Below are 226,085 nucleotides of genomic sequence, written 5' to 3' on the forward strand. Positions count from 1 at the left end.
CGTCGAGCAGGACGATGCCGTCGCCCATGGCGGTCAGGCCCGACCCGCGGTGCCCAGGGCCCGCCACTGCTCGCGCTCGACCAGCAGGGTCTGCGCCAGCTCGGCGTCGGGCACCTCGAACTGCTCGCCGCGGCGCAGGTCCTTGACCGCCACCATGCCGCGCGCGGCCTCGTCCTCGCCGCGGATCACCACGAAGCGGATCCCGGCGCGGTCGGCGTACTGCATCTGCTTGCCGAGCTTGCGCGGCTCGAGCTGGGTCTCGACGTTGAGCCCGGCGGCGCGCAGCTGCTGCGACAGGCCCAGCGCATGGTCCAGGCCCCCGTCGTCGAACAGGGTCACCAACACGTCCACCGAGCTGTCCGCGGTCTGCACCAGCCCCGCCTCGCGCAGCTGCCAGAACAGGCGCGTGAGGCCGATCGAGATGCCCACGCCGGGCAGCTTCGACCGGGTGTAGTGGCTGGCGAGGTTGTCGTAGCGGCCGCCCGAGCAGATCGAGCCCAGGCCCGGATTGGCGTCGAGCGTGGTCTCGTAGACGATGCCGGTGTAGTAGTCCAGGCCGCGCGCGATCGAGAGGTTGATCGCATAGCGCGACTCCGGCACGCCCAGGGCCTTGAGCCGGCGCAGCACCTCGCGCAGTTCCTCGCGTCCTTCCTCGAACAGCGGCGTGCCGGCGCCGAGCGCCTCGAGCCTGGCCAGCGCGTCGTCATGGCCGCTGGAGCGCACGCGCGAGAACGCCATCAGGCGGTCGATCACCTCGTGCGACAGGCCGAAGCCCTCGCCCGCCAGGGTCGCGCGCACCGCGTCCTCGCCGCGCTTGTCGAGCTTGTCGATCTCGCGCAGCACCGGCACCTGGGCCTCGTCCGCGATGCCCTGGCCCTCGAAGTAGCCGCGCAGCATCTTGCGGTGGTTGAGGTGGATGGTGAAGTCGCCGATGTCAAGCGCCTCGAACACCGCGCTGATCACCGCCGGGATCTCGGCGTCGTGGCGGGTGGACAGCGCGTCCTTGCCGATCACGTCGATGTCGCACTGGTAGAACTCGCGGAAGCGCCCGCGCTGGGCGCGCTCGCCGCGGTACACGCGCTGCATCTGGTAGCGGCGGAACGGGAACGCCAGCTCGTGCTCGTGCTCGGCCACGTAGCGGGCCAGCGGCACGGTCAGGTCGAAGCGCAGGGCGAGCTCCGGCAGGCCCTCGCCGCCTTTTTCCAGCGCGCCGGTGGACTGCACGAAGTACACCTGGCGTTCGGTCTCGCCGCCGGACTTGGTCAGCAGCACCTCGGACAGCTCGAACACCGGGGTCTCGATCGGCAGGAAACCGAAGCCCTCGAAGATCCGCCGGATCGTGTCCAGCATGCGCTGGAACGCGATCTGGTCGCGGGGCAGCAGTTCCATGACGCCGGGGGGGGTTCTGGGCTTGATCATGCCTGGACGGGCCGAAACGGCGGGGAAAGACGGCCATTCTACCCGTCCGGCCCGCCGCTGCCGGCCCCCGGCCGGTCCCACCGGAGGCGCCGGGGCCCGCCCGTGCGCGCGGTTGGACAATTTATCCCCCTGCCCGCGCCGCACGGACGCTATGATGGCCGGGCGAACCTCCCATGAGCAGCCAGCCCCTCCCCCGCTGTCGCCAGCACGCCCGAACCGTGGTGCCGCTGGATTGCGCGCGTTGCGCGGTCCGCGACCTGGCGGTGTGCTCGTCGCTGCCGTCGCCCGAGGCCGATGCGCTCGAACGGCTGGTGTCCTCGATCGAACTCCAGCCCAACGGTGAACTCGCCCGCGCCGGCCAGCCCTGCCGCCATGCCTATAGCGTGACCGCCGGCATGCTGCGCGTGGTGCGCACGCTGGCCGACGCGCGCCGCCAGGTCGTGGCCTTCGTGACCCCGGGCCACTTCGTCGGCCTGTCGGGGCACCAGGTCCACCGCTACGCGATTGAGGCGGTGACCGCCAGCCGCGTGTGCGTGTTCGGGATCGAGGGCATCGACGAGCTGCGCCGGCGCTTTCCCTCGTTCGAACACACCCTGCTCGAGCGCGCCTGCCGCGACCTGGACGATGCCCACGACTCGATGCTGCTGCTGGCGCGGCTTTCGCCGCTGGAACGGCTGGCGAGCTTCCTGGTGCGCCTGCGCCAGCAACTGAGGATCCGCGCGGACGACCCCTGCGTGGCGCTGCCGATGGGCCGCGGCGACATCGCCGACCACCTGGGTCTGACCGTGGAGACGGTCAGCCGCAGCTTCACCCGCCTGCGCGAGCAGGGCGTGATCGCCCTGCCCGACCCGCACCGGGTGGAAATCCTCGACCACGCCGCGCTCGAAGGACTGGCCTCGGCCCTGCACTGACCCGGGACCCCTTGCCTCGCGGCGCCCCGGTTCACTAAAATACGCGGCTCGCCGTCGGGGTGTAGCTCAGCCTGGTAGAGCGCTACGTTCGGGACGTAGAAGTCGCAGGTTCAAATCCTGTCTCCCCGACCAACCGATCCACGCGGAAAGCCGGCCCAGCGCCGGCTTTCCGCGTTCCTGGACCCGCGGCGGCGACCGGCGACCGTCCGCGCGGCCCGCGGGTCAGGAAACTCCTACACCCGACCGGGCCACGCGCCGACTGTGCCGCCGTCGCCGCCCGGCCGACACTGGCCGCGTCCTGCCGCTCCGGTCGCACCACGGACGAGGGGTGTACCCGGCCACGGACAGGCCGCAGCCGTTGGCAGGGCGCTGTTCGACTGATGGAGGCGGCGATGTCCGGATCGATCCTGCGCCTGCTGCGCAGCGGCGGCGGTTGGCAACTGCTCGACGGCGAAACGCCGATCTTCTGGTTCCCCGAACGCGCCAAGGGCCTGGAGATCGCGCAGCTCATGGCCGAGGCGCGCGCGCTCAACCATGGCGAACCGGTCACGGTGCAGGCCCAGACCGACGACGGCGAGCTGGAAACGCTGGCCACGCCGGGCGTGGCCTGAGGCGGCCGGCGCCGCGCCCGCGCGGCGCTCAGCGGTGGAGGTTGCGGGTCTGGCCCTCGCCGCGGACCACGAAGCGCTCGACGGTCAGCGCTTCCAGCCCCATCGGGCCATAGGCGTGCAGGCGCGTGGTCGAAATCCCGATCTCGGCGCCCAGCCCCAGTTCGCCGCCGTCGGAGAAGCGCGACGAGGCGTTGACCATCACCACCGCCGAGCGCAGCGCGTCCACGAACGCCGTCGCCGCGGCCGGGTCGCGCGCGGCGATCACCTCGGTGTGGTCCGAACCGTGGCGGCGGATGTGGGCGATCGCCTCGTCCAGCGAACCGACCACGCGCACCGCGATCACCAGGTCGAGGTACTCGGCGTCGTAATCCGCTTCGGTCGCCGGAACCACGTCGGCGACGAGGCCACGGGTGGCCTCGTCGCCGCGCAGCTCGACCCCGTGCGCGCGCAGCGCCTGCGCCGCGCGGGGCAGGAACTGCGCGGCGACATCGCTGTGCACCAGCAGCGTTTCCAGCGCATTGCAGGCGCTCGGCCGCGACACCTTCCCGTCCACCAGCAGGCCCAGCGCCAGGTCCAGGTCCGCGCTGGCGTCGACGTAGAGGTGGCAGACGCCCTTGTAATGCTTGATCACCGGCACCCGCGCGTGCTCGGCGACGAACCGGATCAGGCCCTCGCCGCCGCGCGGGATCGCCAGGTCGACGATGTCGGTGAGCTGCAGCAGCGCGACCATGGTCTCGCGCCGCAGGTCCTCGACGATGGTGACCGCGGCCGCCGGGACCCCGGCGCGCTCGAGCGCCTTGCCCAGCGATGCGGCGATCGCCATGTTGGAGCGCAGCGCCTCGCTGCCGCCGCGCAGGATCACCCCGTTGCCGGCCTTCAGGCACAGTGCCGCGGCGTCGGCGGTCACGTTCGGCCGCGCCTCGTAGATCATCGCCACCACCCCCAGCGGGGTGCGCACGCGCTCCACCGCGATCCCGTTCGGGCGGGTGTCGCGGCGGGTCACCATGCCGACCGGATCGGGCAGCGCGGCGACTTCGCGCAGAGCGTCGGCCACCCCCGCCAGGCGGGCGTCGTCCAGGCGCAGGCGGTCGAGCATCGCCTCGCCGATGCCCTTTTCCCGCGCCGCGTCCATGTCCGCGGCGTTCGCCTCCAGGATCGCCGGCGCGTCGGCCAGCAGCTGGTCCGCCATGTCGCGCAGCATCGCGTTCTTGGCGTCGGTCGGCAGCCGGGCAACGGCCCGTGCGGCGTCGCGGCAGGTCAGGGCGAGCTGGCGGATGTCGTTCATGGCTTCGAGTCGGTCGATCGGTGTCGGGTTATGCGCCGGCTAGACCAGCATCAGGTCGTCGCGGTGGATCACGGTGCCGCCGTAGCTGTAGCCGAGGATGCCCTCGATCTCGCGCGAGTGGCGGCGGGCGATGCGCCGGATGTCAGCGGCCGAGTACTGGCTGACACCGCGCGCCACGCGCCGGATGCCGGCGTCCTCGCGCAGCATCACCTCGACCATGTCGCCGCGGCGGAAGTCGCCCTCGGCGGCCACGACCCCACCGGGCAGCAGCGAGGCCCCCTTCTCGACCAGGGCGTTGGCCGCGCCGGCATCGATGAAGATGCCGCCCGGCTCGGCCGGTGCGTTCTGCAACCAGTGCTTGCGCACCGCGACCCGGGTGCGCAGGGCGTGCACGCGGGTGCCGCGCAGGCGATCGCGGGCCAGGGCCTGGAGCACGTCGGCACGGGTACCGTTGAACAGCACCGTGGCCACCCCGGCCGCGGCGGCGCGCTGCGCGGCCTCGAGCTTGGTGCGCATGCCGCCCGTGCCCACCGCGCTGCCGGAACCGCCGGCGGCCGCGAGCAGCGCCGGCGTGAGTTGGGACACCATCTCCACCGGCCGCGCCTCGGGGTTGCGGCGCGGGTCGGAATCGTAGAGGCCGTCGATGTCGGTGGCGATGAACAGCACGTCGGCATCGACCAGCGCGGCCACGATCGCGGCCAGGTTGTCGTTGTCGCCGAGCTTGAGCTCGTCCACCGAAACGGTGTCGTTCTCGTTCACCACCGGTACCGCGCGGTGCCGCAGCAGGGCCGACAGGGTGGCCCGGGCGTTGAGGTAGCGGCGGCGGTTGCGCAGGTCGTCGTGGGTGAGCAGGACCTGGGCCACCTGGCGGTCGAGCAGCGCCTGCCAGAAGCCGATCAGGCGCGCCTGGCCGAGCGCGGCCAGGGCCTGGCGCTCGGCCATCTCGGCGCCGTCGTGCGGCTGTTCGCGCATGATCGCCCGCCCGGCCGCGACCGCGCCGGAGGACACCACGACCACTTCCCGGCCCATCCGGTGCGCGGCGACCACGAAACCGGCGATCGCGCCGGCGTACTCGGTCGACAGGCCGCCGCCATTGGCCGCCAGCAGGCTGCTGCCGACCTTGAGCACGGCGCGCCGCCAGGGCGGCAGCATCTGTTCGGTGAAGTCGTGGGGTGCCATGGCGTCAGCGGGAGTTCCACTCGTGCACGGTGAGGTCGGAAGCGCCCTGGGCGACCAGCGGGTCGCGCATCGCGATCGCGCGTGCCTCCTCCAGCCCCGACAGGCCGTGCAGCAGGTAGGCGCCGCCGCTGCGGTCGCCGAAGCCGCCGCTCAGTTCGAGCACGCCCTGCGCGCGCAGGTCGTCGAGGAATGCGAGGTGCGGCGCGACCAGCGCCTCGTCGAAGCCGGGGCGCCGCATCAGCACCACCAGGTAACGCGGCGCACTCACAGCGCCTCCCAGCGCGCCCGCAGCGCGTCCAGGCGCAGGTCCGCGGCGGCCCCCGGCGAGGTGCGCGCGGCCAGGCTGCCCTCGGGCGTGCGCCCCTGCCCCGCCGTGGCCGCCCCCTCGGCTGCGGCGCGGTACGCCTCGCGGAACGGCACCCCGGTGATCGCCGCGTCCACCGCCACGTCGGTGGCGTACATCCCCGAGTCGATCGCCGCCCGCAGGCGGTCCTCGCGCCACTCCAGGTTGGCCAGCAGCGCGGGCAGCAGCTCGAGCGCGGCCATGCCGCGGCTGAAGCCGTGGAAGATCGCGCCCTTCGAGGCCTGCAGGTCGCGCTGGTAGCCGGACGGCAGCGACAGCAGCTGCTCGATCTCGGTGCGCGCGGCGGCGACGCTGGCGTGGGTGGCGCGCATCAGTTCGATCACGTCCGGGTTGCGCTTGTTGGGCATGATCGAACTGCCGGTGGTGTACTGCGGCGGCAGCGACACGAAGCCGAACTCGGAGGTCGTGTACAGCGACAGGTCCCAGGCCAGGCGGCGCAGGTCGAGCGTGGCGCTGCCCAGCGCCTCGAGCGCGGCCAGCTCGAACTTGCCGCGCGAGAGCTGGGCGTACACCGGGCTGACCTGCATCCGCGCGAAGCCGAGCGCGGCGGTGGTGTGGTCGCGGTCCAGCGCCAGGTTCACGCCATAGCCGGCGGCGGTGCCCAGCGGATTGCAGTCGACCAGCGCCAGGGTGTCGCCGGCGCGCACGGCGTCGTCGATGAAGGCCTCGGCCCAGCCGGCCCACCACATGCCGGCCGAGGACACCACGGCGCGCTGGATGTGGGTGTAGCCCGGGATCGGCAGGTTCTTCTCCGCGGCGGCGCGGTCGAGCGCCACCTTCGCCACCTCCCGCGAGAGCCCGGCCACGCGGGCGAGCTTCTCCTTCAGCCACAGCCGGGTGGCGACCAGGATCTGGTCGTTGCGGCTGCGGCCGGTGTGGATCTTGCGCCCGGGGTCGCCGAGGCGCTCGGTCAGGCGCGCCTCGATCGCCGAATGGCCATCCTCATAGCGCTCGTCGAGGACGAAGGCGCCGCTGCGGAAGTCATCGGCCAGGACCGCCAGTTCGCGCTTGAGATCGGCCAGTTCCGCTTTGGTGAGGATGCCGATGCGCTGCAGCCCTTCGGCGTGCGCGGCGCTGGCGGCGATATCGTGGAGGAAGAACTCGCGGTCCAGGACCACGTCGTCGCCGGCGAGGAAGCGCTGGATCTGCGCGTCCACCGCCACGCCCGGCTTCTGCCACAGCAACTCAGCCACGGGCCACCTCCTTGAACGGCGGGATCGCGGCCAGTTCGGGCAACCCCAGCGCGATGTTGATGTTCTGCATGGCCTGGGTGGCCGCGCCCTTGAGCAGGTTGTCCTCGGTGGACACGACCACCAGGCGCTTGCCGTCGGCCGAGACGGTGAAGCCGCCGATCTCCACCCCGTGCCGGCCGGCGATGCGGCTCACCCACGGCGCCTCCTCGACGACCCGCACCAGCGGCTCGCCGGCATAGCGCTGCTCGTAGCGGGCGCGGATCCAGTCGGCCTTGAGCGGTTCGCGCAACCACATGTTCACGGTCATGGTGATGCCGCGGAAATGCGGCGCCACGTGCGGCATGAACTCCACCGGCACGCCCAGCCGCGCGGAGACCTCGCGCTCGTGGACGTGCCCGACCAGGCTGTAGGGCATCAGGTTGTCGCGCAGCAGCTCGGGGTTGTTGCGGTCCGAGGGCGTGGTGCCCGCGCCCGAGTATCCCGACACGCCGAAGCACTGCGGCGGCCCGGCGAGGAACTCCAGCATGGGCCAGATCGCCAGCTGCATCGCGGTGGCGTAGCAGCCCGGGTTGCTGATCCGCTTCTGCCCCGCGTAGTCGCCGCGGGTGATCTCGGGCAGGCCGTAGTACCAGGACGGATCGAAGCGGTGGTCGGCGGACAGGTCCACCACCAGGGTGCCCGGCGCCGTGGCGTCGATGCCGGCGACGATCTCGCCGGACTTGCCGTTCGGCAGCGCCAGCACCACCACGTCGGCGCCACGGGCCGCGACCTGGTCGTGGGCGATGTTCTCGAACCGCAGGTCGCCCCGGTAGGCGTCGTTGTGGTCGGCCACGCGCTGGCCGGCGAGCTCGCGCGAGGACACGAACGCCAGTTCCAGCCCGGGGTGTGCCGCGACCAGGCGGATCAGCTCGGCGCCTGTGTGGCCGCGTGCGCCGATGATGCCGATGGAAAACGTCTTGCTGCTCATGGGTGGGCATCCAGTCTGGCCTGCAGGTGGTTGCGCACCGCCGGCCATTCGCTGTCGAGGATGGAGAACACGACGGTATCGCGCAGGGTACCGTCGGCGTGCCGCTTGTGGTGGCGCAGCACGCCGTCCTGCTTCGCACCGAGCTGGGCAATGGCCGCGCGCGAAGCGTGGTTGAACCACGAAGTCTCGAAGCCGACGCAGGCGCAGCCCATCGCCTCGAAGGCGTGGTGCAGCAGCATCAGCTTGCACTCGGTGTTGACCCCGGTGCGCTGCACCCGCGGCGTGTACCAGGTGTAGCCCACCAGGAGCCTGGGCACTTCCGGGTCGAGGCCGTAGTAGCGGGTGCAGCCGACCACGGCGCCGGCGGGGTCGCGCACCGCGAACGGCAGCACCCGGCCAGCCGCCTGGGCCTCGAGCGCCGCCTCGACATAACCTGCGACCCCCTCGGGCGCCGGCACGCTGGTGTACCAGAGCCGGTCCAGCCCGCTCCCCTCCACCGCCGCGCGCAGTCCGTCCACGTGAGACCGGTCCAGCGGCTCGAGCACGGCGTGCCGGCCCGCCAGCCGCGGCACCGTGCTCCAGGAGGAAGCGGTCGCGCGCACGTCCATGCTCAGTCCACCAGGGTGGGCGGCCGGGTGGCGCAGTGGGCCACGCAGCGCTCGATCTCGGCGAAGCCGCCCAGGCCGTACCAGAACACCTTCCACTTCTCCTGCTTGAGGCAGCCGTCCGATTCGGCGTAGTAGAAGATGTTGACCTGGTTGTTGTGGCGCGAGCGCCAGAACAGCTGCGGCGTTTCCTCGCGCATCACGTTCCAGACCGCGCGCCCCAGGCCCTCGCCCTGGGCGTCGTCGAGGACCGCGAACTTGTCCAGGTAGACCAGGCCGTCGGCGTCGGACAGGATCACCGCGGCGCGGTAGTTCTCGCTCACGTAGGCGCGCAGCAGGCGGGTGCGCTCGAAGTAGTCCGGCACCAGCCGGCGGCCGAAGCTGCGTTCGATCAGCCCGCGCAACCGCTCCAGGTCGAAGGCGTCCCAGGCGGTGCCGCGCAGCACCTTCTCGCCGCGCCGGACCAGGGTGCCCGAGCCCTTGTGGGTGAACAGCTCCTTGGCCAGGTCCGCCGGGCGCGTGATCGAGACCGAGGACTCGAGCGGCAGGTGGTCGAGCAGGTCCTTGATCTGCTCGATCTTCACCCGCATGCCGCCGTTGATCCACGGCTGCTGCATCAGGTGCTCGTATTCGCTGGTCAGGTTGATCGAGTCGATCACCTTGCCGTCGGCGTCGAGCAGGCCGCCGGTGCCGGTCAGGAAGATGATCTTGTACGGCTGCAGCACGCGCACCAGCTCGTTGGCGGCGAAGTCGGCGTTGATGTTGAGGATCTGCCCCCCCGGGGTCTCGCCGAGGCTGGCGATCACCGGGATCGAGCTGGCCTGCAGGCTGGCTTCGATCGGCGCCAGGTTGACCGACCGCACCTGGCCGACGAGCCCGTAGGTGTCCTGGTCAAGGTACTCGGACTCGAACACGCCGCCGGTGATCGAGGTCGCGCGCGCGCCGGCCGCCTGCAGCGCCTCGACCAGGGCCAGGTTGGAGGACTGGAACACGCGGCGCACGATCGCCAGCGCCTCGGGCGTGGTCACGCGCAGGCCGTTGACCGTCTGCTTCCCGATCCCGGCCGCCGACAGTTCCGCATCGAGCTGCGGGCCGGCGCCGTGCAGCACGATCGGGGTCAGGCCGACCTCCTGCAGGAAGGCCAGCGAGGAGGTCAGCGCCTCGAGGTCGTCGCGCAGCACCGCGCCGCCGACCTTGACCACGGCGAAGCGCTTGGCGTCGAGCTGCGAGAAGCGCTTGAGGTACTGGCTGATCTCCTTCGCGCTGGCCATGCTCGAGAGCAGGCGCACGATGGTCTGCCGGGTCTGGCGGTTGGCTTCGATGTTCATTGGCGCAGGATGTCGCGGACGATGCCGCCGTAGCGTTGCAGTTGTGCGAGCGAGACCCACTCGTCGGCGGTATGGGCCTGGGCGATGTCGCCGGGGCCGAACACCAGCGCGGTGAGCCCGGCCTCGGAGAACAGCGAGGCCTCGGTCCAGAAGTCGACCGCGTTGCCGACCGGCAGGCCCAGCTCCTCGGCCAGGTCGCGCGCGGCCAGGCGCCGGTCCTCGGCCGAGGCGATGTCGCCGGCCGGCAGCGGCGGGCCGCGGAAGGTTTCCTCGTACGCCTCCAGCGCGTCGGGCGCGGCGAAGGAGCGGAACGCCGCGTGGAGCTGGTCGAGGTCGTGCGAGGGCAGCGGCCGGAAGCCGAAACGCAGCTCGGCCTCGGGCGCGATCACGTTCGCCTTGATCCCGCCCTCGAGCCGGCCGATGTTGAAGCGCAGGCCGGTCAGCCCGCCGAAGCGGCGGTGCGATTCCATGCCCACGAAGTCGAGCGCCCGGTTGCTCCAGCGCACCGCGTGGTGCAGCGCGCTGGCGTCCAGCGCCGCGGCGCCCGAGGCGTGGCCGGCGCGGCCGCGGAAGGCCATGCGCACGGCGCTGATGCCGCGGTGGGCCAGGACCGCCTCGCAGCCGGTCGGCTCGGCCACCACCACCTGGCCGAAGCCGTGGTCGCGGGCGAGGAAGGCCTTGATGCAGCGCGCGTCGTTGGCCTCCTCGTCGCTGCTGAACAGGAACGCGGCGTCGCCGTCCGTCGCCTGGGCGGCCGCGACCAGGCCCGCGGCGGCGCCCTTGATGTCGCAGGCGCCCAGGCCGATCGCCCTGTCGCCCTCGACCCGCAGCACGTGCGGGTCGGCGCTCCAGTGCGGCGAGGACGGCACCGTGTCCAGGTGCACGTTGAACAGGCGCGAGGGCGTTCCGCGCACAGCGAGCATCGACACCGCGCCGGCGCCGTGGTCGACCACTTCGATCCGGAACCCGGCCAGCTGCTCGCGCAGGTAGTCGAAGATGCCGCCGGTGGTGATCGCGCGCGGCGGGTTGCGGGTGTCGAAGGACACCAGCTTTCCCAGGTGCGCGAGGGTGGAAGGAAGCAGGTCGCTCATCGCTCAGCGGTTGACCTCGGCCCAGAGCGTGCTGCTCATGCCGAACAGGCGGATGAAACCCTCGGCCTCCTCGACGCCCCAGTCGGCCGACTGGGCGTAGGTGGCGCCCTTGGAGTGCAGCAGGTGCGGCGACTTCACCGCCACCGCGTCCACGCGGCCGCCGCGGGTCTCGAGCACCACTTCGCCGTTGACCGTGGCCTGCGACGAGGCCAGGAAGGCCTCGAGGTCGGTCTTGAGCGGGTCGTGGAAGAAGCCCTCGTACACCAGTTCCACCCACTTGCGCGCGACTTCGGGCTTGAAGCGGTTCTGGTGCTTGGACAGCACCGCCTCCTCCAGCGCGCGATGCGCGGTGAGCAGCGACACCAGGCCCGGCGCCTCGTACACGATCCGGCCCTTGAGCCCGATCACGGTGTCGCCGGTGTACATGCCGCGGCCCACGCCGTAGGGCGCGAACAGCCGGTTGAGCTTGGCCAGGATCTGCTCGCCCGGAAGCGCCTTGCCGTCGAGCTCGACCGCCTCGCCGCGCTCGAACCCCAGGCGTACCGTGAGCGGCTCGGCCGGCCACGCGCTGCGCGGCGCACACCAGCCGCGCGCGCCCTCGCCCGGCGCCTCCCACTGGTCGATCTCGCCGCCGGACATGGTCACGCCCAGCAGGTTCTCGTTGATCGTGTAGGCCTTCTGCTTGGCGCGCACGCCGAAGCCGCGCTCCTCCAGGTACTTCTGCTCGTAGGCGCGGGTCTGGGTGTGTTCCTTCTGGATCTCGCGGATGGGCGCCACGATGCGGTAGTCGCCCTGGGCCTTCACCGCCAGGTCGAAGCGCACCTGGTCGTTGCCCATGCCGGTGCAGCCGTGGGCGATGGCGTTGGTGCCCAGTTCGGCGGCGCGCGCAAGCGCCGCGTCCACGATCAGGTAGCGGTCGGACACCAGCAGCGGGTACTGGCCCTGGTAGCCCTCGCCGGCCCAGACGAACGGCTTGACGAATCCGTTCCAGATCGCCGGGCCGCCGTCGACGGTGACGTGGCTGGCCACGCCGAGCTCGGCCGCGCGCTTCTCGATGAACTCGCGCTCGTCGGCGTCCACGCCGCCGGTGTCGGCGAACACGGTGTGCACCCGCCAGCCGCGCTCCTGCAGCCAGGGCACGCAGAAGCTGGTATCCAGGCCGCCGGAGAAGGCGAGGACGATGTCTTTGGAATCGGAGACGCTCATTGTCTTGTTTCTCGGTGGGGGCCCCTCCCCTGCATTCGGGAGTCGGGGCGGATGCGGGGGACGGGTCGGGCGCCGGTGGCCGCCGTTCCCGTCCCGGCCTCCCCCGCTGGCGGGGGGCGGGTCCTGGCTACTGGCGCGCGAGCGCGGCCATCACCGCCTTCTGCACGTGCAGGCGGTTCTCGGCTTCCTCGATGGCGAGGCAGTTGGGCGAGTCCATCACCGCGTCGGTCGCCTTGACGTTGCGGCGCAGCGGCAGGCAGTGGCTGAAGACGCCGTTGTTGGTCAGCGCCATCTTCCGCTCGTCGACGATGAAGTGCCTGTACTGGTCGCGGATCGGCTTCTCCGGCGCCCAGTTGCCGAAGTACGGCAGCGCGCCCCAGCTCTTGGCGTAGACCACGTCGGCGCCGCGGTAGGCGCTCTCGATGTCGTGGCTGACCTGGAACGAACCGCCGCTCTCGGCCACGTTGCGGTGGGCCCAGTCGATGTAGCGCTCGTCGAGGACATATTCGGGCGTCGGGCACAGCAGGGTCACGTCCATGCCCAGGCGGGTGGCGATGGTCAGGGCGGAGTTCGCGACCGCGGTGTTCAGCGGCTTGGGGTGGTAGGTCCAGGTCAGCACGTACTTCCTGCCGCGCAGATCGGTGGTGCCGAAGTGCTCCCGCAGGGCCAGCGCGTGGGCCAGCTCCTGGCAGGGGTGGGTGATCGTCTCCATGTTGATGACGGGCACCGTGGAGTACTTCGCGAACGCGTTGAGCACCACGTCCTGGCGGTCGTACTGCCAGTCGACGAACCTGGGGAACGCGCGCACGCCGATCAGGTCCACGTAGCGGGCCAGCACCCGGGCCACCTCGGCGATGTGCTCCTCGGTGTCGCCGTCCATCACCGTGCCCAGGTCGAACTCGATCGGCCAGGCGTCCTTGCCCGGCTGCAGCACGATGGCGTGGCCGCCGAGCTGGAACGCGCCAAGCTCGAAGCTGGTGCGGGTGCGCATCGAGGGGTTGAAGAACACCAGCGCGATCGAGCGTCCCTTGAGCGCATCGCCCAGGCGCTCGCGCTTGAACCGGGCCGCGTCGGCGAGCAGCGCGTCCAGGTCGGCGCGGCTCCAGTCCTGCGTGTTGAGGAAGTGCTTCATCTCGTCGGTGTCCGTGTGGATGGCGGTGGTGCGTGGCCTTCAGAAACGAAAAAACCCAGCCTCTGGCTGGGTTCCGGCATGACGGCATGGCACGTCGGGTCGGCCCAGCTCAGTGGCAGGGGTCCGGTCGACGCGCGCGCGAGGTCATCCCCGACGCCATGCGGGCGGAGGTCAGGACGTCGGCGCTGTAAAGGAAGTTCGGCACGCCGCGGATCGTCTCACGCCGCGCACTGCACTGCAACAGGAATCACGCCCGTCATGGGGTTTCGTCTGAAACGACCGGCGTCACCGACACCCGCACCCGCAGGCGATTGCCCGGGTCGGTCGGGAGCCGGGAGCGGTACTTGACGCCACGGTGGACGTAGTCGACGTCGTAGCCGATCGGACGCCGGAACTCCCGCTCCACCGGCACCATCCGGCACTGCCCGCCAGCCGAAGGGGCCACCTCCTCGACCTTGGGGTCGGGGGTGAGCGCGCCCTTGACCGCGCCGATCACCCGCGCCAGCCCGGTCTTGGCCTCGTCGGGGTCCTCGACCGGGGTCGAGGCCTCGCAGCGCTCGACCATGCTGGTCGCACGCAGCGTCTGGTACACCGGTTCGGCGCGCAGCACCTGGGCGAACTCGACCCGCACGTTCTCGGGCTGCCGCGCCGGCGGGGGCGCCGGCAACGCGTCTTCCTGCGCCTCCTGTGCGCCCGCCGCCACGCACAGGGCACACGCCGCCGCCAGCAGCAGGCGCGCCGTCCGGACCGCGGTGGGGAGGGTGCTACGGGACATTGCGGCCAGTGTAGGCCGGACAGTCCGGCCACGGGCTGAATCCGGCCGCCGCCGGGCCGGCCGGCGCGGCCGCCACCGGCGCGGCAGGGGGGGCCGGGGTGCCGCGGCGGGCATCTCGCCCTAGAATCGACGGTTTCCCGCCGCCGCGTGCCGATGTCCCTGCGCCTGTTCAACAGCCTCACCCGCCGGATCGAGCCCTTCGAACCCCTGGATCCGGCCTGCCCCACGATGTACCTGTGCGGGCCGACGGTCTACAACTACGTGCACATCGGCAATGCGCGCGGGCCGGTGGTGTTCGGGGTCCTGGCCGCCCTGCTCCGCCGCCGCCACGGCGCGCTGCGCTACGCGCGCAACATCACCGACGTGGACGACAAGATCAACGCCGCCGCGCGCGAGGCCGGGGTCCCGATCTCGGTGATCACGGACCGCTATGCCGCCGCCTACCGCGAGGACATGGCCGCACTGGGCGTGTCCGGCCCGTTCGCGCCCGACATCGAGCCGGCCGCGACCGCGCATATCCCGCAGATGGTGGAGATGATCGAGCGCCTGGTCGCATCGGGGCACGCCTACGTCGCCGAGGGCCACGTGCTGTTCGCGGTCGACACCTTCCCCGGCTACGGCCGGCTGTCGCGCCGCGATCCGGAGGAAATGCAGGCCGGCGCGCGGGTCGAGGTCGCGCCGTACAAGCGCAACCCGGGCGACTTCGTGCTGTGGAAGCCCTCGTCCGACGACCTGCCCGGCTGGGACTCGCCCTGGGGCCGCGGCCGCCCGGGCTGGCACATCGAGTGCTCGGCCATGGCCGAGACCCACCTGGGCGAGACCATCGACATCCACGCCGGCGGCGTCGACCTGCAGTTCCCGCACCACGAGAACGAGGTCGCGCAGAGCGAGTGCGCCCACGGCGGGCGCGTGTTCGCCAGGTTCTGGCTGCACAACGGCATGCTCACGCTCTCGGGCGCGAAGATGTCCAAGTCGCTGGGCAACATCGAGAAGGTCCACGACCTCGTGCAGCGGCACCCGCCCGAGGCGCTGCGCTACGCGCTGATGTCGGCCCACTACCGGCAGCCGCTGGACTGGTCGGACGAGCTTGTCGAAAAGTCCGTGAAGACGCTTGACCGCCTGTACGGCACGTTAAGGGACGCGGATGCCTTAAGGGTACTCAGCATCTTGCGCGGCCAAGGCGACCCCGAACCGCAGAGCCCTCGGATTCCGGAAACTATAGAACGCGCTTTGGAGGAGGACCTCAATACTCCGAAGGCGCTAGCCGAACTCGCAGAGATCGCTTCCAAAGTGAGGCAGCTCCGAAATCAGCTCGTGCATGTGCAACAGCCTCCCCAAGAAGGGATAAGAAGGCTGACAGTACTAACGGCCCGGCTACGTGGGGCAGGCTCGGCGCTCGGCCTCCTTCAACAGGATCCCGGCGCCTGGTTCGCGCGCGGCGCCGACGCCGACGAGGCCCGCATCCAGGCCCTGATCGACGAACGCACCGCGGCCAAGAAGGCGCGCGACTTCGCCCGCGCCGACGCGATCCGCGACCAGCTCGCCGCCGAAGGCATCCTGCTCGAGGACACGCCGCAGGGCGTGCGCTGGAAGCGGGCCTGAAGGCCGCCGCCGGACAGGAACACCGGCCGCGCGGCCGCCCCGGCATGCCGGGACACGACTCCAACCGCAGGATCCCCGTGAACGCTTCCCCCTTCCCGCTCGAACCCACCGCCGCCGAAGCCCAGGCCGCGATCCGCGACGAGTTCGCGTTCTTCGACGACTGGTCCGAACGGTACCAGTACCTGATCGACCTGGGCCGCAAGCTCCCGCCGTTCCCCGACGAACTGCGCACCGAAGAGCACCGCCTGCACGGCTGCCAGTCGATGGTCTGGATCGTGCCCTCGGGCGATGCCTCGCGTCTGGACTTCGCCGCCGCGAGCGACTCGGCGATCGTCTCGGGCCTGATTTTCCTGGCGCTGCGCGTGTACTCGGGCCGTAGCGCACGCGAGATCCTCGACACCGATCCGGACTACATCGCCGACATCGGCCTGGCCAAGCACCTTTCGCCCACGCGCAGCAACGGCCTGGCGTCGCTGCTGGCCTTCATCCGCGACGCCGCCCAACGCACCCTGGGGTGAGCAGCGCGGCGCCCCGCCACCCGGAGGACAGCCGCCTGGCGCCGCTGCGGACCCCCGGCTTCCGGCTGCTGATGGGGTTCCGGATCCTCACCATCCTGTCCTACCAGGGCGTGGCGGTGACGGTGGGCTGGCACGTCTACGAACTCACCCGCGATCCATGGATGCTGGGGCTGGTGGGCCTGGCCGAGGTGCTGCCCTACTTCTGCGTGGCCCCGTTCGCCGGCCACCTGGTCGACGTGCTGCCGCGCCGGCGCCTGGGCGCCTTCGCCGCGGCGTGCCTGGCGATCACGCCGTTGCTGCTGATGGCCATCGCCGCCGGCTGGTGGACCGCCGGCGGCACGTTCGCGATCTACGCGGCGATCGCCCTCACCGGCTGCGTGCGCGCGTTCCTCGGGCCGGTGTACAACGCACTGTTCGGGCGCGTGCTGCCGCGCGCGCAGTTCGTGCGCGGCGCCAGCCTCGGCAGCATCGTCTTCCAGGCCGGGCTGGTGACCGGGCCGACGATCGGCGGCTTCCTGGTCGGCTGGGCGGGCAAGCCGGTCGCCTATGCGGTGGCCGCGGTGTTCGCGGCCTGCGCGGCGCTGGCGATGTTGCGCATGCAGGTCGAGGAGCCGGCGCCGGCGGCGACGCGCACGCCGGTGCTGTCGAGCATCGCCGAAGGCGCGCGCTTCGTGTTCGGCCACCAGGTGCTGCTCGCCGCGCTGGCGCTGGACATGTTCGCGGTGATGTTCGGCGGCGCGATCTCGCTGGCACCGGCGTTCATCCAGGAGATCCTGCACTACGGGCCGGAGGGCCTGGGCATCCTGCGCGCGGCCCCGGCGCTGGGCGCGGTGGCGATGGGCGTGTGGCTGGCGCGGCGTCCGCTCGACCGCAACGCGGGCCGGATCCTGCTGCTGGCGGTGGTCGGCTTCGGCCTGTGCATGATCGGCTTCGGCCTGTCCACGGCGTTCTGGCTGTCGGCGTGCTTCCTGCTGCTGTCGGGCGTGTGCGACGGCGTCTCGGTGGTCGCCCGCTCGACGATCATGCAGTTGGCCACGCCCGACCACATGCGCGGCCGGGTGTCGTCGATCAACGGCCTGTTCGTCGGCTCGTCCAACGAGATCGGCGCGTTCTACGCCGGCAGCATGGCGCGCCTGCTGGGCCTGGTGCCGGCGGTGGTGCTGGGCGGCTGCGTGACCGTGGGCGTGGCCGCGGTCACCGCCTGGCGCGCGCCGAAGCTGCGGCGGCTGCACTTCCACGAGCTGGTCGCCGGACGGTAGCCGCCGGCGCGATGGCAGCGGGCCCACACGTGGAAAACCCCGCCGGAGCGGGGTCTTCCACGGCCGGATCCGGGGGACCCGTGATCAATCACCCATCTGCTTCTGCAGGTGCTCCCAGCGCTCCTGGGCGTCGATGGTGCGTTCGGCCTGCGGGCGCGCCTCCAGGCGGTCGAGGCCGATCTCCTCGCCGGTGTCCACGCAATAGCCGTAGTCGCCTTCGTCGACACGGCGGATGATGCTCTCGATCTTGTTGATCAGCTTGCGGTAGCGGTCACGCGTGCGCAGTTCGAGCGCGTTCTCCGTCTCGCGGCTGGCGCGTTCGGCTTCGTCGCCCACGTCGCGGACCTCGTCGCGCAGGTTCTCGATCGTCTGGCGCGACTCCTCGACCAGCTCCTCCCGGCGCGCCAGCAGCTTCTGGCGGAAGTACTCCAGCTGCAGCGGGTTCATGTACTCCTCGTCCGGGCTGGGCTTGTACCCGGGCGGCAGGATCGGGCGGCCGGTCTCCGGGTCGACCTCGTAGGGCACGACTTTGAACTTGGGCTTCTGCGCCGGGGCCGGGGCCTTGGTGGTGACCGCGACCGCCACCTTGCCCTGGACACGGGGCCTGGACGGCGCAGGCGCCGCGGCCGGGGCCTTCGCCGTGGCCACCCTGCCCGCGGGGGCGGACACCGGTGCGGTGCGCGCAGCCGGGGCGGCAGCCTTCTTGGCCACCGGCTTGGGGGCCTTCGCGGACGCGGGCTTGGCAACCGCGGGCGACTTCGCCGCGGCCTTGGCGACCGTTGCCTTGGTCGCGGCCTTCGTCGCCGGGGCCGCCTTACTGGCGACCGGCTTCTTCACGGCCACGGCCTTCCTGGCCGGCGCCGCCTTCTTGGCGGGCGCGGCCTTCTTCGCCGGGACCGCCTTCTTCACGGCCGCGGCCTTCTTCGCCGGCGCCTTCTTCGCCGGCGCCACCTTCTTGGCGGGCGCCTTCTTCACGGCTGCCGCCTTCTTCGCAGGCGCGGCCTTCTTCGCCGCGGCCTTGGCGGCGGGCTTGGCGGCCTTGGTCGCGGCCTTCTTCGCCGGAACCTTCTTCACCGCCTTGGCGGAACCCGACGCCTTGCCGGCGGCGGACCTGGCCGCTTTCGCGGGCTTGACGGGCTTCTTTGCGGACTTCTTGGCGACCACTTGCTGCGATTCCTCTTGGAGGTTTCCCTTGGACGGGAAAAGCGGGGTGTTATACCCTGCCCCGGCGGCAGCGGCAACCGCGCCGGACTTTTCCGCCCTTGACGTGATCGACCGCTTCCTGATAGCGCTGCTGCGCGGCTACAAGCGCCTGGTGAGCCCGCTGCTCGGCCCGCGCTGCCGTTTCGTCCCGAGCTGCTCGGAGTACGCGATGGAGGCGATCGCCCGTTTCGGCGCGCTGCGCGGCGGCTGGCTGGCGCTGCGCCGGATCGGCCGCTGCCATCCCCTCCACCCCGGCGGCTTCGACCCGGTGCCGCCCCGCAACGACGGAAACGGCTGAATGTCCCACACCCTGATCGTGAACGCCCGGCTGGTCAACGAAGGGCGCGAGTTCGAGGCCGACCTGCGCATCGAAGGCGAGCGCATCGCCGCCATCGGCAGCAGCCTGTCCGCGCGCCCGGGGGACACCGTGGTCGACGCCGCGGGCCGCCGCCTGCTGCCGGGCATGATCGACGACCAGGTGCACTTCCGCGAGCCCGGCCTGGAGCACAAGGCCGACATCGCCAGCGAATCGGCCGCGGCCGTGGCCGGCGGGCTCACCAGCTTCATGGACATGCCCAATACCAGCCCGCCGACGCTCGACGCCACGGCGCTGGAGGACAAGTACGCCCGCGCCGCCGGGCGGGCGCGCGCCAACTACGGCTTCTACTTCGGCGCCAGCAACGACAACCTCGAAGCGGTGCGCGGCATCGATCCGCGCGCCACGCCCGGGCTGAAGGTGTTCATGGGCGCCTCCACCGGCAACATGCTGGTCGACGCCCCGGACACCCTGGACGCGATCTTCCGCGACGCGCCGGTGCCCATCATCACCCACTGCGAGGACACGCCGACCATCGACGCGGCCCTCGCCGAGTACCGTGCGAAGTACGGCGACGACATCCCGGCCCGGTTCCACCCGGACATCCGCTCGCGCGAGGCCTGTCTCAAGTCGACCCGGCTGGCGCTGGAGCTCGCGCGCCGCCACGGCACCCGCCTGCACGTGCTGCATATCTCGACCGCCGACGAGCTGGCGCTGTTCGAGCGCGGCCCGCTGGTCCGTGCCGACGGCAGCCGCAAGCGCATCACCGCCGAGACCTGCATCCATTTCCTGCGCTTCGAGCGCGCCGACTATGAACGGCTGGGACACCAGATCAAGTGCAACCCGGCGATCAAGGACGCCTCCGACCGCGCCGCGCTGCTCCAGGCACTGGCCGAGGACGTGGTCGACGTGCTCGCCACCGACCACGCGCCGCACACCTGGGAAGAGAAGCAGGCGCCCTACGTGCGTGCGCCCAGCGGCCTGCCGCTGGTCCAGTTCGCCCTGGTGGCGGCGCTCGAATGCGTGCACGAGGGCCACTTCGACGCCGCGCGCGTGGTGCAGAAGTTCGCCCATGCCCCCGCGCAGCTGTTCGACGTCAAGGAACGCGGATTCCTGCGCGAGGGGTACTACGCCGACCTGGTGCTGGTCGAGGACACGCCGTTCACCGTGCGGCGCGAGGACGTGCTGTCCAGGTGCGGTTGGTCTCCATTCGAGGGCAGCACCTTCCGTTCGCGTATCGCCTCGACCTGGGTCAACGGCACCCTGGCATGGGACGGATCGGCGCTGGTGGGCGCGCCGCGGGGGCGGCGCCTGGAGTTCGACCGATGAGGACCGGGTCCGGCGGGCCGCGGCGCGAGGCGCCGCCGGCCCGCGCGGAAGGGCGCTCCCTGCCCACCTGGCTGCGTGCCGCCGCGCTCGCGCTGGCCCTGGTGCTGGCCGGCGCGCCGCCGGCGTCCACCGGCGCCGGCACGGACGTCGCCGCCGACGAGCGCATCGTGTTCCCGGCCAGCGTGCAGCAGGGCGCGATGGTGCTGGGCAAGGTGCCGCCGGGGAGCATCGTGGCCTACGACGGGCGCACCCTGCGCACCACCGGCTACGGCACGGTGGTGTTCGGCGTGGGACGCGACGCGACCGGGCCGCTGCTGGTGACGGTCGACACGCCCGCCGGCCGCCGCAAGGTCGTACGCATCGCGGTCGCCGCGCGCGACTGGCCGCTGCAGCGCGTGGACGGGGTCCCGCCGCGCACCGTCGATCCGCCGCCGGCGATCGCCGAACGCATCCGCCGCGAACAGGCGCGCGTGGCCCAGGCGCGGCTGCGCGACGACCCGCGCACCGACTTCACCCGCCCGTTCATCCGTCCGGTCGAAGGGCGCGTCAGCGGCCGCTTCGGCCGTGCCCGCGTCTACAACGGCAAACCCGGCGCGCCGCACTCGGGCATGGACATCGCCGCGCCCGCGGGCACGCCAGTGCGCGCGCCGGCGCCGGGGATCGTCACCTTCGCCGATCCCGACCTCTACCTCACCGGCGGCACCGTGCTGCTGGACCACGGGCACGGCATCAGCAGCAACTTCCTGCACCTGTCGCGGATCGACGTGCAGGCGGGGGACCGCGTGGAGCAGGGCCAGGTGATCGCCGCGGTCGGCTCCACGGGACGCTCGACGGGGCCGCACCTGCACTGGGGGATGAGCTGGTTCGACGTCCGCATCGATCCCCAGCTGGTACTGGAACAGCGCGGCGACTGACGGGCCGTGCGCCGTCCAGCACGCGGCGCACGGCGACGCGGGCCCGCAGCGCGCCCGGGCCGGCCCGGCCGGGGCGGTCGCGGCGCCGGACTCCATCCACCGCGACCCCGAAGCCGCCCGGTCGCCGCGCCTGGACTGTCCCTGCTCGCCTCCTCCATCCCCGCCGGCGGCGGCCTGGCGCCGCCCCGGCCGCGCCCCTCAGGCGTGGGACGCGTCGCGCTGCATCACCCGGCCCAGCGGCACGAAGCTGGGCGACGCGGCGAGATCCTGGGGCGAGACCAGGCGTGGGTTGGGGTCGGGGACGACCGTTCCCGGATCGTCCAGGCGCGCCGGCCTGCCGCCCTCCCCGGCCAGCAGGCCGGCCCGGCCGAGCGCCGCGCGGCGCGCCGCCTCCAGCTCGTCGTCGCCGACCACCGGCAGTCCCGGCAGCCCGGCGCCGTCCTCCGTCCCCGCCAGAAGGGCGGTGCGCGCAGGCTCCAGCGCCTGCCGGTCGCGCGGCCCGAGCAGCGGCCAGAGTTGCTCCAGCAGCCTCTTCCAGTCGATGTCGGGAAACGGGGCGGTGCCGCGCTCGCCCACCACGATCACCGGCGCCAGGCGGCCCGCCGGCTCGGCCGTGCATTCGGCGTAGGCCCGGTACACCACTTCGCTGCAGACCACGCGCCCGGTGTCGTCGGGCAGCGCGTGGTCCAGCGCCACCCGCACCAGCAGCCGTCCCAGCGCGTGCCGGGGCCACTTGCCGCGCACGGCCATGATCACGCCGAACAGGGCCAGCTCGTCCACCGGGTACGGCATTCCCAGCAGGCTGGCCGCCCGGGCCAGCACCGCGGCCGCGTCGGCCGGCTCCAGGCCCGGTCCGTGTCCGCCGTCCATCCGCACCGCATCGATGAACCGGTAGTGGTCGCGGTCGGCCAGCCTGGCCCGCAGCGGAGTACGGACCACGCCGCCGGTGGTGGCTTCGATCAGGTCACCCGCGTCGGCCACGATCGCCGCGTGGCTGTAGGCGCCATCGCTGGCCCAGGCGATCAGTTCCGACAGCGGCCCCTCGCCCATCATCAGCAGCACGTCCCCGGTGCGCAGGTCGGCGGCGTGGAATGCGGGGACGTCGGTCGGCGCGACGGTCGGGTGCATGCGGGGGTCCTCAGGTGGTCCACAGGCCTTCGGGCGGGGACGCGGCCGTGGCCCGGTTGCGGCCCGCGGCCTTGCTGGCGTAGAGCGCGGTGTCGGCACGCTCGAACAGGCTCGACATCGACTCGCCGGGCGCGAGTTCGGCCACCCCGATGCTCAACGAGGCCGCGACGCTGGCATCGGGCATCGACAGCGGCCGGCATTCGACCGACACCCGCATGCGCTCGGCGATCCGCAGCGCGGACTGGGCATCGTGCCCGGGCAGCACCACGAGGAACTCGTCGCCGCCGTAGCGTCCGAGCGCGTCGCCGCGCCGCAGCTGGTTGCGCAGCCGCCAGGACACGATGCGCAGGCACTGGTCGCCGACGCTGTGCCCGTGCCGGTCGTTGATGTCCTTGAAGTTGTCCAGGTCGACGAAGGCGATCGACAGCGTGTCCCCGCGCCCGCGCGCGTCCTCGACCTCCTTGAACAGGCGCTCCTCGATCCCGTGCCGGTTGAGGATCTTCGTCACCGGGTCCATGGTGGCCTGGCGGCTGGCCAGGTCGCGGTCGCGACGCAGCTGCAGCAGCTTGTCCGACAGGCCCAGGGCCAGCAGCAGGCTGGCCAGCACGAAGGCGCCCGCAAGGCCCTCCTCGAGCCAGGTCGGTCCGACCCACAGCCCCATCATCTCGGCCGCGGCCAGCCCGCAGAACACCATCAGCGGACTCCACGAGGCCAGCACCACGCGCGCCGCGCGCGCGCCGCGCAGCGACAGCACCGTGGCCGCGACCAGCAGCACCGCCGCCGAGTACAGCAGGGCGAGATTGCCGCTCAGGCGCAGCAAGGGCGAACCGGAGAAGACCGCGCCGACCGCGGTGAACGCGGCGATGGCCGTGGACACGTGCAGGATCCGGTTGAGCACCGGCGCGCTGCGGTGCAGGGCCAGGTAGGAGGCGATGAACAGGTTGCTGCACACCACGCCCAGGCCGCCGAAGATCCGGTTGACCTGCGGGCCGGCGCCGAACACAACGTCCAGCCCCGGTACCCAGCGCAGGTCGCCGGTGATCGCCGCCTGGTAGCCGATCGCGCACACCAGCATGGCGCTGAAGTACGCGTAGCTGCGTTCCCCGGTGCCGCCCCAGAACGCGAGGCCGAGGATCGCCAGCACCGCCAGCGTGGTGAACACCATGCTGCGCCAGCCCACGTACACCAGATCGTCGCTCAGGACCTGGTCGAGCGGCTCGATCGACAGCGGCGCCACCACGTTCGAACGGCCCTGCACCCGCAGCCAGACCGCTTCGCCGGCCGGGATTCCCGCCGGCAGGTCGATCACCAGCGCCCGGTGCGAATGGCGCGGGTCGGCGTCGGGGCCGTAGAGCGCGTGGCGCGTCGGGGTCGCGGCGCCGGGCGCCCAGGCCTCGACCCCGTACAGGAATGGCGCCCGCATCACCAGCCTCGGCGTGCCGGCGGCGTCCACCGGCTCGGCGGCGGTGACCCGCCACCACTGCACGTGGCGCGTGGCCTGTTTGATGTAGGGCCGCTGTTGCGCCGGCCCCAGGCGGTGGTCATGGAGGCCGGCCAGCACCTCGGCCACCGGGGGATCATCGCGCAGCTCGCGCACCTCCAGCTCCACGGCCGGCGCCAGCGCGGGGCTGAGCGCAAGCAGCAGCCACAGCAAAAGCCGGCCGCGCCAGGTGTGTCGATGCCCCGGATCCCCCATGCGGGTGATCGTAGCCGATTCCCCCGGCGCCGTTGCCGCGGGCGGCCGCGGTCAGGCGGGCGAGCGGACCCTGGCCACCGCGTCGTGCGCGTGCAGGCTTTCGAAATGCGACACGGTCGCGTCGAAGCGCTCGATCCGCGGGTCGGAGGACAGCGCCGCGGCCACGCGCCGCGCGGCGTCCTCGCAGAACATCAGGTTGGCGGCGTTGAGCGCGGCGAAGGCCTGCTCGTCCTCGCGCTTGACCGCGGTCTGCACCGGCGTGCCCAGCGCCTCCTCCAGCGCGTCGACCAGATCGGCCACCGGCAAGCCGTCGAACGCCGGCCGCAGCCGAACCGTGACGTCGGCGCGGCTGCGCTGCGCATGCGGCGTGGCGGCCAGACCGCGCGGCGAGGCCAGCCACTCGCGCACCGCCTCGACCGACGGCGTGGCGGCAGCGAAATCGGCGGCGAAGCGCTCGGCGTTGAGCTGGCGCGACAGCGCCGCCGAGGCCGGGCAGGTGCTCGAGTACTCGACCGACAGGGTCAGGTCCAGTTCCAGCTTGCCCTCCCCCAGTTCGGCCACGATCTCCACCGGGTAGGTCTTCCAGCCGCCATGGCCGCTGGACAGGGCCTTGCGCCAGAGCATGTGGCCGTAGCGCAGCGCGATCCGGGCGCGGCCCGACAGCCCGCGCTGGGAATCGATGCAGTCCTGCAGCACGCGCCGCAGGGCGGCGTGGCCGGGGGGCTCGCTGGCGAGCGCCTCCTGCAGCCGCAGGTACAGCCGCGACATGTGGATGCCGCGCGCGGAGGCATCGCGCAGGTCCACCGACACGTCGACCGAGGCCGGCGCCAGCAGCGGCGCGCCCCCGCCCGCGGTGTCGATCCGGACCGGCAGGGCGATGCCGGCCATGCCGACCCAGTCGAGCGGCCGGGCGGAGCGGGCGGCTTCGCCGGCGACGTCGGGAAGCGGGGATGGGGAGGAGGTGGTCACGGGGGAGTCGGGTGGCGGAACAGTGGACAGTTTAACGGCCCTCCGCCCCGCCCTCGTGCAACGATGCGTTGCCGCCACGCGCGGCCCGCCAGGACGCCCACAGCATCCGCAGCGGCGGCACCGGCCGCCTGGGCGCGTCCGGCCTCTGGGCTGCCAGCACCCGCAGGCGCTCGCGCAGCATGGCCTGGCGCAGCCGGCGGGGCCGCCCCATCGCGGCCCCTGGGGCCGCCTCCAGGGTGGCCCGCAGGGCCAGGGCGGCGTCGAGGTTCCCGCGCGCCAGGGCCCGCTCGATGCGCAGGGCATCGCTGAACAGGCCCGATCCGGGTCCTTCCGGTCCCGGGGAACGGCCGCCGAACAGCGCCGCCTCGCAGTGCAGTACGCCCGCCGCCCAGGCCTGCAGGGCCCGGGCGCCATCGTCCGGCGTCAGCGGCTCGCGCGTGGCCGGGAGCCTGGCCAGCGCCTGTCCGAGTGCGCCCCAGTCGGCGTCGAGCCGCTGCAGCGCCTCCCCCAGCGGATGGCGCCGCGCGCCGCGCGACCAGCCGTGCAGCTCCTCCTGCCACCAGGCCAGCTTGGCCAGTCCGGGGGCGGGTTCGGCTCCGGCCCAGGCGGCGTCGTGCAGTTCCTGGAGCAGGCTGAACCAGGCCGCGACCGGCGTGCGCAGCGGCCTGGCCAAGAACGCCTCGGCAATCCCCCACTCCGGCCAGCGCGCGCGCCACTTGTCGATGAAGCTGTCGAGCGATTCCCGGCTCATGGCCGCCGCTCCGCGCCCCCCACGGGCCAGGCCTCGGGATCGAGCAGCCGCTCCGGCGCTTCCACCATCGTGTCGCCCTGCCAGGCCACCGGGTCGTCGTCGTCGGGCCGGTAGCCCCACAGCGCGACCACCGAAGCCATGCCCGCGGCGCGCGCGGCGTCGATGTCGCGGCGGTCGTCGCCGACGTAGGCGCACTCGCCAGGCGCCAGGCCCAGCGCCGCGGCCGCGTGCAGCAGCGGCATCGGGTGCGGCTTGCGCTCGGCCAGGCTGTCGCCGCCGACCAGCACCGCGCAGCGCTGCGCCCAGCCGAGCCCGGGCAGCAGGTCGCGGGCCAGGTCGAACGGCTTGTTGGTGACGATGCCCCAGCGCACGCCGCCGGCCTCCAGGGCCGACAGCAGCGCCTCGACCCCGGGGAACGGCGCCCCGTGGCGGCCCAGCTCTTCGCGGTAGGTGGCCAGGAACTCGGGCACCAGGTCCGGCACCCGTTCCGGCGGCACCTCCGGGAACGCGACGGCGGACATCGCCCGCGCCCCGCGCGAGACGTGCGGACGCAGCGCGGCCAGCACCATCGGCGGCTTGCCGCGCGCCGCGCGCATGCGGTTCACCGTCGCCAGCATGTCCGGGGCACTGTCGAGCAGGGTGCCGTCCAGATCGAACAGCACCCCGCGCGGGAAGCGGCAGGACGCAGCGGCCATCAGCGGTGCGTGCTCACGGCTTGACCGCGCACGCCAGGTAGTTCACGTCGGTGCGCGACACGATCCGGGCGGCATTGCGCCAGGGCTCGTAGCGCAGCCCGCTCACGTCCTCCAGTTCCAGCCCCGCCTCCCGCAGCCAGGCGGCGAGTTCGGACGGACGGATGAAGGAGTCGTAGCGGTGGGTGCCCTTGGGCAGCAGGCGCGCGACGTACTCGGCGCCGACGATCGCCAGCGCGAACGCCGCCGGAGTGCGGTTGAGGGTGGAGACGAACAGGCGTCCGCCCGGCCGCAGCGCGCGGGCGCAGGCGTCGAGGATGGCGGCCGGATCGGGCACGTGCTCGAGCATCTCCATGCAGGTCACGGCGTCGAAGCTCCCAAGCTGCTGCGCGGCGAGCGACTCGACCGGCTGCACCCGGTAATCGACCCGCACCCCCGACTCGAGCGCGTGCAGCCGGGCCACGCTGACCAGTTCCGGCGCCAGGTCGATCCCGACCACCTCCGCACCCGCCTCCGCCATCGCCTCGCTCAACAGCCCGCCGCCGCAGCCCACGTCCAGCACCCGCGCACCCGCCAGCCGCACGCGATCGGTTACGTAGCGCAGGCGCGCGGGATTGAGCGCGTGCAGCGGCTTCTGCGGGCCGTCGGGATCCCACCAGCGGTTGGCCAGCGCGGCGAACCGGTCGAGTTCCTCCTGGCGGAAGTTGGCGCCGGCGTGGCCGGGGGAAGCGTTCATCGGCTCATGGTCCTGAGGAAAAGGCGCGCACATTGTAGGAGCGGCGGCGCCGTGCCGCGGTCGAAGCGCAGTCAGCTCCGCTCCACCGCGGCGATGCGCTCGCGCCACTGGTGCGCGTTGGCGACGATCCGGTCCGGGTCCATGTCCACCAGCTCGCGGTCGCGCAGGCGGGCGCGGCCGGCGATCCACACGTCGGTCACCTGGTGGCGCCCGGTCGCGTAGACCAGCTGCGAGACCACGTGGTGCAGCGGCTGGGTTTCCAGCGCCGACAGGTCCACCAGCGCCAGGTCGGCCTGCTTGCCCGGCTCGATCGAACCGACCAGGTGGTCGAAGCCCATCGCCTTGGCGCCGCCCAGGGTCGCGGCGCGAAGCGCCTCGAAGGCGTCCAGCGCGGCGGCGTCCTGCGCCACCGCCTTGGCCAGGATCGCCGCGGTGCGGGTCTCGCCGAACATGTCCAGGTCGTTGTTGCTGGCCACGCCGTCGGTGCCGATCGCCAGGGTCACGCCGGCGCGCGCCAGGGCGCACGCCGGGCAGAAGCCGGAGGCGAGCTTGAGGTTGGATTCGGGGCAGTGGACCACGCTCACCCCGCGTTCGGCGCACAGGTGGATCTCCGCCTCGGTGAGCTGGGTCATGTGCACCGCGATCAGCCGGTCGTTGATCAGCCCCAGGCGGTCCAGGCGCGCGATCGGCCGCTGCCCATGCTCGGCCAGCGACTGCTCGACCTCCTGCGCGGTTTCGTGCAGGTGCAGGTGCACCGGCACGTCGAGCTGGTCGGCCAGCACCCGGATCCGCTCGAAATTGGCGTCGTTGACCGTGTACGGCGCATGCGGCGCGAACGCGGTGGCCACCAGTGGATCGTCGCGCCACTGGTCGTGGACCGCGCCGGCCTTGTCGAAGTATTCGTCGTCGCTGGCCGCCCAGGCGGTGGGGAAGTCGATCACCGGCAGGCCGACGCGCGCGCGGAATCCGTGGCGACGGTAGGTGGCCGCCTGCACGTCGGGGAAGAAGTAGTTCTCGTTGACGCAGGTGACCCCGCCGCGCAGCAGTTCGGCGATCGCCAGCGTCACCCCGTCTTCCACGAACGCCGGGCTGATCACCGCGGCCTCGATCGGCCAGATGTGCTGCTGCAGCCAGACCTTGAGCGGCAGATCGTCGGCGACCCCGCGCAGCAGGGTCATCGGGTTGTGGACGTGGGCGTTGACCAGGCCGGGGAGCAGCACCCCGTCGGGGCGCGACACGGTCTCGGCGGGAGTGAAGCGCCGGCGCGCCTCGGCGGCGGGCAGCAGGGCCACGATGGCGCCGTCGCGGATCGCGACCGCGTGGTCTTCGAGGACCACGCCATGCGGCTCCACCGGTACCACGTGGCCGGCCTCGACCAGCAGGTCGCAGGGCTCGGGAATAGCGGGAATGTCGGTCATGCGGCCCATTGTGTCAGGTCGCCGCGTAAAACAGGTTGCAGCCGCCGGTGCCGGCGGGGGCCATGCCGCCCGGCGCGCGCCGTCGTGGGGACCCGGCCGATGGACCGGCGATCCGGAAGGCCGGCCGCCGGGCGACGGCCGGGCGGATCCGCCCGCCGTCCGGCGCCGGCGGCGCGACGCAGCCGCCGGCAGGCCGCAGGTTCCGCGGGCCTACTTGACCCGGCTGACGTACTCGCCCGAGCGGGTGTCGACCTTGATCACCTCGTCCTGTCCGACGAACAGCGGCACCCGGACCACGGCGCCGGTCTCGAGCGTGGCCGGCTTGCCGCCGCCTCCGGAGGTATCGCCGCGCACGCCCGGATCGGTCTGGGTGATCCTGAGTTCGACGAAGTTCGGCGGGGTGACCGCGATCGGGGTGCCGTTCCACAGCGTGACCACGCAGGTCTCCTCGCCCTTAAGCCACTTCTCGGCGCCGCCCATGCCCGCGGCGTCGGCCTGCACCTGCTCGAAGGTCTCCGGGTTCATGAAGTGCCAGTACTCGCCGTCGCTGTACAGGTACTGCATGTCGGTGTCGATCACGTCCGCTGCCTCGAGCGAGTCGGTCGACTTGAGCGTGATCTCCTGCACCCGCCCGGACTTGATCAGGCGGTAGCGCACCCGGGTGAACGCCTGGCCCTTGCCCGGCTTGACGTAGTCGGTGTCGGTAATGATCGCCGGCTCGTTGTTGACCAGGATCTTCTGGCCGTTCTTCACGTCGTTCATGCCCAGGGTGGCCATGGGGTCTCCTGCTGGAAGGGAGCCGCCCGCGGGCGGCTAGAATGGGGACGGGTGCCGGCGCCGCCGGCCCGGGAATTCGCAGACCGCCAATGATACCCGCTGCTTCCGCCCTGCTGCAGCCTCCCGGCTGGCAGCACGCCTGGCGCGACGCCATCCGCGAACCGCAGGAACTGCTGTCGGTGCTCGGCCTGGAGGGCCTGGTCGATGCCTCGGCCGCGGCCGCGGCCTCGTTCCCGCTGCGGGTGCCGCGCGGCTTCGCCGCGCGCATGCGGCGCGGCGATCCGCACGATCCACTGCTGCGCCAGGTGCTGCCGCTGGACGAGGAGCTGCGCCCGGTCCCCGGGTTCTCGCTCGACGCGGTGGGCGACACCGGCGCCCTCGCCGGCCACGGCGTGCTGCACAAGTACCAGGGGCGCGCCCTGCTGGTGGCCACCGGCAGTTGCGCGGTGCATTGCCGTTACTGCTTCCGCCGCCATTTCCCCTACGCCGAGCAGACCGCGGCGGCCGGGCACTGGGCCGCCGCGCTCGATGCGATCCGCGCCGACCCCTCGATCCACGAGGTGATCCTGTCCGGCGGCGATCCGCTGTCGCTGGCCACGCCGCGGCTCCAGGCCCTGACCGTCGCGCTGGCGCGGATCGGCCACGTGCGCCGGCTGCGGATCCACACCCGCCTGCCCGTGGTCCTGCCCGAGCGGATCGACGACGCGCTGCTCGACTGGCTCGGCGCGCTGCCCTGGCCGGTGGCGGTCGTGGTCCACGCCAACCATGCCCGCGAGTTCGACGCCTCGGTGGACGCCGCGATGGCGCGGCTGCGCGCGGCCGGCGCCACCCTGCTCAACCAGGCCGTGCTGCTGCGCGGCGTGAACGACTCGCTCCAAGCGCAGGCCGACCTGCACGAGCGCAGCTTCGCCGCCGGCGTGCTTCCCTACTACCTGCACCAGCTCGACCGCGTCGCCGGCGCGGCCCACTTCGAGGTGCCGGACGAGCAGGCACGGCTCCTGCATGAACGGCTCAGGGCGCGACTGCCGGGCTACCTGTTGCCGCGGCTGGTGCGGGAAGTCGCCGGCGACGCGTCGAAGCGGCCGCTGTGATCCCCGCCATGGACGCGACCCGCGCCGGCATGGCATAACCGGGACTGGACGGGGAGACTCGAATGTCGAAGAAGACGGACAACGCCCTGCGCCTGGTGATCGTCGACGGGCGCGTGGAAGACGCCGAAGCGCTGGTCAGCGGCCTGCGCAATTCCGGCATCGCGGTGCGCCCGGTGCGCGCGGCCACGCGCGAGGAGCTGTCCGCCGCCCTCGCCGGCCCCGCCGACCTGGTGCTGGCCGCGCTCAACGTCCCGTCGCTGGCATTCGAGGAGACCATGCAGCTGGTCACCGGCACCGGCAAGGACCTGCCGGTGATCGCGATCGCCGATCGCCTGGACGAGAACGAGTACGACGCGGTGCTCACCGCCGGCGCACGCGCGCTGGCGCTGCGCCACCGCCCCCAGCAGGTGCTCTCGCGGGTGCGCAACGAATGGGACGACCTCGAGGCCAGGCGCGCCCAGCGCCGCCTCGAGGCGCGGGTGCGCGAGACCGAGCGCCGCTGCGACGCGCTGATCGAGTCCTCGCGCGACCCCATCGCCTACGTCCACGAAGGCATGCACATCCGCGCCAACAGCGCCTATCTGGAGATGTTCGGCTACGACAGTTTCGAGGACATCGAGGGCATGTCGCTGCTGGACATGGTCGGGCCGCAGTACGTGGAGGACTTCAAGCAGCTGCTCAAGTCCCTCGCCCGCGGCGAACCGCCGCCGCCGCGCTACGAGCTGGAGGCGCGCGACCTGGAGGGCAACGCCTTCGCCGCCTCGATGGAGTTCACCCAGGCCCAGTACGAGGGCGAGTCCTGCCTGCAGGTGGTGTTCCGTCGCCAGGAATTCGATCCCGAGCTGGCCCAGGAGCTGGAGGAACTGCGCCAGCGCGACCAGGTCACCGGCCTGCTCAACCGCCCCACGTTCCTGCTGTCGCTCGAGGACGCGGTGGGCGACGCCGGCCAGAACAACGGCCAGCACGGCCTGCTGATGATCGAGCCCGACCACTACCACCGCCTGCTCGGCGACATCGGCCTGGACTCGGCCGACGCCCTGCTCTCGGCGATCGCCGAACGCCTGCGGCAGACGCTGGCGGCCGAACTGGCCGACGGCCGCGCGGTCGCCGCGCGCTTCTCCGAACACACCCTGGCCGTGCTCCTGCGCAACAGCGACTATGCCGCGACCGCGGCGGTGGCCGAACGCATCCGCGAGGCATTCTCGGCCGACGTGGTCTCGATCGGCACCCGCTCGAGCGTGATCACCGCCAGCATCGGCGGGGTGCAGATCGGCGAGAAGATCGCCAGCGTCTCGCAGGTGCTGGCCAAGGCCGCGCAGGGGGTGGAGTCCTCCAGCGGCGTGGGCGGGAACCGGGTGGAGATCTTCGACCCGGCGGCGATGGACCGGGCCGAACAGGAACACGTCCGCGCCTGGGTGGCGCGCCTGCGCGACGCGCTCGACAACAACCGCCTGGTGCTGCACTACCAGCCGATCATCAACCTCCAGGGCGACACCGGCGCCACCTACGAGGCGCTGATGCGCCTGGACCCGGGCGACGGCCAGCTGATCTCGCCCAACGCCTTCCTGCAGATCGCCGAGGAGCACGGCCTGCTCGGCGAGATCGACCGCGCCGTGGTCGGCCAGGCAATCGCGGTGCTCGGCCAGCGCATCGCCGCCAACCGGCCCACCACCCTGCTGGTCAAGGTCAGCCAGGCGGCGCTGGACGATCCGTCGCTGGCCGACTTCATCGGCCAGCAGCTGCAGGCCCACGGCGTACCGGGCGAATACCTGGTGCTGGAACTGCCCGAGGCCAAGGTCTTCACCCATCTCAAGGCGACCCAGGCCTTCGCCGAGGCAATCGGCCGCTTCGACTCGCGCCTGGCGCTGGAGCAGTTCGGCGTCGGCCTGGACTCGTTCCAGCTGCTGACGCACCTGAAGCCGAACATGCTCAAGATCGACCGCAGCTTCATCGAGGACCTGCCGCGTAACGAGGACAACCAGGCCAAGGTGCGCGAGATCGCCAAGCGCGCGCGGGAAATGGGCATCCGCACCATTGCCGAGTACGTGCAGGACGCGGCCAGCATGTCGATCCTGTTCTCCTCGGGCGTGGACTACGTCGAGGGCCACTTCCTCGCCATGGCCAGCCCGGTGATGAACTACGACTTCGAGTAGCCCCCCGACACCTGTAGGAGCGGCTTCAGCCGCGACTTCCGCCCGGTGCGACGTCACCCGTCGGCGTGTTCCGCCACGGCACCCCTCGCTGGCTCCGCGCCGAAAAGCCGCAGGTGGCCGCGCCCGGCATGCGGCCACCCGGATGCGGGGGCCCCAGCCATCCGGTCGCGGCTGAAGCCGCTCCTACGGGCCGGAACGCACGACCACGCGACGTCGCGGCGGTCCGCCGCCCGCTCCCGGCCGAAGGCGGCGCGCCGCGGACGCCTGCGAAGGTTGGCCCGCCGCCGGCCGGGACGGCCGGGCGGCGATGCCTCAGGCCAGCACGCCCTCGCGCAGCTGCTCCGGCGGCGCGTTGCGCAGGGCGGCGATGCGCTCCTCGAGCGGCGGATGGCTCATCAACAGGCGGCGCAGGCCATGGCCAAGACCGCCGCTGATGCCGAATGCCGCGATCTGCCGCGGCAGCGTGTTGGCGCCCTGGTTCTGCGCCAGGCGCTCGAGCGCGGCGATCATCTTGTGGCGCCCGGCCAGCGCGGCGCCGCCGGCGTCGGCGCGGAACTCGCGCTGGCGCGAGAACCACATCGCGATCATGCTCGCGAACAGGCCGAACACCAGGTCGAGCACCACCACCACCGCGAAATAGGCCATGCTGCCCATGTCGCGGTCCATGAAGTTGCTGACCGCGCGCGCGACCACCCGCGCCAGCACGATCACGAACGTGTTGAGCACGCCCTGCAGCAGCGCCATGGTGACCATGTCGCCGTTGGCCACGTGCGCGACCTCGTGTCCCAGCACCGCTTCGGCCTCGTCGCGGTCCATCGAGCGCAGCAGTCCGGTGGACACCGCCACCAGTGCGTTGTTCCGGTTGGCCCCGGTGGCGAAGGCATTGATCTCCGGCGCGTCGTAGATGGCCACCTCGGGCATGCCGATGCCGGCGGCCTGGGCCTGGCGGCGCACGGTCTCGACCAGCCAGCGCTCGACCTCGCTGCGCGGCTGGGTGATCACCTGCGCACCGGTGAAGCGCTTGGCGGTCCACTTGGACATCAGCAGCGACACCAGCGCGCCGCCGAAGCCGAACAGCGCCGCGAACACCAGCAAGCCCGCGTTGGTCGCCGGATCGATGCCGAAGACGGCCATGACGATGCTGAGCAGGACCAGCACCGCGAGGTTGGTGGCCAGGAACAGGGTGATGCGCTTGAACATGCGGGGACTGCAACCTTTCTCGTGGGGGGCGTAGGCGCCCGTCGGGGTGTCGATTATGGTTGTCGCGGGTGAAAATCAAGGCTCCGGCGCCGCAGGCCTCGCCCGTGGGGCGCCCTCCGACCGGTACCGTTCAGTCCCCATGTCGACCACCCCAGGCTACCGCGGCCGTTTCGCGCCCTCGCCCACCGGACCGCTGCATGCCGGCTCGCTGCTGGCGGCGCTCGGGAGCTGGCTGATGGCCCGGCGCGCCGGCGGTCGCTGGCTGGTGCGGATCGAAGACCTCGACCCGCCGCGGGAGGTTCCGGGCGCGGCCGCGGCCCAGCTGCGCACCCTGGCCGCGTGCGGGCTGCATCCCGACGGGCCGGTCGAGTACCAGTCCCGGCGCGGCGGACTCTACGCCGCGGCCCTGGAGCGCCTGCTCGCCGCCGGCGACGCGTTCGAATGCCACTGCAGCCGCTCCGACCTGGGCGCCCGCGGCGGCATCCACCGCCATTGCGTGGCCGGCCGCCGGCGCCCGGATCCGGCCGTGCGCCTGCGCGTGCCCGACGGGTGCCGGATCGGCTTCGAGGATGCGATCCGCGGCCACTACGCCCAGGACCTGGCGCGCGAGGTGGGCGACTTCGTCCTGCGCCGGGCCGACGGCCCGTGGGCCTACCAGCTGGCGGTGGTGGTGGACGACGCCGACCAGGGCATCACCGAGGTGGTGCGCGGCGCCGACCTGCTCGACTCCACTGCGCGCCAGATCCTGCTGCAGCAGCGGCTGGGGCTGCCGACCCCGCGCTACGCCCACCTGCCGGTGGTCCCGGGCCCGGACGGGCGCAAGCTCTCCAAGTCGCTGGCGGCCATGCCGGTCGACGACGCCGATCCGCTGCCCGCGCTCGCCCGCGCCTGGGCGATGCTCGGCCAGGATCCGGCGGCGGTCGCCGGGGCGGCATCGCCGGCCGCACTGCTCGAGGCCGCGCTGGCCGCGTTCGACCCGGCCCGGATCCCGCGCGGACCCGACCCGCTGCCCGCCGCGTTGCACAACACCCACGGCGCGATCGAAGACTAGACTGTAGCCGGTGCCGCCCGGGCGGCGGGAACGACTGACGCAGGAGACAAGGACATGACCTCACGTGTGGCTCTGGTGACCGGTGGGACCGGCGGCATCGGCACTGCGATCTGCAGGAAGCTCGCGGACCAGGGCCACAGGGTGGCCACCAACTACCGCAACGAGGAAAAGGCCCGCGCCTGGGAGGCGCAGATGAAGTCGGAGGGCTACGAGTTCACCCTGGTCAAGGGCGACGTGACCTCGCCGGAGGAAGCGGCGGCGATGGTGCGTGAGGTCGAGGAGACGCTCGGCCCGGTCGAGATCCTGGTCAACAACGCCGGCATCACCCGCGACGGCACCTTCCACAAGATGACCGCGCAGCAGTGGTACGACGTGATCAACACCAACCTCAACTCGGTGTTCAACGTGACCCGCCCGGTGATCGAGGGCATGCGCGAGCGCAAATGGGGCCGGATCATCCAGATCAGCTCGATCAACGGCCTCAAGGGCCAGTACGGCCAGGCCAACTACGCTGCCGCCAAGGCCGGCATGCACGGCTTCACCATCTCCCTGGCGCGCGAGAACGCCAAGCTCGGGATCACCGTCAACACGGTCTCGCCCGGCTACGTGGCCACCGACATGGTGATGGCGGTGCCGGAGGAGGTCCGGGCCAAGATCGCCGCCGACATCCCCACCGGGCGCCTGGGCAAGCCGGAGGAGATCGCCTACGCGGTCGCCTTCCTGGTCGACGAGCAGGCGTCCTGGATCACCGGTTCCAACCTCGACATCAACGGCGGACACCACATGGGCTGGTGAGCCGGCCGCCGCCACGCCCATCCCACGCAAGGCCGGCCACCGCCGGCCTTCCGGCCGTCCGGGCCGCGCGCGGCGCGGGAGATCGCCGGAGGGCCGCGGCTTGCAAGCCCTGCTGCACTGCGCCATGCTGCGCGGCACCATCCTTCGGGCCAACATCTCCATGTCCGCGACCCGGATCATCAAGAAGTACCCCAACCGCCGCCTGTACGACACCGAGATTTCGAGCTACATCACGATCGAGGACGTCCGCCAGCTGATCGTGGACGGTGAGGAGTTCGAGGTCCGCGACGCCAAGAGCGGCGAAGACCTGACCCGCTCGGTCCTGCTGCAGATCATCGCCGAGCACGAATCGGCCGGGGAGCCGGTGCTCTCGACCCAGCTGCTGGCGCAGATCATCCGCTTCTACGGCGACTCGATGCAGGGGTTCATCGGCAATTACCTCGAGCGCTCGATGCAGCTGTTCCTGGACCAGCAGCAGCAGTTCCGCCAGCAGATGGGCGGCATGCTCGGGCAGACGCCCTGGGCGATGATGAACCAGCTTACCGAGCGCAACCTCGAGATGTGGAAGGAGTTGCAGAAGAACCTCACCGGCAGCGTCGGCCAGAAGCCCGACCCGGACCGGCGCGCGCAGGACAAGCGCGGCCGCTGATCCCGATCCGGGGGGCCCAGCCCCCCGCCCCGCGGCCGCGCGCCGCGGCGCCCCTTCGTTCGACCCCCACGGATTCCCCATGGACAAGCGAACCGCCGTCGTGACCGGCGGCATTGGCGGGCTCGGCACCGCCATCTGCATCGCGCTCGCCAGCGCCGGCCGCCGCGTGGTGGCCGCCGACCTGGGCGGCGACCGGCAGCGCATCGACGGCTTCCTGCGCCGGGTCGAGGGGCTGGACGTGCGCTTCAGCGAACTCGACGCCACCGATTTCGACGCCTGTGGCGCCTTCGTCGAGGCGCTCGAGGCGGCGGGCGAAGGTCCCGACATCCTGGTCAACGCCGCCGGCATCACCCGCGACACCACGCTGCGCAAGATGGACCGGGCGCAATGGGACGCGGTGCTGTCGGTGAACCTCGACAGCGTGTTCAACCTGTGCCGCCACGCCGTTGACGGAATGGTCGCGCGCGGCTTCGGTCGCATCGTCAACATCAGCTCGGTCAATGGCCAGACCGGTCAGTTCGGCCAGACCAACTACTCGGCGGCCAAGGCCGGGATGCACGGCTTCACCATGGCGCTGGCGCGCGAGGTGGCGCGCAAGGGCGTCACGGTCAACTCGGTGTCGCCGGGCTATTGCGAAACCGCGATGGTGATGGCGATTCCCGAGGAGATCCGCCAGGGCATCGTCGACCGGGTGCCGGTCGGCCGGCTTGGCCGCCCCGACGAGGTCGCGCGCGTCGTCGCCTTCCTCAGCGACGACGACGCCGGCTACATCACCGGCGCCAACATCCCGGTCAACGGCGGCCTTTACATGGGCTTCTGAGGGGGCCGGCCCGGCAGCACCCGGCTTCAGGGCCCGTCCGCCGCGCCCTGCCCGCAGAACCGTTCGCGATAGGCCAGCGCCTTGGGCATCAGCGCCTGCAGGTTGGCGATGCGCGTGCCCGGGTTCGGGTGGGTGGAGGCGAACTCGGGCGGCGTCTGGCCGCCGCCGGCCTCGCCCATGCGCTCCCACAGTGGCACCGCCTCCTGCGGGTCGAAGCAGGCGGCGGCGGCCAGCATCAACCCGACCTCGTCGGCCTGGGTCTCGTGCTTGCGCGCGTACGGCAGCAGGTAGCCGTACCCCATCGCGGCCATGACCATCTGCTGCTGCTGCGGATCCATGCCGCTCATCGCGCCGGCCATCTGCCCGACCTGGCTGAGCTTCTGCTGCGCCATGCGCTGGGCGCCGTGACGCAGCAGCGCGTGCGCGATCTCGTGGCCCATCACCACCGCCATCGCGTGCTCGTTGCGCGCCACCGGCACCAGGCCGGTGTAGACGGCCATCTTGCCGCCGGGCAGGCAGAAGGCGTTGGCCTGGTCGGATTCGATCACGTTCACTTCCCAGTCGAAGCCGCGCGAGAACCCGGCCGGCGCCTGCCCGTGCTCGGCCGCCAGGGCGGCCTCGACCTCGGGCACCCGGGCCACCAGGCGCTCGGCGATGGCGCGCACCTGGCGCGCGATCTGCGCGTCGGGGGGCACCGGCCGCTCCTGGCGCAGGATCTCCTGGTAGGCCTGCAGGCCCAGCGCCTTCTCGTCCTCGATCGAGAGGTTGCGGTCGATCAGCACCGACTCGCCGGTAATCGGGTCGAGCGACTGGTTGGAGTACCAGTAATAGAGGCCGTAGCCGGCAAACAGCAGCAGGATCAGGAAGCGGGGGTTGATCCCGCGCCGGCGCGGGGCCGGCTGCCCGGCCCGGGGGCCTCCGAACGGATCGCGTCGCATCGCCAGCTCCCTCCGCCTACAGGTCGCGCGCGACCCGGAACCCGAGCCGCGCATTGGTGGTGTCCACGTTGGCCGGCGCGCGCCAGGCCGCCCGCGTCTGCGCCGGCGAGCTGGCCCACGAGCCACCCCGGATCACGTGGTCGCGGCACCCGGGGTTGACCCAGGCCGAGCCGTCGGTCGGCGCGCGGCGGTAGCCATCATGCCAGCAGTCGGCCACCCACTCGCTGACGTTGCCCGCCAGGTCGTGAAGGCCCCATGCATTGGGCTCCATGCTGCCCACGGGGGCCGGCCCCCAGAAGCCGTCGCCGTAGCCCTCGAAGGCGTTCGCCCAGGCGCGCCCCGCCGGCGAGCGGTCGAGCCCGCCGGTGGTGTTGGCCACCCGCGGCGGCGGCGGCCCGTCGCCCCAGGGCCAGCGCCCCTGGGTCCCGGCGCGCAGCGCGTACTCGAACTCGGCCTCGCTCGGCAGGCGGTAACGCTTGCCGGTCTGGGCCGAGAGCCATTCCGCGTAGGCCTGGGCATCGCGCGCGCTCACGTGGATCACCGGCAGGCCGTCGTCGGCCGGGCGGCCGAGGTAGTCCGAATGCCAGGCCACGCCACTGCGGCGCACGAAGTTGTTGCTGCGCTCGTCGTACACCATCGAGAAGCCGCGCCGTTCGGCGCGCGTGCGATGGCCCGTGGCGGCGATGAAGCGGCGGAACTCGCCGACCGTGATCTCGCGGATGGACAGCCCGAAGCCACGCTCGAAGCGGACCACGTGGGCCGGCTTCTCGTGGTCGCTGGAATCGGGCTCGTCGGCCGCCGCGCCCATGGTGAACGCGCCGTGCGGGACCACCGCCATCTGCGGGCCGCGCCCGCCGCCGGACATGGCGTCGGTGAACACCTGGCCCGGCGCGTACATGCCGTAGTGCACGGCCAGGGTGATGCGTTCGCGCAGTTCGGCCGCGGCCGGGTCGCCCGGCCGGGCGATGCGCAGCAGCTGGGCGAGATGGCGCCGGGCCACGTCGATGCCGCCGAACCTGGGCAATGCGGCGATGCCCAGGTCGCGCAGCCGTGCGATGCGCGTGGCCCGCATCCGCTCCACCCGCTCGCGGGCGTCGTCCACCGTCTCCAGGCCGGTCTCGGGGCGCACCGTCCCGGCGTGCGACAGCCAGGCCTCGGCGATGTCGAAGTCGCCGGCCTCGGCCGCCAGCTCGGCGCGCCGGATCAGCGCGCTCTCCACCGCCGCCAGTCCCTGCAGCGCGCGCGCATTCTCCGGCTGCAGCTCCAGCGCCTGGCGGAACGCGGCCAGCGCACCGCCCCCGGCCTCGCCGAGGTGGCCTTCGGCCAGGGCGCGGTCGCCGGCATCGGCCAGGGCGTGTACGCGCTCGGCCAGGTCCAGGCGCTCCAGGAACCGGACCACCGCGGCGTCGGTGGCGTCGACGGTGCGGGCCACGGCGGCCAGCTGGCGCGCCCGCGCCAGTTCCGCGGGCGCGTCGCCGTCGGCCGCCTCGATCGCCGCCCGGCCGTCGGCCAACAGCTGGCGCAGCGCGCGCTGCAGTCCACTCGCGGCCGGGCGCGCGTGCTCGGGCAGGGTCGAGAGCGCGAGGTAGATCGGGATCGCGGCGTCGGCGTCCTCGTACAGGTGGCCGGCCGCGAGCGCCGCCTCGGCGCGCCTGCGCAGTTCGCGCGGATCGGCGCCCTCCAGCTCCACGGCGGGCGCCCGCCAGGTCAGCTCGCCCGCGGCGCTGTCGTCGCCGCTGATGGTCACGCTGCCCGCGGGGCCGGCCTCCACGCCGGCCACCGGCGCCTCGGGCACGCCCTCCTGCGGCGCGGCGTCGCGCGCGCATCCGGCGACCGCGGCGACGCCGGCCAGCAGCACGATCCAGGCTCCACGCAGTGCGGGCGACATCGACGGCATCGGCACCAGATTAAGCCATCGACGACCCGCGACGCGATGCGCCAGGTACCGGTGCCGGCGCGGGCGCGCATTGCCACCCCGCCCCGGCCGCCGGTACGCTGCGCGCCATGTCGTCTTCGCCAGTGTCCTGGATCGGCAGCCCCGCCGACCTGAAATCCTGCCTGTCCACCGCACTGGCGCGGGTCGGGCTCGATACCGAATTCATCCGCGAGCGCACCTACTGGCCGAAGCTGTCGCTGGTGCAGCTGGCGCTGGAGGGCGCGGCCGGCGAGCCACCGCGGATCCTGCTGCTGGACATGCTCGAGCCGGGCATGGCCGAGGCGCTGGTGCCGCTGCTCGCCGACCGTTCGGTGACCAAGGTGATGCACAGCGCGAGCGAGGACCTGGTCGCGCTGCGCCACGCCTGCGGCACCCTGCCCGAACCCCTGTTCGATACCCAGGTGGCCGCCGGCCTGGCGGGGATCGCCGCCGGCGCGGGCTACCAGCGCCTGGTGCAGGACCTGCTGGGCATCGCCGTGGACAAGGGCGAGACCCGGTCGGACTGGATGCGGCGGCCGCTCTCGCCCGCGCAGCTGGCCTACGCGGCCGAGGACGTGCGCCACCTGTTCGCGCTGCACGATGCGCTCGACGCGCGGCTCCAGGCGCTGGGCCGCCGCGCGTGGTTCGAGGAGGACTGTGCGCGCATGCTCGAGACCGCCCGCAGCGACAAGGGCGAGCGCTGGCCGCACCTGTCGATGCGCAGCGCCCAGCTCCTCGACGAGGCGGGGCAGCGCCGCCTGCTGCGGCTGCTGCGCTGGCGCGAGCGCCAGGCGCGCCGCAGCGACCGCCCCCGCGCCTGGGTGCTCGACAACGAGCTGGCCGTCATGCTCGCCCGCCAGGCGCCCGCCGACCGCGACGCGCTCGACCGGGTGCTGCAGGCCCATCCCAAGGCGCCGCGCAAGCTCGCGGCGCAGCTGTGGGAGGCGCTCACCACGCCGCTGCCGGACGAGAACGAAGCACCGCCGCCGCGCACCGGCGAACGCGACCGCAAGGCCTTGCGCCGCCTGCAGGACGCGGTGGCCGCGCGCAGCGGGGAACTGGGCCTGCCCGACGGGGTCCTGGCCTCGCGCCGCTGGCTGGAATCGCTGCTCGACGGCGAGGACTGGCCGGGCGTGCTCTCGGGCTGGCGCCGCGCCCAGCTCGAGCCGGCATTGGCGCCCTTGCTCGAACCCGCTGGCGAGGCCGGCGCGACATCCGTATAATCGCCACCCGCAGTGGGGCCATAGCTCAGCTGGGAGAGCGCGTCGTTCGCAATGACGAGGTCGGGAGTTCGATCCTCCCTGGCTCCACCATTTCACTGTCCGCGGCAGTCCGCAGACGTTCGCCAAGGGCCTGATTTTCAAGGGAAATCCCGAGAAATCAGGCCCTTTTTGTTTGCGGGCGTCCGTGGGCGTCCGTTGCAATCTGGGGGCATTTGGGGGCATAACTGGGGGCATCGGCCACCCCGGCCAGACTGGATGCCCCCAGATGCCCCTCTCCGATGTCGTCATCCGCAAGGCCAAGCCCACGGGCAAGACGCAACGCCTGTTCGACGGCGGCGGCCTGTACCTGGAGATCACCCCAGCCGGTTCCAAGCTGTGGCGCCAGAAGTATCGCTACGGCGGAAAGGAGAAGCGGCTCGCGCACGGCACCTATCCCGAGGTCAGTCTGGCCGAGGCCCGCGCCCGACGCGAGGCCGCGCGCCGCCTGCTGGCGAACGGGATCGACCCCAGCGAGCACAAGAAGGCAGAGAAGGCGGCGGGCGAGGAACGGGCCGCCAACAACTTCGAGGCCGTCGCCCGCGAGTGGCACGGCAAATTCTCCAAGGGCTGGGCCAAGTCGCACGCCGACAAGATCATGGGCCGACTGGAGAACGACCTGTTCCCGTGGATCGGCACCCGCCCCGTCGCCGAGATCAAGGCGCCCGAGCTGCTGCGCTGCCTGCGCAGGATCGAGAGCCGCGGCGCACTGGAGACCGCGCACCGCGTCCTGCAGAACGCTGGGCAGGTGTTCCGCTACGCCATCGCCACCGGGCGCGCCGACCGCGACCCGTCCGCCGACCTGCGCGGTGCCCTCGCCCCGTGGAGGCCCCAGCACTACCCTGCCCCGACCGATCCGAAAGCCGTGGGCGAGCTGCTGCGCGCGATTGACGGCTATTCCGGCGGCAACGTGGTCAAGGCCATGCTGCGGCTGGCCCCGTTGGTGTTCGTGCGCCCCGGCGAGCTGCGCCAGATGGAATGGGCCGAGATCGACTTCGACGCCGCGGAATGGAACATCCCGGCGCACAAGATGAAGATGCGCGAGCCGCATCTGGTGCCCCTGTCCCGGCAGGCCCTCGCCATCCTGAAAGACCTGCACCCCCTGACCGGCAACCGCGCCTACGTATTCCCCGGCGGCCACGACCCGCGCAAGCCGATGAGCGAGAACGCGCTGAATGCCGCCCTGCGGCGCATGGGCTACGACAAGGCCACGATGACCGCCCACGGCTTCCGGGCCATCGCGCGCACGCTGCTGGACGAGGAATTGAAGTTCCGGCCCGACTACATCGAGCACCAACTGGCGCACGCCGTGAAGGATCCGAACGGACGCGCCTACAACCGCACCAGCCACCTGGCCGAACGCCGCAAGATGATGCAAGTGTGGGCCGACTACCTGGACAGCCTGCGCGAGGGGGGCAAGCGATGAACGCGAAGGACAAGGGAGCGAGCGGACTGCCACTGGATTTGGCAGGGGTTGATTTTTTCACTAAGGCGCGCGGCGTGCTCAATGATCGATGGCGGGAGTTGTCGGAAAAGTATCAGGTAGATGGGGGGTTCAGCTATTCGCAAGTGGCTGCTGCGAATGACACGCTAGAGCAGCTCTTTCGCGGTCAAATCGATAGGGACAAATTTCGCGAAGCCATCGAAGATGCAGTAGATATTATTCTGCTGTCGCACGTACAGTCGTTAGACAAGAACGAAAAAAACGCGGCAAGCGACCTTCACGGTCACATAGTCGGCACACTTCGGATCAACGCACTAACACCTGCAATGACTGAGCTATTGGTGGCGATGCATGCTGCGTTGCGGTTGGGCCTGCCAGCCGATGCTGCCACCCTTACTAAGCCGCCAAGCGGGCGGCCTTCCAACGCAGAAAGGGACCGCGCGGTCATTCGGTACATGCAGGGCGAGGATCGGATGCGCGAGCTTATGGCCGCCGCAGGAACGCCCGGCGCATGGCGCAGCAAAGCCGAGAGCTACAAAGAAGCGGCGCGCATCTTTGGGCTAAGCGTCAAGACGATTCGGAACATTTGCGCCAGGAGCTAAACGGAAACTGAATTTCCCGGAAAGGGGTGAATTTTTCCGGGATATTGGCAAGACCCAGTCTGTCGCCCGGCCCGCACGCGTTCGCGGGCATGGAGACGGACGGTGAAAAACACAAGCGAACACAGGGAATTCGGGCCCTTCATCCCGGAATGCACCAAGCGCGGCATCGGCAGGACGAAAGCATACGAGCTGGCGAACGCCGGACTGCTTGAAACCTTCAGCATCGGCACGAAGCGATACGTCTTTCTGGACAGCCTGCTGAGCCTGCCTGAGCGCCTCGCGCAGCGAGGTGCGGCATGACGACCATGCAACGAAAAGCCCCGGCGTGCGGGCCGGGGCTAGAGGAAGCAAACGCAGGCAGGCGCTGGCTCCATGCGGATTATGCCACCGCAGAACCCTTGTTGCAACGTCTCGAGGGCGTCCAGAAATCCGGCAACGGCTGGCGGGCGCGCTGTCCGTCCTGCGGCGGCAAGTCCCGCAAGGTCGCCATTGCCGAGCGCGACGGCAAAGTCCTGCTGCACTGTTTCGGCGGCTGCAAGGCCATCGAGGTGCTGGAGGCGGTCGGCCTGACCTGGGCGGACATCATGCCGCCTAGGACGTGGCCGGAGTCGCCGGAGGAACGCAGGCAGGCGCGCAGGGCGCTCCGGGAGGCTAGCTGGGCCGCCGCGCTGTCCGTGCTGGCCGTCGAGGCGACGATTGTCCGCCTGGCGTCGGCGCAGCTGGCCCGCTGGCAGCAGCTGACCGAGGAAGACGACGCGCGGCTTGCGTTGGCGTGCGAACGTATCGACAAGGCAGCCGCCGTGCTGGTGGAGGCTGGCCGATGAGCGCGACAATCGAAGAGCAGGCGCGCGCGGCACTCGATGGCGTGCGGCTGACGCCGGCCAGTGCGATCCGGTGCCAGCCGATCCGGTGGCTTTGGCCGGGCTGGCTGGCGCGGGGGAAGCTGCACATCTTCGCGGGCGCACCCGGCACCGGCAAGACAACGGCCGCCCTTGCGCTGGCGGCGACGATCACGCGCGGCGGAAGGTGGCCTGACGGCACCGTGGCGCCACCTGGGCGCGTCCTGGTCTGGTCGGGCGAGGATGACGCCGCCGATACGCTGGTGCCGCGCCTGCGTGCCGCTGGTGCCGACCTGGACCGCGTGCTGATCGTCGGCGACGCGCTGACGGATGACGAACCCCGCCCGTTCGATCCGGCGCAGGATCTGGCCGCGCTGGAATGGCAGCTCGAGCGCTGCGACGACGTGGCGTTGATGATCGCCGACCCCGTGGTGAGCGCCGTTGCCGGCGACAGTCACAAAAACGTCGAAGTCAGACGGGCGCTTCAGCCTCTGGTGAATCTGGGGCAGCGGCTGGACTGTGCGGTGCTGGGTATCAGTCACTTCACCAAAGGATCGGCTGGCCGCGATCCAACCGAGCGCGTGACCGGATCGATTGCCTTCGGGGCGCTGGCCCGCGTGGTGCTGGTCGCCGCCAAGGGTGAGGACGGCAGCCGGCTGCTTGCGCGTGCCAAGTCGAACATCGGCCCGGACGGCGGCGGCTATCGCTACACCCTGGAGCAAGTCGACATCGGCGACATGGAGGCGTCGAGGGTGTCGTGGGGCGAGGCGCTGGAGGGCACCGCACGCGAACTGCTTGGGGCTGCCGAGCAGCAGGACGACGAACATGTTGAACAGCGCGATGCCGCCGACTGGTTGAAAGAGGTGCTGTCTGCGGGGCCTATGCCGGTCAAGGACGTGAAGAAGCAGGCGGACGAAGCAGGTTTCGCGTGGCGAACTGTTCAAAGGGCAATGCGCCGAGCAGGGGTCGATTCTCGGCGGGGTGGATTCGGTCAACCGGCCACATGGCGACTGTGCAGTCGCGCCAGTGAATCCACAGTCGCGCCATTCGCGCCACACTCTGAGAGTGGCGCAACTGGCGCGACTGACGCCACCGTGACCGACATAGCAGCCATGCGGGAACGCATCTTGGCCCGTTTCGGGGGTGCCGACGATGAGCGCTGATCGTGATGTCGCCGCCATGCTGTTCGATGCCTGCCTGACCGCCGGCGTCGATCCCGAGGTCGCATTCGGGCACCTGGACGACATGGACGTCGCCGAATACGGGCGCGCGATTCGCGAGAGTTGGTTTCCCGCCGATCACTTGCCACGGTTCATGCGTTCACTGTCCGAGTCCATCGCCGCCGGGCGCTGCCTCTGCCCGCGATGCCGGGCGGAAAGGGGGCAGCCATGAGCGCACTCCCCGTTCCCGCCGCTGCCGCCGCGCTGGGCGTTTCTGTGCCGACACTGAAGCGGTGGATTGGGCGCGGCGCACCCGTGGCTCGTCGAGGTCGCCGCGGGCGTGGCTGTCGGACGCTGATTGACCCCGAGGCCATCCTCGCGTGGCGGGCGGCGCAAGACGCCGACCGCGCGCAGGTCGAGGCGGCGCTGCGCGCCCTGGCGGGGCGCATCCCCGAGCTGTTGGCGGATGCGGCTGCTGAGGCGTTCCGGCTGGCACCGGACAAACGCGGCGCTGCGTGGACCGCCTGCGCGGCTTGGCAGCTCTCGCTGGCCGCTGTGCTCGATGACCTGCGGGCGTGCGGCGCTGAGATCAACGATCCCGACACGATCCCCGAACCCATCGAGCGCTTACGGAAAATCGCAAGCCTGCGATCTATTTAGCCCGAGATGCGTAACATTGTCTTACGACTGCCGTGATGGCAGCCATTCCCAGAAGGAGGAAAAACATGATGCACGATCCAATCCACGCCGCGCGGCTTAGCCTTGCGCGGAATTCCATCGACGCCCTGATCGGTAATCAAACCGAGAAGGCCGCCGCGTTCACCGATCTGGCTTGGGCGCTGCTGCACGCGAAGCAGCCCGGTTCGAGCCTGAAGGCGCTGCAAAACTGCGGCAACGCGCTTGTTCGGAAGGCTGCCGCGCACGCTTTGGCCGATGAGGTATGGGAAAACGGCGGCGCCGACCTCGCCGCCAGTTATCTTGCGAGCATTGCGGAGCTTTCGATTATCGACTCCGCGAAGAAATACGCGCGCGTCCTGCCTACGAACTCGCGCAGCGTCATGATTGCGGCTGATGCTGTGGGCGACGTGGTGGCCGAGGGGCACCCGAAGCCGGTGAAGCGCTTGTCACTGTCCCTCTCCGACCTGGAGCCGACGAAGGCTGTCGGCATGGTCGTCTTGACCGAGGAGCTGGCCACCGCCGCTGGCCCTGAAGGGCGGCGACTTTTCGAGGCCGAGCTGGCTGCTGCCGTCACGCGCGCGTCGAACGCGTCGATCCTGTCGGCACTTGCGGACTCGGACGCGGTCACCGTACCGGGCACGGGCGATCCGCTGGCGGACCTGCGCGCAGGGCTGCAAGCTGCCGGGCCGTCGGACGGTTACGTTGTCGCCATGCCGTCCGGCGCCGTCGCCGACCTCGCCACCCGCGTCGAGAATCGAGGCGGCATGGGCGTGCGCGGCGGCACCTTCGTGCCGGGAGTCGAGGTTGTCGCTGTCGATGACGCCACGGCAATCACCGTCATTCCCGCGTCGCGCATCGCGCTTTGGGATGGCGGCCTGCGGGTGAGCAGCGCCGAGCATGCAACTGTTGATATGCGCGACACCCCGGAGTCGGAGGCCGAGCTGGTGAGCCTGTGGCAGACCAATTGTCTGGGCCTGATGCTGGAGCGCCAGTGGCACCTCGCGCAGGCGGACAGCGTGGCGGTTGTCGAGCTGGAGAGCTGACATGTCGCGCACGCATGAAACCTTTCTGCGGGTGAAGTCTGCGGAATCCAGCGACGGCGAGCGCTGGATTACCGCATGGGCGACCACGCCAGACGAAGATCTGGAAGGGGACGTGGTAGTCCCCACCGGGGCAAAGTACACGCTGCCTTTGCCACTGTTGGCCTACCACCGACACGATGCCCCCGTGGGCGTCGTGACGGAGGCGCACGTAAGCGAGCAAGGCATCCGCATCCGCGCCAAGCTGTCCAAGGGCGTGCAGCTTGCGGAGGAACTTTGGACCCTGATCCGCGATGGTGCCGTGGCTGCTGTGAGCATCGGCTTTCACTCGCTGAAGGCCAAGCCGCGAGCAAGTGGCGGGCTTCTGTTTGAAGCCTGGCGCTGGCTGGAACTGAGTTTGACCCCGGTTCCTGCCAACCCCAATGCCCGCATCATCCACGTGGGCAAGGCGATTGCCTACGCTGCGGAAGATTGCGCGGCCGACATTGCGCCGGAGCCTGTCAAGGTGAAGCGGGCCATCCTTAGCGACGCGGCCGAGTTCGCACAGCGGAGCGCTAAAGACCGTAACTGGGCCGAGTACGAAGGTATGACCGCCGCGTATAACGCAGCGGTCGAGCTGTTGCCGCCCGAGGACCGGGACAGGTGCGACCTGACGCGGGCGACGTGGGACGCCAAGGCTTACCGGATGACCCTGCGGGACTGCATTGGTCGACTAGTTGCCGTTGTCGAGGACGACGGGACTGTGCGCCGTGACGAGCCGGAGCCGAAGCGAAAGGAGGTGCCAGATTCCGACAGGCTCACGCCCGCGCAGCTCGCGCAGGTCAAGCGGATGCTGGGGGAACTGGCCCACGCCGTGGGCGTAGCAATCGGGAAGGTAGTCAACGAGACCGACCAGCGACTGGCGCAAGCCATCGTGCAGGTGGCCGACAAGGTGGACCGCTTGGAAGAGACGGCGCTGTTCGATGCTGGGTACTTTGCCGAGGGCAAGGAGTATCGAAAAGGCGCGCTGGTGGTGCACGACGGCCGGACGTGGTTGGCCACCGAGGCCACGGACACGACCCCATCGCGCGAGAACAGGGCCTGGCGAATGCTGGCAAAGCGAACGGAGACTAGGGCATGAGTGATTGGCACGAACTGTCCGCGGCTGACGTGGAGCTGGTGAAGTCCTGCGGGCCCGGCGAGGTTTGCTGGCTGTGGGGTGACGAGCTGGTGAAGACCACAACACAGCAGCTGGAGGCGGCCCTGGAGGTCGCCTTCAAGGAAGCTTATGCGGCGGCGCTGAAGCTGGGCGCGGACTTCATCGGCGAGGAGCACACCTTCGAGGTTGACGACCTGGAGCCGGGCGCGGTGTACCTGCGCGTCATCATCCGCAACGAACAGGGAGACGAGGCCAGCGGCATTGGCATGATCCCGCGCCCGTCAATGGAGGTGCATTGATGCGGTTTGGTCCCGTTGCCCGGCTGAGTCCGGCCGAGTATGCGCGGTTTCAGCGGCTGGTCAGGATGGCCGCCCGCAAGCGGGCAAGGGTGGAGCGCCCCGAGGTCGAGGGCGAAACATTCCGCCTGCTGCGGAACGGGGAAGTCCTGGCCGAGTCCGAGCACATGGACCTGATCCAGCGCGTCCTGATGGACCTTTAACGGTTTGGCTGCGTCAGTGCACGGGCGCAGCCTGACCCCACCGGGGGGGGGTGTCGGCGAATTGAGGCGCGGACCGCTGGACACCGCCGCCCGGACCTTTCTTTAGCCGAAATGCCCGCTCCCTTTGAAATATTCGGAGGACAATATGGCCAAGAGACAACCCCGCGACACCCTGCCAACGCATATCGCACAGTGGCGGGACCAGGTACGGCGGGACTACGGAATCGAGGATGCCCCCGGCCTGATCCTGTTGGAACAGGCGGCACTCGCGCTGCACCGGGCGGAACAGGCCCGCGAACTGCTAGCCAAAGATGGGCTAGTGACGCGCGATCGATTCGACCAACCCAAGCCGCACCCCGCCGCCGTCATTGCACGCGATGCGGAGGCCAGCTTTCGGGCCGCACTGCGCGATCTTCAACTTGACGTTGAGCCGGCGCGCCCCGTGGGCCGCCCGCCTGGAGTATGAGCATGAAGAGGAAGCCCCGTATTCCGAGCCGGACCCGAATCACGCCAGCCGCCGTGGAGGCATACCGCGCCGGCAATCGGCTGGAACTGCACCGGGCATTGAACCTGCCGCCCTGGCAGGCGTCGCCGCTGGACGCCGTGGGCGCCTGCCCGTGGCCGCCGTCAACCGCTGGCGGCCGGACCTGGGCCAAGGCCCAGGAGCTTCGAGGGGCGCTGACATGCGCAGGGTGAAGCGTTCCCGGCAGCCCAGGCCGGACACCCTGACCGCCGCGTGGATCGACGGCGACCCGCCGCCTGCGGAGGCGGCCGAGGACAAGGACCGCCTGGTCGGCCTGATCTTCTTCGGCGAGCACCCGCCCAAGCGGTGGAAGGGGCCGCATCACCCGCACCAAAGGGCCTGGCTGGACGCGTTGGCGGACCTATCATGCTGCCGCCCACTATCCGCAGCAGTCCGCCCGCAACCGGACTATCTGGGGGCATCCGTGGGGGCATCCGAGCTTTGAGACTTGCGCAAATCCGCGCAAATCAGGCCCTTGCAGGCATCGTTTGAGCGTCCCTGGCTCCACCACCTCCGAATCCGATGGAACAGGGCCGGTCCAGCACCGGCCCTTTTTCATGGTCGCGCCGGGGCAGGCGCGGCTTCAGCGGGCGACAGGCCGTCGCCGGCTATCCTCGCCGCATGTCACGCACGTCCCCGCCCCCGTCCCGATCCCGTCGCGCACTGTTGGCCGGCCTGGTCCTGGGCGCCCTCGCCGCCTGCAGCGCGCGCGGCCCGGCGCCCGCCGATCCGCCGCCCGCGTCGCCGCCGGCAGCGCCCGAGCCCGTCGCGCCGCCGCGCATCTGCCTGGCCCTGGGCGGCGGCGCGGCCAAGGGCTTCGCCCACATCGGCGTGATCAAGATGCTCGAGGCCCACGGCATCCGGGCCGACGTGGTCGCCGGCACCAGCGCCGGGAGCGTGGTCGGGGCGCTGTACGCCGCCGGCATCGATCCGTTCACGCTGCAGGAGCGCGCGGCGGCGCTGGACGAATCGACGTTGCGCGACATCCGCCTGTTTTCCGGCGGGCTGGTGCAGGGACAGGCGCTGCAGGACTACGTCAACGGCCAGGTGGGCGGCCGCACGATCGAGCGCCTGGGCAAGCCCTTCGCCGCCGTGGCCACGCGCCTGGACACCGGCGACCGGGTGGTGTTCGTGCGCGGCAATACCGGCCAGGCGGTGCGCGCCTCCAGCAGCGTGCCAGGCGTGTTCGAGCCGGCGCGCATCGGCGGCCGCAGCTACGTCGACGGCGGCGTAGTCAGCCCGGTACCGGTGGACGCGGCCCGCCAGCTGGGCGCCGACATCGTCATCGCGGTGGACATCTCGACCAAGGCCAGCGGCACCACGCCAACCGCGCTGGCCGGCATCGTCAACCAGTCGATCGCGATCATGGGCCAGGCCCTGGGGCGGCAGGAGCTGGAACGGGCCGACGTGGTGATCCGGCCACGGGTGGACGACATCGGCCCGGTCAGCTTCGAGCAGCGGCACGCGGCGATCCTCGAGGGCGAGCGCGCGGCGCTGGCGGCGCTGCCACGGATCCGCGCCAGCATCGCCGCCCACCAGCGGACCCGGCTGGAGGCCGCGCGGCGCAAGGCCGAGGAGGAAGCGGCCGCGCAGCCGGCCGACGTCGATTGCGGCGACAGCTGGGTACGCCGCCTCAACCCCTTCGCCCGGGACCGGCCCTGCGGCTGAAAACGCGCGCTTGATCCAGGTCAAGCGCGGCGCGGATCGGCGCCGGAAACAGCCGTACGCGGGCGTGTGGTTGACTTCGATCAAGGGCCGCGGCGGGGTCCGCCACGACGATATCCACGAACCCACAGACGTGGATATCGAGGAAGGACCTCATGACACTCCTGCATGCCAGTCTTCTCGCTTCCGCCCTTGCCCTGGCCATCGGCGCCAGTGCCCCGGCACCGGCCCAGGCCGCCGATGCCCTGGAGCTGGTGAACGCCACCCTCGACCAGGCTTCGGACCTGGCCGCCCTGCCCCGCCAGCAGGTCACCCTCAAGCGCCCGCCCTTCGTCCACGACCATGACCAGGTCGCCAAGGGGGGGCCGAAGGTGGTGCAGTTCACCCTGCCGATCGTCGAGAAGGAGATCGTGATCGACGACCAGGGCACGACCATGCACGCGATGACCTTCGGCGGCTCGATCCCCGGCCCGCTGATGGTGGTGCACGAGGGCGACTACGTCGAGCTGACCCTGGTCAACCCGGCCAGCAACTCGATGCCGCACAACATCGACTTCCACGCCGCCACCGGCGCCATGGGCGGCGGCGACCTGACCGTGGTCCAGCCGGGCGAGGAAGTGACGCTGCGCTGGAAGGCCACGCGCGCCGGCACCTTCGTCTACCACTGCGCCCCGGGCGGCCCGATGACGCCCTGGCACGTGGTGGCCGGCATGCACGGCACGGTGATGGTGCTGCCGCGCGACGGCCTGAAGGACGGCGACGGCAAGCCGCTGCGCTACGACCGTGCCTACTACATCGGCGAGACGGAGTTCTACATCCCGCGCGACGCGGACGGCAATTTCAAGTCCTACGCCTCGCACGCCGAGTCGCTGCCCGACACCCTGGAGGCGATGCGTTCGCTCACGCCCTCGCACGTGGTGTTCAACGGCGCGGTCGGCGCGCTCACGGGCGAGAACGCGCTCGCGAGCAAGGTGGGCGAGACGGTGCTGTTCGTGCACTCGCAGGCCAACCGCGACTCGCGTCCGCACCTGATCGGCGGCCACGGCGATTACGTCTGGGAGGAAGGCAAGTTCGCCAACGCCCCGCTCAAGGACCTGGAGACCTGGTTCGTCCGTGGCGGCTCGGCGGCCGCCGCCCTGTACACCTTCCGCCAGCCGGGCGTGTACGCCTACGTCAACCACAACCTGATCGAGGCGATCCTGCTCGGCGCGGCCGCCCACGTGAAGGTCGAGGGCGACCGCTGGAACCACGACCTGATGACCACGCCCTCGGCGGTCGGCCCCATCAAGCCCGGCACGGACCTGTCGCTCCCCGTCGGCCGCTGATCCACGGCGGTGTGTTGCAGGTCACTGGCCACCCCCTTCGCGGGGGTGGCCTTTTTTGTGGTTCTTCTCCCAACGGCGGGATCGGTGCCCTCCCGGGTCGATCCTGGCTTCGGATGGACGCGACGCCCTGCCGGCTGGGCGCGGCTCCCCGGTCCATTGGTTCGGTGCTTGCGTGCCAGGTTTTTGCGGCTTTGTGGTTATCGAAGCAGCGACAGGAACTGGCCCATGGCCGTCACGGGCCGGGGTTGCCGATGGCAGCGCATGGATGCGCTGCGGCCGCGAGTCAGCGATGGGTGACCGCGCATGGCTTGCGCGGCATGGCGCGCAAGCGTGTGAACGCCCGGCGCGCTGTGCCGGGCCGGACCGCACCGGGGCGTGGCCGACCGGCCGGACGGATGGTCGCGGCTGAAGCCGCTCCAACAGGCGGCGGTGTGGCGGGGGATGCCGCGGATGGGCCGCTGTGTGGCGTGCGTGGCGGGGCAATGCCGGTCGGGAAGCTGCCATCATGTCGGAACCGGCACCCGCCGCGACACCCGGAGGCAGGCCATGATCGAACTCGTCATCCGCCAACGCACCCGCGACCTGGGCAGTTTCGAGGTCGGCCGGGTGCTGCCCTTCGCCCGGCGGCGCATGGTCGGCCCGTTCATCTTCTTCGACCGCATGGGCCCCAAGGACATCCCGCCGGGCCTGCCGCGGGAGGCCGACGTGCGCCCGCACCCGCACATCGGCCTGTCGACCATCACCTACCTGTTCGACGGCGAGATCACCCACCGCGACAGCGTCGGCTCCGAGCAGCCGGTGCGCCCGGGCGAGGTGAACTGGATGACCGCCGGCCGCGGCATCACCCACTCCGAGCGCTTCGAGCGCCTGCGCGACGAAGGCGGCCCGATGGACGGAATCCAGGCCTGGGTCGCCCTGCCCGCCGAGCGCGAGGAGTGCGACCCGGGTTTCTGGCACTACCCCGCCGACGCCCTGCCCGAATTCGGCGAAGCCGGCGCCACCGGGCGCCTGATCTCCGGCCGCCTGCTCGGCCTGGCCTCGCCGGTGCCGGTCGATTCCCCCCAGTTCTACGTCCACTGGCGCCTGGCCGCCGGCGCCCGGCTGTCGCTGCCGGCCGAATATCCCGAGCGCGCGGTGTACGTGGCCCGCGGCGAGGTCGAGATCGGTGGCCAGCGGGTGGACGCGGGCAGCATGGCGATCCTCGCCCCCGGCGATACCGTCACCATCCAGGCGCTGCACGACGCGGTGCTGATGGCGCTCGGCGGCGAGCCGGTCGGCCCGCGCTACATCGACTGGAACTTCGTGTCGTCCTCGAAGGAGCGGATCGAGCAGGCGCGCGCGGACTGGGCCGCGGGACGGATGAAGCTGCCCGACCTGGACGATGCCGAGTTCATCCCGCTGCCGCCCAAGATCGCCGGCGTGCGCGAACCCGAACCGATGTCGTGAGGTCCCCTGCCCGCCGCGCGCCATGACCGCCACCTTCGTCGCCCTGATCGACTTTCTCGGCACCTTCGCCTTCGCCATCAGCGGCGGGCTGGTGGCGGTGCGCCACCGGCTCGACCTGTTCGGCGTGCTGGTGCTGTCGTTCGCCGCGGCCACCGCGGGCGGCATCGCCCGCGACGTGCTGCTGGACATGGTGCCCGCCTCGGTCGTGGACTGGCGCTACCTGGCGGTGTCGCTGGTCGCCGGCCTGATCACGTTCCGCTGGCACGACCAGGTCGAACGCCTGCGCAACCCGGTGCAGGTGTCCGACGCGATCGGGCTGTCGCTGTTCGCGGTCCTGGGCGCGGGCAAGGCGCTGGCCAACGGGCTGGGCCCGACCGGCGCGGTCATGCTGGGCATCCTCTCGGGCGTGGGCGGCGGCATCGTGCGCGACGTGCTGGTGGCCACGGTGCCCAGCGTGCTGCATCGCGAGCTCTATGCCGTGGCGGCCTTCGTCGGCGCGCTGGTTGTCGTGGTCGCACACGCGCTGTCGCTGCCCGCCGCGCCGGCGGCGGTCGCGGGCGCGGTCGCCTGTTTCGTGCTGCGCTGGCTGGCGATCCGCCGCGGCTGGCGGCTGCCGCAGCCGCGCGCCGGCGATCCGTCCTGAGCCGCGCGGATCAGCCGAGCAGGACGAAGGCGCCCAGCGGATGGTGGGCGCGCGCGATGCAGTACACCTGCGCGAACACCAGCAGGGCCAGCAGGTAGCACAGCGCGCGCACGCCCCGGCTGCGGCCGCGCCGCAGCGCGAACACGCCCAGCACCACGTAGGCCACGATCAGCGCCACCTTCACCGCCAGCCATCCGTTCGCATACAGCGCGCCGGGCAGGATGGTGAGCAGCATCATCGCCGCGGTCAGCAGCGCGGTATCGATGGCATAGCTCAGGTAGCGTACCGGCGCCGCATTGGGCCAGCGCAGCCCGCCCAGCAACAGCGCGCCACGCAGCGCGAACAGCGCGCCGCTGAGCAGGGCCAGGCCGATGTGGGCGTGCTTGATCTGCGGGTAGAACTCGATCATGGATTCGCTCTTGGGGAAGGTAGCCGCCCGTGGCCGAGCAGCCGGGGCGCATGCCGCGGCATTATCCCGGCTTGCCGTCCACCCGCGGCGACAGGTAGATGCGTCCGATGCGCGCCACCCACGGCGCCAGCGCCGCCAGCCAGGCCAGCGCGGCCAGCGCCTGCCACAACAGCACGTCGGGCGCGACCTCGGCCACGATCCGCAGCACCGTGGCCACCTGGATGCCGACGAAGGCCCACCAGGCCAGGCCGTACATGCGCAGCGGGCGCCCCGAATGTCCCTGGGTGACGCGGCTGACCATCGCCACCAGCAGGCTGCCGAACACGCCGATGAACAGCGCATGTGCCGGGGCGCGGCCCAGGATGAAGGCGTCCGTGAGCAGGTAGGTCAGGCTCTGCGCGGAGAACAGCGCGAAGGTCACCGGCCACCACAGCAGGCCGACGAACAGCACCCACAACAGCCCCGGCGCCCGCCCCCGCGGCCACCAGCGCCAGAGCACCGCGATCGACAGCGCCAGCATCGGCAGGTCCACCAGCCACAGCCAGGCATGGGCGTGCAGCACCTCGAGCACCAGGTGCACCATCGCCAGCGCCCAAGCCGCGGCCAGCACCCGCATCGGCCGCCATGCGACGTAGCCGGGCACCGCATTGGCAGCGAAGAACGGAAACATCCGGTGGGCCACGGTCAGGTACACCGGCAGCAGCAGGCCGAAGGTGCCGAGCTTGACCGCGAACAGCACCCACCACGGCGACCCGCCCAGCAGGAAGCCGCCGAAGCACAGCACCCCGGCCAGGCCCAGCAGCATGGCCGCCAGGCACGAGCGCGCGTGCCAGGTGGTGCCGCGTTCGGCCAGCACCAGCCGGGCCAGGATCCACGTGCCCGCCGACCAGCCGGCGATGGTCATGAACAGGCCCACCACCAGCCCCACCTCCAGCCCGAGCGCGCCCAGCAGCATCGCCGCCTGGCCGCCGAACATGCCCACGCCCACCGGCAGGTAGCGCCAGCGCGGGATGTCCGGCAGGCCCATCCAGCGCGGGAACACGGTGAGCAGGAAGCCGAAGAAGAAGCTCGGCAGGACCTGGTACTGCATCACGAAGGCATGCAGCCAGCCCGGGTAGGTGCCCGCCTGCGGCACCTGCAGCAGGCCCGGCCAGCGCTGCGCCGCCAGCCACGCGGCCCACCAGGCCATGGCCAGCAGCAGGTTGCCGGCGCCGATGAAGAACATCAGCCGGTGCGGCGCCGCGGCCAGCAGGCCCGGCGAGGGACGGAGGGCGGTCGTGGTCATGGCGCCCATCTTCGTGCACGCGGGTGCAGGCCACGTTGACGCAGGTCAAGCCTGCCCCATGCGGTGAGCTTCAAGGACGTGGTCCAGCTGTCCCGCGCTCCCGCTGTTGCGATCCGATTGTCGCGTCCCCTGCCCGCGATCGGCTGCCCGCACCCTGCAGGAGCGACTTCAGCCGCGACGCGCGCCACGGGTGCGACGCGATCCCGGCCGGGTCGCGGCTCAAGCCGATCCTACAGGTGGCCGACCGGCGTGCCGCTGGCGTCGACCACCATCCGCAGCCGCCGCTGGCCGTGGTAGAACGTGGCCCGGTACAGGCCGGCGTCCTCGCCGGTGCCGCGCTCGCACAGCACCGAGATCCTCCGCTGCTCCATCAGCCGGCGGAACTCGTCCACCGCCAGCCCCAGCCCGTCGGCCACCAGTGCCGCGTCGATCTCCACTTCCGGGTTGACCGCGATATCGATCCGCTTTCCGGTCTCCACTCCGTTGACCTCCTGCCTGCAGGTGCATGGCCCCGCCGTATGAAGACATGCCCCGGCGGCCTCCTGCGAAGCCGACGGGGCGCGTGCGCGTGGATGCGCGCCTAGGACCGGGCCTCGGCGAGGCCGGCGTCGACCGCCAGCGCCTCGCGCCGGGGCACCAGCCACAGCCGCAGCATGAACCAGGCCAGGGACAGCGCACCGACGCTGAAGATGGTGTCGCCCGGCACCCGCAACCACACCAGCAGGTCGATCAGCGGCTGCTGCATGAACTCGGCCGAGCGCGCGTACCAGTACCCGTGTTCGAGCGCGGCCACCAGCTGCAGCACCCCGATCGGCAGCAGGGTCAGCAGGGCCATCAGCGCCAGGCCGATGTTGAAAGCCCAGAACGAGAGCTTGAGCGCGCGGTCGTTCCAGGCCACGTCCGGCTTCAGGCCGCGCAGGCAGAACAGCATCAGGCCGACGCCGAGCATGCCGTACACGCCGAACAGCGCAGTGTGCCCGTGCAGCGGGGTCAGGTTGAGGCCCTGCATGTAGTACAGCGGCAGCGGCGGATTGATCAGGAAACCGAACAGGCCGGCGCCGACGAGGTTCCAGAACGCCACCGCGATGAAGAACATGATCGGCCAGCGGTACCGGGCCATCCACGGCGTGGCCTTGCCCAGCTTGTAGCTCTGGTAGGCCTCGAAGCCCACGTAGGCCAGCGGCACCACTTCCAGCGCGGAGAAGCTGGCGCCGATCGCGATCACCGCGGTCGGGGTACCGGTGAAGTACAGGTGGTGCAGCGTGCCCAGCACGCCGCCGGCCATGAACACGATGGTCGCGAACAGCACCGCCACCGTCGCCGTGCGCACCTGCAGCAGGCCCAGGCGGGTGAACAGGAAGGCGATCACCGCCACCGCGAACACCTCGAAGAAGCCCTCCACCCACAGGTGCACCACCCACCAGCGCCAGTACTCGACCATCGACAGGTGGGTGTGCTCGCCCCACATCAGGCCGGCCGCGTAGAAGATGCCGATCGCCACCACCGACAGGAACAGCAGCAGCACGATCGAGCGCGACTCGCTGCCGCCGCGCATCGCCGGCCACAGCGCCCGGCCCACCAGCACCAGCCACAGGCCGAGGCCGACGAACAGGAACCACTGCCAGAAGCGGCCGATGTCGACGTATTCCCAGCCCTGGTGGCCGAACCAGAAGTTCCTGGCCAGGCCCAGCTTCTGCATCACCGCAAGCCACTGGCCTGCGAAGGCGCCGACCACGATGACGATCAGGCACGCCCACAGCAGGTTGACCCCCAGCCGCTGGAACCTGGGTTCGTGCCCCGAGATCGCCGGGCCGATGTAGAGGCCCATGCCCAGCCACGCGGTCGCGATCCACAGCACCGCCAGCTGGGTGTGCCAGGTGCGGGTGAGCGAGTACGGCAGGATCTCGGACAGGGCGAAGCCATAGGCCTCCTGCCCCTCGACCTGGTAGTGCGCGGTGGTCGCGCCGAGCAGGATCTGGACCAGGAACAGCGCCATCACCACCCAGAAGTATTTCGCGGTGGCGCGCATCGACGGCGTGACCCGGATGTCCGCCAGCGGGTCGGTCCTGGGCAGCACCGGCGCCATCTCGTCGCCGTGGTTGACCGCGTAGTGCCAGCCCAGCAGGGCCACGCCGGCGATCAGGAACAACACGCTGAACACCGTCCACAGGAAGGCGCTGGGCGGCGGCGTGTTGCCGACCAGGGCATCGGCCGGCCAGTTGGCGGTGTAGCTGATCTCCTGCCCCGGGCGCTGCGTGGCCTGCGACCAGGACACCCACCAGAAGAACGCGGTCAGCGCCTCGCGATGCGCCGCGTCGGGGACGGTGTCGTTGCGCATCGCGTAGGCTTCGCGCAGCACCGCTGTGCCGGGCTCGTTGCCGAACAGGCTGCGGTAGTGCGCGGCGACCTCGCGCATCGCGGCGACGCGGTCGGGATCGAGGGTGATCGTCCCGGCGGCCCCGTCCCAGGTGTTGGTCCGCATCAGCGACTGCAGGCGCGAGCGGTAGGCCGCCTGGGTCGGCGCGTCCAGCGAGCGGTAGCCGTCCTGGCCGTGTTCGCGCCTGGCCCAGAGATCGAGGATCGCCTCGGCCTCGCGGTGCATCCAGTCCGCGCCCCAGTCAGGGGCCACGTAGGCGCCGTGGCCCCAGATCGAGCCGAGCTGCTGGCCGCCGATCGACTGCCAGACCTGTCGGCCCTGTTCGATCTCGGTACGGGTCAGGACCAGGCTGCCGTCCGTGGACAGCACCCGGTCGGGCATTGGCGGCGCCTGGCGGTGCACTTCGCTGCCGACCCACAGCAGCACGGCGAACGAGGCGATCAGCAGGACGGCCAGTCCTGCCCAGAGCTTGCGTGTCGAATCCATGGTCCCCAACCTTCTCTGCGGTCGGGCGCATCGTCTTTCGGTGGCGTGGGCGGCACCTTGACCTGGGTCAAGCCGGGCCGGATGCCCGCGGGTACCCGCCCGTCTGCCCCGTCCCGCGGTCGGGGACCGGAGCGACGCGTCAGTCGCGCAGGACGTGGTGGGCGAGTTCACCCAGAACCGCCGGCTGCAGGATCTCCAGGTCGCGACGGTCGACCTTGAGCACGCCTTCGTCCTGCAGCCGCCGCAGCACCCGGCTCACGGTTTCGGGCGCCAGGCGCAGGTAGTTGGCGATGTCGGTGCGGGCCATGGTCAGGCGCATGCGCGTGGCGGAGAAGCCGCGCTCGGCAAAGCGCCGAGACAACAGCACCAGGAACGCGGCCAGGCGCTCGTCGGCGGTGTAGTTGCCGGCCAGCAGCGAGGCCTTGCCGATGTCCTGGCTGAGCAGGTTGAACAGGTGCCGCTGCAGGCCGGGCATGCGGCTGGCGAGCGTGGCCATCATCGGGAACGAGAACCGGCACAGCACCACCGTGTCCAGCGCCACCGCGTTGCACGGATAGCGGGCGCTGGCGATCGCGTTGAGCCCGATCACCTCGCCCGGCAGGAAGAAGCCCAGCACCTGCTCGCGGCCGCTGGCGTCGTTCACGTAGGTCTTGACCGTACCGCCGCGCACCGCGGCGATCGCGTTGAACGGGTCGCCCTCGCGGAAGATGTGGTCGCCCTCGCGGAACGGCCCCACGTGCTCGACCAGCACGTGCAGGTCGCGCAGCTGGCTCTTGTCGTAGCCCTCCGAGAGGCAGGCCGCCGAGAAGGCGCAGGTGCTGCAGAAGGTGAACTCGTCGCCATCGTCGGCGATCGGGGTGCCGTGGGGCGCCTTCAGGAGATCGTGATCAGCCACGCAGGCCGCTCCGCCGCCATCGCCGATGGCAGGTCAGATGGTCCGGGAATACCGCACCCCCTCGCCCCGTTGGTCCAGGTACCGGTCGAAGCACATGGCAATGATACGCAACAGCGCGCGCCCGCGCGGGGTCACCCGGATCCTGCCGGGGGGGCACTGCACCAGCCCGTCCTCCTGCAGCGGCCGCAGGGCGGCCAGGGCATCGGCGAAGTACCGGCCGAAATCGATCCCCCAGGCGCGCTCGACCTGGCGGGTGTCGATCTCGCCCTGGCACATCAGCCGCTGGATCAGCTCGGCCCGCAACACGTCGTCGGTGCCCATCACCAGGCCGCGCCAGAGCGGCAGCCGGCCCTGGTCGACCGCGGCTTCCCAGGCCGGCAGGTCGCGGTGGTTCTGGACGTAGCTGTCGCCCACGTGGCTGATCGCGCTCACCCCCAGGCCCACCAGGTCGGTCTGGGCGTGGGTGGTGTAGCCCATGAAGTTGCGGTGCAGGCCGCCCTCGCGGCGGGCCCGGGCCAGTTCGTCGCCCGGCAGGGCGAAGTGGTCCATGCCGATGTACTCGTAGCCGGCGTCCCCCAGCCGCTCCACGGCCAGTTCGAGCAGGGCCAGCCTGGTTTCGGGATCGGGCAGGTCCTCGTCGCGGATCTGGCGCTGGGCCTTGAACAGCCGCGGCATGTGCGCATAGCCGTAGATCGCCAGCCGGTCCGGGCGGGCGTCGATGACGGTGTCGAGCGTGCGCCCGAAGCCCTCGAGGGTCTGCAGCGGCAGCCCGTAGATCAGGTCGATGTTGACCGAGCGCATGCCGAACCGGCGGCAGGCGTCGATGATCGCCAGCGTCTCATCGACCCCCTGGACGCGGTTGATCGCCTGCTGCACCCGCGGGTCGAAGTCCTGCACCCCCAGGCTGGTGCGGTTGAAGCCGATCGCCGACAGGACCTCGATGTCGTCCGGGGCGACGAAGCGCGGATCGAGCTCGACCGAGAAGTCCCGGTCCAGGGCGTGGCTGAAGCTGAACTGGCGACCCAGCGCGGCCACCAGTTCGCCCAGCAACCGCGGCGCCAGGAAATTCGGGGTGCCCCCGCCCAGGTGCAGCTGGACCACTTCGCGGTCGCAGTCGAACAGCGGTGCCACCATCCCGATCTCGCGCAGCAGCCGGTCCAGGTAGGTGCGGCCGCGCGACTCGTCGCGGGTGATGACCCGGTTGCAGCCGCAGTAGAAGCAGGGGCTGCGGCAGAACGGGACATGCACGTACAGCGAGAGCTGGCGCGGGATCGGGTCGTCGTTGCTGCGCCGGGCGATGTCGCGGAAATCCTCCTCGCCGAAGCCTTCCGCGAAGTGCGGGGCGGTCGGGTACGAGGTGTAGCGCGGCCCCGGCCGGTCGTAGCGCCGCAGCAGCTCCGCATCGAAGCGCCAGGTGGGTTCGGGCTGGACGGTAGGGGGGGTGGTGTGCATGCGCCGCAGTGTCGGCCGCGCCGCGCCGGCCCGCCTTGACCCTGATCAAGCCCGGGCGCGGGCAGTGGGGCAATTTGTCCAGCGCCCGCCGGGAGCCGCGGCGGCGATAATAGGCGTGGGCCCGACCACGCCGAGACCCGCCGCCGCCCCGGCGCGGGCCGCTGGCGCGCCCGGACGCGGCCGGCCCCGGTGGCCCGCCCCGGACCGCATTGATCGCGATCAAGGCCCGGCCGCCGCGTCCAGCCTACCCTTCGACCGTTCATTCCCAGGACGCGCCATGCAACAGGCCGCTGCACAAACTTACAACGACAAGGTGGTCCGCCAGTTCGCGGTCATGACCGTGGTCTGGGGGATCGTCGGGATGGCAGTGGGCGTGCTGATCGCCGCCCAGCTGTACTGGCCCGACCTCACCCAGGGCATCCCGTGGCTCAGCTACGGCAGGCTGCGGCCGCTGCACACCAACGCGGTGATCTTCGCGTTCGGCGGCTGCGCCCTGTTCGCCACCAGCCTGCACGTGGTCCAGCGCACCTGCCACGTGCGCCTGCTCAGCGACAAGCTCGCTGCGTTCGTGTTCTGGGGCTGGCAGGCGGTGATCGTCGCCGCGGTGTTCACCCTGCCGCTGGGCATCACCCAGAGCAAGGAGTACGCCGAGCTCGAGTGGCCGATCGACCTGTTGATCGCCGTGGTGTGGGTGGCGTACGCGGTGCTGTTCTTCGGCACGATCGCCAAGCGCAGGGTCAAGCACATCTACGTGGCCAACTGGTTCTACGGCGCGTACATCATCGCCATCGCCCTGCTGCACATCGTCAACAACATCTCGATGCCGGCCAGCCTGGGCAAGTCCTACTCGGCCTACAGCGGCGCGGTCGATGCCATGGTGCAGTGGTGGTACGGCCACAACGCGGTCGGCTTCCTGCTCACCGCCGGCTTCCTGGGGATGATGTACTACTACGTGCCCAAGCAGGCCGGGCGCCCGGTGTACTCCTACCGGCTGTCGATCGTGCACTTCTGGGCGCTGATCGCGGTCTACATGTGGGCCGGCCCGCATCACCTGCAGTACACCGCCCTGCCCGACTGGGTGCAGTCGCTGGGCATGGTGTTCTCGCTGATCCTGCTGGCGCCCAGCTGGGGCGGCGCGATCAACGGCATCATGACCCTCTCGGGCGTGTGGCACAAACTCCGCACCGACCCGATCCTGAAGTTCCTCATCGTGGCGATCAGCTTCTACATGATCGCGACCTTCGAGGGGCCGATGATGTCGATCAAGACGGTCAATTCGCTCTCCCACTACACCGACTGGACCATCGGCCACGTGCACGCCGGCGCCCTGGGCTGGGTGGCGATGATCTCGATCGGCGCGATCTACTCGCTGATGCCGCGGATGCTCGGCATCCGCGAGATGTACTCGACCAAGTGGGTGGACCTGCACTTCTGGATGCACACCATCGGCGTGGTGCTGTACATCGCCTCGATGTGGATCGCCGGCGTGATGCAGGGCCTGATGTGGCGCGCCACCAATGACGACGGCACCCTGACCTACAGCTTCGTCGAAGCGCTCAACGCCACCTATCCGTACTACCTGGTGCGGCTGCTGGGCGGCGTGGTGGTGCTCGCGGGCATGTTCCTGATGGCGCTCAACGTGTGGAAGACCTACCGCAGCGCCAACGCGGTGGCGGCCGACCAGCCGGTGCTGCCGCCGGATCCTTCCCACAGCACGGCGCCGGCGGCGGCGCGCGCAGGAGCCCAGGCATGAGCGGCAACTCCAACGCCCACGAGAAGGTCGAGAAGAACATCGGCCTGATGGCGGTGCTGATCGCGGTGGTGGTGTCCTTCGGCGGCCTGGCCGAGATCGTGCCGCTGATGTACCAGGCCGAGGCGATCGAGCCGCTGCCCGGGGTCGAACCCTACCCGCCGCTGGAGCTGGCCGGGCGCGACGTGTACGTGCGCGAGGGCTGCTACAACTGCCATTCGCAGATGGTGCGCACCCTGCGCTTCGAGACCGAGCGCTACGGCCACTACTCGCTGGCCGGGGAGTCCGTGTACGACCGCCCGTTCCAGTGGGGCTCCAAGCGCACCGGGCCCGACCTGGCGCGCGTCGGCGGCCGCTACTCCGACGACTGGCACCGGGTCCACCTGATCAACCCGCGCGACGTGGTGCCCGAGTCGAACATGCCGGCCTACCCGTGGCTGGCCAGGAACCGGGTCGACGCGGCCGACGTCCAGCGCCGCATGCGCGCGCTGCAGCGCCTGGGCGACCCCTACTCCGACGAGGACATCGCCGGCGCCGCCGAGGCGGTGGCGGGCAAGAGCGAACTCGACGCCATCGTCGCCTACCTGCAGGGCCTGGGGCGGAACGCGCCGCGGGCGGGGGAAACGCAATGATTTCCGGAATCGTCACCGCGGTCCTGCTGCTGGCCTTCGTCGGCGGCTGGATCTGGGCCTGGAGCCCGAAACACAAGCACGACTTCGACCAGGCGGCCCGGCTGCCGCTGGAAGATGACCAGGAGTCCTCCCGATGAGCAATGCGTGGTCGCTGTACGTCATCGTCCTCGTGGTGCTCAACATCGGTGGCTGCGCCTGGCTGCTGTGGTGGACCGCGCGCCGGCGCCCGGGCGACCCGGCGCCGGAAGAGACCAGCCACGTCTGGGACGGCGACATCACCGAGTACAACAAGCCGCTGCCGCGCTGGTGGATCAACATGTTCTACCTGACCATCGCGTTCAGCATCGGCTACCTGGCCTGGTACCCGGGATTCGGCAACTTCCCCGGCCTAAGCGGCTGGACCTCGGCCGCCGAGCACGACGCCGAGAAGGCCCGGCGCGACCGCCAGCTGGAGGAGACCTTCGCCGTCTACGCCGGCCGGCCGCTGGAGCAGCTGGCGCAGGACCCGCAGGCGATGGAGCTGGGCCGTTCGATCTTCGCCAACACCTGCGCCGCCTGCCACGGCTCGGCCGCGACCGGCGCGCCGGGCTACCCGAACCTGACCGACGACGTCTGGAACTGGGGTGGCGCGCCCGAGCGCATCCTGGAGACCGTGCTCGACGGGCGCGAGGGCATCATGCCGCCGCTGGGCAACGTGCTCGACGGCATGGGCGGCGACGTCGCCATCACCCAGACCGCGGCCTACGTGCGCGCCCTGCGCTCGGACGACATCGAGGCCACCCTGCGCAACGACTACATGGCCGCCCGCGGCAAGAAGTACTTCGACGGGCTGTGCGTGGCCTGCCACGGCGTCGACGGCAAGGGCAACCAGGAGCTCGGCGCGCCGGACCTGACGGTCCGCGAAACCCTCTACCCTAACACCCTCGACAGCATCCGCACCACGATCATCGAGGGACGGCATGGCGTGATGCCCGCCCACCGGGAGCTTCTGGGCGAAACCCGCTCGCGACTGGTGGCGGCCTACGTGTGGTCTTTGTCAAACTCCGGCCAGGCGGACTCTCCACCAGGACGGCAATGACCGACTACACCCAGCCGCGCTTCGACCACCCGCCGCGCCCCATGGCGCAGCGGGTCGGTGCGATCGCGTGGCCGAGTTTCTTCTCCGCGGGCGTGTGCACCATGGTCTTCTTCGCCTTCATCGACCCGATCGAGCTGCGCGACATGACCTTCCCGTCGCTGCCGCTGACCCGGGAGCTGGGCTACACGTTCGGTTTCTTCATGTTCTGGGCGGCCACCGCCGCCTCCAGCCTGTTCACCTGGATCCTCCTGCGCCCGGCGAGCCGCTTCAACCGGCCCCTGCCCCCCGGCTGAAACCCGCCGCGGCGCGGCGCCAGCGACGGTCCCGGGCCGCCCCTGGGACATTCTGTCGCTTTGGCTGCGCGCCTCCGGCCGCGATACTTGTGGTGGGCGGCCGGGTCCGCGCCGCCACAGCCACGCCGTGACTGCCAACCGGTGGAGCCACCTGCCGATGATCCCGTTTTCCCCCTGGCCGCGCCCGCCCGCGCGCCGCGGCCGCCGTCCCGGAACCGCGCGATGAGCCGCAACATCCCCATCGACGTCGTCGACGACGGCGGCGGTTCGATGTACGTCAAGGAGCGCAAGGTCTACCCGCGCGACGTCTCCGGCCCGCTCAGCCGCCTGCGCGTGGCGGCGGTGGTGTGGCTGCTGGGCATGTTCTACCTGTTCCCCTGGCTGCGCTGGGACGGCCGCCAGGCGGTGCTGTTCGACCTGCCGGCGCGCAAGTTCCACGTGTTCGGCCTGACCTTCTGGCCGCAGGATTTCCTGTTCCTGGCCCTGCTGCTGATCATCGCCGCGCTGGCGCTGTTCTTCTTCACCGCGCTGGCCGGGCGCCTGTTCTGCGGCTACGCCTGCCCGCAGACCGTCTGGACCGAGGTGTTCCTGTGGATGGAGCGCCTGACCGAGGGCGACCGCCCGCACCGGATGAAGCTCGACGCCGGCCCGTGGACCGGTGAAAAGATCCTGCGCAAGGGCGCCAAGCACCTGCTCTGGGCCGCGTTCGCGCTGTGGACCGGGTTCACGTTCGTGGGCTTCTTCACCCCGATCACCGACCTGGGCGCGCGCCTGTCCACCCTGTCCTGGGGCGGCTGGGAGACATTCTGGGTGCTGTTCTACGCCTTCGCCACCTGGGGCAACGCCGGCTTCCTGCGCGAGCAGGTGTGCAAGTACATGTGCCCGTACGCGCGCTTCCAGAGCGCGATGTTCGACCGCAACACCCTGATCATCGCCTACGACCCGATGCGCGGCGAGCCGCGCGGCCCGCGCAAGCGCGGCCTGGCCAGCGTGCTCGAGCGCGCCCGCGGCCTGCTCGACCCGCGCACCGCCTACGACTACGTGTTCCGGGCGAGCAAGCACCCTTCCGCGGCCACCCAGGCCGCGCACGCCAAGGGCACGATCACCTGGGACGGCGACCTGGGCGACGAGGTCCAGCCGCTGCCCAAGTTCGGCTACGAGGAGCTGGGCGACTGCATCGACTGCACCATCTGCGTGCAGGTCTGCCCGACCGGCATCGACATCCGCAACGGCCTGCAGTACGAGTGCATCGCCTGCGGCGCGTGCATCGACGCCTGCAACGAGGTCATGGACAAGATGGGCTACCCGAAGGGGCTCATCCGTTACTCGACCCAGAACGCGATCGACGGCAAGCCCACCCGCGTGCTGCGGCCGCGGATCCTGGTGTACGGGCTGCTGCTGGCCGGCTTCATGGTGGCCTGGGCAGTGGGCGTGGGTACCCGCTCGGACCTGATCGTGGAGGCGCTGCGCGACCGCAACGCGCTGTACCGCGAGACCGCCGACGGCCTGGTCGAGAACGCCTACACCCTGAAGCTGGTGAACAAGGCCGACGACCCGCGCCGGTTCAGGCTCGCCATCGAGGGCGCGCCGGGGCTGGAACTGCGCGACAATGACGACCTGGTGACCGTCGCCGCCGGCGCGGTGGTGTCGGTCCCGGTGGTGGTGGTGGCGAGGGACGGCGCCAGCGGCCGCAACGACATCCGCTTCGTGGTCGAGAGCGAGGACGGCGCCAGCCGCGAGGTGGTCGAGAGCAGCTTCTTCGGACCCATGTGATGGACGATCGCGAACGCAAGCCCTGGTGGAAGATGCCGGTCATGTGGCTGGTGATCGGCCTGCCGCTGGCCTCGGTGGTGGCGGGCGTCGGCCTGGTGGTGGTCGCCACCCGCAGCGGCGGCGCCGACGTGGTGCGCGACGACGTGCGCCGGGTCTCGCAGATCCAGACCGCCGACCTCGGCCCCGACGCCCAGGCCCGCAAGCTCGGCCTGAGCGCAGTGCTGCGCGCCGACGAAGGCGTGCTGCAGGTGATCGCCGCCACCGGCGACTTCGACCGCAACGCCTCCGTGCGCCTGGTGCTGCAGCATCCCAGCCGCCAGGCCGAGGACGTGGACGTCGAGCTGGCGCCCGACGCCACCGGCTGGAGCGCCGGCCGCGAAGTCGACCACGACCACGACTGGGTGGTGCAGCTGGCCGCCAGCGACGGCGCGTGGCGGCTGCAGGGCCGCCTGCCCCGCGGACAGCGCGCGGTACGCCTGGCGCCGTCGCTGGCGCCGTGAACGCGCGGGCCGGGCCGCGGCGATGAACACCCGCACCGCGGACATGGGATTCGACGCCACGGCGCCCGGACCGGCCGCCGCGGCGCCCGCCTGCACCCACTGCGGCGAACCCACCGCCCGCGCCGAGGCCCAACGGGTGCTCGACGCCGACGGTGCCCCCTACTGCTGCGACGGTTGCCTGGCCGCGGCCCAGTGGATCCGCGAGGCCGACCTGGGCGACTACTACCGCCTGCGCACGGCGACCGCGGGCCGGGTGGGCGAGGATCTGCCCGACCTGTCGGTGTGGGACCGCGAGGACCTGCTGCGCGAGCACGCGCACGCGATCGCCGGCGGCCGCCGCATCACCCTGCTCACCGACGGCATGCGCTGCGCCGCCTGCGCCTGGCTGATCCAGAAGGCGCTGGCGCGCGAGCCGGGGGTGCGCGAGGTCACCGCCAACGCCGTCACCGGGCGCCTGCGCATCGACTGGGACCCGGCACGCACCCCGCTCTCGGCGGTGCTGCACCGCCTGGCCGCGCTGGGCTACCGCCCCTACCTGGCCACCGGCGACGCCCGCGAGCGCGCCCGCACCGCCGAGCGCAACCGCTGGCTGCTGCGGCTTGGCATCGCCGGCATCGGCATGTTCCAGGCCATGATGATGGCCGAGGCGCTGTACCTGGACTTCAACAACACCATGCCGGCGGCCACGCGCGACTTCTTCCGCTGGCTGACCTTCCTGCTGTCCACGCCGGTGGTGTTCTATTCGGGCTGGCCGTTCCTGTCGGGCATGTGGCGCGAACTGCGCGCGCGCCACGTGGGTATGGACACGCTGATCGCCACCTCCACCCTGCTGGCCTATTTCGCCAGCGTGTTCGAGACCATCCGCGGCGGCCAGCACGTCTGGTACGACGCCGCGGTGATGTTCGTGTTCCTGCTGCTGGCCGCGCGCATGCTCGAGCAGCGCGCGCGCAACGTAGCCAGCGCGCAGGTGGACGCGCTGGCCCGCGCCCGGCCGGCGTTCGCCACCCGCGAGACGGCCGACGGCGGGCGCGAGTCGGTGCCGCTGGCGGAACTGCGCGTGGGCGACGTGGCCTGCGTGGCGGCAGGCGAACCGGTGCCGGCGGACGGGATGCTGCTCGACGGGCCGGCCTGGCTCGAGGAATCGCTGCTCACCGGCGAGCCGGGCGCGGTGCGCCGCGACCCCGGCGACACGGTCTATGCCGGCACCGTGAACCGCGAGGCGCCGGCGCGGGTGCGGGTCACCTGCACCGGCCCGCAGACCCGCCTGTCGCAGCTCACGCGGCTGGTGGAAGAGGCGCAGGCACACCGCCCGCGGCTGGCGCGGCTGGCCGACCGCATCGGCAGCCGCTTCGTCGTCGGGCTGCTGTGCGTGGCCGCGCTGGTCTACCTGGGCTGGCGCGTCCACGACCCCTCGCGCGCGTTCGAGGTGACCCTGGCGCTGCTGGTGATCAGCTGCCCCTGCGCCCTGTCGCTGGCGGTGCCGACCGCGCTGGCCGCGGCGCACGGCGCGCTCGCCCGCCTCGGCGTGCTGGCCACGCGCGCGGACGCGCTCGACACCCTGGCCAAGGCCACCGACCTGGTCTTCGACAAGACCGGCACCCTGAGCGACGAGTGCCCGGTGCTGGCGACGGTCGAGGCCGTCGAAGGTTTCGACCCGGACGCCGCGCTGGCAATCGCCGCCGCGCTCGAGCGCGATGCCGGCCACCCCTTCGCCGCCGCTTTCGCCCACGCCGACACCGGGCTCGCCGTCGCCGACATGCGCACCGTGCCGGGCAATGGCGTGGAGGGCACAGTGCAGGGCCGGCATTGGCGCCTGGGCCAGGCCGCGTTCGCCGGCGGCGACGTGGACGACGGCGCGATCTGGCTCGGCGACGGGCGCAGGCCGGTGGCGCGCTTCGTGCTGCGCGAGACCCTGCGCCCGGATGCCGCGGACGCGGTGCGCGACCTGCGTGCGCTCGGCCTGCGGCTGCACCTGTGCAGCGGCGACGCGGCCGGCCCCGTGCAGGCGGCGGCGGACGCGCTGGACATCGCCGACGTCCACGCGCGCCAGCGGCCCGAGGACAAGCTCGCGGTGGTGCGCGGCCTGCAGGCGCAGGGACGGATCGTGGCCATGGTCGGCGACGGCCTCAACGACGCGCCCGTGCTGGCCGGCGCAGACGTTTCGCTGGCGATGGACCGCGGCGCCGCCCTGGCCCAGCGCGCGGCCGACCTGGTGATGACCGGCCCGACCCTGCTGCGGATCCCGGCCGCGGTGCGCCTGGCGCGCCGCTCGCGCCGGATCATCCGCCAGAACTTCGCCTGGGCGCTGGGCTACAACATCCTCGCGGTGCCGCTGGCGGCCGCGGGCGTGGTCACGCCGCTGATCGCCGCCATCGGCATGGCCGGCTCGTCGCTGGCGGTCACCCTCAATGCGCTGCGGCTGGCACGGAGGACGTCGTGAGGATCCTGCTGCTGCTGGTGCCGATCAGCCTGGTGCTGCTCGCGCTCGCGATCTGGGCCTTCGTGTGGGCGGTGCGCCGCGGCCAGTTCGACGACCTGGACACGCCGGCGCTCGACATCCTCACCGACGACGACCGGCCGGCGCCGCCACGCGACGCCGCGCCGGCTGCCCCCGAAGAGGACCGATCGCGCGATGCCGATTGACTGGCTGGTGCTGCTCGGCGCGCTGACCGCCGGACTGCTCGGCGGCCTGCATTGCGTGGCGATGTGCGGCGGCATTGCCACCGGGCTGTCGGCGACCGCGCCGGGCGGCGGCTGGAGCGGCGCGCTGCAGCTCAACCTGGGCCGGATCGGCGGCTACGTGCTGGCCGGGCTGGTGGTCGGCGCGTTCGGCCACGGTCTGGTCGGCCTGCTGCGCGACCCCTGGATCGGTCTGTCGCTGCGCGCGCTGGCCGGCCTGGCGCTGGTGGTGGTGGCGCTGCGGCTGCTGGGAGTGCGCGCCCTGCCGCGGCTCCTGTCGCAGCCGGGCCAACGGGCCTGGCTGCGGCTGCGACCGTTGCAGCAGCGCCTGCTGCCGGCCGACACCCTGCCTCGGCGCCTGGGCATCGGTGCGCTCTGGGGCTGGCTGCCGTGCGGCCTGAGCTACAGCCTGCTGACGGTGGCCTGGCTGCAGGCGCACCCGCGCAACAGCGCGCTGACCATGCTCGCCTTCGGCCTGGGCACGCTGCCGGTGATGCTGCCACTGACCTGGTCCGGGCAGCGCATGGGCCTGTGGCTGCAGCGCCCCGGCCTGCGCACGGCGGCCGCGGCGCTGGTGCTCGCGGCCGGCCTGCTCACGATCGCGGCGCCGTGGCTGATGCGGGTGCCGGCGCTGCACGACGCGCTCGCGGCGCTGGGCTGCCGGCCGCTGCCGTGAACGCCGGCGCCCTACGCGGCACGGAGGGGCTGATCCAGGTCAAGGCGCGCCCGCGCGCGATGCGCGATCATGGCCACAACGACACCAACCAAGCCCCACGGAGACCACCATGAACATCCGCAAGACGTTCCTCGCCCTGGCCCTGGTCGGCGCTGCCGGCGCGGCGCAGGCCGCTCCCAACTGCGCGATCAAGCTCAAGGCGGGCGACAACATGCAGTTCGACCAGAAGGAAGTCACCGTCTCGGCGGCCTGCAAGACCATCACCCTGGAACTGGAGCACACCGGCAAGTTGCCGGTGGCGGCGATGGGCCACAACATCGTGGTCGCCGCGACCGCCGAGGCCGACGCGCTCGCGCGCGATGCGGTCAAGGCCGGTGCGGCCGCGGGCTACGTGCCCGCCGGTGACGCGCGCGTGCTCGGCGCGACCAAGATGATCGGCGGTGGCGAAACGGCCTCGGCGAGCATGCCCGGCAACCGGCTCAAGGCCGGCGGCGACTACACCTTCTTCTGCTCGTTCCCCGGCCACTCGGCGCTGATGCGCGGCAAGGTCGTCGTCACCCCGTGATACGGAGCGCGGCGCCGGTCGGGAACCCTCAGCCCCCGGCCGGCGTCGCGATCGCCGCGCGCGCCGCGGCGGCGCTCGACGCGGTAGTCGATGGGCTTGTAGCTGAAGTTGTTGGACTGCCCGGCCGAACAGGCGGTCATCGCGACCACCAGTGGCATTTCCGCGCGCAGGCGCACGAAATCGCCGGCCCGGCTGAGCGGCGGCAGCACCGAGACCCGGCCGCTGGCCGGGTCGAACTCCACCCGCATGAAGATGTTGAAGGCCACCGGGATCCGGTCGCGGCCGATGCCCCACGGCGCCAGCGCACTGGCCAGGTTGCCCTCGCAGCCCGGGCGCCCCGGCTGCTCGCCGTAGAGCTTCTCGAACATCTCCTTCGAGCACGGCGTCAGGGTGAAGTCATGGCGGCCGCAGGTGTCCTCGACGATGGCCAGCATCGGTCGGCTGCGGTTGGAATACAGCACGTCTCCGGTGCTGAGCCAGAGCTTCGAGGCATAGTCGATCGAGCGCCCCGAAGACAGGTACTCGGCGGTGTCGTCGCGCGCGAACGCGGTGAGGTCGCTGACCTGCTCGCCCAGCGGGTCGATCACCACCAATTCATCGCCGGCCTCCAGTTCCAGCGCATGCCCCGAGCACGGGGCGATGCGCCCCTCCTCCACCGCGGGCGCGGCATCGGCCGGCGGCGCACTCACTTCGGGCTCCTCGGGTGGAACGGGCAGCGCCAGTCCGGCCCGACCGCGCGCCCGCTGTACTGGCGGGTCTCCGCCGCGGTGCCGAAATCGGCGAGGTTGGGGTTGAGCGAGCCCTGGAGCGCCATGTCGCGCGCCCGCGTGGCCGCCTGCATCTTCGCGTAGCGCCCGTCCGCGCGCAGCCTGTCGAACTGCCGGTGCGAGTTGAACACCAGGGCCGGCGCCTCGAAGCGCCGGGCGATCCGCGAGGCCCCCGGGTGCAGGCCGATCACGAAATACGGGTGCCCGGCCAGGCTCAGGCTGAAGCGCGGGTCGTCCGGATCGCGGCTCACGCCGTCCGCCCATGGCTGGCCGCGCTGCACGTCCAGCTCGTGCAGCCGCTGCAGCTGCGACCACAGCATCGCTTCGAAACGCCGCTCGTCGGTGTCGCACGGTCCCTCGAACAGCGCCACGCACGAGCGCACCGTGCTGCCCGCCCCCCCTTCGGCGTCGATCGCCGCGCCAAAACGGCCGAGGATGTCCAGCAGCCTGGCATCGTTGCCGCGATCGCCCAGGCGAGAGAACCCGTGCGCCTCGATGGCGCCGCGGGCCAGGGCGGCCTTGGAACCGACGCAGGGAAAGGCGGGATCGTCGATGAAGGCAAGGAACCGGGCGGTGATGGTGTCGTCGGCCCGGGGGGCCGGGATGCTGCGTTGTGGTCTGGTCATGCGTGCACGCTAGCGGTCGGGGCGAGACGGCGATGTGCAGGCGCACCGCCGCCGCGCGTCGCGGCCCGCGTATCGGCCGTCCCGGGTCAGGGAGGGTTCACGGGGGGCCCGGCGCGGCTGCGCCCCGCACCTGGCGGATCGAGTTGGGGTTTCCGTGCCCGCGTGCGAAAATCCCGGCCACTGCTGCCCCCGTAGCTCAGCTGGATAGAGCGTCCCCCTCCTAAGGGGAAGGTCGTGCGTTCGAATCGCGCCGGGGGCGCCACCTTTTTTCACGCGCCCCCGCCGCCCCGCGGCCGCGGCGCACAGGAGCCTTTCGAATGACCCACCCCGTCCTCTCAGCGCTCGGCCTGGGGGCCGAGGAATCCGGCACCTACCTGGGCAACGGCGAATGGGGCCGCGGCGGCGCCGGCGTGCTCGAGCCGGTGAACCCGGCCACCGAGGAAGTGCTCGGCCGCGTGGCCGCCAGTTCCGAGGCCGAATACGAGACGATCGTCGAGCGGGCCCAGGCCGCGTTCAAGGTCTGGCGCACCACCCCGGCGCCGCGCCGGGGCGAGGCCGTGCGCCTGTGCGCCGAGGCGCTGCGGCGGCACAAGGACGCGCTGGGTTCGCTGGTCGCGCTGGAGATGGGCAAGTCCAAGCCCGAGGGCGACGGCGAGGTGCAGGAGATGATCGACATCGGCGAGTTCGCCGTCGGCCTCTCGCGCCAGCTCTACGGCCTGACCATGCATTCCGAGCGCCCGGGCCACCGCATGTACGAGCAGTGGCACCCGCTGGGCATCGTCGGGATCATCTCGGCGTTCAACTTCCCGGTCGCGGTGTGGGCGTGGAATTCGTTCGTGGCCGCGGTGTGCGGCGACATCTCGATCTGGAAGCCGTCGGGCAAGACCCCGCTGTCGGCGATCGCCTCGATGAAGATCTGCAACCAGGCGCTGCGCGCGGGCGGCTTCCCGGACATCTTCTTCATGTTCAACGACACCGACAACGCACTGGCGCAGCGGATGGTCGACGACAGGCGGGTGGCGATGATCAGCTTCACCGGCTCGACGAAGGTCGGCCGGGTGGTCGGCGAACGCGTGGCCCGGCGCATGGGCCGCTCGCTGCTGGAACTGGGCGGCAACAACGCGATCATCGTCGACCCGAGCGCGGACCTGAAGCTGGCGATCCCGGCGATCGTGTTCGGCGCGGTGGGCACCGCCGGCCAGCGCTGCACCACCACCCGGCGGCTGATCGTGCACGAGTCGATCTACGAGGACGTGCTGGCGCGGCTCAAGGCGGCCTACGCACAGGTGGAGAAGAAGATCGGCGACCCGACCGACCCGGCCAACCTGATGGGCCCGCTCAACAGCCGGTCGGCGGTGGAGGCCTACCTGGCGGCGATCGAGAAGGCGAAGGCGCTGGGTGGCACGGTCGAGAGCGGCGGCCGCGCGCTGACCGACCGCAAGGGCTTCTTCGTGCTGCCGACCATCATCACCGGCCTGTCCAACGACGCCGAGGTGGTGCAGACCGAGACCTTCGCCCCGATCCTGTATGTGATGAAGTACGAGCGGCTCGAGGACGCGATCGCGATGCAGAACGACGTGCCGCAGGGGCTGTCGTCGGCGATCTTCACCACCAACCTCAAGGCCGCGGAGGCGTTCCTGTCGGCGGCCGGTTCGGACTGCGGCATCGCCAACGTCAACATCGGCACCTCGGGGGCCGAGATCGGCGGTGCGTTCGGGGGCGAGAAGGAGACCGGCGGCGGCCGCGAATCGGGCTCGGACGCGTGGAAGGCGTACATGCGGCGCCAGACCAACACCATCAACTACTCCGACGCCCTGCCGCTCGCACAGGGCATCGTGTTCGAACTCTGAGGCCGCGGGCGGGCCGTGCGCATCGCCGCGATCTCGGACGTCCACGGCAACCTCCCGGCGCTGGAGGCGGTGCTGGCGGACATCCGTGCCCGCGGCTGCGACGCCCTGCTCAACCTGGGCGACGTGGCCTCCGGCCCGCTGTGGCCGGCCGAGACCGTCGAACTGCTGATGACGGTCCCGGCGCTGACCATCCGCGGCAACCACGAGCGGCAGCTGCTGGACGACCCCGGCCGGATGCGCGAGTCCGACCGGGTGGCCCGGGATGCGCTGTCGCCCGGGCAGCTGGACTGGATCGCGGCGCTGCCCGCGCAGGCCCGTTTCGAGGGCGAGGTGCTGCTGGTGCACGGCTCGCCGCGGAGCGACATCGACTACCTGCTCGAGCGGGTGGAGCCCGATGGCCCGCGCCCGTCCCTGACCGCCGAAGTCGCGCCGGTGCTCGCCGGAATCGACGCCAGGCTGGTGCTGTGCGGGCATACCCACGTGCCGCGCGCCCTGCGCCTGGACGATGGCCGGCTGTGCGTGAATCCGGGGAGCGTCGGCCTGCCGGCCTTCCGCGGCAGCCATCCCTACCCGCACGTCATGCAGAGCGGGACTCCCGCGGCGCGATATGCGATGCTGCACCGCGACAGCGGCACCTGGGGGGCGGAACTGATCGCGGTCGAATACAACCACGCCGCGGCCGTCGAACGGGCGCGCGGCCGCGGTTTCGACGCCTGGGCCGACGCCCTGCGCGACGGCCGCCTGCCCCTCGCGCCGGCATGACCCGGTCGCCGTCCCCGCGCTTCCAACGTACGGAGTTGCATCGATGAGCACGCCCCCCCGCCAGACCAGTCCCCTGGCCATCGTGAGCCTGGTCTCCGGCATCCTCGGCTGGAGCGTGTTGCCCTGGCTGGGAAGCATCGTGGCCATCGTCACCGGCCATCTCGCGCGGGGCGAAATCGGGCGCAGCCCGGAGCGCCTCGAGGGGGGCGGCCTGGCCCTGGCCGGACTGATCCTGGGCTATTCGATGCTGATCCTGACCGTGCTCGGCCTGGCCTTCGTGTTCTTCGTGCTCGGCGGGCTGGTCTGGCTGGGGATCAACGGCTGAGATGTACGGCCTGCTGCGCCCGCTGCTGTTCGGCCTGGAAGCCGAGCGCGCCCACCGGACCGGCCTGCGCGCGCTCGATTGCGTGCATGGCCTGGGCCTGGGCCGGCTGCTCGGCGCCCCGCCGCGGCCCTTCCCCACCCGCGCGCTCGGTCTCGACTTCCCCAACCCGGTGGGCCTGGCCGCGGGCCTGGACAAGAACGGCGCCCACGTCGACGCGCTGTTCGGGCTGGGCTTCGGCTTCGTCGAGATCGGCACGGTCACGCCGCGGCCGCAGCCAGGCAACCCGGCCCCGCGCCTGTTCCGCCTGCCGCGCTACCGCGCGCTGATCAACCGCCTGGGGTTCAATAACGAGGGCATCGACGCGCTGGTGGGCAACGTCGAACGGGCCCGCCACCGCACCGGTCCGCTCGGCATCAACATCGGCCGCAACAAGGACACCCCCAACGAATCGGCGATCGACGATTACCTGCTCTGCCTGGAGCGGGTGTATCCACTGGCCGACTACGTCACGGTCAACATCTCCTCGCCCAACACCGCCGGGCTGCGCGAACTGCAGGAGGAGCAGGCGCTGCGCCGCCTTGTCGGCGCCCTGCGCGACGCCCAGGAGCGGCTCGCCGCCAGGCACGGCAAGCGGGTGCCGATGCTGGTCAAGATCGCGCCCGACCTGTCGGACGACGACGTGCACGCCGCCGCGCGGGTGTTGTCGGACCTGCAGGTGGACGGGGTCATCGCCACCAATACCACGGTCTCGCGCATCGCGGTCCAGGACGACCCGCTCTCGCGCGAGACCGGCGGCCTGTCCGGCGAGCCGCTGATGAACAAGTCCACCGCGGTGCTGCGCATGCTGCGCACGCGGATGCCCGAGTCGATCCCGCTGGTGGGCGTGGGCGGGATCCTGTCGGGCGCCGACGCGGTCAAGAAGGTGGCCGCGGGCGCGTCGCTGGTGCAGGTCTACACCGGCCTGGTCTACCGCGGGCCGGCCCTGATCGGGGAGTGCGTGGAAGCCATCCGCCGGCGCAAGGAAGCACCGAGCCGCGGCAACGTGCCGGTGCTGTGAGCGCGGCATGAGTGCAGGCCTGCGCCTGGTCCGCGACGCCGACCTCGGTGCCCGCAACACCTTCCGGGTGCCGGCGCGGGCGCCGCTGCTGATCGAGGTCATGCGCCTGGACGCGCTGGACGCTGCGCTCGGGCACGCCGGCGGCGCAGCACCGCTGGTGCTGGGCGGCGGCAGCAACCTGCTGTTCGCGGGCGACGCGCCCGGCCCGGTGCTGTCGCTGCAGGCGCGCGGCATCGCCATCGTGGGCGACGCGGGCGACCGCGCGGTGGTGCGCGCCGAGGGCGGCGCGCAGTGGCATGCACTGGTGCGCTGGACCCTCGAACACGGGCTGTGCGGCCTGGAGAACCTGGCCCTGATCCCCGGGACCGTGGGCGCGGCGCCGATCCAGAACATCGGCGCCTACGGGGTGGAGGTCGGCGAGTTCGTGCATGCGGTCGAGGCGTTCGTGCCCGGCGCGGGCATGCGCCGGCTCGGCCCGGCCGAATGCGGCTTCGGCTATCGCGACAGCGTGTTCAAGCGCGACGGCCAAGGCTGGATCGTCACCGCGGTCGAGTTCTCGCTGCCGCGCGACGCCGCGCCGCGCACCGGCTATGCCGGCGTGCGCGAGGCGCTGGCGGCCGCCGGCATCTCCGATCCGAGCCCCATGCAGGTGTTCGACGCGGTCTGCGCGCTGCGGCGGAGCAAGCTGCCCGACCCGGCGACGATCGGCAACGCCGGCAGCTTCTTCAAGAACCCGGTGCTGCCGCTGGCCCAGGCCCAGGCACTGGCCGGGCGCCACCCCGGGCTGCCGCTGTTCCCCGGTGCCGATGCCGGCAGCCGCAAACTGTCGGCGGCGTGGCTGATCGACGCCTGCGGCTGGAAGGGCCACCGCGACGGCGATGCCGGGGTCTCGGAGCGGCATGCGCTGGTGCTGGTCAACCACGGCAGCGCCAGCGGCGCGCAGCTGCTGGCGCTGGCGCGGCGGATCGCCGGCTCGGTGGAGGAGCGCTTCGGGGTGGCGCTCGAGCCCGAGCCACGCATCGTCGGTGCGCGCTGGTGAACCTGTCCCTGCCCCGCCGACCGGCCACCAGCTACGGCCGCGCCGCGCTGCTGATGCTCGGCAGCACCCTGTCATTCGCGATGATGGCGCTGGCCATCCGCTACGCGACCGCCACGGTGCCCACCACCGAGATCGCGTTCTTCCGCAACCTGTTCGGGCTCATCGTCCTGATGCCCTTCATCCTGCGCCGGGGCACCGGCCTGCCGCGCACCCGCCACGTCGGCCTGTACCTGGCGCGCACCGCGATCGGCCTGGCGGCGATGCTGTGCGGGTTCTGGGCGGTGGGCCACCTGCCGCTGGCGCAGGCGATCTCACTGTCCTACGCCACGCCGCTGTTCGTCACCATCGGGGCGGCGCTGTGGCTGGGCGAACGGGTGCGCATCCGCCGCTGGGCCGCGGTCGCGGCCGGCTTCGTGGGCGTGCTGGTGATCCTGCGCCCGGGCACCGGGTTCACCCCGGGCATGGTCGTGGCGCTGCTGGGCGCGCTGTTCGCGGCACTGGTAGCGATCCAGATCAAGCAGCTCTCGCGCTTCGACCCGGCCGACACCGTGGTGTTCTACACCTACGTGTTCTGGGTGCCGATGTCGCTGGTCCCGGCACTGCTGCAGTGGGTCTGGCCGTCGCCGACGGCCTGGCTGTGGCTGGCCGCGACCGGGGTGATGGGCACCTTCGGCCAGCTGCTATGGACGCGTGCACTGGCGCTGGGCGAAGTCTCGGCCCTGCAGCCGATCAGCTTCGTGCAGTTGCCGGTGCTGGTCGGCTTTGGCTGGTGGCTGTTCGGCGAGACCGTCGACATCTGGACCCTGGCTGGCGCGGCGATCGTGCTCGGCGCCAACGGCTACATCGCCCACCGCGAAACCATGCTCCAGCGGCGCGCGGCCACGGGCTCGCCGGTGGAGGCGGCCAAGCCCGGCGAGTGAGCGCGCGTCAGTGCCGGCCGGCGACGGCCGCCGCCCGCGGCCCCTCGCCCTCGGCGATCGCCTCCTCGATATGCTCGCGCAGGACGCGTTGGCGCGGATCCAGCGTCGCCGGATCGGCCGCCAGCAGCGGCGCCACCAGCCGCGCGTGCAACGCGTCCGCCTCGGCCGCCCGGCCGGCGGCGCGCAGCACCCGCGCCAGCGACCAGGCGGTATCGACCACCTGGTGCGCATCCGGCGGCAGGGCCTGCTCGCGCAGCGCCAGCGCCTCGCCCAGCCGCGCGGCGGCCCCGGCCAGGTCGCCGGCGTCCTCCAGGGTGACGCCCCAGACGGTCATCGCCAGCTGGTACTGCGGATGCTTGCCCCCCAGCACCTCGAGCGCGCGCGGCATGGTGTCGGCGAACAGCGCCTGCGCCTGCCGCAGACGGCCGGCCCGGCTCAGGCTCATGGCGTGGTTGAGGGCGACGAACAGGGTGTCCGGGTGCTCCGGCCCGAGCAGCCGCATGCGCGCTTCCAGCACCTGTTCCTCCAGCGGCAGCGCACCCTCGAGATCGTCCAACCGCGCGCGCAGGCTGGCGAGGTTGAGCATCCCGCGCAGGGTCATCGGATGCTCCTCGCCCAGCACCCGGCGCCGCGCCTCCACCACTGCCTCGGCCTCGCCGATCGCGCTTTCGGTGTCGCCACTGTCGCTGAGCATGCCGGCCAGGTTGCCGCGCGCGGCGAGCGTGTCGGGATGCTCGCTGCCCAGGCGCCGCTCCTGGACCGCGACCACCTGCCGCTGCAGTTCCACCGCATCGTGGGACTGGCCGTGCATCGCCAGGGCGATGGCCAGCGCGCTCATGCTGGCGACAGTGTCGGCATGGTCGTCGCCCAGCCGCCGCCGCCGGATCGCGAGCACCTCCTCGAGCATCGCCCGCGCCTCGGGCAGGTCGCCCATGCGCGCCATGTTCATCGCCAGGTCGGACTTCACCCGCAGCACCAGCCGGTCCTCGGCGCCGCGCATCGGCTCCAGTCGCGCCAGCAGCGCCTGCCTGGCCGCGCGCGCCCCCGCCAGGTCGCCCTGCAGGCCCTGCACCTCGCCCAGTTCCAGTTCGATCATCGCCCGCGTCTCGTCGTCCGGCGGCAGGCCCGACGCATCGGCCAGGGCCGCTTCCAGCAGCGTCCGCGCCTCGTCGTAGTGCGAGAGCTGGCGCAAGGCCGCGGCATGCGCGCGGCGCGCGCGCAGCGTCGCCGGGTCGTCCGGACCGAGCGCGGCCTGTCGCCATTCCACCACCCGGGCGAGGGTCCGCTCGGCGCTGGCGTACAGGCCGAGCGCCTCGTGCACCCGGCCGGAGGCTTCGCGCAGGTCGGCGGCGAGTTCAGGCTGGTCGGCGAAGTCGCGTGCGATCGCCTCCTCGGCGCGGGCGAGCACGCTCGCCTCCATCAGCGAGCGTGCCGCCTCGGCGGTGCTCACCTTGCCGAGCACCTGCTCGAGTTGGCCGGCCATCCCCGGCGCGCTGCGCGCGACCTGCTGGCGCAGGTCCTCGCCCAGGCGCAGGCCCATCGCTTCGATGTCGATCTCCTCCAGCATCGACTGCTGGAACGCAGCCACGCGCTCGAGCTGTTCGCTGCGCTGCTCGGCGATCGCCCGCTGCGCGCGCGCCTGCATCAGGCCGTGCAGCGACAGCGCCAGGCCGCCGAGCAGCGCGAACAGGGCCACCGACGCGGCCGCGAGCCCCGCGCGGTGGCGGCGCGCGAACTTGCGCAGCACGTAGCCGCGCGCCGGCGGCACCGCGAGCAGCGGGCGGCCGTCGAGGAAGCGCCGCAGGTCGTCGGCGAGCGCGGCCGCGGTCGGATAGCGGCGGCCGCGGTCGTGCTCCATGGCCTTGGCCACCACCCAGTCCAGCTCGCCGCGCAACACGCGCCGCAGCCTCGGCAGCGGCTGGCCGCGTGCCCGGGCGATGCGTTCGGCTTCGTCGGGAGCCAGGCTCCGCAGCTGCTCCGACGGCAGTCGCAGGGTAGGGTATGGCTGTCGGCGGTGTGGGTCTCGCCCTGCGCCAGCGGCCGTCGACCCGTGAGCAGTTCGCTCAGGACCACGCCCAGCGAATACACGTCGCTGCGGGTGTCGAGCAGCGACTGGTCGCCGGCGGCCTGCTCCGGGCTCATGTACTCGGGCGTACCCGCGATCTCGCGGCCGGCCCCGGCTCCGGTCGCGGTCGCGATGCCGAAGTCGATGATCTTCGGGTGTGGACGGCCGTCGACCTCGTCCACCAGCAGGTTGCCCGGCTTGAGGTCGCGATGGATCACGCCCTTCTGGTGGGCGTGCTGCACGCCCTCGCAGACCTCGATGAACAGCGCCAGGCGCTGCGCCAGCGACAGCGCGTGCTCCTCGCAGTAGTGCGTGATCGGCGCGCCGTCGATGTACTCCATCGCGAAGAACGGGTGGCCGTCGGGCGTGGTGTCGGCGTCGTGGATCCGGGCGATCGCCGGGTGCCGCATCTGCGCCAGCACCTGGCGCTCGACCTCGAAGTGCGCCTTGCGCCGCACGTCCATGGCGCGTGCGCGCAACAGCTTCAGGGCCACGGTGCGCCGCACCGGCTCGAGCTGCTGGGCGCGGTAGACCTCGCCCATCCCGCCCCTGCCCAGCAGGGCCTCGATGCGATAGCGTCCGACCCGCATGCCCGGCGGCAGCGTCGCCTCGCCCCCGGCGGATACCGCCGGCGAACGCGTGGCCAGCAGTTCGGTCCTGTCGGGATCGCGTTCGTCGCCCGGATTGGTCATGGCGCCCCCCCCAAGCCACGTTCCTTGCATGTTAACCGAAGGCGTGGCGACGGCCGTCGACCGGGTACACTCGCCCCTCAAGGAAGCCTCCTGCGACATGGCCGGATCCGACCAGCTCCCCACCACCCAGCGCACCGTCTACAGCGATGGACCCCGCCACGGCGGCCGGCGTGGTGCCTGCCTGGTCGTCATCCACGGCGAGGGTCTGGGACGGCGCGTCGACCTTGGCGGGCAGCCGGTGCTGATCGGCCGCTCGGACGAGGCCGACCTGGTCATCTCCCACCGCAGCGTCTCGCGCTCGCATTGCCAGGTATGGCTGCAGGGCGACGAGTACCGGATCCGCGACCTCGGCGCCACCAACCCGACCCGGGTCAACGACCAGCCGGTGGCCGAGGCGGTGCTGGCCGACGGCGACCACATCGTGGTCGGCGAGAGCATCCTCAAGTTCATCGGCCACGGCAACGTCGAGGCCGGGTACCACGAGGAGATCTACCAGCTCGCCACCCACGACGCACTCACCGAGCTGTACAACCGGCGCCATTTCAGCGAAATCCTCGAGCGCGAGATCGCGCGTGCCCACCGCCACCGCCATACGCTGTCGCTGTGCATCGTGGACGTGGACCTGTTCAAGCCGGTCAACGACACCTTCGGCCACATCGCCGGCGACGAGGTGCTGCGCACCATCGCCGGGATCATCCGCAACCACGTGCGCAGCGACGACGTGGCCGCGCGCATCGGCGGCGAGGAGTTCGCGGTGCTGCTGCTCGAGACCGGCGCCGAGGCGGCGACCGCGTTCGCCGACCGGCTGCGGGCGGCGGTCGCCGCCGCGCACTTCGCGCCTGGCGGCGTCCCGCGCCGGATCACGGTCAGCGTCGGCGTGGCCGAACTGGTGCCGCCGGCGGTGGACCGCTCCACCCTGATGGCCGCGGCCGACGCCGCGCTGTATCGCGCCAAGGAAGCCGGCCGCGACCGCGTCTGCGCCGCGGGCTGATTCGCCCTCGAACACCTTCCCGGATGAAACTGTCGCCGGGGCGTGCGATGCGGCGCGTTCAGCCGCGCCCGTCGCGTCCGTTGCGCATCACCAGCAGCCAGGTGCCGGCGACCCAGATCGAGGCCGCGGCCCAGCCTGCGAGGATGTCCGAGGGATAGTGCACCCCCAGGTACACGCGCGAGAGCCCGACCATCGGCACGAACACCGCCATCGCCGCGACGATCCACCAGCGCGCCCGCGTGGGCCAGGCCAGCAGCACCAGCACCATGGCGAGGGTCATCGATCCCATCGCATGCCCGCTCGGGAAGCTGTAGCTGGACTCGGGCGCGATCGACTCCCACAGCGACGGCCGCTCGCGCGAGAACAGCTGCTTGGTCGCGATGTTCAGCAGCGCCGAGCCGCCGGTCGCCACCGCCGCGAACAGGCCCTCGCGCCAGCGCCGCAACACCAGCAGCACCAGGACCAGGCCGATGTCGAACGGCACCACGCCCCAGGCGTAGCCGGCCTGCGAGAAGAACAGGAACACTCCGTCCAGCCCCGCGCCCGCCATCGACTGCGCGAACAGCAGCAGCGGTTCGTCGAACGGGATCGCCTCGGCCTCGTGGACCTCGTCGGCCAGTTCCAGGAATCCCCACAGCGGCAGCAGCATGCCGCCGAACAGCAGCGCGAGCTTCCAGCCGTGGCGGCGCGCGAACGCGCCGCAGGCCGCGGACGCCTCCCGCGGCCAGGAGGCCTCAGGCATCCGCGCGGCGGCCCCAGGTGCGGTCGACGTACTCGTCGACCAGTGCGACGAATTCGCTGGCGATGCGCTCGCCGCGCAGGGTCACCGTCTTCCGGCCGTCGACGAATACCGGCGCCGAGGGCGCCTCGCCGGTGCCCGGAAGCGAGATTCCGATGTTGGCGTGGCGCGACTCGCCGGGTCCGTTGACCACGCAACCCATCACCGCGACGGTCATGGTCTCCGCGCCCGGATGGGTGATCCGCCACTCGGGCATCTTCGCCCGCACGTGCTCCTGGACCACGCCCGCGAGTTCCTGGAAGAACTCCGAGGTGGTGCGGCCGCACCCCGGGCAGGCGGTGACCATCGGCGTGAATGCGCGCAGGCCCATGGTCTGCAGCAGCTCCTGGGCCACCACCACTTCCTTGGTCCGCGATGCGCCCGGCTCGGGGGTGAGCGAGATGCGAATGGTGTCGCCGATGCCTTCCTGCAGCAGGACCGCCAGCGCCGCGCTGGAGGCTACGATGCCCTTGCTGCCGATGCCGGCCTCGGTCAGGCCCAGGTGCAGGGCGAAATCGCTGCGCCGGGCGAGGTCGCGGTACACGGCGACCAGCTCCTGCACGCCGCTGACCTTGGCGCTGAGCACGATCCGGTCGCGCCCCAGGCCCAGCTCCACCGCGCGCTCGGCCGAATCGAGCGCCGAGCGGATCAGCGCCTCGCGCAGCACCCGCCCCGCGTCCCACGGCTCGGCGCGGCGCGCGTTCTCGTCCATCAGTCCGGCCGCCAGCGCCTGGTCGAGCGAACCCCAGTTCGCGCCGATCCGCACGGGCTTGCCGTAGCGGATCGCGAACTCGATCAGCTGCGCGAACTGCACGTCCTTCTTGCGCCCGAAACCGACATTGCCCGGGTTGATCCGGTACTTGGCCAACGCCTCGGCGCAGGCCGGCTCGCGTTCGAGCAGCTGGTGGCCGTTGTAGTGGAAGTCGCCGATGATCGGCACCTCTACGCCCTGCATCGCCAGCCGTTCGACGATGCGCGGCACGGCCGCGGCCGACTCGGGGTTGTTGACCGTGACCCGCACCAGTTCGGAGCCGGCGCGCCAGAGTTCGGCGACCTGTCTCGCGGTGGCGGCCACGTCGGCGGTGTCGGTGTTGGTCATCGACTGCACCACCACCGGTGCCCGGCCGCCGACCGCGACCCCGCCGATCCTCACCTGGCGCGTGGCCCTGCGCGGCAGCGGCCCGAACCCGACGGGGTCGGTTTCGGCGGCGCAGGGAGGCTGGGGCTGGGCGGACATGCGCATATTCTACCGGGCAAGCGCTGGACGCCGCCTGTCGCGCCACTGTCCGCAGGCCGGCCTCCCCCGCGCCCGCGCCGGTCGCGACGCCCCGGCAACGCTGTTTCCCGCCGCCCCGCGCGGCGGCGTGGTGGGCCGTGCACGCCCGCGCCGCTATGCTGCCCGCATGAACGACCCATCCAGCGGCGAAGTCCTCACTCCAAGCCAGCTCAACACCCTGGCCCGGAGCCTGCTCGAGGATGCCTTCCCGCTGGTGCTGGTCGAGGGCGAGCTGGGCAACGTCGCGCGCCCCTCCTCGGGCCATCTGTACTTCACCCTCAAGGACCCCCGCGCCCAGGTGCGCTGCGCCATGTTCCGGCCCAGGAGCCAGTGGCTGCGCTTCCAGCCGCGCGAGGGACTCAAGGTCCTTGCCCGCGGCCGGCTGACCCTGTACGAGGCGCGCGGCGACTACCAGCTGGTGGTCGATTCCCTCGAGGAAGCCGGCGAAGGCGCGCTGCGGCGCGCGTTCGAGGAACTCAAGGCGCGGCTGCAGGCCGAGGGGCTGTTCGACGAGGCGCGCAAGCGCCCCCTGCCCGCCTGGGTGCGCCGCCTGGCCGTGCTGACCTCGCCCACCGGCGCGGCGGTGCGCGACGTGCTGAGCGTGCTGGGGCGGCGCTTCCCGCTGGTCGAGGTCGAGATCGTGCCGGTCCCCGTCCAGGGCGAGACCGCGGCGGCGCAGATCACCGCCATGCTCCGGCGCACGATCGCGGCGGGCCGCCACGACGCGATCCTGCTCGCGCGCGGCGGCGGTTCGCTGGAGGACCTGTGGGCCTTCAACGACGAGGCGCTGGCGCGCGCGATCGCCGGTTCGCCGGTGCCCGTGGTGTCGGCGATCGGCCACGAGACCGACTTCAGCCTGTCCGACTTCGCCGCCGACCTGCGCGCGCCGACGCCTTCCGCGGCCGCGGAACTGCTGGTGCCGAGCCGGATCGACCTCGGCCAGCGCCTGGCCGGGCTGCAGCGGCGGATGGCCACGCTGCAGGCCAACCACCTGCGCCAGCTGGCCCAGCGCGCCGACCGCGCCGCGCTCCGGCTCAACGCGCAGCGCCCGCAGGCGCGGCTGCAGGCGCACCGACTGCGCCGCGACCAGGCCATGCAGCGGCTGCAGGCCGCGATGCGCCAGGGCCTGGAGGCCCGCGCGGCGCGCCTGCGCCATGCCCGCGCCGTGCTGCAGGCCACGCGCCCGCAGCGCCGGCTCCAGGCCCTGCGCCAGCAGCTCGCCGACGCCCGGCCGCGGCTGCAGGCGGCGATCGCGCGCCACCTGCAGCGCGACGCGCTGCAGCTGCGCGGGCTGGCGCGCTCCCTGGAGGCGGTGAGCCCGCTGGCCACGATCGCGCGCGGCTACAGCATCCTGCAGCGCGACGACGGCCGCGTCGTGCGCGCCACCGGCGATGTCTCCGCCGGCGACGCGGTGGCGGCGCGCGTCGCCGATGGTCGCCTGCGGCTTCGCGTCGAAGCGGTGGAACCCCGGGGCTCCGGCTCCTCCGGCCGGTAGGATCGGCCGCCGCGCCACGTCGCGCGGCATGAATTCCGTCGTGCGGAACGCGATGCCCGCTGCAGGCGCACCGATGGCCCGCGCGCGGTACGCTTCGCTAACGCCCGCCATGTGAGACTGGCCGCATGACCAAGGCCTCCGACCTCTTCGTCCAGGCGCTGCAGGCCGAGGGCGTGGACCATGTCTTCGGGATTCCCGGCGAGGAAACGCTTGCCCTGCTGGAGTCGTTGCGCAGCTCGGGCATCCGCCTGGTGCTCACGCGCCACGAGCAGGCCGCCGGGTTCATGGCCGCGACCTGGGGGCGCCTCACCGGCCAGGCCGGCGTCTGCCTGTCCACGCTCGGCCCCGGCGCCACCAACCTGGTCACCGCCGCGGCCTATGCCCAGCTCGGCGCGATGCCGATGCTCATGATCACCGGCCAGAAGCCAGTGCGCAGCAGCCGGCAGGGCCATTTCCAGATCGTGGACGTGGTCGACATGATGCGCCCGCTGACCAAGTACACCCGCCAGCTCATCAGCGCCGACGCGATCCCGGCGAAGGTGCGCGAGGCCGTGCGCCGCGCGCAGGAGGAGCGGCCCGGCGCCACCCACCTGGAGCTGCCGCAGGACGTCGCCGGCGACGAGACCGATGCGATCGTGCTGCCGCCGGTGTACAGCCGCCGCCCGCTGGCCGAGGACAAGGCGCTGGCCGCGGCCGCCGAAGCGATCGCGCGTGCGCGCCATCCGCTGCTGATGATCGGCGCCGGCGCCAACCGCAAGACCACCTCGAAGATGCTGCATGCCTTGGTCGGGAAACTGGGCCTCCCGTTCTTCTCCACCCAGATGGGCAAGGGCGTGCTCGACGAATCCGGCCCGCTGTGGCTGGGCACCGCGGCGCTGTCGGACGGGGACTTCGTGCACCGCGCGATCGACGCCGCCGACTGCATCGTCAACATCGGCCACGACGTGATCGAGAAGCCGCCGTTCTCGATGCACCGCGGCCGTCGCACCGTGATCCACGTGAACTACTCGCCGGCGGTGGTCGACCAGGTGTACTTCCCGCAGGTCGAGGTGGTCGGCGACATCGCCCATTCGGTCTGGGCGCTGGCCGAACGGCTGGACCCGCAGCCACACTGGGACTTCGCCTTCTTCGACCGGGTACGCGAAGCGCTGTGCGCGCACGTGGCCACGCTCGCGGCCGACCCACGCTTCCCGATGGCCGTGCCGCGGCTGGTGGCCACGCTGGCCGACGCGCTGGCCCCGGAGGACATCACCTGCCTGGACAATGGCCTGTACAAGCTGTGGTTCGCCCGCCATGCCCGCTGCCGGCTGCCCAACACCCTGCTGCTCGACAACGCACTGGCGACCATGGGCGCGGGCCTGCCTTCGGCGATCGCCGCGGCGCTCGCCCGGCCCGGGCGCCGCGTGGTGGCGGTGTGCGGGGACGGCGGCTTCATGATGAACTCGCAGGAACTCGAGACCGCGGTGCGGCTGGGCATCGACCTGGTGGTGCTGGTACTGCGCGACGATGCCTACGGCATGATCAAGTGGAAGCAGGCGCACGACGGCTACCCGGCCTACGGCATGGACTACGGCAATCCCGATTTCGTCCGCTACGCCGAAAGCTACGGCGCACGCGGCCATCGCGCGACCTCCATCGAAGGCTTCGAGGCGCAGTTGCGCGAGGCGCTGGCGCGCCCGGGCGTGGACCTGGTCGAGGTGCCGGTCGACTACGGCCGCGACGATGCCCTGCTCAATCACGAAATCGCCGAACTGGCGGCGGCCGTGAGCTGACCGCCCCACCCTTTCCAAGATCGCCGCGGAGTCTCCCGATGCCCAAGAAGCGCAGCAACGGCAAGTCCGGCGCCCTCGCCAGGCGCTATCCCTGCTACCTGGCCAACCGCCCGATCCAGCCGAACACGGATCTCGAGGTGCTGGACAAGTACAGCGGCGAGGTCGCCACCCGCACCGCCTTCGTCGATGCGGCGACCGTCGACCGGGCCATCGCCGCCGCCTTCGCGGCGCGCGAGGCGATGGCCGCGTTCACCCCCGACCGCCGCCGCGACGTGCTCGAGCATTGCGTGCGCCGTTTCGGCGAGCGCGCCGAGGAGCTGGCGCTGGCGCTGTGCATCGAGGCCGGGAAGCCGATCCGCGACGCGCGCGGCGAGGTCACCCGCCTGATCGACACCTTCCGCATCGCCGCCGCCGAGGCCACGCGCATCGGGGGGGAGACGATCGAACTGCAGATATCGCAGCGCACCCGCGGCTACCGCGGCATGGTCAAGCGCGTGCCGGTCGGCGCGTGCAGCTTCATCACCCCGTTCAACTTCCCGCTCAACCTGGTCGCGCACAAGGTGGCGCCGGCCATCGCCGCCGGCTGCCCGTTCGTGCTCAAGCCCGCCGCCAAGACCCCGGTGGGCGCGCTGATCATCGGCGAGGTGCTGGCCGAAACCGACCTGCCCGAGGGGGCATTCTCCATCCTGGCCTGCAGCAACGAGGACGCCGCCGCGCTCACCGAGGACGAGCGCATCGCCCTGCTCAGCTTCACCGGCGGCCTGGTGGGCTGGGAACTCAAGGCCCGCGCCGGACGCAAGAAGGTCACCCTGGAGCTGGGCGGGAACGCGGCCTGTATCGTCGATGCCGATCCGGGCCTGCCGCTGGACGACGTGGTCGAACGCCTGGTGTTCGGCGCCTATTACCAGTCCGGCCAGAGCTGCATCAGCGTGCAGCACATCCTCGCCCACCGCGACGTCTACGACGCCCTTCGCCGCAAGCTCAAGGCGCGGGTGGGCAAGCTGGTCATGGGCGACCCGCGCGACGAGAACACCTTCATTGGTCCGGTGATCGACGAGGCGGCCGCCCGGCGCATCGAAGGCTGGGTCGAGGCCGCGCGCAAGGCCGGCGCCAGGCGCCTGGCCGGCGGCCCGCGGCAGGGCAACATGCTCCCGGCCACCCTGATGGAGAACGTGCCGCCGGACTGCGACCTCTACCGCCAGGAGGTGTTCGGCCCGGTGGCCTGCCTGCAGCCGTTCGACGACTTCGACGCGGCGCTGGACACCGTCAATGCGAGCGACTTCGGCCTGCAGGCGGGCGTGTTCACCGCCCGCCTCGACCATGCCATGCGCGCCTGGGACCGGCTCGAGGTCGGCGGCGTGGTGGTCGGCGACGTGCCGAGCTTCCGCGTCGACAACATGCCCTACGGCGGCGTGAAGCAGTCCGGCCTCGGGCGCGAAGGCGTGAAGTACGCGATCGAGGACATGACCGAACCGCGCCTGCTCGTCATCCGCGACCGGCCGGGAACCTGAGCATGTGCCTGGTCGCCGTGGCCTGGCGCACGCATCCGCGCTGGCCGCTGGCCCTGATCGCCAACCGCGACGAACTGCACGACCGTCCGGCGGCGCCGGCCGGGTTCGATCCGGACGCGCCGGACGTGTACGGCGGCCGCGACCTGGTCCAGGGCGGCGGCTGGCTGCAGGTCTCGCGCCACGGCCGCCTCGCCGCCGTGACCAACGTGCGCGACGGCAAGGCGCCGGCGCAGGCCGCGCCGCGCTCGCGCGGCTGGCTGGTGCGCGACTTCGTGCGCGGCGACGCGACCGCGCTCGACGCCGTGCAGGCGCTGTCGGCCTCGGCACCGGAGTACGGGCGCTTCAATCTCCTGGCCTGGGACGGCGACCGGCTCGCCTTCGCCACCAACCACCCGGCGTTCGCGGCCAGCGAAGTGCAGCCGGGCGTGCACGCGATGTCCAACGGCGCGTTCGACGCGCCCTGGCCCAAGGGCATGTTCGCCACCCGCGCGCTGTCAGCGTGGCTGGAGTCGTCCAGCGCCGGGGTCGACGTGGAGGACCTCGCCACGGCGATCGAGCCGCTGTTCGCCGCCCTGCGCGACACCACGCCCGCGGCCGACGACGCCCTGCCCGATACCGGCGTCGGCCTGGCGTTGGAACGCCTCCTGTCGCCACCGTTCGTCCTCGATCCGCGTTACGGCACCCGCTGCAGCAGCGTGGTGCTCGCCGGCGAGGACCGCATCGTGTTCGCCGAACGCGGCTACGACGCGGCCGGCCGAGTCTCCACGCGTTCGTTCCAGGTGCTGCGCGTCCTGCGCTGACGCCGTGGCGAGCATGGCCGCGGCCGCTGCTAGACTCGCGCACGGGTCCCCCGGGAAGTCGCGATGAAGCCAGCCGGCCTGGTCCTCCTGCTCCTGTCCGTCCTGCTGGCCAGCGGCTGCAGCCGGGACGATCCCACCCCGCCCGGGGGAGACTTCGCCTGCCATGCCGGCGCGTGGCAGCTCGCCGATGGCGCCGTGATGGCGCTGGTGCCGGTCGACGGCGGCCTGCGCTACCGCCTGCTCGACGGGCGCACCGGCCGGCTGGAGACCGCGGGGAAGGCGCCGGGCGACGAGCTGCAGGCCCGCGAGGGCTGGCGCGAGAACGGTCCGATCGTGGCCCGCGCGCGCTTCGAACCCTGCCCCGCCGGACGCATGCACTTCGCGCTCGCCAGCGGGTCCGAGGGCGACGCCGTCCGGCTGCCGCTGCCCGTGCAGGACGCCACGTTCGCCAGCGACGGCCTCCAGCTGCGCGGACGCCTGGTGCTGCCCGCGGGAGGCACGCAGGACCCGGTCCCGTTGGCGGTGCTGGTCCACGGGTCCGAGCGCTACTCGGCGCTCGAATCCAATCCCATGCAGTACCTGCTCCCCGCGCAAGGCGTGGCCGCCTTCGTCTACGACAAGCGCGGCACCGGCGGCTCCGCCGGCGAATACACCCAGGACTTCCACGCCCTGGCCGGCGATGCGGTCGCGGCGCTGGCCGAAGCGCGGCGCCTGCATCCGGCGGGGTTCTCGGCCGCAGGCTTCGTCGGCGCCAGCCAGGGCGGCTGGGTGGCGCCGCTGGCGGCCTCGCGCAGCGACGCCGATTACGTGGTCGCGCTGTACGGCCTGGCCGAGAACGCGCTGGCCGAGGACCGCGAGCAGGTCATGAACGACCTGCGCGCGAAGGGCCACGGCGACGACGTGCTCGAACAGGCGCGCGAGGTCACCGATGCCACCGCGCGGCTGATCGCCTCGGGGTTCACCAGCGGCTTCGACGAACTGCAGGCGGTGCGCAGGGAGTACGGCGATGCTCCCTGGTTCAACGACATCGAGGGCGAGTTCAGCGGCCAGGTGCTGCGCGTGCCTGGCTGGATGCCGCAGGCGCTGGTGCGGAGGATCGCCTCGCGCCAGGACGTCGGCACCAGCTGGGACTACGAGCCGCTGCCGGTGCTGGAACAGCTGGCACCGCGCCAGCTCTGGGTGGTGGCGGCGGAAGACCTCGAAGCGCCCAACGCCGAGACGCTGCGGCGGATCCGCGCGCTGCAGGCACAGGGCCGCCCGGTGGACCTGGCGGTGTTCCCGGACACCGACCACGGCATGCTCGAGTTCGACGCCACCGGCGGCGAGCGGATCATGCTGCGCCATGCCGACGGCTACTTCGCGCTGGTCGCGGACTGGATCCGCGATCCCCGCGTGCAGGGTCCCTACGGCCGGGCGCAGCTGGAACGACATGACGCCGGCGCATCCGGTCCGGATGCGTCCGGCGAGGCCACCGCGCCGCCTGCCCCTTGAGCCAGCCGGGGCTGGCGCACGCACTGCGCGCATCGCGAATGCAAGAAGGCCCAGTCGTCCGGTATGACCCGTCCGGCTGAGCCTTCTCTTCGCCGGAGCGATTGCTTCTGGCGTTGCCGCCTTCCGCTTTTTCTCCGACGGATGCAGGCTAGCGCAGCGCCCGTTACGCGGACGTCAAGGGGTGCGACCGTCCGTCGGCACGGGCTCGCACGGCCATGGCCACCAGCCCTGCCCGCTGCGCGCGTAGCGGTCGGCGGCGCGCTCGAACCGGTTGCGCACGCTGATCCCGCCGCACAGCAGGTACAGGGGCAGGAACAGTGGCCCGAGCACCATGTACTGCAGCACGTGTGCGCGCTCGTGGTCGCGCAGCAGCACCTCCGGGTCGCGGCACAGGCCGGCGCGGTGGACGTAGGTGGTGCAGCGCACGTCGAGGCGTTCGCCGGTGTGCAGGATCACGTTACCCAGGGTCATCGCCCCGCCCGGGCCCCACGGCCAGCGATGGAACACCAGGGCCAACGCGTCGCGGTCCAGGCGCGGGCGCGCGCCCGCCGCCATTCCGGCCAGTCCCGCGCACAGGCCGGCCAGGGTATTGGGAAGGGTCCAGAGGAGGCCGGCGGCCAGCAGCAGCGCGCGACCCGGCCGGTCGTCGTCGCCCGTGCTCAGTCGTTGCCTTCCGGGATCAGCAGCCACAGCACCAGGTAGACCAGGATGCCGGGGAACGCGGCCGACAGGGTCGATCCCACCACGTACAGGATGCGGACCAGGGTCGGGTTCCAGCCGAAGCGATGGGCGATGCCGCCCAGCACGCCGGCGAGCACGCGGTCGTGGATCGATCGGGTCAGTCCGGGTGTCTTGGCGGTGGCCTGGCTCATGGTGCGCGTCCTCCTGGCTGGGGCCAGTCTAGCCACCCGGTTGTGAAGAATCCGCTGCGCGCAGGCGCTGCAACTCGGATTCGAACCACTGTGCGGACGGGACCTCGCCACCGTCGCCGCAGCGCACCCGGTACGCACGTCCGGTCAGGCTGCTGCGGCTGGCGACGAGCTCGATGAATTCCTCCGCGGTGCCCTCGCGGCCCTGGCGCCGGGCATGGGCGAGCTTGCGCTGCAGGTGCTTCTGGGCCGCGGCGGGCGCGTGCCAGCGGCCGTTGCGCTGGAACTCGCAGTCCGAGGCGCCGACCGCGGCCACCAGCGCGTCGATCTCGCGGTCCGCGTCCCCCGCCCTGGCGCCCTGGGGGATGGCCGCCATCAGCGCCAGCGCGGACACCGCCACCGCCAGCCACGGCCGCCGGATCGCCACGGGCCGACCTCAGCGGGTCCGTTTCGCCAGCCAGTCGTGGATCGTGGCCGGCACTTCGCGGGCGCGGCTGGAGACATAGATGCCGATGTGGCCGCCGCGGAACGAGAGCTCGGTGTAGTCGTCGGTGCCGACCACCTCGCGCAGCGCGCGCGAGGCGTCCGGCGGCACCAGGTGGTCCTGCTCGGCGTAGATGTTGAGCACCGGCATGTCGACGAAGCCCAGGTCCACCTCGCGTCCGCCGATCTCGATACCGCCCTCCAGGAAGCCGTTGCCCTGGTAGTACTGCTTGATGAACTGGCGGAAGGCCTCGCCGGCCTGGTCGGGCGAATCGAAGATCCACTTCTCCATGCGCAGGAAGTCCTCCAGCGCGCCGGGATCGTCGAGGATGTCGACCAGGCCCACGTACTTCTGCACGAACAGGCGCCACGGCTTGAGCGTGAGGTAGCAGAAGTTCATCAGGTCCGCGGGCACGTTGCCGAGCGTGTCCACGAACAGGTCCACGTCCATGTCCCGGGTCCAGTGCGAGAGCATGTTGTCCGGGGTGTGGAAGTCGACCGGCGTGACCATGGTGATCAGGTTGCGGATCTTCTCCGGGTGCAGCGCCGCGTAGGTCAGGGCGAACGCGCCGCCCTGGCAGATGCCCAGCAGGTTGATCGCGTCGAGCCGGTGGCGGCGGCGGAGCTCGTCGACCGCGCCGCCGAGGAAGCGCTCGATGTAGTCCTCGAGGGTGAGGAAGCGGTCGGAGCGGTCGGGGTAGCCCCAGTCGATGATGTACACGTCCTCGCCGCGCTCCAGCAGGCCGCGCACCAGCGAACGGTTCTCCTGCAGGTCGACCATGTACGGGCGGTTGACCAGGGCGTAGCTGATGAGCACCGGCACCTTCGCGGTGGGCGCCTTCGCGCCGGCGTAGCGGTACAGCACGACCTTGCCGTCGCGCCACACCTCCTCCTTGCCGGTCGCGCCGTAGTCGTAGTCGCCGACCTTGCGCAGGGTCTGCAGGCCGGCGGCCAGCTTCTGCTGGAAGCGCACCGCCTCGGCGGCCAGGCGGTCGGGCGTGATGTTGAGCGGACCGTGCATGTCAGCGTCCTCCGCGGCGCCTGGCCGGCGCCGGCCCGGGTGGCAGCGGCGCGTCCGGGATCGGGATGAAGCTGGAGAATCCGTTGGTCGGCGCCCGCCGCGCGGTCACGCTGGGCCTGGGCGCCACCTTGCGCGCAGCGCGCCCGGCCTGGGCCTTGGCCACGGGTGTCTTCCGCGCCTTGCCCGCAGCAGCGGCCTTCCGTGCCTTGCCCTGCCGCGGCGCCGGCTTCGCGGCGGCAGGCCTGGCCGGGGCCGCTTTCTTCGCCGCCGGTCCGCCCCGGCCGGCGGAGCGGCCCGCGGCCCGTCCGCCGGCATCCGGCGCAGCGGCGGCCGGCGACGCCCCGCCCTCGACCGCGTCGCGCAGCCGGCGCAGTGCGCGCTCGAGCTCGACGATCCGGCGGTGCGCCGAGTCCACCTCGGTCCGCGTGGGCATGCCCAGGCTGGCGCACAGCTGCTCGACCTGCTGCTGCACACCGGCGCGCACCCGCATCTGCGCATCCACCAGCCGGCCGTAGGCGCGACGGAACTCCGGCGACAGGGCCACCTCGGCATAGGCTTCCTCGGCGGCATCGATCCACAGGTCGAAGAGCGCGCGCGCCGACTCCACCTGGCGCCCGGGCTCGGCACGTTCGGTCAGCCTGTCCTCGAACAGGACGAAGGCCTGTTGCGTCGCCTTCGACAGCAGCGCGTTGTAGGCGCTGTTGGCTTCCTCGTACTCCACCAGCGCGCGCGCCAGCGCCTGCGCCCGCTCCTGGTGCTCGCGCCCGGCGCCGAAGGCCGGGATCCGCAGCCAGGACATGCCTTCGGCGCGCACCGCCTCGAGCCACGGCGCGGCATCCTCCACCCACTGGTCGAGCCCGGCCAAGCCGTGGCCGCGCATCGAGCGCAGCAGCTCCGGGAACGGATTGGCGCCCGAGGCGCCGAGCGCTTCCTTCCACGCCCGGGCGATGTCGCCGGCCGAATGCTCCCGTCCGGCGAACCGGGCCGCGACCTGCTGCATGTACGCATACCAGTCGCGCGCCTGCGCGCCGAAGCGCTCGAGCGCGTCGTTGACCTCGTGGCGGCCGCCATGGGCGTAGCGCGTCCACCAGTCGATCGCGTCCTGCCAGGCATGCGCCCCGAGCGGGGCGGCGTCCGGCGACGCGGTGCGCAGGGCGTCGCCCCACGCGGCCCAGTACTGCCGCGCCAGCCGTTCGAAATCCTGCGCCTGGCCGCCCGCGCCGGGGCCCCGGTCCTGGTTCGACATGCCGTCCTCCTGCTGTCGTTCGATCATAGCAACGGCCGGTGGCGCGCAGGTGGACGCCCGGGGGTCAGAACTTGGGGATCCGGATGGTCTTGCTGACCATGAGCGAGCCCGACAGCGCGTACACGAGCACCAGCGGGTGCAGCTGCCAGGGCCCGAGCTGCCACCGGCCGAACCAGATCGCCTCGCCGATCGCGCCCTGCCAGGCGGCGACCGCCAGCAGGACCACGATCAGCAGGCTGGTCGGGATCGGCGTGCCCTCGAAGTACTTCACCTTGTCGCCGCCGTCGGCCAGGGTCTCGGCGGTGACGTTGTAGCGGGCCAGCCGGCTCACCCCGCAGCCGACGAAGAAGCTCAGCACCACCCAGTCCCAGCCGCCCTGCAGCCCGCAGGCGTAGCCCAGGGCGGCCGGCGCGAGTCCGAACGAGATCACGTCGGCCAGCGAATCGAGCTCCCGGCCCAGGGTCGAGGCCACCTTGCGCCAGCGCGCGATCCGGCCGTCCAGCGCATCGAGCACGAAGGCCAGGGGGATCAGGGCCATGCCGGCCAGCAGGTCGCGCACCACGCCGTCCTGCAGGAAGCGCATCGCCGCGAACACCGCGCCGGTGCCGCAGACCGCGTTGCCCAGGGTGAACCAGTCCGCCAGCTGGAAATCGCGGAACATCGAGAAATGGCGGGGGCGGGACATGGCCGGGCGCCTCGGGCGGAAAGTCCTAGGGTGCCAAAACCGGCGTGAGGACGATACGCAGGCCTGCGCGCCCGTCCGCTAGGGGATCGCGAGGTTCCACGCCTCCAGCCGCTGGCCCGGCAGGCGTGGCGTGGCCTCGATGAGCGCGTCCCCCGGCAGCGCCGCCGCGCCCTCCAGGAACGCGGCCACCCGGTCGAGCGCCGCATGCAGGTAGGGCAGCAACGGCACATAGCGCGCGGCCAGCTCGGGCAGGCCGAGGAAGCTGTCGAAGTGCTGTGCGTTGCGCACCTGCCAGAAGCGCACGTCGCGGCCGGCGGCGCGCGCCATCTCCACGTAGGGGGCGCTGCTGAAGGCGATCGGGATGAGCCCGTCGTCGATGCCGTGCACCACGACCACCGGCAATCGCTCGCGCGGGAGCCGCGCACGGGTGGCGGCGATGCCCGCCTGCACCCGGCGCGCGTCGGCGTCGGCGCCCTCCCACAGCGCGCGCAGCCGCCGCAGCCCGTCGACACCCAGCCCCGGCGGCGCCGGGCTGGGATCGACGATCCCGACCCCCGGTCCTGGCGGCAGGCCGCTGGCCTCGCTCCACCAGGCTGCGCGCTCGACCGCACTCGCCGGACGCGGCGACAGGTCGAGGTTCTGCGCCGCGAAGCGGTAGCCGCAGGGATGTTCATCGACGCCGTAGCGGCCGTATGCCGAGGCATAGGTCACCGCCAGCGCGCGCCACATGTCGAAGCCGGTCGACAGCGCGCCCGCCCGCAGCGCCGGTGCCGTCCAGCCCCCGGCCACCAGGCGCTCGTGGGCCGAACGGGCCTGGCGCGCCGGGTGGCTGCCGTCCACCAGCCCGGCCGCCGCCAGCTGCGCGCACAGCCCCGCCAGGTGCGGCGCGGCCAGCGCCGCCATCAGCGAGCCCGGCAGGTCCTGCGGATGCAGCTGCGCGCACGGCATCAGCAGCGCCGCCTCGGTGGCGTAGTCGTACAGGCAGCGCGCGCCCGGCGCGTCGACGTACACGTTCGGCTCGCCGGCCACCACCGCGTCCAGCCAGGGCCCGTCGCCCGCCTCCGCCGCACGCAGCACCGCGCCCCCTGCATTGGAGATCCCCACGGCCACGATCCGGGTGGCGTCGAAGGTGAACGGCCCGTGCTCCGGGAACGCCTCTTCCAGAGCCCGCAGCGCGAACTCGGCCGCCTGGCGCACGTGCCGGCCCCAGTCCGCCTCGGGGTTGTCGCGCGAATGCGCATGCTTGACCGCCACGCCCCTGACGGCGTGGCCGGCGGTGCCGGCAAGGTCCGGCACGAACGCCAGTTCCCCGTCCCCGGCCTGCGCCCGGGTGCCATCGGACAGGCAGCCGGTGCCGGTGTCGAGGTCGAAGTAGTCCGACCCGGCGCCCTTGTCGGTATGCGCGACCGCCCAGCCGCGCGGCAGCCCCCAGGCGCTGGCCACCGCGATCGAACCGTAGATCCCGCGCGAGCCGGACGATGCCGTCACCAGCAGCCGCGGGCGGCGCGGATCGAAGTCGTCGGGCAGCTGCAGCATCACCCGGTGCGGGTGGCGCGCACCGGGCAACGTGGCCAGGGCATGGAACTCGCGGCCGGGCACGGCGGCGGTGGCGCCATGGAGCCGGCCGAACCCGCCACCGGGTGCGAGGTCGGCGATGCCGCGCCAGCTGCTCCAGATCGCGCGCCGGCGCAGTTCCTCCGGTCGCGGCCGGGCCGGATCGAGGTACGGCGGCGGCATCGCCGTGCGCAGGCCGTCCAGGCCCAACCCGGCGGTCAGCAGGTCGTCGTGGCCGCGGTGGGTGCTGGTACGCGTTGCAGTGAACATGTCCGCCGTCCGGGTGGATGCAGCGCCCGTCGCGCCTTGCCCCATCCTAGCCGCCGGCGGCGACCGCCGGCATCAGGGTCGCGCGTAGTCCCAGGACACCATCCGCCCGTCGCGATAGGGCATCACCCCATGGAAGGCGCGCGGGTCGTCGTCGAACACCATCGGCAGGAAATGGCGGTCGCCCTCCCACAGCGGCAGGTCGAGGATGCGCCCGACCTCCACCCATTCCAGGCTGCCTTCGGGGTTGGACGCGAACGGCTCGCCGGAGAAGCCGGTCACCAGGAACACGAACCCGAACCAGTCCTCGCCGCCGCGACCGAAGCCGGGCCAGCTGATGGTGCCGCGCAGCTGCATCGCCTCGCATTCGATGCCGGCCTCCTCGCGGATCTCGCGACGCATGCCGGCCACCACGTCCTCGCCCGGCTCCAGCTTTCCGCCCAGGCCGTTGTACTTGCCCAGGTGATGGTCGCCGGGACGCGCGTTGCGGTGGACCATCAGCACCCGGCGCCGGTCCGGCGACAGGACGTAGCCGAGGGTGGCGAGGATGGGCGTGTACGGCATGGACGGCTCCGCCTGCAAAGCCGCGCATGGTAGCGGCGGTCGCGGCCGGCCGCGACCAGGCACGACGCTTCGCCGGCGCGTGGTGCCCAGTCCCGGCATCGGCCGGTCCGGTCGCGCCGGACGTGACCGTCGCCCAGCGCGTGCTCCGGGATGCGCTTGCGTTTTCCCATCCCGTGCGTTTTCCCATCCCGGCCACTCGATCGAAGCGACATGCGCAGGCGTATCGACCGATGGGGCGCGCCTCCCGGCAGGCCGTCGGCTCGATTGCGGAGTGTGGGCACAGTCACAACTCGGTCTCGCGGGCGCCGATACGCTGTGGCGCAGGGGGACATCCGAGGGACACACGCCATGACTCCAGCCCTTTCCGGGGCGGAGCGTGCCATGCTGGAAGGCGCGCACCGCCAACGCTACAAGCTGACGCGCGCCCCCCGCTTCCAGCCGCCTCCGGACCCGCTCCAGGCCACGGCCGGCCGCCTCGCCGAGAAGACCTCCCAGCGCCGCCTGGTCACCCTGCCCAAGCCGCCCTTCGCGGTGCGCGTGCTCAACAACATGACCTTCGGCGCGACCCGGCAGTCGATCGCCGAGTTCAACGCGCTGGGCAGCAGCGACGTCGCCCGGCTCACCGCCTGGGTGGACCGCCAGCTCAAGCCCGACGCGATCGACGACTCCGACGTCGAGGCGCGTCTGGAGGCCGCCGGCTACTACACGCTGAAGAAGACCCTCGCCCAGCAGTGGGAGGATCACGTGCGCTCGGGCGCCGAATGGAACATCCGCATGCGCCCGGGCTGGGAAGTCCAGCGCGAGGCGCTGGTGCGGGCGGTGTTCTCGAATCGGCAGCTGTTCGAAGTCACCACGATGTTCTGGCACGACCATTTCAACGTGATGGTCAGCGACTACAGCATCTGCCCGGTGTTCGGGCACTACAACCGCGACGTGATCCGGGCCAATGCCTTCGGCAACTTCCGCGCCATGCTCGAAGCGGTCGCGAAGAGCCCGGCGATGCTGTACTACCTGGACAACAAGTCCAACCGCCGCGGCGGGCCGAACGAGAACTTCGCCCGCGAACTGCTCGAGCTGCACACGCTCGGCGCAGAGAACTACCTCGGCTTCGTCGATCCGTTCAAGGTCCCGCCCTGCCCCGAGGACCCGGGCTACCCGATCGGCTACACCGACATCGACGTGTACGAGACGGCGGCCGCGTTCACCGGCTGGACGATGAACGACAACCACTGGGAGTTCACCCACGCCGACAAGGACAACGGCCAGTTCCACTACCACGCGCCCTGGCACGATTCGGGGCCGAAGTTCGTGCTCGGCACCTTCCTCTACCCCGAGCGCCCCGCGCTGCAGGATGGCCGCGACATCCTCGACCGCCTCGCCAGCCACCCGCGGGTGGCCGGGTTCATCTGCAAGAAGCTGGTGCGCCGCTTCCTCAGCGACGAGCCGCCGCAGTCGCTGGTCGACAGCGCGGCCAGGGTGTTCCGCGACAGCTGGCGCGCGCCGGACCAGATCGCCAGGACGCTGCGCCACATCCTGCTGTCGGAAGAGGCGCAGAACGCGTGGGGCCGCAAGATGCGGCGGCCGTTCGAGGCGGTCGCGGCGGCGCTGCGGGTGACCGGTTGCGACTGGACCTACAACTTCGACGACAACCGCAGCGGCGACCTCAACTGGCGCATGGGATTCACCGGCCACCAGCCGTACGACTGGGCCGCGCCCAACGGCTACCCCGACGTCACCACCGCCTGGTCGGGCGCGAGCAACTTCGGCATGACCTGGAAGACGCTGCTCTGGCTCACCGAGACCAGCCGCCCCGACGACAGCAACGTCAAGCTGCTGCCGATCCTCGAGACCACCCGCCAGCACATCCCCGCCCACCAGTGGACCGCGAACCGCATCGTCGATTTCTGGTGCCGGCAGATCCTGGGCTACCTGCCCAGGTCCCAGCGCCTGGCGGCGCTGCGCGCGTTCATGGCCCAGAACGGGGACCCGGCCACGACCGTGCTCGAGGACAGCGACCGCAGCTCGACGCGCGACCTCAAGAACCACTACAACCACCAGCGGCTGCGCAGCCTGGTGGCGCTGATCCTCATGACCCCCGAATTCCTGAGCCGTTGAGGACGCGACCATGACCAGGATCGAACTCGATCGCCGCGAATTCCTGAAAGGCTGCTGCGCCGCGGCCACCGTGGGCGCGGCAGGACCCGCCCTGTTCTTCTCCGGCGACGCGAAGGCCGCGGCCAACGGCTACGACACCATCGTGCACGTGTTCCTGCGCGGTGGCATCGACGGCCTCAACCTCGTGTTCCCCGTCTCGGGCGAGGACCGCAACCACTACGAGGAGGCACGCCCGCGCCTGCGCGTGCCGGTCAGCGGCGAGAACGCGGCGCTGCCGCTCTCGACCGGCGGCAGCGCCACCGGCTTCGGCCTGCACGGCGCGGCCAGCGGCCTGCGCGACATCTGGGCCGACGGCAAGCTCGCCATCGTGCATTGTTGCGGCATGCAGACGACGGTCACGCGCAGCCATTTCGACGCCCAGCAGTACCTGGATTTCGGCACGCCCGGCAGCAAGGGCAACGGCACCGGCTGGCTCGCCCGGGCGCTGCAGGCCCAGCCGGGCGTCCCCTCCTCGGTGGTGATGCCGGCGCTGGCCGTCAACAGCCGGATGCCGGCCAACATGCTCGGCGCCACCGGCGCGCTGACCATGGGCAGCCCCACCGACTTCCAGCTCAACGGCGGCGCATGGGCCTGGCAGGCCGTCCGTCAGGACTCGCCGGCCGGCTTCAAGGGCGTACGCGAGACCCTCGCCAGCCTGTGGCAGGGCAACGTCGGCATCGAGCACGCCGGCCGCGCCGCCGATGCCGCGCTGCGGACGGTCGCCCGGCAGGCCTACACCGCCACCCTGCCCGACGGCTGGCCGAGCACCAACTTCGCCCGCCAGCTGTGGACCGTGGCGCAGTCGATCCGCTTCGACCTGGGCCTGCGCTACGCGGCGCTGGACGTGGGCGGCTGGGACACCCACGAAAGCCAGGGCAACGACGGCGGCGGCTACTACCGCGACCGCGTGGCCGAACTGTCGGCGGCGCTGGCCGCGTTCTACGGCGAACTCACCCGGACCGGCGAGATGGCACGGGTCACGGTGGTGGTGCAGTCGGAGTTCGGCCGGCGCGTGCGCGAGAACGGCAGCGGCGGCACCGACCACGGCTACGGCAACCCGCTGCTCGTCCTCGGCGGCCCGGTGAACGGCGGCCGCTTCTACGGCACCTGGGCCGGGCTGCATCCCGAGACCCTGTCGCCCTACTTCGGCGACATCCCGGTCACCACCGACTACCGCCGGGTGTTCGCCGAACTGCTGCACAAGCGCATGGGCCACGCCACGGTCGACCAGGTGTTCCCGGGCTTCGGCAACCACACGCCGCTAGGACTGTTCGCCCCGGCCTCGGCATCGGCCTCGGCAACGCCACGTGCGGTCGCGCCGGGGCCCGTCCGCCAGCCCCCGCGCCAGGTGCCGCAGCCGGCCCTGGCGGACATCCGCACCACGTCGGCCCCGGCCGAGGTGGCGGGCGAGGCGGCCAGCGCCCCGATCCGGCACCGCCGCGGCACCGTGCACCTCCCGAAGCGGATTTCCCAGCCGCTGCTGCGGCTGCGCCTGCGCCTGTACCGGCTGATGCAGGAGCACCGGCTCTAGGCCGGCGAGGCGGCCAGCCTCGCTGCCGCCGGCACGAAAAAGGACAGGCGCCCCGGGGCGCCTGTCCTGTCAAACATCCAGCGGTCGGCCGCGATCAGGCCGGTTCGGCCTCGACGATGACCTTGACGGTCGCCTCGACGTCGGCGTGCAGGTGCACGGTGACCTCGTACTCGCCGGTGTTGCGCAGCGGGCCCTCGCCCATCACCACCTCGGACTTCTCGACCGGGGTGCCGGCCTTGGTCAGCGCCTCGGCGATGTCGCGCGGGCCGACCGAGCCATACAGCTTGCCCTCGGTGGAGGCGTTGGCGTAGATGGTCACGCTGCTGCCGTCGATCTTGGCCAGGCGCGCCTGGGCCTCGTCGGCGATGGCCTGGGCCTTGGCCTCGTACTCGGCGCGCCGCGCCTCGAACTCGGCGATGTTCGCCGGCGTGGCCGGCACGGCCTTGCCCTGCGGCACCAGGTAGTTGCGGCCGTAGCCCGGCTTGACCTTGACCTTTTCGCCGAGGTCGCCGAGGTTGGTGACGCGCTGGAGCAGGATCAGTTCCATGGGGTGTCTCCGTATTCGTTAGCGACGCAGGCGCGCCGCAACGGTTGCTGTCCGAATCGGACGGATGGTGGACCGGCCCGGCGCAAGGGTCGGCGTGCCGCCGGCCGGCCTGCGCGGCCACGCCGTCCCCGCGGGGACGGGCGGCGCCCGGTCAGACGTTGTGGTTGTCGGTGTACGGGATCAGCGCGAGGTAGCGGGCGCGCTTGACCGCGGTCGCCAGCTGGCGCTGGTAGCGCGACTTGGTGCCGGTGATGCGGCTCGGCACGATCTTGCCGTTCTCGGTGAGGTTCTGGCGCAGCGTGTTGAGATCCTTGTAGTCGATCTCCTTCACGCCCTCGGCGGTGAACTTGCAGTACTTGCGGCGGCGGAAGAACTTGGACATGTGCGTGTTCCTCAGGCGGCGGGGGACGGCTCGGCCTGCTGGGCCTTGGCGCCTTCGCCATCGGTGGACGTGGAGGTGGACGTGGACTGGGCCTCTTCGTCGTCGCGGCGGCGACGCTCGGAGCGCTCGGGCTTGTCGCCCTTCTCGTCCTTGTTCTTCATGATCAGCGACTGCTCGGTCTCGGCCTTGTCGCGGCGGATGACCAGGTGGCGCAGGATCGCGTCGTTGAAGCGGAAGGTCTCGACCAGCTCGTTGAGCACGGCCTGGCCGGCCTCGATGTTGAGCAGCACGTAGTGGGCCTTGACCAGGTTCTCGATCGGATAGGCCAGCTGGCGGCGGCCCCAGTCCTCGAGCCGGTGGACCTTGCCTTCGCCGTTCTCGATCAGCGTCTTGTAACGCTCGATCATCGCCGGCACCTGCTCGCTCTGGTCCGGATGGACCAGGAACACGATTTCGTAATGACGCATGGAGGTTCCTTTCGGGTATTCGGGCGCCCTCGCGGGCGGCTCCGGAACAGCCCCCCGACGCCCGGGATGGACGCGGTGGGGCAAGGGCTCCCGGGCGGCAGGGCCACAGGGAGCCGCGCATTATCGCGGATCAATGACTTGCAGGCAAGACGCGCGGGCCCGCCCGGGCGGACCCGGCAGTCCCCGACGCTCCCGGCCGCGAGCCGGCGTCCGCGCCGCGGCGCCGGATCATGCCGCCTTGCCGGCGTCGGTGGTGAAGCTCTCGCCGCAGCCGCAGGCGGCCGCGGCGTTGGGGTTGTCGAACACGAATTCGTGGTTCAGGCCCCGGCGCACGAAGTCGATCGTGGTGCCGTCCACCATCGGCAGGCTGTCCGGGTCGACATGGATGCGGACCCCGTCCTGCACGGTGACCGAATCCCCTTCGCGGGCCTCGCGGGCGATGTCCACCACGTAGCCCCAGCCGGAACAACCGGTGCGTTCGACGCCGAAGCGCAGGCCCAGGGCGTCGGGCTCGGCGGCGAGGAACCTGCGGACCCGCTCCAGGGCGGCGGGAGTGAGCTTGATGGCCATGCACGCGATTCTAGCCCCTCGCGCCTGAAACCGGCATGAGGCGCACGCCGCGCGCGGTAGACTGTGCGCTCCACCCATCGCCCCCCTCGCAGGACCCCAAGGCATGACGGTTTCCAGCGTCGAACACGCGCTCGCGGGCAGGATCCCCGCCGGCGGCGAAGTCACCGTGCGCGGCTGGGTGCGCACCCGGCGCGACTCCAAGGCCGGCCTGAGCTTCGTCAACGTGAGCGACGGGTCGTGCTTCGCGCCGATCCAGGTGGTGGCGCCGGCCACGCTGCCCAACTACGAGTCGGAGGTCAGGCGCCTGACCGCGGGCTGCGCGGTGGTGGCCACCGGCACCCTGGTGCCGTCGCAGGGCAAGGGCCAGAGCTTCGAGATCCAGGCCTCGCGGATCGAGGTGGTGGGCTGGGTGGACGACCCGGAAACCTACCCGATCCAGCCCAAGGCCCACTCGCTGGAGTTCCTGCGCGAGGTCGCCCACCTGCGCCCGCGCACCAACCTGTTCGGCGCAGTGACCCGCATCCGCCACTGCCTGGCCCAGGCCGCCCACCGCTACTTCCACGAGAACGGGTTCTACTGGGTCAACACCCCGATCATCACCACTTCCGACGCCGAGGGCGCCGGCCAGATGTTCCGGGTCTCGACCCTGGACCTGGCCAACCTCCCGCGCGACGGGCACGGCAACGTGGACTTCTCGCGCGACTTCTTCGGCAAGGAGGTGTTCCTGTCGGTCTCGGGCCAGCTCAACGTCGAGGCGTTCGCCCTGTCGCTGAGCAAGGTCTATACCTTCGGGCCCACGTTCCGCGCCGAGAACTCGCACACCACCCGCCACCTGGCCGAGTTCTGGATGATCGAGCCGGAGATCGCCTTCGCCGACCTCGACGAGGACGCGCGCGTGGCCGAGGAGTTCCTCAAGTACATGTTCCGCGCGGTGCTCGAGGAGCGCGGCGACGACATGGCCTTCATCGCCGATCGCATGCAGAAGGACGCGATCACCCGCCTGGAGGCGTTCATCAATGCGCCGTTCGAGCGGATCGAGTACACCGAGGCGGTGTCGCTGCTGCAGAAGTCGGGCGAGAAGTTCGACTTCCCGGTGGAATGGGGCCTGGACCTGCAGACCGAGCACGAGCGCTGGCTGACCGAGAAGCATGTCGGCCGCCCGGTGGTGGTGACCAACTACCCCGAGCACATCAAGGCCTTCTACATGCGCCTGAACGACGACGGCAAGACCGTCGCCGCGATGGACGTGCTGGCGCCGGGCATCGGCGAGATCATCGGCGGCAGCCAGCGCGAGGAGCGGCTTGACGTGCTCGACGCACGCATGGACCAGTTCGGCCTGGAACGCGAGCACTACGACTGGTACCGCGACTTCCGCCGCTACGGCACGGTCCCGCACGCCGGCTTCGGGCTGGGCTTCGAGCGCCTGATCGTGTACGTGTGCGGGCTGTCGAACATCCGCGACGCCATCCCCTACCCGCGGGCGCCGGGCAATGCCGAGTACTGAGGCCGCCATGACCCGCTGCCGCCCCTCGCCCCGCGTCCGTCGCGAGCGCCCGACCGCGCCATGATCCTGTTCCTCGCCCTGTGCTTCGTCGGCGTCGCGATCGGCGGGTTCACCGCCTTCGTGATCTTCTGGCCGTTGTCGCTGGTGCACCTGCGCGACCGCCACCCGCAGGTGCGCGCCAGCCTCGGCGAGGGCGCGTTCATCTCGCCCAGGGCGTTGGCGTGGCTGCTGAGTGGCCGCTACCGCTCGGTGCCCGACCCGCGGTTCACCGGCCTGGCCACGCCGGCGCGGGTGTCGGTGCTCGTGATCCTGTGGGCGGTGGGCATGTCGGGCCTGCTGTGGCTGTGGTCGGAGGTGGTCGGATGAGCGGCCACCCCCGCCACGTGTCGGAACAGTGGTGGCTGGCCACGCTCGGCCGCACCCTGGTGTGGGCGCGGCTGCGCGTGCGCGAGGCCGGCACCGCCGAAGTCTTCGACAGCGACGGCAACACCCTGGTCTACGACAGCGAGGACACCGCGCGGGCGATGCTGATGGACGCCGAGTTCGTGGCCTTCGACGGGCTGGACGAGGACGACGCGCTTGCGCGCGGCTTCGTGCTCTCGGAACTGGCGCCGCCGGCCGGCGAGGACGAGGCCGCGCTGCGCGCGCGCATGGTGCAGTCGCTGGGCGGGCGCGCCTGATCCACTCCCGCTCCCGCGGCGCTGCCGTAGGATGCCCCCATGTACACGCCCGCCGCCTTCGCCGCCACCGACCTGGCGCTGCTCGACGCCCTGGTCGGGGCCGACCCCTTCGTCACCCTGGTGACCGTCGGCGCCGACGGCGCGCCCTTCGCCAGCCACCTCCCGGTGCTCTACCGCCGTGACGGCGACCGCGTCCGCCTCGAAGGCCACTGGGCGCGGCCCAACCCGCAGGCGCGCCATGCCGGCCCCGCGCTCGCGATCGTGCATGGACCGCACGCCTACGTGTCGCCCGGCTGGTACCCGGACAAGGAGCCGGCCGCCCGCGTGCCGACCTGGAACTACGCCGTGGCGCACCTGGCCGGCCCGCTGCAGGTGTTCGAGGACGAGGCCTCGCTCGCCGACCTCGTCGCCCGCACCAGCGACCGCTTCGAGGCCGCCGCCGGCCAGTCGTGGCGCTTCGAACCAGGGCGCGAGGCGCACCGCCGCCAGCTGCGCGGCATCGTCGGGTTCCGACTGGAGCCCACCCGGATCCAGCTCAAGGCCAAGCTCGGCCAGAACCACCCCGTGGCCAACCAGCGCGCGGTCGCCGACGCCCTGGCGCGGCAGGATGCGCCCGGCAGCCAGGCGGTCGCGGCCCTGATACGGCAGCAGCCCGAGCGCGGGCCGGCGGGCTGAGACCCGCGCCCACCGAAGCCCGATGCCCGAAGGTCCCGAGATCCGACGCACCGCAGACCGCCTGGCCGAGGCCGTGGCCGGGCGTCCGCTGGTCTCGGCCTGGTTCGGCCTGCCCGCGCTGCGGCGCCACGCCAAGACGCTGCCGGGCCGACGCGTCGTCGCCGTGGAAGCGCGCGGCAAGGCCCTGCTCACCCGCTTCGACCACGGCTGGACGCTCTACACCCACAACCAGCTCTACGGGGTCTGGAAGGTATGCGCGGCCGGCGAACGCCCGCAGACCACGCGCGTGCTGCGGGTGGCGCTGGAGACCGCGGACCGCGCGATCCTGCTGTACTCGGCCTCGGACGTCTCGATGTGGCGCGACGACGCGCTCGAACGCCATCCGTTCCTGGCCCGGCTCGGCCCAGACGTACTCGACCCGGCGCTGGACGCGGCGGCAGTGGAGGCGCGCCTGGGCGACCGCCGCTTCGCCCGCCGCACGCTCGATGCGCTGCTGCTCGACCAGGCCTTCCTGGCCGGGATGGGCAACTACCTGCGCGCCGAGGCGCTGTTCGAAGCCGGCATCGCCCCGGGCCGGCGGCCGGCCGACCTCGGCCCGGACGAGCGGGCCAGGCTGGCGCAGGCGCTGCTCGACGTGCCGCGCCGCAGCTACCGCACCCGCGGCATCACGCCGGCGCGCGGAATGCGCCGCGACTACATCGCTGCGGACGACGGCGGCTTCCGTTTCCATGTCTTCGACCGCGAGGGCGAGCCCTGCATCCGCTGCGGTGCGTCCATCACACGCACCACCAGTGCCGGCCGGCGCATGTACGCCTGCCCGCGCTGCCAGCGCTGAACCGCGCAGGTGCAACTGAAACCATCCCCGGCCTGCACCGCCGGCCCCGGCGGCCCGGCGTCGGCTCCGTCGGCTTTGCGATAATGCGCGCCCGCCTCCGCCGGACCCGCGATGAGCCGCCTCGACGAACTGCTCGACAAGAACGAAGCCTGGGCCTCGCGCATCGAGGCCGAGGACCCGACCTTCTTCCAGCGCCTGTCGAAGATCCAGAAGCCCAAGTTCCTGTGGATCGGGTGCTCGGATTCGCGCGTCCCGGCCAACCAGATCGTCGACATGGCGCCGGGCGAGGTGTTCGTCCACCGCAACATCGCCAACGTGGTGGTGCACACCGACCTCAACTGCCTGTCGGTGATCCAGTTCGCGGTGGACGTGCTCAGGGTCGAGCACATCCTGGTGGTCGGCCACTACGGCTGCGGCGGCGTGCTCGCCGCGCTCGACGGCCAGCGGGTGGGCCTGGCCGACAACTGGATCCGGCACGTCAAGGACGTGGCCAACCGACACGAAGCGCTGCTGGCCGGGATCGAGGAACACGGCCTGCGGCACGACCGCCTGTGCGAACTGAACGTGCTCGAGCAGGTGGCCAACGTGTGCGAGACCACGATCGTGCGCGACGCCTGGGCGCGCGGGCAGAAAGTGCACGTGTACGGCTGGGTATACACCTTGCGCGACGGCCGCGTGCACGACCTCGGCCTGGACGTGGACAGCGCGCAGGCGCTGGCCGACCAGTACGGTCCGGCGCTGGCGCGGATCCGGGTCGACCGCGAGGACCGCTGATGCGCCGCCCGTCCCGCCACCCGCCGCGCCGCCCCCGCGGCCCGATGCCAGGCCAGGAGCAGCCATGATCGCCGCCCCGCTCGACTTCAGGAAGTGGATCGAGGACCACCGCCACCTGCTCAAGCCGCCGGTCGGCAACAAGTGCATCCACGACGGCGACTTCATCGTGATGGTGGTGGGCGGCCCCAACGCGCGCACCGACTACCACTGGGAGGAAGGCCCGGAGTGGTTCTACCAGCTCGAGGGCGAGATGGTGCTGCGGATCCAGGAGGATGGGCGCGCGCGCGACATCCCGATTCGCGCCGGCGAGGTGTTCCTGCTGCCGCCGCGGGTGCCGCACTCGCCGCAGCGGGCCGAGGGCTCGATCGGCCTGGTGGTCGAGCGCAAGCGGCTGCCGCACGAGGACGACGGCCTGATGTGGTTCTGCGAGCGCTGCAACCACAAGCTGTACGAGGAGTTCTTCCACCTCGCGGACATCGAGCGCGACTTCTTCCGGGTGTTCGAGACCTTCTACCGTTCCGACGACCTGCGCACCTGCCAGTCCTGCGGCCACCTGAACCCGCGCCCGGGCCGCTACGAGATGCAGGCCGACTCCCGGGCCGACATCACCTGAAGGCGGCCGGACGGCGCCGCGCCGCCGCGTGGACGGGCCCGGCAGCGGACCTACAATGGCGCGATGGACGACCTGTTCTCGGAAGCCTGCGCCCGCGCCCTCGATGCGGCCGATCCTCTGCCCGGCCTGCGCGGGGAATTCCTGGTGCCGCGCCACGGCGACGGCGAGCAGGCGTACTTCTGCGGCAATTCGCTCGGGCTGCAGCCGCGGCGCGCCCGGGTCTTCGTCGAGGAAGCGCTGGAGAAGTGGGCGAACGAAGCGGTCGAGGGCCACTTCACCGCGCCGGCGCAGTGGATGACCTACCACGAGCTGGTGCGCGATCCGCTGGCGGAGCTGGTCGGCGCGCGGCCGATCGAGGTGGTGGCGATGAACACGCTCACCGCCAACCTGCACCTGATGATGGCCAGCTTCTACCGGCCGGGCGACGGGCGCGACGCGATCCTGGTCGAGGCCGGCAGCTTCCCCTCCGACCGCTACGCGGTGGAGTCGCAGCTGAGGTTCCACGGCGTGGACCCGGCGCGGGCGCTGGTCGAGGTGCAACCGGACGGCCCGGGCGGCACCGTGTCGATGGCTGCGATCGAGCGCGCGATCGGCGAACACCGCGACCGGCTGGCGCTGGTGCTGTGGCCGGGCGTCCAGTACCGCACCGGCCAGGCCTTCGACCTGGCCGCGATCGCCCGGATGGCACATGAAGCCGGCGCCATGGCGGGTTTTGACCTCGCCCATTCGGTCGGCAACCTGCCGCTGGCCCTGCACGACAGCGGGGCGGACTTCGCGGTCTGGTGCCACTACAAGTACCTGAACGCCGGGCCGGGCGCGGTGGCCGGCTGCTTCGTGCACGAACGCCATGCCCGCACCAACCGGCCGCGGCTGGCGGGCTGGTGGGGCCACGAAGCGGCCACCCGCTTCCGCATGGGTCCCGATTTCATCCCCACGCCCGGCGCGGAGGGCTGGCAGCTGAGCAATCCGCCGGTGCTGGCGCTGGCGCCACTGCGCGCCTCGCTGGAGCTGTTCTCGCGCGCCGGCATGCCGGCGCTGAGAGCGCGGTCGCAGCGCCTGACCGGGTACCTGCAGGCGCTGATCGACGCCCGCCTGGGCGACACGCTCGAGGTACTCACCCCGCGCGAGTCCAGCCAGCGCGGCTGCCAGCTTTCGCTGCGCGTGGCCGGCGGCCGCGAGCGCGGCCGCTCGCTGTTCGAGCACCTGTGCCGCCACGGCGTGCTCGGCGACTGGCGCGAGCCCGACGTGATCCGGATCTCGCCGGTCCCGCTCTACAACACCCACGCCGACGTGCTGCGGTTCGCCCGCGAAGTCGAACGCTGGCGGACCACGCGTTCGGCGCCCTGAGGCATCCGAGCGTCCCCTGCGATCCGCGGCCGGCACCGTCCGCCGCGTTCCGGCCCCCTTCCCTTCCACCGACGCCCGACATGCCCGACTCCCCCCGGCGAGGTTCCATCACCATCATCGGCGCAGGCCTGGCCGGCGCGCTGCTCGCCACCCTGCTCTCGCGGCGCGGCTGGCGGGTGGAGGTGTTCGAGCGACGCGGCGACCCGCGCCTGTCCGGCTACGCCGGCGGGCGCTCGATCAACCTGGCGCTCGCCGAACGCGGGCTGCACGCCCTGCAGCAGGCCGCCGCGGACGAGGCGGTGATGCGCCACGCGGTGATGATGCGCGGGCGCATGGTGCATCCGCTCGCCGGCGGGGCCGAGCTGCAGCGCTACGGCCGCGACGACAGCGAGGTGATCTGGTCGATCAGCCGCGCCGACCTCAACCTGGAACTGATCGACGCCGCCGAGGCCGAAGGCGCCGTGCTGCATTTCGACCGGCGCCTGGAGGAAGTCGACTTCGACGCGTGCACCATGCGCATCGTCGGCGACGGACACGACGAGTGGCGGCCGTTCACGACGCTCATCGGCGCCGACGGCGCGGGCTCGGCGCTGCGTGCGCAGATGGCGCGAGTGGTGGACATCGGCGAGCGCACCGACTGGCTCGACCACGGCTACAAGGAACTGGAGATCCCGCCCGGCCCGCACGGCAGCTTCCGCATCGAGCCCAACGCACTCCACATCTGGCCGCGCGACCACTACATGTGCATCGCGCTGCCCAACGAGGAGCGCACTTTCACCGTCACCCTGTTCCTGCCCCACGAGGGACCATGGCCCAGCTTCGCGACGGTGCCGGACGGCGCCGCCGCGGTCGGGCTGTTCGAGCGCCGGTTCCCCGATGCGCTGCCGCTGATCCCCATGCTCGAGGACGACTTCGACCGTAACCCGACCGGGATGCTGGGCACCCTGACCCTGCGGCGCTGGCACCTGGATGGCCGCGCGGTGCTGCTGGGCGATGCCGCGCACGCGATGGTGCCGTTCCACGGCCAGGGCATGAACTGCGCCTTCGAGGACTGCGTGGCGCTCGCCAGCCACCTCGACGCGGCGCCCGACTTCGCCACCGCCTACGCCGCGTTCGCCGCGCAGCGCATGCCCGACGCGGCCGCGATCCAGCACATGGCGCTGGAGAACTACATCGAGATGCGCGACCGCGTGGACGACGCCGACTACCGCCTGCAGCGCGCGCTCGAACTGCGGCTGCAGGAACGCCATCCAGGGCGTTTCATCCCGCACTACACCATGGTCAGCTTCACCCGCATCCCGTACTCGGTGGCGCTGACGCGCAGCCAGGTGCAGCGCGGCATCCTGCAGCGCGCCACGGCCGGGCTCGACCGCCTGGACGGCGTGGACTGGGCCGCCGTCGACGCCGAAGTCCTGCGCCTGCTCGAACCGCTCGCCGCGGCCTCCACCGCGCGCACCACCTCCCTCGCGCTCCCCGAACCCCTGTAGGAGCGGCTTCAGCCGCGACCCGGGATTCTGCGCACACGGGTGGCCCGATGGCCCGCGGCGTCATCCAGTGAGCGGTACCGGGGCCATCGGCGCGTGCGGTCGCGGCTGAAGCCGCTCCTACGGCCTCCGGCCGCCGGCAGCGCCTACAATGCGCAGATGCCGGCCTCCTTCCTGTTCTACGACCTGGAAACTTTCGGCGCCGACCCGCGCCGCTCGCGGATCGCGCAGTTCGCCGCCATCCGCACCGACGAGGCGCTGGAGCAGGTCGAGGAACCGGTCGAGTTCCTGGTCCGACCCGCCGACGACCTGCTGCCCTCGCCCGACGCCACCCTGGTCACCGGCCTGCCGCCGCAACGCGCCCTCGCCGAAGGCGTGCCCGAGGCCGAGGCCTTCGCCCGCATCGCCGAGGAGATGTCGCGGCCGCAGACCTGCTCGCTGGGCTACAACTCGCTGCGCTTCGACGACGAGTTCATCCGCTTCGGCCTGTACCGCAATTTCCACGATCCCTACGAGCGCGAGTGGCGCGGCGGCAACAGCCGCTGGGACCTGCTCGACGCGCTGCGCCTGATGCACGCGCTGCGGCCGGACGGCATCGCCTGGCCGGCGCGCGAGGACGGCAAGGGCACCTCGTTCAAGCTCGAACATCTGGCCGCCGCCAACGGCGTGCGCACGGGCGACGCCCACGAGGCGCTGTCGGACGTGCGGGCGCTGATCGGCCTGGCGCGGCTGTTCCGCCAGGCCCAGCCGCGGCTGTGGGAGTACGCGCTGCGGCTGCGCGACAAGCGCCGCGTCGCCGGCCTGCTCGACACCGTGGCGATGACGCCGGTGCTGCACGTCTCGCAGCGCTACCCGGCCTCGCGCCTGTGCGCGGCCGCGGTGGCGCCGGTCGCGCGCCATCCCCGCATCGACAGCCGGGTGGTCGTGTTCGACCTCGACCAGGACCCGGGCGAACTGCTCGACCTGGACCCCGACGCCATCGCCGCGCGCCTGTACGTGCGTTCGGACCTGCTGCCCGAGGGCCAGTCGCGGATCGCGCTCAAGGAAGTGCACCTCAACCGCTGTCCCGCCATCGTGCGCTGGGACCACCTGCGCGCGGACGATTTCGCGCGGCTGTCGATCGATCCCGGCGTCACCCTGTCGCGCGCCGCGCGCCTGCGCGCCGCCGGTCCGGCGCTGGCGGAGAAGCTGCGCCAGGTGTATGCCCGCGAGCCGGAGCTGCCCGCTGCCGACCCGGACGGCGCGCTCTACGACCGCTTCCTCGAGGACGCCGACCGTCGCCGCTTCGCCGAGGTCCGCTCCACGCCGCCGCAACTGCTGGGCGCGCGCGACTTCGGCTTCCGCGACCCGCGCCTGCCCGAACTGCTGTTCCGCTACCGCGCCCGCAACTGGCCCGGGACGCTCGACGCGGCCGAACGCCAGCGCTGGGACGGCTACCGCCGCGACCGGCTCGCGGACGGCAGCGGGCTGTCCGAATTCGGGTTCACGTCCTATTTCGAGCGCATTGCGACACTGCGCGGCCAACACGCCTCCGACCCCGAGCGCCTGGCGCTGCTCGACCAGCTCGACCGCTGGGGCCGGCAGCTGCAATCCTCGCTGGCATGAGTACCTACTTCACCGACAAGAGCCTGAAGTTCCTCCGCGCCCTGGCCCGCCACAACGAGCGCGCCTGGTTCCAGGCCCACAAGGCCGACTACGAGGCCCACGTGCGCGAACCGTTCCAGCGCCTGCTCGGCGACCTGCAGGTCCCGCTGGCGCGGGTGAGCACGCATTTCCGCTCCGACCCGGCGAAGGTGGGCGGCTCGCTGTTCCGCATCCACCGCGACACGCGCTTCTCCAACGACAAGACCCCGTACAAGACCTGGCAGGGCGCGCGCCTGTTCCACGAGCGCCACCGGCAGGTGCCGGCGCCCTCGTTCTACCTGCACCTGCAGCCTGGCAACGGCTTTTTCGGCGGCGGCATCTGGCATCCGGAGCTGCCGGTGCAGCGCCGGATCCGCCAGTTCATCTTCGACAATCCCGGCGGCTGGAAGGCCGCTGCGCACGCGCCCGCGTTCCGGCGCCGCTTCGACCTCGACCGCGACGAGATGCTGGTGCGCCCGCCGCGCGGCTTCCCGCCGGAATTCGAGTTCATCGACGACCTGCGCCACCGCAACTTCGTCGCCTGGCGGCCGCTCGACGACGCCACGATGACCGGCCCACGGCTGCTGTCGATCCTGGCGAAGGACCTGCAGGCCATGGCCCCGTTCATGGACTACCTGTGCGCCGCCCTGGACCTGGAGTTCTGATGCGCCGCCTGGCCGCGACCGTCGCGCTGCTCTTCGCCGCCCTGCTCGCCTGGGTCGCCGCGGGGCCGTGGATGACGATGCGCGCGATCGGCAACGCGGTCCGCGCCGAGGACCATGCCGCGCTCTCGCGGCACATCGACTTCCCGCCGCTGCGCGCCAGCCTCAAGGCGCAGCTCGGCGAGCGCCTCGTGCGCAGCGCCGGCATCGACCGCCAGGCCGGCCTGCTCGGCAGCCTCGGCGCCACGGTCGCCAACGGACTGGCGGGCGGCGCGGTGGACCTGATGGTGACCCCCCAGGGCCTGGGCGCGCTCATGGAAGGGCGCAAGGTCTGGAACCGCGCCCGCGGCCTGCCGCCGCCGCGCACCGAGGCCGGGGCGGCCGTGCGCCCCGACCCCTGGCACGGCGCACGGCGACGCTACGAGTCGCCGTCGCGCTTCACCATTGCCGTGCCCATGGAGGGTGGCGCACCGGTCGTGTTCGTGCTCAGCCGCACCGGCCTGCGCTGGAAGCTCTCGGACATCCGGCTGCCACCTCCGTCCGCGGATGCCGGCAGCGCGGGCAACGACCGCGCCGGGCTCAGCCCGCCGCGACCGGCATCCGCAGCACCGGCTTGACCGTACGGCCGCTGGCCGAATCCTCGAACGCCTGCTCGATCTGGTCGAACTCGTAATAGCGCACCAGGCGGTCGAACGGGAACCTGCCGACCTTGTGGAACTCCACCAGCTGCGGGATGAACACACGCGGCACCGAGTCGCCCTCGATCACGCCGACCATGGTCTTGCCCTCGGCCATCAGGTCGTTGTGGACGTCGATCTCCATCTTCGGGGTCACGCCCACGATCGCCGCGGTGCCCAGCGGGCGCAGCGCGTTGAGCGACTGGCGCACCACCGGCGGGACGCCCGTCGTTTCCACCGCGTAATGGACGCCGCCTTCCGAGGCGGCCTTGATCTCCGCTACCACGTCCACCTTGCCGCCGTTGAAGGCGTGGGTGGCGCCGAGCTCGAGCGCCAGCTCCAGCCGGCTGTCGTGGACGTCGATCGCGAAGATCCGCGGGCAGCCGGCGATCCGGGCCGCCATCACCGCGCTCAGGCCCACCGCGCCGCAGCCGAACACCGCGATGGAGCTGCCGAACCCCGGCTTCAGCCGGTTGAGCACGGTCCCCGCGCCGGTCTGGATGCCGCAGCCCAGCGGTCCGAGCAGGGCGATGTCCACCTCCGGGTCCACCTTGACCACGTTGCGCGCCTGGGCGACCGCGAAGGTGCCGAACGAGGACTGTCCGAAGAAGGTGGACAGGTCGCCGTCGTCGTGGTGCAGGCGCGCGCCACCGTCCTCCATCCGCCCCCCGAAGTTGAGTTCGTTGAAGGCCTCGCACACCGTCGGATGTCCGGTCAGGCAATTGCCGCAGCGCCCGCAGTGGGCGAACGACATCACCACGTGGTCGCCGGGCGCCAGGTCGTCGACGCCCTCGCCGACCCGCTCGACGATCCCCGATCCTTCGTGCCCGAGCACGATCGGGTACGGCGACACCGCCAGGTCGCGGCCGACCGCATCGGTATGGCAGACCCCGGTCGCCACCACCCTGACCAGCACCTCGCCCGGGCCGGGCCCGGACAGCCGGACCTCCTCGATCGAGAAGGGCGCGCCCTGGGCGCGGGTCACGGCAGCCTGGATCTTCATCGTCGAGCTCCTGTCTGGACTGCCGCCCAGCATGCGCCAGCACGGCGTCGACGGGCGTTAACCGGCGCCCGGACCGGCGCAACGGTTCGTTGCGTTTCCGGCGCCGCCCACAGGCCAGGGTGCAGCCCCGCGCGCCCCGCGCGCCCCGCTTCGCCGCGCGGCGCGACGCTGCGGCCGCCGTGCCCATCGGGCCTTCGCGCCCACGGGCGTGGCCGGCAGGGCCGCTCAGCTGTTGGACACCCCGTGCGGCACGTGCCCGGCGAGCACGTGCTGGCGGGCGCTGTCGATGTTGTGCAGGGAGTCGTCGAAGAAGATGTCGGCGCCGAATGCCTCCAGGAACGGGCCCTTGGGGCGACCGCCCAGGAACAGGGCCTCGTCCAGGCGCACGCCCCATTCGCGCAGGGTCCGGATCACCCGCTCGTGCGCCGGCGCCGAGCGCGCGGTGACCAGGGCGGTGCGGATCGGCGCGGCCTTGCCGGCCGGATAGGCCGCCTGCAGGTCGTGCAGAGCCGAGAGGAAGGCACGGAACGGCCCGCCGGACAGCGGTTCGCGCGCACGCTCGATCTCGTGGCGGTGGAAGGCGGCGATGCCGCCCTCGCGCGAGACCCGCTCGCCTTCGTCGCCGAAAATCACCGCGTCACCGTCGAAGGCGATGCGGATCTGCTCCTTGGACACCATACCCGGCCGTTCCCGCTCGGGCAGGATCGTGGCCGCAGCCATCCCGTTGGCCAGCGCCTGGCGCACCGACTCGGGGTTGGCGGACAGGAACAGCTGGGCCCCGAACGGCCGGATGTAGGGCCAGGTCGGCTCGCCGGAGGTGAAGGTGGCGCGGCTGATGTCCAGCCCGTAGTGCTGGATCGAGTTGAAGATGCGCAGGCCGGTGTCGGCCGAGTTGCGCGAGAGCAGGATCACCTCCACCCGCGGCGATTCCGGCGGCGCGTCGACGTTGAGCGCCAGCAACTTGCGCACCAGCGGGAAGGCCATGCCGGGCTCGAGGATCTCGTCCTCGCGGCTGCGCTGGTACTCAGCATAGCGCTCGATCCCCTCGCGCTCGAACAGCTCGTGGCTGTCCTCGAGGTCGAACAGCGCCCGCGAGGAGATGGCGATGGTGAGGACGGGGACGTGTTCGGCTCCGGACATGCCCCGATTATGGCGCGACGGCGTCGCGGGAGCTGAGACCCGGACACCGCCCGCCCACGCGGTGCATCGCTCCGACATGTCCATGGCCACGCGCGTCGCCCGGGGCCCGCCGGCCAGCGGGACGGCGCGGCCGCGCGCCGGCTCCCCGCCAGGCCGCCGGGTTTCAGGGCGGCGCGGGTTCAGGCCTGGAACTGCTCGCTCAGGATCCGCTCCTCGAGGTTGTGCTCGGGGTCGAACAGCATCGTGACCGTGCGTTCGCGCGATTCGCGGATCATCACCTCGACCACGTCGCGCACCTCGTGCGAGTCGGCGGTGGCGCTGACCGGCCGCTTGTAGGGATCGAGCACCTGGAAGCGCACCTCGGTGTCGGACCTGAGCAGCGCCCCGCGCCAACGGCGCGGCCGGAACGCCGCGATCGGGGTCAGCGCGATCACGTTCGCGCCCAGCGGCAGGATCGGCCCATGCGCGGAATAGTTGTAGGCGGTGCTGCCGGCCGCGGTGGCCACCATGACCCCGTCGGCGATCAGCTCGTCCAGCCGCTGCTTGCCATTGAGCTCGATCGACACGTGGGCGGCCTGGCGGGTCTGGCGCAGCAGCGAGACCTCGTTGTAGGCCAGCGAACCCACGGTGGCGCCGGATTCGGTCTGCGCGACCATCTCCAGCGGACGCAGGACCGCCGGCTCGGCGGCGTCGATCCGCTCGAGCAGGTCGTCCTCGCGGTACTGGTTCATCAGGAACCCGACCGTGCCCAGCTTCATGCCGAACACCGGCTTGCCCAGGCTGCCGTACCGGTGCAGCGTCTGCAGCATGAAGCCGTCGCCGCCGAGCGGGCACAGCACGTCCGCCTCGTCCGGCTCGCACTGGCCGTGGCGCGCGACCAGCGCGGCCATGGCCTGCTGCGCGTCACCGGTCTGGCTGGCCAGGAAGGCGATGCGGGGCGTCGTGGTCATCGGCGTCACCGTGCGCGTGGCGGCGGCTCAGGATAACCCGGGGCAGGCGCCAGCGCGGCGCCGCTCACGGCGGGCACGGTGGTTGCAACTGCAATCCTTCGCAGGCGCCCGGCGTCGCGGGCGCTCCCGGAGAGCGGGCGGGCGGCGCGGCGCCGCCCGCCCGTCGCCTCAACCGCGCTGGGCCAGCTGTGAGAGCCGCTGCACCGCCACCGAGGCGGTCGGGTAGTCCAGCGTCTTCTGCGCCGCGATCTCGGTCAGCATCGAAAGCGTGAAGCGCAGGGTCGGATCGTCGCGCTCGATCCAGTGGTGGACCTTGGCCTCCGCGGTCTCGCCCGGCATCGACAGCACCTGGCCGACGATGGTCCGCTGCCGCGCTGCCAGCTCGTCGCGCAGCGCGCCGCGGGCGACCGCATGCCAGCGCCCCTCGACCTGCAGCGCATCGATCTGGCGCGCAAGCCACGGGATGTTGAGCGCCTCGCCGACGCGGTAGTGCAGCCTGGCCACGTCCACCGGGCGCTGCTTGCGCTCGTTGGCCAGCTCGATGATGTCCGGGCACGGCTCCAGGTACGGCAACGCGGCGAGCTGGCCGCCCAGGGCGTCGGGCACGCCCTTGGCGCGCCAGTCGGCCAGGCTGGCCTCGTATTCCGGCCGCATCGAGTCGGGCAGGATGCCGGCGCCGGCGCGGATGTCGCGGAAGCCGTGGTGGTAGCGATCGACCGCGGTGGTGATGTCGGGGATCGCGCCCGGGCGCGACAGCAGCCAGCGGGTGAACGAACGCTGCAGGTTCCAGATCACCAGCAGCGCATCGATCTGCACCGACTCGGCGACCTTGCCGTCGAGCGCGTCGATCTGGTTCCACAGCGCCCGCGCCTCCAGGGTCTCGCGGGTGATGGTGAATGCCTTGGCCACCTCGCCGATGCTGCGGCCGCTGTCTTCCTGCATGCGCAGCAGGAAGGTCGAGCCCATGCGGTTGATCATCGTGTTGGTGACCGCGGTGGCGATGATCTCGCGCTTGAGCGGATGGTGCTCCATCGCGGCCGCGTACTTCTTCTGCAGCGGCTTGGGGAAGTAGCGCTGCAGCTCGCGCGACAGGTAGCTGTCCTCGGGCACGTCGGACTGCAGCAGTTCGTCGAACGCGACCAGCTTGGAGTACGACAGCAGCACCGCCAGCTCGGGCCGGGTCAGCCCCTGTCCGCGCGCCTTGCGCTCGGCGATCTCGGCGTCGGAGGGCAGGAATTCGATCTGCCGGTCGAGCAACCCGCGCTGCTCGAGGGTGCGGATGAAGTGCTCCTTGGACCCGAGCCGGGCCACGCTCATGCGCTCCATCACGCTGATGGCCTGGTTCTGGCGGTAGTTGTCCCACAGCACCAGCTGCGCCACCTCGTCGGTCATCGAGGCCAGCAGGCGGTTGCGCGCCTCCATCTTCAGCCGGCCCGCGCGCACTTCGGCGTTGAGCAGGATCTTGATGTTGACCTCGTGGTCGGAGGTGTCGACGCCGGCCGAGTTGTCGATGAAGTCGGTGTTGAGCAGCACGCCGTTGCGCGCAGCCTCGATCCGGCCGAGCTGGGTGAAGCCCAGGTTGCCGCCCTCGCCGACCACCTTGCAGCGCAGTTCGCGTCCGTCGATGCGGATCGCGTTGTTGGCGCGGTCGCCCACGTCCGAATGCTGCTCGGTGCTGCCCTTGACGTAGGTGCCGATGCCGCCGTTCCAGAGCAGGTCCACCGGCGCGCGCAGGATCGCCGACAGCAGCTCGTTGGGCGTCATCGAGGTGGTGCCCTCGGGCAGGCCCAGCGCCGCGCGCGCCTGCGGCGTGATCGGGACCGACTTGGCCGTGCGCGGGTACACCCCGCCGCCCTTGGAGATCAGCGAGGCGTCGTAATCGGCCCAGCTCGAGCGCGGCAACCGGAACAGGCGCTCGCGCTCGGCGTACGAACGTGCCGCGTCCGGGTCCGGGTCGATGAAGATGTGCCGGTGGTCGAACGCGGCGACCAGGCGGATGTGCCTGGAGAGCAGCATGCCGTTGCCGAACACGTCGCCGGACATGTCGCCGATGCCCACGCAGGTAAAGTCCTGCGACTGGGTGTCGTGCCCCAGGGCGCGGAAGTGGCGCTTGACCGACTCCCAGGCGCCGCGAGCGGTGATGCCCATGCCCTTGTGGTCGTAGCCCACCGAGCCGCCGGAGGCGAACGCGTCGTCGAGCCAGAACCCGTACTCGCGGGCGATGCCGTTGGCGATGTCGGAGAACGTGGCCGTGCCCTTGTCGGCCGCGACCACCAGGTATGGATCGTCCTGGTCGTGCCGCACCACGTCCTTCGGCGGCACGACCTTGCCGTCGACGACGTTGTCGGTGACGTCGAGCATGCCGCTGATGAACAGCCTGTAGCAGGCCACGCCTTCGGCCATCAGCGCGTCGCGCTCGGCCGGCGGGCGCTTGACGATGAAGCCGCCCTTGGAGCCGACCGGCACGATCACGGTGTTCTTGACCATCTGCGCCTTGACCAGGCCCAGCACCTCGGTGCGGAAGTCCTCGCGCCGGTCCGACCAGCGCAGGCCGCCGCGCGCCACCGGCCCGAAGCGCAGGTGGGTGCCCTCCACCCTGGGCCCGTAGACGAAGATCTCGCGGTAGGGCCTGGGCCTGGGCAGGTCGGGCACCTTGGCCGGGTCGAACTTGAAGGTGATGGTTTCCTTGTAGCCGCCGTCGGCAGCGCGCTGGTAGTAGCTGGTGCGCAGGGTGGCATCGATCACGCCCATGAAGCTGCGCAGGATGCGGTCCTCGTCGAGGCTGGTCACGCGGTCGAGCAGCGCGCGGATCGCGCCGCGTACCGCCTCGGCGCGCGCGTCCCGGTCGAGCCCGCGGGCCTCGACCACCGGCTGCAGCAGCGCCTTGCAGGCCTCGTCGCCGCCGGCCAGGGCCTCCAGGTGCGCGGCCAGGCGCGCGGCGCCCGGATCCGAGACGCGCTTGCGGCCGCCCTTGCCGCGGCCGCCGGCCGGGTCGAAGCGGGCCTCGAACAGCTCCACCAGCAGCCGTGCCAGCAGCGGGTTGCGGGCGAAGGTGTCCTCGACGTAGCTCTGCGAGAACGGCACGCCCACCTGCTGCAGGTAGCGCGCGTAGCCGCGCAGCAGCGCCACCTGGCGCCAGTCCAGGGACGCCGCCAGCACCAGCCGGTTGAGGCCGTCGTTCTCGGCCTCCCCGCGCCAGGTGCGGGCGAACGCCTCGGCGAAGTCGGCGCCGGCGCGCTCGACGTCCAGCCCCGGCACGCAGGACTCGACCTCGAAGTCCTGGATGAACACGGTGGTGCCGTCGACCTCGATCCGGTAGGGATGCTCGGTGATCACGCGCAGGCCGAGGTTCTCCATCATCGGCAGCGCGTCCGACAGTGCGATGTCGTCGTGCAGGCGGTAGAGCTTGAAGCGCAGGGAGCCGCCGCCGCGCAGCACGTTGGCCGACTGCTGCAGGCACAGCTGCAGCGGATCCTGATCGCCGAGCGCGGCCAGGCGTTCGACGTCCGTGGCGGCGATCGCCGGGGTCGCGTTCTCGATGTAGCCCGCCGGCAGGGCCCTGCCGTAGCGCTGGGCGAGGTCCAGGCCCCGCTCCTCGCCGTGGCGTGCGACCAGTTCGTCGCGCAGGTCGTCGTGCCAGTTGCGCACGATCGCGGCCAGTTCGCGGTCGAGCTGGGCCTGGTCGATCTCGATCCGGGCGTCCTGGCGCGGGCGCACGATCAGGTGCACCTGCGCCAGCGGCGATTCGCTGATCATCACGCTGGCGTCCACGTGGTCGGCCTGCAGCACCCGGCGCAGCATCGCCTCGATCCGGTGGCGGACCTCGGTGTTGAAACGGTCGCGGGGGATGTAGGCCAGCACCGAGTGGAACCGGCCGTAGCGGTCGCGGCGCAGGAACAGCCGGCTGCGCACGCGCTCCTGCAGCCCGAGCACGCCGGTGGCCAGGCGGTACAGCTCCTCGGCGCTGGACTGGAACAGCTCGTCGCGCGGCAGGGTCTCGAGGATGTGGCGCAGCGCCTTGCCGCTGTGGCCGGTGGGCTTGAGGCCCGAGCGCGACATCACGTATTCGTAGCGCCCGCGCACCAGCGGGATGTCCCACGGCCGGCGGTTGTAGGCGCTGGAGGTGTAGAGGCCGAGGAAGCGCTGCTCGGAGACCGCCCGGCCCTTGTCGTCGAAGCCGAGCACGCCGATGTAGTCCATGTAGCCCGGGCGGTGCACGGTCGAACGCGCGTTGGTCTTGGTCAGCACCAGTACCTCGGCCTTGCCCTCGCTGCTCATCCGGTGCGCGGCCAGCGACTGCAGCGGCCGCCCGGCGGTGTCGCCGTCGCCGCGCAGCAGCCCCAGCCCGCTGCCCTTCACCGGCACCAGCAGCTCCTTGCCGCCGCGCCTGCGCAGCTGGTACTCGCGGTAGCCGAAGAAGGTGAAGTGCTCGTCGGCCACCCAGCGCAGGAACTCCTGCGCCTCTCGCCGCTCCTCCTCGCCCAGCGGCATCTGCCGGGTGGCGAGCTCCTCGGCCACCTCCTCCATGCGGCGGCGCATCTGCGGCCAGTCGCGCACGATCGCGCGCACGTCCTCGAGGACCTCGCGGACCGCGGCCTCGACCGCGGCCATGCCCTCGGCGGTCTGGCGATCGATCTCCAGGTGCATCACCGACTCGGTCTCGCCCTCGCCCACGGACAGGAGGCGGCCGGCACGGTCGCGCGTGATCTGGATCACGGGGTGGCCCAGGACGTGCACCTTCACCCCGCGGTCCGCCAGCGCCATGGTCACCGAGTCCACCAGGAACGGCATGTCGTCGTTGACCACCTGTAGAACCGTGTGCGGCGACTCCCAGCCGTGCGTGCGCAGTACCGGATTGAACAGGCGTACCTGGGCGGTGCCGGCGGGGCGGCGGCGCATGAACTCGAGCAGGCCGGTGGCCAGCGCCGCCCATGCGTCAGCGCTGTGCAGCGGCAGCTCCTCCTCGGTCAGGCGCCGGTAGAAGGCGCTGGCGAAGGCGACCGCATCGTCCTGGGCCGCCTTGCCGGCGCGCTTGCGCACCGCCTCCAGGATCGGGGCGGGCGCGGCGTCGCGGGCGGCGGTGGCCCTGGTGCTGCGGGTGGACTTGCGGGGTTTGGCCCTGGCGGGACGGGTCGAGGTCATGTCGGGACTGCTCCGGATGCACAAAGGCCCGCGTCTGCACGCGGGCCAGGGGAACGGGAGCGCCGCGCCCACGGCGCGGCGGCGGGGACGACGTGAGGCCACCGGCCCCCCGTGTCGGGATGGGTCATGAACATGGCGCGGCGGCGCGGATCCACGGCGCGGCTCAACGCAGCCCGGTCTCGCTGCGCGCGATCACCAGCCGCTGGATCTCGCTGGTGCCTTCGTAGATCTCGGTGATCTTGGCGTCGCGGAAGTAGCGCTCCACCGGCATCTCCTTCGAGTAGCCCATGCCGCCGTGGATCTGCACCGCCTGGTGCGCGATCCACATCGCCGACTCGGACGCGGTGAGCTTGGCCATCGCGGCCTCTGCCGAGAACTTCCTGCCTTGCCCCTTGAGCCACGCCGCGCGCAGCGTGAGCAGGAGCGAGGCGTCCAGCTTGCACTTCATGTCGGCGATCTTGGCCTGGGTCATCTGGAAGGTGCCGATCGGCGCGCCGAAGGCCTTGCGCTCCTTCACGTAGGCGATCGTGGCCTCGTACGCGGCGCGGGCGATGCCCACCGCCTGCGAGGCGATGCCGATGCGGCCGGCGTCGAGCACGCCCATCGCGATCTTGAAGCCCTCGCCTTCCTGGCCCAGCACCTCGTCTGGCTGGACCACGTAGTCGTTGAACTCGATCTCGCAGGTCGCCGAGGCGCGGATGCCCAGCTTGGGCTCGGTCTTGCCGCGGCCGAAGCCCTCGCGCGCGGTGTCGACGAGGAACGCGGTGATGCCCCTGCTGCCCTTGTCGGGGTCGGTCATGGCGAACAGCACGATGTACTTCGCCACCGGGCCGGAGGTGATCCAGCTCTTCTTGCCGTTGACCACGAAGCTGCCGTCGGCCTGCTTCACCGCGCGGCAGCGCATGGCGGTGGCGTCGGAACCCGATTGCGGCTCGGTCAGGGCGAAGGCGCCGATCTCGGCCCCTTCGGCGATCGCGCGCACGTACTTCTGCTTCTGCGCCTCGGTGCCGTGGGTGAGGATGCCGTTGCAGAACAGCGAGTTGTTGACCGACATGATGGTCGAGTGGGCAGCGTCGGCCGCGGCCACCTCGATCATGGCCAGCACGTAGGACACCGGGTCCATGCCGGCACCGCCGTACTCGGTGGGCACCTCGATGCCCATCAGGCCGTTCTCGCCCAGGACCCGGATGTTCTCGAGCGGGAACTCGCCGGTGCGGTCGTGGTATTCGGCGCTGGGAGCGATCTTCTCGCGGGCGATCCGGCGCGCGACGTCCTGGATCATCAACTGCTCTTCGTTGAACCCGAATTCCACGACGGCCTCGTATGGTTTCCTGAGAAACGTATTGTAGCCGGCCGCGCGTCCGAACCCCATGCGCAACCTGCACGCCGGGTGTGCCGCCCGCGGCGCGGTGGCGCGGCTTGACGGCCGGAGCCATGCCCCGGAGAATATCTCTATATCGCGATATGGAGATATGTATGGACCTGGAGGCCTGGTCCGCCCGGCTCAAGGTGCTGGCCGACCCCACCCGCGTGCGCCTGCTCGCGCTGCTGGAGGGCGAGGAACTCACCGTGGCCGAGCTCTCCGCCATCACCCGCCTGGCCCAGCCGCGGGTCTCGACCCACCTGGCCAAGCTCAAGGACGCCGGCCTGGTCCGCGACCGCCGCGCCGGCGTGTCCGCCTACTACCGCTTCGACCACGAATCGCTCGACCCCGCCCAGCGGGCCCTGTGGCAGGCCCTGTCCACCGGCAGCGACGATCCGCTGCTGCGCCAGGACGCCGAGCGCGTGGCCGGGGTGCTGGCGATGCGCGCCGCCGACCAGAACTGGGCCGACTCGGTCGCCGGCGACATGGAGCGCCACTACTCGCCCGGCCGCACCTGGGAGGCGCTGGCGCGCAGCGCCCTGCCCCTGCTCGAGACCGGCGACGTGCTGGACATCGCCTCGGGCGACGGGGTGCTGGCCGAGCTGCTCGCCCCGCACGCCCACCGCTACGTATGCGTGGACAGCAGCCCGCGGGTGGTCGCCGCCGCCGCCGAGCGCCTGCGCCGGTTCCGCAACGTCGAGGTGGTCGAGGGCGACATGCACGCCCTGCCCTTCGCCGAGGGCGAGTTCGACCTGGTGGTGCTGATGCACGCGCTGACCTACGCCGAGAAGCCGGCCCAGGCCGTGGCCGAGGCGGCGCGCGTGCTGCGGCCGGGCGGCCGGCTGCTGCTGTCGAGCCTGGCCCGGCACGAGCACCAGAACGTGGTCCAGGCCTACGGCCACATCAACCTGGGCTTCGGCGACAAGGAGCTGCGGCGCTTCGTCGCGCGCGCCGGCCTGGAGCTGCTCAACGCCGAGACCGTCACCCGCGAGAAGCGCCCTCCGCACTTCGAGGTGATCTCGCTGATCGCCCGCAAGCCCTGACCCGCGCCAGAGACCCCGCCATGCATCCCCTGCCCTGGCTCCATCCCGAACGCGTCGCCCTGCTCGAGGCTGCGCTGCGCGAGCGCATCCTGGTGATCGACGGCGCGATGGGCACCATGATCCAGCGCCACGGACTGCAGGAAGCCGACTACCGCGGCGAGCGCTTCGCCGACGGACACGACTCCACCCGCGAGCTTCCGGCCGGCGGCGGCCGCGAACTGCGCGGCAACAACGACCTGCTGCTGCTCACCCGCCCCGACGTGGTGGCGGGGATCCACGCCGCCTACCTGGACGCAGGTGCCGACCTGGTCGAGACCAATACCTTCAACGCCACCGCGCTCAGCCAGGCCGACTATGGCCTGGAGCACCTGGCATACGAGCTCAACCGCGAGGGCGCGCGCATCGCCCGCGAATGCTGTGCGGCGGCCGAGGCGGCCGAGCCGTCCCGGCCGCGGTTCGTGATCGGCGTGCTCGGCCCGACCAGCCGCACCGCGTCGATCAGCCCCGACGTCAACGATCCGGGCTTCCGCAACACCAGCTTCGACGAGCTGCGCGGCGTCTACCGCGAGGCGATCGAGGGCCTGCTCGACGGCGGCGCCGACACCCTGATGGTCGAGACCGTGTTCGACACGCTCAACGCCAAGGCCGCGCTGTTCGCGATCGAGGAGGCGTTCGAGGCGCGCGGCGGGCGGGTGCCGGTGATGGTGTCCGGCACCATCACCGACGCCTCCGGGCGGACCCTCTCGGGACAGACCGCCGAGGCGTTCCACGCCTCGATCGCGCACGCCCGCCCGCTGTCGGTGGGGCTCAACTGCGCGCTCGGCGCCAGGGACCTGCGTCCGCACGTCGAGACGTTGGCCCGGGTGGCCGACTGCCACGTCAGCACCCACCCCAACGCCGGCCTGCCCAATGCGTTCGGCGGCTACGACGAAACGCCGGAGGAAACGGCGGCGGTGCTGCGCGAGTTCGCCGAGGCGGGCCTGCTGAACCTGGTCGGCGGCTGCTGCGGCACCACGCCCGACCACATTCGCGCGATCGCCGGCGCGGTGGCGGGCCTGCCGCCGCGCCGTCTGCCGTCGGCGCCGGCCGTGGCCGCATGAGCGCGCCACGCGCGCACCTCCCGTCGTCCCGCCCCGCCCCGGCTGTCCGCCGAGCACGCGTGCCCCGGGCCCGCCCGGCACCGGGCGCCGGCACCCACGGATGAACCCGATGGCCTCCACTCCCGCACCCCGCCATACCCGCCTGTCCGGCCTCGAGCCGCTGGTCATCACCCCCGACCTGCTGTTCGTCAACATCGGCGAGCGCACCAACGTCACCGGCAGCGCGCAGTTCCGCAAGCTGATCAAGGAAGGCCGCTACGAGGAAGCGGTGGAGGTGGCGCGCCAGCAGGTGGCCAACGGCGCCCAGATCCTCGACGTGAACATGGACGAGGGTCTGATCGACTCGGAGGCGGCGATGGTCCGCTTCCTCAACCTGATCATGTCCGAGCCCGACATCGCCCGGATCCCGGTGATGGTGGACTCCTCGAAGTGGAGCGTGATCGAGGCCGGCCTCAAGTGCCTGCAGGGCAAGGGCGTGGTCAACTCGATCTCGCTCAAGGAAGGCAAGCAGGCCTTCGTCGAGCAGGCACGCACGATCCTGCGCTACGGCGCGGCGACCGTGGTGATGGCCTTCGACGAACAGGGCCAGGCCGACACCTGTGAGCGCAAGGTGGAGATCTGCACCCGCGCCTACCGGATCCTGGTCGACGAGGTCGGGTTCCCGCCCGAGGACATCATCTTCGACCCCAACATCTTCGCCATCGCCACCGGCATCGAGGAGCACGACAACTACGCGGTCGATTTCATCGAGGCCACGCGCATCATCAAGGCCACGCTGCCCCACTGCCACGTCTCGGGCGGCGTGTCGAACGTGTCGTTCTCGTTCCGCGGCAACGAGACCGTGCGCCAGGCGATCCACAGCGTGTTCCTGTACCACGCGATCCGCGCCGGCATGGACATGGGCATCGTCAACGCCGGCGCGCTGCCGATCTACGACGACCTCGATCCCGAGCTGCGCGAGCGGGTCGAGGACGTGGTGCTCAACCGCCGCCGCGACGCCACCGAGCGCCTGCTGGAACTGGCCGAGAAGTACAAGGGCAGCAAGGGCAAGGCGCGCGCCGAGGATCTGTCCTGGCGCGACAAGCCGGTGAACGCGCGCCTGGCCCACGCCCTGGTGCACGGGATCGACGGTTGGGTGGAGGAGGACACCGAGGAGGCGCGCCAGCAGTTCGCCAAGCCACTCGAGGTCATCGAGGGGCCGCTGATGGACGGCATGAACATCGTCGGCGACCTGTTCGGTGCCGGCAAGATGTTCCTGCCCCAGGTGGTGAAGTCCGCGCGGGTGATGAAGAAGGCCGTGGCCTACCTGCTGCCGTACATCGAGGCCGAGAAGCAGCGCAGCGGCGATGTCGGCAAGAACAATGGCAAGGTGGTCATGGCCACGGTCAAGGGCGACGTCCACGACATCGGCAAGAACATCGTCGGCGTGGTCCTGGCCTGCAACAACTTCGAGGTGATCGACCTCGGCGTGATGGTGCCGGCGCAGAAGATCATCGACACCGCGGTGGCGGTGAACGCCGACCTCGTCGGCGTGTCCGGCCTGATCACGCCCTCGCTGGAGGAGATGGGCCACGTCGCCCGCGAGATGCAGCGCCAGGGCCTGCAGGTGCCGCTGATGATCGGCGGCGCCACCACTTCGCGCGCGCACACCGCGCTCAAGATCGATCCGCACTACGAGGCGCCGACGATCTGGGTGAAGGACGCCTCGCGCGCGGTCGGCGTGGCCCAGTCGCTGGTCTCGCCCGAGCTGCGCGGGCCGTTCGTCGCCGCCAACGAGGCCGACTACGCCGAGATCCGCCAGCGCCACCGCAACCGCGGCGACGCCAAGCGGCTGGTGTCGCTGGAGCGGGCGCGCGCGCAAAAGTTCGACGGCGGCTGGGACGACTACGAACCCCCCGCGCCGCGCCAACCCGGCCTGCACGTACTGGACGACTATCCGCTCGAGGAGCTGGTGCGGTGCATGGACTGGACGCCGTTCTTCCAGGCCTGGGAGCTGGCCGGCCGCTACCCCGCCATCCTCGAGGACGCGGTGGTCGGCCGCCAGGCCACCGAACTCCACCGCGACGCGCGCGCGATGCTCGAGCGGATCATCGCCGAAAAGTGGCTGACCGCGCGCGGCGTGTTCGCGCTGTGGCCGGCGCAGAGCGTCGGCGACGACGTGGTCGTGCGCCACGACGGCGGTGAAGCGACCCTGCACTTCCTGCGCCAGCAGGTCGACAAGCCCGCCGACCGCCCCGACTTCTGCCTGGCCGACTTCATCGCCCCGCGCGACAGCGGTCGCCAGGACTGGATCGGCATGTTCGCCGTGACTGCCGGGATCGGCATCGAGCCGCACCTGGAGCGGTTCCAGGCCGACCACGACGACTACAACGCGATCCTGCTCAAGGCCCTGGCCGACCGCCTGGCCGAGGCCTTCGCCGAACGCCTGCACCAGCGCGTGCGCACCGAGTACTGGGGCTACGCCCCCGACGAGGCGCTCGACAACGAGGCCCTGATCGCCGAGCGGTACCGCGGCATCCGCCCTGCCCCGGGCTACCCGGCCTGCCCCGAGCACAGCGAGAAGGCCACCCTGTTCCGGCTGCTCGATGCCGAGCGTAACGCCGGCATGACCCTGACCGAGAGCTTCGCGATGCTGCCCACCGCCGCGGTGTCCGGCTACTACTTCAGCCACCCGCGCAGCCAGTACTTCGTGGTCGGCCGGGTGTCGAAGGAACAGGCCAAGGACTACGCCAGGCGCAAGGGCGTGGAACTGGCGCAGGTCGAGCGCTGGCTGGCCTCGAACCTCGACTACGACCCCGAATAACCGCGGACGCATCGCGCAGGGCGGCGCGGGCCCCGCACCGCGCCGCCCGCCGCCGGCGGGCTACCAGACCAGGTCGTCGGGCACCTGGTATTTCGGGTCGGCGTAGGCGTCGTCTTCCGCCGGCGCATCGGGGTCGACCTTGAGCGCGATCGCTTCGGGGAAGATCTCCTCCGCCCCCGCCAGGTCGGCCGCGGTCACCAGGCAGTAGCGGCCATTGATCTGGACCACGCCCAGCTCGCCGGCATTGAGCGCGCGCAGCTGTTCCTGGTTGACGTAGATGCGCTTGATCTTGCCGCCGTACTGGAAATGGCGGGCGATCTCGGCCTGCGGGTCGTTGAGCACCTTGCCCTGCAGGAACGCCTCCAGCTTCGCCCGCGCCTCGCGCCGCCTGCGCACCTGCTCCTGGCGTTCCCGCTCGGCGCGCAGGCGTTCCTCCTTCTCGCGCTGGGCACGGATGGCATAGGCCTTGGCCAGGTCGATGTCCTCGCGCGCGCGGCCGCCCCCGGCGCCCTTGCGCCCACCCTTCGGCGACGCCGGCTGCTGGCCGGCGCCACGGGAAGACCCGGGACGCTTTGGCCCCTTCGCCGGCCTGGCCGGCTTCGGCGCCGGCTTGAAGCCCAGGCCCAGCAACTGGTCGCGCAGGGAGTTGCCCATCGTCACTGCATCAGTAATGCGGGGGTGGCGGCTCGAGCGCGGGGTCGCCCGGCCCGTCGCCACGCACCAGTTTCAGGTCCTGGAGCACGCGCTTCAACAGCTCGGCGTTGGCCGCCGCCTCCAGCCGCGTCGCGGTCAGGGCCTCGTTCAGCTCCGAAATCGCCTGCTCCTGGAACGCCAGCCGCGTCTCCAGCTCCACCAGGCGCTGCTCGAGCGGGTGGGTCATCGCGCCCCTCCCCGGTTCCGGATCGACCGCCCGCGTCCGATCGCCCAATAGGCGATCCCCGCGGCCTCGACGTCCTCGGGTTCGTACAGGTTGCGCCCGTCGAACAGCACGGCGTCGCCCAGCACCTGGCGCAGGCGGGCGAAGTCGGGGCTGCGGAACTGCTTCCACTCCGTCACCACGGCCAGAGCGTCGGCACCTTCCAGCGCCTGCTCCGCCGCGTCGCACAGCACCAGGTCCGGCCGCTGGCCGAAGATCCGCCGGGCCTCGTCGCAGGCCTCGGGATCGAAGGCGCGGACCTTCGCCCCCGCGTCCCACAGCTGTTGCAACAACCTACGGCTGGATGCCTCGCGCATGTCGTCGGTGTCGGGCTTGAACGCCAGCCCCCAGATCGCGAACGTCTTGCCGCGCAGGACGGCGGCTCCGCCATAGTGGCGCAACACCAGTTCGAACAGGTGGCCCTTCTGCCGCTCGTTCACCGCCTCCACCGCCTTGAGCAGCAACGGATCGAGCCCGTTCTGGGCGGCGGTCCTCGCCAGCGCCTGCACGTCCTTGGGGAAGCACGAGCCCCCATAGCCCGCGCCCGGGTAGATGAAATGCCAGCCGATGCGCGGATCCGATCCGATACCCCTGCGCACGTGCTCGACGTCCGCGCCCACCGCTTCGGCGATCCGGGCGATCTCGTTCATGAAGCTGATCTTGGTCGCCAGCATCGCGTTCGCCGCGTACTTGGTCAGCTCCGCCGAGCGCACGTCCATCACCACGATGCGGTCGTGGCTGCGGTTGAACGGCGCGTACAGCTTGCGCAGGCGCTCGATCGAGGCCGGATTGCTGCTGCCAAGCACGATCCGGTCCGGTCGCATGCAGTCCTCGACCGCCGCGCCCTCCTTCAGGAACTCCGGGTTGGACACCACGTCAAACACGACGTCCATCCCGCGCGCGGCCAGTTCGCCGGCGATCGTTTCGCGCACCTTGTCCGCGGTGCCCACCGGCACGGTGGACTTGTCGACCACGATCGCCGGCGCCTGCAGGTGGCGGCCGATGGTGCGTGCCACCGCCAGCACGTACTGCAGGTCGGCGCTGCCATCCTCGTCGGGCGGCGTGCCCACCGCGATGAAGATGATCTCTGCGCCCGCGATCGCCTCTCCGGCGTCGGTGGTGAACTTCAGTCGACCCTCGGCATGGTTGGCCTTGACCATGGGCTCCAGGCCCGGCTCGTAGATCGGGATGATCCCCTGCCGAAGCCCTTCGATCTTGCCCTGGTCGACATCCACGCAGGTGACCTCGTGGCCGACCTCGGCCAGGCAGGTGCCGCTGACCAGTCCGACGTATCCAGTTCCGAAGATGGCGACGTGCATTCTCTGCGGGCTCCTGGCTCAGCCGCCGGGGCGGACGATGTCGAGTAGTTCGACTTCGAACACCAGGGTGGCGTTGGGACCGATCGGGCCGCCCGGGGTGCCGCCCTCGCCGTAACCGAGTTGAGCCGGGATCCACAGCCGGTACTTGCTGCCCACCGGCATGAGCTGCAGGCCTTCCTGCCAGCCCGGCACCACCTGGTTGAGCGCGAACTCGACCGGCTCGCCGCGCGCGTAGGAGTCGTCGAACACCTCGCCGTCGAGCAGGGTGCCGCGGTAGTGCACGCGCACCGTGTCGGTGGCTGACGGCTTCGGCCCGTCGCCCGGTTCGAGCACCAGGTACTGCAGGCCCGATGCGGTCGTCTGCACGCCTTCCTTGCCCGCGTTCTCGGCCAGGAAGCGCTCGCCGGCCTGCGCGTTCTCCTCGGCCATGCGCGCGAACTCCTCCATCTGCCTGGCCTGCATGCGCATGCCGAAGCCCTGCATCACTTCCATCACGTCCTGCTGGGACAGCAGCGGCTCCTTGCCGTCGACGGTGCTGCGCACGGCCTTGAACACGGTGGCCAGGTCGACTTCGTCCCTGACCCCCTTGAGGCTTTCGCCGATCTGCATGCCGATCGCGTAGCTGACCTGCTCGCGCTCGGTCCTCATGCCGCCGCGCTCGGGGACCTGGGCCGATTCCTCGGCCTCCGTCCCGTCCCTGGCGATCGGCTTGCCGGTCTCCTTGTCGAGCGGCTGGCAGGCCGCCAGGGTCCCCGCGACGGCGAACGCGAGCACGGCCAGGGGGATGGAACGCTTGGAAACTGTCATGGGGAAACTCCAGTGCGACATACGGCGGGGGCGGCGGCGCCGACGCGCCGCGGGGGACATCAGGGAATGGCGAGCAGTTCGACCTCGAACACCAGGGTGGCGTTGGGGCCGATCAGGGGCGGGCTCCCGTTCCTGCCGTAGGCCAGCTCGCCCGGGATCCAGAAACGGTAGTGGGACCCCACCGGCATCAGGGTCAGGCCCTCCGTCCAGCCCGCGATCACCTCGTTGAGACCGAACTCGGCCGGCTGGCCGCGGGCGTAGGAACTGTCGAATTCGGTGCCATCGAGCAGGGTACCGCGGTAATGCACCTGGACCCGATCGCCCGGGCGCGGACGCGGGCCGGAACCGGCGCGCAACACGCTGTACTGCAGCCCGGAGGCGGTGGCGAATACGCCCCTTTCGGCGCGGTTGCGGGCCAGGAACTCCTGGCCCTCGATGCGGTTGGCCTCGGCCATGCGCTCGGCCTGGCGGCGCGTATGGCGCTCCAGGGCCTCGCGCGCCTCGGACGCCTGGTCGGTGGACAGCAGCGGCGTGCCGCCCTCGATCACCGTGCGCACCGCCTGCACCAGCACCGGAACGTCCAGGGTGTCGGCCAGCGGACGCAGCGAGCGCCCCATCTGGTGTCCGGTCAGCAGGCCGACCTTCACCGGGTCGACCGGCGGCGGCACCGAACCCGGCGCCATCCCGGGCACCCGGCGCCCGCCGCGCGCGGCCATCCGCTGCGCCAGCGCCTGACCCAGCTGCAGCGCCTCTTCCTGGTCCACCAGGGCCTCGCCACCGCCGATCGCGTGGGCGATGGCGCGCTCGAAGCTCGCATAGTCCAGGTCCGGCCCCACCTCGGCCAGCGACCGGCCGATGTCCATGCCCACGACGTAGCTGATCTGCTGGCGTTCTCCCGCAAGGCCGGCCACGGCCTGGGCCAGCGCGGCCCCGGCTCCCGCCAGGGCGATCAGGCACAGCGCGGCGGCGCCACGCGCAAAACGGTTCATTCGACTGGACACTCCGGCACGCGCCGCAGGCGCGGCGCAAGGGGCGCTATTGTCGCGGCCGGCGCCCGCCTCGGCAATCGCGGACCCGGGCCGCGACAAACGCGGTTCAGCACGTCAATCCGCGGGGACCGGCGCCCGGAGTGCGCGCTCGATCGCCTCGACGATGCGTGGATCCTCCGGCGATGTGCGGCTTTCCCACGAGCCGATGACCTTGCCGTCGCGCCCGACCAGGTACTTGTGGAAGTTCCACCGCGGCCAGTGGCCGGTGGCGTCGGCCAAGTCGCGGAACAGCGGCGTGGCCTGGTCGCCGACCACGTGCACGCGCTCGAACATGGGGAACTTCACCCCGTAGGTCAGGGTGCAGAACTCCATGATCTTCTCCTCGTCCTCGTATTCCTGGCCGCGGAAATCCGCCGACGGGAAGCCAAGCACCGAGAAGCCGCGCTCGCGGTAGCGCGCGTGCAGGGCCTCCAACCCCTCGAACTGCGGGGCCAGCCCGCACTTGCTGGCGGTGTTGACGATCAGCAGTACCTGCCCGCCGTAGGTGGCCGCCAGATCGACCGGGGTCTTGCCCGTCAGCGGCCGGTAGCTGCGCTCGAGCAAGCCGGATGCCGCAGCCGGCGCGGCCAACGCCAGCAGCAACGGCAACAGGATGTATCTCATTGTTTTCATGGGCATTTCCGCCAATGATCAGGGGGAATGGCGCGAGACCATGACTTCGGTTGGGGCAATCGGGAGCCCCGGGGGCTTGCAATGGCCTGTCTTGGTGTTATAGTTGAATACAACACCTATCCACCAAGGCAGACACGCCATGAACCGCAAGCTGCGCAACACGATACTGGCTTTCTCGGTCACCGGCATGGTGCTGGCGGTTGGCCTGATGGCCGCGCACCCGGTCGTGCCGGGGCAGTCCCCCCACGCCGCGGGTGTCGCCGCCGGGGCCGCGTCGGCGCCGACAGCGAAGGCGCGGACTGCCGCGGCCACGCCGGCCGGCAAGATCGAGACCCGGGTGCGTGTCGCGGACCAGGCCGCCCTGGTCGATGCGGAGGCGGTCAGGGAGGTGGTGGCGCTCACCGTGGACCTGGTGGCCATCGCCCTCGCCGACAGCCTCGAGGCCGCCCGCGCACTTTCCACCGGATCCGAGGCGGCAGGCACGGACGTCCGCCAGGACGAGCCGCCCGTCCGCCAGCCGCGCAGCCGCGGCCACACGGTGCGCAACGCCATTGCCGTGCCCTATTTCTCGTTCGCCCGCGGCGCCGGCGGCCGGAGCTGAAGCCATGACCAATATCCAATGGAGCGACGGCGCTCCGATCTACCGCCAGCTGAAGGAACGCGTGATCGCGATGATGCTCGACGGGGTCCTCAAGCCGGGCGACGCCCTGCCCTCGGTGCGGCAGGTCGCGGCCGAGTACCAACTCAATCCGATCACCGTCTCGCGCGCCTACCAGGAGCTGGCAGACGAGGCGCTGGTCGAAAAACGAAGGGGACTGGGCATGTACGTCACTGAAGAGGCAGCCAGGAAACTGTTGATCAACGAACGCGAGCGATTCCTGCGCGAGGAGTGGCCGCTGGTGCTCGAGCGCATCCAGCGGCTGGGCCTGGCGCTGGAGGACCTGATGCAGGCTTCGGGCCAGGGAGGCAAGCGATGAACGCCGCTGCTGAATCGATGGCGGTGGTCGAGGCGCGCGGGCTGCGCAAGGCCTACCGGGCCAAGGTCGCGCTCGACGGGGTCGGCTTCCGGATCGAGTCCGGACGCATCGTGGGCCTGATCGGCCCCAACGGCGCCGGCAAGACCACCGCGCTCAAGGCGATGCTGGGGCTGATCCCGTTCGACGGCGCGCTCCAGGTGCTCGGGCGCGATCCGCGCACCGAGCGCGACGACCTGATGCGCGACGTGTGCTTCATCGCCGACGTGGCGGTGCTGCCGCGCTGGATGCGGGTGCGCGAAGCGATCGACTTCGTCGCCGGCGTCCACCCGCGCTTCGACCGCGCCCGCTGCGAGCGCTTCCTCGCCAACACCCAGCTCAACCCCAGGCAGCGGGTGCGCGAACTGTCCAAGGGCATGATCGTGCAGCTGCACCTGGCGCTGGTGATGGCGATCGACGCCCGCCTGCTGGTGCTCGACGAGCCCACCCTCGGCCTGGACATCCTCTACCGCAAGCAGTTCTACCAGCGCCTGCTGGAGGACTACTTCGACGAACGCAAGACGATCATCGTCACCACCCACCAGGTCGAGGAGATCGAGCACATCCTCACCGACGTGATGTTCATCCGCGACGGCAAGGTGGTGCTCGACGCGCCGATGGAGGACCTTGGCGAGCGGTTCGTCGAGGTGCTGGTCGACGCCAACCAGGCCGAGGCCGCGCGCCAGCTCGGGCCGCTGGACGAGCGCTCGCTGCCGTTCGGCAAGACCGTGATGCTGTTCGACGGCGTGTCCCAGGCCGCGCTGTCGCCCTACGGCGAAACCCGCACCCCGGGCCTGGCCGATCTGTTCGTCGCCACGATGAAGGGAACCTACGCATGAACGTCATCGTCGATACCCTGCCCGAGACCCCGCGCCCGACCGCGCGGATCACGGCGGCACGCCGCTTCGGCTGGCTGCTGCGCCGCGAGTTCTGGGAACACCGCGGCGGCTTCCTCTGGGCGCCGCTGGTCGCCGGGGCGGCCTCCCTGGTGCTGTCGGCGATGGGCATCGTGCTGGCGATGGTGGCCGCGCGCGGCAAGTTCCGCGGCGACACCGAGATCACCCTGCACGATGGCACCTCCGTCAGCATCAACGGCCTGGACCTGAACATGCTGACCTCGCGCATGGGCCACGAGGAGCTGGCGCGGCTGGGCGACGGCATCGACCTGACCCTGATCATGGCGTCGGGCTGGCCGTTCCTGGTGCTCGCGTTCGTGGTGTTCTTCTACTGCCTGGGCGCGCTGTACGACGAGCGCAGGGACCGCAGCGTCCTGTTCTGGAAATCGTTGCCACTCTCCGACGGCGAGACCGTGCTGTCCAAGGTCGCCAGCGCCGTCCTGGTCGCGCCCCTGCTCGCCACGATCGCCTCGATCCTGACCATGTTCGGCTTCCTGGTGCTGGTCAGCCTGGTGGTGCTGTTCTACGGCGGCAACCCGGTGACCCTGCTCTGGGGACCGGCCAGCCCGCTGCTGCTGTCGCTGCAGTACCTGGCCGCGATCCCAGTGTACGCGCTGTGGGCGCTGCCGACCGTCGGCTGGCTGCTGCTGTGCTCGTCCTGGGCGCGCAGCAAGCCGTTCCTGTGGGCGGTGGTGCTGCCGCTGCTGGCCGGGATCCTGGTGGCGTGGCTGGAGTTCCTGGGGGTGCTGGGCGATGTCACATGGCCGTTCTTCCGCAACGTGGTGCTGCGCGCGCTGACCAGCATCTTCCCGATGACCTTCATGGACTTCGAATACCTGCGGGACGTGGACTTCAGCCTGCCCGGCGCGGCCCGGCAGCTGATGAGCCCGGCCGGCGTGTACCGCAACCTGGCCAGCGTGGACCTGTGGGGCGGGGTGTTGGCGGGCGCGGCCATGATCTTCGCCGCCGTGCGCCTGCGCCGCTGGCGCGACGAGGGCTGACCGGGGCGGACGGCCGGGCCCGGCGGCCCGGCCGTCACACCGGCGCCATCGCCACCGTCACCGCGAGACCATCCATCCATCGGGATACCGCCATGAAGACCATCGCCACCCTCGTCCTGGCCGCCTCCCTGCCGCTGCTGGCCGGCTGCGGGCGCGACGACCCTGCCCCCGGTTCCGCGGACGCGGTCCGGCCCACCACCGCGCTGGGCCGGACCGTGGCCAGGGCCATGGAGGACGCGCGGCGCGAGCTGCGCGAGGGCGACCTGAGCCTCAACCACCACTACGACGTCCGCATCGGCGGCGCACGCGTGCGCCAGCGCGGTGACGACTCGCTACCGCCCGCCAGCATCACCCCGCAGGGCGACCTGGTGGTCGCCGGGGAGACGGTGACCCGGACCGAACACGAGCGCGCCCTGGCCCGCGCGTACCGCGAAGCGCTCATCGACGTCGCCGAGCGTGGCATGGACCTGGGGGTGCGGGGCGTGGACATGGGCATGCGCGCCGCGAGCGAGGCGATCGCCGGCCTGTTCCGCGGCGACCACGAGGAGATCGAGGCGCGGGTCGAGGCCGAGGCGCGCAAGATGGAGGCCGAGGCGATGAAGCTGTGCGACCGCCTGCCCCGCCTGCTCGAGGCGCAGCAGGCACTCGCCGCCGCGCGCCCGGAGTTCGCGCCCTACGCGCGCATGACCGTCAACGACATCGAGGACTGCCGCAAGGACATCGCGCAGGACATGGCCGAGCAGGCAGCGTCGGCGGAGCACACCGAAACGCGCAGCGGCCGCCGCCTTGATCCCGCGGCCGAAGCCGACGCCGCGGCCGCGACCGGGGCGTCCGCCGACCGCCCCGGCGCCGCCGCGGACCGCGACCCCACACGCTGACCCGCCGCCACGCATCCGGACCAACGGAGCACGCCCATGCCGTCGACCTCCTTCCGCCTGCCCGCCTGCCTGGCCATCGTGCTGGCCGCCGCATGCGCCGCGCCGGCAGTCCCGGCCGCCACCACCCCGCGGGGCATCTCCGGAGAGATCCGCGAAGACATGGACCAGGCCCGCCGCGAGATGCGCGCCGACCTCGCCGCCGCCCGCGCCGAGCTGGTCCAGGGCAACCTGGAACTGGGCCAGTCGCCGGCGGTCGCGCGGCGCAAGGCGCCGGCGGCCGATGCCCCGCCGAAGGGCGAGATCACCCCGGCCGGCGACCTGCTGGTCGACGGCCGCGCGGTCCCGGTCGACCTTGGACAGCGTCGCCAGCTCCAGGCCTACCGCGCGCAGGTGGTCGAACTGGCGCTGCTCGGGATCGACGCCGGTGAACAGGCCGCGGAGGCGGCCATCGACGCCGTCGACCACGGCCTGTTCCGGCTCCTGTTCGATGCCGCCACCGGCCGCCTGGAGCGGCGCGTGGAGCGCACGGTCAAGCGCACTCTCGCGCCGCAGATCGAACGGATCTGCCACCGCCTGCCCGACCTGCTCGAATCGCAGCGGCGCCTGGCCGACTCGGTGCCCGAGTTCCGCCCCTACGCCACGCTCGACCCTGGCGACGTCGACGAGTGCGCGCGCGAGGTCCGGCGCGGGCTGGCGCGGGACGGCGTGCGCCGGACCCGCCGCGCCGACACCGGCTGACGCGTCCGCCCCGCCCGGCTCAGCCGCCGGCGCCGGCCCCGCCGTGGATCCCGCCCCGGGTCAGCGCCCGCGGATCGAGCAGGCGCCGCAGCTCGGCGGCGTCCAGGCCGCTGTCCTCCAGCGCCACATCGAATACCGGCCGGTTCTCGGCGTAGGCGCGCTTGGCGATCGCCGCCGCGCGGGCGTAGCCGATTACCGGGTTGAGCGCGGTGACCAGGATCGGATTGCGGTCGAGCGCGGCGTCGATGTTGTCGCGCCGCAGTTTCAGCCCGTCGATGCAGCGGTCGGCCAGCAGCCTGCTGGCGTTGGCCAGCAGGCCGATCGAATCGAGCAGGTTCACCGCGATCAGCGGCAGCGCCACGTTGAGCTGGAAGTTGCCGGTCTGCCCGGCCACGGTGATCGCGGTGTGGTGGCCGATCACCTGCGCGGCCACCATCACCACTGCCTCGGGCACCACCGGGTTGACCTTGCCGGGCATGATCGAGCTGCCCGGCTGCAGCGCCGGCAGCTCGATCTCGCCGAGCCCGGCGAGCGGGCCGGAGTTCATCCAGCGCAGGTCGTTGGCGATCTTGATCAGGGCCACCGCCAGCGCGTTGAGCTGGCCCGACAGCTCGACCGCGTCGTCCTGCGAGGCGATGCCTTCGAAGCGGTCGGCGGCCGGCTCGAACCGTGTCCCGGCCAGCCGGGACAACTCGCGCACGACGCGGTCGCCGAACTTCGGGTGGGCGTTGATGCCGGTGCCGACCGCGGTGCCGCCGATGGGCAGCCGCCGCAGCCGCGCCAGCGCGTCGCCGATGCGCGCCTCGGCCGAGGCCAGTTGCGACGACCAGGCCCCGAATTCCTGGGCGAAGGTGAGCGGCATCGCGTCCATCAGGTGGGTGCGGCCGGTCTTGACCACCCTGCCGAAGGCCCGCGCGCGCCGGTCGATGGCCTTGCGCAGGTGGCGCAGCGCGGGCAGCAGGTCCTCGACCACGGCCAGTTGCGCCGAGACCCGGATCGCGGTCGGGACCACGTCGTTCGAGCTCTGGCCGAGGTTGACGTGGTCGTTCGGGTGGACCTTGCGGCGGCTGCTGGAGGCCAGCGCGGCGATCACCTCGTTGGCGTTCATGTTCGACGAGGTGCCCGAGCCGGTCTGGTAGACGTCGACCGGGAACTGCGCATCGTGCCGCCCTTCCGCCACCGCCAGCGCGGCCCGGCGGATCGCGGTGGCGGTGTCCTGCGGCAGCAACCCGAGGGCACCGTTGGTCCCCGCGGCGGCGGCCTTCACCAGCCCCAGGGCGCGGATGAACCCGCGCGGCATCGGCCGGCCCGACAACGGGAAGTTGAGCACCGCGCGCTGGGTCTGCGCGCCCCAGAGCGCGCCGGCCGGCACCTCGAGTTCGCCCATGCTGTCGCGTTCGATGCGGCGCCCTGCGCCCGCGGTCCGTGGCTTCGCCCTGGCCATCGCTGCGTCTCCGGAGTCGTCTGCGGCGGCATCGACGCCGCCGTGGGGAAGCATACGTGAGCCGCGCGGGCGCGCCATGCGTCCGCGCGGGGCGCGGGCCGCGGGCCCGCCTGCCTGCGCCGGACACTAGAATAGGCGGCCCGCCCCGCGCCGGACTCCCCGCATGACCACATCCCCGCACGACGCCACCCTGCTCGCCCTGTCTCCGCTGGACGGCCGCTATGCCTCCAAGGCCGCGGCGCTGCGCCCGGTGTTTTCCGAGTTCGGGCTGATCCACGCCCGGGTGCGGGTGGAGATCGAATGGCTGCTGGCGCTGGCCGCCGAGCCGGGCGTGGCCGAGCTGCCGCCCTTCGACGCCGCGCAGGCCGACGCGCTGCAGGCGCTGTGGCGCGGGTTCTCCCCGGCCGACGCCGCGCGGGTCAAGGAGATCGAGCGCACTACCAACCACGACGTCAAGGCGGTCGAGTACTTCATCAAGGAGCGGCTGCAGGCGCGCCCGGACCTGGCCCAGGCGCTGGAGTTCGTGCACTTCGCCTGCACCAGCGAGGACATCAACAACCTTGCCTACGCGCTGATGCTCGAGCGCGCCCGGCGCGAGGTGCTGCTTCCGCGGCTGGACGAGGTGGTGACGAAGCTGCGCGCGATGGCCCACGAGCACGCCGGCCTGCCGATGCTCTCGCGCACCCACGGCCAGAGCGCCTCGCCGACCACGGTGGGCAAGGAGATCGCCAACGTGGTCGCGCGCCTGCAGCGCCAGCGCGACCAGCTGGCCGGGATCGCCATCTGCGGCAAGATCAACGGCGCGGTGGGGAACTACAACGCCCACGTCGCCAGCTACCCGGACGTGGACTGGCCCGCGTTCGCACGCCGTTTCGTCGAGTCGCTGGGACTGGAGTTCAACCCCTACACCACCCAGATCGAACCGCACGACTACATCGCCGAACTGTGCGACGCGCACAAGCGCATCGGCACCATCGCGATCGACCTGTGCCGCGACGTCTGGGGCTACATCTCGCTGGGCTACTTCAGGCAGGCGGTGGTCGCCGGCGAGGTCGGCAGTTCGACCATGCCGCACAAGGTCAACCCGATCGATTTCGAGAACGCCGAAGGCAACTTCGGTATCGCCAACGCCCTGTTCGAGCACTTCGCGGCCAAGCTCCCGATCAGCCGCTGGCAGCGCGACCTCACCGACTCGACCGTGCTGCGCGCCCTGGGCACGGCCTTCGGCCACGCCCTGATCGGCTTGGACGCGCTGCTGCGCGGCCTGGGCAAGCTCGGCGCCAATCCCGAGCGCCTGGCCGCCGACCTCGATGCCTCGTGGGAGGTGCTGGCCGAGGCGGTGCAGACGGTGATGCGCCGCCACGGCCTGCCCAACCCCTACGAGCAGCTCAAGGCGCTGACCCGCGGCCAGGGCATCACCGCCGAGTCGATGCGCGCCTTCATCCAGTCGCTGGAGCTGCCCGAGGCGGACCGCCAGCGCCTGCTGGCGATGACCCCGGCCAGCTACACCGGCCTGGCCTCGGAGCTGGCCTCAGGCATCTGACCCATGCGCCTGCTGCTGAACATCGACGTCCCCGATCTGGCCGCGGCCAGGCGGTTCTACGTCGAAGCGTTCGGCCTGCGCGACGGACGCCGCCTGGGCGACGGCGTGCTCGAACTCCTGGGCGCCCAAGCGCCCATCTACCTGCTGCAGAAGCCGACCGGGAGCCTGGGTACCGGCGACCAGCCGCGCACCTATGCCCGGCACTGGACGCCGGTGCACGTGGACGTGGTGGTCGACGACCTCGACACCGCGCTGGCGCGCGCGCTCGACGCCGGCGCCCGCCAGGAAGGCGGGGTGCGCGAGGCGGCCTGGGGCCGGATCGCGCAACTGGCCGATCCCTTCGGCCATGGCTGGTGCCTGCTGCAGTTCCTCGGCAAGGGTTACGACGAGATCACGACATGACACGACGCTTCCCCATCGCATGCGCCGCCCTGGTCGCGCTGGCGGCCTGTTCTGCCGGCGATGCGCCCGCACCCACGGCCGCGGCGCAGGACGGGCCGGCCTCCGCCGCGGCGTCGGCGGACTGGCCGATCCCCGCCTGCCGCGACGATTCGGGCTGGGACGATCCGGCCACGCCGTTCCACGTCCACGGCAACACCTGGTACGTCGGCACCTGCGGCATCAGCGCCCTGCTGGTGACCTCGCCCGACGGGCACGTCGTGGTCGACGGCGCCACGCCGGCGGCGGGGGAGCAGATCCTGGCCAACATCCGCACCCTCGGCTTCGACCCCGCGGACGTGCGCGCGATCGTGTTCTCGCACGAGCACTTCGACCACGTCGGCGGCCTGGCCGCGGTCCAGGCGGCCACCGGCGCGCCGGTCTACGCGCCCCCGGAGGCGATCGAGACCCTGCGGCGCGGCGCCAGCGACGAAAGCGACCCGCAGTTCGGCCTGCTCGACGACTTCGCCCCGGTCGCCGACGTGCGCCCCATCCCGGCCTCCGGCATCGTGCATGCGGGCGGTATCGAGCTGCACGCAGTCCCCACCCCCGGCCATGCGGCCGGCGGCACCAGCTGGACCTGGCGCTCGTGCGCCGGCGACGACTGCCAGCCTCTGGTCTACGCGGACAGCCTGACCGCGGTGTCCAGGGACGACTTCCGCTTCAGCGACCATCCCGGGGCGGTGGCGCGGCTGCGCGAGAGCGTCGCCCGGGTCGCGGCCCTGGACTGCGGGATCCTGGTGACGCCGCATCCCTCCGCCAGCGGCCTGTGGGCGCGGCTGGGCCCGGACGCCACCCGCCCGCTGGCCGACCCCGGCGCCTGCGCGGCCTATGCACGCGCCGCCGAGGAGCGCCTCGGGCGCCGCCTCGCCAGCGAAGGGGCGAACCCATGAGCCGGGCCACGCGCACCGGCCGGACGAAGGCCCCGACGCCGCCCATCGAAGTCCGGGCCGGTCGCCACCGCCCGCTGGGGATGGCGCCGGCGCGCTTCCTGCGCGACTACTGGCAGAAGCGTCCAGTGCTCATCCGCGGCGCCTTCCCCGGCTTCGTGACCCCGATCGAGCCCGAGGACCTGGCCGGCCTGGCCTGCGAGGAACTCGCACTGTCGCGGCTGATCCAGCACGACCGCGCACGCGACGCCTGGCGCGTGCGCACCGGCCCCTTCCCCGAGGAACTGTTCCCGACCCTGGGCGACCGTGACTGGACCCTGCTGGTCCAGGACGTGGACAAGTGGGATGCCGACGTGGCCGCGCTGCTGCCGCACTTCGATTTCATCCCGCGCTGGCGCATCGACGACATCATGGTCAGCTTCGCCGCCACCGGCGGCTCGGTCGGCGCCCACACCGACCAGTACGACGTGTTCCTGCTGCAGGCCCAGGGCCGCCGCCGCTGGCTGATCGACGCCGGACCGGACCCCCGGCTCGATTTCCGGGACGACGTCGACATCAAGCTGCTGCGCGAGTTCACGCCCAGCCACGACTGGGTGCTCGAACCCGGCGACATGCTCTACCTTCCGCCTGGCGTGCCCCACCACGGCATCGCCGAGGATCCCTGCCTGACCTTTTCGGTGGGCATGCGCGCCCCGTCCGCGGCCGAGCTGATGGGCGACTACATCGACACCCTCGCCGCCGAGGCCGACGAGTCAGTGCGCTACACCGACCCCGACCTGGCCCCGCCGGAAGACCCCAACGAGATTGACGCCGCCGCCATGGCGCGCGTGGTCGAGGCGCTCAACGCGCTGCGCTTCCGCGACCCGGACCGGCTGGGCGACTGGTTCGGCCGCTTCATCACCCGCTACCGCAGCGTGGACGTGGTTGCCGGCGACGGCGAGCCTCCGTCCCGGATCGAGGTGGAGTGGTCGCTCCAGCGCGGCGGCGGCGTGCTCCAGCGGCACCCGTTCTCGCGCATGGCCTGGCGCCGGGCGGCCGATGGCGCGCGCCTGTACGTCTCCGGGCAGGACTTCCCGCTGCCGCCCGCGGACGCGCGGCGCATCGCCGCCAGCGAGCGCATCGACGGCGCGCTCTACGCCGCGCTCTCCCCCGCCGGACGCGATGCGGTGCACGCACTGCTGCTGGCCGGCAGCTACCAGTGGCTGCCGGAGGGGGACGCGGGGTGAACCCGCCCGGCCCGTTCCAGGTGGTCGCCGTCGACCACGACGCCGCGCGGCCGCAGCTGCGCGCGGTGCGCGAGGCGGTGTTCATCCGGGAACAGGGCGTGCCCGCCGGGATCGAGATCGACGACCTGGACCCGCGCTGCCGGCACGTGCTGGCGCGCGACCGGCACGGCCGCCCGATCGGGACCGCGCGCCTGGCCCCCGACGGCCGGATCGGGCGGATGGCGGTGCTGCCCGAATGGCGCGGCCACGGCGTGGGCAGCGCCCTGCTGCACGCGCTGCTGCGGATCGCGCGCGGGCAGGGCCTGTCCCGGGTGAACCTGCATGCGCAGGCGGGCGCGATCGACTTCTACCGGCGGCATGGCTTCGTCCCGGTCGGCCCACCGTTCATGGAGGCCGGCATCGAGCACCAGGCGATGGCGCAGCGGCTGGACCGGCCGGTCGAAGTCCACGACCGCGCCGGCGCGGTGGCGGCGACCGTGGCGGTGGTCGCCGCCGCGCGCAGGCGGCTGTGGATCCACAGCCGCGCGCTCGACCCGGGCCTGTACGACCATCGGCGGGTGCTCGCGGCACTGCGCCGGTTCGCCACCGGCGGCCACGGCCCGCAGGTGCGCGTGCTGCTGCACGACGCCCTCGCCGCCCAGCGTGCGCACGCGCCGCTGATCGCGCTGGGCCAGCGCCTGCCCAGCGTGTTCGCGTTCCGCGAGGTCGAGGACCCGGTGGATCGCGACTGCCCCTCGGCCCTGGTCGCCAACGATGCCGGCGGTTACTTCCTGCGTCCGCTCGGCCACCGTTTCGATGGCGAAACGGAGCATCACGCCCGCGCCCGTGCCCGCCAGCTCAGCGCCGGGATCGACGAGGTCTGGGAGCGCGCCCGGTCCTGCAGCGAGCTGCGCGCGCTGTCGCTGTGACTACCTTCGCACCTGTCCCGACCCCGACCGCGACCCGGCCCAGCCCAAAGCATGTGATGCAAGTACATATGCCTCGTGGCTATAATGTTGCGCGCGATTCAATCACCTTCTCCGAAACCGGAAAATCTTTCCGGATCAGCCATTTGCCTCCCCCCTACGAGTCCCAGACGCCCGACGTGGACAGTCTTCTCAAGCAGTTTGCGCAGTCCTCCCAGCTTGGCGCCAATGCCGCCTACATCGAGGACCTCTACGAACAGTATCTCGTCTCTCCCGACAGCGTCGGACCGCGCTGGAAAGCCTGGTTCGACGGCTTCGGCGGCCGCGAGGCCGGGGACGTGCCGCACTCGGCGGTGGCCCAGGCGGTGGCCGAGGCCGGCCGCCTGGCGGCGCGCGGAGTGGCGGTATGCGGGACCAGCGACGAGCGCGAGCGCCACGTCGGCCGCCTGATCACCGCCTACCGCTCGCGTGGCCACCTCGGTGCCAGGCTCGACCCCTTGGGGCTGAGCGAGCCGATGAACCCGCCCGACCTCGGGCTGCCGTTCCACAGCCTGTCCGAGTCCGACCTCGACACCGAGTTCAGCACCGGCGGCGTCGCCGGCCAGCCGCGGATGAAGCTGCGCGACCTGCTGGCCCGGCTCAAGGCGACCTACACCGGGCCGATCGGCGCCGAGTTCATGCACATCCCCGAGGTCGAGCAGCGCCAGTGGCTCTACCAGCGGCTGGAAGCGGCCGGGGGCGACTACAACCTCAGCGCAGAAGACAAGCGCCGCGTGCTCGAGCGTCTCACCGCCGCCGAGGGCCTGGAACGCTACCTGCACACCAAGTACGTGGGCCAGAAGCGCTTCTCGCTCGAGGGCGGCGACTCGCTGATCCCGCTGCTCGACACGGTGGTCCGCAGCGCGGGCATGGACAAGGTCAAGGACATCGTGATCGGCATGGCCCACCGCGGCCGCCTCAACGTGCTGGTCAACACCCTGGGCAAGAACCCGCGCGTGCTGTTCGACGAGTTCGAGGGCAAGTTCGAGCTCAACGAACTCGCCCACGCCGGCGACGTGAAGTACCACATGGGCTTCTCGGCCGACATCGCCACCCCGGGCGCGCCGGTGCACCTGGCGCTGGCGTTCAACCCCTCGCACCTGGAAATCGTCGACCCGGTGGTCGCCGGCTCGGTGCGCTCGCGCCAGGAGCGCCGCCGCGACGCCGAGCGCCGCCAGGTGATGCCAGTGCTGATCCACGGCGACGCCGCCTTCGCCGGCCAGGGCGTGGTGATGGAACTGTTCCAGATGTCCAAGGCCCGCGGCTTCGACGTCGGCGGGACCGTGCACGTGGTGGTCAACAACCAGGTCGGCTTCACCACCAGCAACAAGGAAGACGCGCGCTCCACGCTCTACTGTACCGACGTGGCGAAGATGGTCGGCGCACCGATCTTCCACGTGAACGCCGACGACCCGGAGGCGGTGGTGTTCGTGGCGCGCCTGGCCTACGAGTTCCGCCAGCAGTTCCGCAAGGACGTGGTCATCGACCTGTTCTGCTACCGCCGCCACGGCCACAACGAGGCCGACGAGCCGTCCGCGACCCAGCCGTTGATGTACCGCACCATCCGCAGGCACCCGACCACCCGCGAACTGTACGCGGAGCGGCTGGCAAAGGAAGGCGTCGTGTCGGCGGAGGAGGCCAAGGCCCTGGTCGACCGTTACCGCGACAAGCTCGACGCGGGCGAGGTGACCACCGAGCTGGCCGAGTCCAAGCCCGAGGACTACGAGCTCACCATCGACTGGTCGAGGTACCTGTCGGGCAAGCTGTCCGACGCGGTCGACACCCGCTTCGACAAGGACGCGCTCGTCGACCTGGCCCGCAGGATCGCCACCCTGCCCGCGGACCTGCAGCTGCATCCGCGGGTCGCGAAGATCTACGAGGACCGCCTGAAGATGGCGGCCGGCGAACTCCCCGGCGACTGGGGCTTCGCCGAGAACCTCGCCTACGCGACCCTGCTCTCCGAGGGCCACGGCCTGCGCCTGGTGGGCCAGGACTCGGGGCGCGGCACCTTCTTCCACCGCCACGCGATCCTGCACGACCAGACCACCGACCGCTTCTACATGCCGCTGCGCCAGCTGGTCGAGCAGCCCGAGCGCTGCACCATCATCGACTCGCTGCTCAGCGAGGAAGCGGTGATGGCGTTCGAGTACGGCTTCTCCACCGCCGACCCGAACACGCTCGACATCTGGGAGGCGCAGTTCGGCGACTTCGCCAACGGCGCCCAGGTGGTGATCGACCAGTTCATCGCCTCCGGCGAGGCCAAGTGGGGCCGCGTGTCGGGGCTCACCCTGCTGCTGCCGCACGGCTACGAAGGCCAGGGCCCCGAGCACAGCTCGGCGCGACTGGAGCGCTTCCTGCAGCTGTGCGCGCTCGACAACATGCTGGTGTGCGTGCCGACCACGCCCGCGCAGTGCTTCCACATGCTGCGCCGGCAGATGAAGATGAACGTGCGCAAGCCGCTGGTGGTGATGAGCCCGAAGTCGCTGCTGCGCCACAAGCTGGCCGTGTCCACGCTCGACGAGTTGGCCAACGGCGAGTTCCAGCACCTGATCCCCGACGCCTCGGCCGACCCGAAGAAGGTCACCCGCGTGGTGCTGTGCTCGGGCAAGGTCTACTACGACCTGCTCGAAGACGCCCGCAAGCGGGGCCAGGACAATGTCGCCCTGGTGCGCGTGGAGCAGCTGTATCCGTTCCCGCGCGAACTGCTCGCCGCCGAACTGAAGAAGTACGGCAAGGCCGCGGAGGTCGTGTGGTGCCAGGAAGAGCCGCAGAACCAGGGCGCTTGGTACCAGATCAAGCACCACCTGCAGGCCTGCCTGGCCAAGGGCCAGGCGCTCAGCTACGCCGGCCGCAGCCGCTCGCCCTCGCCCGCCGTCGGCCATTTCGCCGACCACGTCGAGGAACAGAACCGGCTGGTCGCGCAGGCCCTGATCGACCCGCCCGGCGACCAGATCGCCTCCGAATAACACCGCCCGACCCCATAGCATCAAGGACGCCGTCCCATGGCCACCGAAGTCAAAGTCCCGGTCCTTCCCGAATCCGTGTCCGACGCCACCATCGCCGGCTGGCACAAGAAGGTCGGGGATGCCGTCAGCCGCGATGAGAACCTGGTCGACCTGGAGACCGACAAGGTCGTGCTCGAGGTCCCCTCGCCGGTCGACGGCGTGCTGAAGGAGATCAAGTTCTCCGAAGGCGACACCGTCACCAGCCAGCAGGTGCTGGCGGTCATCGAGGAAGGCGCCGCGAAGGCCGCCGACGCGGGCGGCGAAGCGGCCAAGGAAGGCAAGCGCGCCGCCGGCCACGAGGAAGTGCAGGAGAAGAAGGGCGCCGCGAAGGCGGAAGCCGCCGCCCCGTCCTCCACCCACCCCGCCCCGGTGTCGTCGGGCAAGACCGCCGACCTGCCGCCGGGCGCCCGCTTCACCGCCGAGAAGGAAGGCATCGACCCCGCGCAGGTGCAGGGCACCGGCCGCCGCGGCGCGGTGACCAAGGAGGACCTGGTCAACTTCGCCGCCGGCCGCACCGGCGCGGTCGCCGGCGGCGCGCGCCCCGAGGAGCGGGTGCCGATGACCCGCATCCGCAAGCGCATCGCCGAGCGCCTGATGCAGTCGAAGGAGTCGATCGCGATGCTGACCTCGTTCAACGAGGTCAACCTCGGCAAGGTCATGGCCCTGCGCAAGGAGCTGGGCGAGCAGTTCCAGAAGGAGCACGGCATCAAGCTCGGCTTCATGAGCTTCTTCGCCAAGGCCGCCGCCAACGCGCTGCAGCGCTTCCCGATCATCAACGCCTCGGTCGACGGCGACGACATCATCTACCACGGCTACGCCGACATCTCGGTGGCGATCTCCACCGACCGCGGCCTGGTCACGCCGGTGCTGCGCAACGTCGAGCGCATGAGCTTCGCCGAGATCGAGCAGGGCATCGCCGACTACGCCAAGGCCGCGCGCGAGGGCGGGCTCAAGCTCGAGGACCTGCAGGGCGGCACGTTCACCATCACCAACGGCGGCACCTTCGGCTCGCTGTTCTCGACCCCGATCGTGAACCCGCCGCAGTCGGCGATCCTCGGCATGCACGCGATCAAGGAGCGCGCGATCGTCGAGAACGGCCAGGTCGTGGCCGCGCCGATGATGTACATCGCGCTGTCCTACGACCACCGCATCATCGACGGCAAGGACGCGGTCCTGTTCCTGGTCGACATCAAGAACCAGCTCGAGAACCCCGGCCGCATGGTGCTGGGCCTCTGAGCCCGGCACAGCCGCGGCGGGTGCCCCGGCCGGCCTCCCCCGGCCGGCCGCAGCGGCAACCCGGCACCGGCCCCACCCGCCGCGCGCCGGCGGCCACGAACCAGCAGAGCGAATGAAATGAGCGAGCAGCAGCAATTCGACGTTGTCGTCATCGGCGCCGGCCCCGCCGGCTACCACGCCGCGATCCGCGCGGCGCAGCTGGGCATGAAGGTCGCCTGCGTCGACGCCGCGCTCGGCAAGGACGGCAAACCGGCCCTCGGCGGCACCTGCCTGCGCGTGGGCTGCATTCCGTCCAAGGCGCTGCTCGACTCCTCGCACCAGTACCACAACCTGGTGCACTCGTTCGCGCAGCACGGCATCAGCGCCAGCAACCCGAAGATCGACGTGCCGACGATGATCGCCCGCAAGGACGGCATCGTGAAGCAGTTCACCGGCGGCATCGCGATGCTGTTCAAGGCCAACAAGGTCGCGGCCTTCCACGGCTTCGCCACCCTGCACCCGGACCGCGTCGTCAAGGTGAAGCAGCACGATGGCGGTGAGGTCGAGCTGGCCGCGGCCAACGTGATCATCGCCGCCGGGTCCGACTCGATCGAGCTGCCGTTCGCGAAGTTCGACGGCGAGTACATCGTCGACAACGTCGGCGCGCTGGACTTCACCGGGGTGCCGAAGCGCCTGGCGGTGATCGGCGCCGGCGTGATCGGCCTGGAGCTGGGCAGCGTCTGGCGCAGGCTGGGCGCCGAGGTCACCATTCTCGAGGCGCTGCCGGAGTTCCTGCCGGCCGCCGACGCCGAGGTCGCCAGGCTGGCCGCGCGCGAGTTCAAGAAGCAGGGCCTGGACATCCAGCTCGGTGCCAAGGTCAGCAAGGCCGAGGTCACCGGCAAGGGCAAGAAGAAGGAAGTCACCCTCACCTACGCCGGCAAGGACGGCGAGCAGACCCTGGTCGTCGACCGGCTGCTGGTGGCAGTGGGCCGCCGTGCCGCGACGAAGGGCCTGCTGGCCGAGGGCACAGGGGTCAAGCTCAACGACCGGGGCCAGATCGAGGTCGACGAGCACTGCCACACCGGCGTGGACGGCGTGTGGGCGATCGGCGACTGCGTGCGCGGGCCGATGCTGGCGCACAAGGGCTTCGAGGAAGGCATCGCGGTGGCCGAGCTGATCGCCGGCCTGCCCGGCCACGTCAACCTCGAGACCATCCCCTACGTCATCTACACCTCGCCGGAGATCGCCTGGGTCGGCAGGACCGAGCAGCAGCTCAAGGCCGAGGGCGTGCCATACAAGGCCGGCAGCTTCCCGTTCGCCGCGGTCGGCCGCGCGGTGGCGATGGCCGAGCCGACCGGCTTCGTGAAGGTGCTGGCGCACGCCGAGACCGATCGGGTGCTGGGCATGCACCTGATCGGCGCCAATGTCTCGGAGCTGGTGCACGAGGGCGTGCTGACGATGGAGTTCAAGGGCTCGGCCGACGACCTGGCCCGCATCTGCCACGCCCATCCCAGCCTGTCGGAGGCCGTGCACGACGCCGCCATGGCGGTGGACAAGCGCGCGATCCACAAGGCCAACTGAGGCCGGCTGCCCGACCGGCCCGCCCCGCGGGCCGCCCCTGGACGCCGGGCCCTGCCCGGCGTCTGCGTTTCCCGGCCCCACCCTTCCCACGAACGGTCCCGCCATGCGAACCATCTGCGTCTACTGCGGCTCCAACACCGGCAGCCGGCCCGCCTATACCGAACGCGCCATGGCCCTGGGCGACCGCATCGCCCGCGAAGGGCTGCAGCTGGTCTACGGTGGTGGCAACGTCGGGCTGATGGGGGTAGTGGCCGACGCGGTGCTGCAGGCCGGCGGCGAAGTGGTCGGGGTGATCCCCGAGCAGCTGGTCAACTGGGAGGTCGCGCACGAGGGCGTGACCCGGCTCGAGGTCGTGGCCAACATGCACGAGCGCAAGAAGCGCATGTTCGACCTGTCCGACGCCTTCGTCGCCCTGCCCGGCGGCTTCGGCACGCTGGACGAGATGTTCGAGATGCTGACCTGGCGCCAGCTCGGCATCGGCGACAAGCCCTGCGCGTTCCTCGACGTCGACGGCTTCTACGGCCCGCTGCTGGCGATGATCGACCGCATGGTCGAGGAGCGCTTCCTGCACCCCGACCAGCGCGCCGACCTGTGGCACGGCGACGACATCGAGGGCATGTTGCGCTGGATGCGGGAGTACGAACCGGCGAGCGCGACGAAATGGCTGGACGAGAAGCGTCGCAAGGAGCTGCGGTAAGTCCCCGGCACGTGGCGACGCGTTCGTCCGCATGGCGCCCCGGGATTGGTCTGGCGCGGACGGGAAGCGGTGCGAGCAGCCGCGGTAGCGCCACGTCCGTCCGGCGCGCAGCTGTGTGACAATGCCGGCAACCGCCGCATCGGGCGTGCCGGCACCACGGAGGCAAGATGGGAGTGCCCGCCAGCTTCACCGCATTCCGCATCCACAATGACGACGCCGGCTACCGCAGCGGCCTGGAGCAGCTGTCGATCGACGACCTCTCGCCGGGCGAGATCGTGGTCAAGGTCGCGTTCTCCTCGGTCAACTTCAAGGACGCGCTGGCCGGCACCGGCAAGGGCCGGATCCTGCGCGAGTTCCCCCTGGTCGGCGGCATCGACCTGGCCGGGCACGTGGTGTCCTCGGCCGACCCGCGCTTCCGCGAAGGCGACGAGGTGCTGGTCACCGGCAGCGGCCTGAGCGAGACCCGCGACGGCGGCTACAGCGCCTATGCGCGGATCGAGTCGAAATGGGCGATCCCGCTGCCGATGGGGCTCTCGCTGCGCGAGAGCATGATCCTGGGCACGGCCGGCTTCACCGCCGCGCTGGCGCTGCTGCGGATGGAAGAGAACCGGCAGTCGCCCGCGCTCGGCCCGCTCGCGGTCACCGGGGCCACCGGCGGGGTCGGCTCGCTGGCGATCGACATCTTCAGCCGCGCCGGCTACACGGTGCACGCGATCACCGGCAAGGCCGAACATGCCGGCTACCTGCAGTCGATCGGGGCCGCCGAGGTCCATGGGCGCGAGGTCCTGTCCACCACCCGTCCGCTGGAATCGGTGCGCTTCGGCGGCGGCCTGGACAACGTCGGGGGCCCGATGCTGGCCAGCCTGCTGGCGCAGACCCGGCCCTACGGCAACGTGGCCAGCGCCGGCCTGGCCGCCAGCGCGCAGCTCCCGGCCACGGTGATGCCGCACATCATTCGTGGCGTCTCGCTGCTCGGCGTGGCCTCGGCGGGCACCGCGCGCGACCTCCGCGACCAGGTCTGGCGCCGCCTGGCTTCGGACTGGAAGCCGCGCCACCTGGACCGCATCTGCACCCGCGAAACCACGCTCGAGGGCCTGTCGCAGGTGTTCGAGGACATGCTGGCCGGCGGCTCCCTCGGCAGGACCCTGGTCACATTCCCCTAGGCCCACTGGTTGGCAACCCGGCCCCGGCCGCTACAATCCGCTGCAACGGAAGGGGAACACGACATGGCGCGCATCCTCATCGTCGACGACTCGCCCTCGCAGCTGATGGGCATCCGCCGCATCGTGGAGAAGCTCGGGCACCAGGCCGTGACCGCCGAGGACGGCGCCGCCGGCGTGCGCGCCGCCAAGGAGCACCTTCCCGACCTGATCCTGATGGACGTGGTGATGCCGAACCTCAACGGGTTCCAGGCCACCCGTACGATCAAGCGCGACCCGGAGACTGGCCACATCCCGGTGATCCTGGTCACTACCAAGGACCAGGAAACCGACCGCGTCTGGGGCCTGCGCCAGGGCGCGCAGGGCTACCTCACCAAGCCCTTCAGCGAAGCCGAACTGACCGAGGCCATCGTTTCCACCATCGGCCGCGGCGACCCGCCCGGACCCACGCCCGACGCCGGCTGACGCCCGGCCGTGGTGCGGCGGGCCGGACAGGCATCACGACGCCGGCTTCCCACGCAGCCTCCAGCGAGGCCGGCACCCGGGCCCGCCGGACCGTCAGCGGACGGCGCTCAGCCCTGGCGCCACTTCCCGCCGAAGCTGTCGCGCAGCTTCGCGTAGGCCTCGCGCTGGCGCTCGTCCCGCGGCACCGGCGCCTGCACCTCCAGTTCCACCAGCTGGTCGCCGGCCGGCTCGCCGCCGGCGCCCGGCAGGCCACGGCCGCGCAGGCGCAGCTTGCGGCCGGCCTCCGAACCGGGCGGGATCTTGACCTCGACCCGGCCGCCCAGCGTGGGCACGCTGACCTTGGCGCCCAGCGCCGCCTCCCATGGCGCCACCGGGAGGCTGTGGATGATGTTGCGCCCGTCCACCTCGAACTGCGGATGCGCGGCGTACTCGATCTCCAGCAGCAGGTCGCCGCCGCCGGCCCCCTGCCCCGCCAGGCGGATCACCTGGCCGGGCCGGATGCCCCGCGGCACCCGAACATCGAACGCGCGGCCATCGACCGAGATCCGCACGCTGTCGCCGCGGTACACGTTCTCCAGCGACACCGCCAGCCGGGCACGGGTATCGCCCATGCCGTGGGCGCGGCCGGCGGCGCGCGGGCCGGCGCCGTTCCCCGCCGCGCGCCGGAACAGGCTCTCGAAGAAGTCGCTGAAGCCGCCCCCGGCGCCGCCGCCGGCGAACACCTCTTCGAAGTCGAAACCGCCCGCGCCGGGCGCGGCGCCGCCGAAGCCGGCCGGCGGCACCTCGTCGCCGGGACGGTATCCGCGCGCGCGCAGCTGGTCGTAGGCCTTGCGGCGGCCCGGGTCGCGCAGCGCCTCGTAGGCTTCGTTGACGGCCTTGAAGCGCTCCTCCGCGCCGGGCTCCTTGCTGACGTCGGGGTGGTACTTGCGCGCCAGGCGCCGGTAGGCGGACTTGATCTCCGCGTCGCCGGCGCTCGGTTCCACGCCCAGCACGCTGTAGTAATCCTTGAACTGCATGCTCGCTCCACGACGACGGCCCGCGTGTCGCGGGCCGTCGCGATTCTACCGGCGCAGGCGCACCGCGGTCAGTGCGCGGTCTGCACCCCGACCTGGATCCGGCGCGGCGTGCTCTCCGGCCGCTTCGGGATCACGATCTCCAGCACGCCGTTGCGGCCCGTGGCGACAATGCCATCGGGATCGGCGCTGTCGGGCAGCGCGAAGCGGCGGTGGAACATGCCGTAGTGGCGCTCCACGCGCGAGAAGTGCTCGGTCTCGGTCTTCGACTCGCTCTTGCGCTCGCCCTTGATCGAGAGGATGCCCTTGTCCATCTGCACCTCGATGTCCTGCGGGTCGATACCCGGCAGGTCGGCGTAGAGCACGAAGCGCTCGGCCTCCTCCTTGATGTCCACGCGCGGCACCCACTGCGAGGTGACCACCGCGGAGGCGTCGGAATCGTGCTCGCCGAAGAAGCGGTCGAACATCTGGCGGATCTCGTCGTGAAGCGCGAGCTCGGTCGGACGCTGGTTGTAACGAACGATGCTCATGTCTGGCTCCTGTCTGTCACGTCTGCGGCCCCCGGCCGCTGATGCCCCTCATCTATGGACGGGAAGGCGGTTTTCAAGGGGTTTTCCCCTGCCCCGGGCCGCCGCGGCGAGGCCCGGGAGGCGGCCGTGGCGACCCGACCGGCAGGCCGCGGGCGATACCGGGGAGGGTCGCGGCCGCCGGCCGGACAGGGCGTCCGAACGACCGGGGCATCCGCGCGCCGCGGGCTGCCGCGGCCCCACCGGGGCGCACGCGACGGCCAGGCATGGGCCGCGTCCGTGGTCCCGCGGTGTCGGGTGGCGCCCCCGCGGCGGGGAGTCGACAGGACGCCGGAACGACGCAGCGCCTTGCGCGGGAGTGGCCGGGCCGAGCGCACCTTCTCCCCGGCCGTGCGACGATAGGCCCGACGACCCCACGCCACGAGGCTGCCTCCCATGACCATCCAGATCGGCGACCGCATCCCCGAAGTGGTGCTCAAGTACATCGACGATGGCGTGCAGGCCATCGACACGCCCACCCTGTTCGACGGCAGCAAGGTCGTGCTGTTCGCCGTCCCGGGCGCCTTCACCCCCACCTGCTCGGAGCGGCACCTGCCAGGCTTCATCGAGCGCTTCGACCGCTTCCGCGAACTCGGCGTCGAGGTCGCCTGCATGGCGGTAAACGATCCGTTCGTGATGCAGGCCTGGGGCGAGAGCCTGGGCGTGCCCAAGGGCCTGAAGCTGCTGTCGGACGGCAACGCCGACCTCACTCGCGCGATGGGCCTGGAGATGGACGCCAGCGGCTACGGCATGGGCATCCGCTGCAAGCGCTTCGCCCTCTATGCCGAGGACGGCGTGGTCAAGCACCTGTTCGTCGAGGCACCGGGCGAGTTCAAGGTCTCGAGCGCCGAGCACGTGCTGGAAGCGCTGGGGGGCTGAACGCGGGCCGGCGCGGGCGCCGAGGGCCGTGCGCCGGCGTCGTCGCCCCCGCCCGCCGCGCCACCGCCGGTGTCGGGCACCAGCACCCGGAACCCGATGCTGGTCCACGCTCCGGTGTCGGCCAGCGCCGTGAGCCGGTGCGTCCCCGCGGCGTCGAACACGTGGACGAAGGGGTTGGCCCCGCGCGTGGTGGCGATCCTGCGCCCGTCCAGCAGCCACTGTACCGGCGCATCGGTGCCGACCGCGCGCAGCGACACCCGGATCCCGCGCGCACTGCCGGGCGGCCGCGCCAGCACCGCGCCATCGGCCAGGCCCTCGATGCGCAGGGTCGCCACCGCCCCACGCCCGTCGTCGGCGCAGTCCGGCGACAGCGGCGGCAGGGTGGAGGCGCGACGGGTCGAGGCCGGCAACCACGGCGACGCCAGCGCAGGCCAGCGCGCCACCATCGCCGGCCGCGCCACGTGCGGCCTGCGGCAGTGCGCGGACAGGCGCAGCCCGGTGGCCGCATCGACCTCGAACCGCTCGATCCCCGCGCTCCACGCCCGCGCCTCGCGTTCGGCGAGGGTCGGCGGCACCACCCGGTCGAGCACCCAGGCCTCGAAGCGGCGCTGGCACAACTCCGGCGGCTGCGATTCGATCGCGGTGCCCAGCGGCCAGCACACTTCGCGTTTTTCGACCGATGGCGGCGGCGGCACCGGGGCGCCGTCGCCGGGCCCCCGCGGCAGGCTGTCGACGACCTCGAACAGCAGTGGCAGTGCCGTCAGCGCGCCATACTGGCCCGGCAACGGCGTGCCGTCGGGCCGCCCGACCCACACCCCGACCGTGTAGCGGCGCGTACCGCCCAGCGCCCAGGCGTCGCGGAAGCCGTAGCTGGTCCCGGTCTTCCACGCCACCCGCGGCCGGCGCGCCACGTCGAACATGCCCTCGCGCTCGCCCGGGCGCGGATTGGACTCGAGGATCTCGCGCACGATCCAGGCCGCGCCCGGCGACAGCAACCGGCGCTCGATGAGCGGGTCGTCCGGCGTATAGCGCACCCGTCCGGCCAGCCCGTCGCGATGCAGGGCCGCGTGCGCGCCCACGAGGTCCTCGAGCCGCGCGCCGGTGCCGCCCAGGACCAGCGCGAGGTTGGGCGAGGCGCCGCGGGGGAAGCGCAGCTCGATGCCGGCGTGCACCAGGCGCGCGGCGAACCGCGCCGGACCGATCCGGTCGAGCAGGTCCACCGCGGGCACGTTGAGCGAGCGCTGCAGCGCCGTCGCCGCCGTCACCGGACCGTTGAACACCGCGTCGAAGTTGCCGGGACGGTAGCCGCCGAACGATTGCGGCGCATCCACCAGCAGGCTGTGGGAATGGATCAGTCCGTCGTCCAGGGCCATGCCGTACACGAACGGCTTGAGCGTGGAGCCCGGCGAACGCCAGGCGCGCACCATGTCGACGTGGCCCAGGCGCGAACGGTCGGCGAGATCGAGTGAACCGACGTAGGCGCGCGCCTCCATGGTCGTGTTGTCGACCACCAGCAGCGCCGCCGAGGTGCGCTCGGGCAGGCCCGAGAAGTACGCCTCCACCCGCGCCTCGAGGGTGCGCTGCAGGCCGGCGTCGAGGGTGGTGGCGATGCGCTCCTCGCGCGGCCGCGCCGCGCGCAGGCGCTGGGCCAGCAGCGGCGCCGACAGCGGCGGCCGCAGGCGGCGCGCGACCACGGCCTCGACCTTCGCCTCGCGCACCTGTTCCGGGGTCCACACGCCCAGCGCGGCCATGCGCTCGAGCACCTTGTCGCGCGCGGCCTGCGCCGCTTCGGGATGCCGGTCCGGGCGCAGGCGGCTGGGTGCCTGGGGCAGCACGACCAGCAGCGCGGCCTCGGCGTGCGACAGCCGTGCGGCCGGCTTGCCCAGGTAGGCCCAGCTCGCGGCCTCCACGCCCTCGATCGTGCCGCCGAACGGCGCCCGCTCCAGGTACAGCGCCAGGATCTGGTCCTTGGACAGGCACGCCTCAAGCTGCAGCGCGCGCAGCACCTGCACCAGCTTGCCCGGCAAGCTGCGGGTCGCGCCCGGGCGCCGGTCGAGGATCCGCGCCACCTGCATGGTGAGCGTCGAACCACCCGAGACGATGCGGCCGCCACGCGCCCATTGCCAGCCCGCCCGCAACAGCGCGTACGGATTCACGCCGGGATGGCGATCGAACCAGCGGTCCTCGTAGGCCAGCAGCGCCTGGACGTACAGCGGCGAAACGCTCTCGCGCCTGGCCGGCAGGCGCCAGACGCCTTCGCTGTCGGCAAACGCGCGCAGCGGCGTGCCATCGGCCGCGACCACCATCGTGCTGGTGTCACGCGCCCCGGGCAGCCGCGGCGGGAACGCCAGGTCGAGCGCCAGCAAGCCCAGCAGCAGCGCCACCGTGCCCCAGCGCAGCCAAGGCAGCAGCCGCTTCAGCGCCGCCATGGGGCGGCCCCTCCCGCGGCCCGGCGCACGCGGCTCGACCGCATGCGCGCGGCCGGCTCAGCCCGCCGGAGGATGCGCCCCTGCCGCATGCGCGGCCCCCTGCCCGCTCACGGCTGCACGACGGTGATCGAAGCCGGCAGGGCCCGGCCCACCCCGCGCACGTCGGGCCGGTACATGTCCTCGACCATCGGCGGCGGCACCGCGTAGGTGCCCGGCGTCACCGCGCGGACCAGGTAGAACACCCGCGCCGCGCGGCCGGCGTCCAGGTCCAACGCGGCCACGTACCGGTCGTCGCGGTACTCCTCGTGGCGCACCCGCGCCGCATCGGCGCGTTCGCTGATGCGCACGCCCGCCACCACCACGTCCGCCCACTGCCTGGCGTCGCCGAGGTTGAAGTTCTCCACCTCCAGTCCCGCCGGCAGCAGGTCGGTGAGCAGCGCGTCGCGGATCGCCACGTCCGAGGTCACCGTCACCCCGACGATCAGCGCCTCGCCCTCCTTCAGCGGCGCCGGCGTCCACGGCTTGCCTTCGGTGGTGTACAGCCGCCGTTCGACCTTGACCGTGCCGGCATCGGGCGCGGGCGGCGACGCCGGCACGCCGGCCACGTCGATGTTCACGAACAGCGGCGGGCGGGCGCCGGCATCGTCCGTGCCCGCGGTCGCCAGGCGCGGTTCGAAGCGCACGCCACGCGCCAGCGCCGCGGCATCGTAGGTCCGTCCAACGATGCGCGCGGGCGCAACCTCCTGCGCCACGCCACCCTCGGCGAGGGTGCCCGCGACCCGGTGCCCGGGCGATGCCGCCAGCGCACGGCCCAGCCGCGCAAGGGCGATCTGTTCCTGGGTGCTCAGGTACAGCCGCCCACGGTCGCCGCGGCGCGCGTCGAGTTCGCGGCCGACCTCCACCGCGCGCGCCAGGTGCGCGGGCTTCGCCAGTCCGCGTTCCTGGACGAGCGCCACCATCAGCGCCTGGTCGCGCAGGGGGCTGCCGTAGTCCCACAGCAGGCCCGGACGGTCGCCCTTGAACGCGAAGGCCTGCTCGATCGCCTGCGCCCCGCGTGCGCCGTCGCCCTGCAGCGACAGGGCCAGGCCCAGGTGCAGCAGCGGCAGCGGACCCAGCGCATGCCTGCGGTCGTTGTCGTGGAGCGCGCGCAGGGTGCCCAGCGGCGCCCGGTTCACGCGCGCCAGTGCATAGCCGGCGTAGGCCTGGTAGGCGAAGCGCAGGTGCGAGCGGTGATCACGGCCGTAGAACTGCTCGCCGCCGGCCAGCAGGTCCTCGCCCAGGCGTTCGAGCGCCTTCTGCAGCATCGCCTCGGGCACGTTGAAGCCGGCATCGCGCGCATCGAGCAGGAACTCCACGATGTACGGGGTGAGCAGCGGATTGACGTAGCTGCCGTCGCCCCACATCGAGAAATGGCCGGCGCCCGTCTGCAGCGAGGCCAGGCGGCCGAGTGCACCCTCGACGTACTGGCGGCGCTTGCCGGCGTCCACGTCGCGGATGCCGAGCATCTCCACCGTGGCCCCGTCCAGCTGCAGCGCCGCGTAGCCCTTGCTTGCGGTCTGCTCGGCGCAGCCATAGGGATAGTCGAGCGCGCCGCGGATCGCACTGGCGAACGGGATCGGCGGCAGCGCGCTGACGGTGAACTGCGCGGTCACCGAACCGGGCAGCAGGCCGTCGGCCAGCGAGCCATCGAGCGTGATCGGCGCCGGCGTGGCCAGCGCCCGGGTGTTCGAACGCAGGATCGACGGCCAGGCCGCGCGTACCGGCAGGTCGTAACGGCGGTCTACCTTCACCCCGCTCCCGTCCACCCGCACCCGGACCTGGGCGACGGTATGGCCGCGACCGGCGGTGACCGGGAAGTTGAGCGTGGTGCGGCCGTCCGCGGACAGCTCCACCCGGCGCGCGCCCTCACCGACCGTGAGCGGGCCCACCCCGTCCACGCGCACCTCGAAGCGTCCGTCGCGACCGCTGTAGTTGGCCAGGTCCAGGGTCACCGTGCCGCGGTCGCCCGGCGCCATCACCCGGGGCATGCTGGCCTCGGCCACCAGCGGCGCGCGCACCAGGGTCTCGACCTCGCGGCTGCCATAGCCGTCGGCCGAGTACACCAGCGCCGACACCCGCAGGGTGCCGTTGAAGTCGGGCACGTCCAGGCGCACCCGCGCATTGCCCTGGGCGTCGAGCCGCACCGGTCCGGAGAACAGGTCCACCGTCTGCACCCGCGCGGTCGGCCGCCGCGCCTGCGGCAGCGCGGCCAGCGCCATGTCGCCGCCGAAGCGCAGGCGCGCGGCCCCGCCCTCGTAGCTCTCGATCACCCGCCCGTACACGTCCCAGGCATCCACGCCAAGGCGGCGCTGGGCGAAGAAGTGGGCGCGCGCGTCGGGCACCGGGTAGCGGGTGATGTTGAGGATGCCCACGTCGACCGCCGAGACCGTGGCCCAGGCCTCCTTGCCGGCCAGCTGCGGCGCGCTCAGCACCACTTGCAGCGGGCCTTCGGGCGTGATCGTCCCCGGCGCCTTCAGGCCCACCGCGACGCGCCGGTCGCGACGGTCCATGGGCACGTGGGCCACGCCCACCGCGCGCGCCGGCGTGACCTTGCTCGGCGCGCTGCCGCCGCGGAACACCAGCGCGGTGACGTAGACGTCGTGGCGTTCCCAGTCCTGCGTCACCGGGATCCGGAACGTGCGGCCGGCACGCGCCTCGATCTCCTGCACGTACAGCAGCCGGTCGCTCTCGACCAGCAGCAGGCCCTTGCCCGGATGCGGCGGGGTCACCGTCACCTCGAGCGTGTCGCCGGCGCGGTAGCCGCTGCGGTCGAGCGACAGCTTGACCTTGTCCGGGCGCGCATCCAGGCCGCGGTTGTCGTCGCCCCAGCCCCAGCCGGCGCGGAAGGGATAGCGCGTGACCAGCTTCGTCTCCGGATCGCGCACGTCGAGCCGGTACTCGCCCCATTCCACCGCGAAGTCGAGGCGGGCGGCGGTCTCGCCGACGTCGACGGTGCGGGTCTCGACGTTCTCGTAGCGGCGGCTGAACTCGTACTCCCAGCCACCGTCGCCGTGGCGCCAGTGGTAGTCGCGGTGCTCGCGCACCAGGGTGACCTGCAGTCCCCTGACCGGCCGCGGCCTGCCGTCGGCGCCCACCCGCAGCAGTTCGAAGCCGGGACTGCTGTTGGCCTCGGCACCGTCGCGGTCGTCGAACTGCGGACGTACGCCGACCAGGGCGTCGGCCGGCCACATCACGCGCGCCAGGCTGCGGTTGACGCTGCGCCCGCCACTTTCGAACAGGCTGGCGCTGACCACCGCCGAGACCGGCGTGTCGGCCTTCACCTCCTCCGGCAGCGCGATGTCCTGCTCGATCCGCCCCTGCGCATCGAGCGTCGCCTCGACCACGTCCCTGGCCTCGCGCGGCAGGTTGACGGTCGGGTCGCCGAAGAACCAGCCGGGCATGCCCTCGAGCGGGTGCTGCTCGACCGTCACCGCCAGGCGCGCGGTGATCCGGTTGCCGGCGGCCGGGGCGCCGTACAGGTAGGCGCCACTGGCCTGCAGGCGCAGCGGCTGCCCCGGGCGCAGGATGCGCTGGGCCGCGTCCAGTTCCAGCTTCATGCGTTCGGGCAGGAATTCCTCGATCCGCAGAGCCATGCCCTGGACCGCCTCGCGGCTGGCGGGATCGGTGCGGAACTCGACCTGCCAGCGGCCGGTCGGGGCGTCCACCGGCACCTCGCGCTCGAAGCTGTAGTAGCCCAGCGCCCCAGGCTCGAGGCGGGTCTCGAAGAACGGCTTGCCGTCCGGCTGCCTGAGACGCACGAACAGCGGCTGCGCCTGCCCGTCCTTCGCCGCCACCAGGCGTCCGTCGTGGTCGCGCAGCAGCGCCGACACGCGCACCGTCTCGCCGGGCCGGTAGAGGTCGCGCCCGGACCAGGCGAACACGTCGAACCAGCCCTGGGCGCGCCCGGACACCGCGAATTCCGACAGGTCCAGCGCCGGCTGGTTGAACGGCAGCATCGAGACGTCGTTGCCGCGGCTGGCCACCAGCACGTGGGCCGCGTCCAGGGTGTATTCGAGCAACGCGTTTCCGTTGCGGTCGGTGGTGGCGCGGTAGATGGTCTCGCCGCGGCCATCGAGGATCCGCAGCGAGACGCCACCGACCGCCTCGCCGTCGCGCAGCGACGCGGTGTGCACGAACAGCCTGTCGCGGTAGGCGCGCGCGTGCAGGCCGATGTCGCTGACGGTGAAGAACGCGGTCTCGAACTGGTCCTCGAACGAGCCGGTGCGCTTCATCACTGCGAAGTACAGCCCGGGCTGCTGCAGCTCGGCGATGTCCTGCAGCGGCAGGTAGGTCAGCACCCGCTCGTTGCGCCGGCCATCGAGCACGAAGCGGTTGACGTAGACCGGCTCGGCCAGCCGCGACAGCGGCGCACGCCCCCTCCAGCTGCTCTCCAGCTCCCAGCTCCCGCGCCGGCCGCCGCGCTGGTAGTCGGCGAAGAACTTGGGCAGCGAGCCCTCCTTGACCCGCAGGAACTCGACATCCACCTCCGGCACGTTGACCGACACCACCGGCAGGCCGCGCGACTCCCTGGCCGGCAGCACACTGCCCTGCGAGGCGAAACCGACCACCGGCGCGAGTTCGCCGGTGTACACCTTCTCCTCCCTGTCCTCGCCCAGGCGGGTGCCGTCGGCGGCGACCAGGTCGGCGGAGATGCGCACCGTGTAATGGTGGTCGGCCTCGACGTGCGGGTAGCGCAGCACCGTGCCGTCCTCCGACAGGGTCCAGCCGCTGGGTTCGGCGGGCGGTTCTGCGAACGTCAGCAGGTGGTCGAAGTCCTGGGTGCCGACCAGCGGCCGCGAGAATTCCAGCGCGATCGCCAGGGCGCCGTCCGCCTGGTCGGGCCAGGCGCGGACCAGGCCGAAGCCCTCGACGGCATCGCGCCGGGCGACGATCGCCTCGCCGCTGACGGCGGGCAGCTGCCCGGCCTCGTTGCGCTTGCAGCCCGCCGCCAGCACCACCGCCGCGAGCAGCGCCCACAGCACCGCCCGCCGCCGCCCGATGATCCGCTTGTCCACGCGCGCCCCTCCCGGCCGTCCCGCGGCCAGTATAGAGAGGTCCCCGGCCCGGGCCGAGCCGGGGCGGAGGTCAGGCGCCCGGCTGCAGTTCGGCCTCGGTGGCCCCGTCCGACTCGGTGTCGGCGTCCTCGTCGAGCGAGGCGTCCACGCGCTCGATCGCCTGCAGCGACTCGCCCTCGGCCAGGCGCATCAGGGTCACGCCCTGGGTGTTGCGCCCGACCTGCGAGATCTCGGAGGCGCGGGTGCGCACCAGGGTGCCGCCATCGGAGATCAGCAACACCTCGTGGCGGTCCGACAGCTGGGTCGCGCCCACGAGCTTGCCGTTGCGGGCGGTGGTCTGCAGCGCGATCACGCCCTGGGTGCCGCGACCCTTCTTGGGATATTCCGAGAGCGGGGTGCGCTTGCCGTAGCCGTGCTCGCTGGCGGTGAGGATGTCGCCGTCGCCGTCGACCACCACCAGGCTGCGCACCTCCTCGCCTCCGGCCAGGCGGATGCCGCGCACGCCGGTGGCGGTGCGGCCCATCGGGCGCACCGTCGACTCGTCGAAGCGCACCGCCTTGCCGTTGCTGGCGAACAGCATGATGTCGCGGTTGCCGTCGGTGAGTTCGACGTCGACCAGGGCGTCGCCGTCCTCGAGGTTGATCGCGATCTTGCCGCGGGTCAGGCGGTAGGCGAACTCGGTGAGCGGGGTCTTCTTCACCGTGCCCTTGCGGGTGGCGAAGAACACGTAGCGGTCCTCGGCGTACTCGCGCACCGGGACCACCGCCTGCACCCGCTCGCCCTCCTCCAGCGCGATCCAGTTGACGATCGGGCGGCCGCGCGCGTTCGGGCCGGCCTCGGGCAGCTGATGCACCGGCAGCCAGAACACGCGCCCGGCGCTGGTGAACGTCAACAGGGTGTCATGGGTGTTGACGATCCACAGCTGATCGATGAAATCCTCGTCCTTGGTGCTGGCGGCGTTGCGGCCGCGGCCGCCGCGGCGCTGGGCGCGGTAGGCGGTGACCGGCTGGCGCTTGGCGTAGCCGGCGTGCGACAGCGTGACCACCACGTCCTCGGGTGCGATCAGGTCGAGGATGTCCAGGTCCTCCTCGCTGGCGCGGATCTCGCTGCGGCGCGCGTCTCCGAACTCCTCCTTGACATTGCGCAGCTCGGTGCGGATCACCTCCAGCAGTACCTCCGGGTCCTCCAGGATCTCGATCAGGCCGCGGATGGTGTCGAGCAGCTGGCGGTACTCCTCGGTGAGCTTCTCCTGCTCCAGCCCGGTCAGGCGGTGCAGGCGCATCTCCAGGATCTGCTGGGCCTGCACCTCGGTGAGCTGGTAGCCGTCGGCCAGCAGGCCCACGCCCGGCGGCAGGTCCTCCGGCCGCGAGGCCTCGGCCCCGGCCGCGCCGAGCAGCGCACCGACCAGGCCCGGCTGCCACAGCCGGCCGAGCATGCGCTCCTTGGCCACCTGCGGGCTTTCCGAGGTCTTGATCAGCTCGATCATCTCGTCGATGTTGGCCAGCGCGACGGTCAGGCCTTCCAGCACGTGCGCGCGGGCACGCGCCTTGCGCAGCTCGAAGATCGTCCTGCGGGTGACCACCTCGCGGCGGTGGCGGACGAAGGCCTCGAGGATCTGCTTGAGGTTGAGCAGCTGCGGGCGGCCGTCGACCAGCGCCACCATGTTGATGCCGAACACCGACTCGAGCTGGGTCTGCGCGTAGAGGTTGTTGAGCACCACCTCGGCCGAGTCGCCGCGCTTGACCTCGATGTAGATGCGCATGCCGTCCTTGTCGGACTCGTCGCGCAGCTCGCTGATCCCGTCGAGCTTCTTCTCCTTGACCAGCTCGGCGATCTTCTCGATCAGCCGCGCCTTGTTCACCTGGTAGGGGATCTCGGTGACGATGATCGACTCGCGGCCGTTGTCGGCCACCTCGATGTCGCACTTCGCCCGGATCCGCACCCGGCCGCGGCCGGTGCGGTAGGCCAGGTGGATGCCGCCGACGCCGTTGATGATGCCGCCGGTGGGGAAGTCGGGGCCGGGGATGTACTCCATCAGCCCGTCGATGTCGATTTCCGGGTCGTCGATCAGCGCGACCAGCGCGTCCACCACCTCGCCCAGGTTGTGCGGCGGGATGTTGGTGGCCATGCCCACGGCGATGCCGGCCGAGCCGTTGACCAGCAGGTTCGGGAAGCGCGTCGGCATCACCGACGGCTCGAGCTCCTTCTCGTCGTAGTTGGGCACGAAATCGACGGTTTCCTTGTCGATGTCGGCCATCAGCTCGTGGGTGATGCGCGCCATGCGCGCCTCGGTGTAGCGCATGGCCGCGGCCGAGTCGCCATCGATCGAGCCGAAGTTGCCCTGCCCGTCCACCAGCAGGTAGCGCAGCGAGAACGGCTGCGCCATGCGCACCAGGGTGTCGTAGACCGACTGGTCGCCGTGCGGGTGGTACTTGCCGATCACGTCGCCGACGATGCGCGCCGACTTGTAGTACGGCTTGTTGCTGTGCGCGCCCAGTTCGTTCATCGCGTGCAGCACGCGGCGATGCACCGGCTTGAGGCCGTCGCGGACGTCCGGCAGCGCGCGGCCGACGATCACGCTCATGGCGTAATCGAGGTAGCTGCGCCGCATTTCGTCTTCGAGGTTGACCGGGATGATTTCCTGGGCGAGATCGGTCATCGGATTGCTTGCATCCTCGTGGCGCCGGGCGAGGCCGGCCCGTCGGGAACGGTGGCCCGGAAACGTGGCGGCGGGGCTGTTCGGCCCCGCCGTGGACAAGGGTGGAATGCTATCACGAAACGGCGTTCCACGCCACCGGATTCCGCACAAAAACAAGCACTTGCGCGACCGGAGGGGCGTTGTCCCACGGTCGTCGGATGGCACGCCGGCCGGCCGCCGCGCCCACTGCCCGCGTCCGGTTGCTCCGCCACGGCGAGCGGCAGCATCCCGACCGCAGGAGCGGCTTCAGCCGCGACCGGTCTGCGCCCGCGTGGAAGGCCGTTCCCGCCACCGTCGCAAGGTCGCGCGGCCCTCCCCTGGCACCCTCCCCTGGCACCCTCCCCGGGCCGCGGGCGGCGTGCATCGCCACGCCGCCCGGACTGCTCCGGCGCGGTCCGGCCGGGCGCGCGCTCAGGGGCCGAACATCGCCCGCATCGCCTCGGCGTCCGGCCGCTCGACCACGCCCTTCTCGGTGACGATGGCGTCGATCAACGCGGCCGGGGTGACGTCGAACACCGGGTTCCACGCCGCCACGCCCTCGGCGACCACGCGAGTGCCGCCGATGCCGAACAGTTCGGCCGGATCGCGCTCCTCGATCTCGATCAGGTCGCCGGACGCGGTGTCCATGTCCACCGTCGACGAGGGCGCCACCACCATGAACCTCGCGCCGTGGTGGCGCGCGGCGATCGCCAGCTGGTAGGTGCCGATCTTGTTGGCGGTGTCGCCATTGGCGCAGATGCGGTCGGCGCCGACGACCACCCACTGCACCGCGCCGGTCTTCATCAGGTGCGCGGCGGCGGAGTCGGCGATCAGCGTGGCCGGGATGCCGTCCTGCAGCAGCTCCCACGCGGTCAGGCGCGCGCCCTGCTGCCAGGGGCGGGTCTCGCCGGCGAAGACCCTGTCGATCCGGCCTTCGGCCACGCCGGCGCGGATCACGCCCAGCGCGGTACCGAAGCCGGCGGTGGCCAGCGAACCGGTGTTGCAGTGGGTGAGCACGCCGCTGCCGGGCGCGATCAGCGAGGCGCCGAGCGTGCCCATGGCGCGGTTGGCGGCCAGGTCTTCACTCTCGATCGCGCGCGCCTCGGCCTCGAGCGCTGCGCGCCAGTCCATGCCCTCGCCGGCCTGGGCGCGCACCAGCGCGGCGCGCATCCGCGCCAGCGCCCAGGCCAGGTTGACCGCGGTCGGGCGCGCCGCGTTGAGCCGCTGCATCGCCGGCTCGAGCAGCCGCGCGGCCTCGGCCGCATCGGCCGCCTCGACCTCGCGCGCGGCCAGCACCACGCCCCAGGCCGCGGAAATGCCGATCGCCGGCGCGCCGCGCACGGCCAGCGCGCGGATCGCCTCGGCCACTTCATCGCTGCTGCGGCAGGCAAGGTACTCCACCGCGAACGGCAGGCGCCGCTGGTCGAGCAGTTCCAGCGCCTCGCCCGTCCAGCGGATCGGGCGGATGCGGTCGTAGCGGGCGTAGTCGATGGCGTCGGTCATGACGCGATTCTAGCGGGGCGTCCCGGATGCAGTCCCAACCCGCCCGCGACGGCCACGTCCGCGCCCTCGCCCCGCACCGCACGCCCGGCGCGGCCGCGCGGCGGGCGGGGGCTCAGGCGCGGGTGAAGTCGAAGGCCAGCACGTCGGCGATGCAGGGCGTACCGAGCATGGCCATCAGCAGTCGGTCGACGCCCAGGGCCACGCCCGCGCAGGCCGGCAGCCCGGCCTCGAGCGAGTCCAGCAGGGCCTCGTCGAGCGGCGGGACCGGCGCCCCGCGCGCGCGGCGCACCTGCACGTCGCGCTCGAAGCGCCGGCGCTGTTCGGCCGCGTCGGTGAGCTCGTGGTAGCCGTTGGCCAGCTCCAGCGCGCCCAGGTACAGCTCGAAGCGCTCGGCCACCTCCACGTCGCCGCGGCGCACCACCCGGGCCAGTGCGCACTGGGACGCGGGATAGTCGTGCAGCACCAGCAGCTGGTTGGGCGGGAAGCGCGGCTGGATGCGATGGGTCATCAGCAGGTCCAGCCAGTCGTCGCGGGACAGGCCATCGGGCTCGATCACGATGCCGTCCGCGACGGCGCGCAGTTCGTCGACGCTGGCGGTCAGCGGGTCGACGCCGAGGGTGTCGCGATACAGCTCGCGGAAGGTGGTCCGCGCCACCGAGGCCTCGCGCCCGACCAGCGACAGCGCCGCCTGCACCAGTTCCACGGTCTCGTCGGCCAGCCGCAGGTGGTCCCAGCCGACGCGGTACCACTCGAGCATGGTGAACTCGGGGTTGTGGCGGCCGCCGGCCTCGCCGTCGCGGAACACGCGGCCGAGTTCGTAGCAGTCGCCGACGCCGGCGGCCAGCAGCCGCTTCATCGGGTACTCGGCCGAGGTACGCAGCCAGCGCGTGCGCGGCGCGCCGTCGGTGCGGCCGGAGAACTCGAGCGCGAACGAGGCGATGTTCGGATCGGTGTTGCCGGCCCGCGACATCATCGGCGTTTCCACCTCGAGCACGTCGCGGGCGAAGAAGAACTCCCGCACCAGGCGGTTCACCCAGGCGCGCAGGCGCAGCGCGTCGCGCGTGCCCGAGGGCATCCATGCCTGGCCGGCGGCGACGTCGTCGCGCCAGCCGGGCCCCGGCTGGAAGCGGCTCACGCGCCCGCTCCGTTCGCGGCGAGGAACGCCAGCAGCTGCTCTTCGTCCCAGACTTCGATGCCCAGCTCCGTGGCCTTGGCCAGCTTGGAGCCGGCGGCCTCGCCGGCGACCACCAGGTGGGTCTTCTTCGACACGCTGCCGGCGACCTTCGCGCCCAGCGCCTGCAGCTTCTCCCCGGCCTCGTCGCGGGTCATCGAGGACAGGCTGCCGGTGAGCACGACGGTGCGTCCTTCGAGCGGCCCGGTGACGGCCTCGGCCTGCTCGGGCGCGGCCGCGAGCAGGCGCTGCCGCGCCGCTTCCAGGGCTTCGAGGTGCGCGCGTGCCTCGGGATCGGCGAGGTAGGCGGCCAGGTTCTCCGCGCCGGCCGCGGACGCACCGGCACCCGTCCAGCCGCTCGGATTGGCGCGCAACAGCGCGTCCAGGCTGCCGTAGGTCCCGGCCAGGCGCTCCGCGCTGCGGTCGCCGAGCTTCTCGACCGGCAGCATGCGCAGCAGGTGGGCGAGATCGAGGCGTTCGCGCAGTGCCGCCGACGGGGGGCCCTCGTCGGTGAAGCGGATGCCCGCGGCCAGCAGCGCGTCCACCACCCGCGCGTTGCCGGGCTGCTCGAAAAAGGTTGCGATCGAGCGCGCGACCTCGCCACCGATGTCGGGCAGCGCCTGCAGCAGCTCGGCGGGCGTGCTGCGCACGAACTGGAGCGAGCCCAGCCACTGCGCCAGCGCCTTGGCCGTGGTCTCGCCCAGGTGCGGGATGCCCAACGCGAACAGGAAGCGCGGGAGCGTGGTCCGCTTGCTCGCCTCGATGCCCGCGACCAGGTTTTCCGCCCAGCGCGTGGCAAGCTTGCCGGACGTGTCGACGGAGAGGTGCGCGCGCAGGAAGCCTGCGTCGCGCCAGCGGGTGCGCTCGTCGGCCAGCCGCTCGGTGCCCTCCGCGTCGAGCGCCAGCGCGCCCTTGCTGTCGGCCACGGCCTGCACCAGGTCGGCGGCGGTGCCGGCGTCCAGCGCCGCCTTCATCCGCACCAGGTCCTCCACGGTGAGCGCGTAGAGGTCGGCCGGCGAGCGCACGAAGCCGAACTCCACCAGCGCCTCGGCCTGGCGGTCGCCCAGGCCCTCGATGTCCATCGCCCGGCGCGAGGCGAAGTGCCGTACCGCCTCCTTGCGCTGCGCCGGGCACGATAGCCCGCCGCTGCAGCGCCAGGCCGCCGCGCCCTCCTCGCGCACCAGCTCCGAGCCGCACACGGGGCAATGCGTGGGCATCGTCCACGGCACGGCACCGGCGGGGCGGCGCTCGGCGATCACGCGCACGATCTCGGGGATCACGTCGCCGGCGCGGCGCACGATCACGGTATCGCCCTCGCGCACGTCCAGGCGCGCAACCTGGTCGGCATTGTGCAGGGTGGCATTGGTGACCGTGACGCCGGCCACCTGCACCGGCTCGAGCCGGGCCACGGGCGTGGCCGCGCCGGTGCGGCCGATCTGGATCTCGATCGCGCGCAGCACGGTGGACTGCTCCTGCGCAGGGTACTTGTGCGCCAGCGCCCAGCGCGGGGCGCGCGAGACGAAGCCCATCTCGCGCTGCTGGGCGTAGTCGTCGAGCTTGTAGACCACCCCGTCGATGTCGTACGGCAGGCTGTCGCGCGCCGCGCCGATGCGGCGGTAGTAGGCGATGAGGCCGTCGAAGCCGGTGGCGGTGTCGACCTCGGGCGCGATCGGGAAGCCGAACCCGCGCAGCAGGGCCAGGGTCCTTGAATGGGTTTCGGGCAGCTCCAGCCCGCGTACCTCGCCCACGCCGTAGGCGAAGAACGCCAGCGGTCGGCGGCGGGTGACCGCCGGATCGAGCTGGCGCAGCGAACCGGCGGCGCCGTTGCGGGGGTTGGCGAGCAGCTTCTCGTTGCGCTCCAGCGCCCGCGCGTTCCACTCCTCGAACGCTTTGCGCGGCATGTAGATCTCGCCGCGCACCTCCAGCACGGCCGGCGGCGGGGCGTCGCCGGTGCGCAGCTTCAGCGGCACCGCGCGCACCTGGCGCAGGTTGGCGGTGACGCTCTCGCCGGTGGCGCCGTCGCCGCGGGTGGCGCCCTGGACGAACACGCCGTCCTCGTAGCGCAGGCTGATGGCCAGGCCGTCGAGCTTGGGCTCGACCGAGAACACCGGGTCGTGGATGCCGAGGCGCTGCTCGATGCGGCGGACGAAATCGGCGACCTCCGCATGGCGGACGCGGTCGTCGGCGTCGTCGGGCACGCCCGGGGTCTCGAAGGCGTTGGCCAGCGAAAGCATCGGGATGGCGTGCCGGACCTCCGGGAAACCGCCGTCCGGGCGGATGCCGACGGTGCGCGTGGGCGAGTCGTCGGAGGCGAGTTCGGGATGGGCCAGCTCCAGCGCCTCGAGCTCGCGCATCAGGGCGTCGTACTCGGCGTCCGGGATCGAGGGGTCGTCGAGGACGTAGTAGCGGTAATTGGCGTCTTCGATGCGCGCGCGCAGTTCCCTGGCGCGGGCGGTGGTGGCGGAGTCTGGCATGGGGGTGATTGTAGGGCGCGGGCGTTGGCGGCGCGTCGCCGTGACTCGGCGTGGCCGGCGCTTCCGCGACCGGCGCCGAGAAGCTGCCCGGCTGGCGCGGCGACCCGACGGACCGCGACGCGGCCGGGCAGGCCCTGCGGCGAATGTCCCCCGGCATCGGCCCTGCGGGCCAATGCCTCCTCCTTGATTTCGCCGCAGGGCCTGCCCGGCCACGTCGCGGCTCGGCTCCGGAAGCCCCAGGGGCGAGGCCGGCGGGCGACCGGCGCCGGCGAGGGCGGCGCATGCCAGGGGATGCGGCGAGAGCATCCGGAGTGCGCGGCCCCACCCGCCTCGATGCACGGCTCCACTATCCCCGCACGGACTACAGCAGCCGTCGGGGTCGTTGTCCGCCGACACGAATGAACCGGGGAATCCCGCCGGCCGCCCGGACCCACCGTGGTCATCTCGGGAGCGACTGGCCCGCTGCCTCCCGAACGTTCCCGCCGCGCACGGAACCGCCCGGATGGATCACGCGGGAGCGGGTGCCTCCGGGTGCGAAATCAAGGAGGAGGCGATGGCCGCAGGCCGTCGCCGGGGGACATTCGCACCCGGGGGTACCCGCTCCCGGCGCCGCGCGCACTCCCCGGCCGCCCCTCTCGGCGGACCAGACGGCCAGCGGCTTCGGCAAACCAGCTGGCAGACACAGGTACGGACGCCGCACGCGCACGTGCGGCCCAGGCGAAGGGGGCCGGAAGCCCGGCGCCCCCGGGAAATGTCCGCGCTTACCAGCGCGGGCTGCGCGTGACCGGCGGCGCCTCGTGCTCGCGGTCCCAGGCGCGCATCTCGTCGCGCAGGCCGGCGATGCGCTGCCGGCCGAGTGCGTTGCGCTGCTCGTCGAGCACCACGCCATCGAGCAGCTCGGCCATCCGCTGCGCGGCCGGCAGCATCGCGTCCCAGGCATCGAGCGCGCTCACCGGCGCCGGCAGCGTGAGGAAGAACGCGATCGCCGGAGTTTCCAGCGACTGGATCTCGGCCATGTCGAAGCTGCCCGGCTTGCGGATGTTGGCCACGCTGAAGATCGGCCCACGCTCGGGATGGCTCTCCACCAGCCGGTGGAACACGTTCATGTGGCCATAGGTCAGGCCCGCTTTCTCCGCCGCGACCACGATGTCCGGCCCGCGCAGTACCTGTCCGGCCTTGGCCGCCACGTACAGCGTCACGATCCGGTCGAACTCGTCGCTGACCCGCTTGCCCAGTTCGCTGTTGGGCGAGGCCGCGCCGACGGTGCCGTCGAGCAGCTCCATCTCGGTCTGCACCGCTTCCTCGTCGGCGCCTTCCGCCGCGTCGGCCAGTTCGCGCTCGATCTCCGCGCCCAGCGTCGGCTCCGCGCGCCCCGGCTCCCCGTCGCGCGACACCCGGCGTCCCTGGCCCTGCCGCGGCCGGGTCCCGAAGTACCAGATCGCCGCCAGCAGGATCAGCCCTGCCACCAGGATGCCAATGCGCAGTTCGGTCATGCCGCTCCTCCGAAGGTCGTGCAGGGGCTCACGCGGCGCCGGCCAGGCGCGCGGCCTCGGCCAGGTCCACGGATACCAGGCGGCTCACGCCCGGCTCGCGCATGGTAACCCCGCACAGCTGCTGCGCCGCTTCCATCGTCGCCTTGTTGTGGGTGACGAACAGGAACTGCACCTGCTCGCTCATCTCCGAGACCATCGCGGTGAAGCGGCCGACGTTGGCCTCGTCGAGCGGCGCATCCACCTCGTCAAGCAGGCAGAACGGCGCCGGGTTGAGCCTGAAAATCGCGAACACCAGCGCCACCGCCGTCATCGCCTTCTCGCCGCCCGACAGCAGCGAGATGTTGCTCACCCGCTTGCCCGGCGGGCGCGCCATGATCGCCACGCCGGTGTCGAGCAGGTCCTCGCCGGTCAGCTCCAGGTAGGCGTGGCCGCCGCCGAACAGGCGCGGGTAGAGCTCCTGCATGCCCGAGTTCACCCGGTCGAAGGTGTCCTTGAAGCGGCCGCGGGTCTCGCGGTCGATCTTGCGGATCGCCTCCTCCAGGGTCTCGAGCGCGGTACGCAGGTCGGCGTCCTGGGCGTCGAGGTATTCCTTGCGCTGCGCGGCCTCGGCGTGCTCCTGGATCGCGGCCAGGTTGACCGGCTCGAGCCGGCGCAGCTTCGCGTCGAAGTCCGCGACCATCTTTTCCCAGGCCGCGGCGTCGGCATCCTCCGGGAGCCCGGCGAGCACCTCGTCGAGCACGAAACCGGCCTCCGCGACCGCCTCGGCCAGCTGGGTGGCGCGGATGTCGAGCGCCTGCTGGTCGAGCCGCCGCTGCGCGATCGCCTCGCGCTGGGACAGCGCCTGCTGCTCGCGCTCATGGCGCACGCGCTCGAACTCGCGCAGTTCGGCATCGATGCCCTCCAGCGCCGAGCGCGCCTCGGCCAGGGTGCGTTCGACCAGCACCCGCTGCTCGAGCGCAGCCTGCCGCTGCTGCTCGAGTTCCTGCACCGGGGCATCGCCCTGCGACAGCTGCGCGGCCAGTTCGCCCAGGCGCGCGTCGAGCTGGCCGCGCTGCCCGCCCATGCGCTCCAAGGCCTGGGCCAGCGCCACCACCTGGGCGCGCTGCGATTCGAGCGTCAGCGCCAGGGCGTGCGCGGCGTCGCGCGATTCGCGGGCGGCCGCGCGGGCGGCGTCGCGGGCCTCGACCAGGTTGCGGCGCTCGGCCTCGAGCGCGGCGCGGCGGGACTCGAGCTCGGCCATCCGGCCAACCGCGTCCTCGAGCGAGGTGCGCGCCTGGCGCGCCTGCCGTGCGCTGTCGTCGATGACTTCGACCAGCTGGGCCAGTTCGGCCTCGATCTTCTCGATCCGGGCGCGGGCGCTGTCCAGGCGGCCCTGCTGGCCCTGCAGCTGGCCGGCGAGTTCGGAGACGTTGCGATGGGCCATGTAGAGCTGGCGCTGCGCGTCCTCGCGCTGCTGCTCGGCCGCCAGCAGCCGCTCGCGACCGGAGGCCAGCGCGGCGTCGAGCTCGTGCTCGCGCGCCTGCAGCTGCTCGATCCGCGCACGCAGTTCCTTGATCTCGCGCTCGCGCAGCAGCGCGCCCTGCTTGGCCGCGCCGGTGCGCAGCACCCGCACCCAGCCGGCGCCGAGGCGCTCGCCGGCGCGGGTGATCACCGATTCGCCCTCGCCCAGCCGCGCCTGCAGCGCGCGCGCCTCGGCCAGGGAGTCGGCCACGTGCAGCCGCGCCAGCATGCGCCGGATCGCGCGCGCGCCTTGGACCTTGGCCGCCAGCGAGGTCGGCGCGACCGGCTCGTCGCCGTCCTCGGCCGCCACCAGGGCCAGCCGGCCCTCCCCCAGTTCGCCCAGGGCGTCGACCAGGGCTTCCGGGGCCTGGACCAGCACGCCCTCGATCAGCTGCCCGAGGGCGCTCTCGACCGCGTTCTCCCAGCCCGGCTCGACCACCAGCCGCTCGCCCACGCGCGCGGCCGAATCCAGCCCGCGCTGACGCAGCCATTCGACCGCGGCGCCCTGCTCCTGGCCGAGCGCGGCGTGCTGCAGGGTCTCGAGCGACGACAGCCGGCCGCGGGCCTCCTGCGCCTGCTTGCGCACGTCCGACAGCTCGGCCTGGCTGGCGCGCTGCTGGTCCTGCAGCTCCACCGCGGCCTGCTTGCGACGCTCCAGCTCCTCGGTCAGCCCGTCCAACGCCAGCTTCTGCTCCTCGTGGCGCAGGACGATGTCCTCGAACGCCTGCGACAGCGCCTCCAGGTCGAGCGCCGCGCGCTCGGCCTGGAGCTGTTCGCGGCGGCGGTCGGCGTCGAGCGCCTGGCGGTCGAGGTAATCGACGCGGGTGCGTTCCACGTCGCCCGCGCGCGCGGCCTGGTTCTGCTCGCGCTGGTGTTCTTCCCAGCGCTGCTGCCAGTCGGCCAGCGCCTCCTCGGCCTCGCGCAGCGCCTCCTGGCGCACGCCGTCGTCCTCGCGCAGCGCCTCCAGGCGCGGCTCGGCCTCGGCGATCGCGGCCTGCAGCTCCTCGAGCCGGGCCTGGTCGCCGCTGATGTGGGCGCCGATCTCCTCCAGCGCGTGCCGGGTCTCCTCGCGCGCCTTGACCAGGCGTTCGGCGAGCTCGCGCTGGTGGGCGATCTGCTGCTCGATCCGGGCCAAGGTGCCGCCGACCTCGTAGCTCCCGGCCTGGGCGCGGGCCAGGGCCGCGGACGCCTCGTCACGGCGCACGCGCCCGGTCTCGAGCTCGCGCTCGGCCTCGCGCTGCTCGGCGATCAGCTGCTGCAGGCGGGTTTCCTCCTGCGACAGGCCCTCGCGCAGCGCCTGCAGCTGGACGTCGAGGGCGCGGAACTCGAGCGCCTTCCACTCCGCGTCGCGGATCTTCCGCTCGGCCTGGATCGCGGTGTACTGCTCGGCCTGGCGCGCCTGGCGGGCCAGGTGCTGGAGCTGCTTGCCGACTTCCTCGCGCAGGTCGTTGAGGCGGTCGAGATTCTCGCGGGTGTGGCGGATGCGGTTCTCGGTCTCGCGGCGCCGCTCCTTGTACTTGGAGATGCCGGCCGCCTCCTCGAGGTAGACCCGCAGCTCCTCGGGCTTGGCCTCGATCACCTGGCTGATCATGCCCTGCTCGATGATCGAGTAGCTGCGCGGGCCCAGGCCGGTACCGAGGAACAGGTCGGTGATGTCCCGGCGGCGGCAGCGGGCGCCGTTGAGGTAGTAGCTGCTCTGGCCGTCGCGGCTCACGGTGCGCTTGACCGAGATCTCGTTGAATGCGGCGTACTCGCCCGAGATGGTGTGGTCGGAGTTGTCGAAGATCAGCTCGACCGTGGCCTGCGAGACCGGCTTGCGCGCGCTCGAGCCGGCGAAGATCACGTCGGTCAGCGAGTCGCCGCGCAGGCGGCTGGCCGAGCTCTCGCCCATCACCCAGCGCACCGCGTCGATGATGTTGGACTTGCCGCAGCCGTTCGGCCCCACCACGCCGGTCATGTTGGTCGGCAGGTGCAGGGTGGTGGGGTCGACGAAGGACTTGAAACCCGACAGCTTGATGGTGGACAGGCGCATGCGGCGTTGGGGGTCCCTGCCGCGCCGGCCGGCGCGGCACCAATGTTGATCAGGAACAGCAGGATTGACTTGCAAGCCATTGAATGGCGTAGGATCGCGGGGATCCGGACGCCGTTCGAATCCGCGAGTATAGCGACCGCCCGCCCGCCAGCGCCCTCTCAGCCCGTCGTCCGGGCCAACCGCTCCAGGAAGCGCGCGCACCAGGCGTGGATGTCGAACTCGGTGATCGGCCGCATCATCGACTCCCAGCGTTCGCGGCGCTCGGGCAGCGGCATCGAGGCAGCGCGGGAGATGGCATCGGCCACGCCGTCCAGGTCGTAGGGGTTGACCAGCAGCGCGGCATCCAGCTCGGCCGCCGCACCGGCCAGCATCGACAGCACCAGCACCCCGGGGTTCTCCGGGTTCTGCGCGGCGACGTACTCCTTGGCCACCAGGTTCATGCCGTCGCGCAGCGGGGTGACCAGGGCCAGCGAGGCCAGCCGGTAGAAGCCGGTCAGGGTGGCGTGGCCGAAGTTGCGGTTGACGTAGCGCAGCGGGGTCCAGTCGGGCTCGGCGTGGGTGCCGTTGATGTGCCCGGCGATGCCCTCGAGCTGGTCGCGCAGGTGCCGGTACTCGGCCACGTCGCCGCGCGAGACCGGCGCGATCTGGAGGAAGGTCAGGCGCCCGCGCTCGTCCGGATGGCGCTCCAGATAGCGGCCGAAGGCACGGAAGCGCTCGGGCAGCCCCTTGGAGTAGTCCAGCCGGTCCACGCCGATCGCCAGCTGGCGCCCGCTCATGCTCTCGCGCAGCGCCCGCACCGCCGGCTTGCCGACCGCGGCCGCGGACTGGGCCGCGATCCGGCCGGCGTCGATCCCGATCGGGAAGTTGCCCACGTCCACCCGCTTGCCGCCGGGCAGGGTCACGCTGCCGTCGGGCTCGATGCTGCCGCCGCCGAAGATCCGCGCGTAGGTGCGGAAGCGGTCGGCGTCGCGCATGGTCTGGAAGCCGACCAGGTCGTAGGCGTAAAGGGTGCTGAACAGGCGCCCGTGCTCGGGCAGCGCCGAGACCAGGTCGGCCGAGGGCATCGGCACGTGCAGGAAGAAGCCGATCCGGCACCCCACCCCGCGCTCGCGCAGCATCGCCGCCAGCGGGATCAGGTGGTAGTCGTGGATCCAGAGCAGGTCGTCGTCGCGCAGCAGCGGCGCCAGCTTCTCGGCGAACAGCAGGTTGACCCGGCGGTAGCCGGCGCGGGTCTCGCGGGCGTAGTCCACCAGGTCCAGGCGCGAGTGCAGCAGGGGCCACAAGGTGCGGTTGGCGAAGCCGTTGTAGTAGGCGTCGTGGTCGGGCCGGTTGAGGTCCATGGTCACGTAGCGCACGTCGCCGTCGGTCTGCTCGTGCAACCGGCCGCTGGCATCACGCACCACCTTGCCCGACCAGCCGAACCAGACCCCGCCGTGGGCGCGCAGCGCCGCTTCCAGCCCCACCGCCAGGCCGCCGGCGCGGCTCTCGCCCGGGAGCGCGACCCGGTTGGACACGACCACCAGACGGTTCATGAGGCCTCCTGCCAGCTGCGCGAAAGCCGCATCGCGGCGATGATCAATCCTACGTGGGAGTAGGTCTGCGGAAAGTTGCCCCAGGCCTCGCCGTCGTCGAACGCGAGGTCCTCCGAGAGCAGGCCGAGGTGGTTGCGGCGCCCGAGCAGGCGCTCGAACATCGCCCGCGCCTCCTCCTTGCGGCCAATCGCGGCGAGCGCGTCGATGTACCAGAAGGTGCAGATGGTGAAGCTGGTCTCGGGCTCGCCGAAGTCGTCCGGCGCGACGTAGCGGAACAGCGCGTCGCCGCGGCGCAGTTCGCGCCCGATCGCCTCGACGGTGGCGACGTAGCGTGGGTCGTCCGGCGGCAGGAAGCCGATGTCGGCCAGCAGCAGCAGTGAGGCGTCGAGGTAGTCGCTTTCGAACGATGCGCTGAAGTGCCCGGCCTCCTCGCGCCAGGCCCGCTCCACCACCGTCGCGTGGATGGTGTCGGCGCGCGCGCGCCAGTGCGCCGCGCGCTCACCGAGCCCCAGGATGCCGGCGATCCGCGACAGCCGGTCACAGGCCGCCCAGCACATCGCCGCGGTGTAGGTATGGACCTCGGCGCGCCCACGGAACTCCCACAGTCCGGCGTCGGGCTGGTCGTACAGCTCGAAGGCGCGCTCGCCCAGCGGCTCGAGCCGGGCGAAGGTGGCCTCGTCGCCGGGATGGACCAGTCGCTGGTCGATGAACAGCTGGGTCGAGGCCAGGACCAGGCTGCCGTACACGTCGTGCTGCTTCTGCACCCAGGCCAGGTTGCCGCGCCGCACCGGCCCCATGCCGCGGTAGCCGGCCAGCGACTCGACCTCCTGCTCCTCCAGCCGCTCCTCGAAGGCGATGCCATACAGCGGCTGCAGGTAGCCGTCGTGGGTGGCGATGTTGAAGATGTAGCCGAGGAACTCCTCCATGCTCCGGGTCGCGCCGAGCCGGTTGAGCGCGCGCACCACGAACGCGGCGTCGCGCAGCCAGCAGTAGCGGTAGTCCCAGTTGCGCGGGGTATCGGGCGCCTCGGGGATCGAGGTGGTCATCGCGGCGATGATCGCGCCGCTGTCCTCGTACTGGCACAGCTTGAGGGTGATCGCGCTGCGGATCACCGCCTGCTGCCATTCCAGCGGGATCGACAGGTAGCGCACCCACTCGCGCCAGTGGTGTTCGGTGCGGCCCAGGGCCTCCTCGACGTAGCCGGACACCGAGCGCTCCAGCGTTTCGTCGGCGCCGAACACCAGGTGCACCGTCTCCCACAGCACGAACGGCAGCTGGTCGCGCACGAACCGGATCGGCACGTCGGTGGTCAGGCGCAGGGTGAACCCGGGCAAGATCCAGCGCATGTGGTTGCTGCCCCACGTCGACTCGGGCACGCGCGCGCCCCAGTCGGCCAGCGGCCGGCACCGCACGCGCAGCCGCGGCGTGCCCGACAGCGGCCGGATCCGTCGGATGATCGACACCGGGCGGAAGATGCGGCTGTTCTGCTTCCAGCGCGGGGCGAAATCGATCACCTCGACCGCGCCGCCGTTGCGGTCGTGCAGCACGGTGCGCAGGATCGCGGTGTTGGTGACGTATTCCTGCTCGCTGTGCGAGTAGTCCTCAAGCTCGATCGCGAGGTCCCCGCCCTCGTGGTGGCGCGGCGACAGCAGGGCGCAGAAGGCCGGGTCGCCGTCGAAGGCCGGCAGGCAGCCCCACACCACCCGGGCCTCGCGGTCGATCAGGGCGCCGAAGCTGCCATTGCCGATGACGCCCAGGTCGAGCGAGGCCTGCCGCGCGGCGCGCGCGCTCATGCGCCGGCCCCCAGCCAGGCGTAGACCGCGTCGATGCCGGGCAGCCGGTGCTCGGCCGCCGATCCCGCGCGATCGCCCACCAGCACGCTGATCCCGCCGCGCGCGTTGACGACCTCGAACCCGTGTTCGTCGGTGAGGTCGTCGCCCACGAACACCGGCCGGCGGCCAAGGAACGGCAGCTCGTCCAGGAACGCGGCGATCGCCTCGCCCTTGTCGCCGCGGGCCGGCCGCAATTCGACCACGTGGTCGCCGGGCTGCAGGTGGTAGTCGGGCAGCCGGGTCAGGGCCTGCATCGCGAATGCCTGTAGGTCGGCCGCGGCCTCGGGCATCAGCCGCCAGTGCAGCGCGATGGCCTCGCCCTTGTCCTCCAGCAGCGCGTCGGGGTAGCGCTCGCGCAGCAGCGCGGCGGCCTGGGCCTTGATCGCCTCCAGCGCCGCGGGCGGCGCGGCCGGCGGCGGCGGCTCCTCGCCGGCGCGGCGGCGCTGCAGGCCGTGCAGGCCCGCCGCCGCGAAACGGTGGGGCGCGAAGAGCGCGTCGAGGGTTTCGATCCTGCGGCCGCTCACCAGCGCCAGGGCGCCATCGAGCATCCTCGACAGTTCGTCCAGGCGGTCGACGACCGGGGAGGCGACGCTGACCCCGTCGGGCTGGTCGGCGAAGGCCGCCAGCGTGCCGTCGACGTCGAGGAACAACGCCCACTGGTCGGACAACGGGGGTGGCGGCGGCAATGGGGGGGTGCCGTCGTGTGTCATGCGTCCATGATGGCGCGGATCGGAGCGTCGTGCCATGAAGGCGCCGTCAACCCGGCGTCAACGCCCGGCCGTCGTCCGGGTCGAAGGCGTGCAGCGCGCCGGGCGCCAACGACAGCCGCAGGCGCTCGCCCGCAAGCGGCGGATCGCCCGGCGGCAGCCGCGCGACCAGGCGGGCCTCACCCAGGCGCAGGTTCACGTGGATCTCGCTGCCGACCGGCTCGACCACGTCCACCACCGCCTCGAAGGCATCGCCACCCCCGGCACCGGCCGGCAGCAGGTGCTCCGGGCGCACGCCCCAATCCAGCTCGCGCCCTTCCCAGGCTGGATCGACCGGGGTGCGGGCCGGCAGCGGCAGCTGGCCGCCATCGGCCAGCGCCAGCCCCCAGCCAGCGTCCGCGCGCAGCATCCGCGCGCGCAGCAGGTTCATCGCCGGGCTGCCAAGGAAGGTCGCCACGAAGCGGTTGGCCGGGCGCTGGTACAGGACCATCGGCGTGTCGATCTGCTGCACCCGCCCCTCGCTCATCACCACGATGCGCTGGCCGAGGGTCATCGCCTCGACCTGGTCGTGGGTGACGTAGACCATGGTGGTGCCCAGCCGCTGGTGCAGGCGCGCGATCTCCAGCCGCATCTGCGCCCGCAACCCGGCGTCCAGGTTCGACAGCGGCTCATCGAGCAGGAACACCTGCGGATCACGCACCAGCGCGCGGCCCAGCGCCACCCGCTGGCGTTGCCCGCCCGACAGCTGCGCCGGCCGCCGCGACAGCACCTCTTCCAGGCCCAGCAGCCGCGCGACCTCCGCCACCCGCGCCTGCAGCCGTGGTCCGGCCATCCCGCGCAGGCGCAGGGCGAACGACAGGTTCCCGGCCACGGTCATGTGCGGGTAGAGCGCATAGCCCTGGAACACCATGGCAATGTCGCGGTCGGCAGGCGCCACCTCGTTGACCACCCGCTCGCCGATGCGAAGTGTGCCGGAGGTGATCGCCTCCAGCCCCGCGATCATCCGCAACAGCGTGGTCTTGCCGCAGCCCGAGGGCCCGACCAGCACCACCCGTTCGCCGTCGCCGACCTCGAAGCTGGCGCCTTCCACGGCGACATGGCCGTTGTCGTACACCTTGCGCAGGTTGTCGAGCTCGACGCGCGCCATCGCTGCTCCCGTCCCGGTCCCGGCGGCGCGCCGCCGGCGCCGCCATCTTCGCGCGGCGCGGGCACCGGCCGCGGGCGATTGCGCTATTCTGGCATGTAATCGTTTTCAGGCCATGCCGCGACGGCGGCGCAGGAATCCGCACGCCATGCATCTCACCCAGGACAAGGACTACCGCTTCCCCGAAGGCTTCCTCTGGGGCGCGGCCACCGCCGCCCACCAGATCGAGGGCTCGCCGCTGGCCGATGGCGCCGGGCCGAGCATCTGGACCCGCTTCGCCCACACCCCCGGCATGACCCTCAACGGCGACACCGGCGACGTGGCCTGCGACCACTACCACCGCTGGAAGGAGGACGTGCGGCTGATGCGCGAACTGGGCCTGCAGGCCTACCGCTTCAGCGTGTCGTGGTCGCGGATCCTGCCCGGGGGCACCGGCCGGGTGAACCGCAAGGGCCTGGACTTCTATTCGCGCCTGGTGGACGAACTGCTGGCCAACGGCATCGAGCCCCTGCTCACGCTCTACCACTGGGACCTGCCGGCCGCGCTCGACGACCGCGGCGGCTGGCTCAACCGCGACTGCGCCGACTGGTTCGCCGAGTACGGCAGCGTGCTGTTCCGCGAGCTCGACGGGCGGGTGAAGAAGTGGGTCACGCTCAATGAACCGTGGGTGATCACCGACGGGGGCTACCTCCACGGCGCGCTCGCGCCCGGGCATCGCAACCGTTACGAGGCCCCGATCGCCTCGCACAACCTGATGCGCGCGCACGGCGCCGCGGTCCAGGCCTACCGTGCCGAGGGCCGGCACGACATCGGCCTGGTGGTGAACATCGAGCCGAAATACCCGGCCAGCGATTCGTCCGGGGACCTGGCCGCCACCCGCCGTGCGCACGCGTACATGAACGAGCAGTACCTGCATCCCGCCCTGCTCGGCCGCTACCCCGACGAGCTGGCGGAGATCTTCGGCGACGCCTGGCCGCAGGTGTCCGACGCGGACATGCGCCAGATCCGCCAGCCGATCGATTTCATCGGAATCAATTACTACACCCGGGCGGTGACCCGCGCCGACGACAGCTGGCCGCTGCGCGCCGGCTCCGTACGCCAGCCGCTGGGCACCTATACCGAGACCGGCTGGGAAGTCTTCCCGCAGGGCCTGACCGATACCCTGGTCTGGTTCCGCGACACTTATGGCGACCTGCCCATCTACGTCACCGAGAACGGCGCCGCCTTTTTCGACCCGCCGGTGGCCGAGGGCGGCCGCGTACGCGATCCGCTGCGGATTGATTACTTGCGAAAGCATTTACGGGCGATCCACGATGCGATCGCCGCCGGCGTGGACGTGCGCGGCTACATGGCGTGGTCGCTGCTGGACAACCTGGAATGGTCGCTGGGCTATTCCAAGCGGTTCGGTATCATCCACGTCGACTACGGGACGCTCGAGCGGACCCCGAAGGACAGCGCCCGCTGGTTCTCTGGCATCATTGGGAGCCACGGCCGCGCACTGGCCGACCCCCTTCCCTATTGACCCCACGACCCGCACACGGCGTCCATGCACGATTCCATCCTGTTGTTCGGCGCCACGGGCGACCTGGCACAACGCTATCTGTTCCCCTCGCTGCTGCACCTGCTGCGCGATCGGCTGCTGCCGGAGAACTTCCGCGTGGTGGCGATCGGCCGCACCCAGCACGACGACGACGGCTTCCGCGCCTGGCTGCGCGAGCGCATCGACGAGGGCGACGGCTACTCCGGGGCGCTCGACGACCTGCTCTCGCGCATCCGCTACCACGCGCTCAACCTCAACGACACCGAGGCCATGGCTGCGGCCCTGGCGCCGTATGCCGACCGTCCGGCGGTGAGCTACCTGTCCACCCCGCCGAACCTGTTCGAGCCGGCCTGCCGCGGGCTCAAGGCTGCCGGCCTGCTCGAGCCGCCCTCGCGGCTGGTGCTCGAGAAGCCGATCGGCCACGACCTGGCCTCGGCGCGCGAGATCAACGCCACCCTCAAGGAGGCGCTGGACGAGTCGCGGATCTTCCGCATCGACCACTACCTGGGCAAGGCGCCGGTGCAGAACCTGCTGCCGCTGCGCTTCGGCAACACCCTGCTCGAGGCGGTGTGGGACAACCGCTGCATCGAATCGGTGGACATCGTGGTCGCCGAAACCGCCGGCGTGGACGGGCGCGAAGGCTATTACGCCGATTACGGTGCGCTGCGCGACATGGTCCAGAACCACATGCTGCAGCTGCTGGCGCTGGTGGCGATGGAGCCGCCGGCCGCGCTCGACGCCGACAGCATCCGCGACGAGAAGCGCAAGGTGCTGCGCGCGCTGCGTCCGATGACCGCCGCCGACGCCGCCAGCGACAGCATCCGCGGCCGCTACGGTCCGGGCGTGGTCGAGGGCCGCGCCGCGCAGGGCTTTAAGGCTGACAGCGCTGTCGAAACCTTCGTCGGCCTGCGCGCCTGGATCGACAACTGGCGCTGGGCGGGCGTGCCGTTCCGGCTCGCCACCGGCAAGCGCCTGCCCTCGCGCACCACCGAAGTGCTGATCAACTTCAAGCCGGTCACCCACTGGCTGTTCGACCGCCCCAACGCCCGCGGCGCCACGCCCAACCGGCTGCGCATGCGGCTGCAGCCCGAGGAAACGATCGAACTGGGCCTGATGGGCAGCCTGGCCGCGCCCGAATGGGGCGCGACCGAGCTGATGCCGATGTCGCTGGACATGGCGATGCTGCCGCCCAAGCGCCGGATCGCCTATGAGCGGCTGATGATCGACGCGCTCAAGGGCGACCAGACCCTGTTCGTGCGCGACGACGAGGTCGAGGCCGCCTGGCGCTGGATCGACAGCATCAGCGCCGCCTGGCAGCAGGCGGGCACCCCGGTGCACGAATACCCGGCCGGATCCTGGGGCCCGAACGGCGCGGAGGCGTTCCTGCCGCGCACCGTGGGCGCTCCCTCGGGCAGGCGCGGATGAGCGGCACACCCCAGGTCCTGCTCGCCGACATCGGCGGCACCAACGCGCGCTTCGCGCTGGCCGACCCGGCCGCCGATGCGCCGCTGCTGGTCGACAGCGTCCAGCGTTTCGCGGTGGCCGACTTCCCGTCGCTGGCCGACGCCGCGCGCCACTATCTGCACGAGTCCGGCCAGCACGACGCCGGGATCGTGCACGGCGTGTTCGCCGTCGCCGGCCGCGTGGACGGCGACGAGGCGCGCATCACCAACCACCCCTGGGTGATCTCACGCCCGCGCATGAAGGCCCAGCTGGGCTTCGAGCGCGTCACCCTGGTCAACGATTTCGCCGCCCAGGCGATGGCGATCCCGCTGCTCAAGGCTTCCGACGTGGTGCCCATCGGCGGCGCGGCCTGGACGCCGGAGGACGCTCCCGTCCACCGCACCTACGCCATCCTCGGTCCGGGCACGGGCCTTGGCGTGGGCGCGCTGGTGATCCGCGAGGGCCGCCAGTACCCGCTCGAAACCGAGGGCGGGCACGTCAGCTTCCCGCCGGGCACGCCGGAGGAACTGGCGATCCTCGACCGGCTCTCGGCGCAGTTCGGGCGCGTGTCCAACGAGCGCCTGGTCTGCGGGCCGGGCCTGGTCAACATCCACCGCGCGCTGAGCGAGATCGCCGGCGAGGACCCGGGTCCGATGCAGCCGGCCGACATCACCGCCGGCGCCGAGGCCGGCGACCCGCGCTGCGCGCGCGCGGTGGACGTATTCTGCGCCGTGTTCGGCGCGATCTCGGGCGACCTGGTGCTCACGCTCGGCGCCTGGGACGGCGTGTTCCTCACCGGCGGCCTGGTGCCGAAGATGCTCGACATGATCCGGCACTCGGGCTTCCGCCAGCGCTTCGAGCACAAGGGCCGTTTCTCCCCCACCATGGCGCGCGTCCCCTCGCTGGCCATCCTGCATCCGCACCCCGGGCTGCTGGGCACGGCCGCGATCGCGCGCCGCGAGGCACAGGTGGCCCCATGAACGACCACGACCACAACACCGGCCCGCGACCGCGCGCGCGGGTGCACATGCACAGCTACGAGTCGATGACCCAGTGGACCTGGGGCGCGGCGGTGGCGATTTCCTCGGTGCTGGCGCGCGACCTGCAGAACAAGCCCCGCGCGCGCCTGCTCCTGTCCGGGGGCAGCACGCCCCGCCCGGTGTACGAGGCCCTGTCCAAGGCCCCGCTCGAATGGGATCGGGTGGACGTGGCCCTGGTCGATGAGCGCTGGCTGCTGCCCGACGACCCCGACAGCAACTCGCGCCTGGTGCGCGAGTCGCTGCTGCGCAACAACGCCGCCAGGGCGCGCTTCGAAAGCATCACCCGCCCGGGGCGCAGCATCGAGGAGGCGGTGAACGCCGCCAACCTGCACGCCAAGGCGCCGCCCGGGGTGGTGGTGCTGGGCATGGGCGAGGACGGCCACACCGCTTCGCTGTTCCCGCGCATGCAGAATCTCGAGGCGTCCCTGGAGTCGCGCAGCGCCTATGTCGCGGTCGACGCCACCGGCTGCCCCGGCGCCGGCAAGTTCCTGCGCCGCATCAGCCTCACCCCGGCCGGACTCGCACCGGCCCATACCCGCCTGCTGCTGATCCGCGGCGAGAGCAAGCGCAAGCTGCTCGAACGCGTGCTCGACGGGGACGATCCGCTGGAGTACCCGGCGCGCATCGCATTCCTGACCCCGGGCGCGCCGCTGCACGTCCACTGGTGCCCGTGACCGCGCGGTCGCGGAGCCACCGACACGCCCCTTCGCCGGAAGTCCAATGAGCCTGCATCCCGTACTGCACGACGTCACCGAGCGCATCCGCCGCCGCAGCCGCGCGTCGCGCGCGGCCTACCTGGCCGGCATCGACGCGATGCGCGAGGCCGGGCCGAGCCGGTCGCGCCTGAGCTGCGGCAATCTGGCCCATGGTTTCGCGGCCTGCGAACCGACCGACAAGTCGCGCCTGCGCGGCGACGCCACGCCGAACCTGGGCATCGTCACCGCCTACAACGACATGCTCTCGGCGCACCAGCCCTACGAGCCCTACCCGGCCCTGATCCGCGCGCACGCGCGCACGCTCGGCGCCACCGCCCAGGTCGCCGGCGGCGTGCCGGCGATGTGCGACGGCGTCACCCAGGGCCGGGCGGGCATGGAACTGTCGCTGTTCTCGCGCGACGTGATCGCGCAGGCCACCGCCATCGGCCTGTCGCACGACATGTTCGACGGCGCCGTGCACCTGGGCATCTGCGACAAGATCGTGCCCGGGCTGCTGATCGGCGCGCTCGCCTTCGGCCACCTGCCGTCGGTGTTCATCCCCGCCGGCCCGATGACGCCGGGCATCCCGAACAGGAAGAAGGCGGAAGTGCGCGAGCGCTACGCCGCCGGCGAGGCCACCCGCGAGGAGCTGCTCGAGGCCGAGGCCGCGTCCTACCACGCGCCCGGCACCTGCACCTTCTACGGCACCGCCAACTCCAACCAGGTGCTGCTCGAGGCGATGGGCGTACAGCTGCCGGGATCGTTCGTGAACCCCGGCACCGGCCTGCGCGAGGCGCTCACCCTCGCCGCCACCGAGCGCGCGCTGGCGATCACCGCGCTGGGCGAGGACTACCGCCCGCTCGGGCGCCTGGTCGACGAGCGTGCGATCGTCAACGCGATCGTCGCGCTGATGGCCACCGGCGGTTCGACCAACCACACCATCCACTGGATTGCGGTGGCGCGCGCGGCCGGCATCGTCCTGACCTGGGACGACATGGACCGGCTCTCGCAGGTGGTGCCGCTGCTGGCGCGGGTGTACCCGAACGGCGAGGCCGACGTGAACCGCTTCCAGGCCGCCGGCGGCATCGGCTTCGTGTTCCGCGAATTGCTCGACGCGGGCCTGATGCACGACGACATCGAGACCATCCTGCCCGGCGGCATCCGCGAGTGGACCCGCGAGCCGACCCTGGCCGGCGGCGCGCTCGGTTTCGCGCCGGCGCCGGCCACCAGCGGCGACGACGCGGTGGTGCGCCCGTCCTCGGCCCCGTTCGAAGCCCAGGGCGGGCTGCGCCTGCTGCGCGGCAACCTCGGTCGCGCGCTGATCAAGCTGTCGGCGGTCAAGCCCGAATACCGCACGATCGAGGCGCCTGCGGTGGTAGTGGACGATCCGCGTGCGCTCAACCGCCTGCACGCGCAGGGACTGCTGCCGCGGGATTTCGTCGCCGTGGTCCGCTACCAGGGCCCGCGCGCCAACGGCATGCCGGAACTGCACTCGCTGGCCCCGCTGCTGGGCATGCTGCAGAACCAGGGCCGGCGCGTGGCGCTGGTGACCGACGGCCGCCTGTCGGGCGCGTCGGGCAAGATTCCCGCCGCGATCCACCTCACGCCCGAAGCCGCGCGCGGCGGACCGATCGCCAAGCTGCGCGAGGGCGACATCGTGCGCCTCGACGGCGAAGCCGGCACCCTGGAGGCGCTGGTCGACCCCGCCGAATGGGCCGCGCGCGAACCGGCGCCGAGCACCGCCCACTGCGCCTGGGACATCGGCCGCAACCTGTTCGCCTTCAGCCGCGCGATGGTGACGCCCGCCGACCAGGGCGCGCTGTCCATCTCCTGCGGCCCGCCGGCGCGCGACGGCGGCCCCTGGGAATACGACCAGGAGTACGAACTGGGCGACGATCCGCAAGCCGCCGCCCTCGCCCCGCACGAATTCCGCGACGCCTGACGCCCCTCCAACCAGCGCCACGCCAATGACCCTCGAATCGCTCCAGACCCGCGCCGAACAGATCCTGGTCTCCGCCGGCATCCTGCCGGTGATCACCGTCGACAGCGTCGAACAGGGGCAACGCATCGCCGACGCGCTGCTCGAAGGCGGGCTGACCGCGCTGGAGCTGACCCTGCGCACGCCCGCCGCGCTCGCGACGCTCGAGGCGCTGAAGAAGGCCCTGCCCGACATCGTGATCGGTGCCGGCACCGTGCTCGACGAGGCGCAGATCCGCCAGTCGGTGGATGCGGGGGCCGACTTCCTGGTCACGCCCGGCACGCCGCCGGCGCTGGCCGAGGCGCTGGCGCGCGCGCCGATCCCGGCCGTGCCGGGCGGCGCCACGCCGACCGAGTTCATGTCGCTGCTGGCGCGCGGCTTCCGCTGCTGCAAGCTGTTCCCGGCCAGCGCGGTCGGCGGCCTGGCGATGCTCAAGGGCCTGGCCGGGCCGCTGGGCCAGCTGAAGCTGTGTCCCACCGGCGGCATCAGCGAATCCAACGCCGCCGAGTTCCTCGCCCAGCCCAACGTGCTGTGCATCGGCGGATCGTGGATGGTGCCGAAGGACTGGCTGGCGGCCGGCGACTGGGCCCGCGTGCGCGAAAGCGCCGCGCGCGCGGCCGCGATCGTGGCCGCGGCCCGCGGCTGACCTCGCCCCACCCGGGCCCGGCTGTCGCGACTGTAGGAGCGGCTTCAGCCGCGACCCAGGAGACGCATGGCCGTCAGGCGACCATTTCCGTCCGGCTTCACGGTCGCGGCTGAAGCCGCTCCTACAGGGATCGGCCCAAGGGGCCGGCGCCCTCCTGCCTCCTGCCTCCTGCCTCCTGGCTCCTGCCTCAGCGCCGCGGCGGCGGCGGCGCGAACGCGAGCGCCACCCCGAGCCGTCTCCACAGCCACGCATGCAACAGGTACCAGGCCGCCAGCAGCCAGCCCAGGTGCCACTCGAGCACGTTCTCGATCCGGTCCTTGAGCCTGCCGTCGTCGACCAGCGCGCCAGTGGCCACGTTCGCCAGTCCCAGCGCCAGCATCAGCAGCGCCACCGCCAGCATCGCGCACACCGGCGCGCCACCCTGACCGCCCGCGCGCAGTCGGGCCAGGAACACCAGCTGGGCGAGGTAGCCGAAGCCGAAGAAGCAGACCACGCCGTAACGGCGCAGGAAGCGGTAGGCCTCGCCTTCGGTGCCGAGGAAGGCGGCGTACAGGGCCAGGGCCATCGCCGCCGCCGCGCCCATCCACGCCACCACCGCCGCGCCGCGCCCGAGCCATCGCGCGGCCAGCCACCAGTGCAGCCCGACCAGCGCCGCGCATGGCAACACCATCAGCCGGAACACGTGGTTGCCCAGGCCATGGCGCGCAGCGCGGCTGATCGAGGTGCAGCCTTCGACATACGGCACGCAGGCCTCGATCCATCCGTCGCGGATCGACAGCCACAGCGCGAGATGCGCGGCCACGGTGAACAGCACCGCCACCGACAGCGGCAGCGGCCACAGCGCAACCGGACGTTGGGGCACAGGGGTCATGCGCATGCGCAGGTCACGTGACGGGCCAAGACTACAACGCAGCCGGTGCGCAATCTCCGTGTCCCCGGACCGCGCGTGCGCGCGCCCTCGCGCTTCCGGTCCGAAGGAAGGATGCGCGCCGGCGCTCCCGTTCGACCCGGCGGTGGATCGCGCGGACCCGACCGCTCCGGATTCGCGCGGCCCGCGATGCCGCGGGGCCACGTCCCGCGTCAGGGTAGCGCGACCTCCACCCGCGCCGGCAGCGCGCGGATGCGCAGCTCGCGGTCTTCCCATTCCGCCGGCGCGCCATTGACGGTGGTGGCGCCGGGTGCGCCGTCCAGCGGCCAGGGCAGCACCATCCCGCCTGCGGGCAGGCGCACGCCGGTGTCATCGACCTCCAGCACAAGCACGCCGTCCACGCGCTTGAGGCGGTAGGACAGCGGCCCCGCCGGCGTGCGCAGGCCGGCGATGCCGACGCCCTCTCCCTCCAGCCACTCGGCGGGTATGCCGGCGGCCAGCACCAGGCTGTCGTCGTGTTCGCGCGCGTAGGCGAACATGTCCAGGGTCGAGCGCACGAAATCCGACGCGACCCAGGCGTGCGGCAGGTCGCCGACGAAGAACGGCGCGCGCGGCGTGCGCGACACCACCTCCGCCCACTGGTTCCAGGCGCGGGGCGTGCGGTGGGCGAAGAACCAGTCGAACGCCTCCTTCGCCCGGCCGCGCCAGCCCAGGCGCACGAACGCGCCGACGTTGCGCCACTCGTAGGGCGTGTAGTCCTTCCATTCCATGCGACCGTCGCGGCGCGCGGTGAAGTGGCGCCAGTAGCGTTCGAAGGTGCCGTGCAGCAGCTCGTGCGGCAGCCGGGCCTGCTCGCCGCTCGGCGCGAGCGCGATGGTGGTCGAGGTCGGATCGAAGTCGCCGAGCTCGGCCGCGCCCGGCAGGTAGTCGATACCGTGCCGGCGCGTGGCCGCGCGCAGCGAGTCGAGCAGGTCGGCCTGGAAGCGGTCGCGCGCCTCGGCCATGCGCTTGGCATCCTCCTCGCGGCCCAGCGCCCGGGCCACCTCGACCGCGTCCTTGTAGCCGCGCAGGGCCCAGAAGTTGTCCCAGTACGAGTGCATCGGCTTGGCCGAATAGCCCTCGTGGCTGATCGAGGCCGGCATCATCCCGTAGAACGCGCGGTCGCGCCTGCGGTTGGCGGCGGTGCGCTCGGACCGGCTCAACTCCTCCATGTAGCGCCAGGCGGCCTCCACGTGCGGCCACATGCGCTCCAGGAAGGCGTCGTCGCCGGTATGGCGCCAGTACTCGGCTATGGCGAAGACCAGCTGTCCGTGGCTGTCGTTCTCCGGCACCGGGTCGCTGCCGCGGTCGTCCACGCAGCAGGGCACCTTGCCGCTGTCGAACTGGTAGGGCGCGTACCACTCCAGGTACTCGCGCACCACGTCGGCATGGCCCAGGCGCAGCAGCCCTTCCGCGATCATCGCCCCGTCGCGGATCCAGCTGCGCGCATACGAACGCGTGCCCGGCTGCAGCCGCGGGCCGGTGCGCGAGACCAGCATGTGCGCCAGCGCGGTGCGCAGCGCATCGGCCACCGGCCGGCCCTGCGGCGGCAGGCTGAACGACACCCGGTCGAGCCGCGATCGCCACATGGCCGCGGTCTCTTCCTGCAGCTGCGCCCCGTCCCACCAGCGCCGCGCCAGCGCGCCGGTGCCGGTGAGCGGCACCATCACCTCCACCGTGCGCGCTTCCCATGGCGCCAGCCGCATCCGGTACAGCAGCACCCCCGAGGCCAGCCCTTCCGGATCGACCACCGACCGGGCCGGCGGGCGCGTGCCCGCGGCCAGGTGCGAGGCGACCATCCCGCCATCGAAGCTGGTCGCGAACGCGGCCCCCGGCAGCTGCTTGGCGAACACGCGCGGGCGCCCGTCCACCGATACCGTGCCGCCGTCGATCGCCAGCGACCGGATCGGGCTCACCCCGCCGGGGGTATTGAGGAACTGCGCCGGCGGGTTGACCTGGAACGGCTGCACCGCCAGCGCAAGGGTGTACTCACGCGCCTTGCCGCCCGGGTTGGCCAGGCGGTAGCGGGCGACCAGCTGCGATTCGCGCGGCTCGCCGTGCGCGAACGCGGTGACGTCGAGCGACAGGTCCGCGCGTCGCCAGTGCACGGTGGGAATGGGCAGGTCGCCGTCCTCCAGCGACTGGCCGGTCTCCACGTCGGCCCAGGTCGCCAGTGCACCATCCACCAGCACGAACGGTTCGAGGCTGAAGCCGCCGCGGGCGACCTCGAGCGCGCCATCCTCTCCCAGCAGACCCTGCTGCAGGCCGCCGTCGAGCCCGAGCACGGTCCAGTAGGGCTGCTCGCCGCGGAACCCGCGCGGGAAGTGCCCGCGCGGCGACTGCGCGGCGATCGCGGCGATGAAGTCGTTGGGCGTGGCTGCGAACGCCAGCGGCTGCACTTGCACCTCGGCCAGGGCGAAGCGGCGGGTCGGCCCCTCGACCAGGTCCAGGGCCACGTACCGCGCCTCCGACTCGGGCAGCGCGATCCAGTCGTCGCCGCCGTTGCCGTCCTGCACCGTGCGTGCATGCCGCCAGCCGCTGCCGTCGTGCGACAGGCTGACGTGGTAGCGCGAGGCGTGGTCCCTGCCCTCCCAACGCAGGCGCAGGCCACCGAACTCGCGCGGCCGGCCCAGGTCCAGCACCAGGCGCTGCGGCAGCACGCCCTGCCCGGCACGCCAGGCGGTGGCCATCAGGCCGTCCACTGCCAGCCCGGCCTCGCCCGCCGTGGCCAGCGCCGTGGCCCGCAGCGGGCCGTCGTCGTCGCCCGGCAGCGCCTCCAGGACCAGCTGGTCGAAGCAGACGCTGCCGCGGCCGCCGGCGTGGCTGGCGATGGTGAACTCGAGCCTGGCCGCCTCGCGCAGCACCGGATCGGGATCCGGCCCCCAGGCCTTCTCGACGTGCCGGCGCCGGTACTGCACGGTGGTCCACTGGCGCGGGAACGCGTGCCGCGGCCGGTTCACCCACCAGACGTTGTCGCCGCTGGCGTCGACCAGCTTGAACTGGAGGTCGTTGTCCGGCGAGTCGCCGCGCAGCTGGAACGAGAACCGGTAGTCGGGCGGCAGCGCCAACGGCAGGTCGCGCTGGATCCCGACATGGCCCGAGACGCCATTGAAGTCGTAGTCCAGGCACAGCGCGCGCCCCTCGGCCCCGGCTCCGGTGCGCAGCTGGCCAAGAACCTGGTCGGAGGCCACCACGCGCCAGGGAGAGGCATCCTCGAACCCGTCGAGCAGGCGCGGCTCCGGCGCGGATGCGTGCGCGTCCGGCTCCTCCTGCATCGCCAGCGCAGGCATCGCCCACAGGCACGCGAGCAACCCGCAGGTCGCGGCCATGTGGCGTGGATGCGCAAAACGGAAGCGACGCGGGCGCCGGCAGTCGGTCATCGTCGGATGCGGATGCTCCTGTAGGTCGGGTCAGACCAGGACAGCATTGTCGGGCTCCGGCCGCAGGATGCCAGCCCTTGCGTGCGGCCGGAAGCCCGGCGATCGCCTGCTCATCCCTTCACGCTCCCCAGCAGCAGGCCGTGGAGGTAGTGGCGCTGCAGCAGCAGGAACAGCGCCAGCACCGGCGCCACGGTGACCACCGCACCGGCCATCATCAGCTCCACGTCCATCACATGCTCGCGCGACAGCGAGGCCAGGGCGACCGGCAGGGTGTAGTGCTCCTGGCCGGTGAGTACGATCAGCGGCCACATGAAATCGTTCCACGAGGCCATGAAGGTGAACACCGCCAGCGTGGCCAGCACCGGGCGCAGCAGCGGCAGCACGATCCGGAAGAAGATCCGCAGCTCGCCGGCGCCGTCGATCCGCGCCGCCTCGATCAGCTCGTCCGGGATCGAGCGCGCGTACTGGCGCACCAGGAAGATCCCGAACACGCTCGCCATCGCCGGCAGGATCACGCCCCAGTAGCTGTCCACCAGGCCCAGCTGCTTCATCAGCAGGAACAGCGGCAGCATGGCCACCTGCGCGGGCACCACCAGCGCCGCGAGCAGGAGCTGGAACAGCCGCTCGCGGCCGCGGAAGCGCAGCTTGGCGAAGGCGTAGCCGGCCATCGTGTTCACCAGCAGCGACAGGCCGGTGATCGACACCGCCAGCAGCAGGCTGTTGCCGAAATGGCGCGCCATGCCGGTGCGCGCGAACAGTTCGCGGTAGTTGTCCAGGGTGGGCGCCGAAGGCAGCAGCGGCGGCGGGAACTGCGCGGCCTCGCCGCGCGGCATGAACGAGACCGACAGCATCCACGCCAGCGGCGCCAGGCTCAGCGCCGCCAGCGCCAGCAGCGCCGCGTTGACGCCGGCGGCGCGCCAGCGCGTCTCCCCGACCGGCCGGCTCACAGCGCCCCCCTGCGGCGCCCGAAGCGCAGCAGCAGCGTGGTCGCGGCCAGGATCACCACGAACAGCACGAAGGCGATGGCCGAGGCGCGCCCCAGGTTCCACCAGCGGAAGCCTTCCTCGAACATGTGGTACAGCACGCTGACCGTGCTCTGCAGCGGATCGCCGCGGGTCATCACGTAGGGCTCGGCGAACAGCTGGAAGTAACCCGAGACCGTGATCACCCCCACCACCAGCAGCACCGGCCCCAGCTGCGGCAGGGTGATGTGGAGGAACTGGCGCCAGCGCGAAGCGCCGTCGATGCGCGCGGCCTCGTACAGGTCCCGGGGGATGGCCTGCAGGCCGGCCAGCAGGATCACCATGTTGTAGCCGAAGTTCTTCCAGGCCGCGAACGCGATGATCGTCGGCATCGCCCAGCGCGGGTCGCCCAGCCAGTCCACCGGGGCGATGCCGACATGGCCCAGGGCCCAGTTCACCAGGCCGTAGCTGGTGTGGAACAGGTAGCGCCAGATCACCGCGACCGCGACCACGGTCGTGACCACCGGCGCGAACAGCGCGGTCCGGAACGCCGCGCGCATCCGCGCCAGCGGCGAGTCGAGCAGCAGGGCCGCGGCCAGCGACAGTGCGATCGAGACCGGCACGCCCACCAGCACGAAATAGAAGGTGTTGCCCAGCGACTTCCAGAACAGCGGCGTGCGCAGCAGGTCGAGGTAGTTGCCGAGGGCGACGAAGCGCAGGTGGGCGGGATCGGCCAGGGCGTACAGGTCGAAGTCGGTCAGGCTCAGCAGCAGCGCCGCGGCCACCGGCAGGGCGAAGAATACCGCCAGCACCAGCAGCGCCGGGCCCGCGAACACCCACGCCACCAGCCTAGCGTGCACCGGCCGCCTCCGCGTCGCGCGCGCGCACCCAGCGCCGCTTCTCGAGGATCGCGTCCACGCGCCCGTCCAGTTCGGCCATCGCCGCCTCCTGTGACAGGCCGCCGCGCACCACCCGTTCGGTCACCAGGCGCATCTCCTGCACGATCCGCTCCCACTCCAGCACCTGCGGCGTCGGCCGCACCCGCTCGAGCTGTTCGCGGAACGCATGCGCCAGCGGGTCGCTGGCGAGCGCCGGATGCGACCAGGTGCTGCGGCGCGGCGGCAGGTTGCCGATCATGGCGTGGAAGCGCTGCTGGATGTCGGGCCGCGACAGGAACTCGACCAGCCGCCACGCCTCGTCCTGGTGGCGGGAGCCGCGCGCCAGCACCAGGCTGGTGCCGCCGGCGATGCCGGCGCCGGGGCCGTCCGGACCGGGGAGCGGCATCGTCCCCCAGGCGCCCTCCATCCCGGGCGGCTGGCGGCGGCGGAACTCGCGGATGTTCCATGGCCCGGACAGGTAGAAGGCGAAACTGCCGCGGAAGAATTCGTCCCACACGTTCGAGATCTGGGTCTCCGACACCGGCGGGGCGAAGCCACGCTCGAACAGGCCGGCGTAGAACGCCAGCGCGCGCGCGAAGCCCGGGCTGCGGAAGTTGCCGCGTCCGTCGTCGTCGCGCAGCAGCGGATCGCCGGCCTGCAGCGCGAACGACAGCTGCGGCTCGAACTCGTTGAGCGGCAGCAGGATCGCATGCTGCCCGGGGCCGGCCTGCCGCACGAGCGCCTCCATCGCCTGCTCCCACTGCGCCCAGGTCCGCGGCGGCTCGCGCACGCCGGCGCGCTCGAGCAGGTCGCGGCGGTAGAACAGCAGCCGGGTGTCGACGTACCAGGGCACGCCCACGAGCACGCCGTCGACCACATTGGTGCCCCAGATGCCGGGGAAGTAGTCGTCCTCCTCGACGACCGCCGACGCGTCAACGCGCGCCTGCAGCGGCTCCAGCGCCCCGAGCGTGGCGAACTCGGCGATCCAGGTGTTGCCCAGCTGGCACACGTCCGGCAGCGCGTCCGCGGCCCAGGCGGTGAGCAGCTTCTCGTGCGCCGCGGTCCAGGGGATCTGCTGCAGCTCCACCCGGATGCCGGGATGCTCGCGCTCGAAGTCGCGCAGCAGGTCGGCCACCACTTCCGCCTCGCGGCCCATGGCCCAGAAGCGGATCGTGGTCGCGCCGTCGTCGCGGGCGCAGGCGGCGAGCAGCACCGGCAGCATGGCCACGAGCATCGCCCCGAAGATGATTGGCCAGCGCAATCGCATCAATCCGGGTCCCGTTCCGCCTGCCGGGCCGGCGGCGCCACGCGCCCACCGGCCACCCTGCCCCGTGCCATTGTGGCAGAGCCTACTGCGGCGGATCCGAGGCCCGCGGCTCCGCCGGCGGCTTTTCCTCTTCCTCGTGCGCGCGCGACTGCGCGATGCCGATGTCCTCGACCGCGGCGGCCTCCGGATCGGGTTCTCCCGAATCCGCGGCCTCGCCCGGCGGCGACAGCCAGCCGCCGGTGAAGCCGGCCCGCTCGAGCCCGCGCCGGATGTACGGGTTCTCCCGCATCACCTTCCACACGAACTCGTTTCGGTAGTTGGCGATCATGGTCAGGATCGGCCCTTGGTCGATCCCGATGTAGTCGCTGGCGACCCAGCCGCGTCCCGGGATCAGGCGCCCGGTCTTGAGCGGGATGTCGTAGCGGAAGCTCGGGTTGATCGCGTCGAGAAAGCCGTAGCTGGAGTACAGGTACTCGCCGTAGCGCTCGTACAGCTCCTGGGTCGCCGGGATCACGATCTCGGGCGCGAAGGCGATCGATCCCACCGCGGCGGTTGGTGCGATGGTCCCGTCGTCGAAGGCGTCGGACAGGCCCGCGCCACGTGCGCTGTAATGGCGGAACTCGCGCTGCTCGCCCTTGAACTGCTGGGTGGTGCGCTGCGGCCCGTCGCTGGCGGTCAGGCCCCAGACGTTCTCGCCGTAGTCGTCCCATTTCATCGGGTTCTCGATGGCGTAGGCGCGCTGGGCGTAGGTGGCGCGGCGGCTGTTCTCGAAGTAGTCGATGCCGCGCATGCGCATGTAATCGTCGCGGATGCCGCGGAAGTCGATCCACACGTGCGTGTACTGGTGGCCGAAATGCGGCCCGAAGCTCAGATACTCCTGGCCCTGGAACACGCCCCAGTCGCGCTCGTAGGTCTGCGTCCACACTTCCCAGGCCTCCGGACCGACCGGGTGCGTGGGCGAGCCCAGGGCGAGGATGTAGACCAGCATCGCCTCGTTGTAGCCCTTCCAGTCGTGGGCGATGAAGCCGCGTTCGGGATACCACCCCATCGAGATCAACGGCGGGCGCCGCTGCAGCCAGGGCCACTCGACCCGCCGGTAGATGCGGTCGGCCAGCTCCCGGATCTCCACCTCGCGCGGATCGTCGCCGGTGTAGTAGGACTGCGCGAACAGCACGCCCATCAACAGCAGGCCCGTGTCCACGCTCGACAGTTCCACCCAGCTGTCGTAGCGATGGCCGGTCTGCATGTCCAGGAAATGGTAGAAGAAGCCCTTGTAGCCGCTGCGCCCGGTCGCCTGCGGCCCCATCCTCGCGTCCGCCAGGAAGCGCAGCGTGGTCAGCGTCCGGTCGACCGCCTGGGTCCGGCTGACCCAGCCGTTCTCGATCCCGATCGGGTACGCGGTGAGCGAGAAACCGACCGAGGCGATGCTCGCGAACGGACGCGAGGGGAAGCGGTCGGGCGTCAGCCCGTTCACCTCGTTGGTGGTGTCCCAGAAGAACTGGAACGTGCGGCGCTCGATGTCGCGGAACAGCGGCGGCAGCTCGGGCGGGCCCGGCGGCTCCTCCGGCCGCGGCTCGGGCTCCGGCTCGACCACCTGCGGGATCGGGCCCGGCCTGGGCGGCTCTACCACCGGCTGTTCGGGCTCGGGCGCCTGCTGCCGGCACGCGGCCAGCAGCAGGAGCAAACCCGCGAGCGCGAGCGCCCGGCTCCAGGACCTCCGCCCAACCTGCATCTCGCCCCTTCCCGTGCGGCGCCCCTCCTCCCCGGCCACGATCAACCGTTCCTGCACGCCCTGCTCCTCACCAATCGATCCCGAACGACAGCTTGAACTGCCGCGTGGGCAGGTGCTGGCTGCTCGGGCGTCCCCAGTTCGGGTCGCGCTCGCCCGGCGCGCCGTACCAGTCGTTGAAGTCCGCGTAGTTGACCCAGTTGAACACGTTCAGCAGGTCGGCGCGGACGCGGAACCGGATCTGGTCGGACGGCGTCCATTCCTTGGCCGCGGCGATGTCGAACTGCTTGAAGCCGATGGTGCCCTCCGGGATGAACCAGTCGAAGAAGCAGTTGTCGAAGTCGGGCGCGTCGTAGCAGTTGATGCCGTAGTCGGGCGTGTGCGAGGCCAGGGTCAGCTTGGCCGACAGCGTGATCCCGTAAGGCGCGTCGTAGATGCCGGTGGCCACCAGCCGGTGCTTGGGCGCGTAGCGCGCCGGGAACCAGCCGAACCCGTCGATCGTCGGGTAGTCGAACGCACCCGGCCAGCCGGTGATGTTGCTGTTCTGCTCGCCGTCGGTGAACGTGTAGGCGACCGTTGCGCCCCAGCCCGACGCGCTGGTGTAGGGCTTCTCGGCCTTCACCAGCACCGAGTTCGACCTGGTCTCGAGCGCGTTGTTGATCAGCGCCAGGGTGCCGAAGGGCGCGAAGTTCATGCCCCATGGCGGGCCCCAGGTCGTGCCCGGCGCGAAGAACAGGCCACCGTCGCGGCGGTTGCCGAGGAACGCCGCCACGCCGTCCTTGCTGCGGATGTGCGACAGCGTGAACTCGGTATTCCAGTCGCCGAACGTGTTGCGGATGCCGAGGCTGAACTGGTCGGAGTACGGCACCCGCAGGTTGTTGTGGTTGAGGTAGACCTCGCGCCCGGTGCCGTCGGACGCGGCCACCGCGCGCAGGACTTCGGGGTCGAGGTACGCCGGATCCCATGCCAGGCAGTTGGCGGTCTCGCATGGATGCGCGGGCGTGGCGAACTCGTACGTGAACTGCGGGAACGAGGCCTTCGTCACCTCGTTCTGCAGGTAGTCGAACAGGTTGCGGTCGTAGGAACGGCCCGCGCCGCCGAACAGCACGTGGCGCTGGTCGCCGCTCAGGTCGTACGAGAAGCCCAGGCGCGGCGCCCAGTTGTTGCGGTCGGGCTTGCGGTTGTTGCCGGTGCTGATGTAGTCGTAGATGTTGATGCCCGAGGCGGGGTTGTTGATCGCCTCGGAGCCTTCCAGCGCCGCCACCACCTCGGCAGGCGTGACGTAGTCCTCGTGGCTCGGGGTCTCCTCGTAGTCCCAGCGAACGCCCAGGTTCAGCTGCAGCCGGTCGGTGACGTCCCAGTCGTCCTGGATGTAGATGCCGAACTGGCGGTTGCGCGAGACCACGCTGCCGTCCCCGACGCCGGCCAGCGGCGCGCCGAACTGCACCAGGAACGGCGCCGTGGTGCTCTCGTTGATGTCGTAGTAGAACTGCGGGTTGTGGAAGTTGCGCTCCTGCGCGCGGACCTCCACCGCCTTGTACTTGATGCCCATCTTCAGGGTGTGGTCGAGCCAGCCGGTGAAGGTCAGGTCGTCCTGGAACGACCAGCCTTCCTGGCCCTTGTCCTGGAAGTTGGGGCTGCCGCCGCCGCGGAAGATCACGTCGTTGCGCCCGCCGTCGACCAGCACGTAGCCGGGCTCCATCGTCGTCGGGCGCGGGCTCCAGAACGCCTCCTCGTAGGTGACGTGGGCGTCGTTGAGCCAGTCGCCGCGGGTGAACTGGTAGCGCAGGTCGACGCGGGTTTCCTCGTTGACGTTGTCGACGCCCGCGATCAGCGGCGTCTGCCCGCCGACGCCGGCCACGTCGCTCTCCTCGCGGCGCTTGAACGTCAGTTCGAACAGGTGGTCCTCGCCGACCAGCCAGTCGACCTTGCCGAAGTACAGGTCCTCCTTGAACGGCGAACTCAGCGATCCGGTCCCGTAGGCCTCGCGCAGCGCCGGCGGCAGGTCAGACGGGCTGAAGCCGCGCCCGATCTCGAGCGTGCGCGGGGTGCTGATCTCCTTGGCCTCGTATGCGATGAAGAAGTGCGCGACGTCGCGGATGATCGGACCGCCGAAGGACACGCCGTACTGTTCCTGCGACGACTCCTCCTTGGCCCCGGCGCGCTCCTCGAACTCGGTGGCCTTGCGCCAGTCGGTGCTGGTCCGGTCCCAGAAGAAGCTGCCCTCGAACTCGTTGGTGCCCGAACGCGTGGCCGCCACGATCGCGGCGCTGCTGATCTGGTCGAACTCGGCCTTGTAGTTCTGGGTGATGACCTTGTACTCGCCGATCGCCGACTGCGGGAACGGGTTGCCGCGGCTCGAGTCCTGGCCGGTGACGCCACCGGGCAGGGTGTAGTTCTTCTGCCCCACGCCGTCGATGTAGACGTTGATCCCCGACGCGGTCTGGGCGCCGGAGCGCAGGCGGGTGTTGCCGTTGGGTTCGGTGGTGAACACCATGCCGGGCACGGTGTCGGCGAACGCCAGGAAGTTGCGCGAGTTTTGCGGCAGCGCTTCGATCTGGCGGTTGGACACGTAGGTGGCGATCTCCGAGGTCTTGGTCTCGGTGAGCCGGGCGGCGGTGACGCGCACCGCGTCGAGCGTGGTGGCGTCGCCACCGTCCACGACCGGCGTGGCGGCGTCGACCAGGTCCACGGTGGCGGTCTGGCCGACGGCCAGGACCACCGAACGGGAACTGGCCTGCCCGTCCACCACCACGTCGATGCGGTAGGTGCCCGGCGGCAGGCCGGTCACCGCGTAGTTGCCTTCCGCCGAGCGCGCGGTGCGGGTCAGTCCGGTGTCGACGTTGGTGACGGTGACGGTCGCGCCGCTGTCGACCTTGCCGCGCAGGGTGGCGCCCGTGGACTGGGCGATCGCGGGGGCCGAGAGCAGCATGCAGCCGGCCAGCGCGCAACTGAGCAGGCTGCGTTCGAGCCTGCGGGACGCGATACGGGACTTGCGGTTCATCGTGTGGCCCCTCCCAGGGCTGTCCTCTTGTCGTTGAAACGGGGAATGGCGCGTGGGCACCTTCTTCTTCGACTCCAGCAGCGGTCGGCGGGATGCGGCACGCCTCACCCCGTGTCCGGGACCGCCCCGCAGGACGCGCGCACCACGAGCCGCGGCTGCAGCAGCCGCGGCCCGACGTCCTCGCCCCCTGCTTCCGTTCCTGCCTCGAGCAGGCGCCGGATCGCGAGCGCGCCCAACTCGGCGATCTCGACCCGCATCGTCGTGAGCGGCGGGTGTACGTAACGCGAAAGCGGGACGTCGTCGAAGCCCGCCAGGGCGAGGTCCCCCGGCACCCGGAGGCCGCCCTCGCCCAGGGCGAACAGGCAGCCCAGCGCCATCATGTCGTTGGCCGCGAAGACCGCGTCGGGCAGCGTTCCGCCCTCGAGCAGCGCCTTGCCGGCACGGTGGCCGGAGGCCTCGCCGAAGTCGCCGGGCAGCACCCGCGGCGCGACGTCGGGCGCGCCCTGCGCCATCGCCTCGCGATAGCCACGCAGGCGTTCGGCGGCGTCGAAGTTGTCCTCCGGCCCGGCGATGAAGGCAATGCGCCGGTGCCCTGCCTCCAGCAGATGCCGCACCATCGCCATCGCTCCGCCGTGATTGTCCACCCCCACCGCCGCCAGCCCCTCCACCGCCACGGCGGGGTTCATGAGCACGACCGGCAGTGGCGGCAGTTCGCTGGCCAGGGCCTCGGTGGCGCCGAGGAACGGCGACATCAGCAGCAGGCCGTCCACGCGCCCGCGCATGGTGCGCAGCGCGGCGCCCTGCTCGGCCGGGTTGCCGTGGTAGCTGGAGACCAGCAGGTGCAGCCCGCGCTCGCGCGCGACCTGGTCGATCCCGCGCATGAGCTCGGAGAAAAACTCCCCGTACAGGTCCGGCAGGACCACGCCGATGGTCTGGGTGCGGCGGCTGCTGAGGCTGCGCGCGGCATGGTGCGGGCTGTAGCGCAGCCGCGTGGCCACGTCGAACACCCGCTGGCGCACCTCCTCGGCCACGTTCGGGTGGCCGTTGAGCGCGCGCGAGACGGTGGCCACCGACACGTTGGCCTGGCGCGCGACGTCCTTGATCGTGACGCTCATGGCCGGCCTCCTTCCATGCGCTGCGCGACCGCGTTCACCGGGCCACCACCTCGAACCGCGCCGACTGTACCGCCGCCGAGCTGCCGCCGGCGAACACGGTGAACGTGCCCGGCTCGACCACCCGCCGCATGCGCGCGTCGTACAGCGCCAGGTCCTCGAACCCCAGGGTGAACTCGACCTCGCGCGATTCGCCCGGCTGCAGCTCCACCCGTTGGAAGCCGCGCAATTCGCGCACCGGCCGGGTGACGCTGGCGACGTCGTCGCGCAGGTACAGCTGCACCACCTCGGTGCCGGCGCGCGGACCGGTGTTGGTCACCCGCACCCGCACCACCTGGCGCGGGTCGTCGAGCGGCACCCGCGCGCGCTCCACCGTCGGTTCGCCGTATTCGAACGTGGTGTAGCCCAGCCCATGCCCGAACGGGTACAGCGGGCTCCAGTGCACGTCGATGTACTTGCTGGTGAACTTGTTGTCCTTCTCCGGCGGACGCCCGGTGTTGCGGCGCGCGTGGTAGATCGGCACCTGGCCGACGTTGCGCGGCACCGTCACCGGCAGCTTGCCCGACGGTGCGACGTCGCCGAACAGCACGTCGACCAGCGCATTGCCGCCCTCCACCCCCGGGAACCACGCCTCCAGGATCGAGGCCACCTTGCCCTGCAGCGCGCCGGTAGACAGCGGCCGGCCGTTGAGCAGCACCACGACCACCGGCTTGCCCGTCGCCGCGACCGCCAGCGCCAGCTGCTCCTGCACGCCCGGCAGGTCGAGCGAGGTGCGGTTGTTGGCCTCGGCGCTCATTTCCGGATGCTCGCCCAGGAACATCAGCACCGCGTCGGCCTGGCGTGCGGCGCGCACGGCCTCCTCGAAGCCCGAGGTGTCGTCGCCGTCGACCTGCGCCCCCTTGGCCACCAGCAGCCTGGTGCGCGGCCCGATGCGCTCGCGCAGCGCCGCCAGCGGCGTGACCGCGTCCTCGGGCCGGCCGATGCCGACCCAGTTGCCGAGCATCGCCCAGGGCTCGTCGGCGAGCGGGCCAATGACCGCCAGCGTGCCGATGTCCTTCGACAGCGGCAGCACCGCGCCATCGTTTTCCAGCAGCACCATCGACTTCTGCGCCATGCGCCGGGCCGCGGCGCGGTGTTCCGGCGCCAGCGTCAGCGCCTGCTCGCGGCCTGCGTCGCGGCAGTAGCGGTAGGGATCCTCGAACAGGCCGAGCCGGTACTTGGCGTTGAGCACGCGTCGCACGGCGGCATCGACCTCGGACATGGGCACCCTGCCCGCCTCGACCGCCGCCGGCAGGTCGTTGAGGTAGATCGCGCTGACCATGTCCACGTCCACGCCCGCGTGCAGCCCGCGACGCCCGGCCTCCTCGCGGTCGGCGGCGATGCCGTGCGGCATCAGCTCCATCACCCCGGTGTAGTCGCTCACCAGCAGCCCGTCCCAGCCCCACTGCCCGCGCAGCAGGTCCTGGATCAGGCCGCGATGGGCATGCATCGGGATCCCGCCGATCTCGTTGAAGCTGGCCATCACCGACTGCGCGCCGGCGTCGACCGCGGCCTTGAACGGCGGCAGGTAGACCTCGTGCAGGGTGCGCTCGGAGATGTCGGCGACGTCGTAATCTCGCCCGCCCTCGGCCGCGCCGTAGGCGACGAAGTGCTTGGCAGTCGCGAGCAGGGTGTCGGGCGCGGCCAGGTCGTCGCCCTGGAAACCGCGTACCCGCGCGGCCGCCAGCACCGAACCCAGGTACGGATCCTCGCCCGAGCCTTCCACGATCCGCCCCCAGCGCGGGTCGCGGGCGATGTCGACCATCGGCGCATAGGTCCAGTGCACCCCATGCGCCGTGGCCTCCACCGCCGCGACCCGCGCCGCGTTGCGCACTTCCTCCGGGTCGAAGCTCGACGCCTCGCCCAGCGGCACGGGAAAGACGGTCCGCATCCCGTGGATCACGTCGTAGGCGAACAGCAGCGGGATCCCGAGGCGCGATTCCTCGACCGCGATCTTCTGCAGGCGGCAGGTCAGCTCCGCCCCCTGCGTCCCCAGCCAGGACCCGATCTGGCCCTGGCGCACCTGCTCCTCGCTGCCCGCCATTGCCGCCGGGCCGGTGTTGTTGCCCACGCCGGGCGGCTGGTTGAGCTGCCCCAGCTTCTCGGCCAGGGTCATCCGCGCCAGCAACGCGTCGACGAAGGCCCGCTCGGCCTCCGCGTCTCCGGCCGACGTGTGGGGCCGGACCGGCGCCGCCGCGACGGGCATCCCGAGGGCGGCCACCAGGGCCGCGGTGAACAGGGGCAACAGGAACCTGGGGGTGGAAAGCGACATGCGGTGTCCGGGTCAGGAAAGCGGGACGACCGGACTGTAAACGTTTTCAGCGCGTGACGCATGGCACGTTGCAACATTTTCTTAGCATCGCAGGACCTGGGCCGGTCCGCCCGTAGCCCGCCTCCTTCCCGCTGATGCAGCTCGCCATTCGCCAGGTCGCGTCCGAAGTTCCGGCCCGTGCCCCAGAAGCGGCACCACGTCCGACAGCCGACGGTCCGGAGCCGTGCCCCGTCGCTGCCGGCAGGCCTGCGCAGCGAACTCAAGGAGGAGGCCTCCGCCCAGGGCGGAGGCCGGGGGACATTCGCGGAGCAGGCCTGACGGTTGCGGCGGGGCCCTTCCGATCGCCCGTCCGCATCCGGAGTCCCGCCCCCCCGGGCGCCGGACGCAACACCACGTCCGACAGCCGACGGTCCGGAGCCGTGCCCCGTCGCTGCCGGCAGGCCTGCGCAGCGAACTCAAGGAGGAGGCCTCCGCCCAGGGCGGAGGCCGGGGGACATTCGCGGAGCAGGCCTGACGGTTGCGGCGGGGCCGTCCCGACGCGACAGGACCTCCGAAGTCCCGTGCCCTGTGCCCCAGGCCCTCAACTCAGGGCAATACCCGCCGGAACGGCCGCACCTCGACCCGTTCGTACACCCCCGCCTCGACGTACGGATCGGCCTCGGCCCAGGCCCGCGCCTCCTCCAGCGACCCGAACTCGGCCACCACCAGGCTGCCGCTGAACCCCGCCGGCCCCGGATCCTCCGCATCGATCGCCGGGCACGGACCGGCCAGCAGCAGCCGGCCCGCGTCACGCAATGCCACCAGCCGCTGCAGGTGCTGCTCCCGCGCCGCCATGCGCCGTTCCAGCACCTGCGCTCCGTCGTATCCCTCGATCACGTACCACATCCCCGGGCTCCGCCTGATGACCCCGGCCATTCTAGGAGAACGCCCCCGCTGGACAGCCCGCCGGGCAGCGCTTACCCTAGGGTCCAAGTTCCGTAGCCGATCGCCGCTCCCGTCGCAAGCAGGACGCAGAGTCGCGGCCCTTCGGCCAGACCCGACGCCCCCCAAGCAGTCTTCTGCCGGCATCCGGCATGGCCTGCGCGTGGCGCCCGGTCGCAAGACGCTTTGCCAGCCAGTGCGTTGCCAGGATCCGCGCGAGTCCGCGCGCGTCCCCTGCCCGCGCACCCGCGTGCGCAGCGCGGAACGATCGACCAGCCAGACGGCCCGGAGGGGGCCGAACCGCGAATGAGCCAACCCGCCCAGGACACCGCCGCGACGGCGCCATCCCATCCCCAGCAGCAGGAAATGCGGCTGGCGGTGGTGCACGGCCAACCGGTGCTGCAGATCCCCCAGGACCTGTACATCCCGCCGGATGCGCTGGAGGTGATCCTCGAGGCGTTCGAGGGCCCACTCGACCTGCTGCTGTACCTGATCCGGCGCCAGAACCTCGACATCCTCGACATCCCGGTGGCCGAGATCACCCGCCAGTACGTCGACTACATCAGCGTGATGCAGGAGCTGCGCTTCGAACTGGCGGCCGAGTACCTGGTGATGGCCGCGATCCTGGCCGAGATCAAGTCGCGCATGCTCCTGCCCCGCCCGCCCAGCGAGGAGGACGAGGAAGAGGATCCGCGCGCCGACCTGGTCCGCCGGCTGCAGGAGTACGAACGCTTCAAGCAGGCCGCCGAGGACCTCGACGCCCTGCCGCGCATGGAGCGCGACACCTCGCCGGTCTCGGCCTACGTCCCCGACCGCGCCACGGTGAAGCTGCCGCCGCCGGTGGAACTGCGCGAGATGCTGCTGGCCCTGCACGACGTGCTCAAGCGCGCCGAACTGCTGACCAGCCACGCCATCCGCCGCGACGCCCTGAGCGTGCGCCAGCGCATGGGCGAACTGCTGACCCGGCTCGGCGACGGCGCCTTCCACCGCTTCGAGACCCTGTTCGAGCCCGGCGAAGGCCGCCTCGGCGTGGTGGTGACCTTCCTGTCGATCCTCGAGCTGGCCAAGGAGCGCCTGATCGACATCGTCCAGGAAGCGCCGCTGGCGCCGATCTACCTCAAGTCGCTGGCCGGCCAGCGCCCGGCCGACGAACCGCTGGAGTTCTCCAGCGAGTTCGACGACCCGCCCGCCGACGCCACCGAGTGACGCGTTCCACGCGCCGCCACCACCGCGCCGCGCCGCCATCCATCCCGCCAGACAAGACGCATGGATCAACAATTCATCAACCGCATCGTCGAGGCCGCGCTGCTGGCGTCCAGCCAGCCGCTGACGGTCGTCCAGCTGTCCGGGCTGTTCCCGCTCGACGAACCGGCGCCGGAAGGCAGCATCCAGGCCGCGCTCGAGGCGCTGCAGGCCGACTGCGAGGGACGCGGGATCGAACTGGTCGAGGTCGCCTCCGGCTGGCGCTACCAGGTCAGGGCGGACGTGCATCCCTGGGTGGCGCGGCTGTGGACCGAACGCCAGACCAGGTACACCCGCGCCACCCTGGAGACCCTGGCCCTGATCGCCTACCGCCAGCCGATCACCCGCGGCGAGATCGAGCAGGTACGCGGCGTGGCCACCAGCAGCAACATCATCAAGGCGCTGGAGGAACGCGAGTGGATCCGCGTCGTCGGCCACCGCGACGTGCCGGGCCGGCCGGAGCTGCTGGGCACCACCAAGGCCTTCCTCGACTACTTCGGCCTCAAGCGCCTGGACGAGCTGCCGCCATTGTCGGAACTCAAGGATTTCGCCGAGCTCGAACCGCAGCTCGAATTCGAGGGCGAGCGCGCGGTCGGCGGGATCGCCGGCGCGGACGCGGACCCGTCGGGCGACGGGGCGACCGAAGAGTCCACTGCCGGCGACGCGCCATCCGGCACCGGGTCGGACGGATCCGCCCCCGGTCCCGGGACGGACATCGACGCTGGCCTCGATACCCGGACCGGCAGCGACGCGGATGCCGATGCCGGCGACCGCGCCGCCAACGACGACGGCCCCGGACCGGGCCGATCCCCGACCGCGAACGGCGCGGCCGTCACGGAGGCATCAGCCGCGACCGGCGACGATGGTCCCGCGACCTCCCTCCCCGCCGATGCCGACGCCACGTCCCCCCTCGCCGATCCGGCCGGGCACGCGCCGGCCACCCCCAACGATCCCCCCATCCCGGCCGACGGCGACGCCGCCGCGGCCGCCCCGCAAGACGCCCCCGCCGCCGATGGCGATGGCACCCGGAGCGAACATGAGTGAGCAACACCCCACCGCCAGCCGCAAGCTGACGCTCAAGCGCCGCGACGACAAAGCGGCCGATACCCCGCGCCTGGAAGAGCGCCTCCACAAGGTGCTCGCGCAGGCGGGCCTGGGTTCGCGCCGCGCGCTCGAACAGCGCATCGCCGACGGCCTGGTCAAGGTCAACGGCGAGGTCGCCCAGGTCGGCATGTCGGTCAAGGGCGGCGACCGGATCGAGATCGACGGCCGCCAGTTCGTCGCCAGCGCGCTCACCGAACCGGCGCGGGTGCTGATGTACAACAAGCCCGAGGGCGAGGTGACCACGCGCGAGGACCCGGAAGGACGCCCCACCATCTTCGACTCGCTGCCCGCGCTCAAGGGCGCGCGCTGGATCGCGATCGGCCGCCTGGACATCAACACCACCGGCCTGCTGCTGCTCACCACCGACGGCGAGCTGGCCAACGCGATGATGCATCCTTCGCTCGAGGTCGAGCGCGAGTACGTGTGCCGCGTGCGCGCGCCCGAGGGCGAGGACAGCGTGCCGGAGAAGATCGTCGACCGCCTGCGCCGCGGCGTGGCGCTGGAGGACGGCCCGGCGAAGTTCGACGAGATCCGCCGCATCGGCGGCACCGATTCGAACGAGTGGTTCCAGGTGCTGCTCAAGGAAGGCCGCAACCGCGAGGTGCGCCGGCTGTGGGAGTCGCAGGGCTGCCAGGTCAGCCGCCTCAAGCGCATCCGCTACGGCCAGGTGTCGCTGCCGCAGACCCTGCTGCGCGGGCAGTCGATGGAATTGCCGCCCGCCCAGGTCGAGGAACTGCGCAAGTCGCTCAAGCTCGAGGAAGGCCCGCCGCCGGCGCTCACGCTGCTGCCGGTGATCGGTCAGCGCAGGGCCACCAAGGCCACCCTGCATATCGCCGGCGACCACCGCCCGCAAGGCTACGTCAACGGCCACAACATCGCCGACGAAGGACGCGAACTGCGGCGCTTCGACCACGTGCGCGAGGATCGCCGCGGGCGCGGCGGCAAGAAGGCGCACGGCGGGCTGACGGTGAGCGGCGAACAGGCCGCCAAGCAGTCGCAGAAGCCGCTCAAGCAGCGCAAGACCAAGGGTCCCAAGCCGCTGCCCGATGGCAATCCGGCCGCGTTCCGCACCTGGTACGTACCCGAGGGCGTCGACACCGGCCCGGCCGGCCATCGCAATGCCGACGGCCGCAACCCGCGCAAGGGCGGTCCGGCCAAGAAGCGCGGCAAGGGCGGTGGCCAGGGGCGTGCCGCGGCGCATCCCTACGGGCATCCCGGCAATGCGCCCGTGTTCCCTTCCGACCACGCCGCGCCCTCGCACCATCCGGGCCCGGCACGCCCGCGCGGCCCGCGTCCCAAGGGCCCGCGGCCTGGCGGAAACCGCGGCAACCGCGGCGGCAACCGCTAGCCGGGATCGGACCACCGGGCGCGTGCCCGGCGGTCGCGGTCGATCGAAACAGCGATTCGAGCAGGGCCTGGCACCGTGGCGCGGCAGGCCACCCGCGGCCGGCTAGAGCCCGTCGCGCGCCACTTCGCGCAGCTTGCCCTCGTGCAGCTCGACCACACGGTCGAGCCTGGCCGCCAGGCGACGGTCGTGGGTCACCAGCACCAGGCTGGTGTGCTGGGCGCGGTTGAGGTCCAGCATCAGCTCGAACACGTTCGCCGCGGTGCGCTCGTCGAGGTTGCCCGTGGGTTCATCGCCGAGCACGCAGGCCGGACGGTTCACCAGCGCGCGCGCCACCGCGGCGCGCTGGCGCTCGCCACCGGACAGCTCGCCCGGCTTGTGCCCGAGGCGGTGCCCCAGGCCCACGGATTCGAGCAGCGCGCGCGCGCGCGCCTCGGCCTCGGCCACGCCGGTGCCGGCCAGCAGCACCGGCAGCATCACGTTCTCCAGCGCGGTGAACTCCGGCAACAGGTGGTGGAACTGGTACACGAAGCCCAGGGCGCGGTTGCGCAGCTGCCCGCGCGCCGCGTCCGACAGCGCGCTCATCTTCTGGCCGCATACGTACACCTCGCCCGCGGTGGGCGTGTCGAGCCCGCCGAGCAGGTGCAGCAGGGTGCTCTTGCCGGCGCCCGAGGCGCCGAGGATCGCCACCGTCTCGCCGGCGTGGACGTGGAAGTCCAGTCCGTCGAACACCGGCGTGCGCAGCTTGCCTTCGGCGTAGGTCTTGCCCAGCCCCTCGGCCCGCACCACGACCCCGTCCCCGCCGGCCTGCGCCGCGCCGCGGCCCGCGGTGGCTGTCTCCATCGCCCGCTCACTCATAGCGCAATGCCTCCGCGGGCGCGGTGCGCGCCGCGCGCCACGCCGGGTAGATCGTGGCCAGGAACGCCATCAGCAACGCCACCACCGCGATGACGACGACGTCGTTGACCTGCAGGTCGATCGGCAGCCCGGTCACGTAGTACACGTCCTCGGGCATCAGCACCACCTCGAACGCCGCCTCGATCGCGCGCAGGATGTGCTCCAGGTTGAAGGTCAGCAGCAGCCCGCCGACCACGCCCAGCACGGTGCCGATCACCCCGATCAGGGTGCCCTGGACCATGAACACGCCCATCACCCCGCGCGGCGTCAGGCCCAGCGTGCGCAGGATGGCGATGTCGGCCAGCTTGTCGGTCACCAGCATCACCTGCGAATTGAGCAGCGAGAACGCGCCCATCAGGATGATCAGCGACAGCAGGATGCCGATCATCGTCTTCTCCAGCTTGAGCGCGCGGAACATGTTGGCGTTCTCCATGCTCCAGTCGCTGACCATGAAGTAGCCATTGCCCTCGCGCTCGAGCGCCACCGCCAGGTCGCGGGCGACCTCCCAGGCGCGGTCCATGTCGTGCAGCTTGAGCCGCACCCCGGTCACGCCCTCGCCCATCCGCATCACCCGTTGCGCGTCGGCCATGTGGACCACCGCCAGGCGGCGGTCGAAGTCCTGGTAGCCGGCCTCGAAGATCCCGCTGACGGTGAAGCGCTTGAGCTGCGGCATCGCCCCCATCGGCGTGACCTGGAAATCGGTGGTGACGACGATCCGGTCGCCCACGCGCACCCCCAGCCATTGCGCAAGCTCCTTGCCGAGCACGATGTTGAACTCGCCCGGGCGCAGGTCGTCGAGGCTGCCCTGCACCATCCACGCGGCCAGTTCCGACACCGCGGCCTCGGCCTCGGGCAGGACGCCGCGGATCGCGGCCGGCTCCTGGCGCGGCCCGCGCAGCAGGGCCTGGGCATCGATGTAGGGGGCAGCGCCGACCACGCGCGGGTCGCGCCGGGCCACCTCGACCGCATGCGCCCAGCCGGCCATGGCTTCGCCGTGGGCGCTGACCGTCGCGTGCGCCACCATGCCGAGCATCCGGTCCTTGATCTCGCGCTGGAACCCGCTCATCACCGCCAGGGTGGTGATCAGCACCATCACCCCGATCGCGATGCCGAGGATCGAGGCCAGGGACACGAACGAGATGAAGCCGTTGCGGCGCTTGGCGCGCAGGTAGCGCAGGCCGATGGCGACGGGGACGGGCTTGAACATGCCGGCGCGCGCTCAGCCGTCCAGGCGCCGGTGCGCGCGGGGGGCGGCCCAGGACGCGATGGCGATGCAGGGGAGCGTTCGCAGGGGATTCGGCATGGAGGGACGGCCGGCGGGGCGTGGCGCGCTATGGTGCCATCGATGCCCGTCCGCGCGCAGCAGGCGGTGGCGGCGCGGCCAGTCGCAGTTCACGCCGCAACGCCGGCGGAAGGGTGTCCGGCCACCATGCGGCGCGCCGGCGCCGGCCTTCCCCGTCGCGCCACGCGGCGAAGGCCAGAGGCCCGCGCCAGCGCAGCTCGAAGCCGGCCACCGGCGCGCCGTCCACCAGCACCTCGGCCCCGCGGATGACGAAGCTGTGCGCCGGCCTGGCGCGTTCGCGCAGGCACAGCCGCGCGCCATGCGCCAGCGCGGCCAGCGCCGCCGGCCACGCCAGCGGCCGCGGCGCTTCGGAGGCGAGGATGGACGTGGCCGCGAGCACCGCCAGCAGCGCCAGCGCGCGCTGAAACCAGCGCGAAGGACGCCATTCGGCCCGGCAGGCGGCGCTAGCCCGGCGGCAACTGGCGGATGCGCTGGACAAGCGCGTCGAGTTCGGCGTCATCGGCGGCCTCGTAGCCCATGAACCAGCGCCAGAGCCTATCGTCCTCGCAGTCCAGCAGGCGTAGGAAAACCCCGCGTTCGGCCTCGGAGGCCGTGGGCCATTCCCGGTCGAGCCAGCGTTCGAGCAGCTGGTCGAGTTCGCGCATGCCGCGCCGGCAGCGCCAGCGCACGCGCCGCAGCTCGGCCTGGCCGGCGGGGTCGTTCATCGCGCCCCCCATGTGCAGTCCCCGGGCGACGCCGCCTCAGCCACGGACACCACGCGCAACGCCGCCCGCGGCGCGCTTCGCCGCCCTGCGTGCCGCGGCGGCCTCAGCCATGCCGCGCCAGCATGAGCTGCTTGATCTCGCCGATCGCCTTGGCGGGATTCAGGCCCTTCGGGCAGGTCCGGGTGCAGTTCATGATGGTGTGGCAGCGGTAGAGCTTGAACGGATCCTCGAGTTCGTCCAGCCGCGCGCCGGTGTCCTCGTCGCGGCTGTCCACGATCCAGCGATGGGCCTGGAGCAGGATCGCCGGCCCCAGGTAACGCTCGCCGTTCCACCAGTAGCTCGGGCAGGCGGTGCTGCAGCAGGCGCACAGGATGCACTCGTACAGGCCGTCGAGCTTGTCGCGGTCGGCCGGCGACTGCAGCCGCTCGCGGTCCGGCGGCGGCGCGCTCTGGGTCCGCAGCCAGGGGCGGATCGAGGCGTACTGGGCGTAGAAATGGGTCAGGTCCGGCACCAGGTCCTTGATCACGCTCATGTGCGGCAGCGGGTAGACCGGCACCTCGTCCTGCTTGCAGTCCTCGATCGCGCGCGTGCAGGCCAGGGTGTTGGTCCCGTCGATGTTCATCGCGCACGAGCCGCAGATGCCCTCGCGGCAGGAACGGCGGAAGGTCAGCGTCGGGTCGATCTCGTTCTTGATCTTGATCAGCGCGTCCAGGACCATCGGCCCGCACTTGTCGAGGTCGACCTCGTAGGTGTCGGTGCGCGGGTTCTGGCCGTCGTCCGGGTTCCAGCGGTACACCTTGAAGGTGCGCACGCGCGTCGCCCCGGCGGGCGCCTTGAAGTGGCGGCCCTTGCCGATCTTCGAGTTCTTGGGGAGGGTGAATTCAGCCATGGGTCCGTGATCCCTCAATACACGCGCGCGACGGGCGGCACGACCTCGACCTCGTCGTCGAGGGTGTACATGTGCACCGGGCGGTAGTCGATGCGGGTGTTACCCGCCTCGTCCAGCCAGCACAGCGTGTGCTTCTGCCAGTTCTCGTCGTCGCGGTCGGGGTAGTCCTCACGCGCGTGGGCGCCGCGCGATTCCTTGCGGTTCTCGGCCGACACGATGGTCACCAGCGCCTGGCCCAGCAGGTTCTGCAGTTCGAGCGTCTCGATCAGGTCGGAGTTCCAGACCAGCGAGCGGTCGCTCACCCGCACGTCGGCGAAGGAGTCCCGGATTTCGCGGATCTGCTCGACACCCTCGGCCAGCGTCTCCTGGGTCCGGAACACCGCCGCGTGCGACTGCATCGAACGCTGCATGCGGTCGCGGATGACCGCAGTCGGGGTGTCGCCGCTGGCGTGGCGCACGCGGTCCAGGTTGGCCAGCGACTTGTCCAGGGCGTCGGCCGGCAGGCGCTTGTGCGGCTGGCCGGGGCGGATCGTCTCGGCGCAGCGGTTGGCCACCGCGCGCCCGAACACCACCAGGTCGAGCAGCGAGTTGGAGCCCAGGCGGTTGGCGCCGTGCACCGACACGCAGGCCGCCTCGCCGATGGCGTACAGGCCCGGGACCACGGCGTCGGGGTCGCCGTCCCTGAGCTGCACGACCTCGCCGTGGTAGTTGGTCGGGATGCCGCCCATGTTGTAGTGCACGGTCGGGATCACCGGGATCGGCTGCCTGGTGACGTCGACCCCGGCGAAGATCCGCGCGCTCTCGGCAATGCCGGGCAGCTTCTTGTGAATGTCGGCCGGGTCGAGGTGGGTCAGGTCGAGGTGGATGTGGTCCTTGTGCTCGCCGACGCCGCGGCCCTCGCGGATCTCCATCGTCATCGAGCGGCTCACGACGTCGCGCGAGGCCAGGTCCTTGGCGTTGGGCGCGTAGCGCTCCATGAAGCGCTCGCCGTTGCTGTTGCGCAGGATGCCGCCCTCGCCGCGCACGCCCTCGGTGATCAGGCAGCCGGCGCCGTAGATCCCGGTCGGGTGGAACTGCACGAACTCCATGTCCTGCAGGCCCAGCCCCGCGCGCAGCGCCATGCCGCCGCCGTCGCCGGTGCAGGTATGGGCCGAGGTCGCGGAGAAGTAGGCGCGGCCGTAGCCGCCGGTCGCCAGCACCACGCCGTGGGCGCGGAACAGGTGCAGGGTGCCCTCGGCCATGTCGAGCGCGAGCACGCCGCGGCACACGCCCTCCTCGTCCATGATCAGGTCGAGCGCGAAGTACTCGATGTAGAACTCGGCCTGGTGCGCCAGCGACTGCTGGTAGAGCGTGTGCAGGATCGCGTGGCCGGTGCGGTCGGCCGCGGCGCAGGTGCGCTGCGCGGTGCCCTTGCCGTAGTGGGTGGTCATGCCGCCGAACGGGCGCTGGTAGATCTTGCCCTCGGCGGTGCGCGAGAACGGCACGCCCTGGTGCTCGAGCTCGATGATCGCGGGGATCGCCTCGCGGCACATGTACTGGATGGCGTCCTGGTCGCCCAGCCAGTCGGACCCCTTGATGGTGTCGTAGAAGTGGAAGCGCCAGTCGTCCTCGCCCATGTTGCCCAGCGCGGCGGAGATGCCGCCCTGCGCCGCGACGGTGTGCGAGCGGGTCGGGAAGACCTTGGTGATGCAGGCGGTCTTGAGGCCCTTCTGGGCGAGGCCGAAGGTCGCGCGCAGGCCGGCGCCGCCGGCCCCCACGACGATCATGTCGTACTTGTGTTCGGTGATCGGATAGGCGGACGTCATCGCGGGCTCACGAGGCAAAGGCGATGCGGGCGATCGCATACAGCGAGGCGATGGCGCCCAGCCCGCAGAGGAAGTGGTTGAGGAAGTGCGCGGTGATCTCGAGCCAGCGCTGGTGCACGTAGTCCTCGATCACGATCTGCAGGCCGAGCTTGGCGTGCCAGAACATCGTCACCAGGAACACGGCGAAGATGATGGTGTTCCACGGTCGCGCAATGATCGCGCGCGCGGTCTCCAGGTCGGCGCCGACCAGCGACACCAGGGTCGCGACGAACCAGATCGCCAGCGGTGCCAGCACCACCGCGGTCACCCGCTGGTACCAGAAGTGGCTGGTGCCGGACTTGCCCGAGCCGAGCCCGCGCGCGCGCTTGAGCGGCGTGCGGAACGGCATCGCGCGGGAAGTTTCGGGGCCGCCGCTCATGCTGCGCTCCTCATGCCGAAGAACCAGATCAGCGCGGTGATCAGCGTGCCGAGCACGAACACCGCGTAGCCGCTGGCGTACACCTTCGGCAGCTCGAAGCCCCAGCCCATGTCCCAGAGCAGGTGGCGGATGCCGTTGAGCAGGTGATAGACCAGCGCCAGGGTGAAGCCGAACAGGAAGGCCAGGCCGAGCGGCGAGGCCCACTGGCGCGAGGCGAATTCGTAGGCCTCGCCGCCGATGGCGATCGACATCAGCCACCACACCAGGGAAATCCCGCCCAGCGCCAGCGCCACCCCGGTGATGCGGTGGAGGATGGACATGAAGGACGTGAGCTGGAACCGGTACGTCTGCCCGAGCATGAAGGGCGACAGTGGGCGTTCGCGGTTGGCCATTGCTGGCTGGTCTCCTCGCTGGCGGCGCGAGCCGCGTGGCTGGATCTTGCGGGCCAGGCGCGGGCCCGCGGTGGGGTCAGAAATCGATGCAGCGACCGTTCTTTTCCCAGTCTCCGTACCGGGTTGGATCCGGCCCGTCGCGGCCGCCGTATTCGACCGGCTTCCGCTCGCCGGCATCGTCGGCGGGCACGGCATCCGCGGCGTCCCGGGGCTTCCCCTCGGTGACCGGTCCGGAACGCTGATCGCCTAAGATGTCACCGTCTTTCACGCACGCAAGTTTAAGCCTCCGTTCAATGTCCGACAAGACAAGCGGTTCCGGATCCACCTGTTTCGCGCTTCCCGGCTGGTCGGCGGTGACGCTGCGCGGCGAGCAGGCGACCGCGTTCGCCCAGGCCCAGTTCATGGGCGACCTGTCGGACCTGGCGCCGGGCCGCTGGCAGTGGAACGGCTGGCTGACGCCCAAGGGCCGGCTGGTGGCGCTGTTCGCGCTGCTGGCGCTGGACGGGCGCGACCTGGCGTTGCTGCTGCCCGACGCCGACCCGGAAGCGTTCGTGGCCGCCCTCACCCGCTTCCGGTTCCGGACCCGGGTCGAGATCGCGCACGAGGGCGGGTGGTCGTTCGCCGGGCGGTTCTCCGCGCCGGAGGCCGCCCGCGGCGCCGCAGCCTCGGGTTCGGTGGACGGTGGCGGCCTGGAACTGGACTTCGGCGGCGACGGCGGCCCGCGAACCCTGCGCATCGCGGCCTCGCCCGTCCCGGCCGACGAAGCGCAGGCGGCGCGCTGGCGGCGCGAGGACCTCGCGCACGGCCTGCCGCGGCTCGCGCCTGGCCAGGCGGAACAGTGGACGCCGCAGCAGCTGTCGCTGGAGCGGCTGCGGGCCTTCAGCGTGCACAAGGGCTGCTACCCGGGCCAGGAGATCGTGGCCCGCACCCATTTCCTCGGCCAGGCCAAGCGCGGCCTGGTGCGGCTGGCCGGCGACCAGACGCTGGCGGTGGCCCCGGTGGCCGCCGTGGATGCGCCGGGGCGCGCGCTCGGGCAGGTGGTCAGCGTGGCCGGCGACCAGGCGCTGGCGGTGATGCCGCTCGATGCCGGCGACGGGCCGTTCCACGTGCAGGGCGTGGCCTGCACGCCCCTGCCCCTGCTCGACGGGCTGGCACGCTGACCCGGATCGCCGGCGCGCTCAGCCGCCGTCGGCGGCCAGCGCGTCGGCGGCGGCGACGATGTCGGCTTCCGACGGGATCACCAGGAACGCCGCGCCCGCCAGCGGAGTGAACGTGTCGGCGCCGACCACGCGGCGGAACGGCCGCGCGCGGTAGCCGCCTTCCGCGATCGCGGTGATGATGCCCTCGCCCACCCCGGCGCTGCGGCGACCCTCGTCGACGACGAGGATGCGCGCGCATTCCGACGCGTGGCGCACGATCGCCGCCTCGTTGAGCGGCACCAGCCAGCGCAGGTCGACCACGCGCACGCGCCAGCCGTGGCGGGCCTGGATCGTGCGCGCGGCGCGCAGGCTCATCGGCACGCCGTTGCCGAAGGTGAACACCACCAGGTCGGTGGCGTCGGCGTCGTAGACCCGCTCCTCGCCCAGATCCATCGCCACGTCGGGCGCGGGGTACTCTGTGAGCCAGCCGCCGTCGCCGGGCTCGTGCAGGTCCTTGGTCATGTACAGCGCGATCGGCTCGAGGAACGCGCACACCCGCCCGTCCACCTTCGCCAGCGCCATCAGCGTGCGCAGCATCGTCGCCGCGTCGTCGCCGCGGCTCGGGCACCCGACCACCAGGCCCGGGATGTCGCGCAGCGCGGTGATCGAGTTGTCGTTGTGGAAGTGGCCGCCGAAGCCGCGCTGGTAGCCGAGCGAGGCGATCCGCATCACCATCGGGTTGCGGTACTGGCCGTTGCTGAAGAACTGCAGGCTCGCCGCTTCGCCGCGGATCTGGTCGCAGGCGTTGTGGAAGTAGGCCAGGTACTGGATCTCGGGCAGCGGCAGCAGGCCCATGTTGGCGTAGCCCTGGGCGAGGCCCAGGATGATGGTCTCGTCGAGCAGGGTGTTGAACACGCGCCGCGGGCCGAACGCGCGGTACAGGCCCTTGGTGATGGTGTACACGCCGCCCTTCTGGGCCACGTCCTCGCCGAACAGCAGCGCTTCGGGGTACTTGGCGAAGAGGTCGTGCAGCGCGGCGTTGATCTGCAGCGCCAGGTGCCTGCGCCCCAGCCGCTCGGGCAGCTTCGCCTCGCTGCCGAACGCCTGCACGCGCGCCGCCGGCCCGGGCGCGCGCCTGGCTTCGGCCCGCACCGCGTCCGGCGTGTACGGCGCCAGCGGCGCCACCACCTCGGCCAGCGAGGTGAGCTTGGGGCGACGGTCGGCCTCCTCGGCCGCGGCGAAGCAGCGTGCGCGGATCGTCTCGTACTGGTCCAGCAGCTGCTCGCGCGTGTACAGCCCCGATTCGAGCGCGATCGCGGCCGAGCGCAGCAGCGGGTCGGTCGCCTCCACCGCGCACAGCTCGGCCAGGCTGCGCCACTCGATCTCGAAGTCGGTGCCGGCGTGGCCCATGATCCGGGTGGTGCGCAGGTGCAGGAAGGTCGGGCGGCGGGTGCGGCGGCAATGCTCGACCGCGCGTTGCACGTCGGCGTAGCCGGCGGCGAGGTCGAGGCCGTCGGCCTGGAAGTAGTCGAGGTCCCGGCGGTGCGCGAAGTTGCGCGCCACCCAGCCGTCCGGGGTCTTGACCGAGATGCCGATGCCGTTGTCCTCGCACACGAACAGCACCGGCGCGGGCAGCTTCTGGTAGGCGGTCCAGGCCGCGGCGTTGAACGCGGTCTGCGCGGTCGCGTGGTTGCTGGACGCGTCGCCGAACGAGCACAGCACGATGCTGTCCTCGGGGACCGGCAGGGCGTGCCCGATCCGCCGGCCCTGCTCGATCGCGATCGCGGTGCCGAACGCCTTGGGAAGGTGCGAGGCGATGGTCGAGGTCTGGGGCAGCACCCACAGCGGCTTGCTGCCCCACACCTTGTGGCGGCCGCCGGAGGCCGGGTCCTCGGCGCTGGCGGCGAAGCTGAGCGCCGAGTCCATCACCGGATCCATGCCCGGGAGCTTGCGGAAGCGCTCGGCCATGAACGCGCCGCTGCGGTAATGCAGGAACGCCGGGTCGGTATGCCGGGCCAGGCGCGCCACCATGGCGTTGCCCTCGTGGCCGCTCGATCCGATGGTGTAGAAGACCTTGTTCTGGACGCGCAGCACGCGCGCCATCAGGTCGAGGTGGCGGCTGACCAGCTGCGATTCGAACAGTTCGCGGAACCCGCGCGCGTCCAGTGCGCTGCCCGGAAGCACGGGTTCGTCGTCGCGCGGCGCGGGCCGGGGCGTTCCGCGCCAGCCGCGCACGAACTCCTGGAAATTGGCGTCGCAGACTTCGGCGCGGTTGACGCCGCGCATGCGGGCGGGGATGGGATCGGGGACGGTGTTGAACATCGGATCTCGTCAGTGGCGGGCACGCCCGCCGTCATCTTCGTGGCCGGGCCGGCCGGCCTGCATCGACAGCGCGATCCACTCGCGTGCCTGCCCGGATGCCGGCGGCATCTCGACGAAGCCGGGGGTGGCCCGCACGCGCTGCAGCCAATCCAGCAGCGCGGGGTAGCCGGAAAGGTCGAAGCCGCCGTCGCCGGCGACGGCGGTGTAGGCGAACAGGGCGATGTCGGCGATGCCGTACTCCTGCCCGGTGAACCAGCGCTGCCCGCCGAGGTGCCGCTCCATCACCGCCAGCGCCTGGTGGCCGCGCTCGCGCAGCCGCGGCAGGTCCGCCCGCCGCGGGGAGTCGGGCGGCGCCCAGCCGCAGATGAAGCGCGCCACCGCGATGTACGGCTCGTGGCTGTACTGCTCGAAGAACATCCAGCTCAGCGCCTGGGCACGCTGCCACGGATCGGACGGCAGGAACCGGCTGCCGTCGGCCAGCCAGTGCAGGATCGCGTTCGACTCCACCAGCACCCGGCCGTCGCCGAGCTCGAGCACCGGCACCTTGCCGTTGGGGTTCTTCGCCAGGAATTCCGGCGTGCGGGTATCGCCGCCCAGCAGGTCGACCTCGCGCCAGTGGTGCCCGCGCCCGAGCTGGGAGAGCAGCAGTTTCAGCTTGTGGCAGTTGCCGGACCAGGACGTGCCGTGGATCGTGATCATCGCCCGCCCTCTTTCCTCGCCAGCCACTGCGCGCGCGTCTGGCCCCAGATCCCGCACGGCGCCTCGTGGAACGGCGGTGGCAGGCGGCCCTCGCCGCGGTAGGTGGAACCCAGCCGGCGGGCCACGTTCTGCGAGGCGGTGTTCTCGGGCGCGATGCAGTGGATGAACTCGTTCCAGTCCAGGTGTCCGAGCGCCCAGTCGATCGCAGCCGCCAGCCCCTCGGTGGCGTAGCCCTTGCCCCAGGCATCGGGGTGGAGCATGTAGCCGATCTCGTTGCCGGGCCAGCCATCCGGGCGCCAGGGCCCGCCCTGTCCCAGCCAGCGTCCGCTGTCGCGGTCGATGAAGGAGAACATGCCGAAGCCCTGGATCGCCCACGCACCCGGCTGCTGCAGGAACTTGCGCCAGGCCGCGCCGCGCGGGAGGTGCCCGCCGATGTAGCGCGCCGCGACCGGGTCTCCGACCAGTTCGGCGAAGCGGTCGAAGTCCTCCGCCTGCGGCAGCCTCAGCAGCAGGCGTTCGGTCTCGATTCGGATGTCAGGAAGCGTCATGCCCTCTCCCGAGCCGGTTGCATCGCGCGCGCCGCCGGACGGCCGCAACCGCGCCGGCGCCGCGCGGGGCCGATGCTCAGAACGCGTTGATGCCGGTGAGCTCGCGGCCCACCACCAGCTGGTGCACCGTTTCGGTGCCCTCGTAGGTGATCACCGATTCCATGTTCAACGCGTGGCGGATCGGGCAGTGCTCGGTGGTGATGCCTGCACCGCCGAGCAGGTCGCGCGCTTCGCGCGCGATGTCGATCGCCATCCGGCAGTTGTTCCACTTCGCCAGCGACACCTGGGTCGGCTGCATCTTCCCCGCGTCCTTGAGCCGGCCCAGCTGCAGGCTCAGTAGCTGCGCGGTGGTGATGCGGCGGGCCCAGTCGGCCATCTTGACCTGCGCGCTCTGGGTCGCGGCCACCGGGCGGCCGAACAGGATCCGCTCCCTGGAGTACGCCAGCGCCTCGTCCAGGCACGCGATGGCCGCGCCGATCGGGCCCCAGGTGATGCCGTAGCGGGCCTGGGTAAGGCAGCCCAGCGGCCCCTTCAGCCCCTTCACCCCCGGCAGACGGTTGGCCTCGGGCACCCGCACGCCGTCGAAGAACAGCGCGCTGGTCACCGAAGCGCGCAGGCTCATCTTGTGCTTGACCTCCTGCGCGGTGAAGCCGGGCATCCCCGTCTCCACGATGAAACCCTGGATGCCGTCGTCGGTCTGCGCCCAGGCGATGGCGATGTGGGCGAGGTTGCCGTTGGTGATCCACATCTTCGACCCGTTGAGCACCCAGTCGCCGCCGTCCTTCCTGGCATGGGTCTTCATGTTGGCCGGGTCGGACCCGCCGTGCGGCTCGGTCAGGCCGAAGCAGCCGATCACGTTGCCCGCGGCCATCTCCGGCAGCCAGCGCCGCTTCTGCTCTTCGGTGCCGTAGGCGTAGATCGGGTACATGCACAGCGAGGACTGCACGCTGGCGAAGCTGCGCAGGCCGCTGTCGCCGCGCTCGAGTTCCTGGCAGATCAGGCCGTAGCTCACCGAATTGAGCCCGGCGCAGCCGTACTCCTCGGGCAGGGTCGCGCCAAGCAGGCCGAGGGACGCCATCTCCGGGACCAGCTCGACCGGGAACCGGCCCTGGTCGAAGCACTCGCCGATGATCGGAAGCACGCGCTCGTCGGTGAAGCGCGCAACGCTGTCCTGCACCGCGCGCTCCTCCTCGCTCAGCAGGGATCGCACGTCGTACAGGTCGTGGGGATGCAGGGCCATGGGGAAACCTCTCCTGGGAATCCGCACATGATAGCCGTCGACGCACCCGCGCCGCCCCCCGCCGAAGGCCATGGCACGGAGCGTCGTGGGCTGTCCGGCGCCCGCCCGACGTGGCTGCCGGAGCGCTGCACACCTTGCCACCGGCACCAAACGGAAACGCCGCGGCCCTTGCGGGTCGCGGCGTTCCGTGTCCAGCGGCCCCGGCCGTGCCGGGCAAATCCGCTCTTACTGGAGGTTGCTGCCGGCGGAGGCCACGTCGCTCCCGGCGTCCGAGACCTTGGCCAGCACCTGGCCGTCGAGCACCGGCAGGCGGTCGCCCGGATCCTCGGCCAGGCGCACGGTGCGCTCGGCGCCGTCGTAGCGATAGGTCACGTCGTAGGCGACGGTCCGGTCCTCGGTGCCGAGCGCGATGCGCTCGCCGGGCTTGTCGGCGGTGCGCATGGTGCCCGTGGTGCCGTCCGGATTGCGGTAGGTGACGTTCCAGGCCACGGTGCGCGAGGACTGCGACGAATCCTGCACCGTGCGGCACTGGCGCTCGACCCGCTCGACCACCTTTCCGCCGACGTGGTTGCGGTCGATGCGGTTGCCGATCACACCGCCGGCCGCGGCGCCGGCCACGGTGGCCAGCTTGCGGCCCTTGCCGCCACCGACCTGGTTGCCGACCAGGCCGCCCACCACGGCACCGGCCACGGTGCCGCCGACGTTGCCGTCGCGCTCGGGCAGGCGCTCCTGCACCACCACGTCCTGGCACACCTCGCGCGGCGTGGTCGAGGTCGTGGTCTCGTGCACCGGCTCGGCGCCGAGCACGGTCGCGTACAGCTCGGTCTTCTCCGTGACCGGGGTCACCGAGACCACCGTGGCGTAGTCGAGCTTGTCCGTCTCTTCCGCCGCCTCCTGCACGGAGCCGGCCTCGGAGGCCCGGTCGCGGCTGTTGTGGTAGGCACCCACGGCGACGCCGCCGACCAGCAGCGCAGCCAGCGCAACTGCGAGGGTATTGCTCTTGCTCACGGGTTTCCTCCTGCGGGCTGGATGCCCACCTCGTGCGTTCGCCAAGATTCCATCACTTCCAAGCTGAACAAGAGCCGGAAAGTTCCCGGCCACCTGACGGATCGATGAATCGCACGGCCGCGCGTCGCGTGCTAGCGTGACCCGGATCCCGAATTCCCGGAGCACGTGATGGCCAACCCCCTGCTGCTGCCCCTGCTCGGCTGGGCACGCGGACTGCGCTATCCCACCCTGTTCAAGCTCACGGCGCTGGCCTTTGCCATCAGCGTGCTCTGGCCCGACCCGGTGCCCTTCATCGACGAGATCGTGCTCGGGTTGGGAACGCTGCTGCTGGCGAACTGGAAGCAGCGCAAGGCGCCGCCGGACGCGATCGACGGCCAGGCCCGCCACCGACGCTGACCCGGGCCGGAGCCGCGGATGGAACTGGTCGACAGCCACTGCCACCTCGACGCCCCCGGGTTCGATCCCGACCGCGGTGCGGTCATCGATCGCGCGCGCGCGGCCGGCGTGCGCACGCAGGTCGTGCCGGCGGTGGATGCCGTGCAATGGCCCAGGCTGCGCGAGGTGTGCCGGATGGCGGACGGGCTGCATCCCGCCTACGGCCTGCACCCGATGTACCTGGCCTCGCATCGCCCGGAACACCTGCAGGACCTGCGCGGCTGGCTCGAACGCGAACGGCCCGTGGCGGTGGGCGAATGCGGCCTGGATTACTACGTCGAAGGCCTCGACCCCGCCGCGCAGCAGGTCTGCTTCGAAGGCCAGCTGCGCCTGGCGCGCGAGTTCGACCTGCCCGTGATCGTGCACGCGCGGCGCGCGGTGGACGCGGTGATCGCCAGCCTGCGGCGCATCGGCGGCCTGCGCGGCGTGATCCACAGCTGGTCGGGCAGCGAGGAACAGGCACGACAGCTGTGGAAGCTGGATTTCATGCTCGGGATCGGCGGGCCGGTGACCTACGAGCGCGCCCGGCGCCTGCGCCGGCTGGTGGCGACCATGCCGCTGGAGCACTTGCTGCTGGAAACCGACGCCCCCGACCAGCCCGACGCCGGCATCCGCGGCCAGCGCAACGAGCCGGCGCGCCTGGCCGCGGTCCTGGACGCGGTGGCGGCGCTGCGCGACCAGCCGCGCGAGGAGGTCGCGCGCGCGACCGCCGCCAACGCGGCGCGCCTGTTCGGCCTCGCGCGCTGAGCCCCGCCCGGCTCAGTCGGCGCGCGGCCTGAGCAGCACCTCCAGTGCCTTGCCCGCGGCCACGAACGCGAACGTGCCGGTGACGTGCGTGGCTGCGCCCAGGCCGGCGCCGCAGTCCAGCTTGAGCGCGGCATCGGGCCCGAGCCCGGGACGGATGCCGCAGACCGATCCGTCCGGCTGCGGGTACTTCACGTTCTCCAGCGAGTACACCGCGGGCACGCCGAAGTAGCGGTCGCGGCTCTTCGGGAAGTTGAACTCGGCACGCAGCTTCTTGCGGATCAGCGCGAGCAGGGCGTCGTGCTCGGTGCGCGAGAGGTCGCGCACCCGTACCAGGGTCGGGTCGGTGCGTCCGCCGGCGGCGCCGACGGTGACCACGGGGAGCTTGCGCCGCCGGCACCAGGCGATGAGCTCGACCTTGCTGCGGAAGCTGTCGCAGGCGTCGAGCACCAGGTCGAAGCGCCGGTCGAGCAGCTCGCCCAGGTTGCCGGGGGTGAGGAAGGCCGGCACCACGTCCAGCGAGATCGCCGGGCTGATCGCGCGGCAACGCTCGGCCATGGTCTCGGCCTTGTTGCGGCCGTAGCCGCCGTCGAGCGCCGGCAGCTGGCGGTTGGTGTTGGACAGGCACAGATCGTCGGCATCGATCAGCGACAGGTGCCCGACCGCGCTGCGCGCCAGCGCCTCGACCAGCCACGACCCCACGCCGCCCAGCCCGACCACCGCCACCCGCCGGGCGCGCAGGCGCTCGACCGCGCCGCTGCCGTAGAGCCGGTCGATCCCGGCGAAGCGCTCGTTCCAGCTTGCATCCATCCGGCCAGTCTAACGGCCGGCGCGCATGCTATCGTCGCCGCGCCCGCTTTGGAGGACCCCATGTCGACCACGCCCAGCCCCGGACCTGCACCTGCCGCCTCCAACCCGTCGCGCAAGCCGCCGTCGGCCGCCGGCCGCTACCTGTTCGTGTTCCTGCTCGGGCTGGTCCTGGGCATTGTCGCCGTGGTGATGCTGCTGCGCACCCTGGAAGGGCGCAAGACCTGGCGCGACCATTACCCCGAGGCGCTCATGCACCTGCTGTCGGCGCACACCGCGCAGCTGCGCGCGAGCACCGAGGCCAACCGCTGCAGCCCCACCGACACCCTGCCCCACCTGCAGGCGCTGCGCAGCCTCGGCAACGACTTCGAACGCGCCTTCCCGGAACTGCGCGACGACGCGCGCTTCGTCGGCCACGCCGCGCAGTTCCGTGGCACCCTCGATGCCGCGCTCGCCTCGCCCCCGCTCGGCTGCGAAGGCGTCGGCCAGGCGGCAGCCAAGGTGGGCGAAGCCTGCAAGGCATGCCACCAGGACTACCGCTGACGCCGCCTGCGCACGGCTGAACCGCGACTGCACGGCGGCCTCGGCGCCGCCGCGCGCGGCCGCCACGGTTGCCGCGGCGTTCACCGCGACCCGCCTAGTGTCCGAGCCGTGCCGCACGTGGCGGCCGCCGAACACGAACGCGAGGAGTCCCCGATGAACAACCGCATGCGCACCACCTGCATCGCCGCCGCGGCCGCCCTGGCGCTGGCCGGCTGCGCCAGCACCTCGCCCAACTACGGGTCGGGGTACGGCACCACGCCCGTCCCGTCCGGTTCGCGCTGCTACGACTGCGGCACGGTGGTGGCGATCGAAACCGGTTCCGCCGACGGCGGCACCAATGTCGCCGGCCCGGTGCTGGGCGGCATCGTCGGTGCAGTCGCCGCCAAGGAGCTGGCGCGCCGCAATACCGACAGCGAAGGTCGCCGCAACGTCGCCATCGCCGCGGGCGCCGCCGGTGGCGCGGTCGCCGGCAACGCGATCCAGAACCGGGTCGAGGGCAACCGCAGCGGGTACACGCTCCACGTGCGCATGGACGACGGTCGCACGACCACCGTCCACCAGGCGAACCTGGACGGGATCCGCGAGGGGTCGTACGTGCGGGTCCAGAACGGCCGCGCCTGGCTGTACTGATCGTCCGCGCGCCGGGCTCCGCTCCGGCGACACCCCTGAGAACGCCGCCGGCCACGCCCGGCGGCGTTTTCGCGTGCGCTCCGCGGAGCCTGGCGGCAAGGCTCGCGGAGGTGGCAGCCGCCTGACACAATCGACCGCAGCGCGGCCCCGGTCCGGCCGCCGGAGTCCACCATGGACGCACAATCGATCTGGTACGCCGTCGCCGTGTTGCTGGTGCTGCTGGGCCTCGCGGGGATCCTGTTGCCGGCCATCCCCGGCCTGCCGCTGGTTTTCCTCGGGATGCTGGTCGCGGCCTGGGCCGGCGGCTTCGAGCAGGTCGGGGGCTGGACCCTGCTGGTGCTGGCGATCCTGACCCTGGTCTCGATCGGGATCGACTTCCTCGCCTCGGCCGCGGGCGCACGCAAGGTGGGCGCCAGCCGGCTGGCGGTGGCGGGTGCCCTGCTGGGCACCATCGTCGGCCTGTTCTTCGGCTTCGTCGGCGTATTCGTCGGCCCCTTCGTGGGCGCGGTGGCCGGCGAACTGGCGGCTCGCCGCGGCGTCGGCCACGGCGACATCGGCCAGGCGACGAAAGTGGGCATCGGCACCTGGTTCGGGCTCTTCGTCGGCATCGTCCTGAAGCTGACACTCGCGTTCGCGATGATCGGCATCTTCGCCCTCGCCTGGTTCACCGATTGACGCGCACGTCAACCGACGTCGCTAGACTGCCGCCTCCGTCGCCGCCAACGTCACCGATGCGCCGTTTCCTGCTGGCCCCCTGCCTTCTGCTCCTCGTGGCGCTGTCGCTCGCGGTGCCGGCGGCCGCAGCGGTGACGCGCGACGCCGTGCCGCCCGCCACGGCGCCGGACGCTCGGCCTGCGCACGCCGCCGACGCGCGGGGCGTGGCGCCCGCGGCCCCACCCGCCGAGGAGTGGCTTCCCGACGGCGCACAGGTCCGCAGCCGCTTCGACGTAACCTTCGATCGCGTGCTCGCGCGCCTGGCCGAACTGGTGGCCAACCTGCCGCTGCTGCTGGCCGCGATCGTGATCGTGCTGGTGGCGGCCTGGATCGGCGGCTTCGTCTCGCGCCGGCTGCACCTGCTGCGCCTGCGCACCCACAACCCGTACATGAACGGGCTGATCCGCAACGTGGTGCGCAGCTTCATCA

General features: G+C 71.8%; 204 protein-coding genes, 3 tRNA genes and 1 pseudogene (2 of these 208 only partly in view). 108 read left to right on the top strand and 100 right to left on the bottom strand.

Annotated elements, in window-relative coordinates; translation table 11 throughout:
* Both FQY79_RS00230 and hisS read right to left on the bottom strand, forming a co-directional pair.
* Positions 1-28: the beginning of an HAL/PAL/TAL family ammonia-lyase gene (locus tag FQY79_RS00230; protein WP_146309666.1), read on the bottom strand. Its footprint begins 1,862 nt before the window's first position; the window shows 28 of its 1,890 coding nt (coding positions 1-28); it begins with the start codon at positions 26-28; the stop codon falls past the left edge of the window.
* Positions 29-33: 5 nt separating this feature from the next.
* A complete protein-coding gene (hisS, locus tag FQY79_RS00235; protein WP_146309668.1) occupies positions 34-1,419 on the bottom strand; it encodes a histidine--tRNA ligase in 1,386 nt (461 codons plus the stop codon).
* A gap of 173 nt (positions 1,420-1,592) precedes the next feature.
* Here hisS and FQY79_RS00240 point away from each other — a divergent pair, with 173 nt between their 5' ends.
* From FQY79_RS00240 to FQY79_RS00250, 3 genes are all read left to right on the top strand, one after another.
* The gene (locus tag FQY79_RS00240) at positions 1,593-2,330 is read left to right on the top strand and encodes a Crp/Fnr family transcriptional regulator (RefSeq protein ID WP_146309670.1); all 738 of its coding nucleotides are present in this window, start codon (positions 1,593-1,595) and stop codon (positions 2,328-2,330) included.
* Between the two features lie 55 nt (positions 2,331-2,385).
* A tRNA-Pro gene (locus FQY79_RS00245) sits at positions 2,386-2,462 on the top strand.
* 260 nt (positions 2,463-2,722) lie between these two features.
* A complete protein-coding gene (locus FQY79_RS00250; RefSeq protein ID WP_146309672.1) occupies positions 2,723-2,941 on the top strand; it encodes a hypothetical protein in 219 nt (72 codons plus the stop codon).
* 28 nt (positions 2,942-2,969) lie between these two features.
* Here the strand turns inward: FQY79_RS00250 and FQY79_RS00255 are convergent, their stop codons facing one another.
* From FQY79_RS00255 to FQY79_RS00305, 11 genes are all read right to left on the bottom strand, one after another.
* Entirely contained in the window at positions 2,970-4,226 is a 1,257-nt protein-coding gene (locus FQY79_RS00255) for a glutamate-5-semialdehyde dehydrogenase (RefSeq protein WP_146309674.1), read from the bottom strand.
* Positions 4,227-4,265: 39 nt separating this feature from the next.
* Complete coding sequence (gene proB, locus FQY79_RS00260) at positions 4,266-5,405, bottom strand: glutamate 5-kinase (protein WP_146309677.1); 1,140 nt, start codon at positions 5,403-5,405, stop codon at positions 4,266-4,268.
* A 4-nt stretch (positions 5,406-5,409) separates the two neighbouring features.
* Positions 5,410-5,643: a YciI family protein gene (locus FQY79_RS00265; RefSeq protein WP_146310761.1), complete on the bottom strand. Its 234-nt coding sequence runs from the start codon at positions 5,641-5,643 to the stop codon at positions 5,410-5,412.
* A gap of 26 nt (positions 5,644-5,669) precedes the next feature.
* On the bottom strand, positions 5,670-6,962 hold the full coding sequence (argH, locus tag FQY79_RS00270; protein WP_146309679.1) for an argininosuccinate lyase: 1,293 nt from the start codon (positions 6,960-6,962) through the stop codon (positions 5,670-5,672).
* Positions 6,955-7,929, bottom strand: a complete 975-nt coding sequence (argC, locus tag FQY79_RS00275) for an N-acetyl-gamma-glutamyl-phosphate reductase (protein WP_146309680.1) — start codon at positions 7,927-7,929, stop codon at positions 6,955-6,957. The genes argH and argC overlap by 8 nt, the downstream gene beginning before the upstream one ends.
* Complete coding sequence (locus tag FQY79_RS00280; protein ID WP_146309682.1) at positions 7,926-8,537, bottom strand: GNAT family N-acetyltransferase; 612 nt, start codon at positions 8,535-8,537, stop codon at positions 7,926-7,928. Before FQY79_RS00280 ends, argC begins: the two co-directional genes overlap by 4 nt.
* Positions 8,538-8,539: 2 nt before the next feature.
* Positions 8,540-9,862, bottom strand: a complete 1,323-nt coding sequence (locus FQY79_RS00285; RefSeq protein ID WP_146309684.1) for an acetylglutamate kinase — start codon at positions 9,860-9,862, stop codon at positions 8,540-8,542.
* Entirely contained in the window at positions 9,859-10,953 is a 1,095-nt protein-coding gene (locus FQY79_RS00290; RefSeq protein WP_146309686.1) for an acetylornithine deacetylase, read from the bottom strand. The genes FQY79_RS00285 and FQY79_RS00290 overlap by 4 nt, the downstream gene beginning before the upstream one ends.
* A gap of 3 nt (positions 10,954-10,956) precedes the next feature.
* Entirely contained in the window at positions 10,957-12,159 is a 1,203-nt protein-coding gene (locus tag FQY79_RS00295; protein ID WP_146309688.1) for an argininosuccinate synthase, read from the bottom strand.
* Between the two features lie 127 nt (positions 12,160-12,286).
* Positions 12,287-13,291, bottom strand: coding sequence for an N-acetylornithine carbamoyltransferase (locus FQY79_RS00300; RefSeq protein ID WP_146309690.1), 1,005 nt, complete (start codon positions 13,289-13,291; stop codon positions 12,287-12,289).
* 256 nt (positions 13,292-13,547) lie between these two features.
* A complete protein-coding gene (locus tag FQY79_RS00305) occupies positions 13,548-14,066 on the bottom strand; it encodes a hypothetical protein (protein ID WP_146309692.1) in 519 nt (172 codons plus the stop codon).
* Between the two features lie 153 nt (positions 14,067-14,219).
* Here FQY79_RS00305 and cysS point away from each other — a divergent pair, with 153 nt between their 5' ends.
* From cysS to FQY79_RS00320, 3 genes are all read left to right on the top strand, one after another.
* Positions 14,220-15,668 (top strand): cysteine--tRNA ligase, encoded by a 1,449-nt coding sequence (gene cysS / locus FQY79_RS00310; protein WP_146310763.1) that lies wholly within the window; start codon positions 14,220-14,222, stop codon positions 15,666-15,668.
* A gap of 77 nt (positions 15,669-15,745) precedes the next feature.
* Positions 15,746-16,186, top strand: a complete 441-nt coding sequence (locus FQY79_RS00315) for a SufE family protein (RefSeq protein ID WP_186759657.1) — start codon at positions 15,746-15,748, stop codon at positions 16,184-16,186.
* Positions 16,183-17,445 carry an MFS transporter gene (locus FQY79_RS00320; protein ID WP_281289272.1) on the top strand — a complete coding sequence of 421 codons (1,263 nt, stop codon included), beginning with the start codon at positions 16,183-16,185 and terminating at the stop codon, positions 17,443-17,445. Before FQY79_RS00315 ends, FQY79_RS00320 begins: the two co-directional genes overlap by 4 nt.
* A gap of 84 nt (positions 17,446-17,529) precedes the next feature.
* Here the strand turns inward: FQY79_RS00320 and dksA are convergent, their stop codons facing one another.
* On the bottom strand, positions 17,530-18,609 hold the full coding sequence (dksA, locus tag FQY79_RS00325) for an RNA polymerase-binding protein DksA (protein ID WP_146309696.1): 1,080 nt from the start codon (positions 18,607-18,609) through the stop codon (positions 17,530-17,532).
* 103 nt (positions 18,610-18,712) lie between these two features.
* On the opposite strand from dksA, the gene yidD reads away from it, so the two are divergent.
* The 3 genes from yidD (at position 18,713) to FQY79_RS00340 (ending at position 21,207) form a co-directional block, all read left to right on the top strand.
* Positions 18,713-18,946: a membrane protein insertion efficiency factor YidD gene (gene yidD, locus FQY79_RS00330; protein ID WP_146309698.1), complete on the top strand. Its 234-nt coding sequence runs from the start codon at positions 18,713-18,715 to the stop codon at positions 18,944-18,946.
* The gene (locus tag FQY79_RS00335) at positions 18,947-20,293 is read left to right on the top strand and encodes a dihydroorotase (RefSeq protein ID WP_146309700.1); all 1,347 of its coding nucleotides are present in this window, start codon (positions 18,947-18,949) and stop codon (positions 20,291-20,293) included.
* A gap of 71 nt (positions 20,294-20,364) precedes the next feature.
* A complete protein-coding gene (locus FQY79_RS00340; protein ID WP_246122978.1) occupies positions 20,365-21,207 on the top strand; it encodes a M23 family metallopeptidase in 843 nt (280 codons plus the stop codon).
* 198 nt (positions 21,208-21,405) lie between these two features.
* Here FQY79_RS00340 and FQY79_RS00345 read toward each other — a convergent pair whose 3' ends face one another.
* From FQY79_RS00345 to efp, 8 genes are all read right to left on the bottom strand, one after another.
* A complete protein-coding gene (locus tag FQY79_RS00345; protein ID WP_186759659.1) occupies positions 21,406-22,335 on the bottom strand; it encodes a C40 family peptidase in 930 nt (309 codons plus the stop codon).
* A 10-nt stretch (positions 22,336-22,345) separates the two neighbouring features.
* Positions 22,346-24,031 (bottom strand): GGDEF domain-containing protein, encoded by a 1,686-nt coding sequence (locus FQY79_RS00350; RefSeq protein WP_146309705.1) that lies wholly within the window; start codon positions 24,029-24,031, stop codon positions 22,346-22,348.
* 51 nt (positions 24,032-24,082) lie between these two features.
* Entirely contained in the window at positions 24,083-25,000 is a 918-nt protein-coding gene (folE2, locus tag FQY79_RS00355) for a GTP cyclohydrolase FolE2 (protein WP_146309707.1), read from the bottom strand.
* Between the two features lie 31 nt (positions 25,001-25,031).
* A complete protein-coding gene (locus tag FQY79_RS15525) occupies positions 25,032-25,751 on the bottom strand; it encodes a phytoene/squalene synthase family protein (RefSeq protein ID WP_146309709.1) in 720 nt (239 codons plus the stop codon).
* Positions 25,748-26,446, bottom strand: coding sequence for a phosphoglycolate phosphatase (gene gph / locus FQY79_RS00365; protein WP_146309711.1), 699 nt, complete (start codon positions 26,444-26,446; stop codon positions 25,748-25,750). The genes FQY79_RS15525 and gph overlap by 4 nt, the downstream gene beginning before the upstream one ends.
* 13 nt (positions 26,447-26,459) lie before the next feature.
* On the bottom strand, positions 26,460-27,179 hold the full coding sequence (ubiG, locus tag FQY79_RS00370) for a bifunctional 2-polyprenyl-6-hydroxyphenol methylase/3-demethylubiquinol 3-O-methyltransferase UbiG (RefSeq protein ID WP_146309713.1): 720 nt from the start codon (positions 27,177-27,179) through the stop codon (positions 26,460-26,462).
* Positions 27,180-27,250: 71 nt separating this feature from the next.
* A complete protein-coding gene (locus FQY79_RS00375; RefSeq protein ID WP_146309715.1) occupies positions 27,251-28,597 on the bottom strand; it encodes a TRZ/ATZ family hydrolase in 1,347 nt (448 codons plus the stop codon).
* A gap of 210 nt (positions 28,598-28,807) precedes the next feature.
* A complete protein-coding gene (gene efp / locus FQY79_RS00380; RefSeq protein ID WP_146309718.1) occupies positions 28,808-29,374 on the bottom strand; it encodes an elongation factor P in 567 nt (188 codons plus the stop codon).
* An 89-nt stretch (positions 29,375-29,463) separates the two neighbouring features.
* On the opposite strand from efp, the gene epmB reads away from it, so the two are divergent.
* Both epmB and FQY79_RS00390 read left to right on the top strand, forming a co-directional pair.
* Positions 29,464-30,465 (top strand): EF-P beta-lysylation protein EpmB, encoded by a 1,002-nt coding sequence (gene epmB / locus FQY79_RS00385; RefSeq protein WP_146309720.1) that lies wholly within the window; start codon positions 29,464-29,466, stop codon positions 30,463-30,465.
* A gap of 62 nt (positions 30,466-30,527) precedes the next feature.
* A complete protein-coding gene (locus tag FQY79_RS00390) occupies positions 30,528-32,618 on the top strand; it encodes an EAL domain-containing response regulator (RefSeq protein WP_146309722.1) in 2,091 nt (696 codons plus the stop codon).
* A gap of 312 nt (positions 32,619-32,930) precedes the next feature.
* On the opposite strand, the gene htpX is transcribed toward FQY79_RS00390, so the two are convergent.
* Positions 32,931-33,818, bottom strand: coding sequence for a protease HtpX (gene htpX / locus FQY79_RS00395; RefSeq protein WP_146309724.1), 888 nt, complete (start codon positions 33,816-33,818; stop codon positions 32,931-32,933).
* Positions 33,819-33,957: 139 nt separating this feature from the next.
* On the opposite strand from htpX, the gene gluQRS reads away from it, so the two are divergent.
* The 4 genes from gluQRS (at position 33,958) to phbB (FQY79_RS00415) (ending at position 37,133) form a co-directional block, all read left to right on the top strand.
* Positions 33,958-34,869 carry a tRNA glutamyl-Q(34) synthetase GluQRS gene (gluQRS, locus tag FQY79_RS00400; protein ID WP_146309726.1) on the top strand — a complete coding sequence of 304 codons (912 nt, stop codon included), beginning with the start codon at positions 33,958-33,960 and terminating at the stop codon, positions 34,867-34,869.
* Between the two features lie 54 nt (positions 34,870-34,923).
* Positions 34,924-35,664 (top strand): beta-ketoacyl-ACP reductase, encoded by a 741-nt coding sequence (gene phbB, locus FQY79_RS00405; RefSeq protein WP_146309728.1) that lies wholly within the window; start codon positions 34,924-34,926, stop codon positions 35,662-35,664.
* 160 nt (positions 35,665-35,824) lie between these two features.
* Complete coding sequence (phaR, locus tag FQY79_RS00410) at positions 35,825-36,313, top strand: polyhydroxyalkanoate synthesis repressor PhaR (protein ID WP_146310769.1); 489 nt, start codon at positions 35,825-35,827, stop codon at positions 36,311-36,313.
* Between the two features lie 79 nt (positions 36,314-36,392).
* Complete coding sequence (gene phbB, locus FQY79_RS00415; protein ID WP_146309730.1) at positions 36,393-37,133, top strand: acetoacetyl-CoA reductase; 741 nt, start codon at positions 36,393-36,395, stop codon at positions 37,131-37,133.
* A gap of 26 nt (positions 37,134-37,159) precedes the next feature.
* Here phbB (FQY79_RS00415) and FQY79_RS00420 read toward each other — a convergent pair whose 3' ends face one another.
* Both FQY79_RS00420 and FQY79_RS00425 read right to left on the bottom strand, forming a co-directional pair.
* A complete protein-coding gene (locus FQY79_RS00420; RefSeq protein ID WP_146309731.1) occupies positions 37,160-38,071 on the bottom strand; it encodes a M48 family metallopeptidase in 912 nt (303 codons plus the stop codon).
* Between the two features lie 16 nt (positions 38,072-38,087).
* The gene (locus FQY79_RS00425; protein ID WP_246122954.1) at positions 38,088-39,959 is read right to left on the bottom strand and encodes a formylglycine-generating enzyme family protein; all 1,872 of its coding nucleotides are present in this window, start codon (positions 39,957-39,959) and stop codon (positions 38,088-38,090) included.
* Between the two features lie 116 nt (positions 39,960-40,075).
* Here FQY79_RS00425 and rnd point away from each other — a divergent pair, with 116 nt between their 5' ends.
* The 18 genes from rnd (at position 40,076) to FQY79_RS00520 (ending at position 54,247) form a co-directional block, all read left to right on the top strand.
* Positions 40,076-41,209 carry a ribonuclease D gene (rnd, locus tag FQY79_RS00430; protein ID WP_146309735.1) on the top strand — a complete coding sequence of 378 codons (1,134 nt, stop codon included), beginning with the start codon at positions 40,076-40,078 and terminating at the stop codon, positions 41,207-41,209.
* Positions 41,210-41,223: 14 nt separating this feature from the next.
* Positions 41,224-41,299: transfer RNA gene (locus tag FQY79_RS00435), tRNA-Ala, on the top strand.
* 175 nt (positions 41,300-41,474) lie between these two features.
* On the top strand, positions 41,475-42,671 hold the full coding sequence (locus FQY79_RS00440; protein ID WP_146309737.1) for a tyrosine-type recombinase/integrase: 1,197 nt from the start codon (positions 41,475-41,477) through the stop codon (positions 42,669-42,671).
* Positions 42,668-43,291, top strand: coding sequence for a hypothetical protein (locus FQY79_RS00445; RefSeq protein ID WP_146309739.1), 624 nt, complete (start codon positions 42,668-42,670; stop codon positions 43,289-43,291). Before FQY79_RS00440 ends, FQY79_RS00445 begins: the two co-directional genes overlap by 4 nt.
* Before the next feature lie 102 nt (positions 43,292-43,393).
* Complete coding sequence (locus tag FQY79_RS00450) at positions 43,394-43,591, top strand: hypothetical protein (RefSeq protein WP_222434226.1); 198 nt, start codon at positions 43,394-43,396, stop codon at positions 43,589-43,591.
* Positions 43,588-44,115, top strand: coding sequence for a DNA primase (locus FQY79_RS00455; protein ID WP_146309741.1), 528 nt, complete (start codon positions 43,588-43,590; stop codon positions 44,113-44,115). Before FQY79_RS00450 ends, FQY79_RS00455 begins: the two co-directional genes overlap by 4 nt.
* Positions 44,112-45,293 (top strand): AAA family ATPase, encoded by a 1,182-nt coding sequence (locus tag FQY79_RS00460; protein ID WP_146309743.1) that lies wholly within the window; start codon positions 44,112-44,114, stop codon positions 45,291-45,293. Before FQY79_RS00455 ends, FQY79_RS00460 begins: the two co-directional genes overlap by 4 nt.
* Positions 45,283-45,522: a hypothetical protein gene (locus tag FQY79_RS00465; protein WP_146309745.1), complete on the top strand. Its 240-nt coding sequence runs from the start codon at positions 45,283-45,285 to the stop codon at positions 45,520-45,522. The genes FQY79_RS00460 and FQY79_RS00465 overlap by 11 nt, the downstream gene beginning before the upstream one ends.
* On the top strand, positions 45,519-45,950 hold the full coding sequence (locus FQY79_RS00470) for a hypothetical protein (protein ID WP_146309747.1): 432 nt from the start codon (positions 45,519-45,521) through the stop codon (positions 45,948-45,950). The genes FQY79_RS00465 and FQY79_RS00470 overlap by 4 nt, the downstream gene beginning before the upstream one ends.
* Positions 45,951-45,985: 35 nt before the next feature.
* Entirely contained in the window at positions 45,986-47,011 is a 1,026-nt protein-coding gene (locus FQY79_RS00475) for a hypothetical protein (RefSeq protein ID WP_146309749.1), read from the top strand.
* A 1-nt stretch (position 47,012) separates the two neighbouring features.
* On the top strand, positions 47,013-48,128 hold the full coding sequence (locus FQY79_RS00480) for an HK97 family phage prohead protease (protein WP_146309751.1): 1,116 nt from the start codon (positions 47,013-47,015) through the stop codon (positions 48,126-48,128).
* Positions 48,125-48,445 (top strand): hypothetical protein, encoded by a 321-nt coding sequence (locus FQY79_RS00485; RefSeq protein WP_146309752.1) that lies wholly within the window; start codon positions 48,125-48,127, stop codon positions 48,443-48,445. Before FQY79_RS00480 ends, FQY79_RS00485 begins: the two co-directional genes overlap by 4 nt.
* Positions 48,445-48,645, top strand: a complete 201-nt coding sequence (locus tag FQY79_RS00490; RefSeq protein WP_146309754.1) for a hypothetical protein — start codon at positions 48,445-48,447, stop codon at positions 48,643-48,645. Before FQY79_RS00485 ends, FQY79_RS00490 begins: the two co-directional genes overlap by 1 nt.
* A 145-nt stretch (positions 48,646-48,790) precedes the next feature.
* On the top strand, positions 48,791-49,111 hold the full coding sequence (locus FQY79_RS00495; RefSeq protein WP_146309756.1) for a P27 family phage terminase small subunit: 321 nt from the start codon (positions 48,791-48,793) through the stop codon (positions 49,109-49,111).
* Positions 49,112-49,789: 678 nt separating this feature from the next.
* Positions 49,790-50,836 (top strand): patatin-like phospholipase family protein, encoded by a 1,047-nt coding sequence (locus FQY79_RS00505; protein WP_146309760.1) that lies wholly within the window; start codon positions 49,790-49,792, stop codon positions 50,834-50,836.
* A gap of 152 nt (positions 50,837-50,988) precedes the next feature.
* Entirely contained in the window at positions 50,989-52,158 is a 1,170-nt protein-coding gene (gene nirK, locus FQY79_RS00510; RefSeq protein ID WP_146309762.1) for a copper-containing nitrite reductase, read from the top strand.
* Between the two features lie 546 nt (positions 52,159-52,704).
* Positions 52,705-53,604 carry a pirin family protein gene (locus tag FQY79_RS00515; protein ID WP_146309763.1) on the top strand — a complete coding sequence of 300 codons (900 nt, stop codon included), beginning with the start codon at positions 52,705-52,707 and terminating at the stop codon, positions 53,602-53,604.
* A 22-nt stretch (positions 53,605-53,626) separates the two neighbouring features.
* Complete coding sequence (locus tag FQY79_RS00520; protein WP_146309764.1) at positions 53,627-54,247, top strand: trimeric intracellular cation channel family protein; 621 nt, start codon at positions 53,627-53,629, stop codon at positions 54,245-54,247.
* Between the two features lie 10 nt (positions 54,248-54,257).
* On the opposite strand, the gene FQY79_RS00525 is transcribed toward FQY79_RS00520, so the two are convergent.
* The 6 genes from FQY79_RS00525 to hemN form a co-directional block, all read right to left on the bottom strand.
* Positions 54,258-54,656 (bottom strand): SirB2 family protein, encoded by a 399-nt coding sequence (locus tag FQY79_RS00525; RefSeq protein ID WP_146309766.1) that lies wholly within the window; start codon positions 54,654-54,656, stop codon positions 54,258-54,260.
* Between the two features lie 61 nt (positions 54,657-54,717).
* On the bottom strand, positions 54,718-55,941 hold the full coding sequence (locus tag FQY79_RS00530) for an NnrS family protein (protein WP_246122955.1): 1,224 nt from the start codon (positions 55,939-55,941) through the stop codon (positions 54,718-54,720).
* A gap of 230 nt (positions 55,942-56,171) precedes the next feature.
* A complete protein-coding gene (locus FQY79_RS00535) occupies positions 56,172-56,420 on the bottom strand; it encodes a DUF6522 family protein (protein ID WP_246122956.1) in 249 nt (82 codons plus the stop codon).
* A gap of 101 nt (positions 56,421-56,521) precedes the next feature.
* The gene (locus FQY79_RS00540) at positions 56,522-58,804 is read right to left on the bottom strand and encodes a nitric-oxide reductase large subunit (protein ID WP_146309770.1); all 2,283 of its coding nucleotides are present in this window, start codon (positions 58,802-58,804) and stop codon (positions 56,522-56,524) included.
* A gap of 139 nt (positions 58,805-58,943) precedes the next feature.
* Positions 58,944-59,699, bottom strand: coding sequence for a cyclic nucleotide-binding domain-containing protein (locus FQY79_RS00545; RefSeq protein ID WP_146309772.1), 756 nt, complete (start codon positions 59,697-59,699; stop codon positions 58,944-58,946).
* 33 nt (positions 59,700-59,732) lie between these two features.
* Positions 59,733-61,151: an oxygen-independent coproporphyrinogen III oxidase gene (gene hemN, locus FQY79_RS00550; RefSeq protein WP_146309774.1), complete on the bottom strand. Its 1,419-nt coding sequence runs from the start codon at positions 61,149-61,151 to the stop codon at positions 59,733-59,735.
* A gap of 277 nt (positions 61,152-61,428) precedes the next feature.
* Between hemN and ccoN the strand changes: the two genes are divergently transcribed.
* From ccoN to azu, 11 genes are all read left to right on the top strand, one after another.
* Positions 61,429-62,904: a cytochrome-c oxidase, cbb3-type subunit I gene (gene ccoN / locus FQY79_RS00555; protein WP_146309775.1), complete on the top strand. Its 1,476-nt coding sequence runs from the start codon at positions 61,429-61,431 to the stop codon at positions 62,902-62,904.
* Positions 62,901-63,533 (top strand): cytochrome-c oxidase, cbb3-type subunit II, encoded by a 633-nt coding sequence (ccoO, locus tag FQY79_RS00560; protein WP_146309777.1) that lies wholly within the window; start codon positions 62,901-62,903, stop codon positions 63,531-63,533. Before ccoN ends, ccoO begins: the two co-directional genes overlap by 4 nt.
* On the top strand, positions 63,530-63,670 hold the full coding sequence (locus FQY79_RS00565) for a cbb3-type cytochrome oxidase subunit 3 (RefSeq protein ID WP_146309779.1): 141 nt from the start codon (positions 63,530-63,532) through the stop codon (positions 63,668-63,670). Before ccoO ends, FQY79_RS00565 begins: the two co-directional genes overlap by 4 nt.
* On the top strand, positions 63,667-64,611 hold the full coding sequence (ccoP, locus tag FQY79_RS00570; protein ID WP_146309781.1) for a cytochrome-c oxidase, cbb3-type subunit III: 945 nt from the start codon (positions 63,667-63,669) through the stop codon (positions 64,609-64,611). The genes FQY79_RS00565 and ccoP overlap by 4 nt, the downstream gene beginning before the upstream one ends.
* On the top strand, positions 64,608-64,904 hold the full coding sequence (locus FQY79_RS00575; RefSeq protein WP_146309783.1) for a hypothetical protein: 297 nt from the start codon (positions 64,608-64,610) through the stop codon (positions 64,902-64,904). The genes ccoP and FQY79_RS00575 overlap by 4 nt, the downstream gene beginning before the upstream one ends.
* Positions 64,905-65,126: 222 nt before the next feature.
* A complete protein-coding gene (locus tag FQY79_RS00580) occupies positions 65,127-66,677 on the top strand; it encodes a 4Fe-4S dicluster domain-containing protein (protein ID WP_146309785.1) in 1,551 nt (516 codons plus the stop codon).
* A complete protein-coding gene (locus FQY79_RS00585) occupies positions 66,677-67,177 on the top strand; it encodes a FixH family protein (protein WP_146309787.1) in 501 nt (166 codons plus the stop codon). Before FQY79_RS00580 ends, FQY79_RS00585 begins: the two co-directional genes overlap by 1 nt.
* Positions 67,178-67,199: 22 nt before the next feature.
* On the top strand, positions 67,200-69,617 hold the full coding sequence (locus FQY79_RS00590; RefSeq protein ID WP_425463159.1) for a heavy metal translocating P-type ATPase: 2,418 nt from the start codon (positions 67,200-67,202) through the stop codon (positions 69,615-69,617).
* Positions 69,614-69,820 (top strand): cbb3-type cytochrome oxidase assembly protein CcoS, encoded by a 207-nt coding sequence (gene ccoS / locus FQY79_RS00595; RefSeq protein WP_146309789.1) that lies wholly within the window; start codon positions 69,614-69,616, stop codon positions 69,818-69,820. The genes FQY79_RS00590 and ccoS overlap by 4 nt, the downstream gene beginning before the upstream one ends.
* Positions 69,810-70,532, top strand: coding sequence for a sulfite exporter TauE/SafE family protein (locus FQY79_RS00600; RefSeq protein WP_146309791.1), 723 nt, complete (start codon positions 69,810-69,812; stop codon positions 70,530-70,532). Before ccoS ends, FQY79_RS00600 begins: the two co-directional genes overlap by 11 nt.
* 109 nt (positions 70,533-70,641) lie before the next feature.
* Positions 70,642-71,097, top strand: a complete 456-nt coding sequence (gene azu / locus FQY79_RS00605; RefSeq protein WP_146309793.1) for an azurin — start codon at positions 70,642-70,644, stop codon at positions 71,095-71,097.
* Here azu and FQY79_RS00610 read toward each other — a convergent pair.
* A complete protein-coding gene (locus FQY79_RS00610) occupies positions 71,028-71,786 on the bottom strand; it encodes a DUF1989 domain-containing protein (protein WP_246122957.1) in 759 nt (252 codons plus the stop codon). The genes azu and FQY79_RS00610 overlap by 70 nt on opposite strands.
* Positions 71,783-72,490 (bottom strand): guanitoxin biosynthesis heme-dependent pre-guanitoxin N-hydroxylase GntA, encoded by a 708-nt coding sequence (gntA, locus tag FQY79_RS00615; protein ID WP_146309795.1) that lies wholly within the window; start codon positions 72,488-72,490, stop codon positions 71,783-71,785. Before gntA ends, FQY79_RS00610 begins: the two co-directional genes overlap by 4 nt.
* 185 nt (positions 72,491-72,675) lie before the next feature.
* On the opposite strand from gntA, the gene FQY79_RS00620 reads away from it, so the two are divergent.
* The 7 genes from FQY79_RS00620 (at position 72,676) to FQY79_RS00650 (ending at position 78,443) form a co-directional block, all read left to right on the top strand.
* Positions 72,676-72,752: transfer RNA gene (locus FQY79_RS00620), tRNA-Arg, on the top strand.
* Positions 72,753-72,807: 55 nt separating this feature from the next.
* On the top strand, positions 72,808-74,340 hold the full coding sequence (gene amaB / locus FQY79_RS00625) for an L-piperidine-6-carboxylate dehydrogenase (protein WP_146309797.1): 1,533 nt from the start codon (positions 72,808-72,810) through the stop codon (positions 74,338-74,340).
* Between the two features lie 15 nt (positions 74,341-74,355).
* Complete coding sequence (locus FQY79_RS00630) at positions 74,356-75,102, top strand: metallophosphoesterase family protein (RefSeq protein WP_146309799.1); 747 nt, start codon at positions 74,356-74,358, stop codon at positions 75,100-75,102.
* A 43-nt stretch (positions 75,103-75,145) separates the two neighbouring features.
* Positions 75,146-75,427 carry a DUF4190 domain-containing protein gene (locus FQY79_RS00635; RefSeq protein ID WP_146309801.1) on the top strand — a complete coding sequence of 94 codons (282 nt, stop codon included), beginning with the start codon at positions 75,146-75,148 and terminating at the stop codon, positions 75,425-75,427.
* 1 nt (position 75,428) lies between these two features.
* Entirely contained in the window at positions 75,429-76,484 is a 1,056-nt protein-coding gene (locus FQY79_RS00640; protein WP_146309803.1) for a quinone-dependent dihydroorotate dehydrogenase, read from the top strand.
* A gap of 7 nt (positions 76,485-76,491) precedes the next feature.
* The gene (gene murB / locus FQY79_RS00645; RefSeq protein ID WP_146309805.1) at positions 76,492-77,523 is read left to right on the top strand and encodes a UDP-N-acetylmuramate dehydrogenase; all 1,032 of its coding nucleotides are present in this window, start codon (positions 76,492-76,494) and stop codon (positions 77,521-77,523) included.
* A gap of 53 nt (positions 77,524-77,576) precedes the next feature.
* Complete coding sequence (locus FQY79_RS00650; RefSeq protein ID WP_146310779.1) at positions 77,577-78,443, top strand: DMT family transporter; 867 nt, start codon at positions 77,577-77,579, stop codon at positions 78,441-78,443.
* Between the two features lie 7 nt (positions 78,444-78,450).
* Here FQY79_RS00650 and FQY79_RS00655 read toward each other — a convergent pair whose 3' ends face one another.
* A complete protein-coding gene (locus tag FQY79_RS00655) occupies positions 78,451-80,088 on the bottom strand; it encodes a tetratricopeptide repeat protein (protein WP_342778997.1) in 1,638 nt (545 codons plus the stop codon).
* The gene (locus tag FQY79_RS15530; protein WP_246122958.1) at positions 80,088-81,200 is read right to left on the bottom strand and encodes a serine/threonine-protein kinase; all 1,113 of its coding nucleotides are present in this window, start codon (positions 81,198-81,200) and stop codon (positions 80,088-80,090) included. The genes FQY79_RS00655 and FQY79_RS15530 overlap by 1 nt, the downstream gene beginning before the upstream one ends.
* 28 nt (positions 81,201-81,228) lie before the next feature.
* Between FQY79_RS15530 and FQY79_RS00665 the strand changes: the two genes are divergently transcribed.
* Positions 81,229-82,191 (top strand): GGDEF domain-containing protein, encoded by a 963-nt coding sequence (locus tag FQY79_RS00665; protein WP_186759667.1) that lies wholly within the window; start codon positions 81,229-81,231, stop codon positions 82,189-82,191.
* 58 nt (positions 82,192-82,249) lie between these two features.
* Here FQY79_RS00665 and FQY79_RS00670 read toward each other — a convergent pair whose 3' ends face one another.
* Together FQY79_RS00670 and ispG are read right to left on the bottom strand one after the other, a co-directional pair.
* Positions 82,250-82,933 (bottom strand): phosphatase PAP2 family protein, encoded by a 684-nt coding sequence (locus FQY79_RS00670; protein WP_043740584.1) that lies wholly within the window; start codon positions 82,931-82,933, stop codon positions 82,250-82,252.
* Positions 82,926-84,206 carry a flavodoxin-dependent (E)-4-hydroxy-3-methylbut-2-enyl-diphosphate synthase gene (gene ispG / locus FQY79_RS00675; protein WP_146309813.1) on the bottom strand — a complete coding sequence of 427 codons (1,281 nt, stop codon included), beginning with the start codon at positions 84,204-84,206 and terminating at the stop codon, positions 82,926-82,928. The genes FQY79_RS00670 and ispG overlap by 8 nt, the downstream gene beginning before the upstream one ends.
* 166 nt (positions 84,207-84,372) lie before the next feature.
* Here ispG and xseA point away from each other — a divergent pair, with 166 nt between their 5' ends.
* The 5 genes from xseA to FQY79_RS00700 all read left to right on the top strand — a co-directional run bounded on the left by xseA (position 84,373) and on the right by FQY79_RS00700 (position 91,314).
* The gene (xseA, locus tag FQY79_RS00680; protein ID WP_146309815.1) at positions 84,373-85,740 is read left to right on the top strand and encodes an exodeoxyribonuclease VII large subunit; all 1,368 of its coding nucleotides are present in this window, start codon (positions 84,373-84,375) and stop codon (positions 85,738-85,740) included.
* Positions 85,741-85,865: 125 nt separating this feature from the next.
* Positions 85,866-87,512 (top strand): acetolactate synthase large subunit, encoded by a 1,647-nt coding sequence (locus FQY79_RS00685; protein WP_146309817.1) that lies wholly within the window; start codon positions 85,866-85,868, stop codon positions 87,510-87,512.
* A 38-nt stretch (positions 87,513-87,550) separates the two neighbouring features.
* Positions 87,551-89,023 carry an aldehyde dehydrogenase family protein gene (locus FQY79_RS00690; RefSeq protein ID WP_146309819.1) on the top strand — a complete coding sequence of 491 codons (1,473 nt, stop codon included), beginning with the start codon at positions 87,551-87,553 and terminating at the stop codon, positions 89,021-89,023.
* A 2-nt stretch (positions 89,024-89,025) separates the two neighbouring features.
* Positions 89,026-89,823: an NRDE family protein gene (locus FQY79_RS00695; RefSeq protein ID WP_051322741.1), complete on the top strand. Its 798-nt coding sequence runs from the start codon at positions 89,026-89,028 to the stop codon at positions 89,821-89,823.
* A 63-nt stretch (positions 89,824-89,886) separates the two neighbouring features.
* Entirely contained in the window at positions 89,887-91,314 is a 1,428-nt protein-coding gene (locus FQY79_RS00700; RefSeq protein WP_146309821.1) for an alpha/beta hydrolase family protein, read from the top strand.
* Positions 91,315-91,488: 174 nt separating this feature from the next.
* On the opposite strand, the gene FQY79_RS00705 is transcribed toward FQY79_RS00700, so the two are convergent.
* The 8 genes from FQY79_RS00705 to FQY79_RS00740 form a co-directional block, all read right to left on the bottom strand.
* Entirely contained in the window at positions 91,489-92,004 is a 516-nt protein-coding gene (locus tag FQY79_RS00705; RefSeq protein ID WP_425463160.1) for a hypothetical protein, read from the bottom strand.
* Positions 91,974-92,186, bottom strand: a complete 213-nt coding sequence (locus FQY79_RS00710) for a PspC domain-containing protein (RefSeq protein WP_186759669.1) — start codon at positions 92,184-92,186, stop codon at positions 91,974-91,976. The genes FQY79_RS00705 and FQY79_RS00710 overlap by 31 nt, the downstream gene beginning before the upstream one ends.
* 28 nt (positions 92,187-92,214) lie before the next feature.
* Positions 92,215-92,610, bottom strand: a complete 396-nt coding sequence (locus FQY79_RS00715; protein WP_051322743.1) for a DUF5329 family protein — start codon at positions 92,608-92,610, stop codon at positions 92,215-92,217.
* A gap of 9 nt (positions 92,611-92,619) precedes the next feature.
* A complete protein-coding gene (locus FQY79_RS00720; protein WP_146309823.1) occupies positions 92,620-93,687 on the bottom strand; it encodes a class III poly(R)-hydroxyalkanoic acid synthase subunit PhaC in 1,068 nt (355 codons plus the stop codon).
* 1 nt (position 93,688) lies between these two features.
* Positions 93,689-94,933 carry a class III poly(R)-hydroxyalkanoic acid synthase subunit PhaE gene (gene phaE / locus FQY79_RS00725; RefSeq protein WP_186759671.1) on the bottom strand — a complete coding sequence of 415 codons (1,245 nt, stop codon included), beginning with the start codon at positions 94,931-94,933 and terminating at the stop codon, positions 93,689-93,691.
* A 64-nt stretch (positions 94,934-94,997) separates the two neighbouring features.
* Positions 94,998-95,618, bottom strand: coding sequence for a CDP-alcohol phosphatidyltransferase family protein (locus tag FQY79_RS00730; RefSeq protein WP_146309827.1), 621 nt, complete (start codon positions 95,616-95,618; stop codon positions 94,998-95,000).
* A 78-nt stretch (positions 95,619-95,696) separates the two neighbouring features.
* Positions 95,697-97,487: a D-(-)-3-hydroxybutyrate oligomer hydrolase gene (locus FQY79_RS00735; protein ID WP_222434227.1), complete on the bottom strand. Its 1,791-nt coding sequence runs from the start codon at positions 97,485-97,487 to the stop codon at positions 95,697-95,699.
* A 27-nt stretch (positions 97,488-97,514) separates the two neighbouring features.
* On the bottom strand, positions 97,515-98,003 hold the full coding sequence (locus FQY79_RS00740) for an NUDIX hydrolase (protein WP_146309832.1): 489 nt from the start codon (positions 98,001-98,003) through the stop codon (positions 97,515-97,517).
* A gap of 381 nt (positions 98,004-98,384) precedes the next feature.
* Between FQY79_RS00740 and FQY79_RS00745 the strand changes: the two genes are divergently transcribed.
* Positions 98,385-100,118 carry a DUF1800 domain-containing protein gene (locus tag FQY79_RS00745; protein ID WP_186759673.1) on the top strand — a complete coding sequence of 578 codons (1,734 nt, stop codon included), beginning with the start codon at positions 98,385-98,387 and terminating at the stop codon, positions 100,116-100,118.
* 10 nt (positions 100,119-100,128) lie between these two features.
* Positions 100,129-101,688, top strand: coding sequence for a DUF1501 domain-containing protein (locus FQY79_RS00750; protein WP_146309836.1), 1,560 nt, complete (start codon positions 100,129-100,131; stop codon positions 101,686-101,688).
* Positions 101,689-101,782: 94 nt separating this feature from the next.
* Here FQY79_RS00750 and rplI read toward each other — a convergent pair whose 3' ends face one another.
* The 4 genes from rplI to FQY79_RS00770 all read right to left on the bottom strand — a co-directional run bounded on the left by rplI (position 101,783) and on the right by FQY79_RS00770 (position 103,654).
* Complete coding sequence (rplI, locus tag FQY79_RS00755) at positions 101,783-102,235, bottom strand: 50S ribosomal protein L9 (protein ID WP_146309838.1); 453 nt, start codon at positions 102,233-102,235, stop codon at positions 101,783-101,785.
* Positions 102,236-102,386: 151 nt separating this feature from the next.
* The gene (gene rpsR, locus FQY79_RS00760; protein WP_146309840.1) at positions 102,387-102,617 is read right to left on the bottom strand and encodes a 30S ribosomal protein S18; all 231 of its coding nucleotides are present in this window, start codon (positions 102,615-102,617) and stop codon (positions 102,387-102,389) included.
* 11 nt (positions 102,618-102,628) lie between these two features.
* Positions 102,629-103,084, bottom strand: a complete 456-nt coding sequence (gene rpsF / locus FQY79_RS00765; RefSeq protein ID WP_146309842.1) for a 30S ribosomal protein S6 — start codon at positions 103,082-103,084, stop codon at positions 102,629-102,631.
* A gap of 228 nt (positions 103,085-103,312) precedes the next feature.
* Positions 103,313-103,654 (bottom strand): HesB/IscA family protein, encoded by a 342-nt coding sequence (locus FQY79_RS00770; RefSeq protein ID WP_146309844.1) that lies wholly within the window; start codon positions 103,652-103,654, stop codon positions 103,313-103,315.
* Positions 103,655-103,757: 103 nt separating this feature from the next.
* Between FQY79_RS00770 and asnS the strand changes: the two genes are divergently transcribed.
* The 12 genes from asnS to FQY79_RS00830 all read left to right on the top strand — a co-directional run bounded on the left by asnS (position 103,758) and on the right by FQY79_RS00830 (position 114,468).
* Positions 103,758-105,158 carry an asparagine--tRNA ligase gene (gene asnS, locus FQY79_RS00775; RefSeq protein ID WP_146309846.1) on the top strand — a complete coding sequence of 467 codons (1,401 nt, stop codon included), beginning with the start codon at positions 103,758-103,760 and terminating at the stop codon, positions 105,156-105,158.
* 60 nt (positions 105,159-105,218) lie between these two features.
* Entirely contained in the window at positions 105,219-105,524 is a 306-nt protein-coding gene (locus tag FQY79_RS00780; protein WP_146309848.1) for a hypothetical protein, read from the top strand.
* A complete protein-coding gene (locus tag FQY79_RS00785; RefSeq protein WP_146309850.1) occupies positions 105,521-105,838 on the top strand; it encodes a hypothetical protein in 318 nt (105 codons plus the stop codon). Before FQY79_RS00780 ends, FQY79_RS00785 begins: the two co-directional genes overlap by 4 nt.
* 39 nt (positions 105,839-105,877) lie before the next feature.
* The gene (locus FQY79_RS00790) at positions 105,878-106,513 is read left to right on the top strand and encodes an FMN-binding negative transcriptional regulator (protein ID WP_146309852.1); all 636 of its coding nucleotides are present in this window, start codon (positions 105,878-105,880) and stop codon (positions 106,511-106,513) included.
* 22 nt (positions 106,514-106,535) lie between these two features.
* Positions 106,536-107,348 carry an endonuclease VIII gene (gene nei, locus FQY79_RS00795; RefSeq protein WP_146309854.1) on the top strand — a complete coding sequence of 271 codons (813 nt, stop codon included), beginning with the start codon at positions 106,536-106,538 and terminating at the stop codon, positions 107,346-107,348.
* Positions 107,349-107,459: 111 nt separating this feature from the next.
* Positions 107,460-108,122, top strand: a complete 663-nt coding sequence (gene can / locus FQY79_RS00800; RefSeq protein WP_146309856.1) for a carbonate dehydratase — start codon at positions 107,460-107,462, stop codon at positions 108,120-108,122.
* Between the two features lie 64 nt (positions 108,123-108,186).
* Positions 108,187-108,735, top strand: coding sequence for a 3-hydroxyanthranilate 3,4-dioxygenase (locus FQY79_RS00805; protein ID WP_146309858.1), 549 nt, complete (start codon positions 108,187-108,189; stop codon positions 108,733-108,735).
* A gap of 63 nt (positions 108,736-108,798) precedes the next feature.
* Positions 108,799-110,082: a kynureninase gene (gene kynU, locus FQY79_RS00810; RefSeq protein WP_146309860.1), complete on the top strand. Its 1,284-nt coding sequence runs from the start codon at positions 108,799-108,801 to the stop codon at positions 110,080-110,082.
* Between the two features lie 80 nt (positions 110,083-110,162).
* A complete protein-coding gene (locus FQY79_RS00815; protein ID WP_146309862.1) occupies positions 110,163-111,569 on the top strand; it encodes an FAD-dependent oxidoreductase in 1,407 nt (468 codons plus the stop codon).
* Positions 111,570-111,725: 156 nt separating this feature from the next.
* The gene (gene sbcB, locus FQY79_RS00820) at positions 111,726-113,171 is read left to right on the top strand and encodes an exodeoxyribonuclease I (protein WP_146309864.1); all 1,446 of its coding nucleotides are present in this window, start codon (positions 111,726-111,728) and stop codon (positions 113,169-113,171) included.
* Complete coding sequence (locus FQY79_RS00825) at positions 113,168-113,854, top strand: DUF2461 domain-containing protein (protein WP_146309866.1); 687 nt, start codon at positions 113,168-113,170, stop codon at positions 113,852-113,854. The genes sbcB and FQY79_RS00825 overlap by 4 nt, the downstream gene beginning before the upstream one ends.
* The gene (locus tag FQY79_RS00830; RefSeq protein WP_146309868.1) at positions 113,854-114,468 is read left to right on the top strand and encodes a DUF2939 domain-containing protein; all 615 of its coding nucleotides are present in this window, start codon (positions 113,854-113,856) and stop codon (positions 114,466-114,468) included. Before FQY79_RS00825 ends, FQY79_RS00830 begins: the two co-directional genes overlap by 1 nt.
* Here FQY79_RS00830 and FQY79_RS00835 read toward each other — a convergent pair.
* The 5 genes from FQY79_RS00835 to FQY79_RS00855 all read right to left on the bottom strand — a co-directional run bounded on the left by FQY79_RS00835 (position 114,431) and on the right by FQY79_RS00855 (position 124,075).
* Positions 114,431-115,531: an NAD(P)-dependent alcohol dehydrogenase gene (locus FQY79_RS00835; RefSeq protein ID WP_027071717.1), complete on the bottom strand. Its 1,101-nt coding sequence runs from the start codon at positions 115,529-115,531 to the stop codon at positions 114,431-114,433. The two genes, FQY79_RS00830 and FQY79_RS00835, sit on opposite strands and share 38 nt — an antisense overlap.
* A 225-nt stretch (positions 115,532-115,756) precedes the next feature.
* Entirely contained in the window at positions 115,757-116,671 is a 915-nt protein-coding gene (locus tag FQY79_RS00840) for a 5'-nucleotidase (RefSeq protein WP_146309870.1), read from the bottom strand.
* Between the two features lie 179 nt (positions 116,672-116,850).
* The gene (locus tag FQY79_RS00845) at positions 116,851-117,621 is read right to left on the bottom strand and encodes an NAD kinase (RefSeq protein WP_146309873.1); all 771 of its coding nucleotides are present in this window, start codon (positions 117,619-117,621) and stop codon (positions 116,851-116,853) included.
* Positions 117,622-117,789: 168 nt separating this feature from the next.
* The gene (locus tag FQY79_RS00850) at positions 117,790-122,763 is read right to left on the bottom strand and encodes an NAD-glutamate dehydrogenase (protein ID WP_146309875.1); all 4,974 of its coding nucleotides are present in this window, start codon (positions 122,761-122,763) and stop codon (positions 117,790-117,792) included.
* 163 nt (positions 122,764-122,926) lie between these two features.
* A complete protein-coding gene (locus tag FQY79_RS00855; RefSeq protein ID WP_146309877.1) occupies positions 122,927-124,075 on the bottom strand; it encodes an acyl-CoA dehydrogenase family protein in 1,149 nt (382 codons plus the stop codon).
* A gap of 164 nt (positions 124,076-124,239) precedes the next feature.
* Between FQY79_RS00855 and FQY79_RS00860 the strand changes: the two genes are divergently transcribed.
* From FQY79_RS00860 to metH, 3 genes are all read left to right on the top strand, one after another.
* Positions 124,240-125,169: an ArsR/SmtB family transcription factor gene (locus FQY79_RS00860; RefSeq protein ID WP_146309879.1), complete on the top strand. Its 930-nt coding sequence runs from the start codon at positions 124,240-124,242 to the stop codon at positions 125,167-125,169.
* 20 nt (positions 125,170-125,189) lie between these two features.
* Positions 125,190-126,269: a homocysteine S-methyltransferase family protein gene (locus tag FQY79_RS00865; protein ID WP_146309881.1), complete on the top strand. Its 1,080-nt coding sequence runs from the start codon at positions 125,190-125,192 to the stop codon at positions 126,267-126,269.
* A 109-nt stretch (positions 126,270-126,378) separates the two neighbouring features.
* Positions 126,379-129,072 carry a methionine synthase gene (metH, locus tag FQY79_RS00870; protein ID WP_146309883.1) on the top strand — a complete coding sequence of 898 codons (2,694 nt, stop codon included), beginning with the start codon at positions 126,379-126,381 and terminating at the stop codon, positions 129,070-129,072.
* Positions 129,073-129,132: 60 nt separating this feature from the next.
* Here metH and FQY79_RS00875 read toward each other — a convergent pair whose 3' ends face one another.
* From FQY79_RS00875 to FQY79_RS00900, 6 genes are all read right to left on the bottom strand, one after another.
* Positions 129,133-129,726 (bottom strand): DUF2058 domain-containing protein, encoded by a 594-nt coding sequence (locus FQY79_RS00875; protein ID WP_146309885.1) that lies wholly within the window; start codon positions 129,724-129,726, stop codon positions 129,133-129,135.
* Between the two features lie 10 nt (positions 129,727-129,736).
* On the bottom strand, positions 129,737-129,952 hold the full coding sequence (locus FQY79_RS00880) for a SlyX family protein (RefSeq protein WP_146309887.1): 216 nt from the start codon (positions 129,950-129,952) through the stop codon (positions 129,737-129,739).
* Entirely contained in the window at positions 129,949-131,307 is a 1,359-nt protein-coding gene (locus FQY79_RS00885; protein WP_146309888.1) for a UDP-glucose dehydrogenase family protein, read from the bottom strand. The genes FQY79_RS00880 and FQY79_RS00885 overlap by 4 nt, the downstream gene beginning before the upstream one ends.
* An 18-nt stretch (positions 131,308-131,325) precedes the next feature.
* Entirely contained in the window at positions 131,326-132,174 is an 849-nt protein-coding gene (gene bamJ / locus FQY79_RS00890; RefSeq protein ID WP_425463161.1) for a BamJ family beta-barrel-assembly machinery protein, read from the bottom strand.
* Entirely contained in the window at positions 132,174-133,103 is a 930-nt protein-coding gene (locus FQY79_RS00895; protein WP_146309892.1) for an FKBP-type peptidyl-prolyl cis-trans isomerase, read from the bottom strand. Before FQY79_RS00895 ends, bamJ begins: the two co-directional genes overlap by 1 nt.
* A 114-nt stretch (positions 133,104-133,217) precedes the next feature.
* Positions 133,218-133,781, bottom strand: coding sequence for a glutathione peroxidase (locus FQY79_RS00900; RefSeq protein WP_146309894.1), 564 nt, complete (start codon positions 133,779-133,781; stop codon positions 133,218-133,220).
* Between the two features lie 133 nt (positions 133,782-133,914).
* Between FQY79_RS00900 and FQY79_RS00905 the strand changes: the two genes are divergently transcribed.
* From FQY79_RS00905 to FQY79_RS00930, 6 genes are all read left to right on the top strand, one after another.
* A complete protein-coding gene (locus FQY79_RS00905) occupies positions 133,915-134,376 on the top strand; it encodes a hypothetical protein (protein WP_146309896.1) in 462 nt (153 codons plus the stop codon).
* 4 nt (positions 134,377-134,380) lie between these two features.
* Positions 134,381-134,752: a GntR family transcriptional regulator gene (locus FQY79_RS00910; RefSeq protein ID WP_146309898.1), complete on the top strand. Its 372-nt coding sequence runs from the start codon at positions 134,381-134,383 to the stop codon at positions 134,750-134,752.
* On the top strand, positions 134,749-135,627 hold the full coding sequence (locus FQY79_RS00915) for an ABC transporter ATP-binding protein (protein WP_146309900.1): 879 nt from the start codon (positions 134,749-134,751) through the stop codon (positions 135,625-135,627). The genes FQY79_RS00910 and FQY79_RS00915 overlap by 4 nt, the downstream gene beginning before the upstream one ends.
* On the top strand, positions 135,624-136,685 hold the full coding sequence (locus FQY79_RS00920) for a hypothetical protein (protein ID WP_246122959.1): 1,062 nt from the start codon (positions 135,624-135,626) through the stop codon (positions 136,683-136,685). The genes FQY79_RS00915 and FQY79_RS00920 overlap by 4 nt, the downstream gene beginning before the upstream one ends.
* A gap of 92 nt (positions 136,686-136,777) precedes the next feature.
* A complete protein-coding gene (locus FQY79_RS00925; protein ID WP_146309902.1) occupies positions 136,778-137,563 on the top strand; it encodes a YggN family protein in 786 nt (261 codons plus the stop codon).
* Between the two features lie 36 nt (positions 137,564-137,599).
* Complete coding sequence (locus FQY79_RS00930; RefSeq protein WP_146309904.1) at positions 137,600-138,301, top strand: YggN family protein; 702 nt, start codon at positions 137,600-137,602, stop codon at positions 138,299-138,301.
* 19 nt (positions 138,302-138,320) lie between these two features.
* Here the strand turns inward: FQY79_RS00930 and FQY79_RS00935 are convergent, their stop codons facing one another.
* On the bottom strand, positions 138,321-139,745 hold the full coding sequence (locus FQY79_RS00935; RefSeq protein WP_146309907.1) for a class II fumarate hydratase: 1,425 nt from the start codon (positions 139,743-139,745) through the stop codon (positions 138,321-138,323).
* A gap of 163 nt (positions 139,746-139,908) precedes the next feature.
* Here FQY79_RS00935 and purB point away from each other — a divergent pair, with 163 nt between their 5' ends.
* From purB to pilH, 11 genes are all read left to right on the top strand, one after another.
* Positions 139,909-141,288 (top strand): adenylosuccinate lyase, encoded by a 1,380-nt coding sequence (purB, locus tag FQY79_RS00940; protein WP_146309909.1) that lies wholly within the window; start codon positions 139,909-139,911, stop codon positions 141,286-141,288.
* A 3-nt stretch (positions 141,289-141,291) separates the two neighbouring features.
* Positions 141,292-141,690, top strand: a complete 399-nt coding sequence (locus FQY79_RS00945; protein WP_146309911.1) for a VOC family protein — start codon at positions 141,292-141,294, stop codon at positions 141,688-141,690.
* Entirely contained in the window at positions 141,687-142,619 is a 933-nt protein-coding gene (bla, locus tag FQY79_RS00950) for a subclass B3 metallo-beta-lactamase (RefSeq protein ID WP_146309913.1), read from the top strand. The genes FQY79_RS00945 and bla overlap by 4 nt, the downstream gene beginning before the upstream one ends.
* Positions 142,616-143,842 (top strand): ribosomal protein uL16 3-hydroxylase, encoded by a 1,227-nt coding sequence (locus FQY79_RS00955; protein ID WP_146309915.1) that lies wholly within the window; start codon positions 142,616-142,618, stop codon positions 143,840-143,842. The genes bla and FQY79_RS00955 overlap by 4 nt, the downstream gene beginning before the upstream one ends.
* Complete coding sequence (locus FQY79_RS00960; RefSeq protein WP_246122960.1) at positions 143,839-144,750, top strand: GNAT family N-acetyltransferase; 912 nt, start codon at positions 143,839-143,841, stop codon at positions 144,748-144,750. Before FQY79_RS00955 ends, FQY79_RS00960 begins: the two co-directional genes overlap by 4 nt.
* Positions 144,751-144,926: 176 nt before the next feature.
* A complete protein-coding gene (locus FQY79_RS00965; RefSeq protein WP_146310789.1) occupies positions 144,927-147,752 on the top strand; it encodes a 2-oxoglutarate dehydrogenase E1 component in 2,826 nt (941 codons plus the stop codon).
* A 36-nt stretch (positions 147,753-147,788) separates the two neighbouring features.
* Complete coding sequence (sucB, locus tag FQY79_RS00970; protein WP_146309916.1) at positions 147,789-149,027, top strand: dihydrolipoyllysine-residue succinyltransferase; 1,239 nt, start codon at positions 147,789-147,791, stop codon at positions 149,025-149,027.
* Positions 149,028-149,144: 117 nt separating this feature from the next.
* Complete coding sequence (gene lpdA / locus FQY79_RS00975) at positions 149,145-150,587, top strand: dihydrolipoyl dehydrogenase (protein ID WP_146309918.1); 1,443 nt, start codon at positions 149,145-149,147, stop codon at positions 150,585-150,587.
* Between the two features lie 103 nt (positions 150,588-150,690).
* Complete coding sequence (locus FQY79_RS00980) at positions 150,691-151,284, top strand: LOG family protein (protein ID WP_146309920.1); 594 nt, start codon at positions 150,691-150,693, stop codon at positions 151,282-151,284.
* 167 nt (positions 151,285-151,451) lie between these two features.
* Positions 151,452-152,447 (top strand): acrylyl-CoA reductase family protein, encoded by a 996-nt coding sequence (locus FQY79_RS00985; RefSeq protein WP_146309923.1) that lies wholly within the window; start codon positions 151,452-151,454, stop codon positions 152,445-152,447.
* A gap of 63 nt (positions 152,448-152,510) precedes the next feature.
* Complete coding sequence (gene pilH / locus FQY79_RS00990) at positions 152,511-152,909, top strand: twitching motility response regulator PilH (RefSeq protein ID WP_146309925.1); 399 nt, start codon at positions 152,511-152,513, stop codon at positions 152,907-152,909.
* Positions 152,910-153,016: 107 nt separating this feature from the next.
* Here the strand turns inward: pilH and FQY79_RS00995 are convergent, their stop codons facing one another.
* Both FQY79_RS00995 and FQY79_RS01000 read right to left on the bottom strand, forming a co-directional pair.
* Positions 153,017-153,925: a DnaJ C-terminal domain-containing protein gene (locus FQY79_RS00995; protein ID WP_146309927.1), complete on the bottom strand. Its 909-nt coding sequence runs from the start codon at positions 153,923-153,925 to the stop codon at positions 153,017-153,019.
* A gap of 68 nt (positions 153,926-153,993) precedes the next feature.
* Complete coding sequence (locus FQY79_RS01000; RefSeq protein ID WP_146309929.1) at positions 153,994-154,452, bottom strand: Hsp20/alpha crystallin family protein; 459 nt, start codon at positions 154,450-154,452, stop codon at positions 153,994-153,996.
* 432 nt (positions 154,453-154,884) lie between these two features.
* Here FQY79_RS01000 and FQY79_RS01005 point away from each other — a divergent pair, with 432 nt between their 5' ends.
* The gene (locus tag FQY79_RS01005) at positions 154,885-155,367 is read left to right on the top strand and encodes a peroxiredoxin (protein WP_146309931.1); all 483 of its coding nucleotides are present in this window, start codon (positions 154,885-154,887) and stop codon (positions 155,365-155,367) included.
* An 80-nt stretch (positions 155,368-155,447) separates the two neighbouring features.
* On the opposite strand, the pseudogene pbpC reads toward FQY79_RS01005, so the two are convergent.
* From pbpC to FQY79_RS01065, 12 genes and pseudogenes are all read right to left on the bottom strand, one after another.
* Positions 155,448-157,796 (bottom strand): annotated as a pseudogene (gene pbpC, locus FQY79_RS01010) (penicillin-binding protein 1C); the annotation flags it as partial.
* Positions 157,797-157,903: 107 nt separating this feature from the next.
* A complete protein-coding gene (locus FQY79_RS01015) occupies positions 157,904-162,838 on the bottom strand; it encodes an alpha-2-macroglobulin family protein (RefSeq protein ID WP_246122980.1) in 4,935 nt (1,644 codons plus the stop codon).
* A gap of 82 nt (positions 162,839-162,920) precedes the next feature.
* Positions 162,921-165,509 carry a DNA gyrase subunit A gene (gene gyrA / locus FQY79_RS01020; RefSeq protein ID WP_146309937.1) on the bottom strand — a complete coding sequence of 863 codons (2,589 nt, stop codon included), beginning with the start codon at positions 165,507-165,509 and terminating at the stop codon, positions 162,921-162,923.
* A 450-nt stretch (positions 165,510-165,959) separates the two neighbouring features.
* Positions 165,960-167,030: an S-methyl-5-thioribose-1-phosphate isomerase gene (mtnA, locus tag FQY79_RS01025; RefSeq protein WP_146309939.1), complete on the bottom strand. Its 1,071-nt coding sequence runs from the start codon at positions 167,028-167,030 to the stop codon at positions 165,960-165,962.
* A gap of 112 nt (positions 167,031-167,142) precedes the next feature.
* Positions 167,143-168,105 carry an EF-P lysine aminoacylase EpmA gene (gene epmA, locus FQY79_RS01030; protein ID WP_146310791.1) on the bottom strand — a complete coding sequence of 321 codons (963 nt, stop codon included), beginning with the start codon at positions 168,103-168,105 and terminating at the stop codon, positions 167,143-167,145.
* A gap of 56 nt (positions 168,106-168,161) precedes the next feature.
* Positions 168,162-170,675, bottom strand: a complete 2,514-nt coding sequence (gene ligA / locus FQY79_RS01035) for an NAD-dependent DNA ligase LigA (RefSeq protein ID WP_146309941.1) — start codon at positions 170,673-170,675, stop codon at positions 168,162-168,164.
* A 761-nt stretch (positions 170,676-171,436) separates the two neighbouring features.
* The gene (zipA, locus tag FQY79_RS01040; protein ID WP_146309943.1) at positions 171,437-172,168 is read right to left on the bottom strand and encodes a cell division protein ZipA; all 732 of its coding nucleotides are present in this window, start codon (positions 172,166-172,168) and stop codon (positions 171,437-171,439) included.
* A gap of 28 nt (positions 172,169-172,196) precedes the next feature.
* A complete protein-coding gene (gene smc / locus FQY79_RS01045; protein WP_146309945.1) occupies positions 172,197-175,700 on the bottom strand; it encodes a chromosome segregation protein SMC in 3,504 nt (1,167 codons plus the stop codon).
* 158 nt (positions 175,701-175,858) lie between these two features.
* Positions 175,859-177,232, bottom strand: coding sequence for an alpha,alpha-trehalose-phosphate synthase (UDP-forming) (otsA, locus tag FQY79_RS01050; RefSeq protein ID WP_146309947.1), 1,374 nt, complete (start codon positions 177,230-177,232; stop codon positions 175,859-175,861).
* Positions 177,229-179,025 carry a glycoside hydrolase family 15 protein gene (locus tag FQY79_RS01055; protein WP_146309949.1) on the bottom strand — a complete coding sequence of 599 codons (1,797 nt, stop codon included), beginning with the start codon at positions 179,023-179,025 and terminating at the stop codon, positions 177,229-177,231. The genes otsA and FQY79_RS01055 overlap by 4 nt, the downstream gene beginning before the upstream one ends.
* On the bottom strand, positions 179,022-179,774 hold the full coding sequence (gene otsB / locus FQY79_RS01060; RefSeq protein ID WP_146309951.1) for a trehalose-phosphatase: 753 nt from the start codon (positions 179,772-179,774) through the stop codon (positions 179,022-179,024). The genes FQY79_RS01055 and otsB overlap by 4 nt, the downstream gene beginning before the upstream one ends.
* A gap of 46 nt (positions 179,775-179,820) precedes the next feature.
* Positions 179,821-180,918: an ABC transporter ATP-binding protein gene (locus FQY79_RS01065; RefSeq protein WP_146309953.1), complete on the bottom strand. Its 1,098-nt coding sequence runs from the start codon at positions 180,916-180,918 to the stop codon at positions 179,821-179,823.
* A 145-nt stretch (positions 180,919-181,063) separates the two neighbouring features.
* Between FQY79_RS01065 and FQY79_RS01070 the strand changes: the two genes are divergently transcribed.
* The 6 genes from FQY79_RS01070 to FQY79_RS01095 are packed head-to-tail and all read left to right on the top strand — an operon-like array spanning position 181,064 to position 188,257.
* Complete coding sequence (locus tag FQY79_RS01070; protein ID WP_146309956.1) at positions 181,064-182,437, top strand: GH1 family beta-glucosidase; 1,374 nt, start codon at positions 181,064-181,066, stop codon at positions 182,435-182,437.
* Positions 182,438-182,461: 24 nt separating this feature from the next.
* Positions 182,462-183,880 carry a glucose-6-phosphate dehydrogenase gene (gene zwf, locus FQY79_RS01075; protein WP_146309958.1) on the top strand — a complete coding sequence of 473 codons (1,419 nt, stop codon included), beginning with the start codon at positions 182,462-182,464 and terminating at the stop codon, positions 183,878-183,880.
* Positions 183,877-184,878 (top strand): glucokinase, encoded by a 1,002-nt coding sequence (glk, locus tag FQY79_RS01080; protein WP_146309960.1) that lies wholly within the window; start codon positions 183,877-183,879, stop codon positions 184,876-184,878. The genes zwf and glk overlap by 4 nt, the downstream gene beginning before the upstream one ends.
* Entirely contained in the window at positions 184,875-185,612 is a 738-nt protein-coding gene (gene pgl, locus FQY79_RS01085; RefSeq protein ID WP_246122961.1) for a 6-phosphogluconolactonase, read from the top strand. Before glk ends, pgl begins: the two co-directional genes overlap by 4 nt.
* Positions 185,613-185,658: 46 nt before the next feature.
* Positions 185,659-187,575 (top strand): phosphogluconate dehydratase, encoded by a 1,917-nt coding sequence (gene edd / locus FQY79_RS01090; RefSeq protein ID WP_146309962.1) that lies wholly within the window; start codon positions 185,659-185,661, stop codon positions 187,573-187,575.
* A 25-nt stretch (positions 187,576-187,600) separates the two neighbouring features.
* Positions 187,601-188,257, top strand: coding sequence for a bifunctional 4-hydroxy-2-oxoglutarate aldolase/2-dehydro-3-deoxy-phosphogluconate aldolase (locus tag FQY79_RS01095; protein WP_146309963.1), 657 nt, complete (start codon positions 187,601-187,603; stop codon positions 188,255-188,257).
* 187 nt (positions 188,258-188,444) lie between these two features.
* Here FQY79_RS01095 and FQY79_RS01100 read toward each other — a convergent pair whose 3' ends face one another.
* The 10 genes from FQY79_RS01100 to FQY79_RS01145 all read right to left on the bottom strand — a co-directional run bounded on the left by FQY79_RS01100 (position 188,445) and on the right by FQY79_RS01145 (position 204,692).
* Positions 188,445-189,128, bottom strand: a complete 684-nt coding sequence (locus tag FQY79_RS01100) for a hypothetical protein (protein ID WP_146309965.1) — start codon at positions 189,126-189,128, stop codon at positions 188,445-188,447.
* 209 nt (positions 189,129-189,337) lie between these two features.
* Entirely contained in the window at positions 189,338-192,439 is a 3,102-nt protein-coding gene (locus FQY79_RS01105; RefSeq protein WP_186759730.1) for a discoidin domain-containing protein, read from the bottom strand.
* 215 nt (positions 192,440-192,654) lie between these two features.
* Positions 192,655-193,491: a carbohydrate ABC transporter permease gene (locus FQY79_RS01110; RefSeq protein WP_146309967.1), complete on the bottom strand. Its 837-nt coding sequence runs from the start codon at positions 193,489-193,491 to the stop codon at positions 192,655-192,657.
* On the bottom strand, positions 193,488-194,366 hold the full coding sequence (locus tag FQY79_RS01115) for a carbohydrate ABC transporter permease (protein WP_146309969.1): 879 nt from the start codon (positions 194,364-194,366) through the stop codon (positions 193,488-193,490). Before FQY79_RS01115 ends, FQY79_RS01110 begins: the two co-directional genes overlap by 4 nt.
* A complete protein-coding gene (locus FQY79_RS01120) occupies positions 194,356-195,651 on the bottom strand; it encodes a sugar ABC transporter substrate-binding protein (protein WP_146309971.1) in 1,296 nt (431 codons plus the stop codon). The genes FQY79_RS01115 and FQY79_RS01120 overlap by 11 nt, the downstream gene beginning before the upstream one ends.
* Positions 195,652-195,733: 82 nt before the next feature.
* The gene (locus FQY79_RS01125; RefSeq protein ID WP_146309973.1) at positions 195,734-197,383 is read right to left on the bottom strand and encodes a glucoamylase family protein; all 1,650 of its coding nucleotides are present in this window, start codon (positions 197,381-197,383) and stop codon (positions 195,734-195,736) included.
* 67 nt (positions 197,384-197,450) lie between these two features.
* On the bottom strand, positions 197,451-200,384 hold the full coding sequence (locus FQY79_RS01130; protein WP_146309975.1) for a TonB-dependent receptor: 2,934 nt from the start codon (positions 200,382-200,384) through the stop codon (positions 197,451-197,453).
* 104 nt (positions 200,385-200,488) lie between these two features.
* Complete coding sequence (locus FQY79_RS01135; RefSeq protein WP_146309977.1) at positions 200,489-201,499, bottom strand: LacI family DNA-binding transcriptional regulator; 1,011 nt, start codon at positions 201,497-201,499, stop codon at positions 200,489-200,491.
* A 34-nt stretch (positions 201,500-201,533) separates the two neighbouring features.
* Entirely contained in the window at positions 201,534-203,807 is a 2,274-nt protein-coding gene (locus tag FQY79_RS01140; protein ID WP_146309979.1) for a glycoside hydrolase family 3 N-terminal domain-containing protein, read from the bottom strand.
* Between the two features lie 585 nt (positions 203,808-204,392).
* Positions 204,393-204,692, bottom strand: a complete 300-nt coding sequence (locus FQY79_RS01145) for a YciI family protein (protein ID WP_146309981.1) — start codon at positions 204,690-204,692, stop codon at positions 204,393-204,395.
* 342 nt (positions 204,693-205,034) lie between these two features.
* On the opposite strand from FQY79_RS01145, the gene FQY79_RS01150 reads away from it, so the two are divergent.
* Genes FQY79_RS01150 through rluB form a run of 3 tightly spaced genes read left to right on the top strand, consistent with a single transcriptional unit; the run spans position 205,035 to position 208,422 of the window.
* Positions 205,035-205,934 (top strand): segregation and condensation protein A, encoded by a 900-nt coding sequence (locus FQY79_RS01150; protein ID WP_146309986.1) that lies wholly within the window; start codon positions 205,035-205,037, stop codon positions 205,932-205,934.
* 60 nt (positions 205,935-205,994) lie between these two features.
* Positions 205,995-207,014, top strand: a complete 1,020-nt coding sequence (gene scpB / locus FQY79_RS15535; protein ID WP_246122962.1) for an SMC-Scp complex subunit ScpB — start codon at positions 205,995-205,997, stop codon at positions 207,012-207,014.
* Entirely contained in the window at positions 207,007-208,422 is a 1,416-nt protein-coding gene (rluB, locus tag FQY79_RS01160) for a 23S rRNA pseudouridine(2605) synthase RluB (protein ID WP_146309988.1), read from the top strand. Before scpB ends, rluB begins: the two co-directional genes overlap by 8 nt.
* Positions 208,423-208,524: 102 nt before the next feature.
* On the opposite strand, the gene lolD is transcribed toward rluB, so the two are convergent.
* The 9 genes from lolD to FQY79_RS15835 form a co-directional block, all read right to left on the bottom strand.
* Positions 208,525-209,262: a lipoprotein-releasing ABC transporter ATP-binding protein LolD gene (gene lolD, locus FQY79_RS01165; protein ID WP_146309990.1), complete on the bottom strand. Its 738-nt coding sequence runs from the start codon at positions 209,260-209,262 to the stop codon at positions 208,525-208,527.
* Positions 209,263-209,269: 7 nt separating this feature from the next.
* Positions 209,270-210,523, bottom strand: coding sequence for a lipoprotein-releasing ABC transporter permease subunit (locus FQY79_RS01170; RefSeq protein ID WP_146309992.1), 1,254 nt, complete (start codon positions 210,521-210,523; stop codon positions 209,270-209,272).
* Positions 210,524-210,647: 124 nt separating this feature from the next.
* Positions 210,648-211,097 (bottom strand): hypothetical protein, encoded by a 450-nt coding sequence (locus tag FQY79_RS01175; protein ID WP_246122963.1) that lies wholly within the window; start codon positions 211,095-211,097, stop codon positions 210,648-210,650.
* Positions 211,063-211,323 carry an FAD assembly factor SdhE gene (locus FQY79_RS01180; RefSeq protein ID WP_146309996.1) on the bottom strand — a complete coding sequence of 87 codons (261 nt, stop codon included), beginning with the start codon at positions 211,321-211,323 and terminating at the stop codon, positions 211,063-211,065. The genes FQY79_RS01175 and FQY79_RS01180 overlap by 35 nt, the downstream gene beginning before the upstream one ends.
* 103 nt (positions 211,324-211,426) lie before the next feature.
* The gene (locus FQY79_RS01185; protein ID WP_146309998.1) at positions 211,427-212,212 is read right to left on the bottom strand and encodes a succinate dehydrogenase iron-sulfur subunit; all 786 of its coding nucleotides are present in this window, start codon (positions 212,210-212,212) and stop codon (positions 211,427-211,429) included.
* Positions 212,213-212,226: 14 nt separating this feature from the next.
* Complete coding sequence (gene sdhA, locus FQY79_RS01190; protein WP_146310000.1) at positions 212,227-214,017, bottom strand: succinate dehydrogenase flavoprotein subunit; 1,791 nt, start codon at positions 214,015-214,017, stop codon at positions 212,227-212,229.
* Positions 214,018-214,024: 7 nt separating this feature from the next.
* Positions 214,025-214,435, bottom strand: a complete 411-nt coding sequence (gene sdhD, locus FQY79_RS01195) for a succinate dehydrogenase, hydrophobic membrane anchor protein (RefSeq protein ID WP_232221161.1) — start codon at positions 214,433-214,435, stop codon at positions 214,025-214,027.
* Positions 214,432-214,827, bottom strand: coding sequence for a succinate dehydrogenase, cytochrome b556 subunit (gene sdhC / locus FQY79_RS01200; protein ID WP_027071782.1), 396 nt, complete (start codon positions 214,825-214,827; stop codon positions 214,432-214,434). Before sdhC ends, sdhD begins: the two co-directional genes overlap by 4 nt.
* Positions 214,828-214,903: 76 nt before the next feature.
* On the bottom strand, positions 214,904-215,230 hold the full coding sequence (locus FQY79_RS15835) for a DUF1674 domain-containing protein (protein WP_342778989.1): 327 nt from the start codon (positions 215,228-215,230) through the stop codon (positions 214,904-214,906).
* On the opposite strand from FQY79_RS15835, the gene ygfZ reads away from it, so the two are divergent.
* Entirely contained in the window at positions 215,121-215,987 is an 867-nt protein-coding gene (gene ygfZ, locus FQY79_RS01210) for a CAF17-like 4Fe-4S cluster assembly/insertion protein YgfZ (RefSeq protein ID WP_146310002.1), read from the top strand. The genes FQY79_RS15835 and ygfZ overlap by 110 nt on opposite strands.
* 18 nt (positions 215,988-216,005) lie before the next feature.
* Here the strand turns inward: ygfZ and FQY79_RS01215 are convergent, their stop codons facing one another.
* The 5 genes from FQY79_RS01215 to FQY79_RS01235 all read right to left on the bottom strand — a co-directional run bounded on the left by FQY79_RS01215 (position 216,006) and on the right by FQY79_RS01235 (position 221,783).
* Positions 216,006-218,288 carry a thiamine pyrophosphate-dependent enzyme gene (locus FQY79_RS01215; RefSeq protein ID WP_146310004.1) on the bottom strand — a complete coding sequence of 761 codons (2,283 nt, stop codon included), beginning with the start codon at positions 218,286-218,288 and terminating at the stop codon, positions 216,006-216,008.
* A 9-nt stretch (positions 218,289-218,297) separates the two neighbouring features.
* The gene (locus FQY79_RS01220; protein WP_146310006.1) at positions 218,298-218,987 is read right to left on the bottom strand and encodes a glutathione S-transferase family protein; all 690 of its coding nucleotides are present in this window, start codon (positions 218,985-218,987) and stop codon (positions 218,298-218,300) included.
* Entirely contained in the window at positions 218,984-219,535 is a 552-nt protein-coding gene (locus FQY79_RS01225; protein ID WP_027071785.1) for a GNAT family N-acetyltransferase, read from the bottom strand. The genes FQY79_RS01220 and FQY79_RS01225 overlap by 4 nt, the downstream gene beginning before the upstream one ends.
* Before the next feature lie 76 nt (positions 219,536-219,611).
* Positions 219,612-220,775: an acyl-CoA dehydrogenase family protein gene (locus FQY79_RS01230; RefSeq protein ID WP_146310008.1), complete on the bottom strand. Its 1,164-nt coding sequence runs from the start codon at positions 220,773-220,775 to the stop codon at positions 219,612-219,614.
* Positions 220,776-221,000: 225 nt separating this feature from the next.
* Entirely contained in the window at positions 221,001-221,783 is a 783-nt protein-coding gene (locus FQY79_RS01235; RefSeq protein WP_281289275.1) for a glycine zipper 2TM domain-containing protein, read from the bottom strand.
* A 168-nt stretch (positions 221,784-221,951) separates the two neighbouring features.
* Here FQY79_RS01235 and FQY79_RS01240 point away from each other — a divergent pair, with 168 nt between their 5' ends.
* Positions 221,952-222,179 (top strand): DUF6116 family protein, encoded by a 228-nt coding sequence (locus FQY79_RS01240; protein ID WP_146310010.1) that lies wholly within the window; start codon positions 221,952-221,954, stop codon positions 222,177-222,179.
* 18 nt (positions 222,180-222,197) lie between these two features.
* Positions 222,198-222,965, top strand: coding sequence for a TatD family hydrolase (locus tag FQY79_RS01245; protein ID WP_146310012.1), 768 nt, complete (start codon positions 222,198-222,200; stop codon positions 222,963-222,965).
* 12 nt (positions 222,966-222,977) lie between these two features.
* Here FQY79_RS01245 and FQY79_RS01250 read toward each other — a convergent pair whose 3' ends face one another.
* Positions 222,978-223,772, bottom strand: coding sequence for a tRNA threonylcarbamoyladenosine dehydratase (locus FQY79_RS01250; protein WP_146310014.1), 795 nt, complete (start codon positions 223,770-223,772; stop codon positions 222,978-222,980).
* 60 nt (positions 223,773-223,832) lie between these two features.
* Between FQY79_RS01250 and FQY79_RS01255 the strand changes: the two genes are divergently transcribed.
* From FQY79_RS01255 to FQY79_RS01270, 4 genes are all read left to right on the top strand, one after another.
* The gene (locus FQY79_RS01255) at positions 223,833-224,312 is read left to right on the top strand and encodes a cytochrome c (protein WP_051322762.1); all 480 of its coding nucleotides are present in this window, start codon (positions 223,833-223,835) and stop codon (positions 224,310-224,312) included.
* A 153-nt stretch (positions 224,313-224,465) separates the two neighbouring features.
* Positions 224,466-224,942 carry a glycine zipper 2TM domain-containing protein gene (locus FQY79_RS01260; protein ID WP_425463162.1) on the top strand — a complete coding sequence of 159 codons (477 nt, stop codon included), beginning with the start codon at positions 224,466-224,468 and terminating at the stop codon, positions 224,940-224,942.
* Between the two features lie 171 nt (positions 224,943-225,113).
* On the top strand, positions 225,114-225,617 hold the full coding sequence (locus FQY79_RS01265; RefSeq protein WP_027071793.1) for a DUF456 domain-containing protein: 504 nt from the start codon (positions 225,114-225,116) through the stop codon (positions 225,615-225,617).
* A gap of 56 nt (positions 225,618-225,673) precedes the next feature.
* Positions 225,674-226,085, top strand: partial view of a mechanosensitive ion channel family protein gene (locus tag FQY79_RS01270; protein ID WP_146310016.1) — the 5' end (the start) only. 776 nt of this gene lie beyond the right edge of the window; 412 of the gene's 1,188 nt are visible here — the first part of the coding sequence; its start codon is at positions 225,674-225,676; its stop codon lies off the right edge, out of view.

Source organism: Luteimonas wenzhouensis (assembly GCF_007859305.1).
GTDB lineage: Bacteria > Pseudomonadota > Gammaproteobacteria > Xanthomonadales > Xanthomonadaceae > Luteimonas > Luteimonas wenzhouensis.

Excerpts from the sequence above, each read along its gene's own strand:
- hisS (WP_146309668.1), bottom strand. The coding sequence starts at position 1,419 with ATGATCAAGCCCAGAACCCCCCCCGGCGTCATGGAACTGCTGCCCCGC.
- FQY79_RS00240 (WP_146309670.1), top strand. The coding sequence starts at position 1,593 with ATGAGCAGCCAGCCCCTCCCCCGCTGTCGCCAGCACGCCCGAACCGTG.
- FQY79_RS00250 (WP_146309672.1), top strand. The coding sequence starts at position 2,723 with ATGTCCGGATCGATCCTGCGCCTGCTGCGCAGCGGCGGCGGTTGGCAA.
- FQY79_RS00255 (WP_146309674.1), bottom strand. The coding sequence starts at position 4,226 with ATGAACGACATCCGCCAGCTCGCCCTGACCTGCCGCGACGCCGCACGG.
- proB (WP_146309677.1), bottom strand. The coding sequence starts at position 5,405 with ATGGCACCCCACGACTTCACCGAACAGATGCTGCCGCCCTGGCGGCGC.
- FQY79_RS00265 (WP_146310761.1), bottom strand. The coding sequence starts at position 5,643 with ATGCGGCGCCCCGGCTTCGACGAGGCGCTGGTCGCGCCGCACCTCGCA.
- argC (WP_146309680.1), bottom strand. The coding sequence starts at position 7,929 with ATGAGCAGCAAGACGTTTTCCATCGGCATCATCGGCGCACGCGGCCAC.
- FQY79_RS00280 (WP_146309682.1), bottom strand. The coding sequence starts at position 8,537 with ATGGACGTGCGCGCGACCGCTTCCTCCTGGAGCACGGTGCCGCGGCTG.
- FQY79_RS00285 (WP_146309684.1), bottom strand. The coding sequence starts at position 9,862 with ATGAACATCGAAGCCAACCGCCAGACCCGGCAGACCATCGTGCGCCTG.
- FQY79_RS00290 (WP_146309686.1), bottom strand. The coding sequence starts at position 10,953 with ATGAGCGACCTGCTTCCTTCCACCCTCGCGCACCTGGGAAAGCTGGTG.
- FQY79_RS00295 (WP_146309688.1), bottom strand. The coding sequence starts at position 12,159 with ATGAGCGTCTCCGATTCCAAAGACATCGTCCTCGCCTTCTCCGGCGGC.
- FQY79_RS00300 (WP_146309690.1), bottom strand. The coding sequence starts at position 13,291 with ATGAAGCACTTCCTCAACACGCAGGACTGGAGCCGCGCCGACCTGGAC.
- FQY79_RS00305 (WP_146309692.1), bottom strand. The coding sequence starts at position 14,066 with ATGTCCCGTAGCACCCTCCCCACCGCGGTCCGGACGGCGCGCCTGCTG.
- cysS (WP_146310763.1), top strand. The coding sequence starts at position 14,220 with ATGTCCCTGCGCCTGTTCAACAGCCTCACCCGCCGGATCGAGCCCTTC.
- FQY79_RS00335 (WP_146309700.1), top strand. The coding sequence starts at position 18,947 with ATGTCCCACACCCTGATCGTGAACGCCCGGCTGGTCAACGAAGGGCGC.
- FQY79_RS00345 (WP_186759659.1), bottom strand. The coding sequence starts at position 22,335 with ATGCACCCGACCGTCGCGCCGACCGACGTCCCCGCATTCCACGCCGCC.
- FQY79_RS00350 (WP_146309705.1), bottom strand. The coding sequence starts at position 24,031 with ATGGGGGATCCGGGGCATCGACACACCTGGCGCGGCCGGCTTTTGCTG.
- FQY79_RS15525 (WP_146309709.1), bottom strand. The coding sequence starts at position 25,751 with ATGAGCCGGGAATCGCTCGACAGCTTCATCGACAAGTGGCGCGCGCGC.
- gph (WP_146309711.1), bottom strand. The coding sequence starts at position 26,446 with ATGGCCGCTGCGTCCTGCCGCTTCCCGCGCGGGGTGCTGTTCGATCTG.
- ubiG (WP_146309713.1), bottom strand. The coding sequence starts at position 27,179 with ATGAACGCTTCCCCCGGCCACGCCGGCGCCAACTTCCGCCAGGAGGAA.
- FQY79_RS00375 (WP_146309715.1), bottom strand. The coding sequence starts at position 28,597 with ATGACCGACATTCCCGCTATTCCCGAGCCCTGCGACCTGCTGGTCGAG.
- efp (WP_146309718.1), bottom strand. The coding sequence starts at position 29,374 with ATGGCCACCCTGGGCATGAACGACGTGAAGAACGGCCAGAAGATCCTG.
- epmB (WP_146309720.1), top strand. The coding sequence starts at position 29,464 with ATGATACCCGCTGCTTCCGCCCTGCTGCAGCCTCCCGGCTGGCAGCAC.
- FQY79_RS00390 (WP_146309722.1), top strand. The coding sequence starts at position 30,528 with ATGTCGAAGAAGACGGACAACGCCCTGCGCCTGGTGATCGTCGACGGG.
- htpX (WP_146309724.1), bottom strand. The coding sequence starts at position 33,818 with ATGTTCAAGCGCATCACCCTGTTCCTGGCCACCAACCTCGCGGTGCTG.
- gluQRS (WP_146309726.1), top strand. The coding sequence starts at position 33,958 with ATGTCGACCACCCCAGGCTACCGCGGCCGTTTCGCGCCCTCGCCCACC.
- phbB (WP_146309728.1), top strand. The coding sequence starts at position 34,924 with ATGACCTCACGTGTGGCTCTGGTGACCGGTGGGACCGGCGGCATCGGC.
- phaR (WP_146310769.1), top strand. The coding sequence starts at position 35,825 with ATGTCCGCGACCCGGATCATCAAGAAGTACCCCAACCGCCGCCTGTAC.
- phbB (WP_146309730.1), top strand. The coding sequence starts at position 36,393 with ATGGACAAGCGAACCGCCGTCGTGACCGGCGGCATTGGCGGGCTCGGC.
- FQY79_RS00420 (WP_146309731.1), bottom strand. The coding sequence starts at position 38,071 with ATGCGACGCGATCCGTTCGGAGGCCCCCGGGCCGGGCAGCCGGCCCCG.
- FQY79_RS00425 (WP_246122954.1), bottom strand. The coding sequence starts at position 39,959 with ATGTCGCCCGCACTGCGTGGAGCCTGGATCGTGCTGCTGGCCGGCGTC.
- rnd (WP_146309735.1), top strand. The coding sequence starts at position 40,076 with ATGTCGTCTTCGCCAGTGTCCTGGATCGGCAGCCCCGCCGACCTGAAA.
- FQY79_RS00440 (WP_146309737.1), top strand. The coding sequence starts at position 41,475 with ATGCCCCTCTCCGATGTCGTCATCCGCAAGGCCAAGCCCACGGGCAAG.
- FQY79_RS00445 (WP_146309739.1), top strand. The coding sequence starts at position 42,668 with ATGAACGCGAAGGACAAGGGAGCGAGCGGACTGCCACTGGATTTGGCA.
- FQY79_RS00455 (WP_146309741.1), top strand. The coding sequence starts at position 43,588 with ATGACGACCATGCAACGAAAAGCCCCGGCGTGCGGGCCGGGGCTAGAG.
- FQY79_RS00460 (WP_146309743.1), top strand. The coding sequence starts at position 44,112 with ATGAGCGCGACAATCGAAGAGCAGGCGCGCGCGGCACTCGATGGCGTG.
- FQY79_RS00465 (WP_146309745.1), top strand. The coding sequence starts at position 45,283 with ATGAGCGCTGATCGTGATGTCGCCGCCATGCTGTTCGATGCCTGCCTG.
- FQY79_RS00470 (WP_146309747.1), top strand. The coding sequence starts at position 45,519 with ATGAGCGCACTCCCCGTTCCCGCCGCTGCCGCCGCGCTGGGCGTTTCT.
- FQY79_RS00475 (WP_146309749.1), top strand. The coding sequence starts at position 45,986 with ATGGCAGCCATTCCCAGAAGGAGGAAAAACATGATGCACGATCCAATC.
- FQY79_RS00480 (WP_146309751.1), top strand. The coding sequence starts at position 47,013 with ATGTCGCGCACGCATGAAACCTTTCTGCGGGTGAAGTCTGCGGAATCC.
- FQY79_RS00485 (WP_146309752.1), top strand. The coding sequence starts at position 48,125 with ATGAGTGATTGGCACGAACTGTCCGCGGCTGACGTGGAGCTGGTGAAG.
- FQY79_RS00490 (WP_146309754.1), top strand. The coding sequence starts at position 48,445 with ATGCGGTTTGGTCCCGTTGCCCGGCTGAGTCCGGCCGAGTATGCGCGG.
- FQY79_RS00495 (WP_146309756.1), top strand. The coding sequence starts at position 48,791 with ATGGCCAAGAGACAACCCCGCGACACCCTGCCAACGCATATCGCACAG.
- FQY79_RS00505 (WP_146309760.1), top strand. The coding sequence starts at position 49,790 with ATGTCACGCACGTCCCCGCCCCCGTCCCGATCCCGTCGCGCACTGTTG.
- nirK (WP_146309762.1), top strand. The coding sequence starts at position 50,989 with ATGACACTCCTGCATGCCAGTCTTCTCGCTTCCGCCCTTGCCCTGGCC.
- FQY79_RS00515 (WP_146309763.1), top strand. The coding sequence starts at position 52,705 with ATGATCGAACTCGTCATCCGCCAACGCACCCGCGACCTGGGCAGTTTC.
- FQY79_RS00520 (WP_146309764.1), top strand. The coding sequence starts at position 53,627 with ATGACCGCCACCTTCGTCGCCCTGATCGACTTTCTCGGCACCTTCGCC.
- FQY79_RS00525 (WP_146309766.1), bottom strand. The coding sequence starts at position 54,656 with ATGATCGAGTTCTACCCGCAGATCAAGCACGCCCACATCGGCCTGGCC.
- FQY79_RS00530 (WP_246122955.1), bottom strand. The coding sequence starts at position 55,941 with ATGACCACGACCGCCCTCCGTCCCTCGCCGGGCCTGCTGGCCGCGGCG.
- FQY79_RS00540 (WP_146309770.1), bottom strand. The coding sequence starts at position 58,804 with ATGGATTCGACACGCAAGCTCTGGGCAGGACTGGCCGTCCTGCTGATC.
- hemN (WP_146309774.1), bottom strand. The coding sequence starts at position 61,151 with ATGCACACCACCCCCCCTACCGTCCAGCCCGAACCCACCTGGCGCTTC.
- ccoN (WP_146309775.1), top strand. The coding sequence starts at position 61,429 with ATGCAACAGGCCGCTGCACAAACTTACAACGACAAGGTGGTCCGCCAG.
- ccoO (WP_146309777.1), top strand. The coding sequence starts at position 62,901 with ATGAGCGGCAACTCCAACGCCCACGAGAAGGTCGAGAAGAACATCGGC.
- FQY79_RS00565 (WP_146309779.1), top strand. The coding sequence starts at position 63,530 with ATGATTTCCGGAATCGTCACCGCGGTCCTGCTGCTGGCCTTCGTCGGC.
- ccoP (WP_146309781.1), top strand. The coding sequence starts at position 63,667 with ATGAGCAATGCGTGGTCGCTGTACGTCATCGTCCTCGTGGTGCTCAAC.
- FQY79_RS00575 (WP_146309783.1), top strand. The coding sequence starts at position 64,608 with ATGACCGACTACACCCAGCCGCGCTTCGACCACCCGCCGCGCCCCATG.
- FQY79_RS00580 (WP_146309785.1), top strand. The coding sequence starts at position 65,127 with ATGAGCCGCAACATCCCCATCGACGTCGTCGACGACGGCGGCGGTTCG.
- FQY79_RS00585 (WP_146309787.1), top strand. The coding sequence starts at position 66,677 with ATGGACGATCGCGAACGCAAGCCCTGGTGGAAGATGCCGGTCATGTGG.
- FQY79_RS00590 (WP_425463159.1), top strand. The coding sequence starts at position 67,200 with ATGAACACCCGCACCGCGGACATGGGATTCGACGCCACGGCGCCCGGA.
- FQY79_RS00600 (WP_146309791.1), top strand. The coding sequence starts at position 69,810 with ATGCCGATTGACTGGCTGGTGCTGCTCGGCGCGCTGACCGCCGGACTG.
- azu (WP_146309793.1), top strand. The coding sequence starts at position 70,642 with ATGAACATCCGCAAGACGTTCCTCGCCCTGGCCCTGGTCGGCGCTGCC.
- gntA (WP_146309795.1), bottom strand. The coding sequence starts at position 72,490 with ATGACCAGACCACAACGCAGCATCCCGGCCCCCCGGGCCGACGACACC.
- amaB (WP_146309797.1), top strand. The coding sequence starts at position 72,808 with ATGACCCACCCCGTCCTCTCAGCGCTCGGCCTGGGGGCCGAGGAATCC.
- FQY79_RS00635 (WP_146309801.1), top strand. The coding sequence starts at position 75,146 with ATGAGCACGCCCCCCCGCCAGACCAGTCCCCTGGCCATCGTGAGCCTG.
- FQY79_RS00640 (WP_146309803.1), top strand. The coding sequence starts at position 75,429 with ATGTACGGCCTGCTGCGCCCGCTGCTGTTCGGCCTGGAAGCCGAGCGC.
- murB (WP_146309805.1), top strand. The coding sequence starts at position 76,492 with ATGAGTGCAGGCCTGCGCCTGGTCCGCGACGCCGACCTCGGTGCCCGC.
- FQY79_RS00650 (WP_146310779.1), top strand. The coding sequence starts at position 77,577 with ATGCTCGGCAGCACCCTGTCATTCGCGATGATGGCGCTGGCCATCCGC.
- FQY79_RS00655 (WP_342778997.1), bottom strand. The coding sequence starts at position 80,088 with ATGCAGGCGCGCGCGCAGCGGGCGATCGCCGAGCAGCGCAGCGAACAG.
- FQY79_RS15530 (WP_246122958.1), bottom strand. The coding sequence starts at position 81,200 with ATGACCAATCCGGGCGACGAACGCGATCCCGACAGGACCGAACTGCTG.
- FQY79_RS00665 (WP_186759667.1), top strand. The coding sequence starts at position 81,229 with ATGTTAACCGAAGGCGTGGCGACGGCCGTCGACCGGGTACACTCGCCC.
- FQY79_RS00670 (WP_043740584.1), bottom strand. The coding sequence starts at position 82,933 with ATGCCTGAGGCCTCCTGGCCGCGGGAGGCGTCCGCGGCCTGCGGCGCG.
- ispG (WP_146309813.1), bottom strand. The coding sequence starts at position 84,206 with ATGTCCGCCCAGCCCCAGCCTCCCTGCGCCGCCGAAACCGACCCCGTC.
- xseA (WP_146309815.1), top strand. The coding sequence starts at position 84,373 with ATGAACGACCCATCCAGCGGCGAAGTCCTCACTCCAAGCCAGCTCAAC.
- FQY79_RS00685 (WP_146309817.1), top strand. The coding sequence starts at position 85,866 with ATGACCAAGGCCTCCGACCTCTTCGTCCAGGCGCTGCAGGCCGAGGGC.
- FQY79_RS00690 (WP_146309819.1), top strand. The coding sequence starts at position 87,551 with ATGCCCAAGAAGCGCAGCAACGGCAAGTCCGGCGCCCTCGCCAGGCGC.
- FQY79_RS00695 (WP_051322741.1), top strand. The coding sequence starts at position 89,026 with ATGTGCCTGGTCGCCGTGGCCTGGCGCACGCATCCGCGCTGGCCGCTG.
- FQY79_RS00700 (WP_146309821.1), top strand. The coding sequence starts at position 89,887 with ATGAAGCCAGCCGGCCTGGTCCTCCTGCTCCTGTCCGTCCTGCTGGCC.
- FQY79_RS00710 (WP_186759669.1), bottom strand. The coding sequence starts at position 92,186 with ATGAGCCAGGCCACCGCCAAGACACCCGGACTGACCCGATCGATCCAC.
- FQY79_RS00720 (WP_146309823.1), bottom strand. The coding sequence starts at position 93,687 with ATGCACGGTCCGCTCAACATCACGCCCGACCGCCTGGCCGCCGAGGCG.
- phaE (WP_186759671.1), bottom strand. The coding sequence starts at position 94,933 with ATGTCGAACCAGGACCGGGGCCCCGGCGCGGGCGGCCAGGCGCAGGAT.
- FQY79_RS00730 (WP_146309827.1), bottom strand. The coding sequence starts at position 95,618 with ATGTCCCGCCCCCGCCATTTCTCGATGTTCCGCGATTTCCAGCTGGCG.
- FQY79_RS00735 (WP_222434227.1), bottom strand. The coding sequence starts at position 97,487 with ATGGGGCAAGGCGCGACGGGCGCTGCATCCACCCGGACGGCGGACATG.
- FQY79_RS00740 (WP_146309832.1), bottom strand. The coding sequence starts at position 98,003 with ATGCCGTACACGCCCATCCTCGCCACCCTCGGCTACGTCCTGTCGCCG.
- FQY79_RS00745 (WP_186759673.1), top strand. The coding sequence starts at position 98,385 with ATGCTGGAAGGCGCGCACCGCCAACGCTACAAGCTGACGCGCGCCCCC.
- FQY79_RS00750 (WP_146309836.1), top strand. The coding sequence starts at position 100,129 with ATGACCAGGATCGAACTCGATCGCCGCGAATTCCTGAAAGGCTGCTGC.
- rplI (WP_146309838.1), bottom strand. The coding sequence starts at position 102,235 with ATGGAACTGATCCTGCTCCAGCGCGTCACCAACCTCGGCGACCTCGGC.
- rpsR (WP_146309840.1), bottom strand. The coding sequence starts at position 102,617 with ATGTCCAAGTTCTTCCGCCGCCGCAAGTACTGCAAGTTCACCGCCGAG.
- rpsF (WP_146309842.1), bottom strand. The coding sequence starts at position 103,084 with ATGCGTCATTACGAAATCGTGTTCCTGGTCCATCCGGACCAGAGCGAG.
- FQY79_RS00770 (WP_146309844.1), bottom strand. The coding sequence starts at position 103,654 with ATGGCCATCAAGCTCACTCCCGCCGCCCTGGAGCGGGTCCGCAGGTTC.
- asnS (WP_146309846.1), top strand. The coding sequence starts at position 103,758 with ATGACGGTTTCCAGCGTCGAACACGCGCTCGCGGGCAGGATCCCCGCC.
- FQY79_RS00780 (WP_146309848.1), top strand. The coding sequence starts at position 105,219 with ATGATCCTGTTCCTCGCCCTGTGCTTCGTCGGCGTCGCGATCGGCGGG.
- FQY79_RS00785 (WP_146309850.1), top strand. The coding sequence starts at position 105,521 with ATGAGCGGCCACCCCCGCCACGTGTCGGAACAGTGGTGGCTGGCCACG.
- FQY79_RS00790 (WP_146309852.1), top strand. The coding sequence starts at position 105,878 with ATGTACACGCCCGCCGCCTTCGCCGCCACCGACCTGGCGCTGCTCGAC.
- nei (WP_146309854.1), top strand. The coding sequence starts at position 106,536 with ATGCCCGAAGGTCCCGAGATCCGACGCACCGCAGACCGCCTGGCCGAG.
- can (WP_146309856.1), top strand. The coding sequence starts at position 107,460 with ATGAGCCGCCTCGACGAACTGCTCGACAAGAACGAAGCCTGGGCCTCG.
- FQY79_RS00805 (WP_146309858.1), top strand. The coding sequence starts at position 108,187 with ATGATCGCCGCCCCGCTCGACTTCAGGAAGTGGATCGAGGACCACCGC.
- kynU (WP_146309860.1), top strand. The coding sequence starts at position 108,799 with ATGGACGACCTGTTCTCGGAAGCCTGCGCCCGCGCCCTCGATGCGGCC.
- FQY79_RS00815 (WP_146309862.1), top strand. The coding sequence starts at position 110,163 with ATGCCCGACTCCCCCCGGCGAGGTTCCATCACCATCATCGGCGCAGGC.
- sbcB (WP_146309864.1), top strand. The coding sequence starts at position 111,726 with ATGCCGGCCTCCTTCCTGTTCTACGACCTGGAAACTTTCGGCGCCGAC.
- FQY79_RS00825 (WP_146309866.1), top strand. The coding sequence starts at position 113,168 with ATGAGTACCTACTTCACCGACAAGAGCCTGAAGTTCCTCCGCGCCCTG.
- FQY79_RS00830 (WP_146309868.1), top strand. The coding sequence starts at position 113,854 with ATGCGCCGCCTGGCCGCGACCGTCGCGCTGCTCTTCGCCGCCCTGCTC.
- FQY79_RS00835 (WP_027071717.1), bottom strand. The coding sequence starts at position 115,531 with ATGAAGATCCAGGCTGCCGTGACCCGCGCCCAGGGCGCGCCCTTCTCG.
- FQY79_RS00840 (WP_146309870.1), bottom strand. The coding sequence starts at position 116,671 with ATGTCCGGAGCCGAACACGTCCCCGTCCTCACCATCGCCATCTCCTCG.
- FQY79_RS00845 (WP_146309873.1), bottom strand. The coding sequence starts at position 117,621 with ATGACCACGACGCCCCGCATCGCCTTCCTGGCCAGCCAGACCGGTGAC.
- FQY79_RS00850 (WP_146309875.1), bottom strand. The coding sequence starts at position 122,763 with ATGACCTCGACCCGTCCCGCCAGGGCCAAACCCCGCAAGTCCACCCGC.
- FQY79_RS00860 (WP_146309879.1), top strand. The coding sequence starts at position 124,240 with ATGGACCTGGAGGCCTGGTCCGCCCGGCTCAAGGTGCTGGCCGACCCC.
- FQY79_RS00865 (WP_146309881.1), top strand. The coding sequence starts at position 125,190 with ATGCATCCCCTGCCCTGGCTCCATCCCGAACGCGTCGCCCTGCTCGAG.
- metH (WP_146309883.1), top strand. The coding sequence starts at position 126,379 with ATGGCCTCCACTCCCGCACCCCGCCATACCCGCCTGTCCGGCCTCGAG.
- FQY79_RS00875 (WP_146309885.1), bottom strand. The coding sequence starts at position 129,726 with ATGGGCAACTCCCTGCGCGACCAGTTGCTGGGCCTGGGCTTCAAGCCG.
- FQY79_RS00880 (WP_146309887.1), bottom strand. The coding sequence starts at position 129,952 with ATGACCCACCCGCTCGAGCAGCGCCTGGTGGAGCTGGAGACGCGGCTG.
- FQY79_RS00885 (WP_146309888.1), bottom strand. The coding sequence starts at position 131,307 with ATGCACGTCGCCATCTTCGGAACTGGATACGTCGGACTGGTCAGCGGC.
- bamJ (WP_425463161.1), bottom strand. The coding sequence starts at position 132,174 with ATGTCCCCCGCGGCGCGTCGGCGCCGCCGCCCCCGCCGTATGTCGCAC.
- FQY79_RS00895 (WP_146309892.1), bottom strand. The coding sequence starts at position 133,103 with ATGAACCGTTTTGCGCGTGGCGCCGCCGCGCTGTGCCTGATCGCCCTG.
- FQY79_RS00900 (WP_146309894.1), bottom strand. The coding sequence starts at position 133,781 with ATGCCCATGAAAACAATGAGATACATCCTGTTGCCGTTGCTGCTGGCG.
- FQY79_RS00905 (WP_146309896.1), top strand. The coding sequence starts at position 133,915 with ATGAACCGCAAGCTGCGCAACACGATACTGGCTTTCTCGGTCACCGGC.
- FQY79_RS00910 (WP_146309898.1), top strand. The coding sequence starts at position 134,381 with ATGACCAATATCCAATGGAGCGACGGCGCTCCGATCTACCGCCAGCTG.
- FQY79_RS00915 (WP_146309900.1), top strand. The coding sequence starts at position 134,749 with ATGAACGCCGCTGCTGAATCGATGGCGGTGGTCGAGGCGCGCGGGCTG.
- FQY79_RS00920 (WP_246122959.1), top strand. The coding sequence starts at position 135,624 with ATGAACGTCATCGTCGATACCCTGCCCGAGACCCCGCGCCCGACCGCG.
- FQY79_RS00925 (WP_146309902.1), top strand. The coding sequence starts at position 136,778 with ATGAAGACCATCGCCACCCTCGTCCTGGCCGCCTCCCTGCCGCTGCTG.
- FQY79_RS00930 (WP_146309904.1), top strand. The coding sequence starts at position 137,600 with ATGCCGTCGACCTCCTTCCGCCTGCCCGCCTGCCTGGCCATCGTGCTG.
- FQY79_RS00935 (WP_146309907.1), bottom strand. The coding sequence starts at position 139,745 with ATGGCCAGGGCGAAGCCACGGACCGCGGGCGCAGGGCGCCGCATCGAA.
- purB (WP_146309909.1), top strand. The coding sequence starts at position 139,909 with ATGACCACATCCCCGCACGACGCCACCCTGCTCGCCCTGTCTCCGCTG.
- FQY79_RS00945 (WP_146309911.1), top strand. The coding sequence starts at position 141,292 with ATGCGCCTGCTGCTGAACATCGACGTCCCCGATCTGGCCGCGGCCAGG.
- bla (WP_146309913.1), top strand. The coding sequence starts at position 141,687 with ATGACACGACGCTTCCCCATCGCATGCGCCGCCCTGGTCGCGCTGGCG.
- FQY79_RS00955 (WP_146309915.1), top strand. The coding sequence starts at position 142,616 with ATGAGCCGGGCCACGCGCACCGGCCGGACGAAGGCCCCGACGCCGCCC.
- sucB (WP_146309916.1), top strand. The coding sequence starts at position 147,789 with ATGGCCACCGAAGTCAAAGTCCCGGTCCTTCCCGAATCCGTGTCCGAC.
- lpdA (WP_146309918.1), top strand. The coding sequence starts at position 149,145 with ATGAGCGAGCAGCAGCAATTCGACGTTGTCGTCATCGGCGCCGGCCCC.
- FQY79_RS00980 (WP_146309920.1), top strand. The coding sequence starts at position 150,691 with ATGCGAACCATCTGCGTCTACTGCGGCTCCAACACCGGCAGCCGGCCC.
- FQY79_RS00985 (WP_146309923.1), top strand. The coding sequence starts at position 151,452 with ATGGGAGTGCCCGCCAGCTTCACCGCATTCCGCATCCACAATGACGAC.
- pilH (WP_146309925.1), top strand. The coding sequence starts at position 152,511 with ATGGCGCGCATCCTCATCGTCGACGACTCGCCCTCGCAGCTGATGGGC.
- FQY79_RS00995 (WP_146309927.1), bottom strand. The coding sequence starts at position 153,925 with ATGCAGTTCAAGGATTACTACAGCGTGCTGGGCGTGGAACCGAGCGCC.
- FQY79_RS01000 (WP_146309929.1), bottom strand. The coding sequence starts at position 154,452 with ATGAGCATCGTTCGTTACAACCAGCGTCCGACCGAGCTCGCGCTTCAC.
- FQY79_RS01005 (WP_146309931.1), top strand. The coding sequence starts at position 154,885 with ATGACCATCCAGATCGGCGACCGCATCCCCGAAGTGGTGCTCAAGTAC.
- gyrA (WP_146309937.1), bottom strand. The coding sequence starts at position 165,509 with ATGACCGATCTCGCCCAGGAAATCATCCCGGTCAACCTCGAAGACGAA.
- mtnA (WP_146309939.1), bottom strand. The coding sequence starts at position 167,030 with ATGACCGACGCCATCGACTACGCCCGCTACGACCGCATCCGCCCGATC.
- epmA (WP_146310791.1), bottom strand. The coding sequence starts at position 168,105 with ATGCCCTCGGGCACGCGCGACGCGCTGCGCCTGCGCGCCTGGGTGAAC.
- ligA (WP_146309941.1), bottom strand. The coding sequence starts at position 170,675 with ATGCCAGACTCCGCCACCACCGCCCGCGCCAGGGAACTGCGCGCGCGC.
- zipA (WP_146309943.1), bottom strand. The coding sequence starts at position 172,168 with ATGACCGAACTGCGCATTGGCATCCTGGTGGCAGGGCTGATCCTGCTG.
- smc (WP_146309945.1), bottom strand. The coding sequence starts at position 175,700 with ATGCGCCTGTCCACCATCAAGCTGTCGGGTTTCAAGTCCTTCGTCGAC.
- otsA (WP_146309947.1), bottom strand. The coding sequence starts at position 177,232 with ATGAACCGTCTGGTGGTCGTGTCCAACCGGGTCGCGCTCCCGGGCGAG.
- FQY79_RS01055 (WP_146309949.1), bottom strand. The coding sequence starts at position 179,025 with ATGAGCGCGCGCGCCGCGCGGCAGGCCTCGCTCGACCTGGGCGTCATC.
- otsB (WP_146309951.1), bottom strand. The coding sequence starts at position 179,774 with ATGACACACGACGGCACCCCCCCATTGCCGCCGCCACCCCCGTTGTCC.
- FQY79_RS01065 (WP_146309953.1), bottom strand. The coding sequence starts at position 180,918 with ATGGCGCGCGTCGAGCTCGACAACCTGCGCAAGGTGTACGACAACGGC.
- FQY79_RS01070 (WP_146309956.1), top strand. The coding sequence starts at position 181,064 with ATGCATCTCACCCAGGACAAGGACTACCGCTTCCCCGAAGGCTTCCTC.
- zwf (WP_146309958.1), top strand. The coding sequence starts at position 182,462 with ATGCACGATTCCATCCTGTTGTTCGGCGCCACGGGCGACCTGGCACAA.
- glk (WP_146309960.1), top strand. The coding sequence starts at position 183,877 with ATGAGCGGCACACCCCAGGTCCTGCTCGCCGACATCGGCGGCACCAAC.
- pgl (WP_246122961.1), top strand. The coding sequence starts at position 184,875 with ATGAACGACCACGACCACAACACCGGCCCGCGACCGCGCGCGCGGGTG.
- edd (WP_146309962.1), top strand. The coding sequence starts at position 185,659 with ATGAGCCTGCATCCCGTACTGCACGACGTCACCGAGCGCATCCGCCGC.
- FQY79_RS01095 (WP_146309963.1), top strand. The coding sequence starts at position 187,601 with ATGACCCTCGAATCGCTCCAGACCCGCGCCGAACAGATCCTGGTCTCC.
- FQY79_RS01100 (WP_146309965.1), bottom strand. The coding sequence starts at position 189,128 with ATGACCCCTGTGCCCCAACGTCCGGTTGCGCTGTGGCCGCTGCCGCTG.
- FQY79_RS01105 (WP_186759730.1), bottom strand. The coding sequence starts at position 192,439 with ATGCAGGAGGAGCCGGACGCGCACGCATCCGCGCCGGAGCCGCGCCTG.
- FQY79_RS01120 (WP_146309971.1), bottom strand. The coding sequence starts at position 195,651 with ATGCGATTGCGCTGGCCAATCATCTTCGGGGCGATGCTCGTGGCCATG.
- FQY79_RS01125 (WP_146309973.1), bottom strand. The coding sequence starts at position 197,383 with ATGCAGGTTGGGCGGAGGTCCTGGAGCCGGGCGCTCGCGCTCGCGGGT.
- FQY79_RS01130 (WP_146309975.1), bottom strand. The coding sequence starts at position 200,384 with ATGAACCGCAAGTCCCGTATCGCGTCCCGCAGGCTCGAACGCAGCCTG.
- FQY79_RS01135 (WP_146309977.1), bottom strand. The coding sequence starts at position 201,499 with ATGAGCGTCACGATCAAGGACGTCGCGCGCCAGGCCAACGTGTCGGTG.
- FQY79_RS01140 (WP_146309979.1), bottom strand. The coding sequence starts at position 203,807 with ATGTCGCTTTCCACCCCCAGGTTCCTGTTGCCCCTGTTCACCGCGGCC.
- FQY79_RS01145 (WP_146309981.1), bottom strand. The coding sequence starts at position 204,692 with ATGTGGTACGTGATCGAGGGATACGACGGAGCGCAGGTGCTGGAACGG.
- FQY79_RS01150 (WP_146309986.1), top strand. The coding sequence starts at position 205,035 with ATGAGCCAACCCGCCCAGGACACCGCCGCGACGGCGCCATCCCATCCC.
- scpB (WP_246122962.1), top strand. The coding sequence starts at position 205,995 with ATGGATCAACAATTCATCAACCGCATCGTCGAGGCCGCGCTGCTGGCG.
- rluB (WP_146309988.1), top strand. The coding sequence starts at position 207,007 with ATGAGTGAGCAACACCCCACCGCCAGCCGCAAGCTGACGCTCAAGCGC.
- lolD (WP_146309990.1), bottom strand. The coding sequence starts at position 209,262 with ATGGAGACAGCCACCGCGGGCCGCGGCGCGGCGCAGGCCGGCGGGGAC.
- FQY79_RS01170 (WP_146309992.1), bottom strand. The coding sequence starts at position 210,523 with ATGTTCAAGCCCGTCCCCGTCGCCATCGGCCTGCGCTACCTGCGCGCC.
- FQY79_RS01180 (WP_146309996.1), bottom strand. The coding sequence starts at position 211,323 with ATGAACGACCCCGCCGGCCAGGCCGAGCTGCGGCGCGTGCGCTGGCGC.
- FQY79_RS01185 (WP_146309998.1), bottom strand. The coding sequence starts at position 212,212 with ATGGCTGAATTCACCCTCCCCAAGAACTCGAAGATCGGCAAGGGCCGC.
- sdhA (WP_146310000.1), bottom strand. The coding sequence starts at position 214,017 with ATGACGTCCGCCTATCCGATCACCGAACACAAGTACGACATGATCGTC.
- sdhD (WP_232221161.1), bottom strand. The coding sequence starts at position 214,435 with ATGAGCGGCGGCCCCGAAACTTCCCGCGCGATGCCGTTCCGCACGCCG.
- sdhC (WP_027071782.1), bottom strand. The coding sequence starts at position 214,827 with ATGGCCAACCGCGAACGCCCACTGTCGCCCTTCATGCTCGGGCAGACG.
- ygfZ (WP_146310002.1), top strand. The coding sequence starts at position 215,121 with ATGTCCGACAAGACAAGCGGTTCCGGATCCACCTGTTTCGCGCTTCCC.
- FQY79_RS15835 (WP_342778989.1), bottom strand. The coding sequence starts at position 215,230 with ATGAACTGGGCCTGGGCGAACGCGGTCGCCTGCTCGCCGCGCAGCGTC.
- FQY79_RS01215 (WP_146310004.1), bottom strand. The coding sequence starts at position 218,288 with ATGTTCAACACCGTCCCCGATCCCATCCCCGCCCGCATGCGCGGCGTC.
- FQY79_RS01220 (WP_146310006.1), bottom strand. The coding sequence starts at position 218,987 with ATGATCACGATCCACGGCACGTCCTGGTCCGGCAACTGCCACAAGCTG.
- FQY79_RS01225 (WP_027071785.1), bottom strand. The coding sequence starts at position 219,535 with ATGACGCTTCCTGACATCCGAATCGAGACCGAACGCCTGCTGCTGAGG.
- FQY79_RS01230 (WP_146310008.1), bottom strand. The coding sequence starts at position 220,775 with ATGGCCCTGCATCCCCACGACCTGTACGACGTGCGATCCCTGCTGAGC.
- FQY79_RS01240 (WP_146310010.1), top strand. The coding sequence starts at position 221,952 with ATGGCCAACCCCCTGCTGCTGCCCCTGCTCGGCTGGGCACGCGGACTG.
- FQY79_RS01245 (WP_146310012.1), top strand. The coding sequence starts at position 222,198 with ATGGAACTGGTCGACAGCCACTGCCACCTCGACGCCCCCGGGTTCGAT.
- FQY79_RS01250 (WP_146310014.1), bottom strand. The coding sequence starts at position 223,772 with ATGGATGCAAGCTGGAACGAGCGCTTCGCCGGGATCGACCGGCTCTAC.
- FQY79_RS01255 (WP_051322762.1), top strand. The coding sequence starts at position 223,833 with ATGTCGACCACGCCCAGCCCCGGACCTGCACCTGCCGCCTCCAACCCG.
- FQY79_RS01260 (WP_425463162.1), top strand. The coding sequence starts at position 224,466 with ATGAACAACCGCATGCGCACCACCTGCATCGCCGCCGCGGCCGCCCTG.
- FQY79_RS01265 (WP_027071793.1), top strand. The coding sequence starts at position 225,114 with ATGGACGCACAATCGATCTGGTACGCCGTCGCCGTGTTGCTGGTGCTG.